The following is a 227,501-nucleotide window of genomic DNA, read 5'->3' as shown; positions in this document are numbered from 1 at the left end:
TCCTCCAGATGCGCCACGGCTGGGCCGAACCGGGCCTGCGCACCACCCGCACCCGCGCGGCCCTGGCCGCCGCCCACGCCGCCGGCCTGATCCCCACCGAGGAGGCCCAGACCCTCGACGAGGCCTGGGTCCTCGCCACCCGCGTCCGCAACGCCGTGATGCTGGTCCGCGGCCGCCCCGGCGACACCTTCCCCTCCGAACCCCGCGAACTCGCCGCCGTCGGCCGCTACCTCGGCTACACCCCGGGCCACGTCGGCGAACTGGTCGACGACTACCGCCGCATCACACGGCGTGCGCGGGCGGTGATGGAGGAGCTGTTCTACGGGGCGTAGCGCCCGGCGCTCAGCGGCTCAGCGCTCAGCGGCTCAGCGCTCAGCGCCCGGAGCGGGATCCGGAACCGGAGCCGACCTTCTCGTCCTCGTCGGCGTCCGCCGCTTCCTCCGCCTCCGTGCGCGGACCGCCCCGCGTGACCCCCTGCGGCGTCGACGCGGCCGGCTCCACCAGCTTGGGCAGCTTGTGCGGGCGGGCGCCGAACCAGACGTACGAGACGGCGAAGCCGAAGGTCAGGCAGATGATGCCGCCGACCGCGTCCATCCAGAAGTGGTTGGCGGTGGCCACGATGACGACGAGGGTGGCCATCGGGTAGAGCAGGCCCAGGATGCGGGCCCAGGGGGCCTTCGCCAGGAGGAAGATCGTCAGTCCGCACCACAGCGACCAGCCGATGTGCATCGACGGCATCGCCGCGTACTGGTTCGACATGTGCTTGAGGTTGCCCGAGGCCATCGAGCCCCAGGTGTGGTGGACCAGGACGGTGTCGACGAAGTTCTGGCCGTTCATCAGGCGCGGCGGGGCCAGCGGGTACAGGTAGTAGCCGACCAGGGCCACACCGGTGGTCGCGAACAGGACCGTGCGGAACGCCGCGTAACGGCCCGGGTGCCAGCGGTACAGCCACACCAGCACACCGATGGTGACCACGAAGTGCAGGGTGGCGTAGTAGTAGTTCATCGACACGATCAGCCATGTCACCGAGTTCACGGCGTGGTTGACGGTGTGCTCGAAGGCCAGGCCGAGGGTGTGCTCGGCCTGCCAGATCCAGTCGGCGTTCTTGAGCGCCTGGGCCTTCTGCTCCGGTACCGCGTTGCGGATGAGCGAGTACAGCCAGTAGCTGACGGCGATGAGCAGGACCTCGAACCAGATCCGCGGCCGCCGCGGCGTCCGCGCGCGCAGGCGCGCCCAGCCGCCGGCCACGATGGGTGCCGACGGGTTCGTCCGGCTTTCCAAACTCTTCACGGTCGTTTCACCCATAGGAGAGAAGTCTGCCAGATGCCGTCCCCTCGACCGATCATCCCTCCGACGGGTATCGGGCGCACCTGCTCCGCCTCAGGGACTAGGGGTTGCCGGCGGTGCCGAGGCGGTCGAGCCGCGGACCACCAGCTCCGGCATGAAGACGAACTCGCTGTGCGGGGCCGGGGTGCCGCCGACCTCCTCCAGGAGGGCCCGGACCGCGGCCTGGCCCATCGCCTGCACGGGCTGGCGGATGGTGGTCAGCGGCGGGTCGGTGAACGCTATGAGCGGGGAGTCGTCGAAGCCGACCACCGACACGTCCTTCGGCACCTGCAGGCCCCGCTCCCGGGCGGCCCGGATCGCGCCGAGCGCCATCATGTCGCTGGCGCAGACGATCGCGGTGCAGCCCCGGGCGATGAGCGCGGCGGTGGCGGCCTGGCCGCCCTCCAGGGTGTAGAGCGAGTGCTGGATCAGCTCCTCGGTCTCCTCAGGGTCGAGGCCGAAGCGCTCGCGCATGCCCTTGCGGAAGCCCTCGATCTTGCGGAGCACCGGCACGAAGCGCTTGGGGCCGACGGCCAGGCCGATCCGGGTGTGCCCGAGCGCGGCCAGGTGCGTCACGGCGAGCACCATCGCGGCCCGGTCGTCGGGGGAGACGAAGGGGGCCTGGATCTTGGGGGAGAAGCCGTTGATGAGGACGTACGGGACGCCCTTGCCGCGCAGCTGGTCGTAGCGGGTGGTGTCGGCCGTCGTGTCGGCGTGCAGGCCGGAGACGAAGATGATGCCGGCGACGCCGCGCTCCACCAGCATGTCGGTGAGCTCGTCCTCCGTGGACCCGCCGGGGGTCTGGGTGGCGAGCACCGGGGTGTATCCCTGCCGGGTGAGGGCCTGCCCGATGACCTGCGCGAGCGCGGGGAAGATCGGGTTGTCCAGTTCGGGGGTTATGAGGCCGACCAGGCCCGCGCTGCGCTGGCGCAGCCGTACGGGACGCTCGTAGCCGAGCACGTCGAGTGCGGCGAGCACGGATTCACGGGTGGCCGCGGCCACACCGGGCTTGCCGTTGAGCACGCGGCTGACTGTGGCTTCACTGACCCCCGCCTGGGCTGCGATGTCGGCGAGCCGCGCGGTCATGGGAGTGGACTGTACCGGTCGGGCGTCGGATTGCCCACCGAACGCGGCTTCCGGCCGCCTTCGCGACCCTTGCGCAAGTCCTTGCAAGCCGGTGACGGCGTGCCGATGCCGTGTCCCGTACGGGAAGGGAGGGGCGGAGGGCCTCCTTCCAGGGCTGTCAAGCGGCTCGTCGGCAACCTTAGGGACACGCGGATGTAACGATCGCCGTGCCTTGCAGAAATTTCACGCAAGCTCTTTCGGCGCGTTTTCATCCCTGTTACGTTCCTGGCAACCCGGCGCGCCGCGAGGGAGCGGTCGCATGAGGAAGGTGTTCCAGCCCCTCGTCCATCCGGGACCATCGATAGGAGTTCACATGCGGCGTGGCATAGCGGCCACCGCGCTGGTCGCGGCCCTGGGCGTGACCCTGGCGGCGTGCGGCGGGAGCGACAGCGGTTCCACCGGCGGGGACACGAAGGGCTCGGGCGAGCTCTCCGGCACCGTCACCTGGTGGGACACCTCCACGGTCGGTTCCGAGGACAAGGTCTTCAAGAAGATCGCCGAGGACTTCACCAAGAAGCACCCCAAGGTCACCGTCAAGTACGTCAACGTGCCGTTCGGCGACGCCCAGAACAAGTTCAAGAACGCCGCCCAGTCCGGCACCGGCGCTCCCGACGTGATCCGCTCCGAGGTCGCCTGGACCCCGGACTTCGCGAACCTCGGCTACCTCGCCCCGCTCGACGGCACCGCCGCGCTGAAGGACCAGGACGACTTCCTCAAGCAGGCCGCCGCGTCCACCAAGTACAACGGCAAGACCTACGCCGTGCCGCAGGTCATCGACTCCATGGGCATCTTCTACAACAAGAAGATCTTCAAGGACGCCGGCGTCGAGGTCCCCAAGAACATCGACGAGCTGAAGTCCGTCGCCACCAAGATCAAGCAGAAGACCGGCAAGACCGGCCTGTACCTGCGCGGCGACGACGCCTACTGGTTCCTCTCCTTCCTGTACGGCGAGGGCGGCGACATGGTCAACGCCGACACCAAGACCGTCACCATCGACAACCCCGCCGGCGTCAAGGCCTTCAAGACCGTCAAGGACCTGGTCGACTCCAAGGCCGCGATCACCGACGCGACCAACGGCTGGGACAACATGCAGGCCGCCTTCAAGGACGGCAAGGTCGCGATGATGATCAACGGCCCGTGGGCCGTCGCCGACACCTACGCCGGCAAGGAGTTCGCCGACAAGGCGAACCTCGGCATCGCCCCGGTCCCGGCCGGCTCCGCCGCCCAGGGCGCCCCGCAGGGCGGCCACAACCTCGCCGTGTACGCCGGCTCCAAGAACATGGCCGCCTCGTACGCCTTCGTCGAGTACATGAGCTCGACCGAGGTCCAGGCCCAGGTCGCCAAGGAGCTCAGCCTGCTCCCGACCCGTACCTCCGCCTACGGCAAGACGGAGGTGGCGACCAACGAGATGATCACCTTCTTCAAGCCGGTCGTCGAGAAGGCCGTCGAGCGCCCGTGGATCCCGGAGGGCGGCAGCCTCTTCGCCCCGCTGGTCACCGAGTACACCAAGGTCCTCACCAACCAGACCACCCCGGAGCAGGGCGCGAAGACGGCGGGCGACTCCTACCGCAAGCTCCTGAAGGACTGGAAGTAACCAACCCCGTGCCGGGGACGGCATGAGGAAGCGGGAAGGAAGGCAGACCGGCTGATGGCTGTGGACACCAGCAGCCAGTCGGTGGCGAAGGCCGCGGGCGACAGCGCCCGCGGCCGGAGCCGCGGAACTGGCAAGCGGAACGGTGGATCCCGGGGCGCCGCACGGCGATCCCTCTCCACCCACTGGTACGCCTGGGCGATGGTCGCCCCGGTGGTGCTCGTGATCGGCGTGATCATCGGATACCCGCTGGTCCGCGGCATCTGGCTGTCGCTCACCGACGCCAACGAACGCAATGTGGAACGCTCCATCGGCGTCAACCACATCCCGGCGACCTACGAGTTCGTCGGCGTCGACAACTACGTCGACGCGCTCACCGGAAACCAGTTCCTGGCCACCCTCGGCTGGACCCTGGTGTGGACGGTGGCGTGCGTGTCGGTGACCTTCGCCCTCGGCCTCGTCCTCGCGAACATGCTCCACCGCAAGATCGCCGGCCGCGGTGTCTACCGCATGCTGCTGATCCTGCCCTGGGCCGTCCCCGGCTTCGTCTCCGTCTTCGCCTGGCGCTTCCTCTACGACGAGCGCCGCGGCATCCTCAACCAGGTGCTCGCGGGCGGCGGCATCGACGCCGTCCCGTGGCTCAACGACCCCACCTGGGCCAAGTTCTCGGTCATCGCCGTCAACGTCTGGCTCGGCGTCCCCTTCATGATGGTCGCCCTGCTCGGCGGTCTGCAGTCCATCCCCGGCGAGATGTACGAGGCCGCCGAGATGGACGGCGCCAACGCCTGGCAGCGCTTCCGGCACATCACCCTGCCCGGCCTCCGGTCCGTCAGCACCACGGTGATCCTGCTGAGCACCATCTGGACCTTCAACATGTTCCCGGTGATCTTCCTGCTCACCCGGGGCGGTCCCGGCGAGGCCACCCAGATCCTGGTGACCCAGGCCTACAAGTTCTCCTTCGAGATCAGCCCGCGCGACTACGCGCAGTCCTCCACGTGGGGCGTGCTGATCCTGATCCTCCTGATGGTCTTCGCCGCGATCTACCGGCGGGTCCTCCGCAAGCAGGGAGAAGTCTGGTGACCACCACGACCCCCGCGACCACCGCACCGCGCCACGCGCAGAACCGCGCCACGGCCCCGGCCCGCAAGAACGTCCGCCGCCGTGGCAGCCGTTCGCCGCTCGCCTCCGCCGGGCTGCACCTCGGCCTGATCGTCGCCTCCGTGATCGCCGTCTTCCCGGTGCTCTGGGTGCTGCTGACCTCGCTCAAGCCGGCGAAGTACGCGACCACCACGGACTTCGTGAAGGAGCCGACGCTCGAGAACTACACGAACCTGCTGAACGACACCCCGTTCCTCACCTGGTTCGGCAACTCGCTGCTCGTCGCCGCCCTCACCACCCTGCTCGGCGTCTTCGTCTCCTCCACCACCGGCTACGCCGTCAGCCGCTTCCGCTTCCCCGGCAAGCGCGGGCTGATGTGGACCCTGCTGATCACCCAGATGTTCCCGGTCGCCGTCCTCATCGTGCCGATCTACAACATCATGGCGTCGATGGGCCTGCTCAACACCTCGACCGGCCTGGTCGTCACGTACCTGACCATCGCCGTGCCGTTCTGCGCGTGGATGATGAAGGGCTTCTTCGACACCATCCCGAAGGAGATCGACGAGTCCGGTTACGTCGACGGGCTCACCCCCTTCGGCACCTTCTGGCGGCTCATCCTGCCGCTCGCCAAGCCGGGCATCGCGGTCACCGCGTTCTACTCCTTCATCACCGCCTGGGGCGAGGTCGCCTACGCCTCCGCCTTCATGGTCGGCGACGAGAACATGACCCTCGCCGGCGGACTGCAGAAGTTCGTCAACCAGTACGGCGCCCAGTGGGGCCCGATGACCGCCGCCTCCGTGCTCATCGCCATCCCCGCCGCCCTGGTGTTCCTCTTCGCCCAGCGCCACCTGGTGACCGGCATGTCGGCCGGCGCCGTCAAGGGCTGAGCCGAAGAGCGCCCGTGGCCGCGCACCCCGTGCCCGCACCCACACCCTCCTTACGAAGCAAGGAAGACATGACCCAGCACCTCGCCGCCCCCGCCGACGCCGCAACTCCCACCGGCACGCCGTCGGGCTGGTGGAGAGACGCGGTGATCTACCAGGTCTATCCGCGCAGCTTCGCCGACGGCAACGGTGACGGCATGGGCGACCTGCCCGGCATCCGCAGCCGGCTGCCGTACCTCAAGGCGCTCGGCGTCGACGCCGTCTGGCTGTCCCCCTTCTACGCCTCCCCGCAGGCCGACGCCGGCTACGACGTCGCCGACTACCGGGCCATCGACCCCATGTTCGGCACCCTGCACGACGCCGACGCGGTGATCCGCGAGGCCCACGCGCTCGGCCTGCGGATCATCGTCGACCTGGTCCCCAACCACTCCTCCGACCAGCACGAGTGGTTCCAGCGCGCGCTGCGCGAGGGCCCCGGCTCCCCGCTGCGCGAGCGCTACCACTTCCGTACCGGCAAGGGCGCGAACGGCGAACTCCCGCCCAACGACTGGGAGTCCATCTTCGGCGGCCCCGCCTGGACCCGCACCGAGAACCCGGACGGCACCCCCGGCGACTGGTACCTGCACCTCTTCGCGCCCGAGCAGCCCGACTTCAACTGGGAACACCCCGCCGTCCGCGACGAGTTCCGCTCGATCCTGCGCTTCTGGCTCGACATGGGCGTCGACGGCTTCCGCGTCGACGTCGCCCACGGCCTGGTCAAGGCCGCGGGCCTGCCCGACATCGGCAGCCACGACCAGCTCAAGCTGCTCGGCAACGACGTCATGCCCTTCTTCGACCAGGACGGCGTCCACGAGATCTACCGCTCGTGGCGGAAGGTGCTGCAGGAGTACGACGGGGAGCGCGTCCTCGTCGCCGAGGCCTGGACCCCCACCGTCGACCGCACCGCCAACTACGTGCGCCCCGACGAGATGCACCAGGCCTTCAACTTCCAGTACCTGGGCACCCACTGGGACGCTGCCGAGCTGCGTACGGTGATCGACGCCTCGCTCGCCGCGATGCGCCCGGTCGGCGCCCCCACCACCTGGGTGCTCTCCAACCACGACGTCACCCGGCACGCCACCCGCTTCGCCAACCCGGCGGGCCTCGGCACCCAGCTGCGCACCCCCGGCGACCGCGAACTCGGCCTGCGCCGGGCCCGCGCCGCGACCCTGCTGATGCTGGCGCTGCCCGGCTCCGCCTACGTCTACCAGGGCGAGGAGCTCGGCCTGCCCGACGTCACCGACCTGCCCGACGAGGTCCGCCAGGACCCGTCCTTCTTCCGGGCCACCGGCCAGGACGGCTTCCGCGACGGCTGCCGGGTGCCGATCCCGTGGACCGCCGAGGGCTCCTCGTACGGCTTCGGCGCCGGCGGCTCCTGGCTGCCGCAGCCCGCCACCTGGGCCGCGCTCAGCGTCGAGGCGCAGACCGGCGACCCCGGCTCCACCCTGGAGCTGTACCGCAGCGCGCTCGCCGTGCGCCGCGAGCGCCCCGAACTCGGTGCGGGCGAGTCCGTCGAGTGGCTGGAGGCACCTGAGGGTGTGCTCTCCTTCCGCCGTGACGGATTCGTCTGCACCGCCAACACCACCGGCCGGGCCATCTCCGTCCCGCTGCCCGGCCGGTTGCTCCTCTCGTCCGCCGATTCGGCCGGCGAGGAGATCAGGATCGTCGACGACGAGGCCGTGCTGCCCGCCGACATCACCGCCTGGTGGGCGGTGTGACGATCCCCCTGCCGCGGGGCGCCGGAGGGGGCGCCCCGCGGCTCGCGGACATCGCGGCCCAGTCCGGGGTCAGCGAGGCCACCGTCAGCCGGGTCCTCAACGGCAAGGCGGGCGTGGCCGGCGCGACCCGGCACAAGGTGCTCGCCGCGCTCGACGTGCTCGGCTACGAGCGTCCCGTACGCCTCAAACGGCGCAGCGCCGGCCTGATCGGCCTGGTGGTGCCCGAGCTGACCAACCCGATCTTCCCGGCCTTCGCCCAGGTCGTCGAACAGGTCCTGGCCGGGCACGGCTACACCCCGGTGCTCTGCACCCAGATGCCCGGCGGCGCGACCGAGGACGAGCTGGTCGAGCAGCTGGTGGAGCGCGGGGTGGCCGGCATCGTGTTCCTGTCCGGGCTGCACGCGGACGCCTCCGCCGACCCGGCCCGCTACACCCGACTCGCCGACCGCGGTGTGCCGTTCGTCCTCATCAACGGCTTCAACGAGCACATCGACGCCAACTTCGTCTCGCCCGACGACCGGGCCGCGGCCCGGATGGCCGTACGGCATCTGGTGGAACTCGGCCACGAGCGGATCGGGCTCGCCATCGGGCCGACCCGCTACGTCCCCTCGCGCCGCAAGGCCGAGGGCTTCGCCGCCGAGCTGCACGCCCTGCTCGGCGTCGAACGGGAGGAGGCCGAACGGTTCGTGCGGCCCACCCTGTTCGGCGTGGAGGGCGGGCACGCCGCCGCCGACCTGCTGCTCGCCGAGGGCTGCACCGGCATCGTGTGCGGCTCCGACCTGATGGCCCTCGGCGTGGTCCGGGCGGCCCGCGCCCGGGGCCTCGACGTGCCCCGGGACGTCTCGGTGGTCGGCTTCGACGACTCCCCGCTGATCGCGTTCACCGACCCGCCGCTGACCACCGTGCGCCAGCCGGTGCAGGCCATGGCGACGGCGGCGGTCGGCGCGCTCCTGGAGGAGATCGAGGGAAACCCGGTGCAGCGCACGGAGTTCGTGTTCCAGCCGGAGCTGGTGGTACGCGGCTCCACGGCAGCGGCGGCTGCGGCGATCCCGTAACTCCTTGCGCAAGATGTTGCGTTCGGTTGTTCGAAGTATTGACCGCACGCCTGTACGCCCCTACGGTCGCGGCTGAAAACAGTTGCTGTCATTTTCGGCAACTTCTTGCGACAGGGACGTCGTACAGGAGGAAACATGGCCCGAAAGACCGTGGCCGCTGCACTCGCCCTCGTGGCGGGAGCCGCTGTGGCCGTCACGGGAGCCCCCACCGTTCAGGCCGCCCCACCCGGCACGAAGGACGTCACGGCCGTGCTGTTCGAGTGGAACTTCGCCTCGGTGGCGAAGGCCTGCACCGAACAGCTCGGCCCCGCCGGTTACGGATACGTGCAGGTCTCCCCGCCTCAGGAACGTATCCAGGGCTCGCAGTGGTGGACGGCCTACCAGCCGGTCAGCTACAAGATCGCCGGCCCGCTCGGCGACCGCACCGCCTTCAAGAGCATGGTCGACACCTGCCACGCCGCCGGGGTGAAGGTCGTCGCCGACTCCGTCATCAACCACATGGCCGGCCCGGCGGACCCCAACGCCACCTACACCGGCACCGGCGGGTCCGGCTACAGCAAGTACAACTACCCCGGCGTCTACTCCGGCTCCGACCTGGACGACTGCCGCGCCAGCGTCTCCAACTACCAGGACAAGGCGAACGTCCAGAACTGCGAGCTCGTCGGCCTCGCCGACCTCGACACGGGCGAGGACTACGTCCGCGGCAGGATAGCCGGGTACCTCAACGACCTGCTGACGCTCGGCGTCGACGGCTTCCGCATCGACGCCGCCAAGCACATGCCGGCCGCCGACCTCGCCGACATCAAGTCGCGCCTGACGAATCCTTCCGTCTACTGGAAGCAGGAGGCCATCCACGGCGCCGGCGAGGCCGTCTCACCGAGCGAGTACCTCGGCAACGGCGACGTCCAGGAGTTCCGCTACGCCCGCGACCTCAAGAGGGTCCTGCAGGGCGAGAAGCTCGCCTACCTCAAGAACTTCGGCGAGGCCTGGGGCTACATGCCGTCCGGCCAGTCCGCCGTCTTCGTCGACAACCACGACACCGAGCGCGGCGGCGACACCCTCAACTACAAGAACGGCGCCCAGTACACCCTGGCCTCCGTCTTCATGCTCGCCTGGCCGTACGGCTCCCCGGACGTCCACTCCGGCTACGAGTGGACCGACAAGGACGCCGGCGCGCCCAACGGGCACCAGGTGAACGCCTGCTACAGCGACGGCTGGAAGTGCCAGCACGCCTGGCGCGAGATCTCCTCCATGGTGGCCTTCCGCAACACCGCCCGCGGGCAGGCCGTCACCGACTGGTGGGACAACGGCAACAACGCGATCGCGTTCGGCCGGGGCAGCAAGGCGTACGTGGCCATCAACCACGAGTCCGCCGCCCTCACCCGCACCTTCCAGACCTCCCTGCCCGCCGGCACCTACTGCGACGTGCAGAGCGGCGGCTCGGTGACGGTCAACTCCGCCGGCCAGTTCACCGCCACGGTGCCCGCCGACACGGCCGTCGCCCTGCACACCGGTGCCATGAGCTGCACCACCCCGCCGGCCACCGCCACCGGCGCCTCGTTCAACGTCACCGCCACCACCGTGGTGGGCCAGAACATCTACGTCACCGGCAACCGCCCCGAGCTCGGCGCCTGGTCCCCGACGGCGGCCCTGAAGCTCGACCCGGCGGCGTACCCCGTCTGGAAGCTGACCGTCCCGCTCCCCGCCGGCACGTCCTTCGAGTACAAGTACCTCCGCAAGGACGCCGCCGGAAACGTCACCTGGGAGTCCGGCGCCAACCGCACCGCGACGGTCCCTTCCTCGGGCCAGCTCGTCCTGAACGACACCTTCCGTAACTAGCGCCTGCGCGGCGCGAAGCTGCCGCGTCCCGCCGGGGGTGTGGGGCCCAGCCCCCGCGCCCTCACCACCCCCCCTTCCCCCCAGCCCCCGGCAGGGTTTCGGGAAGGGGCGGGGTGGGGGAATTCCAACTCTCCGAGGAGCAACGTGTCCCGCATCGGACGGCGGCAAAGCGCCGTCACCACCCTCCTGGCCACCCTCGCCGTCGGCCTGACGCCCGTCACGCCCGCTGCCGCCGGCACCGCGCCCCCCGCCCCGCCCTCCGACCGCGCCCTCGCCGCGACCCCCGCCCGGCACGACCTCACCCGCGAGCAGTTCTACTTCGTGCTGCCCGACCGCTTCGCCAACGGCGACCCGGCCAACGACCGCGGCGGTCTCACCGGCAGCCGCACCGCCACCGGCTTCGACCCGACGGACAAGGGGTTCTACCAGGGCGGCGACCTCAAGGGGCTGACCGAGCGCCTGGACTACATCAAGGGGCTCGGCACCACCGCCATCTGGATGGCGCCGATCTTCAAGAACCGGCCCGTGCAGGGCGAGGGGAAGGACGCCAGCGCCGGCTACCACGGCTACTGGATCACCGACTTCACCCAGGTCGACCCGCACTTCGGCACCAACGACGACCTGAAGAAGCTGATCGCCGCCGCCCACGCCAAGGGCATGAAGGTCTTCTTCGACGTCATCACCAACCACACCGCCGACACCGTCGACTACGCCGAGAAGAAGTACGGCTACCGCCCCAAGGGCGCCTACCCCTACCTCGACAAGACCGGCCGCCCCTTCGACGACCGCACGGCCGTCGGCAAGGTGGACGCGGACTCGTTCCCGTACACGCCCGTCCAGAAGACCGAGACCGGCACCAAGGTCCCCGCCTGGCTCAACGACCCCACGATGTACCACAACCGCGGCGACTCCACCTGGGCCGGCGAGTCCGCCGAGTACGGCGACTTCGTCGGCCTCGACGACCTGTGGACCGAGCGCCCCGAGGTCGTCGAGGGCATGAAGAGGATCTACGAGAAGTGGGTCCGCGACTTCGATATCGACGGCTTCCGCATCGACACGGTCAAGCACGTCGACCTGGACTTCTGGACCCAGTGGGCCACCGCCCTGGACGCGTACGCGAAGCGGCAGGGCCGCGAGGACTTCTTCATGTTCGGCGAGGTCTACTCCGCCGACACCTCCGTCACCAGCCCGTACGTCACCCGTGGCCGGCTCGACGCCACCCTCGACTTCCCCTTCCAGGACGCCGCCCGCGCCTTCGCGTCCCAGGGCGCCGGCGCCGACCGGCTCGCCAAGGTCTTCGCCGACGACTACAAGTACGGCTCCGACAAGGCCAACGCCTACGAGCAGGTCACCTTCCTCGGCAACCACGACATGGGCCGCGTCGGCACCTTCCTCAAGCAGGACCACCCGGACGCGAGCGACGCCGAACTCGTCCAGCGGGCCCGGCTCGCCAACGAGCTGATGTTCCTCAGCCGCGGCAACCCCGTCGTCTACTACGGCGACGAGCAGGGCTTCACAGGCCCCGGCGGCGACAAGGACGCCCGCCAGACCCTCTTCGCCTCGCGGACCGCCGACTACCTCGACGACGACCAGCTCGGCACCGACCGCACGCACGCGACGGACGCGTACGACACCGGCCACCCGATCTACCGCTCCATCGCCGAGCTGTCGAAGCTCACGAAGGCCAACCCCGCCCTGCGCGACGGCGTCCAGCAGGAGCGCTACGCCGAGGGCTCCGTCTACGCCTTCTCCCGTACGGACGCCAAGGCGAAGACCGAGTACCTGGTGGCCACCAACAGCGCCACCGAGCCCAAGACGGTCACCGTGCCCGTCGACTCGGCCAACTTCCGCACCCTGTACGGGGGCCGGGGCGCCGTCGCCGCGAAGGACGGGGTGGTCACCGTCACCGTCCCGGCGCTCTCCTCCCTCGTCCTGAAGGCCGACGCGCCGCTGCCCGCCCCCGCCACCGCGCCCGCCGTCACCCTCAAGGCCCCGGCCGCCGGCGCCACCGGCACCGTCGAGCTGTCCGCCGACGTCACCGGCGGCGGCCTCAACCGGGTCGTCTTCGCCGCCCAGGTCGGCAACGGACGCTGGCAGACCCTCGGCGCCGCCGACCACGCCCCGTACAAGATCACCCAGTACGTCACCGCGCCCGCCGGCACCGCCCTGCGCTACAAGGCCGTCGCGGTCGACGCCGCCGGCCGCACCGCGAGCGCCCTGGCCACCAGCACCGCCGGTCAGGCCCCCGCCCCCGAGAAGCCCGTGGCCGTCGAGCGCACCTACGCCGTCGTCCACTACAAGCGCGAGGACGGGAACTACGACGGCTGGAAGCTGAAGGCCGCGGACCAGGAGGCCGCGTTCACCGGCCGCGACGCCTACGGCGCCTTCGCCTGGGTCCGCGTCCCCGAGGGCGCGTCGACCCTTGCGTACACCGTGGAGAAGGACGGGGCCGCCGACGGCCCGCAGCGAAGCATCAGCCTCGGCCGCACCGGCGAGGTCTGGATCACGCAGGGCGCCGACGGCCAGTCCGACACCAACCCGGCCCCCGCCCCGCAGGACAAGACCAAGGCCGTCATCCACTACCAGCGCGCCGACGGGAACTACGACGGCTGGGGCCTGCACCTGTGGACCGGCGCCGCCCAGCCCACCGACTGGTCCAGGCCGCTGATGCCGACCCGCGTCGACGCGTACGGCGCCGTGTACGAGGTCCCGCTGGCGGAGGGCGCGAGCTCGCTGTCGTACATCGTCCACAAGGGCGACGAGAAGGACCTGCCCACCGACCAGTCGCTCGACCTCGCCACGTACGGCAACGAGGTCTGGCTGCTCGCCGGACAGCCGAAGTACCTGCTTCCGACCACCGGCGGCGCCCCGAACCTCGACCTCGGCAAGGCCGAGGCGCAGTGGATCGACCGGGCCACGGTCGTCTGGAAGGTGAAGGCGACCGACGCCACCAGCCAGCAGCTGGTGTACGCGCCGGGCACGGCGGCCGGCGGCATCACCGTCACCGACGGCGCCCTCAGCGACGAGGGCCGCTGGCTCCGGCTCAACGCCTCAAGCCTCACCGACGCCCAGAAGGCGAAGTACCCGCACCTCAAGGACTACCCGGCCTTCACCGTCGACCCGCGGGACGCCGACCGGGTCCGGGACTCCCTGCGCGGCCAGCTCGTCGCCACCCAGCGCGCCGCCAACGGCGCCCTGCTCGCCGCCACCGGCGTGCAGACGGCGGGCGTCCTCGACGACCTGTACGCGCCGAAGGCCACGAAGGCCGCCCTCGGTCCGGTCTTCCGCAACGGCCGACCCACTCTGTCGCTCTGGGCCCCCACCGCGCAGTCCGTCGCCCTCGAACTCGACGGCAGGACCGTGCCGATGCGCCGCGACGCCGCCTCCGGCGTCTGGTCGGTCACCGGCACCAGGGACTGGGCGGGCAAGCCGTACCGCTACGTCGTGAAGGTGTGGGCGCCGAGCGTCCAGAAGCTCGTCGAGAACCGGGTCACCGACCCGTACTCCACCGCCCTCACCACCGACTCCGCCCGCAGCCTCGTCGTCGACCTCGCCGACCCCCGGCTCGCCCCCAAGGGCTGGCAGGGCCTGAAGAAGCCGGCCGCCGTGCCGCTGCGCGACGCACAGATCCAGGAACTGCACATCCGCGACTTCTCCGTCGCCGACCCCACGGCGAAGGCCGACCACCGCGGCACCTACCTCGCCTTCACCGACCTCGGCAGCGCCGGCTCGCAGCACCTCAAGGCGCTCGCCGACTCCGGCACCTCCTACGTGCACCTGCTCCCGGCCTTCGACATCGGCACCATCCCCGAGAAGAAGTCCGACCGCACCGAACCCGCCTGCGACCTCAAGGTCTACGCGCCCGACTCGGAGGAGCAGCAGGCCTGCGTCGCCGCCGCGGCGGCCAAGGACGCCTACAACTGGGGCTACGACCCGCTGCACTACACGGTGCCGGAGGGCTCGTACGCCACCGACCCCAACGGCCCCCGCCGCACCGTCGAGTTCCGGCAGATGGTCCAGGCGCTCAACGGCGAGGGCCTGCGCACCGTCATGGACGTGGTCTACAACCACACCGTGGCCGCCGGCCAGTCCGACAAGTCCGTGCTCGACCGCATCGTGCCCGGCTACTACCAGCGCCTCCAGGCCGACGGCTCCGTCGCCACCTCCACCTGCTGCGCCAACACCGCGCCCGAGAACGCCATGATGGGCAAGCTCGTCGTGGACTCGGTCGTCACCTGGGCCAAGCAGTACAAGGTCGACGGCTTCCGCTTCGACCTCATGGGCCACCACCCCAAGGCCAACATCCTCGCCGTGCGCGCCGCGCTCGACGCGCTGACCGTCGAGAAGGACGGCGTCGACGGCAAGGCGATCATCCTCTACGGCGAGGGCTGGAACTTCGGCGAGATCGCCGACGACGCCCGCTTCGTCCAGGCCACCCAGAAGAACATGGCCGGTACGGGCGTCGCCACCTTCTCCGACCGGGCCCGCGACGCCGTCCGCGGCGGCGGCCCCTTCGACGAGGACCCCGGCATCCAGGGCTTCGCCTCCGGCCTCTACACCGACCCCAACGGCTCCGCCGCCAACGGCACCCCGGCCGAGCAGAAGGCCCGCCTCCTGCACTACCAGGACCTCATCAAGGTCGGCCTGACCGGCAACCTCGCCGGGTACAGCTTCACCGACAGCTCCGGCCGTACGGTCAAGGGCTCCGAGGTCGACTACAACGGCGCCCCGGCCGGCTACGCCGCCGCACCCGGCGACGCCCTCGCCTACGCCGACGCCCACGACAACGAGAGCCTGTACGACGCGCTCGCCTTCAAGCTCCCGGCCGGGACCTCGCCGGCCGACCGGGCCCGGATGCAGGTCCTCGCCATGGCCACCGGCACCCTCTCCCAGGGCCCGGCGCTCGCCCAGGCGGGCAGCGACCTGCTCCGCTCCAAGTCCCTCGACCGCAACTCGTACGACAGCGGCGACTGGTTCAACGCGATCCACTGGGACTGTCGCGACGGCAACGGCTTCGGACGGGGCCTCCCGCCGGCCGCCGACAACAAGACCAAGTGGTCGTACGGCAAGCCGCTGCTCGTCAACCCGGCCCTGACGGTCGGCTGCGCGGAGATCGACGGCGCCTCCGCCGCCTACCGCGACCTCCAGAAGATCCGCACCACCGAGCCCGCCTTCTCCCTCGCCACGACCGCCCGCGTCCAGGACGCCCTGTCCTTCCCGCTGTCCGGCCGCGACGAGACCCCGGGCGTGATCACCATGCGCCTGGGCGACCTGGTCGTCGTCCTCAACGCGACCCCGGGCAGCACCACGCAGCAGGTCGCCGAGCTGGCCGGCAAGGGCTACCGCCTGCACCCGGTCCAGGCCGCAGGCTCCGACGCGGTGGTGAAGTCCGCCGCGTACGACAAGGCCTCGGGCACCTTCACCGTCCCGGCCCGCACGGTGGCGGTCTTCACCGCCCGCTGATCCGCACCCAGCCCCCCACGGGACACAAGGGACCGTCTGCTCGGTGGACGGTCCCTTGTGCGTGGGGCGGGGGCGGGGTCAGGCTGGGCCCGACATCCGCATCACCAGGAGTGACCCCATGCCGTTCATCACCGTCGACTACTCCGCGCCCCTCGACCGGCGCGGCTTCGCGCTCGCGCTGCACCCGCTCGTCGCGGAGACCGTCGACGCCAGCGTCGAAGCCTGCAAGACCCGCTTCCGGGAGGTCGAGGAACTCGTCGTCGGCGACGGCTCCGGCGACGGCACCGTCGTGCACGTGGAGATCGCCCTGCTCACGGGCCGCACCGACGAGGCCAAGTCCCGGCTGCGCAAGGCCGTCCTCGCGCTCGTACCGGAACACCTCAAGGAGACGGACGGCGTGCACGTCTCCGCCGAGGTGCGCGACCTCGACCCGTCCTACTGACCGGGGACCTACTGACCGGGTGCCTGCTGACCGGGGACCTGAGGCACCAGCGCCACGAGCCGGCCCACGAGGTCGCCGAACGGCCCGTCGGCCGGCTCGTCGGCGAGCATCCCCACCACGAGCTCCGCCATCTCCTCGTCGTACGCCGCGCTGACCGCGGTGAGCGCCGCGAAGTCGTGCACGAGCTGCAACTCCAGCTCCGCGCGCGGCACCCGGCGCCCGTCCAGCCACAGCAGCGCCGTCGACTCGGCGAGCGACACCCAGGAACGGACGACCAGTTCGAGCCGCGCCGAGGGCTTCTCGACCTCCAGGTGCGCCAGGATCTGCTCGTACGCCGCCTGCCGCACCTCGTCGATCATCGCGTTCGTCGTCGACGAGCCGACCGCGGGACCGCCCCGCATCAGCGCGGCGAAGCCCGGCCCGTGGTCGTCCACGAAGTCGAAGAAGCGGCCCATCACGCGCAGCAGCCGCGCCCCCAACGGGCCCTGCGGCGGCTCCAGGAAACGGGCGGCCAGCTCGTCGGCCGCGCGACGCAGGGCCGCCTCGTACAGGGACTGCTTCCCGGGGAAGTAGTGGTAGACGAGCGGCCGGGAGATGCCCGCGGCCGCGGCGATCTCGTCGATGGAGACCTCGTCGGGGGAACGGTGGCTGAACAGCTCAAGCGCCACCCCGATCAGCTGCTGTTTGCGCTCCTCGACGCCCATCCTTCGGCGTACCCCGGTCGTCATGCGAACAGCCTAACGGGAGTCCGTTACGCTCCCGCCACATGAGCGCTTCTGAGCAGGACATCCCGGAGACCGAGACAGAGACTGAGGCCGGGACCGAGGCCGGGACCGAGGCGGAGCCGAGCGGACTCACGCCCAGGCAGGCCCGCCTCGTACGTGTCGTCGCCGGATCGGTGCTGCTCGTCGTGACCGCCGCGGTCCTGGTGACCCGCCTGGCGGCCCATACGTCCGTCCTCGTCGTCGGCGTGTACGGGCTCGCCATGATCCTGTGCGGCGTCGTCATCGAGCTGTCCCGCAACGGGCGTACGCGGCTTGCCACTTGGCTCCTGGTGGGCGGCCTGGCCACCGCGTTCGCCCTGGACTGGCTGGTGCTGCCCTGATCCTGACCGGTCAGAGGTCCAGGACCAGCCGCTCGCCGGCGCACCGCGAGACGCAGATCAGCATCGAGTCGGCGCGCTCGGCGTCGGTGAGCAGCTCGTCGCGGTGGTCCACCTCGCCCGCCAGGACCCGCTGTTGGCAGGTCCCGCAGAAGCCCTGCCGGCAGGAGTAGAGGACGCCCGGGACCGCCTCGCGCACCGCCGAGAGCACCGACTGGTCGCCCGCGACGGTCAACGTGCGCCCGGTGCGCCGCAGTTCGACCTCGAAGGGGGTGCCGCCCTCCGTACGGGTCGCGGAGAAGCGCTCCAGATGCGGCACCCGGCCCTCGGGCAGGGCGGTCGTCACCGCGTCCATCAGACCCTCGGGCCCGCAGCAGTGCACCTCGGTCCCCTCCGGGAGCTCGGCGAGGAAGGCGAGATCGGGCCGCCCGTCGGTGTCCTCCGCGACGATCGTGGTCCGGTCGCCGCCCAGCTTCTCGACCTCGTCGAGGTACGGCATGGTGGCCCGGCTGCGCCCGCAGTACAGCAGCCGCCAGTCGGCCCCGGCCGCCTCCGCCGCGCGCAGCATCGGCAGGATCGGCGTGATCCCGATGCCGCCGGCGACGAAGACGTACGAGGGCGCGGACGCCAGCGGGAAGCGGTTGCGCGGGCCGCGGATCTCGATCTCGGTGCCCACGTGGAGCTGTTCGTGGACCTCGCGCGAGCCGCCGCGGCCGCCCTGTTCGGCCTCGATCAGCCGGGTCGCGACGGTGTAGACGTCACGCTCGCCCGGGTCGCCGCAGAGCGAGTACTGGCGGACGGTGCCGGACGGCAGCACCAGGTCGATGTGCGCGCCCGGCTGCCACTCGGGCAGCCCGGAGCCCTCCAGGCGCAGCTGGACGACCCCCTCGGCGGGCTCGGTGCGGGCGGCGACCAGGACGTGCCGGGTCACGGTGGACTGCCGGCCGCGGCCCGAGACCGGGACGTCGAGGGCGGGCATCGGCCACAGCGGGGAGGCGTCGATCCGGCGCCGCAGCGCCCGCTTGGCGAGCAGCGCGGCCCCGGCGACGAGGACGACGGTACGCAGACGCATCAGACCCGGCCTCCGTTGGCGCCGGGGGAGGCGGCCAGATAGGCGGCGGCCTGGGCGGTGGAGCCCTCCTGGGAGGGGTGGTAGTCCCGGCTGAGGTAGCGCGGGATCGCGCGCAGCAGGTCGGGGGTGGTCGGCAGCACGCCCTGGCGCCCCTTCCGTACGAACTGCCCGACGCTCGGCTTCGCGTCGAGGACCGTCGGGTCGTGCTCCATGAAGAAGCGCACCCCGCGCTGCCAGAGGAAGACCAGCGCGCCGAACGCGGTCGCCCAGGTGCGGGCCCGCCGCCGGTAGCCGCCGTCGAGGTGCATGAACAGCTCGAAGGCGACCGCGCGGTGCTCGACCTCCTCGGCGCCGTGCCAGCGCAGCAGGTCCAGCATCACCGGGTCGGCGCCGACCCGGTCCAGCTCCTCCGCGTTGAGCACCCAGTTGCCGAGGAAGGCGGTGTAGTGCTCGATGGCGGCGATCAGCGCGACCCGCTCCATCAGCCACCAGCGCCGCGGCCGCCCCGGCGGCAGCGTCCGGTCGCCGAGCAGCTTCTCGAAGAACCAGTCGACCTGCGCGGTGTACGGCGTGGGGTCGAGGCCCTGCTTCTTCAGGTGCGGCAGGACGTCGTCGTGCGCCTGCGAGTGCACGGCCTCCTGCCCGATGAAGCCGATGACGTCCGCACGCAGCCGCTCGTCGGTGATGTACGGCAGGACCTGCTTGTAGACGTGCACGAACCAGCGTTCGCCGGCCGGGAGCAGCAGGTGCAGCACATTGATCGTGTGGGTGGTGAACGGGTCGCCGGGAACCCAGTGGAGCGGTGTCTGTTCCCAGTCGAAGGAGACCTTGCGGGCCTTGAGCTCGATGTGCTCCGACGCGACCGGGGCGGGCTGCGTATTAGACATGGCGTCAATGTACTGAGGGGTAAGCCCGAGGAACAGGGGTCGCGCAGGTGCTTTTTCCCGGCTTCTTACCCGCGGTACGCCCAGGCCGTTCCTATGTGTTCCTTTCGAGGAGGCGGCCGGGGGGCGGGCCGGGCGCGCGCGTTCGGGGCCGGGCGGCACGCGTACGGAACCGGGCACGCGTACGGCCCGGGTACCCGCGGCTCAGCGCAGGGCGCCCACCCGCCGTCCGTCGTCGAGCGTCCCGGTGAGGTCCGCGCGGCTGCCGGCCGCGGCCTTCACCGCGAGCAGCGGTCCCTCCTCGCGCGCCTTCACCCCGCCCGACAGCGTCAGCGACGCGAAGTCCTTCGAGCCGGCCGCGAGCACGTACCACTGCCCGCTCCGCGCCTGCCACACCACGCCCGCGAGCACCCGCGGATCCTTCGGCCCGCACGCCGGGGTCCCCTCCGAGCGGGCGGCCGGCGCCGCGGGCCCGGTCGCACCCGGCGCCCCGAACAGCGCCAGGCTCCGGCTCCCCGTACCCCGCCAGGTCTCCGCCCGCGCGCACCACCACTCGGCGCGCCCGGCGCCCTCCGGGAGCCGCTGGGTCGCGTACGCCCAGGAGTTCACCGTCCGCACCCCGTGCGAGCTCAGCGCCGGCAGCCGGCACGCGATCCGCGCCCACTGCCCGAGCGCCGCCGCGCCCGTCACGTCGGCCGGCCGGTCGGGCGGCCCCGCGGTCAGCCGGGCCGGGGCCAGCTCGCCCAGGTCGGTGAGCAGCCGCGTCCCCGACCCGTCGCGCAGCTGGAGCGCCGACCAGCGGGTGCAGCTCGCGGCCGTCACCGGGCTCGGGATCGGCTCGGTCACCCCGGCCGCGTCCCGGGTCAGCACCCGCGGCGCCTTGCCCGGCAGGAGCAGGTCCCGGACCGCCGCCTCCCGCACCCACGGCGCCGTCAGATAGCGCACGTTGCCCCCGGCCCGGGACACCACGAGCGCCGCCGAACCCACCGCGTCCGCCCCGTCCGTACGCGCGAAGTCGAGCGCCACGCCGCTCGCGTCGCCGACCGGCTCCGCGTACCGCACCACCCGCAGTCCGTCGTGGAAGATCACCACTCGGTTCGCGTCCACCTCGCCCGCGAACAGCAGCTGCGGCGAGCCCATCGGCGGCCCCGGCGGCGTGCCCGGTGTCGCCGAGGCCCGCACGGCCGGCCCCGGCCGCGCCCACACCGCGAGCGCCCGGCGAAGCAGCGCCCGGTCCTCGGCCAGCCCGCCGCGGACCGGCCACACCGAGAAGTCGGTACGCGTCGAGATCCGCCAGTCGGCCGTCCCCACCCGCTTCAGGCCGCCCGGGTCGAGCGCCGCCTCCGCCGCCGGATTACGGGCGTACGACGGGGCCGCAGCACCGTTTCTGCCCCACCCGTCCCCCGGCAGTCCGAGCAGCGCGCCGCACACCGCCACCGCCACGGCCGCCACGAGCGCCGCCCGGCCGTGCTGGCGCCGCCGCATCAGATCCGTCGGCCGCGCCTGCAGCGAGCAGGGGTCGAACTCCGGCGACTCCAGGAGCACATACTGCGCCTCGACCCCGTCCGCCTCCGCGAGCGCCCCCTTCGGGTCCGCCACCCCGGCCGCGCCGAGCACCCGCAGCACCTCCGGATCGCCCTGCCGCTCAAGTCCGCGCAGCACGTACGCCGCCCTGGCCGGCCCGGACAGCGCGGAGAGCCGCTGGTCCAGGGCGAGTTCATCGGCGCCGCCGGCCCGCGGGAACACCCGCAGCCCCCACACCGTCGGCAGCAGCGGAGGGAACTGCGCCCGCCGGGGCAGCGCCCGGCGCCGCAGCGGCAGCCCGGCCACCAGCGCCTGCCGCAGCACCTCGCCCCGTACGAACGCGTACCCCGGGTCGACCGCGTCCTCGTCCGCCCGTCGCGCCCCCGGCACCGCCCCGGCCCCGGCCCCCGACGCCCGGCGGCGCGGCAGCGAACGCTGCACGAGCGCGTGCGCGGTCAGCACCCGGCGGTTGCGGCCGAGGGAGGGCGGAAGCACCAGATAGGCGATCCGGACCAGCCGCGGATAGTGCTCGACGAGCGCGGCCTCGGCCTGCTCGACATCGACCGGACCGGGCGGACCGGGGGCGGCGGGACCGGGGGAGTCGGGGGTGCGGGCGAGTTCCTCGGATTCCTGGCTGCTCACGTTCAGCAGAACGAGCGAATGGTGCGATGGTCACCCCGGCCGGCATCCCCCGAACGGGTCAACCGTCCGTGCCCTCGTGGCTCAGGCGGCGTGGACGGTCAGGCGCTCGCGCAGGAGGCCGACGACCTCGTCCGGGACGCCGAGCCCCTCCCGTACGTACTTCTCCATCGACCCGTGCCGGACCGCCACCTCGTCCAGGGCCGCCTCCAGATACGCCGGCACCACCCCGACGAGCGCGAGCGCCAGCTCCGGGTCGCCGCCCTGCGCCGTGAACCCCTCGATCAGCGGCCCGAACGCCTCCCGCACCCCCGGATTGACCGCCAGATACTCCGCCATCACCGTCCGCTCGTCCGCCCCAAGCAGCGACAGCACGATCGTCGCCGCCCACCCCGTGCGGTCCTTGCCCGCCGTGCAGTGGAACAGCAGCGGCCCGGCGGCCGGATCGCCCAGCTCGGTGAGGAAGGCGCCGTACGAGGCCCGCGCCGACTCCGTGTTCACGAAGGCCCGGTAGGTGCGCGCGAACGCGGCCTGCGCCCTGCCCCCGCCGAGATGCTCCTCGGCCAGCGCCGGATCCGACAGCAGGGTCTTCAGCCGGGCGGCCGGCGGCAGCCCGCTGGTCGCCAGGAAGTCCGCGAGCACATCGGCCACCACCGTCCGGATCCCCGGCCCGCCCGGCGGCAGCCGGTCCGGCCGGTCGGCCCGCTCGGCGGCGGTCCGGAAGTCGACCACCGTCCGGATCCCCAGCCCGCCCACCACCGCATCCGCCGGGTCGAGCCGGTCCAACTGCCCGGACCGGAACACCAGCCCCTCCCGCACACTGCGCCCAGCGCCGAGCGGAAGCGTGCCGAGATCACGGAGGTTGGCGACGGTGGCGGCGGGGATGGCGGGCATACGTCGACTCCTCCGAACCAGAAACGACACAGGAGAATTCCTGTTTTTCCTCTACGTCCTCTATTTCCTCTCTTTCCTCCATTCCTGCGAACCGTAACCGATGGGCCCCGGCCCGGCCCTGGGAGGCGCCCTCCCGCCCGCGCCCCCGGGATGACACCATGTCCCCACCATGACGCACCCCCGGTCGCCCCTGCGCGCCCTCCGCGCCGCGCTCTTCGCGGTGGTGTGTGTGACATTGGCGGCGATGGGCCATTCCTCCATGTCTGCCCACTCCGTCCCCCTCACCTCGCTCCTCGCGGCCTTCGCGGTGACGGGCGCGCTCGCCTGGGCGGCCGCGGGCCGCCGCCGGGGAGCGGTCGCTGTGGCGACCGGATCGACGGGTGTGCAGGGCGCGCTGCACGTGATCTTCGGGGCGGGGGAGCGGGGCGGGCTGGGCCAGGTCTTCGGGCCGGGGCAGTCCGGCGCGCCCGCCGGTGTCACCGAGGTGCCGACGGCGATGCTCGCCGACCCCTCCCTCGCGCACACGGCGCACACGGCCCACGCCATGGGCCAGGCCCCGGGCTCGGGCGCCGGCATGCTCGCCGCGCACCTGCTCGCCGCGCTGGCCTGCGGCCTCTGGCTCGCCCGGGGCGAGGCGGCGCTCTTCACCTTGGCCCGCACGGTCGGCTCCCGCGCCCGCACCCCACTGCGGCTACTGCTCGCCGCCGCCCGACTCCGACTCCCACCCCCACCGCCCCACCACCCCCTCCGCCCCACCCCCCGGACCCGCCGCCTCCACGGCGTCCTCCTCACCCACGCCGTCTCACGCCGCGGCCCACCGGCCCTGCCCGTACCCCGCGCCACGACCCTCGGAGCACTCGTCTGACGTGACCGACCGGGGGTCGCTTCTCCCTTGTCGACACACGACCTGTGTCGTACGCAGGGTGCTGGATGCCAAGTGACGCCGAACGCCCGATGCTGTACGGCGCCGGCGCGGCGGCGGATGCCTGCCGGTGAACGCCTGGCGGCGAGCGCCGGGTGGCGCATGCCTGACGGTGGAGCCTCAGGGCGACTGCTTTTCGGCGAAAGCCGGACGGCAGAGGCCGGACGGCAGGTGCCCGAGGGCCGACGCGCGTCGGCTCCCGCTCGGCAGCGTCGCGTGCCGGCGGCCGTGCCACGGCGCGCGCGCCGCCGGCCGTGCCCGCCAGGCGCCTGACGCCGGACGGCGGAGGCCGCAGGGCGAGCGCGAGCAGCCCGCTCGGGCTCGCCGCAACGGCCATGCACCCGCGCATCCGCACCCCGCGTACCCCAGGTCGACGACCCCTAGGAACCGTCATGACTCTCGACGACCTCGCACGACGCCGTACGGAACCGACCGAACCCACCGACCCGGCGGCCCCGGAAACGCCCCCAAGCAACACCCCCACCCGCCCCCGCGGCTGGGCCGCACTCCGCCCGCTCGTGCTGCGGATGCACTTCTTCGCGGGGGTGCTCGTGGCCCCGTTCCTGCTCCTGGCCGCCGTCAGCGGACTGCTCTACGCGCTCTCCGTACCGGCGGAGAAGGTCCTGTACGCGCACGAGCTGGAAGTCCCGGTTCCCGCCGGCGAGGCCACCGCACTCCCTCTCGAACGGCAGGTCGCGGCGGCCCGCGCCGCCCGCCCCGACGGCGCGGTGACCGCCGTCTGGCCGGGGGTCGAACCCGGCGCCACCACGCGGGTGTTGATGGCCGACCCGGAGGCGCCCGAGGGCACCTCGACGGCCGTCTTCGTGGACCCGTACACCGCCGCGATACGCGGGGAACTGCCCAGTTACGGAAGCTCCGGCGCGCTGCCGCTGCGCACCTGGATCTCGGGTCTGCACGTGGACCTGCACCTCGGTGAGCTGGGGCGCAACTACAGCGAGCTGGCCGCCAGTTGGCTGTGGGTGGTCGCACTCGGCGGCGTGCTGCTCTGGGTGGGGCGGCGGCGCAGGAACCGGCGTGCGCTGTTCCTGCCCGAGGGCGGGGCGAAGTCCCGTCGCCGTACCCTCTCCTGGCACGGAACGGTCGGCCTGTGGGCGGCGGTCGGTCTCGTGGCGCTGTCGGCGACCGGGCTGACCTGGTCGCGGTACGCGGGCGAGAACATCGGCGGCGTACAGGACCGCCTCGGCGGTGCGACCCCGAAGCTCTCCGCGACCGTCACCCCCGGCCCGGCCGCCGATACGGCCGCCGGTACGGGCGCAGGTACGACGGGTGGGGAGCACGCGGGCCACGGCGCCGGCCACCACGAGTCGCCCGCACCCGCGGCCCCCGGCACGGACATCGGCATCGACAAGGCGGTCGCGGCGGCCCGCGCCGCCGGCATCGACAGCCCGTCGATCGCGGTCGTGCTGCCCGCCGACGGCAGCGGTTACGTCGTGAAGGAGACCGACAAGCAGTTCCCGGCGGAGCTGGACTCGGTCGCCGTGAACCCCGCCGACGGCGCCGTCCTGGACGAGCTCCGCTTCGCGGACTACCCGCTGCTCGCGAAGCTCACGAGGATCGGCATCGACGCCCATATGGGCCTGTACCTCGGCCTGTTCAACCAGCTGGCGCTCGCCGCCCTCGCGCTCGCCCTGATCCTGCTGATCGTCTGGGGCTACCGCATGTGGTGGCTGCGCCGCCCGGGCCGCCCGGTGGCCAGGGGCGCCTGGCGCAAGGTCCCGCCGACGGTGCTGCTTCCGCTGCTCGCGGCGACGGCGCTCGTGGGCTGGTTCGTGCCGCTGCTCGGCCTCAGCCTGGTGGCCTTCCTGGCCGTCGACCTCGCCCTCGGAGGGATCTCGCGGGCGAGGTCGCGGCAAACCGGCTGAAATCCGCCTGATCAGGGGGTGTACTTGTAGCCGACCCGCCGCACGGTCTGGATCGTGCGGCGGTGCTCGGCGCCCAGCTTGCGGCGCAGCCGGGCCACGTGCACGTCGACGGTCCGGCCGTCGCCCACGTGCCCGTACCCCCACACCGTGGTGACCAACTGGTCGCGGGTGTGCACCCGGTGCGGGTGGGCGACGAGATGGGCGAGGAGTTCGAACTCCAGATACGTCAGGTCGAGTGCCCGCCCGTCGACGCGGGCGATCCGCTGCACGCCGTCGATGACCACCGGACCGGGCGTCGCCGGCGCCGACGCGGAATCGGAGGCCGCCGTCTGCTGGTCGGCCGGCAGCAGCACCAGATAACCGACCATCGGCGGGCGCCCGGGCAGCGTGGGCAGGGCGTTCGGGGGCGCCGGCAGCAGCGTGGCGCCCGGCGGCAGGAAGTTGGCCACCCGGGCGAGCCCGGCGACCTCGTCGGGCGCCACGGCGCGCAGCCGCGGGCGCGGCGGGGCCAGGGGAGCGGCGGTGGCAGTTGCGGTGGCGGCGGCGGTGGCGGTGGTACGGGTGTGGGCCAGGTGGGCCATGGGAGCTCAGCTCATTTCGCGCGAGTCACGGACGGACGGAAGGCGTCGTACGTCGAACGTCATGCGCGGCGGCCGAAGGCCGTGGGACCGGAGACGGCTCCGGTCGGGCTTTAGAGGGCCGACGCGTTCCTCACGCGCCGACAGCACCGGTCGAAGTCGTGGTGCTGGCGGGAAGGCCAGAACGGCTCGAGGTCGTGGCGACCTGTCGCGGTGTCGTTCTGCGTCCTCTCCATATCCCTATTAAACCAGCAGGGAAGTGCGGTGGGCAGCCCCCGGCATGCCAAACCCCTTGTCGTCCTTCCCACATGCCGACTTCCCACATGCCGAGAGGGGCGCCCCCGTACGAAACGGGGGGCGCCCCTCTCAGATGCTGCTCGGGCCAGGCCCGGCCTCAGGCCCGGCCTCAGGCCCGGTCTCAGACCTGGCCGGCCTTCTCCAGGGCCGCGCAGCAGGTGTCCACCAGGAGGCGGGTCACCGTGTACGGGTCCACGTTCGCGTTCGGACGGCGGTCCTCGATGTAGCCCTTCTGGTCCTGCTCGACCTGCCACGGGATGCGGACCGAGGCGCCGCGGTCGGAAACGCCGTAGGAGTACTGGTCCCACGGGGCGGTCTCGTGCAGGCCGGTCAGACGGTCGTCGATGCCCGCGCCGTAGTTCTTGACGTGGTCGAGCGGCTTCGAGCCCTCGCCCAGCGCCTCGCACGCGGTGATGATCGCGTCGTAGCCCTCGCGCATCGCCTTCGTGGAGAAGTTGGTGTGCGCGCCGGCGCCGTTCCAGTCGCCCTTCACCGGCTTCGGGTCCAGCGTCGCGGAGACGTTGAAGTCCTCGGCCGTGCGGTAGAGCAGCCAGCGGGCCACCCACAGCTGGTCGGCGACCTCGAGCGGCGCCAGCGGACCGACCTGGAACTCCCACTGGCCCGGCATGACCTCGGCGTTGATGCCGGAGATGCCCAGACCCGCCTTCAGACAGTTCTCCAGGTGCGCCTCGACGACGTCACGACCGAAGATCTCGTCCGCGCCGACACCGCAGTAGTAGCCGCCCTGCGGGGCCGGGAAGCCGCCGACCGGGAAGCCGAGCGGACGCTCGCCGTCGAAGAAGGTGTACTCCTGCTCGATGCCGAAGATCGGCTCCTGAGCGGCGTACTTCGCGTACACCTCGGCCAGCGCGGCCCGGGTGTTCGACTCGTGCGGCGTCATGTCCGTGTTCAGGACCTCGCACATCACCAGGATGTCGTCGCCGCCGCGGATCGGGTCCGGGCAGGAGAAGACCGGCTTGAGCACCCGGTCCGAGGCGTGACCCTTGGCCTGGTTCGTGCTCGAACCGTCGAAGCCCCAGATCGGCAGCTCCTCCAGCGGAAGGACCTCACCGGGGATGATCTTCGTCTTGGAACGGAGCTTGGCGGTCGGCTCGGTGCCGTCGATCCAGATGTACTCAGCCTTGAAGGTCACGGGGCCTCATCCTTTGGCGTGCTGCGGGTGCTGGTGCTCCGCGCTGCGGCGGCGGCTCGCGACATTGCGAGAGCTGCGGTGGCGGTGTCTGCGTCGTCCGCAGCTTCGCAACACCGGATTTCCCGTCGGTTGCCCGTTTGTGAACCCCGTGTTACTCAGCCTTCCTCCTTTTCCCGCCCCCGCCGTGCGACGACGTGCGCGTTCAGGAGTCCGCCGAATCCGGCCCGCCGGATCCGCGCCACCAGCTCGGCGTACGAGGTGCCGAGCGCCTCGGCCGTACGCTCCAGGTGCCAGTCGCAGTCCGCGAGCCGCCGCAGCAGGTAGCCCCGGCGGATCTGGGCGTCGGACAGCCGGAAGGTCTTCAGATAGAGGGTCCGCCCCCGGTGGTCGCAGATCAGCTCGCCGATGTGCTGCTCCTGGCCCGAGCGCAGGAACGGCGGCAGGAAGCGGTGGAGCCGGAAGCCGCCCATCGTACGGACCCGCTCGAAGGCGTACGAGGTCGTCAGCAGGTCCCGCGCCATCAGGCCGTCGTGCGCCTCCGCCCACACCCGCTCCTGCGCCCGCGCCGCCCGGCGCAGATCGGCGAGGGAATGGATAGCGCCGCTCTCCACGGACGCCCGGAACTCGGGTACGGCTGCCCCATAGTGCGCGTACTGGTGCACCAGCTCCCCGAAGAGGTCCTCCACCAGCGTCGGATGCAGCAGCCGGTAGTCGTCCGGGTGCGGCACCACGAAGGCGGCGGCCAGCGCGTCGGCCACGTAAAGGAGCACTCCGCACTGCCCCGGATGGATCTCGAACACCCGCAGCGCCTCCGCGAGCCCCGGCACCTGCCATCCCGCGTAGGCCGCCTCCGCGCGCGGCGACAGCCCGCGCCGCACCGCGTCCCGGGACCACTCGTCCCACACCACCGACGGCCCGCCGAAGTGGAGCGCCAGATACCCTTCCAGGGCGAGGTGCAGCGGGAGGAACCGGAGCCGCGACTCGCCGCGCCGGCCCCGGGCGAGCCGCCGCACCGGGACCGCGACCGGCCGCTCCTCGCCGAGCCCCGTCCCATAGGCGGCGGACTCGCCGCCCGTACCCGACCAGTCGGCGACGAAGCCGTGCGGGATGTACGAGGTGTACGCGGTGCCGTCGCCGACCTCCACGGTGTCGTCGTACGGATGGGCGTCGTACACCTCCCGGTGCAGCCGCAGACCGGTGACCGGCTCGTCCCGTACCAGCGGCACCAGCCGCACCCCGCCCCACACCTGCGCGGGTCGCACGTCGAGCCCCGACAGATCGATCCGTGTCATGCCCCCGCCTCCCCGGAGCGCTCCGCCAGGAACAGCTCCACCCGCCGGTCCAGATACGCCCGCAGCGCGGCCAGACCCTCCCGGCCCTCCGCGAACCGCGCGACCTCCACAAGCGCCGGCAGGTCCTCCGCGTCCCGGATGCCGGCCGTCGGCACCCCGGGCGCCAGCCGCCGCACATCGAAGACATCGGCGTCGTATACGGGGTTCAGATGCACGGCATACGTCCGATGTCCCGGATCCAGCCGCTCCCGCCACACCCGCAGCACCTCGCCCGCGAGCCCGGGCGGCGCGTTGTCCCACCCGTCCGAGACGATCACCAGCCGCTCCGGCTCCGCCTCCAGGGCGTCCAGGATCCGCGCACCGAGCGGGGTCGGTCCCCACGGGCGGACCAGCAGTGGATCACGGCCGCCCGAGGTCCAGTGGGCCGTGTACGCGCCCGGCGCGGCCAGCGCCTCCAGGAGGAAGTGGCAGCCCAGCGCGACCGCCAGCGGCCGGCGCCGCTTCACCGCCGACCCCGAGGCCGACCAGCTGTCGTCGAGGACGGCCGCCACCCGGCCCCAGCTCCCCGCGTACGGCCCCGCGACGCGGCGCGCCGCCGCCCGCAGCGCCCCGGTCAGCTCGGCCCGCCGCGCCGCACGCTCCCCGAAGGGGAGCGACAGCACGTACAGCGCGAGCCGGGTCAGCGGCATCACGCCCAGATCGGCGGCGGCCGGGCGGGTGCGCAGCCGCTCGAGGCGGGTCATCCGGGGCGCGATCCGCTCCAGGAAGACCTCGCGGGCGATTCCGTGCTTGGCCGCGAAGCCCTCGGCAACGGTGAACGGCAGCTCGTACAGCGCCCCCTGCTCGTACCGGGCCCGGCGGAAGGCCTCCAGGCCCGGGTGCGCATAGCGGGCGCGCCGCCCGGGCGCGAAGAGGAAGTCGCCGGTCTCCGGGGCGTCGGCGAAGGACCAGTGGGCGTGCCGGGCGGCGGCCTTGAGCCCCGAGCGGTACTTCACCGCGTCGTGCGCGAGGTCGGGGCGGGCCGCCAGCCAGTCGCGCACGACCGCCCGGGTGCGCCGGTTGTTGACCCCGGCGGCCCGCAGCGCCCCGAACAGGCGGTAGACCCGCTGCGGCGGCAGCCGGGTGAGCCGCGCGGCGATCAGCCGCCCTTCCTCCGGGCCCGCCTCGCGCGGACTGCGCAGCAACTGCTCCACGATCAGGGCGGCGTTGTGGTCGTTGATGTCGAGGGCGAGCGCGGCGGCGTACAACGGGCGGTAGTTGACGCGCACGTACTCGTGGACGAAGCCGAGGGAGAGCCGCTGTTCCGCGGCGGAGGAGCGGAACTCGCGCTGGCCCGTCGCCGTGACGGCCGCGTTGACGAAGAGCAGGACGTCCTCGGCGGCGATCAGATCGGACATGGTCCCCCTCCTTGTCCCCTCCCGCGCAGGTTGCCGGCCGGGGAATGGGGGCGCGAACAGCGAATACGTTGCTTCAGAGGCAGGTCCCGGAAGTCGCACCGGAGTCCCGCGGCCGGCGCGGAAAAGCTAACACCGGGGGTGGGGAGGGGGTCCAGCCGGTTTCCCGCGGCTCTGGGATGCGACCGGGCTGCGCCGCGTGTGCCGGCCGCGTGCCCTGGCCGCGCGCCCCGGGCGTGCGCTCCGGGGCGGGCCCGGGGCGGATCGGGGGGATCCCGGAGCCGCTGGGGGTGCGGGGCCCGGCAGACTGTGGGCATGACGAATCTCGCTGGCACTAAGACCCGCATCGGACTCCTCGGCACCGGCCCCTGGGCCGAGCGCACCCACGCCCCCGCGCTCGCGGCGCATCCCGACGTGGAGTTCAGCGGGGTGTGGGGCAGACGGCCGGAGGCCGCGGCCGCGCTCGCCGCCGCGTGCGGGACGAAGGCGTACGAGGACGTGGACGCGCTGTTCGAGGCGAGCGACGCGGTCGCGCTGGCGCTGCCGCCGGACGTCCAGGCCCCGCTGGCCGCGCGGGCCGCCGCGGCGGGCTGCCATGTCATCCTCGACAAGCCGGTGACGACCTCGGCGGCGACGGCGCGCGAGCTCGCGGACGCCGTCACGGGCGCTGGCGTGGCCTCCGTCGTGTTCTGCACCCTCCGCTTCGCGCCGCCCACCGCGCGCTGGATAGACGAACAGGTCGCCGCCGGCGGATGGTTCCTCGGCGAGGCGCACTGGCTGGGAGCGCTGTTCTCGCCCGACGCCGACAGCGTCTACGCCGCCTCGCCCTGGCGGCGCGACAAGGGCGGTCTGTGGGACGTCGGCCCGCACGTCCTCTCCGTCTTCCTGCCGATCCTCGGCGACGTCACCTCCATCAGCTGCACCGAGGGCCGGGCGGACACCCGCCATCTGACCCTGCGCCACGCCTCCGGCGCGAGCAGCACCGCCACCCTCACGCTCAGCGCCCCGGCGGCCTCCGCCGAGGCCGCGCTCTCCCTCTACGGCGAGCGGGGCAAGGCCGTCATGCCGCACTGGGACGGCGCCCTCGACGCGTTCGGCGCGGCCGTCGACGGCCTCCTGGAGGCCGTCCGCACCGGCCGCCCCCACCCCTGCGACGTACGGTTCGGAGCCCGGCTCACCGAGATCCTGGCCGAGGCGGAAGCCGTGGCCGAGACCGCGGCCCGGTCCGGGGACCAGGCCGAGGCCGCGACGGCCGCCGTTCGGTGACCGGGCGGGGCGGGCCCGACGAGCCGGCCCGCCCCCGCCGCTCCTGTCCCAGCGTCCCGCCCACGAGAGGAACCGTGCCATGTCCCGCGAACCGTCCGCGTTCCACCTCGCCTACGACGCCGTCCTCGCGCACTGGCCGCAGGGCACCACCACGGCGGCCGTCCCCACCCCGTACGGCGCGACCCATGTCATCAGCCACGGGCCCGCCGACGGCCCGCCCGTGCTCCTGCTGCCCGGCGGCGGGGCCACCGCCACCGGGTGGTACGGCACGGCGGCGGCGCTCGGCGCCACCCACCGGGTGCACGCCGTCGACCTGGTCGGCGAGCCCGGCCGCAGCCTCGCGGACCCGGGCCGCCCGATCCGTACCGCCGCCGACCTCACCGGCTGGCTCGACGCGCTCCTCGACGCCCTCGCGATACCCGCCGACCGGCCGGTGGGACTGGCCGGGCACTCCTACGGCGCGTGGATCGCCCTGCAGTACGCGCTCGCCGCGCCCGACCGCGTCGGCCGGCTCGTGCTGCTCGACCCCACCAACTGCTTCACCGGCTTCGCTCCGCGCTTCCTGCTGCGGGCCCTGCCGGTGCTGGTGCGGCCGGGCGCGGCCCGCACGGCCGCGTTCCTCGACTGGGAGACCGGGGACGCCGCGCTCGACCCCGACTGGCACCGGCTGCAGGTGCTCGCCGCCGACGAGCCGACCGTCCGCCCGGTCAACGGGCCCCGGCCCGCGCCCGAGCGGCTCGCCGGGCTGCGCCCGCCCACCCTGGTGCTGCTCGCCGGACGCAGCCGCACCCATGACTCGTACGCCGTGGAGCGCAAGGCCCACGCCGCCGTCCCCGGCGGGCGCCTGGAGACGGAGGTGCTGCCCGACGCCACCCACTTCGCCCTTCCGGTGGGCGCCGGGCCGGAGGCCCACGCCCGGATGGCCCGTCACCTCACGGGGGAGGGGAGCTGACTCGGGGAGCGAGGCTCGGGGAGCCGGTCAGCGGGACAGGGCGTCCCGCACCGCCTCCTCGGAGCGGCCGACCACGGCCGTGCCGTCCTCGGCGGTGATGATCGGGCGCTGGATCAGCTTCGGGTGCTCGGCCAGCGCCTCCACCCAGCGGTCCCGGCTCGCCTCGTCCCGCGGCCAGTCCTTGACGCCCAGCTCCTTGGCGGCCGCCTCCTGGGTGCGGGTGATGTCCCACGGCTCCAGGCCGAGCCGCTCCAGGACCGCGCGGATCTCGTCCGGCGAGGGCACGTCCTCCAGGTAGCGGCGCACGGTGTAGTCGGCGCCCTCGGCGTCCAGCAGGGTCAGCGCGCTGCGGCACTTGGAACAGGCGGGATTGATCCAGATCTCCATGCCCCCAACGTACCGGCAAACGTCCCGGCAGACGTCCCGTCAAACCTCTCTTCCATGCCCCCTCAAGATGCGTCTGGCCAGGGGCGATTGTCAGTGGGGGGCACTAAAATAGGGGGTGAAGGTGAGGGTCCCGGGGAGGGCCCGCACCCCACCGTTCGCCAGGAGGTCGCCCATGGCTGTCGCCATGATCCGGACACCGTCCCTCGAACCCTGGAAGCCGCTCCAGAAGAAGCCGCTCCCCGCGGGCCGCCCCCGCGAGTGGTACGTCACGCACAACCGCCGGCTGAAGGCCATGCGCCTGGCCATCGCCCTGCTCGACGCGGGCGTCTACCTGCCCTCGCGGGCGACGAACGCGAAGATACGCACCACGGCGACCCAGCTCGGCATCCACCCGCCGTCCGACACCACCTGCCGCATGGTCCGCGCCCTGATCCGTTACGGCCGCTGACGACGGAAGGGCGCTGCCCGGCCCCGGCTCAGGCCGGAGCGGGCAGCGCCCCCCGCGTGATCACGCCCGACCGCTACCAGGCCACCGGCAGCCGCTCGGGGAGGCGCTTCATGAAGTTGGTGCGCCACACCAGCTGTTCGACCGGCACCGCGAGCCGCAGCTCCGGCAGCCGGTCGAGGAGCGTCTCCAGGGCGATCTCGGCGTGCCGCTTGCCGAGCGCCGTCGCCGGGCAGTAGTGCGAGCCGCCGCCGAAGGACAGATGGTCGGAGGCGTTCTCCCGGTCCGGCCGGAAGGTCAGCGGGTCGGGGAAGTGCTCCGGATCGTGGTTCGCGGCCTCCACGAGGACGAGGACCAGCTCACCGGCCCGCACCTCGGTCCCGCCGAGCCGTACGTCCTCCAGGGCGAGCCGCGGCAGCCCGTCTCCGATCGACAGATTGACCCGCAGCAGTTCGTCCATCGCCCCGGCGACCCCGCCACCGGAACTGCTCCCACCGGAACCGCCCCCGCCGGTGAGCGCCTCCCGCACGTCTGGCCGGGTCAGCACCGACACAAGCGCCATCGTCAGGAACCCGGCGGTGGAGATCACCCCGGCCCCGAACAGCGTGACGCCCACGGTCGCCAGCATCTCGTCCGTCAGATGCGCGTAGTCGGGATCCTCGCGCAGCGCCGCGAGCTCCGCCATCAGCCCGCCGGTCGCCGGATCGTCCAGACGCTCGGTCATGTACGCGATGTCCCGGTCCCAGTTGAGCCGGGCCGCCTCGATCTCGCGCGGCGCGTTCATGAAGGCCACGTCCAGGCTGCGCAGCAGCCGCGGCCCGTCCTCCTCCGGGATGCCCAGCATCCGGCAGTGCAGCCCCGCCGAGTACGGATCGGCGTACCCGCTGCGCAGCTCCCCGGGCGCCCCCTCGGCGACCAGCGCGTCCACCAGCGCCCCGGCCCGGGCCCGCAGCCACTGCTCCAGGCCGGGCGCCTTCGGGTTGATCGCCTTCATCACGGCCCTGCGCAGCCCGGCCCCGGTGATGTTGCCCATGTTGTTCACCACGTGCGGCGGGATCGTCAGCGCGTACTGCCGGGGCGCCCCGGGCGCGGACGTGTCCTTCAGGCTGAACCTCGGGTCCTCCAGGACCTGCCGGCACAGCTCGTACGAGGAGACCAGCCAGGCCTCGGCCCCGGCGATCGTGCGGACCTTGCGCACCGGCTCGGCGCGCAGCGCGCCGATCTCGGCGGGCAGCCGGGTCCCGTCCCAGTCGAAGGGGAAGGCCGGCAGCGCGCCGGCGCTTGTGCTCGTGGTGGCGGTGGCGGTGCTCATGCGGAGACTCCTTCGGCGGGCGTGAGGATGCCATGGCCCTGGTTGCGCGAGGCCCGGAGCCCGGACCCCCGCCCGTACAGCAGATCGGCCAGCGGCAGCGCCTGGTGGTAGCAGTTGAGCGAGGACGGCACCCCGAGGATCGCCGGGGTGTCCAGGAACAGCGGCACCTCGGCGCAGATGTACGCCCGGCACACCTCCCGCTGCCGCTCGTCGATCAGCTGCCCCGGCGCCAGCTTCCCGGCCAGGAAGATTCCGGTCAGCGCGTCGCAGGTCTCCCGCACCACCGGATCCGCCGCCACCGCGTCGAGCACGGTGCGGTGCAGCTCCTGGTACGCGGGGACGTCCCCGAACTCCGACATCCCCCGGCCCCGTACCCGTACCCCCGTGGGATCGGCCTCCGCCACGGCCGCCCCGACCTTGGCCCGCACCCCCCGCAGGTTCTTGACGGCCTTCCGCCGCGCCTCGTCGGCCCCGTACCCCAGCGCCTCGTACATGTCGGCGACATGCAGATCGGTGTAGACGAGATCGACCTGATCGAAGCGGTCCAAGCCCCAGCGCGTCAGCTCGCGCAGCCGCTGGGCGGTGAAATAACTGTTCCCCGGTGAGACGCCGATGACCACGTGCGCGCCCTCGTCGGCGATGACGCGGCAGTGATCGGTGTACGGCTGGAGTCGGAGCGTCTCTGCAGGGGCGAAAGCCGCCTGAGTCACGTCGGCAGTCCTCAATCGCGCCAGCTAGTCCCAGCGGAGCCCTGTGCTCCGGGTGTGGCGGCAGCGACGACGACACGCTATCGATCAGTCGCGGAGCGTGAACCCCCTACTCGTAGGTACGCACGAGAGTTCGTCAGTTGTTCGCCTTCTCGTGATCTTGGCCGGATCCCGGCCGCCCCGACCGGCCGGAAACGGCGAGGCCCGCCGCCCCCGCGAAGGGGACGACGGGCCTCGGAAGAGCCTCGCTCGCGCGGTACGGCTTAGAGGTCGAAGTAGAGCTCGAACTCGTGCGGGTGCGGGCGGAGCTGGATCGGGGCGATCTCGTGGGTGCGCTTGTAGTCGATCCAGGTCTCGATCAGGTCGGACGTGAAGACGCCGCCGGCCTGCAGGTACTCGTTGTCCTCCTCCAGGGCGGTGAGGACGGCCTCCAGGTTGGTCGGGACCTGGGCGACGTTCGCGTGCTCCTCGGGAGCGAGCTCGTACAGGTCCTTGTCGATCGGCTCGGCCGGCTCGATCTTGTTCTTGACGCCGTCGAGGCCCGCGAGGAGGAGCGCGGAGAAGGCGAGGTACGGGTTCGAGGACGGGTCCGGGGCGCGGAACTCGACGCGCTTGGCCTTCGGGTTCGAGCCCGTGATCGGGATGCGCATCGCGGCGGAGCGGTTGCGCTGCGAGTAGACCAGGTTGATCGGGGCCTCGAAGCCCGGCACCAGGCGGTGGTACGAGTTCACCGTCGGGTTGGTGAAGGCGAGCAGCGACGGGGCGTGCTTCAGGATGCCGCCGATGTAGTAGCGGGCGGTGTCCGACAGGCCCGCGTAGCCGGCCTCGTCGTAGAACAGCGGGTCGCCGTTCGACCACAGCGACTGGTGGACGTGCATGCCCGAGCCGTTGTCGCCGAAGATCGGCTTCGGCATGAAGGTGGCGGTCTTGCCGTTGCGCCAGGCGACGTTCTTCACGATGTACTTGAAGAGCATCAGGTCGTCGGCCGCGGCGAGCAGCGTGTTGAACTTGTAGTTGATCTCCGCCTGGCCGGCGGTGCCGACCTCGTGGTGCTGGCGCTCGACCTTGAGGCCGACGTTCTCCAGCTCCAGGGAGATCTCCGCACGCAGATCGGCGAAGTGGTCGACCGGCGGGGCCGGGAAGTAGCCGCCCTTGTAGCGGACCTTGTAACCCCGGTTGTCCTCCTCCTTGCCGGTGTTCCAGGCGCCGGCCTCGGAGTCGATGTGGTAGAAGCCCTGGTTCGCGGAGGTCTCGAAGCGGACCGAGTCGAACACGTAGAACTCGGCCTCGGGGCCGAAGTACGCGGTGTCGGCGATGCCGGTGGAGGCCAGGTACGCCTCCGCCTTCTTCGCGATGTTGCGCGGGTCACGGCTGTACTGCTCGCCCGTGATCGGGTCGTGGATGAAGAAGTTGATGTTCAGCGTCTTGTCGCGGCGGAACGGGTCCAGACGGGCCGTCGACAGGTCGGCGCGCAGGGCCATGTCCGACTCGTGGATGGCCTGGAAACCGCGGATCGACGAGCCGTCGAAGGCCAGCTCCTCGGACGGGTCGAACGCCGTCGCCGGGATCGTGAAGTGCTGCATCACGCCCGGAAGGTCGCAGAAACGGACGTCGACCATCTTGACGTCGTTGTCCTGAATGAACTTCTTGGCCTCGTCGGCGTTCTGGAACATCCAACTCCTCCTACTCCCGGCCCGGGGAGGGGCGGGGTTGCAGCTCGGTCGTGCGGCCAGTGCGGTGGCACACGCAGGACCCGACCATAGGCAGACGGGATTTCTCAAGCATGACCCATTTGTTTCGTCGAAGTTAACCGGGGCGGGTGCGGTCCAGGGGCCTCCGGGGGACTCTCCGGGGCCTTGGCGACCCGGGCCGAAGTGATCAAAAACGGGCACAGTACCGTGGTCGGGTGGACAACAGGCAAGCACTCGGATCATGGCTCTCCGGCCCGCGCGCCGCGGCCGAAGAAGCGGGCGTGGACTTCGGTTACCGCGGGCAGCAGCTCGGCCTGCCCGAGGAGGGCCCCGGCTCCATCGCCCGCCCCGGCCGCCGCCTCGGCGCCCTCGCCGTCGACTGGGCCCTCTGCATGCTGATCGCATACGGCCTCATCACGCACGGCTACAACCAGGCCACCGGCAACTGGGCCCTGGTGATCCTGCTGGTCATGAGCGTGCTCACGGTCGGCACCATCGGCTTCACCCCCGGCAAGCGCCTCTTCGGCCTGCGGGTCGTCTCGGCGAACGGCGGCCGCCTCGGCATCCTCCGGGTCGTGCTCCGCAGCCTCCTGGTCTGCCTCGCCATCCCGGCCCTCATCTGGGACCGCGACGGCCGCGGCCTGCACGACCGCTTCTCCGGCGCCGTCCAGGTCCGGATCTGACGCACAATATCTGACATGCACGAAAGGGCGCCCCGGACCTGCTCGGTCCGGGGCGCCCCTTCATCCGTTTCTCGCGCTCAGCGCATCTTTCCGCCCCGCGGCATCCGCATGCCCTTCGGCATCGGACCCTTCGGCAGCGGCATGTTGCTCATCAGGTCGCCCATCGCGCGCAGCCGGTCGTTGGCCGCCGTCACCTGCGGGCCGGACAGCAGTCGCGGCAGCTTCAGCATCTTGGTGCGGACCTTCTTCAGCGGGATCTGGCCCGCCTCCTCGTCGTTGCCGACGAGGATGTCCGTCACCGGGACGTCCACCACGATCCGGGCCATCTTCTTCTTCTCGGCCGCGAGCAGCGTCTTCAGCCGGTTCGGGTTGCCCTCGCCGACCAGCACGATGCCCTGACGGCCGACCGCCCGGTGCACGACGTCCTGGTTGCGGTTCATCGCGACCGCCGGGGTCACCGTCCAGCCGCGCCCGATGTTCTGCAGCACCGCCGCGGCCGCGCCCGGCTGGCCCTCCATCTGACCGAAGGCCGCCTTCTCGGCGCGCCGGCCGAAGACGATGGCCATCGCCAGGAACGCCAGGACGAAACCGAGAATGCCCAGGTAAACGGGGTGACCGATCAGGAAGCCGATCGCGAGGAGGACACCGAGTACGACGATGCCCACGCCCGCGACGACGAGCCCGACCTTGGGGTCGGCCTTCCGGGTCATCTTGTACGTGAGGGCGATCTGCTTCAGTCGCCCGGGGTTCGCGGCGTCAGCGCCGCCCGTGTTTGCACTCCTCGCCATGTCCTGAAGTTTACGTGCCCCGGGACGCGAGGCCCTCCACGGCCTCCATCACGTGCTGGGCCTCCACCCGGTCCTTGGCCCGGCGGCGGTCCTCCAGGACCGAGGTCCAGGCGTTGCGCCGGGCGGTGCGCTGCCCGCGGGCGAGCAGCACGGACTCCACGGCGCGCAGGGCGTCGGTGACGGTCGGGATGGCGTTGGCTCGGATGTGCGCGGCCTGCATGGGCGAGGGCCTCCGTGAACGCTCGGTGGCGGTGAGTGAGAACAGCCTCACAGAACGGTGTTACCAGGGCGTGACCCGGGGGTCAAACACTGATGAAACCCTGAGGCCCGTACGCACACGCGTACGGGCCTCGGAGGAGAGCGGGGGCCGGCGGGGCCGGCGGGGCCGGTGAGGGCCCTCAGGGGCGAGGCCGGGGCCTCAGACCGCCTGGGTGGCGTTGTCGACCGCGCCACGGCGCTCGATCGCCTGCTGGAAGAGGCGCCCGGCCCGGTACGAGGAGCGGACCAGCGGGCCCGACATCACACCGGAGAAGCCGATCTCCTCGGCCTCCTCCTTCAGCTCCACGAACTCCTGCGGCTTCACCCAGCGCTCCACGGGGTGGTGCCGGACGGAGGGGCGCAGGTACTGCGTGATGGTGATCAGCTCGCAGCCGGCGTCGTGCAGGTGCTGCAGCGCCTCGCTGACCTCCTCGCGGGTCTCGCCCATGCCGAGGATCAGGTTGGACTTCGTGACCAGACCGTAGTCCCGCGCCTTGGTGATGACGTCGAGGGAGCGCTCGTAACGGAAGCCGGGGCGGATCCGCTTGAAGATCCGCGGCACCGTCTCCACGTTGTGCGCGAAGACCTCGGGGCGGGAGTCGAAGACCTGCTCCAGGAGCTCCGGCACCGCGTTGAAGTCGGGGGCGAGCAGCTCGACCTTGGTGCGGCCGGCGGCGCGCTCCGCGGTCTGCTGGTGGATCTGGCGCACGGTCTCCGCGTACAGCCAGGCGCCGCCGTCCTCCAGGTCGTCGCGCGCGACGCCGGTGATGGTGGCGTAGTTCAGGTCCATCGTGACGACGGACTCGCCGACGCGGCGCGGCTCGTCGCGGTCCAGCGCCTCCGGCTTGCCGGTGTCGATCTGACAGAAGTCACAGCGGCGGGTGCACTGGTCGCCGCCGATGAGGAAGGTCGCCTCGCGGTCCTCCCAGCACTCGAAGATGTTGGGACAGCCCGCCTCCTGGCAGACCGTGTGCAGTCCCTCGCTCTTCACCAGGCCCTGGAGCTTGTTGTACTCGGGCCCCATCTTCGCGCGGGTCTTGATCCACTCGGGCTTGCGCTCGATGGGGGTCTGGCTGTTCCGGACCTCCAGGCGCAGCATCTTGCGTCCGTCGGGTGCGACTGCGGACACATCGGCTCCTGTAGCTTCGATTCTTCGGCGCCCACCAGGGTACGCCCGTTGCTTCCATGCCTTGACGCTCTGGCCAACCCTGGGCCAGAGCTCGGCATTCCTCAGGCCGTGGCCGGCTCGGCGGCCCGCTCCGTCTCACGCTCACCCTCGGCCACGGCTGCCGCCGGTGCCGCCGTCTCCGCCTCGCGCACGATCTCGCGCGGCCTGAGCACCGCGTCCGCCATGACGTCCCGCAGATGCTTCTCGACGACCGGGAGCACCTCCTCGATCGTGAGGTCGCGGCCCAGCTCGTTGGCGAGCGAGGTGACGCCCGCGTCGCGGATGCCGCACGGGATGATCCGGTCGAACCAGGCGTTGTCCGGGTTCACGTTCAGGGCGAAGCCGTGCATGGTCACCCCCTTGGCGACCCGGATGCCGATGGCCGCGAGCTTGCGGTCCTCCCGGCGCTGGCCGGCGTTCGAGGGGGCGTACTCCGGGCCGTTCAGACGCGGGTCGAACTCCTCGTCCTGCAGCCGCGGGTCGAAGTCCAGCGAGAGCCCGCCGATCTGCGGCCGCTGCTCGACCGGGTCGCCGAGCACCCACACGCCGCTGCGGCCCTCGACCCGGGTGGTGGCCACGCCGAAGTCGGCGGCGGTACGGATCAGCGCCTCCTCCAGGCGGCGGACGTGCGCGACCACGTCGACCGGGCGCGGCAGCTTCATGATCGGGTAGCCCACCAGCTGGCCGGGGCCGTGCCAGGTGATCTTCCCGCCGCGGTCGACGTCCACGACCGGCGTCCCGTCGAGCGGGCGCTCGTTCTCCGCGGTGCGCCGGCCCGCGGTGTACACGGGCGGGTGCTCCAGGAGCAGACAGGTGTCCTCGACCTCGTCGGCGAACCGGGCGGCGTGCACCTCGCGCTGCTTGTCCCACGCCACCTGGTAGTCGACGGCGTCGTCGCCGAAGCCCAGACGGACGAATCGCAGCTCACTCACGGCCATGCCTCCTCCTGGGGTGCCGCGGGCCGGGTTCCCGGGGATCGTCCCGGGGGCGGGAGCCGGCTCGGCACCATGCGTCATTCGCGCCCATGCCACTGTACGGCGGTACGCCCGATCGCCCTCCGGCAGGTGCGCGAGCGCCCCTCCGGCGCAAGGACGAGAGCTTCTACGCCGGTCCGCGAGCCCCTCGTCAGCGGACAGTCAATCCTCACACGATCGGATGAATGTGGGGCGAAGGTGGCGGTAATGGCCGTGACTGCCGCTAAATTCACGCCGTTCCATGAGGGCCACGAGGGTCCATACGGGCTGCCACCCCGGGCCCGGAAGGCAGGAGACCGCACAGCTGATGACGGAACGACCCTCGCAGCGCATCCCGAACCGCCAGCTCGCCGCGCTCATCGCCGAGGCGGGCTTCTCCAACGCGGGTCTCGCCAGACGGGTGGACCAGCTCGGACTGGAACACGGCCTCGACCTCCGGTACGACAAGACCTCGGTGACCCGGTGGCTGCGCGGGCAGCAGCCGCGCGGCACCACGCCGGCGCTGATCGCCGAGGTGTTCACCCGCCGCCTCGGCCGCCGGCTCTCCGCGCAGGACCTAGGTCTGGACGCCTGCGCACCCGTCTACGCGGGCCTGGAGTTCGCGGCCACCCCCGAGGAGGCCGTGGACATCGTCAGCGGCCTGTGGCGCAAGGACTCCGGCAGCCACGCGGAGCTGCGGAAGATCGCCTTCACCCCGGCCGGTCTGGTCGTCCCCAGCCGCGACTGGCTGATCGGCCGCGCGGACGAGCGGGTGGCGCGCGGCGAGCCCGCCGGACCCGGCGCGGGCCACGGACCCGGCGGGCCTGGCGGCCGGGGCGGCCCGGCCGGTGCCGACCCGCGGGTGCCCCTCCAGGGCCGCTACTCCGTGCCCCGCCAGCGCGGTACGGACCGGGGCCCCGGCCAGCGGGTGTCCAGCGGCGACATCGCCGCCCTGCGCTCGGTCGGCGAGCTCTTCCGCACCCTCGACCACGCCTACGGCGGCGGCCACGCCCGCCAGGCCCTGGTGCGCTACCTGGAGCACGAGGCCGAGCCGATGCTGCGCGGCACGTACGGGGAGAGCGTCGGGCGCCGGCTGTTCGGCGCCGCCGCCGACCTGACCCGGCTGGCCGGCTGGACCTCGTACGACATCGCCGCGCACGGCCTGGCCCAGCGCTACTTCGTGCAGGCGCTGCGGCTCGCCCAGGCCGCCGGGGACCGGGCCTACGGCTCGTACGTCCTCATCACCATGAGCCACCAGGCGGTCTACCTCGGGCACGGCCGCGAGGCCGTCCAGCTCGCCCGGGTCGCCCAGCAGGGCGTCGGCGCCGCCGCCCCGCCGGTCGTCCAGGCCCTGCTCCACTCGGTCGAGGCGCGCGGGCACGGCGTCCTCGGCGACTCCCGGGCCTGCGGCGCCGCGCTGGCCCGCGCCGAACGGGCCCTGGAGGCGGCCCGGCCCGGCGACGAGGTGCCGTACTGGGCGCGCTCCTTCGACGAGGCGCAGCTCGCCGACGAGTTCGGGCACTGCCACCGCGACCTCCAGCAGTACCGCGCCGCCGCCCAGCACGCCGAACGCGCCCTCCAGCTCCGGCCCCCGGGCTTCGCCCGCAGCCGCCTCTTCTGCCGGGTCGTCCTCGCCTCCGCCCGCCTCGCCCTCGGCGAACTCGACCAGGCCTGCGCGCTCGGCGCCGAGGCCGCCCAGCAGGCCGCCGAGATGCGCTCGGCCCGCGCCGTGGAGTACGTCCGCGACTTCGAACGCCGCCTGGAGCCCTACCGCGACGCCCCCGCCGTCCGTACGTACCGGGACCGGGTCTCCGCGCTGGGCTGAGCCCGTCCCTCCCAGCCAGGTGCGGGGCCAAGGCGGCCTAGGCCGCCTTCACCCCCTGCTCGGGCGCCCGGCGCACCCCCAGGTCCGCGAGCAGCGCCGTCGCCGTCCTGCGGGCCGTCGTCAGGGCGCCGAAGGGGGTGCCGGTGCCGCGGTGGCCGCCGCAGACGTAGAGGCCGGCGAGGAGCCGGACGGGGCGCTCGGGGTCGAAGGGCGGGCGCAGGGCCGGGTGGGCGTGCGGGGTGTGGCGCAGGGCCAGCAGCTCCCAGTCGTCCGTGGAGACCCCGTACAGCGTCGCCAGGTGCTTGCGGACCCGCCGCTCGGTGTCGTCGGGAGGCGTGCCGAGGACGGTCGAGGTGATCAGGACCCGGCCGTCCGGCGCGCGGCTCGGGTCGACCGCGCTCATCACCGCCGTGTGCGCCACCGGGCCGCCGGGGTCGGACTCCAGGATCAGCACCGGGTCCGCCGTCGGGGCGGCCGGCGCCGTGTGGTGCAGGACGGTCGCCGCGTGGTACTCCGGCACCCGCAGTCCGGGCAGCAGCTCCGCCGCCGTCCGGCCGTCCGTCGCCACGACCACCGCGCGGCAGCCGAACACCCCGTGCTCCGCCGTCGTCACCCGTGAGATCGACGCGTCGGTGACCCGTACGCCGGTACGGACCGTGCCCGGCGGCAGCGCCGCCGCGAGCCGCGCCACCAGCGCGCCCGACCCGCCCTCCGGCACCCCGAGCCGGCCCCGCGCGAAGGAGCGCAGCGCGAGGTCCGCGCGCCGGCTGGAGGTCGACAGGTCCGGGTCGCCGAGCAGCGCGGCGAGCAGCGGGCGCAGCACCCCCTGCACGGTGCGGGCGGGCAGCCGGGCCGACAGGGCCTCCTGCGCGCTGCGCTCCGTACGGGCGAGGATCCGCTGCGCGGGCGTGGTGGCGAGCCGTACCAGTGAGGCCCCCAGGCGCGCCTGGTCGAGCGAGACGGCGGGGTTCCGGGGGGCGCCCGCGAGGGCGCGCGCCATGCCGCGCGCGCCCCCCAGACTCCGTACGCCGCCTCCCAGGCCCCGTACGCCCCCCGTGCCCCATGGTGTGTGCGGCGCCCCCCAGCGGGCGCAGCGCCCGTCGCTGTGCACGAGCACCCCCGGGGCGAACGGGCGCAGCGGCACGCCCGCGACCTGCGGCGCGGTGAACAGCGGCCCGACCCGGTCGAGCCGGAAGCCGTCGACGGTGTCGGTCGCCATCCGGCCACCGACCTGCGGCGCGGCCTCCAGGACCGTGACCGAGAGACCGGCCGCGGTCAGCTGATGAGCGGTCGCGAGACCCGCGATCCCGGCTCCTACGACGACGACGTCCGCGTTGTTGAGCACGTGCCCCTCCCCAGGTCGGCGCGGCTTGTGGGAGGCCTATGCCCCCAACGGGCCCCCGGAATGCCCTCGTTCGGCACGAGACTAGGGAGCGCTCCCGCGGCGGGCAGCCGCGCGCGACGGGGTGCACGCAGCACGGGGGAGCACACCCGGGAGCACACCGGGAAGGCGCACGGGTGAAGGGAGGGTGGCGGTTCGTCAGCGGGCGGCGGCCCGCACCGCCTCGTCGATCGTCGGGAAGGCGAAGTCGAAACCGGTCTCCAACAGGCGCCCCGGCAGCACCCGTTGGCTGCCGAGCACGTCCGCGGCGAACTCCCCGAGCGCCACCCGCAGCGCGGGCGCCGGTACGTGGAGGACGGCCGGGCGGCGCAGCACCCGCCCCATCGCCGCCGTCACCTCGCGGTTGGTGACCGGCTCGGGCGCCGTCAGGTTCACCGGCCCGGACGCCGCGGGGGTGTCGACGAGATGGCGCAGGGCCGCGACCTCGTCGTGCAGCGAGATGAAGCTCCAGTACTGGCGCCCGTCGCCCATCCGCCCGCCGAGCCCGGCCCGGAACAGCGGGAAGAGCCGTCCCCAGGCGCCGCCCTGACGGGCCACCACCAGACCGGTACGGGCGTACGCGACGCGGATCCCGGCCGCCTCGGCGGGCGCCGCCGCGGCCTCCCAGTCCACGCACACCTCGGGCAGGAAGCCCTCGCCGGCGGGCGCGCTCTCGTCGACCGCGCGGGTGCCGGTGTCGCCGTAGTAGCCGAGGGCCGTGCCGCAGACGAGGACCTCGGGCGGGTCGGCGAGCGAGGCCAGCGCCTCGGCGATCGCGCGGGTGCCGAGCACCCGGCTGTCCCGGATCTCCTTCTTGTACGCGTCGTTCCAGCGCCGCTCGCCGACGCCCGCGCCCGCCAGGTGCACGACCGCGTCGACCCCGACCAGGCCCGCGGTGTCCACGTACAGCCGGGCCGGGTCCCATTCGACCTCGTCGGCCAGGACGGCCGGCCGCCGGACGAGCCGCAGGACCTCGTGGCCGTCGGCGCGCAGGGAGCGCACGAGGGCGGCGCCGATGAGCCCGGACGCGCCGGTGACGGCGATGCGCTGGCGAGTCTGTCGCTTCATACCGCCATCCTGCCCCTTCCGGGTTCGGCCATGGCACAGTGGCCCGCATGATCGTGCCGGAGCCACCGCAGACGTCATCGATACGGGTCCGCGCCGCCGTGGCCGCCGACGAGCCCGCCCTCGCCGCGCTCGACCGTGCGACCTGGTCCCCGCTGCACGCCGTGCTGCCGCCGCCCGAGGCAGGGGAGCCGTTCTTCGACGAGCGGCACCTGCCCGCGCACTACCTGGTGGCGGAGTCCGAGGAGGCCGCGGTGCTCGGCTATCTCCGCCTCGTCCCGCCCACCCCCATGCCCTGTAATGCCCACGTCCGCCAGATCCAGGGCCTCGCCGTCGCCGAGTCCGCCCGCGGCCGGGGCGTGGCCCGCACCCTGCTGCGCGCCGCCATGGACCGGGCCCGGGCCGAGGGCGCCCGGCGCATCACCCTCCGGGTGCTCGGGCACAACGCTCCGGCCCGGGCGCTCTACGAGAGCGAGGGCTTCGCGGTCGAGGGCGTGCTGCCGGGCGAGTTCTTCCTGGCCGGCGGATACGTGGACGACGTCCTGATGGGGCGCTCACTCCTTCCCTGAGCCGGGCGCGAGGAGCCGCATCCCGCCCATGAGTTCGCGCAGGCAGCGCACGGCCAGGTCGGCCGGCGAGCCGGGGCCGTGCACCGGGGCGTCGGTCTCGGCCCAGGTCTCCAGGGCGATCCGGATCGCGTCGGTGGCCGCCGCGGCCGCGAGCCGCAGCTCCAGGGGGTCGGTGCCGGGGCCCGCCAGCTCGGCGAGGACCGCGCGCAGCCGGTCCTCGGACTCCTGGTTGACCCGGTACCAGACGGCCCGCAGTGCCGGGTCGTGCTCGGCCGCCCGCAGCAGCCCGCGGGTCCAGCGCAGACCCTCCTCGGCCTCGGTGTCCGCGGCGGCCAGCGAGTCGGCGATGGACCGCTCCAGGGCGGTGGGCACGGCGGTGCCCGGTCCGGCGGCGGCGAGCTCGGCGCGCCAGCGGTCGGCACCGCCCGCGAGCAGCGGGGCGACGGCGTCCTGCTTGGAGCGGAAGTAGCGGTAGAAGGTGCGCAGGGCGACCCCGGCCCGCTGGGCGATGTCCTCGGCGGTGGTGTCGTCGGGCCCGCGCTCGGTGAACAGCTCGGCCGCCGCACGGGCGATGTCGAGCTGGGTGGCGGCCTTGCGGCGCTCCGTCAGGGAGGGGGGCTTGGTGCTCACGCGACCAGCGTACGCCCGCGCCTGCCAGAAATGCACTCTGTGCAGCTATGGCAAAACGTGCCACTTAGGCGTACGGTGGCAGCATCAGGAAGTTGAGATCGAGAGGTTGTGTCGTCATGAACCAGCTGACCCGTTACGAGGGACGCCGCGCACTCGTCACCGGCGGCGGCTCCGGCATCGGCCAGGCCACCGTCCTGCGCATGCTGGCCGAGGGCGGGCGCGTCGTCGCCGCCGACATCAGCGAGGACGGCCTCAAGGACACCGTCGCCAAGGCGGGTGCCGACGCCGACCGCCTCACCACGCTCGTCGTGAACATCGGCGACGAGAGCTCCGTGCGCGCGGGCGTCGCCGCCGCCGTCGAGACCCTCGGCGGGCTCGACGTGCTGGTCAACGCGGCGGGCATCCTGCGCTCCGCGCACACCCACGAGACCACGCTCGACTCCTTCGAGCAGGTCCTGCGGATCAACCTCACCGGTACGTTCCTGATGATCCGCGAGGCCATACCGGCGCTCCTGGAGGGCAACGGCGCCGCCGTCGTCAACTTCTCCTCCACCTCGGCGATGTTCGCCCACCCCTACATGGCGGCCTATGCGGCCAGCAAGGGCGGCATCCAGTCCATGACCCACGCGCTCGCCGCCGAGTACGCCAAGCAGGGCATCCGCTTCACCGCCGTCCAGCCCGGCTCCATCTCCTCCGGCATGACCGACGGCTCCGGCGAGTCCAAGCAGTCCCAGGGCCCCGGCCTGCCCGAGGACACCGACTGGTCGCTCTTCGCCAAGCTCGCCCCCGCCCTCGGCCAGGGCTTCGCCGGCCCCGAGACCGTCGCCGGCGTCGTCGCGATGCTCGCCTCCGAGGACGGGAAGTTCATCACCGGCACCGAGATACGCATCGACGGCGGCACGCACTTCTGACGTACCCCGAGCGCTGCCGGGCGGGGGCCTCTCAGCCGGGGCCGAAGCGGGCCCACAGGCGCGGGAAGCGGGCCGCGAGCACGCCGTCGTCGTCCAGGTCGAACGGTGTGCCCAGCGGTTCCGCGCCCTGTGGCGGAATGCCCAGCTCCGGCGTCTCGCCGCCGGTCAGCCCCTCGTACGCCTCGTCGGCCGCGAAGCCCAGCTCCTCGCCGTCCCCGTCGATCTCCGGATCGAAGTCCTCAAGGAGCTCCGCCAGCGCGTCCGGATCGTGCACCGCGCCCTCGAAGACCTCCCGCCCCTGGCCGATCAGCCAGCAGCGGAACCAGTCGAAGGTGTCGTCCGCCGCACCGTCGAGCAGCACGGCGGCCGCACCCCACAGCTCCCAGGTGAACGCGCGGTTGTAGCGGGCCTCGAAATGCCGGGCGAAGTCCACCACGGAGTCCGGGTCGAGCCGGGTGAGGCGCTCCACGAGCAGGTCGGCATGCTCCTCCGGGTCGCCCTCGGCGCGCTCCCGGGTGGAGTCGATGATCTCCCAGAACTCCGTCTCGTCCATCACGGGACAAGCATCGTGCGTGCCGGCGGGCGACGCACCCGGAATCGGCTGAAATCAATCCGGACAGAAGATGTCGGATTTCCCTGCCAGGCTGCTCGCATGACCACCGAGAACACCACGGAGAACGCGGACGACAAGCCCCTCGCGGGCCGGATCGCCCTCGTCGCCGGCGCCACCCGCGGCGCCGGACGCGCCATCGCCGTCCAGCTCGGCACCGCCGGAGCCACCGTCTATGTCACCGGCCGCACCACCCGCGACCGGGTCAGCGAGGTCGGCCGAGGCACCGAGACCATCGAGGAGACCGCCGAGCTCGTCACCGCCGCCGGCGGCGAGGGCGTCGCCGTCCCCACCGACCACCTGGAGGAGGATCAGGTCCGCGCCCTGGTCGAGCGGATCGACCGCGAGCGCGGCCGGCTCGACGTCCTCGTCAACGACGTGTGGGGCGGCGAACACCTCATCGGCTCCTCCTTCGGCAAGAAGACCTGGGACATCGGCCTCGCCGACGGCCTGCGCATGCTCGAACTCGGCGTGAAGACACACCTCATCACCTCCCACACCGCCCTCCCCCTGCTCACCCGTCACCCCGGCGGCCTGGTCGTCGAGGTCACCGACGGCACCACCGCGTACAACGGCACCCGCTTCCGCGAGAACCTCTTCTACGACCTCGCCAAGAACGCCCCCATCCGGATGGCCTTCGGCCTCGCCAAGGAGCTCGCGGACTCCGCCGGCACCGCCGTCTCCGTCAGCCCCGGCTGGCTGCGCTCCGAGCAGATGCTCGCGGGCTTCGGCGTCACCGAGGAGAACTGGCGCGAGGCCACCGACAAGGTCCCCGACTTCGCCGTCTCCGAGTCCCCCGTCTACGTCGGACGGGCGGTCGCCGCCCTCGCCGCCGACCCCGACCGGGCCCGCTGGAACGGGCAGTCCCTGGACAGCGGACGCCTCGCCCGCGAGTACGGCTTCACCGACGCGGACGGCTCGCGGCCGGACGCCTGGGGCTTCCTGCTCGCCAAGGAGACCGACCCGGACACCGACCCGGCGGACTACCGCTAGACCGTCCGATAGCGCTCGGCCATCGCCCGGGCGGCCGCCGCGAACCGCTCGCGCAGGCCGTCCGGGGCCACCACCTCGACCTCCGGGCCGAGCCCGAGGAGCTGCCCGAAGGCCACCTCCTCGTTCTCCACCGGCAGCACCACCCGCAGCCGGCCGTCCGCCTCGGTCACCCCCGCCGCCACCGCCTCGCCGGCCGCCGCGCGGTCCGTCACGTACGGCAGCCGCCGCGCCCCCGCCTCCGTCAGCCGCACCACCACCTCCGCACGCAGCAGCGAGCGCGCGAACTCGGCCGAGCGCTCGTTCCAGAACGCCGCCAGATCGAAGTCCGGATCGCGCTCGAAGGGCTCCTCGCCGACCGTCACCTCGGTGAACCGGTCCACCCGGTAGGTGCGGTACGAGGACCCGGCCCGGGCGCACACGTACCAGACGCCCGCCTTCAGGACGAGACCGTACGGTGCGAGCTCCCGCGTCACCTCGCCGTCGCCCCGCCGGTAGCGGGCCCGCACCGGCAGATCGCCCCACACCGCCTCCGCCACCGGCGCGAGCAGCTCCGGCGTCTCCGGCTCCTGGAACCAGGCCGGTGCGTCCAGGTGGAAGCGCCGCCCCACCGCCTCCGGCGCGTTCCGCAGCGAGGGCAGCAGCGCCGCCGACACCTTCAGGCGGGCCGCCGAGGCCGCGTCCGCGAGCCCCAGGTCCCGCAGCGCCCCCGGCAGCCCGGACAGGAACAGCGCCTCCGCCTCCCCGCGGGCGAGGCCGGTCAGGCGCGTCCGGTAGCCGCCGACCAGCCGGTACCCGCCGGCCCGCCCCCGGTCCGCGTACACCGGCACCCCCGCCTCCGAGAGCGCCAGGGCGTCCCGGGTGATGGTCCGCTCCGACACCTCCAGCTCGGCGGCGAGTTCGGCGGCCGTCATCGACGGCCGGGACTGGAGCAGCAGGACCAGCTTGATCAGGCGGGCGGCACGCATGTGTTCATGATGCTGTCCTCAGCCGCGCAGGGTGGCGGCGGCCTTGTACGTACGGAGCACGGGCGCCGTCTCGATCCGGCTGATCGCGTCCAGGGCGAGGCGCCGGGTCAGGTAGTGGTGCAGGGCCTCGACGTCCGAGCACAGGGCGTGCGCCACCAGGTTGGTCGGGCCGGTGGTCGCGGCGACGACCGCGAGCTCGGCGTGCCCGGCCAGGGCCGTGGCGACCTCGTCGAGCCGGCTCGGGGCGACCTGCATCCACAGCAGCGCGGAGACGGTGACGCCGAGCACGGCCGGCTCGATGTCGATGTCGAAGAACAGGGCGCCGCGCGCCCGCAGTTCGGTCAGCCGACGGGCGACGGTGGCCGGCGTGGTGTCGGTCGCGGCGGCCAGCTCCGCGTACGGGGCGAGGGCGTCCTCCCGCAGCGCGGCGAGCAGCCGGCGGTCGGCAGCCGGCAGCCGGTTCGTCCCCCGCCACGGCGGCGCCCGCGTCCTGTGCGCCGGGCTCGTCGCCCTCGCGGCCGGCCTGGCCGCCGCCGCCCTCGCCTACGGCGCCGCACCCACCGGGCGCTACCCCCTCGGCCTTCCCTTCGCCCTCGCCCTCGCCGGCCTCGGCGTCGGCCTCTTCACCGCCCCCTTCTTCACCCTCGCCCTCCGCCCCGTCTCCGACCAGGAAGCCGGCTCCGCCGCCGGGCTCCTCAACGCCGTCCAACAACTCGGCGGCACCCTCGGCGTCGCCGTCACCGGCGGCGTCTACCTGACCACCACAAGCCCCCACCAGGCCCTGACCACGTCCGCCGCCCTCCTCGCCCTGACGGCCCCGGCGGCCTGGGCGATGCCGGCCCGGCCCCGTACCGGGCACTGACACGACAAGACCGACACGACAGAGGGGCCGCCCCCGCTCGTACGTGTCGGCGTACGAACGGGGGCGGCCCCTCCGGCCCCTCACACGGACCGGTCCGGTCCGGCGGCCTTACAGGCCGTAGCGCTCCCGGGCCTCCTTGACCGCGGTCGCCTGGACCTCGCCGCGGCGGGCGAGCTGGGCGAGGGCGGCGACGACGATGGACTCGGCGTCGATGCCGAAGTGGCGGCGGGCCGCCGCGCGGGTGTCCGAGAGGCCGAAGCCGTCGGCGCCGAGCGAGGTGTAGTCCTGCTGGATCCACTGCGCGATCTGGTCCGGGACCTGGCGCATGTAGTCGGAGACCGCGAGGACCGGGGAGTCCACGCCCTCCAGGACCTGGCGGACGTACGGCACGCGCTCCTCGCCGCGCAGCAGGGCCGCGTCGGCATCGAGCGCGTCGCGGCGCAGCTCGGTCCAGGAGGTCGCGGACCACACGTCGGCGGCCACGCCCCACTCGGCGGCGAGCAGCTTCTGCGCCTCCAGGGCCCAGTGGATCGCCGTGCCGGAGGCGAGCAGCTGGATGCGGGCGGCGTTCGCGGGCAGCTCCAGGCCGGCCGACTCGGCCGTGTTGAAGCGGTAGAGGCCCTTGACGATGCCCTCGTCGACGCCCGCGTGGCCCGGCTTGGCCGGCTGCGGCATCGGCTCGTTGTAGACGGTGAGGTAGTAGAAGACGTTCTGGTCCTCGCCCTCGGCCGCCTCGCCGTACATCCGGCGCAGGCCCTCCTTGACGATGGCCGCGACCTCGTAGGCGAACGCCGGGTCGTAGCTCAGCGCCGCCGGGTTGGTGGCCGCGATGACGGGGGAGTGGCCGTCGGCGTGCTGCAGGCCCTCACCGGTCAGCGTCGTACGGCCCGCGGTCGCGCCGACGAGGAAGCCGCGGCCGAGCTGGTCGCCGAGCTGCCACATCTGGTCGGCGGTCCGCTGCCAGCCGAACATCGAGTAGAAGATGTAGAACGGGATCATCGCCTCGCCGTGCGTCGCGTACGCGGTGGACGCGGCGATGAAGTCGGCCATCGAGCCGGCCTCGGTGATGCCCTCGTTCAGGATCTGGCCGTTGACGGCCTCCTTGTAGTACATCAGCTGGTCGCGGTCGACCGGCTCGTACGTCTGGCCCTTCGGCGAGTAGATGCCGAGCGACGGGAACAGCGACTCCATACCGAAGGTACGGGCCTCGTCCGGGACGATCGGGACCCAGCGCTTGCCGGTCTCCTTGTCGCGGACCAGGTCCTTGACCAGGCGCACGAAGGCCATCGTGGTGGCGACGGACTGCGAGCCGGAGCCCTTGTCGAAGGCGGCGAAGGCCTTGTCGGCCGGGGCCGGCAGCGGGGCCAGCGGGTGCACCCGGCGGGCCGGGGCCGGGCCGCCGAGGGCCGCGCGGCGCTCCTGGAGGTAGCGCACCTCGGGGGAGTCGGCGCCCGGGTGGCCGTACGGCACCACGCCGTCGACGAACTGCGCGTCCGAGATCGGCAGCTCAAGAAGGTCCCGCATGTTCTTGAACTCGTCCGTGGACAGCTTCTTCATCTGGTGGTTCGCGTTCTTCGACGCGAAGCCCTCGCCCAGGGTGAAGCCCTTCACGGTCTGCGCGAGGATCACCGTCGGCGCGCCCTTGAACTCCAGGGCGGCCTTGTACGCGGCGTACACCTTGCGCGGCTCGTGGCCACCGCGGGAGAGGTGGAAGCACTCGAGGATCTTGTCGTCGGACAGCAGCTGCGCCATCGCGACGAGCGCCGGGTCCTTGCCGAAGAAGTCCTGGCGGATGTAGGCGGCGTCGCGGGTCTGGTACGTCTGGACCTGCGCGTCCGGGACCTCGCGGAGGCGGCGGACCAGGGCGCCGGTGGTGTCGAGCGCGAACAGCTCGTCCCAGGCGTTGCCCCACAGGGTCTTCACGACGTTCCAGCCGGCGCCGCGGAACTGGGCCTCCAGCTCCTGCACGATCTTGAAGTTGGCGCGGACCGGGCCGTCGAGGCGCTGCAGGTTGCAGTTGATGACGAAGGTCAGGTTGTCCAGACCCTCGCGGGCCGCCAGTGCGAGGGCCGCCGTCGACTCGGGCTCGTCCATCTCGCCGTCGCCCAGGAAGGCCCAGACGTGCGAGGAGGAGACGTCCTTGATGCCGCGGTTGGTCAGATAGCGGTTGAAGCGCGCCTGGTAGATCGCGGAGAGCGGGCCGAGACCCATGGAGACGGTGGGGAACTCCCACAGCCAGGGGAGGCGCCGCGGGTGCGGGTAGGAGGGCAGGCCGTTGCCGCCGGACTCCTGCCGGAAGTTGTCGAGGTGCGCCTCGGTCAGCCGCCCGTCGAGGAAGGCGCGGGCGTAGATGCCGGGGGAGGCGTGGCCCTGGATGTAGAGCTGGTCGCCGGAGCCGGCGGCCTCGCCGGACTCCTTGCCCTTGAAGAAGTGGTTGAAGCCGGTCTCGTACAGCCAGGCCGCGGACGCGAAGGTCGCGATGTGGCCGCCGACGCCGTGCTTGGAGCCGCGGGTGACCATCGCGGCCGCGTTCCAGCGGTTCCACGCGGTGATCTTCCGCTCCATCTCCTCGTCGCCGTCGACGACCGGCTCGGCGGAGGTGGGGATGGTGTTGAGGTAGTCCGTCTCCAGCAGCTTCGGCAGGGCGAGGCCCGCCGTGTCGGCGTGCTGGAGGGTGCGGCGCATCAGGTAGGCGGCCCGGTGGGGGCCGGCGGCCTTGGTGACGGCGTCCAGGGAGGCCGCCCACTCGGCGGTCTCCTCGGTGTCACGGTCCGGGAGCTGGTCGAGCTCGCTCGGAATCTTGCCTACGGGATCGGTCATGATCGCCGCCTTCCGGACAGATGGGGGTGGAGATAAAGGGGCCTTGTCTGGCAGGACAGGGCGAAGGGCCGGGGTACGGCCCCGGAAGACTGTATGTCGGCGATCGATGATCGATCAAAGCTTCGGGGCGAAAAAGATGCCCGGAGCACCAAAGTCGGCACAGGGTGCCGCGGAAATGGGCACCCGGTGCCTTGTTTTCGCAGGTGGGGTGACGCGATGAGACCCCGTACGCACGAATGAGCGGGCCTTCCCGAAGGGAGACCCGCTCGTACGACGGTGTGCGGTCAGGCGCGCGGCGCGCACCCCAGCACATGCGCCTTCACGAGGGCCCCGATGTTCGGATCCGCCCGGCGGAAGGCCTCCACCAGCTCCTGGTGCTCCTCCGCGTACGACTTCTGCACCGTGCCCAGCCAGCGGATCGACAGGGCGGTGAACACCTCGATGCCCAGGCCCTCCCAGGTGTGCAGGAGCACGCTGTTCCCGGCCGCCCGCACCAGCTCCCGGTGGAAGGCCACCGTGTGCCGCACCTGCGCCGTGCCGTCCGAGGCCGCGTCCGCCTCGTACAGCGCCGTCACGTGGGGCTCCAGGGCCGAGCAGTCGGTGGCGAGCCGGCCCGCCGCCAGCTCCGCCGCGATCTGCTCCAGACCGGCCCGCACCGGGTAGCTCTCCTCCAGGTCCGCCGCGGTCAGATTGCGCACCCGGACGCCCTTGTTCGGCGCCGACTCGATCAGCCGCAGCGACTCCAGCTCGCGCAGCGCCTCCCGGACCGGGGTCTGGGAGACCTCCAGCTCCGTCGCGATCCGCCGCTCCACGATGCGCTCGCCCGGCTTCCAGCGTCCGCTGACGATGCCCTCCACGATGTGCTCGCGGATCTGCTCGCGCAGCGAATGGACGACGGGCATGGTCATGGAGGTCGCTCCTCGGGAGTCAGTAGACACTTAGACAATACGGCGGCGCCCCCGCCCGGAAACACATCCGGGCGGGGGCGCCGCAGGTGAGGCTCGTTACGTTGCGATGCACGCGCCTCTTACTCGCCAGTAGCCTCAGCGGCCCCGGCAGCCGGCCTCAGAGGCCGAGGTCGACCTCGAACTCGCCGGCCTCCAGGATCGCCTTCACGGCCACCAGGTAGCGGGCGGCGTCGGCGCCGTCCACCAGACGGTGGTCGTAGGAGAGCGTCAGGTAGGTCATGTCGCGCACGCCGATGACGGTGCCCTCGGCGGTCTCGATGACGGCCGGACGCTTCACCGTGGCGCCGATGCCCAGGATGGCGACCTGGTTCGGCGGAACGATGATGGTGTCGAAGAGCGCGCCGCGCGAACCCGTGTTGGAGATCGTGAAGGTCGCGCCCGCCAGCTCGTCCGGGGTGATCTTGTTGCCGCGGACCTTGCCGGCCAGCTCGGCCGTGGCCTTCGAGATGCCGGCGATGTTCAGGTCGCCCGCACCCTTGATGACCGGGGTCATCAGGCCCTTCTCGGAGTCCACCGCGATACCGATGTTCTCGGTGTCGAAGTAGGTGATCGTGCCCTCGTCCTCGTTGATCCGGGCGTTGATGACCGGGTGGGCCTTCAGCGCCTGGGCCGCCGCCTTGACGAAGAACGGCATCGGGGAGAGCTTGACGCCCTCGCGGGCCGCGAACGCGTCCTTGGCGAGGCCGCGCAGCTTCATCAGCTTGGTGATGTCGACCTCGACGACCGAGGACAGCTGGGCCTGGCCGTGCAGCGCCTTCATCATGTTGTCGCCGATGACCTTGCGCATGCGGGTCATCTTGACGGTCTGGCCGCGCAGCGGGGAGACCTCGAGGGCCGGGGCCTTCGCGGCGGCGGCCGGAGCGGCAGCGGCGGCGGGGGCCGGGGCGGCCTTCTTGGCCTCGGCGGCCGCGAGGACGTCCTGCTTGCGGATGCGGCCGCCGACGCCGGAGCCCTTGACGGACGCCAGGGACACGCCGTGCTCGGAGGCGAGCTTGCGGACCAGCGGGGTCACGTAGGCGCCCTCGTCCTCCGGGGCGGCCGGGGCGACGGCCGGAGCGGCAGGCGCGACCGGGGCCGGGGCGGCCACGGGGGCGGCCGGGGCGACCGGAGCCGGAGCGGCGACCGGCGCGGCCGGGGCCACCGGCGCGGGGGCCGGAGCCGGGGCGGCGGGAGCAGCCGGAGCCGGAGCGGCGGCGGGGGCCGGGGCGGCAGCCGGGGCCGGGGCGGCCGGAGCGGCACCCGCGGCACCGATGACGGCCAGCTTGGCGCCGACCTCGGCGGTCTCGTCCTCGGCGACGACGATCTCCAGGAGAACGCCGGAGGCGGGGGCGGGGATCTCGGTGTCGACCTTGTCCGTGGAGACCTCGAGCAGCGGCTCGTCGGCCTCGACGGTCTCGCCGACCGACTTCAGCCAGCGGGTCACGGTGCCCTCGGTGACGGACTCGCCGAGCGCCGGCAGCACGACGTCGGTGCCCTGGGCGCCACCGGCGGGGGCGGCGGCCGGAGCCTCGGCGGCGGGGGCCGGGGCGGCGGGGGCCTCGGCCACGGGGGCCGGAGCGGCGGCCGGAGCCGGAGCGGCCTCGGCGGCGGGGGCCGGGGCAGCCGCGGGGGCGCCGGAGCCGTCGTCGATGATGGCCAGCTCGGCGCCGACCTCGACCGTCTCGTCCTCGGCGACCTTGATGGAGGCCAGGATGCCCGAGGCGGGGGCGGGGATCTCGGTGTCGACCTTGTCGGTCGAGACCTCGAGCAGCGGCTCGTCGGCCTCGACACGCTCACCCTCGGCCTTGAGCCAGCGGGTGACGGTGCCCTCGGTGACGCTCTCGCCGAGCGCCGGCAGGGTTACGGAAACCGACATGGTTTCAGTTGCTCCTAACGAATTGCGGAAAGTGGTCGTCGCGCCCTGTGATGACGTGAGCGTCAGTCGTGGGAGTGCAGAGGCTTGCCGGCCAGGGCCAGGTGGGCCTCGCCGAGCGCCTCGTTCTGCGTCGGGTGGGCGTGGATGAGCTGCGCGACCTCGGCCGGCAGCGCCTCCCAGTTGTAGATCAGCTGCGCCTCGCCGACCTGCTCGCCCATGCGGTCACCGACCATGTGGACGCCGACCACGGCACCGTCCTTGACCTGGACGAGCTTGATCTCGCCCGCGGTCTTGAGGATCTTGCTCTTGCCGTTGCCCGCGAGGTTGTACTTCAGGGCGACGACCTTGTCCGCACCGTAGATCTCCTTGGCCTTGGCCTCGGTGATGCCGACGGAGGCGACCTCCGGGTGGCAGTACGTCACCCGCGGCACGCCGTCGTAGTCGACCGGGACCGGCTTCAGGCCCGCGAGGCGCTCCGCGACCAGGATGCCCTCGGCGAAGCCGACGTGCGCGAGCTGGAGCGTCGGGACCAGGTCACCCACGGCCGAGATCGTCGGCACGTTGGTGCGCATGTACTCGTCGACCAGGACGTAGCCGCGGTCCATCGCGACGCCCTGCTCCTCGTAACCGAGACCGGCGGAGACCGGGCCGCGGCCGATGGCGACGAGCAGCACCTCGGCCTCGAAGGTCTTGCCGTCCGCCAGGGTGACCTTCACACCGGTCTCGGTGTACTCGGCCGACTGGAAGAAGGTGCCCAGGTTGAACTTGATGCCGCGCTTGCGGAAGGCGCGCTCGAGCAGCTTGGAGCTGTTCTCGTCCTCGACCGGGACGAGGTGCTTCAGGCCCTCGATCACCGTGACGTCGGTGCCGAAGGACTTCCACGCCGAGGCGAACTCGACGCCGATGACACCGCCGCCGAGGATGATCGCGGACTCCGGGACCCGGTCCAGGGTCAGCGCGTGGTCCGAGGAGATGATCCGGTTGCCGTCGATCTCCAGACCCGGCAGGGACTTCGGGACGGAGCCGGTGGCGAGGAGGACGTGACGGCCCTCGACCCGGCGGCCGTCGACGTCGACGGAGGTCGGGGAGGACAGGTGGCCGGTGCCCTCGATGTAGGTCACCTTGCGGGAGGCGACGAGACCCTGCAGACCCTTGTAGAGGCCCGAGATCACATCGTCCTTGTACTTGTGCACGGCCTTGATGTCGATGCCCTCGAAGGAGGCCTTGACACCGAACTGCTCCGCCTCGCGCGCCTGGTCGGCGACCTCGCCGGCGTGGAGCAGGGCCTTCGTCGGGATGCAGCCGTTGTGCAGGCAGGTGCCGCCGAGCTTGTTCTTCTCGATCAGTGCGACGTCCAGGCCCAGCTGCGCTCCACGGAGCGCGGCGGCGTAACCGCCGCTACCGCCGCCGAGGATCACTAGGTCGAAAACGGTGCTGGCGTCGTTCGCCACGTCACGTCCTCCATGCATGTGCGCTCGTCGCCCGTCTTCGGTGACGGGGCGGCGGCTCCGGTGGTCCGGCCGCATATTTGTCGGCCCTGTGGTGGGGGCCCTGTCCTGCCGAGAACCCATCTTCGCACTTGTTGCCGGACGGCGGGACGCGGGGCCGCGCTCTGAGACGGCGGATGGTCCGTACGGCCGGGTGACAGCCACGTACGAAGCTACGGATTTCGTCGCGAGCGAACGGCCCCCAGGTCGGTGACCTGGGGGCCGTTCGCCGGATCACTCGGTGATCAGAGCTCGCCGTCCGCCGTGCGCTCCGCGAGGCGCACCAGGGTGCGCACCGAGGAGCCGGTGCCGCCCTTCGGGGTGTAGCCGTAGGGGGCGCCCTCGTGGAAGGCGGGGCCCGCGATGTCCAGGTGGGCCCAGGTGATGCCCTCGCCCACGAACTCCTTCAGGAACAGACCGGCCACCAGGCCGCCGCCCATCCGCTCGCCCATGTTGGAGATGTCGGCGGTCGGGGAGTCCATCGCCTTGCGCAGGTCCGCCGGCAGCGGCATCGGCCAGGACTGCTCGCCGACCTCGTCCGCGATCTCGTGCAGCGCGGAGCGGTAGTCGTCGTCGTTGGCCATGATCGCGAAGGTGCGGTTGCCGAGCGCCAGGACCATGGCACCGGTCAGCGTGGCCACGTCGACGATCGCGTCCGGGTGCTCCTCGGAGGCCTTGGTCAGCGCGTCGGCCAGGACCAGACGGCCCTCGGCGTCCGTGTTCAGGACCTCGACGGTCTTGCCGCTGTACATGCGCAGCACGTCGCCCGGGCGGGTGGCGGAGCCGGACGGCATGTTCTCGGCCAGGGCGAGCCAGCCGGTGACGTTGACGGCGAGGCCGAGGCGGGCCGCGGCTACGACGGTGGCGAAGACGGCGGCCGCGCCGCTCATGTCGCACTTCATCGTCTCGTTGTGGCCGGCCGGCTTCAGGGAGATGCCGCCCGAGTCGTAGGTGATGCCCTTGCCGACCAGGGCGAGGGTCTTCTCCGCCTTCGGGTGGGTGTAGGCGACCCGGACCAGCCGCGGCGGGTTCACCGAGCCGTTGCCGACGCCCAGGATGCCGCCGAAGCCGCCCTTGGCGAGCGCCTTCTCGTCGAGCACCTGCACCTTGAGGCCGTGCTCCTTGCCGGCGGCCTGCGCGGCGGCGGCGAACGCGGCCGGCGTCAGGTCGTTCGGCGGCTGGTTGATCAGGTCGCGGGCGCGGTTCATCTCCTCCGCGACGGCGACGGCGCGCTCCGCGGCGGCCTTGTGGGCCTTGTCGCGGGGCTTGGCGCCGAGCAGGGCGACCTCGGCCAGCGGCTTCTTGCCGCCGTTGCCGTTCTCCTGGTACGCGGTGTAGGCGTACGCGCCGAGCAGCGCGCCCTCGGCGATGGCGGCGGCGGCGTCGGCGTCGGCGACGGGCAGCGCGAAGGCGGCCTTCTTCGAGCCGGTCAGCGCGCGGGCGGCGGTGCCCGCGGCCCGGCGCAGCGCCTCGGTGCCATAGGCCTCGCCGTCCTCGGGCGCGGCACCCAGGCCGACGGCGAGCACGACGGGGGCCTTCAGGCCGGCGGGGGAGGGCAGCTTGGTCGCCTCACCCTCGGCGCCCGAGGCGCCCAGGGTCTCCAGGACGCCGGCCAGGCCACCGTCGAAGGCCTGGTCGACGGCCTCGGCGCCCGGGGCGACGACCAGCGTCTTACCGGACTTCGCGACGCCGACGACGACCGCGTCGGCGCGCAGCGTCGCCGCTCCGGCAGTGCTGAGAGTGAGAGCAGTCACGGTGGTGAATTCTCGCTTCCATTGAGTTCTGTGGCGGTCGAGGGATGGGCCGACCGTGCCCGCCGCATCGTATTTCGGCCCGATGAGCGCCGGTAATGAGCCTACGCTCGCTCGCCGTTTTCGTTCACGGCGGTGGTGATTCACTCATCCGTGGTGTCTCTGCCGGGTTTGACGCCCGGTCCGGCCGGCCACGTTTCACACTCGCCTCAATCAGGCAAGGGCGACACACCGCCCTTCGCCCATCTGACGCATCTCCACAGGTCCGCCGCCCGCGCGGGCCTGCCGAGGGGGGACACCCACCGATGGATTCCGGCCGCTCCCGCACGCCCAGAACCGGCGCCGCCGCCCGCTCCCACCGCGCCGCCCGCGCCGCCGGTACGGCGCGGGCTCCCCGTACGGCGCGGGCTCCCCGTACCGCCCGGCTCGCCGCCCTCGCCGCGGCCGGGCTGCTCGCCACCGTCGTGCCGTCCGCGCAGTCGGCCGCCGCGGCCACGCCGGTCCCGCGGATCGACCTGACCGTCCTCGTCGTCGACGACGGCGGCAGCGCGGTGGACGCGATCACCGCCGAACTCGAGGGCTCCGGCGTCCCGTACCGCACCCTCGACCTCGCCGACCCGAACCGCCCGGTGCTCACCGCCGGCTTCCTCAGCGACTCGGTCGACGGGCGGCCGCGCGCCAAGTACCAGGGCGTGGTCCTGCCGTACGAGTCCGTCTTCGGCCCCGACTCCGCCGAGCAGGCCGCCCTCGTCGCGTACGAGCGGGGCTTCGGCATCCCGCAGGTCGACGCCTACACCTGGGCCCATCCCGGCGTCGGCCTCGACTACACCTCCGACGGCGGCTGGTCCGGCGTCCTCGACGGCGCCACCGGCCATGTCACCGCGGCCGGCCAGGCCGGGCCCTTCCGCGACCTGCGCGGGCCGGTCGTCTTCGAGGACAACGACCCCGGCGTCTCCGAGAGCTACGGCTACGCGGGCCGCCCCCGGGCCGGCTTCACCAGCTACCTCGACATGCCCGCCGCCGACGGCGGCCGGATCAGCCTGATCGGCGAGTACGCCCACGACGGGCGCCGCGAACTCGTCGTCACCTTCGCCTACAACCGCCACCAGCGGCAGTTCCGGGCGCTCGCCCGCGGCATCGTCGAATGGCTCACCCAGGGCGTCCACCTCGGGCAGTCCCGCAACTACCTCTCCGTGCACGTCGACGACGTCCTCGCCCCCGACGCCCGCTGGGACCCCGCCCGCAACTGCACCCCCGGCGACCTCGACTGCCCCGGCGGCGACGGCGAGGCCGGCGACAACCCGGTCCGGATGACCGCCGCCGACGCGACCTACGCCGCCGCCTGGCAGCAGTCCGCCGGCTTCCGGCTCGACCTGGTCTACAACGGCGGCCAGGGCGAGCAGTGGAGGACCGAACACGGCGGCACCGATCCGCTCGCCACCCGGCTGATCGCCGACCGCGCCCAGTACCGCTGGATCAACCACACCTACACCCACCCCTTCCTCGGCTGCGTCCAGGACGCCACGACCGTCCCGTGGAGCTGCGCCAAGGACACCACCGGGGCGACGAAGTGGGTCACCCGGTCCGAGATCTCCGCGCAGATCCGGGACAACCTCGACTGGGCCACCGGCAAGGGCATCGCCGTCGACCGCACCGAACTCGTCACCGGCGAGCACTCCGGTCTGAAGACCCTGCCCCAGCAGCCCGCCGACAACCCCAACCTGGCCGGCGCCCTCGCCGACAACGGCGTGAAGTGGACGGCGAGCGACAACTCCCGCGAACCCGCCCAGCGCATGGTCGGCACCGGTTACGGCGCCGCGAAGACCGTGCCCCGGCACCCCATGAACGTGTACTACAACGTGGGCACCGCCGCCGAGATGGCCGACGAGTACAACTGGATCTACACCTCCCGCGCCGACGGCGGCAGCGGCCTGTGCGAGGACAACCCCTCCTCCACCTGCCTGCCCGCCCCGCTCGACACCGCCACCGGCTACGCGAGCCACATCGTGCCGCAGGAGGCCCGGACCGCCCTCACCCACGTCATGGGCAACGACCCGCGGCCGCACTACGTCCACCAGTCCAACCTTGCCGAGGACCGCCTCCTCTACCCCGTCCTCGACCGGGTCCTCGCGGACTACCGGGCGCTCTACGCCGCCAACACCCCGCTGGTGAACCCGAGCCAGAAGGACACCGGCACCGAACTCGACCGCCGGGCCGCCTGGGACCGGGCGCTCGACGCGGGCCAGGTCACCGCCTACCGGATCGGCGCCACCGTCACCGTCAAGGCCCCCTCCGGCGTGGCCGTCCCGCTCACCGCCCCCGAGGGCACCCGCAAGCAACTCCTCCTCGGCACGGCCGTGTTCGGCACCGCCTACGCCGGCACCCGGTCGGCCTGGAGCACGCCCGAACTGCTGCAGAGCGCGATCACGCTCAAGCTCCCGGCCAGCTGACCACTGATCGACCACCTGACCAGCCGTCCGAGAACCGCGCGCTCCGGGGGAACCGCACATGCCGAGCAGTGGCCGCCATGTCACCATGCTCACCGAAGGCACCTACCCACATGTCCACGGCGGCGTCAGCACCTGGTGCGACCAGCTGATCCGGGGCATGCCCGAGGTCGACTTCCACGTCCTCGCGCTCACCGGCAGCGGCCGGGAGCCCGTCACCTGGGAACTGCCGCCGAACCTCACCGCCCACACCGCCTTCCCGCTCTGGGGTCCCGCCCCGGAGCGGGCCCGGGCCGCCCCGCGCGGCCGGGCCCGGGGCCGCTTCCTCGACACCTGCGAGCGCTTCCTGCTCGCGATCCTCGACCCCGCCGCCGGCCACGACTTCGGCGAGGCGCTGTACGAACTCGCCGCCCTCGCCCGGGCCGGCGGCCTCACCGCCGCCCTGCGCACCGAGCGGGTGCTCCGCTCCCTGATGTGGATCTGGTCCATGCCGCACCTGCCGACGGCCGCGGCCCGGCCCACCGTCCACGACGCCCTCACCGCCGTCGACCTGCTCGAACACGCCCTGCGCCCGCTCGCCGCCCGGATATCCGGCGACCGGGTCGCGCACGCCGTGTCGAGCGGGCTCGCCACGCTGCCGGCGCTCGCCGCGCAGCACTTCGAAGGGGTGCCCTTCCTGCTCACCGAACACGGCATCTATCTGCGCGAGCGTTACCTCGGCTACCGCACCGAGGCCCAGCGCTTCCCCGTCAAGGCCCTGCTCCTCGGCTTCTACCGGGAGCTCAACACCCTCGGCTACCGCAAGGCCGACCTCATCACCCCCTGCAACCAGTACAACCGGCGCTGGGAGGAGCGCGGCGGCGCTCCCGCCGACCGCATCCGCACCGTCTACAACGGCGTCGACCCCGCCGCCTTCCCCTGGGCCGGACCCGAGCCCGAGACCCCCACCCTCAGCTGGGTCGGCCGGGTCGACCCCATCAAGGACCTGGAGACCCTGCTCCGGGCCTACGCGATCTGCCGCGCCGAACTCCCCGAGCTGCGGCTGCGGTTGTTCGGCCCGGTCCCGGCCGGCAACGAGGACTACCGCACCCGCCTGGAGAAGCTCGCCGCCGAACTCGGCGTCACCGACGGCGTCGTCTTCGAGGGCCGCACGTCGGACGTGGCCGGCGCCTACGCGGCGGGCAACGTCGTGATGCTCTCCTCCATCAGCGAGGGCTTCCCCTTCTCCCTCATCGAGGCGATGTCCTGCGGCCGGGCCACCGTCTCCACCGACGTCGGCGGCGTCCGCGAGGCCGTCGGCGACACCGGCCTCGTCGTCCCGCCCCGCGAGCCCGCGGTGATGGCGGCCGCGGTCTCCGAGCTCCTGAGGGACCACGAGCGTCGCGCGGACCTCGCCCGCCGGGCCCGCCAGCGCGTCGTCGACCGCTTCACCCTCCACCGCTCCGTCGACGGCTTCCGCCGCATCTACCTCGAACTCGCCGGCCGCCCCGCCACCGCCCCGAAGGACCCTCTGGACTGGACCGTCCGCCTCACCGACCCCTGGCGCGCCGAACTCCTCCGCGGAGGTGCCCTCGCATGAGCGGCTCGCTCTGGCTGAAACCGGGCGCGGCGAGAGACTCCCTGCCCCAGATACCGCGCCAGCGCGCGACGGTGCCGGTGCCGGGGACGGCCCCGGCCCCGGTGCCCCCGCCCGTCCCCCCGGGCCTGCCGGCCCGGGGCGGGCACGGCGCGAGCGCGCGCCCCGGCAGGTCTGCCGACGCCGCCGCGCAAGGGCGTGCGGCGCCCGCCCCGCCAGGGCTCGCGAAGCGCGGGCCTGCCGAGGCCGCGGCAACCGCAGCCGCGTCCGCCGTAATTGCGGAATCCGCCGCCTCGGCCCCGGCCCGGCAGGGGCTCGCGCCCACTGCGCCGGGAGGCGGCGTCCCGCAGGGCCCCACCCCCGTCCCGCCGCCCGCAGGGCACCTCGCGCCCACTGCGCCGGGAGGCGGCGTCCCGCAGGGACCCACCCCCGTCCCGCCGCCCGCAGGGCACCTCGCGCCCGATCCGCTCGACGAACTCGCCGACCGGCTCGACGCGCTCGCCGCCTCCGCCGTCCACCCGGACGAGATCGCCGCGATCCTGGAGTCGGACGGCATGACGGACGACCACATCCGGCTGGTGTACGGGCGCGCCGACTCGTTCGCGCTCGCCGAGGACCTCTACGCCCGCACCGAGCGCCGTCACCCCGCGCCGGAGCCGGCCGCCGCCGGGCCCTGGCACACCGGGCTCGCCGGGTGTCTGCTGCGCGGGGTGGTGTTCGCGCTGCCCGGGCTCGCGTACGTGCTCGGGGCGCCGTTGCTCGCGGGGCCGGGGCGGTACGGGCTGCCGCCGGGGACCGTGCCGTTGTTCGCGGGGGCCGTCACCGGGTGGGTGTGGAACCAGGCGCTGGCGCACCGCGCGTACACCTGGCTCGGGCTCGGCGACCGGGCCGCCGCCGTCCGGGCCCTGGTCACCGGTGCTCCGGCCGGCGCGCTCGCCGGGGCGGCCGTCGCGGTGGCCGCCGCAGGACCGGGGGAGCGGCCCGCCGCGGTCTTCGGCGCCGGGCAGGCGCTCTACCTGGCCGCCGCGACGGTGCTCCTCGTCCTCGGCCGCGAACGCGCCCTGCTCGTCGCCCTCGCACCCCTCGCCGGCGCGGTGCCCGCCTTCCGCTACGACCTGCCGGAGCCGCTCCGGGTGGCCCTGCTGCTGCTCTCGCTCGCCGCCACCACCGGCTTCGCCGCGCTGGTGCTGCGCCCGCACCGCCCCGGCGGGCTCGCCCGGGGCCGGGGCGGGCCGCCGCTCGCGCGCTCACTGCCGTACGGCCTGTTCGGCCTCGGCAGCGGACTGCTCGTGCTGTACGCGGGGGCCGACGCGGTCATCGCGCTCACCCTCTCCATGGGCCCGGCCGAGTGGCTGCTGCACCGCTTCCGCGCCGCCGGCCTCACCCGGCTGCGGCTGCTGACGACGGCCGACGAGTTCCGGCGCGCCGTCACCGGCGCGCTCGCCGGCTGCCTCGGCGGCTATCTCGCCGTGCTGCTGGTCCTCACTACCGCCGCCGCGCTGCTGTGGCCCGGTGCCGCCGCCGTCTCGGCGCCCCGGATCGCCTCGCTGCTCCTGGTCGGCGCGGTGCTGTGGCTGGGGCTGCTGCTCCAGGCCTTCGGCGCGGTGGCGTGCGCGGCCGTGGTGTGCCTGCTCGCGGCCGCGGCGCAGGGCCTCGCGCAGGCCTTCGCGCCGGCCGCCGGCCCGCTCGCGGCGGGTGCCGCGGCCGCCGCGCTGTGTGTGCTCACCCGTGTTCTGCTGGTACGACCGACCGCCCACCGCGTCTAGGGGCCGGACTGTGAATCCCTCCCTCGATCCCTTCCTCCTGGTGCCGTTCTACGAGCACCCCGCCGACCGCCCCGAGGACTGGGCCGCCCTTCTCGCGGCCGCGCCCTCCCTCTACGGCGTCGTCCTCAACCCGGCCAGCGGCGCGGGCCGCGCGCCCGACCCCGCCTTCGCCGACATCGCCGGGCGGCTGCGGGCCGCCGAGGTCCGGGTGCTCGGCTACGCGGACACCGACTACGGGCGCCGCCCGCACCCCGAGGTGGTCGCCGACCTGGTGCGGCACCGCGACTGGTACGGAGCCGACGGGGCCTTCCTCGACCAGGTGCCGACCGCGCCGGACGCGCTGCCGCACTACCGGCGCCTCGCCGTGTCCGCCCGGGCGGCCGGAGCGCGCACCCTGGTCCTCAACCACGGTGCCCACCCGGCCCCCGGGTACGAGGCGCTCGCCGACCTCCTCGTCACCTTCGAGGGGCCGTGGGACGCCTACCGGAACCTGGACCTGCCGGTCGCCGACCACTACTGCCACCTGGTCTACGCGGCCCCGCCCGACGCCCGCCCCGCCACCCCGGTGCACTGCGCGGTGCCCGGCACCGGCGCCCACCCGTGGGGCACCCTCCCGCACACCCTGGAGCCGGTCCGATGAGACGTCTGCTGGTGCTGTTCGTCCCGCTGCTGCTGCTCGCCGCGGCCTGCACCACACCCGCCCCCGACCGGTCGGACCGGCCGGTCCGGCCCGATTCGAAGGAGGCGGAGCTCTGGCGTCCGGCGCCCGGCCTCGCCTGGCAGTGGCAGCTCAGCGGCCGCCTCGACCCGACGGTCGACGTCCCCGTGTACGACATCGACGGCTTCGACCACCCCGCCTCGGCCGTCGCCGACCTGCACCGCTGGGGCCGCAAGGTGATCTGCTACCTCTCCACCGGCGCCTGGGAGGAGTTCCGCCCGGACGCCGCGCAGTTCCCCAAGGAGCTGCTCGGCAGGAGCAACGGCTGGCCCGGCGAGCGCTGGCTCGACATCCGCCGCACCGACCTGCTCGCCCCCCTGATGGCGGCCCGGCTCGACATGTGCCGCGCCAAGGGCTTCGACGCGGTCGAGCCCGACAACATGGACGGCTACACCAACCGCACCGGCTTCCCCCTCACCGCCGCCGACCAGCTGACGTACAACCGTCTGATCGCCCGCCTCGCCCATGAACGGGGCCTGTCCGTGGGCCTGAAGAACGACCTGGACCAGATTCCGCAGCTGCTCCCCGACTTCGACTTCGCGGTGAACGAGCAGTGCGCCGAGTACGAGGAGTGCGAGCTGCTCGTGCCTTTCGTGCAGGCCGGCAAGGCGGTCTTCCACGTCGAGTACGAGCTGCCGCTCACGGAGTTCTGCCCGCGGTCGAAGGAGCTCGGCCTCAGCTCGATGCTGAAGAAGGAGGACCTGGGGGCGTGGCGCCGGGCCTGCTAGGCGGCGCCGCGTTCCGTCGTCACATAGCAGGTCACGCGGCCCTTCGCCCCGCCCTCGGGCTCCGGCGTCCACCAGGCCCAGATCTGGGCCACCTTGGGCAGCCATGCGGGCCGGGCGACATCGTGGGCGTACGCGCAGGCGGTGTCGGACCGCTCCTGGGTGTCCGCCTGGGAGGAACCGGCGCGCAGCGGGATCTGGGTGAAGACGCGGGCGTCGTACGGCCCCGAGCACGGCACGCCGACGACGATGTGCGCGAGCCGCTGACCGGTGTCGAAGTCGACACAGCCTCCGTCCTTCACGTCGCGCAGGGGCAGGACGTCCTTGGCGGCGGTGCGGACGGTGCCTGTGGGGGAGGCCGCGGGCGAGGGCGCGCCGTGCCCGGTGAGGGTGAGATCCATCGTCAGGCCGGTGAAGCCGGAGAAGGCGCCGTCCTTGCGCAGGAGGCGGGTCAGGTCGGCCCGGGCATGGGTGATCCGGCCCAGCCGGTCCACGGTGACGGTGAGGGGAACGGCCTTCTGCGAGGCCGCGGTGCCGCCGTTGACGACGTCCAGCTCCCTTCGCAGGTCGCTGGGGAACAGGGCTCCCAGTACCCCGAAAGGCATCCCCGCCCGGTAGGTGCGGCCTGTGGAGTCGTCGCTCCGTCCGCTCGCCTCCGCGCCGCCGATGCCTTCGAGGAGCGTGCCGCCGACGGGTGCCTCGGTGCCACGGAGGTGCTCCAGCGGGTCGTTCCCCGCCTGCTGGGGGGGTGTCGGCGGCCGTGTAGCGGATCCAGTACGCGGACGACGCCGCGCGGTAGTGGATCTGCTGACGGTCGACCAGATAGGTGCCGGAGGCGGCGCCAGATCCCTGGTCGGCAGTGGAGCCGAGCAGGGCGGCCCGGGTCCGCTCGGGGAGCGTCGTGGGTGTCTTCCAGGCCGTGTCCACGTGGCCGCTGCCACCGGCGAAGTCCATCCGCCCGCTCATGGTCTGGGTGACGTCACCCTTGCCGGACGCGAAGGCCAGCTTCTGCGTGAAGCCCGTGCTGCGCGCCTTCTGTGTCTCACGCACGGCCAGGAGCAGCTGCCGGTCGAGCTTCTGGTCGAAGACCGGGTGCGTCGCAGGGACCGCCTTCGGGGCGGGGGAGTCGTCATCAGTGGAGCATGCGGTCAGCGGCAGGGACGCCGCGACGAGCAGTGCGCCGGTACGGGCAAGACGTCTGATCATGCCCACATGACCTCAGAAGCCGGCCGATGGTTGCGACGGGAACCGGCCATCGTCGGCTCACCCCAGCGTCAGGGCTACCAGCGCCACCGTCAGCGCCGTCTCCTCCACCGCCCCGAACACATCCCCCGTCACCCCGCCGAACCGCCGCACGCACCGCCGCAGCAGCAGCTCCGCCACCCCGAGCGCGGCCAGGACCGCCAGCACCTGGCGTACCGCGTCCCACGCGGAGAACAGCGCGCCGCTCGCCGCCGCGAGGGCCAGGACCGCCAGGGCCGTCAGGGCGGCGGTGCGTACCGGGACGGTGGCGGCGACGATCGCGCCCAGGCCCTCGGGGCGGGCGGCGGGGACGCCCTCGCGGGAGGCGCCGGTGAGGGCGAGGCGGGCGACGGTCGCGGCGAGGGCGGCGGCCACCGTGCCGTGCGCCCAGCCCTCGCCGTACAGCTCGTAGAGCGCGGCGACCTGGGCGAGCAGGGCCAGGACCAGGGCGATGACGCCGAACGGGCCGATGTCCGACTGCTTCATGATGCGCAGCGCGTCCTCGGCCGGCTTGGCGCTGCCGAGGCCGTCGGCGGTGTCGGCGAGGCCGTCGAGGTGGAGGCCGCGGGTCAGCAGGGCGGGGACCGCGACGGTGAGGACGGCGGCGAGCAGCGGGCCGGCGCCGAGCAGCAGGAACACCCCGCCGACCGCGGCCGCGAACAGGCCGACGACCAGGCCCGCGAGCGGGGCGCAGAGCATCCCGGCGCGGGCCGCGTCGCGGTCCCAGCGGGTGATGCGGGCGGGGAGCACGGTGAGGGTGCCGAAGGCGAAACGCAGGCCGTCCATCCGCGGAAGGGTAGTGCCCCGGACGGAGGGTTAAATGGGCGGGAACGGAAGAAAGCTGATCAATCGGCAGAGGGTGGCATGGGTCACTGGTTCTCCCGCAACATCGTGGAACCCGGGAAGCTCCCGCTGTTCCTCGCCCTGAGCTCGTTCGTCCTCACCTTCCTGGTCACCCGGACCATCACCCGCCTGATCCGGGCCGGCAAGGGCCCCTTCCGCAACGTGTCCTCGGCGGGCGGGCTGCACATCCACCACGTCGTGCCGGGCGTCGTGCTCACGATCGTCGGCGGCTTCGGCGCGGTGGCCAGCGGCCGCCAGGGCGTCGGGGCGGGCGTGTTCGCCGTGGTCTTCGGGATCGGCGCGGGCCTGGTCCTCGACGAGTTCGCGCTGATCCTGCATCTCGACGACGTCTACTGGTCGGAGGCCGGCCGGCAGAGCGTCGAGGTCGTGGTGCTCACCGCCGCTCTTGTGCTGCTCGCGCTGGCCGGCTTCTCGCCGCTCGGGGTGAACGACATGACGTCGGAGGAGCGGCAGGACCGGGTGACCTTCATCCTCACCCTCGCGATCAACTTCCTCTTCGTCCTGGTCACCCTGGTGAAGGGGAAGTTCCGGATGGCCGTGATCGGCACCCTGATCCCGTTCGTCGCCATCGTCGGCGCCGTCCGCCTCGCCCGCCCCGGCTCCTGGTGGTCCCGCCGGCTCTACCCGCGCCGCCACCGGGCCAGGGCCCGCTCCCGGATCCGCACCTACCGGCACGACAAGCGCTGGGTGAAGGTCCGCCGCCGGCTTCAGGACCTGATCGGCGGCTTCCAGGAGCGGGTGCCCGGCCGCGGCTCCACGCCCTCGCGCTGACCCCGCCCTCGCTTCCGGCGCCACTCCTGGACGCCGATCACCAGGAGCACGGCCGCGATGGCCGCCAGGTGCTCCTTGCCCGCCAGGTTGTTCTTGATCAGCACCTCGACCACCATGGCGACGACCACCAGGGTCCCGGTCCAGCGGGCCCCGTAGCGCCAGCACACGTACACCGCGAGCCCCACCACCGCGGCCGACGGACCGGTGTCCACCACCTGCGCGTCGGTGGCGGGCAGCCCCAGCGGGCTGTCCGGGCCGAGCGCGATGCCGACCCGTGCGTAGAGGGTGCCGGCGAGCGTCGCCACGTACGCCAGGAGCAGCGTCCGCACCCTCCCCAAGCAGATCTCCGCGATCCCGAAGACAAGGAGGATCTGCGCGAGCGCGCCCCACACCGGCAGGTCGAGAGCCGGCACGAACAGCGACAGCGGGGTCCGCAGCAGGGCGAGCACCAGCGGGTCCTCGGCCCGCACCGAGCCGATGTCCTGGACCGGCTGATAGCCCCAGTCCTGGTTCTGCACGATCTGGAAGACCGAGGTCAGACCGACGGCGGCCAGCGTCATCGGGATCGCCCGCCACCTACGCGTGACCAGCGCCGTCCGTACGGTGCCGGACAGCGGGCCCCACTCGCGGCGTGCGAACGCCCGGACCGGCGCAGGGATCAACGTCTGCCTTCCAGGTGCTTGCGGTGCAGCCACTTCGGAAGGCCCGGGGCCTCCAGGAAGCCCTCGGCGCGGCCGGCGGCGAGGCCGATCCGCAGCAGGTCGGCGCTCTTCTCGAAGAGCATGAATCGGGGCTCCCAGATGGGTCGGTACTTGGCGTTGGCGCGGTACAGCGACTCGATCTGCCACCAGCGGGAGAAGAAGCTGAGCAGCGAACGCCACATCCGCAGCACGGGTCCCGCCCCGAGCTTCGAGCCGCGTTCGAAGACGGACCGGAACATCGCGAAGTTCAGCGAGACCTGAGTGATCCCGATCTCCTTCGCGCGCTGCAGCAGTTCGATGACCATGAACTCCATCAGGCCGTTCTCGGAGTCCCGGTCGCGGCGCATCAGGTCGAGCGAGAGCCCCTTCGGGCCCCACGGCACGAAGGAGAGCAGCGCCCGCAGCTCGCCCTTCTCGTCGGTGCACTCCAGCATCACGCAGCGCCCGTCCCGCGGATCGCCGAGCCGACCGAGCGCCATCGAGAAGCCGCGCTCGGTCTCCCCGTCGCGCCAGTCGTCCGCCTTGGCGAGCAGGATGGCCATCTCGTCGGCCGGGATGTCCTCGTGGCGCCGGATCCGGACCTCGTACCCGGCCCGCTTGACCCGGTTGAAGGCCTGCCGCACGGTCCGCATGGCCCGCCCGTCGAGGGTGAACTCGTCGGTCTCCACGATCGCCTCGTCGCCCAGCTCCAGGGCGTCCAGGCCGTGCCGGGCGTAGATCGTGCCGGCCTCCTCGCTCGCGCCCATCACGGCCGGGATCCAGCCGTGCTCGCGGGCCTCGGCCAGCCAGGGCTCGATCGCGCCCGGCCAGGCCTCCGGGTCGCCGATCGGATCGCCGGAGGCCAGCGACACCCCGCCGACCACCCGGTAGGCGATCGCCGCCTTCTCGCTCGGCGACCAGATCACGCTCTTCTCGCGGCGCAGCGCGAAGTAGCCGAGCGAGTCCCGGTCGCCCTGCTTGTCGAGCAGCATCCGCAGCCGGTCCTCGTCCTCCTCGGTGAGCGGATCGACCGCCCGCCGGGCCCGGAACGCGGCGAACAGCACCGCGAAGAGCAGCAGCGTGGACATCACGTTGATCACCACGTCCACCCAGCCCGGGGTGGCGATGCCGGCGAACCGAGAGTCGTCGGCGGCCAGCGTGACAAGGCGCATCACGCCGTACCGCCAGCGCTCCAGGAAGGTGGAGTGCCCGGTGGACTCGTTGGTGATCGTGACGAGCCCGGCGGCGAGCAGCGAGGTGACGAGCAGGCCGCCGACCGCCACGGCGGTGGCGAGCAGCGGGTTGGAGCGGTCGCCCTTCGCGTAGAACTCCTTGCGGCCGAGCAGCAGCGCCGTGAAGAAGGCCGCCGTCAGCACCAGCGACACCCAGTTCTGGGCGTGCTGCCGGATCTCCGGGAAGATCATCACCAGCGCGAAGAGCAGCAGGAAGAGACCGCTCAGCACGAAGTTCAGGATCCACGCGGCTCGCTTGCGGCGGCGCATGGTGATCGCCAGGAACAGCGTGAACACGCCGGAGGCGAAACCGGCCGTGAGCATGTACGGGGTGAAGTAGTTGTCCTCGTTGTGCCGGCGCAGGTCATTGCCGAACGACACCCAGACGGCGCTCAGGAAATTGATGAACGTGACGACCCTCAGGTACCAGACGGCGAACGCGGCGCTGCGCCGCGAACGCGCCGAACCGTGAGGCGCTCCCTCGCTGGACAAACGGACCTCTCCCATGAAAAGCGATCATATGGGGCGCCGCTTCTCCCGGCCGGGCGCAGCGGGCGACCGGCCGCGCGTGGCGGCCCGGACGCACCCCCGAACGCGCCCGGTGCCGTGACCCGCCGGCTCAGCCGACCTCGTCCGCCGCCGGAGCGGCCGCCTCGGGAGCGGTGGCCTCCGGCAGCTCCGCCGCCAGCGCGGCGGCGGCCCGGACGAGGGGCAGCGCGAGCAGTGCCCCGGTTCCCTCGCCCACAGTGACGCCGTGGTCCAGCAGCGGGTTGAGCGCCATCCGGTCCAGCGCCTTCGCCTGCGCCGGCTCCCCGCTCACCTGACCCGCCAGCCACCAGTCCGGCGCCCGGAACGCCGCCCGCTGCGCCACCAGCGCACAGGCCGCGCCCACCACACCGTCCAGGATCACCGGCAGCCGGCGCGCCGACGCCTGCAGCAGGAAACCCGTCATCGCCGTCAGATCCGCGCCGCCCACCGTCGCGAGCAGCTCCAGCTGGTCGCCGAGGACCGGCCGCGCCCGGCGCAGCGCGTCCCGGATCGCCGCGCACTTGCGCATCCACGCCAGATCGTCGATCCCGGCCCCGCCGCGCCCGGTCACCACCGACGCGTCGGTCCCGCACAGCGCGGCGATCAGCGTCGACGCGGGGGTCGTACCGCCCACGCTCAGATCCCCGAGCACCACCAGATCGGTGCCCGAGTCGGCCTCCTCGTCCGCCACCGCGATGCCGAGGGCCAGCGCCGCCCGTGCCTCCTCGGCCGTCAGCGCGTCCTCGACGTCGATCCGGCCCGCCCCGCGCCGCACCCGGTGCCGGGTCACCTCGGCCGGCAGCAGCCCCGGGTCGCAGTCGAGACCCGCGTCCACCACCCGCACCGGCACCTCCTGGGCCCGCGCGAGCACCGCCACCGGGCTCACCCCGTCGAGCACCGCGCGCACCAGCTCGTACGCCGTGCCCGCGGCCCGCCCCGACACGTCGAGCGACGCCACCCCGTGGTCGCCCGCGAACAGCACCACCTTCGGCTGCTCCACCGGCCGCACCGGCACCGCGCCCTGCGCCGCCGACAGCCACTCGCCCAGCTCGTCGAGCCGCCCGAGCGCCCCCGGCCGGACGGCCAGACGCGCCCGGCGCTCCTCGGCCTCGTGCCGGATCCCCCCGTCGGGGCGCTCGATCAGATCGGAGAAGTCGTCGAGGTTCAAGGTCGGTTCCACCTAGGACGTCCATGCGTTCGTGGGCCTGTCACGCGGTCGATCGCACCCTACCCGCGCGCCCCGCCCGGTGACCCGTGGACTACCCGCGCAGGACGAGCGCCTGGCCTGCGGCCACCAGCAGCACCTGCTCGCACTCGTCGCCGAAAGCCGCGTTCAGCCGCCCCAGCTCGTCGCGGAACCGGCGGCCCGAGGCCGTCGCCGGGACCACGCCCGAACCCACCTCGTTGGTCACCGCCACCACCGTCCGCGAGGTCTCCCGGACCGCCGCCACCAGCTCCGCGACCCGCGCCGCCAGCGCCTCCCGGCCGCCGTCCGCCCACCGCTCGTCGTCCCAGGCGCCGACCGCGTCCATGGCGTCCGTCAGCCACAGCGACAGACAGTCGATCAGCAGCGGCGGACCCTCCTCGCGCAGCAGCGGTACGAGATCGGTGGTCTCCGCGGTACGCCAGGAGCCCGGCCGCCGCTCCCGGTGCAGGCTCACCCGGTGGGCCCACTCCGGGTCACCCTCGCGGGTCCCGCCCGTCGCCACGTACAGCACCTCCGGGAAGGTCTCCAGACGGCGCTCCGCCTCCACCGACTTGCCCGACCTGGCCCCGCCCGTCACCAGCGTGCGGCGCGGCACGTCCGGCACCGCGTGGTACTCGCCCACGTACAGCGTCGTCCCGTCCGGCACCGCCCGCGCGCCCGCCGCCGCGAGCCGCCGGTCCAGCTCGGCGCCGGCCGGGGCGTCGTGGTCCAGGTGCGCCGCGATCACGTCCGTGGCCGGCCCCACCGCGCCCGTCGCCCGCAGCCGGGCCAGCGCGTCCGGGCGTCCGGTCACATCGGCCACCACCAGGTCGTACGGCCTGCGGTGGTCGTCCACCAGCCCGGCCGGGGAGCCGCCCGGCGGCAGATACAGCAACCGCTCGCCGTCCGCCGACGTCACCTCGTACCCCGTGCCCGGCGCGTCCATCGCCACCGCCCGCACCCGGTGCCCGCTGATCAGCGTCAGCTCCCGCCCGTCCGGCACCCGGCCCGCCGTCGGCAGCCCCGCCGGCACCTCCACGGCCGGCCCGTCGTGCGGATGCGTCAGCAGCACCTGCCGCACCCCCACCAACGAGTGCCCCGAGCGGGCGGCGGCCAGCGCGGCGCCCGGCGTCAGATCGAGCAGCAGCGCCCCGTCCACGAGCAGCGAGGTCGCGGCCCGCGCCCGCTCACCGCGGGACACCGCGCACACGGCGCACGGGCAGTCGGGGCGGGGCAGTCCGAGGGGGGCGCCGGTGCCGAGCAGAGTCAGTTCCACGCCTAGATCCTCCCGCGTCACCGCGAGGGGTGCGCGCCCGGCTACGCTGCGGGCAGGAAACCGATCAACCGGAAGATCAACCGGAGGCGGACATGGCATGGACGTGGCGGTTCGAGAAGTCCGACGGCACCGAGGTCACTCCGGTGGTGACCCCCGAGGAGTTCACCACCCAGGGCGACGCCGAGTCCTGGATCGGTGAACACTGGCGCGACCTCCTCGACGGCGGCGCGGACCAGGTGACCCTGTCGGAGGACGGCGCGAAGATCTACGGCCCGATGCCCCTGGACGCGGAGGGCTAGAGCGCCCGGCGACGATGCCCACCCGTGCGGGGCGGTGCGGGTGGGCACCGCCCGGCGGCGGCGGGCCGCGGCGCGGCGGGGCCGTCAGATCTCGCCCAGCGTCACCTCGACCTCGCCCTCCTGCGCGCCCCGCGTGAACGTCACCGTCACCTTGTCGCCCGGCTTGCGGCCCGCCAGGGACTCCGCGAGCGAGGTGATCGTGGTGATCGGGTCCTCGTCGACGCGGGTGATCACGTCGCCCGCCCGCAGCCCCGCCTTCGCGGCCGCGCCGTTCGGCGGGGCCTCGACGATCGCGACGCCCGCCGGCTCGTTGTTCTCGTCGACGATGGTGCGGCCGGTGATGTTGAGCGCGGCCCGCCCGGAGTCCGTCACCTTGCCGGTCGCGATGATCTGGTCGGCCACCGTCTTCACCATCGACGCGGGGATCGCGAAGCCGATGCCCGGCGCCGAACCGCCGCCCAGCTCCGGGTTGGTCGCCGCGAGCGTGGGGATGCCGATGACCTCGCTGTCCAGGTTCACCAGGGCGCCCCCGCTGTTGCCCGGGTTGATCGCGGCGGAGGTCTGCACCAGGTTGCCGATCGTCGCGCCGGTCCCGCCGCCCTCGCGGCCCTCGCTGACCGTCCGGCCGGTCGCCGACACGATGCCCTGGGTGACGCTGCCGGACAGGCCGAGCGGCGAGCCCATGGCGAGGACGATCTGCCCCATGTCGACCTTGCTCGAATCGCCGAGCTTCGCGGGCTTCAGCCCCTGCGGCACGGTGTCCAGCTTGAGCACCGCGAGGTCCTGCTCGGGATACGCGGCCACCAGCTTCGCCGTCACCGGCTGCCCGCCGGTCGCCGCCGAGACCCGGAAGGCCCGCTCCTGGCCGACCACGTGCGCGTTGGTGACGATGTGGCCCTTGCCGTCGTAGACGACCCCGGACCCCAGGCTCTGCGAGGCGTCGATCTGCACCACCGACGGCAGCACGTCCTTGATCACGGCCTGGTAGTCGTCCTGGAGCTGGTTGGAGACCAGAGGTGCGGCCGCGGCCTGGGTGGAGGGTCCCGCCGGAGACCGCTCGGCCCGTGACGCGGAACCGGCCGAGCAGCCGCCGACCAGGCCGGTGAGCGCGACGGCACAGGCCCCGGCGGCGAGGGGAAGCAGGAGACGTCTCATGACCGCAGTCTCCGGGCCGCCGGGGCCGTACGCCTCGGTGGAGACACCCGATCAGGGGGCGGGAAGGGCGGGAATCAGGAGGTGGAGGGCGGGATCAGCCCCGCACACCGCACAGGTGCAGCAGTCCCGCGATCCGCCGGTACGGCTCGGTGCGCCCGGCCCGGTCCTCGGCGGCGAGCAGGCGCTCCAGCTCGTCGGCGGCCGGCAGGCCCGTCTCCGCGGGGATGCCGTCGGTGAAGACCCGCACGCCGTACCAGGCGTGCAGCGGCGCCGCGATCCCGGCCAGCGTGGTGACGAGGGCGTCGAGCCGGTCGGCCCGGCCCTTCACCCCGTTGCGGTCGGTGTAGACGTCCGACTCGAACCCGGTGAGCGCGCCCGCCCAGTCCCCGGCGAGGCCCGGCCGCATGGCCAGCGCCCCCGCGTTCCGTACCACCAGGGACAGCAGGCCCCCGGGGGCCAGCATCCGGGCCAGACCCGCGAGCAGCGCGTCGGGCTCGTCGGCGTACATCAGCACGCCGTGACAGAGGACGACGTCGAAGCTGCCGGGCAGGAAGTGCACCCCGGTCTCGCGGCCGTCGCCGTGGATCAGCCGGACCCGCTCCCGGATGCCGGCCGGTTCGGTCGCGAGCGACTCGCGGGCGGCCTGGAGCAGCTCGGGGTCGGCCTCCAGGCCGGTCACCGTGTGCCCGGCCCGGGCGAGCCGCAGGGCCTGGGTGCCCTGGCCCATCCCCGCGTCGAGGATGCGCAGCCGCTGCCCCACGGGGTAGCGGGCGGCTATCTGCTCGTCGAGCTGGCGCGCGATGAGCTCCTGGCGGACGGTCTCGCGCAGCCCACCGGGCTCGGCGGGCCAGGTGCTCACGACCGGCAGCACCTCACCCGCGGCACCGCTCACAGGACCACCCGCGGCCGGAAGGTCCGCGCTCAGGGCCGCTCTCCGCGCTTGACCTGCGGCTTGGGCAGCCGCAGCCGGCGCATCTGGAGCGTGCGCATCAGGCCGTACGCGATCGCGCCGCGCTTCGACTCGTTCGGGAACCGCTCGTTCAGCTGCTTCTTCAGACGCAGCCAGATGCCGATCGAGTCGATCACGATCATCACGATCACACCGGCCCACAGCAGCAGCGAGATGTTCTGCAGCTGGCGGTTGGTGTTGCCGAAGAGCGACAGGACCAGGATGACCACGGCCATCGGCAGGAAGAACTCGGCGACCGCGAAGCGCGAGTCGACGAAGTCGCGGACGAAGCGCCGCACCGGGCCCTTGTCGCGGGCGGGCAGATAGCGCTCGTCACCGCTGTTCAGCGCCTCGCGCTGGCGGGTCAGGTCCGCGCGGCGGGCCTCGCGCTGACGCTTGGCGGCCTCCTTGCGGTCCAGTGGCGCCGACTGCGCGCGGCGGCGCTGCGACTGCGCATCGCTCCGCTTCGGGGTCGGGCGGCCCTTGGGGGCCTCGGGGTCGCGGGGCTGCTTGGAGAGGTCCGCCGTCACCTTGTCGGTGGGGGCCTTCTCATCCTTCGAACGGCTACGGAACACAAGGCCAAGGGTACGTGGTGCGGGGTGTGGGACCCAGCGTGGGCGGGAACGATCCGCTAACGGCCCGCGTCTTCGCTGCCGAGACCCCGTGCCCGGGGCGGGGGAGGGACCCGGAGTGTCCCTCTACTCCCTGGGCCGGAGGCCCGGTGATCTCCACTCGTCCTTGGGGAGGAGCACATCGGGCCCCGAACAGTGCGGTAATGGAGTGAGGAACCGTACTGTGGTTCTTGTTGGAGTGCTGGAGCCGAGTCCGTCAGAAGGGGGCGCGCGAAGCCCATGAGCGGTGTGATGAAGCGTATGGGGATGATCTTCCGCGCGAAGGCAAACAAGGCCCTCGACCGGGCCGAGGATCCGCGCGAGACCCTCGATTACTCCTACCAGAAGCAGCTGGAGCTGCTGCAGAAGGTGCGCCGCGGCGTCGCCGACGTGGCGACCTCCCGCAAGCGCCTCGAACTGCAGCTGAACCAGCTGCAGGGGCAGTCCGCCAAGCTGGAGGACCAGGGCCGCAAGGCGCTCGCGCTCGGCCGTGAGGACCTGGCGCGCGAGGCGCTGTCCCGCCGCGCCGCGCTGCAGCAGCAGGTCAGCGACCTGGAGGTGCAGCACCAGACCCTGCAGGGCGAGGAGGAGAAGCTCACCCTCGCGGCGCAGCGGCTGCAGGCCAAGGTCGACGCCTTCCGCACCAAGAAGGAGACGATCAAGGCCACGTACACGGCCGCCCAGGCGCAGACCCGGATCGCGGAGTCCTTCTCCGGCATCTCGGAGGAGATGAGCGACGTCGGCCTGGCCATCCAGCGGGCCGAGGACAAGACCGCCCAGCTGCAGGCGCGGGCCGGCGCGATCGACGAGCTGCTCGCCTCGGGCGCGCTCGACGACCAGTCGGGCCTGGCCAAGGACGACATCCAGGCCGAGCTGGACCGCCTCTCGGGCGGTACGGACGTGGAGCTGGAGCTCCAGCGGATGAAGGCCGAGCTGGCCGGCGGTCCGTCGGCGCAGCAGCAGGCCATCGAGGGCGGCAACGGCTCCGCGCAGAACCAGAACCAGGGTCAGAACCAGCAGCAGTCGCAGCCCCGCTTCGAGAAGTAACCCCTTCGGGAAGCAACCCCTTCGAGAGGCAACCCCTTCGGCAGGAGGACGGCACGTCATGATCGTACGGATCATGGGGGAGGGCCAGCTCAAGCTGGCGGACAGTCACTTCGCGGAGCTCAACAAGCTCGACGACGATCTGCTGCGGGAGATGGAGTCGGGCGACGGCCCGGGCTTCCGCAGCACGCTCCACGCACTGCTCGACAAGGTCAGGGAGCTCGGCACTCCGCTCCCGGACGACGCGTTGGAGCCCTCCGAACTGATTCTGCCGGCTCCTGACGCGACCCTCGACGAGGTGCGCAAGCTGCTCTCCGACGACGGCCTGATCCCGGGGGCCTGACGGCCTCACCCCGGGGCCGAGGCGATGGTCATGGGGTTCCACCCGGGTGGAACCCCGTACCGTCTTCTGCTGTGACGACCAACGGCACCCTGACCCACGGCACCCCGCTCACGCGGACCCGGGACCGGCTGCGCGCCCATCCCCTCGCCTTCGACGCGGGGCTGGCGCTCGTCGTGCTCGCCGCCATGGTCTGCAGCTCCTTCACCGACCCGCACGGCAGCCCGTCCGGGCCCACCTTCGGCGACCGGACGCCCACCGCGACCGGCGTCGTGCTGATGCTGCTCAGCGCCGCCGTCCTGGTGTTCCGGCGCCGCCGGCCCATCCCGGTGCTCGCCGCCACCACCGCCTTCGCGCTGGTCGAGCTGATCGCCGACCAGCGCCCGGCGCCCGTCACCATGAGCGCCGTCATCTCGCTCTTCACCGTCGCCGCGCACACCGACCGGCCCACCACCTGGCGGCTCGGCCTCGCCACCATGGCCGTGCTGACCTTCGCCGCCATGGTCTTCGGACCCACCCCCTGGTACGCGCAGGAGAACCTGGGCGTCTTCGCCTGGACCGGGATGGCCGCGGCCGCCGGGGACGCGGTGCGCAGCCGGCGGGCCTTCGTGGACGCCATACGGGAGCGGGCCGAGCGCGCGGAACGCAGCCGCGAGGAGGAGGCGCGGCGGCGGGTCGCCGAGGAGCGGCTGCGGATCGCCCGCGATCTGCACGATGTCGTCGCCCACCACATCGCCCTGGTGAACGTGCAGGCCGGGGTCGCCGCACACGTCATGGACAAGCGCCCCGACCAGGCCAAGGAGGCCCTGGCGCACGTCCGTACCGCCTCCCGCTCCGCGCTCGACGAGCTGCGCGCCACCGTCGGGCTGCTCCGTCAGTCGGGCGACCCGGAGGCACCGACCGAACCGGTGTCGGGCCTCGCCGTCCTGGACGACCTGCTCGCCACCTTCCGCAACGCGGGCCTGCCGGTCGAGCTGGCCCGCACCGACCGGGCCGCCGCGCTGCCGGCCGCCGTCGACCTCGCCGCGTACCGGATCATCCAGGAGGCGCTGACCAACGTGCGCAAGCACGCCGGGTCCGAGGCGCGGGCCGAGGTGAGCGTGCTCCGGGTCGGCCGCACCGTGGAGATCACCGTCCTCGACGACGGGCCCGCGGTCGTCCCGGCGCCCGAACCGGGCGGCGGCCACGGCCTGGTCGGCATGCGCGAACGGGTCACCGCGCTCGGCGGCACCCTCACCGCGGCACCCCGCTACGGGGGCGGCTTCCGGGTGCAGGCGATACTGCCGGTGCCGGCCGACTGCGAGGGGGACGCGTGACCATCCGGGTACTGCTTGCCGACGACCAGGCGCTGCTGCGCAGCGCGTTCCGGGTCCTGGTCGACTCCGAGCCCGACATGGAGGTGGTCGCCGAGGCCGCCGACGGGGCCGAGGCGGTGGCCCGGGCCCGCGGCACCAAGCCGGACGTGGTCCTGATGGACATCCGGATGCCCGGCACCGACGGGCTCGCCGCCACCCGCATGATCACCGCCGATCCTGAGCTCTCGGACGTCCGGATCGTCATGCTGACCACCTTCGAGGTCGACGAGTACGTGGTGCAGTCGCTGCGCGCCGGGGCCTCCGGCTTCCTCGGCAAGGGCGCCGAACCGGAGGAGCTACTCGGCGCCATCCGGATCGCGCACGCCGGCGAGGCGCTGCTCTCCCCGGCCGCCACCAAGGGCCTGATCGCCTCCTTCCTCGCCCAGGGCGGCGGCGCCGACCCGGACGGCGCGGACGCCCCCGCGTACTCCGAGCGCCTGTCCGCGCTCACCGCCCGCGAGCGCGAGGTGCTCGTCCTGGTGGGCGGCGGCCACTCCAACGACGAGATCGCCGAGCGGCTCGACGTCAGCCCGCTCACCGTGAAGACCCATGTGAACCGGACCATGGCCAAGCTGGGCGCCCGGGACCGGGCGCAGCTGGTGGTCACCGCCTACGAGTCGGGGCTTGTCCGTCCAAGGGTGGAGTGACACCGCGGCGGGGCGTACTCCAGACGCGGTATGCGCGGGATAAGGAATTGGGACCGGGGGCCGAGGAATCGGCCCCTTCTCATGGCGGAGGGTGTAGTCGGGCACCCCTCGCGGGCGCCCGGTGCCTGCCGAACACGGTGCCTGCCGAGCACGGCGCAGACCTGCCGAGTACGCCACAGAAACGAGTCCCCATGTCCTGGCTGTCCAGATTCAGCCTCGCGCAACGGGCCCTGATCGGGCTGATGTCCCTCGTCGCGCTCCTCTTCGGAGCGATCGCGATCCCGCAGTTGAAGCAGCAGTTGCTGCCCTCGATCGAGTTCCCGATGGTCTCGGTCATCGCCCCGTACCAGGGCGCCTCGCCCGACGTGGTGGAGAAGCAGGTCGTCGAACCGCTGGAGAACGCCCTGAAGGCGGTCGACGGCGTCAAGGGCGTCACCTCCACCGCCTCCGAGGGCAGCGCCGTCATCATGGCGAGCTTCGACTACGGGGACGAGGGCACCAAGCAGCTCGTCGCCGACGTCCAGCAGGCCGTGAACCGGGCCCGCACCCAGCTGCCGGACTCGGTCGACCCGCAGGTCGTGGCCGGCTCCACCGACGACATCCCGACCGTCGTCCTCGCGGTCTCCTCGGACAAGGACCCGCAGGCACTCGCCGACCAGCTGGAGCGGACCCTCGTCCCCGTCCTCAAGGACATCGACGGCGTCGGCCAGGTCACCATCGACGGCGTCCAGGAGCTCCAGGTCTCCGTCACCCCGGACGAGAAGAAGCTCGCCGCGGCCGGACTGACCACCATGAAGCTCGCGGAGGCGATCAAGAACGGCGGCGGCACCATGCCCGCCGGCGCCTTCACCGAGGACGGCATGACCCGCACCGTCCAGGTCGGCGGCGGCTACTCCTCGCTCAAGGAGATCCAGGACCTGCGGATCAAGCCCGCCCAGGGCCGGGCCGTCCGCCTCGGCGACGTCGCCACCGTCGAGCAGGACGAGGCCCGCCGGGTCTCCGTGACCCGCACCGACGGCAAGCCCAGCCTCGCGGTCGTGGTCACCATGGACAAGGACGGCAGCGCCGTCACCATCTCCGACGCCGTCGAGGACAAGCTGCCGAAGCTCCGCCAGGACCTGGGCGCGGGCGCGCAGCTGACCGTGGTCTCCGACCAGGGCCCGGCCGTCGCCAAGTCCATCTCCGGCCTCACCACGGAGGGCGCGCTCGGCCTGGTCATGGCCGTCCTCGTCATCCTGGTCTTCCTGGCCTCGCTGCGCTCCACCCTGGTCACCGCGGTCTCCATCCCGCTCTCCGTGGTCCTCGCCCTGATCGTGCTGTGGACCCGCGACCTCTCGCTCAACATGCTCACCCTGGGCGCCCTCACCATCGCCATCGGCCGGGTCGTCGACGACTCGATCGTGGTCCTGGAGAACATCAAGCGGCACCTGGGCTACGGCGAGGAGCGGCAGACCGCGATCGTCACCGCGGTCAAGGAGGTGGCCGGCGCGGTCACCTCGTCGACCCTCACCACCGTCGCCGTCTTCCTGCCGATCGGCCTGGTCGGCGGCATCGTCGGCGAGCTGTTCGGCTCCTTCTCGCTGACCGTCACGGCGGCGCTGCTCGCCTCGCTGCTCGTCTCGCTGACCGTGGTCCCGGTCCTGTCGTTCTGGTTCCTGCGCGCCCCCAAGGGCACCTCCGAGGACCCGGACGAGGCCCGCCGGCAGGCCGAGGAGAAGGAGGCCCGCAGCAAGCTGCAGCGCGCGTACGTCCCGGTGCTGCGCTTCGCCACCCGGCGCCGGATCACCAGCGTCGTCATCGCCCTGGTGGTCCTCGTGGTCACCTTCGGCATGGGCGGTCTGCTGAAGACCAACTTCTTCGACCAGGGCGAGCAGAAGCTCCTCAGCATCAAGCAGGAGCTGCCGCCGGGCACCAGCCTCGCCGCCTCCGACGAGGCCGCGAAGAAGGTCGAGAAGGTCCTCGCCGACACCGAGGGCATCAAGGACTACCAGGTCACCGTCGGCTCCTCCGGCTTCATGGCGGCCTTCGGCGGCGGCACCGGCACCAACCAGGCCTCCTACCAGGTGACCCTGGAGGACTCCGCCTCGTACGAGAAGACCCGCGACGCGGTCGACAGCGCCCTCGCCAAGCTCGACGGCATCGGCGACACCACCATCGCGGCCGGCGACGCCTTCAGCAACCAGGACCTCAAGGTGGTCGTCAAGGCCGCCGACGCCGACGTCCTGAAGCAGGCCGCCGACGCGGTCAAGAAGGGCGTCGAGGGGCTGAAGGACGTCACCGACGTCCAGAGCGACCTGTCCCAGTCGATCCCGCGGGTCTCCGTCCGCGCCAACGACAAGGCCGCCGACGCCGGCTTCGACGACACCACCCTCGGTCTGATCGTCGGCCAGGCGGTGCACGGCATGCCGGCCGGCACGGCCGTACTCGACGACACCGAGCGGGACATCGTCCTCACCTCGGCGAAGCCGGCCACCACCCTGGCCGAGCTCAAGGCGCTGCCGATCGGCCCGGTCAAGCTGGGTGACATCGCCACCGTCGAGCTGGTGCCCGGCCCGGTCTCCAAGACCCGGATCGACGGCGCCCGCGCGGCCACCATCACCGCCACCCCGACCGGCGACAACACCGGCGCGGTCAGCGCGGCGCTGCAGACCGAGCTCAAGGAGATCGACCTCCCGGCGGGCGCGACCGCGACCATCGGCGGCGTCTCCGAGGACCAGTCCGACGCGTTCGTGAACCTGGGCCTGGCCATGCTCGCCGCCGTGGCGATCGTGTTCATGCTGCTCGTGGCGACCTTCCGGTCGCTGATCCAGCCGCTGATCCTGCTGGTCTCCATCCCGTTCGCGGCCACCGGCGCGATCGGCCTGCTGGTCGTCACCGGCACGCCCATGGGCGTCCCGGCCATGATCGGCATGCTGATGCTCATCGGCATCGTGGTCACCAACGCGATCGTCCTGATCGACCTGATCAACCAGTACCGGGCCCAGGGCCTGGGCGTCGTCGAAGCGGTGATCGAGGGCGGCCGGCACCGGCTGCGCCCGATCCTCATGACCGCCCTGGCGACGATCTTCGCCCTCCTCCCGATGGCGCTCGGCGTCACCGGCGAGGGCGGCTTCATCGCCCAGCCGCTCGCCGTGGTGGTGATCGGCGGCCTGATCACCTCGACGCTGCTCACCCTGCTGCTCGTCCCGACGCTGTACGCGATGGTGGAGCTCCGCAAGGAGCGCCGCGCCGCGAAGAAGGCGGCCAAGCGCGCGGCGAAGACCCCCGGCGGCGACGCCCCGGTCCCGCCGCAGCCGAAGGAGCCGGCGGGCGTCTGACCGCGGGTGTACGCCGGAGGGGCTGCCCCGAGCAATCGCTCGGGGCAGCCCCTCCGGGCGTCCGGGAGACGCCCACGGACATCCGCCGGGCCAGGGGCGGCCCCCGCGCACTGCGCGGGGGCCCACCCCTTCGTCCGTCGAGGAATCGTTACGGCAGCGCCAGCATCCGCTCAAGCGCGAGCTTCGCGAACGCCTCCGTCTCCTTGTCGACCTCGATCCGGTTGACCAGGTTGCCCTCGGCGAGGGACTCCAGGGCCCACACCAGGTGGGGCAGGTCGATGCGGTTCATGGTCGAGCAGAAGCAGACCGTGCGGTCGAGGAAGACGACCTCCTTGCCCTCCGGGGCGAAGCGGTCGGCGAGGCGCTTGACCAGGTTGAGCTCGGTGCCGATCGCCCACTTCGAGCCGGCCGGGGCCGCCTCCAGGGTCTTGATGATGTACTCCGTCGAGCCCACGTAGTCCGCCGCGGCCACGACCTCGTGCTTGCACTCGGGGTGCACGAGCACGTTGACGCCCGGGATGCGCTCGCGCACGTCGGCGACCGAGTCCAGCGAGAAGCGGCCGTGCACCGAGCAGTGGCCCCGCCACAGGATCATCTTCGCGTCGCGCAGCTGCTCGGCGGTCAGGCCGCCGTTCGGCTTGTGCGGGTTGTAGATCACGCAGTCGTCGAGGGACATGCCCATGTCGCGGACGGCGGTGTTGCGGCCCAGGTGCTGGTCCGGCAGGAACAGCACCTTCTCGCCCTGCTCGAAGGCCCACTCCAGGGCCTTCTTCGCGTTGGACGAGGTGCAGATGGTGCCGCCGTGCTTGCCGGTGAAGGCCTTGATGTCGGCGGAGGAGTTCATGTACGAGACGGGCACGACCCGCTCGGCGACGCCGGCCTCGGTCAGCACGTCCCAGCACTCGGCGACCTGCTCGGCGGTGGCCATGTCGGCCATCGAACAGCCGGCGGCGAGGTCCGGCAGGACGACCTTCTGGTCGTCGCCGGTCAGGATGTCCGCCGACTCGGCCATGAAGTGCACACCGCAGAAGACGATGTACTCGGCCTCCGGCTTGGCGGCGGCGTCACGGGCGAGCTTGAAGGAGTCGCCGGTGACGTCGGCGAACTGGATGACCTCGTCGCGCTGGTAGTGGTGCCCGAGGACGAAGACCTTGTCCCCGAGCTTCTCCTTGGCGGCGCGGGCGCGCTCCACCAGGTCCGGGTCGGAGGGCGACGGGAGGTCGCCGGGGCACTCCACGCCGCGCTCGCTCTTCGGGTCGGCCTCGCGGCCGAGCAGGAGGAGGGCGAGCGGCGTCGGCTGGACGTCCAAGGGCTGGGCGGTGGTCACGTCACGCACCCTTTCTACTTCTACGGTGAGCCTCGAAAAGCCTTTTCGTCTAAATGACGCTATCTATCATAACCGGTTCACGTCACTTTGACGATGTCCATAGTGTCGATGTGACGAATTCGCCGTCCACGTCTCTGGACACGGTGTGCGAGCATGAAAGGGAAAGAGACGCCTCGGGCCCGGAATGAATCCGCGGCCCCGCCGGTTGCAACCGTCGGCAAGCAGTCTCCGTACCAACCCGGGAGAGAAGCAGATGTCCGTATCGGACGAGAAGACCACTGTCAGCGACGGCATCCTCCTGTCCGACGCCGCCGCGGCCAAGGTCAAGGCCCTGCTCGACCAGGAAGGCCGTGACGACCTGGCGCTGCGCGTCGCCGTTCAGCCCGGTGGCTGCTCCGGCCTGCGGTACCAGCTGTTCTTCGACGAGCGCTCGCTCGACGGCGACGTCGTCAAGGACTTCGGCGGCGTCAAGGTCGTCACCGACCGCATGAGCGCGCCCTACCTGGGCGGCGCCTCGATCGACTTCGTCGACACCATCGAGAAGCAGGGCTTCACGATCGACAACCCGAACGCGACGGGTTCCTGCGCCTGCGGCGACAGCTTCAGCTAAGCCACACCGCACGCGAAGAGGGTGGCACCCGGACCCCGGGTGCCACCCTCTCGTGCGTTCCGCCGTCGTTACGGGCGGCCTACGGCCGCGGCACCGCCTCGTGGCTCGCCCCGTCCACCACCGGGCGGTCGCCCAGCGGCGCCTGGAGCGTCACCGTACGGGTGATCTCGACGGCCACCATGATGCAGGCCCGCCCCGGCTCCTTGGCCCGCTCCGCGATCCGCACCACGACCTGCCGCGGGCTCTCCTCGGCCGTCACCGTGTAGTCGCTGCACACCCCGCCCCAGAAGGTCACCGACAGCTTCCGGCCACCCGGGTCCACCGTGAACGAGGTGATCTGCCGGACCGGCGCCGTGCCCTGGTCCGGCGGCGTCGTGGGCGCGGGGGAGGGCTTGGCCGGCGGGGCCAGATAGCGGGCGTCCACCGCCGTCCGCGCCACCGTGTACGGCTTCGCGTCCGCCTTCGCCCGCGCCTCGAACAGCCAGGCCGGTACGAGCACCTGCTCGCCGTCGACGTACTGCGCGGCCAGCCCGAACCGCGCCCCGGTCACCTCCACCACGTTCGGGGGTGCCGTGTCGACCGTGGTCTGGCAGGGCGCGTCCGGCGCGATGCCGGGCTTGCCGCCCGGCTGCCCGTCCGTGCTCGCCGGCGGGTCCGTGGCGCAGCCGCCGATACCGACCGGCCCTGTGCCCTTCGAGGCCTCGTTCAGCTCGGCGAGCGCCTTCTCCGCGCCGACCACCGGATAGGTGTCGCCCTTCGCCGGCTCCTTGAGCCGCCCGCTGCCGGCCACGACCGAGCCGTCCGGACCGATGTGGAGGCCGGTCGACCAGCCGTAGGTGGGCAGCCCGCCCACCACCGGGTCGGCGTTCACCACCCGCTCCGAGCCGTTCATCACCTGGCTCGCGTCCACCTTGGCGTCGTCCTGGCCGATCGCCTTCAGGACCGGCGCCGCGGCCGCCCGGGCCGCCGCCTCGCTCACCGGGGAACCGCCGCCCGTCGGGGGCTTGGCCTCGCCCGGCGGCGGACACGCCTTGCCCTTGAGGCAGGAGTCGCCCACCGGCCCGCCGTCGTACCGGCTCAGCGTCCAGCTGCCCGGCGCCTTCGCGGACACGTCGAGACGCAGCCCCGTCGTGTCCTTCTCCGGGTCGAGCCGCCACACCTCGCCGATCAGCCGCGGCTCGCCCCGCAGGCCGAGCGCCGCGGCCAGCCGGGTCACCTCCGCCGAGGTGACCCGGCCCTCGGGCCGGTGGACCGCGGCCGAGGAGGGCCCGTGGGGGAGGGGGCCCTTGGCTTCGTAGACGGTGCCGTCCGGACCGCCGCCCGGGTCGGGCTCGCCCGGGGCGATCCCGGGACCGCCGGTGTCCGCACCGCCCAGCTTCAGCGGCGGGGGAGCGGCGGCCGCGTCCTTCGCGGCGCCCGCGCCCGCCGTACCACTGCCGTCGCCCGACGCGGTCGCGGCGTAGTACACGCCCCCGCCGCCCACGAGGAGCACTCCCGCCGCCACCGAGGCGACGAGAAGCGGACCGCGCCTCCCCGGCCGGTTCTCCGTCTCCGTACTGCTGCTCACCGCGCGCTCCTCCAGATGTGGCATCCCTGCGGAAGACACCTCTGGGACGGGGGTGGCGCCCGGACGGTTCCCCGCCTTCGCCCGTTCCGGTCGGGACCGCCCGTTCCGGCTACGCCCCGTACTCCGCGGTGGCCGCGATCAGGCGGGCGGAGTCCTCCGGGACCCGGACGCCGTGGATCAGTGCGGGAGAGACCGGCGCGGCCGACGAGGTGGCTGGCGTCACCCAGTGCGGGGCCATCCGCGCGCCGTCACCGCACAGCTCCGCGAGGCTGAACTCGGACTCCTGGCGCTCACGAGGAGCGGGGTACGTGGTCATGGCGGCACCGTACGCACGGTCCGGCTTCGGGGAAAAGCCCTACTCTGGGGTAGTTTCCCCTGTTCGGCTTCCACCCTCCGCACCGGGTAGCGTGAACCGTCATCGCCGTCCCTTTCCACAGGAGCGTTCAGCCGTGCGTATCGCAGTCACCGGCTCCATCGCCACCGACCACCTCATGACCTTCCCGGGCCGGTTCGCCGACCAGCTCGTGGCGGACCAGCTCCACACGGTCTCGTTGTCGTTCCTCGTCGACAACCTCGACGTCCGCCGGGGTGGCGTCGCGGCGAACATCTCCTTCGGCATGGGCCAGCTCGGCGGCCGGCCGGTGCTGGTCGGCGCCGCCGGCTTCGACTTCGACGAGTACCGCGCCTGGCTCGACCGGCACGGCGTCGACACCGGCTCCGTCCGCATCTCCGAGGTCCTGCACACCGCCCGCTTCGTGTGCACCACGGACTCGGACCACAACCAGATCGGCTCCTTCTACACCGGCGCCATGAGCGAGGCCCGGCTGATCGAGCTCAAGGCCGTCGCCGACCGCGTGGGCGGCCTCGACCTGGTCCTCATCGGCGCCGACGACCCCGAGGCGATGCTGCGCCACACCGAGGAGTGCCGGACCCGGGCGATCCCCTTCGCCGCCGACTTCTCGCAGCAGATCGCGCGCATGGACGGCGAGGAGATCCGCACCCTCATGGACGGGGCGACCTACCTCTTCTCCAACGAGTACGAGAAGGGCCTCATCGAGTCGAAGACCGGCTGGACCGAGGAGGAGATCCTCGGCCGCGTCGGGCACCGCATCACCACCCTCGGCTCGCGCGGCGTGCGCATCGAGCGGGTCGGCGAGGACCCGATCGAGGTCGGCTGCCCGGAGGAGGAGGCCAAGGTCGACCCGACCGGTGTCGGCGACGCCTTCCGCGCCGGCTTCCTGACCGGTCTGTCCTGGGGCGTCGGCCTGGAGCGCGCCGCCCAGGTCGGCTGCATGCTCGCCACCCTGGTGATCGAGACCCTGGGCACCCAGGAGTACACCCTGCGCCGCGCCAACTTCATGGACCGCTTCACCAAGGCCTACGGCGACGAGGCCGCCGCCGAGGTCCAGGCGCACCTGGCCTGACAGCGGGCCTGACACCCGGCCGGATCCGTACGGACACGGCACACCGCACCTCGCACACCGGAGCCCCGGGGCCGCGCGCCCCGGGGCTCCGGCGTCGTCAGGACACCCGCCGCACCACGTACGCCGTGCCGCCCTTCGGCGAGGGCTCCTCTCCCACGTACTCCTGACCCCGCATCTCGCACCAGGCCGGGATGTCCAGGCGCGCCGCCCCGTCGTCCGAGAGCACCGTGACCGTGCCGCCCACCGGGACGTCGCCGATGACCTTGGCGAGCTCGATCACCGGGATCGGGCAGCGCCGGCCGAGGGCGTCGACAAGCAGGGTGCCCGCCGTCTCCACGGGCGCGGCGAACATCGACGCCGGGGCGCCGAGCCGCTCGCGCACCCCGGCCACCACCCCGGGCAGCACCGCGAGGAAGCGGTCCACGTCCTCCTCCGTCGTCCCGGCCGGCAGCGAGACCCGGACGTTCCCCTCGCTCAGCACCCCCATCGCGCGCAGCACATGGCTGGGCGTCAGGGTCGAACTCGTGCACGACGAACCGGACGAAACGGAGAAACCCTCCCGGTCGAGCCCCGAGAGCAGGGTCTCCCCGTCGACATAGAGGCAGGAGAAGGTGACGAGATGGGGCAGTCGGCGCACCGGGTCGCCCACCACCTCCACGTCCGGCACCAGTTCCGGCACCCGCGCCCGGATCCGGTCCACGAGCGCCCGCAGCCGCGCCGACTCGGCCGCCGCCTCCGCCCGTACCGCCCGCAGCGAGGCCGCCGCCGCCACGATCCCCGGCAGGTTCTCGAAGCCCGGCGCCCGCCCCGACTCCCGCTCGTCCGACGGACCTTGCGGGGCGAACCGGACACCCTTGCGCACCGCGAGCAGCCCCACCCCCGACGGCCCGCCCCACTTGTGCGCGCTCGCCGCGAGCAGCGACCAGCCCGCCGGCACCAGCCCCCAGCCGAGCGACTGCGCCGCGTCCACGAGCAGCGGCACCCCGGCGGCCGCGCAGGCCGCCGCCACCTCGGCCACCGGCTGCTCGGTGCCCACCTCGTGATTGGCGGACTGCAGACAGGCCAGTGCGGTACGGGAGTCGAGCGCGGCCGCGAAGACCGCCGGGTCCACCGCCCCGGACCGGCTCACCGGCACCTCGGTCACCGTGCCGCCCGCCGCCGCGTGCGTCTCGCCGGCGTGCAGGACGGAGGAGTGTTCGACCGCCGACACCACGAGCCGGTCCCCGACACGCCGACGCCCGGCGAGCGCCCCGGAGATCCCGGCGTGAACCGCGCGCGTCCCCGAAGGAGTGAACACGAGCTCGTCGGGGCGACAGCCCACCGCCTCCGCCGCGGCCTCCCGCGCCGCGTCGAGCAGCAGCCGGGCCCGCCGCCCCTCCCGGTACAGCCGGGCCGGGTCGGCCCAGCCCTCGTCAAGGGAGGCGAGCAGCGCCTGACGGGCCACGGGGTGCAGCGGAGCCGCGGAAGCGGCGTCGAAGTACGGCATCCGCCCACGCTATCCCCGCCGCCCCGGCCGGCCCGCGACGCCCCGTCAGAAGCTCGGCTCGCATCGCCGGTCGGCCCTGCCCGGCACCCGCCCGGAAGCCGGGACTCCACCCCTTCGGGGACTCGGACGGCGCGTTGGGCACCCTCCCCGCGCGACCCCAAATAGCGTCCAGTAGGGTTTGGTCCGCATAAACATCCAAACCCCTGCCCGCGGCCGGGGCGGCGACCGACCAGCGAGACGGACGGCCGTGGCAGCCGACCTACGCGGGCCGAGACTCTCGGGAAGGCGCTACGTGAGTCCCAACGGCTCCGACCTCCCCCGCAGCCGAGGCGCGGGCGGTACCCCCACGTCTCGGCGCCCGATGCGGCGGAAGCTGCCGCAGGTGCTGACTGCGGGCCTGATCCTGGCGACAGCCACCGGTTGCTCGTACAACTGGGAAGACTTCCCCCGCCTTGGCATGCCCACCCCCGTCACGGAAGAGGCTCCGCGGATCCTCTCCCTGTGGCAGGGCTCCTGGGCCGCCGCCCTCCTCACCGGCATCCTGGTGTGGGGCCTCATCCTGTGGGCCACCATCTTCCACCGGCGCAGCCGTACCAAGGTCGAGGTACCTCCGCAGACCCGGTACAACATGCCGATCGAGGCGCTGTACACGGTCACTCCGCTCATCATCGTCTCGGTGCTCTTCTACTTCACCGCGCGCGACGAGTCGAAGCTCCTCGAGCTCTCCCCGAAGCCGGCTCACACCATCAACGTGGTCGGCTACCAGTGGAGCTGGGGCTTCAACTACATCGAGAACGTCCCCGGCGTGACCGGCGACGCCCAGAAGGCCCCGAACCTCGCGGCGATTCCGGACAAGTACAAGGACGCGTTCCCGGCGAACGCGGGCGGCGTCTACGACGCCGGCATCCCCGGCACCCGGAACCCGCAGACCGGCAACCCGGGTCCGACCCTGTGGCTGCCGAAGGGCGAGCGCGTCCGGTTCGTCCTGACCTCGCGTGACGTCATCCACTCCTTCTGGGTGGTCCCCTTCCTCATGAAGCAGGACGTCATCCCGGGTCACACCAACGCCTTCGAGGTCGTCCCGACGCAGGAAGGCACCTTCCTCGGCAAGTGCGCCGAGCTCTGCGGTGTCGACCACTCCCGGATGCTCTTCAACGTCAAGGTGGTCTCTCCGGAGCGCTACCAGCAGCACCTGAAGGAGCTGGCGGAGAAGGGGCAGACCGGCTACATCCCGTCCGGCATTGAGCAGACGGACCCGGCTCGGAATGCGGAGAAGAACCAACTGTGAGCATCCTCAACGAACCCCAGGGTGCGGCCGCGGCTGAGGACTCGTACGAGAACGAGCTCCCGGTACGCCGCAAGCAGCCCGGCAACGTCGTGGTGAAGTGGCTGACCACCACCGACCACAAGACCATCGGCACGATGTACCTGGTCACCTCGTTCGTGTTCTTCATCATCGGCGGTCTGATGGCGCTCTTCATGCGCGCCGAGCTGGCCCGTCCGGGTACGCAGATCATGTCGAACGAGCAGTTCAACCAGGCGTTCACGATGCACGGCACGATCATGCTGCTGATGTTCGCGACGCCGCTGTTCGCCGGCTTCGCGAACTGGATCATGCCGCTGCAGATCGGCGCGCCCGACGTGGCGTTCCCGCGGCTGAACATGTTCGCCTACTGGCTCTACCTGTTCGGCTCGATCATCGCCGTGGGTGGCTTCCTCACCCCGCAGGGTGCGGCCGACTTCGGCTGGTTCGCCTACTCCCCGCTGTCGGACGCGGTCCGCTCGCCGGGTGTCGGCGCCGACCTGTGGATCATGGGTCTGACCATGTCCGGCTTCGGTACCATCCTCGGCTCGGTCAACTTCATCACCACGATCATCTGCATGCGCGCTCCGGGCATGACGATGTTCCGCATGCCGATCTTCACCTGGAACGTCCTGCTGACCGGTGTCCTGGTCCTGCTGGCCTTCCCGGTCCTGGCGGCCGCGCTGTTCGCCCTGGAGGCGGACCGCAAGTTCGGTGCCCATGTCTTCGACGCGGCCAACGGCGGCGCCCTGCTGTGGCAACACCTCTTCTGGTTCTTCGGACACCCAGAGGTGTACATCATCGCCTTGCCCTTCTTCGGCATCATCTCCGAGGTCATCCCGGTCTTCAGCCGCAAGCCGATGTTCGGCTACATCGGTCTGGTGGCCGCGACGATCGCGATCGCCGGTCTGTCCGTGACCGTGTGGGCGCACCACATGTACGTCACCGGCGGTGTGCTCCTCCCGTTCTTCTCCTTCATGACGTTCCTCATCGCCGTACCGACCGGCGTGAAGTTCTTCAACTGGATCGGAACGATGTGGAAGGGCTCGCTGTCCTTCGAGACCCCGATGCTGTGGGCCGTCGGCTTCCTGATCACCTTCACCTTCGGTGGTCTGACCGGCGTCATCCTGGCCTCGCCCCCGATGGACTTCCACGTCTCGGACTCGTACTTCGTCGTGGCGCACTTCCACTACGTCATCTTCGGCACCGTGGTCTTCGCGATGTTCTCCGGCTTCCACTTCTGGTGGCCGAAGTTCACCGGCAAGATGCTGGACGAGCGCCTCGGCAAGATGACCTTCTGGACGCTGTTCGTGGGCTTCCACGGCACGTTCCTGGTGCAGCACTGGCTCGGTGCCGAGGGCATGCCGCGTCGTTACGCGGACTACCTCGAGGCCGACGGCTTCACCACGCTGAACACGATCTCGACGATCTCCTCCTTCCTGCTCGGCCTGTCGATGCTTCCGTTCATGTACAACGTGTGGAAGACCGCCAAGTACGGCAAGAAGATCGAGGTCGACGACCCGTGGGGCTACGGCCGTTCGCTCGAGTGGGCGACGTCCTGCCCGCCGCCGCGGCACAACTTCCTCACCCTGCCGCGGATCCGTTCCGAATCCCCGGCGTTCGACCTGCACCACCCTGAGATCGCGGCTCTCGACCAGCTCGAGAACAAGCCTCACGAGGTGGCGGCCCTCAGCGGCGGCAAGGAGGCCGGCAAGTGAAGATCCAGGGCAAGATGTTCATCTGGCTGAGCGTCTTCGTCCTCGCCATGGCGATCGTCTATGGCGTGTGGTCGAAGGAGCCGGTCGGCACGACGGCGCTGTTCCTGGCGTTCGGTCTCTGCATCATGATCGGCTACTACCTGGCCTTCACGGCCCGGCGGGTCGACGCCATGGCGCAGGACAACAAGGAGGCCGACGTCGCGGACGAGGCCGGCGAGGTGGGCTTCTTCGCCCCCCACAGCTGGCAGCCGCTCTCGCTCGCCCTCGGCGGTGCGCTCGCCTTCCTCGCCATCGCGATGGGCTGGTGGATCCTGTACTTCTCGGCGCCGCTCATCCTGGTCGGCATCTGGGGCTGGGTCTTCGAGTTCTACCGTGGTGAGAACCAGAACCAGTAGCACCCCGTAACACCCCGAGGGGCCCGGTCACTTCGTTCCGACGAAGCGGCCGGGCCCCTCTTTTGGCACGCTCGGCGCGCCGCACGCGAGGATTGTTCTTAGCGTGAGGTCATGAACGACACGCCGCGCATTCGGACTGTTCTGAGCTGCACTCTTCTGGCCGTCACCGTCACGGCGGGCGTCACGGCGTGCGCGGGCGGCGGGGACCATCCGCTGTCGGCGAGGCCCTACGACGCGGCCGACGAGATCGCCTTCAACGCGCCCGGCGACGGGAAGAAGGCCGACCCCGAGAAGCCCCTGGAGATCACCGTCAAGGACGACGACGGGCGGATCACCGATGTCACCGCCACGGACGCGTCGGGGCACCACCTGGCGGGCGAACTCACCGCCGACGGCCAGAAGTGGCGTTCCACGGCCGCCCTGGCGGCCGGCGCCCGCTACACCGTCCAGGTGGCCACCGAGGACGAGGACGGCGCCCCGGGAGCCCGTACGTTCACGTTCGAGACGGCCCCGGCCAAACGGGCCCTCACCGTCGCGTTCGGCCCCGAGGCGGGCACGTACGGCGTCGGACAGCCCATCACCGCCGAGCTGAGCCTCCCGGTGAAGGACAAGGCGGCCCGCGCGGTGGTCGAACGGGCCCTCAAGGTCCGCTCCACCCCGGCCGTGGAGGGCGCCTGGTACTGGGTGGACGACAAGAAGCTGCACTTCCGTCCGAAGGAGTACTGGCCCACCGGCGCGACCGTCTCGGTCAGTGGCAACCTGGACGGCCTCAAGGTCGGCGACAAGCTCTACGGCGGCGCCTCCAAGCCGCTCAAGCTGACCATCGGCGACCGGATCGAGGCCGTCGCGGACGCCGGCTCCCACTACATGACGGTGCGGCGCAACGGAGAAGTGATCAACACCATTCCGGTGACCACCGGAAAGCCGGGCTTCTCCACCCGAAACGGGATCAAAGTGGTGCTCGGCAAGGAGTACTACGTCCGGATGCGGGGCACCAGCATCGGCATCGCCGAGGGCAGCTCCGACTCGTACGACCTGCCGGTCTACTACGCCACCCGGGTCACCTGGAGCGGCGAGTACGTGCACGCCGCCCCCTGGTCGGTGGGCTCCCAGGGCGTCGCCAACGTCAGCCACGGCTGTGTCGGCATGTCGACCGGCAACGCGGCCTGGTTCTACGAGAACGTGCGCCCCGGCGACATCGTCCGCGTCGTCAACAGCGAGGGCGAGATGATGGACACCTTCGGCAACGGCTTCGGCGACTGGAACCTCGCCTGGGACAAGTGGCGGGCGGGCAGCGCCCTGGTGACCGACGCCGCCAACCCCACGGCCACCGAGGACGCCAAGGCCCGCCTGCGGCCGTCCCTCTAGGGAGTGGTCACGCGTCGATCGACAGGCGCGAGCGCAGCAGGCCCGCCAGGGACGCCGCGAACTCGACCGGTTCCACCGGAAGGGTGACCGCGGCGTCCGCGCGGCTCCAGGTGGCCAGCCAGGCGTCCTGGGGGCGGCCGATGAGCAGCAGCACCGGCGGACAGCGGAAGATCTCGTCCTTGATCTGCCGGCACACGCCCATGCCGCCGGCCGGGACGGCCTCGCCGTCGAGCACGCACACGTCGATGCCGCCCGCGTCCAGGGCGTCGAGCACCGCCGGCAGCGTCGCGCACTCCACGAACTCGACCGGGGGAACGTCGGCGGCGGGCCTGCGCCCGGCCGCGAGGCGGACCTGGGCGCGGGTGTTCGCGTCGTCGCTGTAGACCAGGACCGTGGCGCTCGACTGCATCGTTCCTCCGTGAAGGTGGTCGGTCGTTGGCGCGGATGCTACTCCGGTCCACACCCCGTCAACACCCGTTCAACACCTGTTCGAAGGGTGCCGGAGGGGCCTTCCGATGGGCCGTTCGGGCAGGACACGGGCCCCGGACACTCCGAACGGCACCCCCCGGAGTGAGGGCGGGATAAGCGACCGACATAATGTCGGTCGTGGCGACAGTAACGACAGTAGAAACCGGGCACGCGCACCCGTCGGTCAATCGACCGAACCTCACCAGCGTCGGAACCATCATCTGGCTGAGTTCCGAGCTGATGTTCTTCGCGGCCCTCTTCGCGATGTACTTCACCCTGCGATCCGTGATGGGCGCCGAGTACTGGACGGAAAAGGCCGACGCCTTGAACCTTCCGTTCTCGGCGACGAACACCACGATCCTGGTGCTCTCCTCGCTGACCTGCCAGCTCGGCGTCTTCGCCGCGGAGCGGGGCGACGTGAAGAAGCTCCGGACGTGGTTCATCATCACCTTCGTGATGGGCGCGATCTTCATCGGCGGCCAGGTCTTCGAGTACACCGAGCTGGTGAAGAAGGACGGCCTCTCGCTGTCCTCCGACCCGTACGGCACGGTGTTCTACCTGACCACCGGCTTCCACGGCATGCACGTGACAGGCGGTCTCATCGCCTTCCTGCTGGTCCTCGGCCGGACGTACGCCGCCAAGAGGTTCACTCACGAGCAGGCAACCGCCGCCATCGTCGTGTCCTACTACTGGCACTTCGTCGATGTCGTCTGGATCGGCCTCTTCGCCACGATCTACTTGATCAAGTAATCGGGCTCCGCCTCCCGGCGGACGCACACATCCAGCAAGCATCGACGCAGAAGATCCTGACACCGGGGTAATCCGTGAAAAAGCTCTCCGCACGACGACGCCATCCGCTGGCGGCGGTCGTCGTCCTACTCCTCGCGCTGGCGGCAACTGGGGGGCTGTACGCCGCGTTCGCACCCGCGGGCACGGCGAAGGCCGATGAAACCGCCCAGTCCCTGGCCATCGAGGAGGGCAAGAAGCTCTACTCCGTCGGCTGTGCCAGCTGCCACGGAACCGGCGGTCAGGGCACCTCTGACGGCCCGTCCCTGGTCGGCGTGGGCTCGGCGGCGGTGGACTTCCAGGTCGGCACCGGCCGTATGCCGGCTCAGCAGCCCGGCGCCCAGGTCCCGAAGAAGAAGGTCATCTACTCGCAGGCTGAGATCGATCAGCTCGCGGCGTACGTCGCCTCCCTCGGTGCCGGTCCGGTCACGCCGAAGGAAGGCCAGTACAGCCCCGAGGGCGCCGACATCGCCAAGGGTGGCGAACTGTTCCGCTCCAACTGTGCCCAGTGCCACAACTTCACCGGTGAGGGCGGCGCGCTGACCTACGGCAAGTACGCGCCGAACCTCGAGGGCGTGGACCCGAAGCACCTCTACGAGGCCATGCAGACCGGCCCGCAGAACATGCCTTCCTTCCCCGACACGACGATGCCGGAGAAGCAGAAGAAGGACATCATCGCCTACGTCCAGGCCGTGAACAGCGACAAGGCCGACAACCCGGGCGGTCTCAAGCTCGGTGGCCTCGGCCCCGTCAGCGAGGGGCTGTTCGCGTGGGTCTTCGGACTGGGCGCACTGATCGCAGTTGCCATCTGGGTCGCGGCCCACACCGCTAAGGCCAAGAAGTCATGAGTACCCAAGAGAATCCAGAAGAGAACCTGCCGACCGAGCAGGCCACCGCGCACGGCGCGGTGAAGGTCGCCGAAGACCCGTTCGCCGACCCGGGCCTCCCGCCCCACAAGCCGCGCATCCAGGACATCGACGAGCGGGCCGCCAAGCGGTCCGAGCGCGCGATCGCCTTCATGTTCACGCTGTCGATGCTGGCCACGATCGGTTTCATCGCCTCGTACGTGATCTTCCCGGTCGACGAGATCGTGTACATCTGGCCCTTCGGCCGGGTGTCCGCGCTCAACTTCGCCCTGGGTCTGACCCTCGGTGCGGCGCTGTTCTTCATCGGCGCCGGCGCGGTCCACTGGGCCCGCACCCTGATGTCCGACGTCGAGGTGGCCGACGACCGCCACCCGATGGAGGCCACGCCCGAGGTCAAGGCGAAGGTCATGGCGGACTTCGCGGCCGGTGCCGCCGAGTCCGGCTTCGGCCGCCGCAAGCTGATCCGCAACACGCTCTTCGGCGCGCTGGCCCTGGTGCCGCTCTCCGGCGTCGTGCTGCTGCGTGACATGGGCCCGCTGCCCGAGAAGAAGCTCCGCTCCACCCTGTGGGCCAAGGGCAAGCTCCTCATCAACATGAACACCAACGAGCCGCTGCGTCCCGAGGACGTCGCCGTCGGTTCGCTGACGTTCGCGAAGCCCGAGGGCCTCGAGGAGCACGACCACGACTTCCAGACCGAGATCGCCAAGGCCGCCCTGATGATCGTCCGGATCCAGCCGGAGGACATCAAGGACAAGCGCGAGCTCGAGTGGTCGCACGACGGCATCGTCGCCTTCTCGAAGATCTGCACCCACGTCGGTTGCCCGATCTCCCTGTACGAGCAGCAGACGCACCACGTGCTGTGCCCGTGCCACCAGTCCACCTTCGACCTGTCCGACGGCGCCCGCGTCATCTTCGGCCCGGCCGGCCACGCCCTCCCGCAGCTGCGGATCGGCGTGAACGACAAGGGCTTCCTCGAAGCGCACGGCGACTTCGAAGAGCCCGTCGGTCCTGCCTTCTGGGAGCGCGGATGAGCACTGTGACGAATACGAAGAAGGCGCCCGCCGGAGAGCGGATCGCCGACTGGGCCGACGGCCGCCTGGGGATCTACACGCTGGCCAAGGCCAACATGCGGAAGATCTTCCCGGACCACTGGTCCTTCATGCTGGGCGAGGTCTGCCTCTACAGCTTCCTCATCATCATCCTGACGGGCGTCTATCTGACGATGTTCTTCCACCCGTCGATGAACGAGGTGGAGTACGCCGGCAGCTACGTCCCGCTCCAGGGACAGCTGATGTCCGAGGCGTTCAACTCGACCATGCACATCTCGTTCGAGGTGCGCGGTGGTCTGCTCATCCGGCAGATCCACCACTGGGCGGCGCTGATCTTCCTCGCCGGCATGTTCGTGCACATGATGCGCGTGTTCTTCACCGGCGCGTTCCGCAAGCCGCGTGAGATCAACTGGCTGTTCGGCTTCCTGCTGTTCTTCCTGGGCATGTTCACCGGCTTCACCGGTTACTCGCTCCCGGACGACCTGCTCTCCGGCACCGGTGTGCGCTTCATGCAGGGCGCGATCCTGTCCGTGCCGATCGTCGGCACGTACCTGTCGATGTTCCTGTTCGGCGGCGAGTTCCCCGGCGGCGACTTCGTCGCCCGGTTCTACTCGGCGCACGTGCTGCTGCTCCCGGGCATCATGCTCGGCCTGGTGGTCGCGCACCTCATCCTGGTGTTCGTCCACAAGCACACGCACTTCGAGGGCCCCGGCCGGACGAACAAGAACGTCGTCGGCATGCCGCTGCTGCCTGTGTACATGGCGAAGGCCGGAGGCTTCTTCTTCCTGGTCTTCGGTGTCATCGCGGTCATCGCGGCGATCGCCTCGATCAACCCGATCTGGGCCATCGGCCCGTACCGCCCGGACCAGGTGTCCACCGGCGCCCAGCCCGACTGGTACATGGGCTTCGCCGAGGGTCTGATCCGTGTCATGCCGGGCTGGGAGATCAACCTGTGGGGCCACACGCTGGTCCTCGGCGTGATGATCCCGCTGGCGATCTTCCCGGCGGTGCTCGCCGCGATCGCGGTCTACCCGTTCATCGAGTCCTGGATCACCGGCGACAAGCGCGAGCACCACATCGCGCAGCGCCCGCGCAACGCTCCGACGCGCACCGCCTTCGGTGTCGCCTGGATCACCGCGTACATGGTCATGCTCGTCGGTGGTGGAAACGACCTCTGGGCGACCCACTTCCACCTGTCGATCAACTCGATCACCTGGTTCGTGCGGATCTTCTTCTTCGTCGGCCCGGTCATCGCGTTCATCGCCACCAAGCGGATCTGCCTCGGCCTCCAGCGCCGGGACAAGGACAAGGTGCTGCACGGCCGCGAGTCCGGCATCATCAAGCGCCTGCCGCACGGTGAGTTCGTCGAGGTCCACACCCCGCTCAGCCAGGGCGAGCGCTACAAGCTCACCGCGCACGAGCAGTACGAGGCGGCGGAGCTGCCGCCGGCCGTCGACGAGAACGGTGTGGAGCGCAAGATCGGCCGCATGCAGAAGCTCCGGGTCAAGCTCAACCGGGGTTACTACGCCGACGACAACCAGGTCCTCAAGCCGACCGTCGAGGAGTTCAAGGAGATCGAGAGCGGCCACGGCCACCACTGATCACCACTGACCTCCTGAACGCGTAGGTCGCCACGGCGAGAGCCCCGTCCATTCGATGGACGGGGCTCTTTGCCGTCCCCGTGGATGGATAGGGTGGGATCACCGATCCGGTACGAAGCCATAAACACCTCAGGAGCTGTCATGAGCGCTGTGAACCCCGCTGGAGGCAACCATGCGGCGGGTCGCTCCTGGCCCGCCCTCCTGAACGGACTGCTCGACGGCCGGGACCTGTCCGCCGACGACACCGCCTGGGCGATGGACCTGATCATGCGCGGCGAGGCCACCGACGCGCAGATCGCCGGGTTCATGGTGGCGCTGCGCGCCAAGGGCGAGACCGTCGCCGAGATCTCCGGCCTGGTCCGCACGATGTACGAGCACGCCAATGTCATCGAGGTGCCGGGACCGGCCGTCGACATCGTCGGCACCGGCGGCGACGGGGCCAAGACGGTGAACATCTCCACGATGTCCGCCATCGTCGTGGCCGGCACCGGCGTGAAGGTCGTCAAGCACGGCAACCGGGCGGCGTCCTCCGCCTCCGGCTCCTCCGACGTCCTGGAGAAGCTCGGCATCAACCTGAACCTCACCCCGCAGCGGGTCGCCGAGGTCGCCGAGGAGGCCGGCATCACCATCTGCTTCGCGGTGAAGTTCCACCCCTCGCTGCGGCACGTCGCCGCCGCCCGCGGCCAGCTCGGCATCCGCACCACCTTCAATGTGCTCGGCCCGCTGACCAACCCGGCGAAGGTACGGGCCCAGGCCGTCGGCGTCGCCGACCCGCGGATGGCCCCGATCGTGGCCGGGGTGCTCGCCGAGCGCGGCAACTCCGCCCTGGTCTTCCGCGGCGACGACGGCCTCGACGAGCTGACCACCACGGGCACCTCCCGGGTGTGGGTGGTCAAGGACGGCGCCGTGCGCGAGGAGCGCTTCGACCCGCGCGAGGTCGGCATCACCCCGGTGCCGCTCGACGCCCTGCGCGGCGGCGACCCCTCGTACAACGCCGACGTCGCCCGGCGGCTCCTGGCCGGCGAGACCGGGCCGGTACGGGACGCGGTGCTGCTCAACTCGGCGGCGGCGCTGGTCGCGCTGGAGCCGGGCGAGGGCACCCTCGCGGAGCAGCTGCGGGCCGGCATGGACCGGGCCGCCGAGTCCGTCGACTCGGGCGCCGCGCGCCGGACCCTGGAGCGCTGGGTCACCGCCAGCAACGCCTGACGGTGTCCTGAAGGCACATGAACGGCGGATTGCGACCCCGTCCCGGATGCCGGGACGGGGTTGCGGCGTCGTGATCGTCTGACATAGGTTCTGGAACAGGTCATGAGTGACAGCTGCAAGGCCCCGGCCGGCTGTCCGGCAACCCTCCGTCCGTGGCGGGGTGCCCCGGGTGAAGACCAGGCCGTACGAGCAGAAGCCTGCGGCAAGCGCGGACCCCTGCGCCACACCCTGGGGTCCTTGGTCCTCTAGGGAGCGTTGTCTCGTGAGCAAGCGAATGCGTTAGGGCCCCTCGGCCCCTCTTTCCCCTTCACCACCCGTGTGCGGCACCCCTCTGTGCGCTGCTGCCCCGCGGGCCCTTTCACGCCTTTTCGCGCCCCTTTTATGCCGGGAGATACCGCCATGTCCGCACGCCCGAACGCCGCCGTCGCCACCGCCGCCGCCGAGTCCGCCGACCCCTGCTGCGCCGCCCCGCTGCCGGTCCTCGGCCGCGACGTCACCGTCCCGCTCGTCACCGGCGGCGAGGTCACCTACGCGGCGCTCGACTACGCCGCCAGCGCCCCGGCCCTGCAGCGCGTCTGGGACGACGTGGCCGCCTACGCCCCGTACTACGGCAGCGTCCACCGCGGCGCCGGCTACCTCTCCCAGCTCTCCACCGACCTCTTCGAGAACAGCCGCGCCACCGTCGCCGAGTTCCTCGACTGCCGCCCCGGCGACCAGGTCGTCTTCACCCGCTCCACCACCGACTCGCTCAACCTGCTCGCCGCCGTCCTCCCGGCCGACTGCCAGGTCTTCGTCTTCGAGACCGAGCACCACGCCTCGCTGCTGCCCTGGCGCGACGCCCGGGTCACCTACCTCAACGCGCCGCGCACCCCGCGGCAGGCCGTCGAGACCCTGGAGCGCGCCCTCGCCGACCGCGACCCTTACGGGCCCGCCCTGGTCTGCGTGACCGGCGCCTCCAACGTCACCGGCGAGCTGTGGCCGGTGCGCGAACTCGCCGCCGCCGCGCACGCGCACGGCGCCCGGGTCGTCCTCGACGCCGCCCAGCTCGCCCCCCACCACCCGGTCTCCGTACGGGAGTTGGACGTGGACTGGGTCGCCTTCTCCGGGCACAAGCTGTACGCCCCGTTCGGCTCCGGCGTCCTCGCCGGGCGCGCCGACTGGCTGCAGGACGCCGAGCCGTACCTCGCGGGCGGCGGCGCCTCCCGCACGGTGGCCCGCCGGGCCGACGGCGGGGTGGATGTGGAGTGGCACACCACCGCCGCCCGGCACGAGGCCGGCTCGCCCAACGTCATCGGCGTCTACTCCATCGCCTCCGCCTGCAAGGCGCTCACCGAGGCCGGCTTCGACTCCCTCGTCGCCCGCGAGAAGCACCTCATCGACACCGTCCGCGCGGGCCTCGCCGAGGTCCCCGAGGTGCGGGTGCTCTCCCTCTTCGGCGACGACGCCCCCCGGGTCGGCGTCATCTCCTTCGTCGTCGAGGGCTGGAACAGCTCCCACTTCGCCGCCGCGCTCTCCGCCGAGTACGGCATCGGCGTCCGCGACGGCCTCTTCTGCGCCCACCCGCTGGTGCGCACCCTGCTCGGCTCCGACCCGCAGGACCCGGGCGAGTGCGGCGCCCCCGAAGCGGCGCCCGGCGAGAGGTCCCTCAACGCGATCCGGGTCAGCTTCGGCGCCGGCACCCCCGACGAGCACGTCGAGCGTTTCGTCGGCGCGGTCAAGGAGCTGGTGCGCGACGGCGCCCGGTGGAACTACCGCACCGAGGACGGCCGCTGCGTGCCCGACCGCGGCTGATCGCGACCGACCGTCCACTCGAACGGGTGAAGCCGGCCTCCCGCGGGGGAGAGGCCGGCTTCACCGCTGTGCGGACGTGTCTACGACTCCAGGCCGATGGCGAAGGCCGCGTCCAGCTCGTGCTGGGAGTAGGCGCGGAAGGCGACATGCGTGTCGGTGGCCTCGACGCCCGGGATCTTGGAGATCTGGCCGGGGATGATGTCGGCCAGGTCGTCGTGGCGTCCCACCCGGACCATGGCGATCAGGTCGTAGGTGCCGGTGACGGAGAAGACCTCGCTGACGGAGTCGATCGCGGCGATCGCCTCGGCGATCTCGGGGATGCGGTCCACGCTGGTCTTGATGAGCACGATCGCGGTGATCACGGCTGGCTTTCTCCCTCGATGGCCGCGGCTGGTGGCTTCACTGTATCCCCACCCCTGTACCGCGCCCACGCGTAGAGGAAGCCCAGCGCGAAGCCGATCACGTGCGCCAGGTAGGCCACCCCGGGCCCCGCCCCCGCCGAGCGGGCCGCCAGCCACTGCAGCACGAACCAGAAGATCAGCACGATCCAGGCCGGGAAGCGCAGCGGCAGGAAGAAGAGGAAGGGGAACAGGCTGGTCACCCGCGAGCGCGGGAAGAGATAGAGGAAGGCGCCGAGCACCCCCGAGATCGCCCCCGACGCCCCGACCAGGGTCTGCGCGCTGTCGGCGTGCGCCACCGCGTAGCCGGTCAGCGCGAGCGCGCCCACCCCCAGATAGAACAGGCCGTACGCGGCCGGGCCCATGCGTTCCTCGGCCATCGCGCCGAACACGTACAGGAACAGCATGTTCCCCAGCAGATGCAGCCAGCTGCCGTGCACGAAGAGCGCGGTCAGCGGGGTGAGCAGGGCGTGCGGCTCGGCCCGGGTCAGATCGGCCGGGATCACGCCCCAGCGCTGGAAGTACGCGCTCTGCGCCGCGAGCAGCGTGTCGCCCGTGCCGTAAACCGGATTGAGCCCCGACACCGGGCTCACGGCGAACAGCAGCACGCAGCAGGCGATGATGCCGTACGTCACCGTCGGCCCGTTCCGCGCGCCGCGCCAGGCGCCGAGGGCCGCGCCCCGCCAGTCGATCATGGACAGATCATGGCGTACCGGGGCCCACCTGGACAGAGTGCCTCGCCGTGACACGGGGTACCCGGGAGGCCGTAGGGTGAGGGCCTGCCCCATGGCTGACATTCCCGCTGTTCGACGGCGCACCGCGGGCCCGTGACACCTCGCACAGAGCCTCACCCTGAGCCTCGTACGGAAAGAGGACGGCAACGATGACGACGGTTCCCCTGCCGACCGCCGAGACCCGCTGGCGCTGCACGCTCTGCGGCAATCTGACCCGCTTCGACGTGACCCGCTCGTCCAAGGTCGTCGAGTACGTCCATCTGGACCTCGCCGGAGAGCCGAAGGTCGAGGAGCGCGAGGTGGTCAGTGAGACCATCGAGTCGGTCCGCTGCCGCTGGTGCAACGCGGTGGACCAGATCGAATTGGTGGACAGGCCGGGCGCCGCTTCCTGAGGAGCGGCCCGGCGAGGGCGAGACGAGGGAGTGGGTGACGGATCGTGGAGCAGCCCGCGCACGGTGACCGGCCGGCGGGCTCGGCGGACGGCGCGGCCGAGGCGCTCGACCGGCCGCTGCCCGAGGCCGTACGCCGCAAGGTCGTCGCGCTCGTCGCCGACGCCTTCGGCGGGCTGACCGTCGCCGAGCTGCCCGCCCCGCTGCGCCAGTACGCCCGCTTCACCGCCTCCCGGCGCGCCAAGTTCGCCGGGAACGCGATGGCCGCCGCCCTGGAGAGCGATCCGCTGTTCCGGCAGCGGATCGGCGAGCGCTTCAAGGAGGCGCAGCCCGAGCTGGCCGGGGCCGTCGAGTCGGGCGCCCCGCCCGGCGCCGCCGACCCGGTCGACGTGGCCGCGGTCGCCTATGTGCTGCGCCCGGCCGGCTGGGGCAAGCTGGTCGCCGCCGCCGGCGAGGAGGCCGAGCGCGTCGACGCCGAGCGCGCCGACGAGGCCGGCCGGCGCGAGCTGGAGCGGCTGCGCGAGGAGGTCGCGGTCGCCAAGGAGCGCGCCAGGGCCGAGACCGAGCAGCTGCGCCGCGACCTGGAGGCCGCCCGCAAGGACGGCGAATCGCTTCACCGGAAGCTGCGCAGCGCGCAGAGCGACGTCAAGCGCGGCGAGGCCGCGCTGCGCCGGGTGCAGGCGGAGATGGACACCGCGCGCGCCGAGGCCGCCGCCCAGGTGTCGGCCGCCGAGAGCGAGAGCCGGCGGCTCAAGGCCCGGCTCGGCGAGGTCGAGGCCGCCCTGGAGGCGAGCCGCCGGGCCGCCCGCGAGGGGCGCTCGGTGGAGGACATGCGGCTGCGGCTGCTCCTGGACACCGTGCTCGACGCCGCCGCGGGGCTGCGCCGCGAACTCGCCCTGCCGCCGGTGTCGATGCACCCGGCGGACACCGTGGACGCGGTGGAGCCCGGCCGGATGTCGCCGAAGGACATCGCGGCCCGCGCCCTGTCCGAGACCGACCCGGCGCTCCTGGACCAGCTACTCGAACTGCCCCAGGCGCACCTGGTGGTGGACGGCTACAACGTCACCAAGACCGGCTATCCGACGATGCCGCTGGAGAAGCAGCGGCTGCGGCTGCTCGGCGGACTCTCCGCGCTCGCGGCCCGCTCGGGCGCCGAGGTCACCTGTGTCTTCGACGGGGCCGAGCTGGCGGCGCCGGTGCTGCTCGCCCCGCCGCGCGGGGTGCGGGTGCTGTTCTCCAAGCCCGGTGTCACGGCGGACGAGTTGATCCGTCAGCTGGTGCGCGCGGAGCCGCCGGGCCGTCCGGTGGTCGTGGTGTCCACCGACCGCGAGGTGGCCGACGGGGTCGCCAAGTCCGGTGCGCGGCCGGTCGCGTCCGCCTTGTTGCTGAAGCGGCTTTCGCGTCTGTCGTGACCTCTCGTCACACAGATCCGGCATGTCCTATTTGTGTTCCACGCAGGGTCAAGTGACTGTTGCTGCCCGTGTGATGTCGGTAAATAACTTGTCGCGGCGGCGAGATTTTGGCCGTTGGGATTTGAACTGATCACAAGATGGTCACTAGGGTCGGGGCTCGAACCTTCGCACGGTTGATCATCCATCCGGGGTGTCAGCGATGGTCCCGCCTGCCGCCGAACGGCCGGGCGGCTCGAGGAAGAAGGAGATCGCCCCCGTGGCGTCCCACCGTCGTCCCAAGCAGCCGAGCCGCACCCGTGTGACCGTGCTCACCGCGACCGCCGCCGCGGCCGTCGCCCTCTCCGCCCAGGCCGGAGCCCAGGCGGCTCCCAAGCCGAAGATCGACGAGGTCAAGACCAAGGTCGACCAGCTCAACCACGAGGCCGAAGAGGCCACGGAGCAGGCCAACCTCGCCGACGAGCGCCGCGGGAAGCTGCAGAAGGAGATCAGCGCCCTCCAGGACAAGGTGGCGCGCGGCCAGCAGGAGCTCAACACCCTGCGCGGGCAGATCGGTTCGGTCGCCACCGCGCAGTACCGCTCCGGCGGCATCGACCCGGCGCTGCAGCTCTTCCTCTCCTCGGACCCGGACACCTACCTCGACAAGGCGTCCGCGATAGACCAGCTCGGCGCCAAGCAGGCCGACGTGCTGCAGTCGATCCAGGCCAAGCAGCGCACCCTCGCCCAGCAGCGTGCCGAGGCGACGACGAAGCTCGCCGACCTCGAGGACGTCCGCAAGACCCTCGGCGAGAAGAAGAAGAAGTCCCAGGAGAAGCTGGCCGAGGCCCGCAAGCTCCTCAACACGCTGACCGCCGCCGAGCGCGCCAAGATCCAGCAGGACGAGCAGCGCGCCAGCCGCGCCGCCGGCGACCGCGTCAACCTCGGCAACGAGGTGCCGGCCTCGCAGCGCGGTGCCGCCGCGCTCAACGCCGCCGCCACCCAGCTCGGCAAGCCGTACGTCTCCGGCGCCGAGGGCCCCAACTCGTACGACTGCTCCGGCCTTACGCAGTGGGCCTACCGCCAGGCCGGCGTCACCCTCACCCGCACCACCTACACCCAGCAGAACGACGGCGTGAAGATCGGCCGCAGCCAGCTCAAGCCGGGCGACCTGGTCTTCTTCAACAGCCTTTCGCACGTGGGTCTCTACGCGGGCAACAACACCATCCTGCACGCCCCGAAGCCGGGCGCCGTGGTCCGCTACGAGTCGATGGACTACATGGGCACCTTCCAGTTCGGCGTCCGCGTCTGACCCCTGCGGGACCCTGAGCGACGGACGCGACGCGCCCCGCCCGCCCTCCGAACGGGTGGTTTGTCGGATCCTGGACTGACGTGACGCCCCGCCGATGACCTTGCGGTCTCCGGCGGGGCGTCACTTTGCGTACCCGGCACCTTCGTTGGACGCGGATCGATCTGCGGCTACTGTCGGCCCGCCAGTCCGACCAGCCGAACGGAGCGCGATCCGTGGCGTCCCACCGACGACCCGCCAGGGTCACCGTCCTCACCGCAGCCGCGGCCACCGCGGCCACGGCACTCGGCGCCGTCCCCGCGCACGCCGACCCGGGCGGCGCCACCCCCGACACCGCCCGGGCCACCCGCGCCACCGTCGACCGGCTCTTCGAGGAGGCCGAGCGGGCCACCGAGGGCTACAACCGGGCCGACGAGCGGGCCGACCGGCTGCGCAGGACGGTCTCCCAGGCCCAGGACGGCCTGGCCCGCGCCCAGGACCGGATCAACCGGATGCGCGGCGCGCTCGGTTCGGTGGCCGGCGCGCAGTACCGCTCCGGCGGCATCGACCCCGCCCTCGCGCTGCTGCTCTCCTCCGACCCGGACAGCTACCTGGAGCGGGCCTCCGCCCTCGACCGGGTCACCGCCCGGCAGAGCGCCGCCCTCGGCGAACTCCGGCGCGAACTGCGCCGGCTCGGCCAGCAGCGCACCGAGGCGAGCCGGGCGCTCACCGAACTCGACCGCAGCCGCCGCGAGGTGGCCCGCCACAAGCGCACCGTCGAGCACAAGCTCGCCGAGGCCCGCCGGGTGCTCGCCGCGCTCTCCGCCGACGAGCGGGCGGGCTTCGAGCGGGCCTCCCGCTCCGGCCGCGACGCCTTCGACGAGGAGCTGCCGCCGCTCGCCGACCTCGGCCCCTCGCGGGCCGCCGCCGCGGTGCTCGCCGCGCGCAGCGCCATCGGCCGCCCCTACGTGTGGGGCGCGACCGGCCCGAGCGCCTTCGACTGCTCGGGCCTGATGGTCTGGTCGTACCGCAAGGCCGGCATCGCCCTGCCCCGCACCTCGCAGGCCCAGCGCAACGCCGGCCGCCGCATCCCGCTCTCCCAGGCGCAGCCCGGCGACCTCGTCACGTACCGCAGCGACGCCAGCCATGTCGCCATCTACGCCGGCAACGGCCAGGTCATCCACGCGCCGTATCCGGGCGCCCGGGTCCGCTACGACCCGGTGAACATGATGTCGAACGTGACGGTCACCCGGGTCTGAGCGGTTTCCAGCCGGTTTTCGGCGCGCCCCGTACGATCGTGGGATGGCAGGTCAGGGCGGGCGCGGGCGGCGCGGGGCGGTGGCGGGGCCGGTCGCCGCGCTGGTCGCCGGGCTGCTCGTCCTCGGCGGGTGCGCCGATCCCGGGGCGGGGGCGCCGGGGCGGGCCGAGGTGCAGGGGCTGCTCGACCGGCACGCCGCCGCGCTGCTCGGCCGGGACGAGGCCGGGTATCTCGCGGACCTGGACCCCGCCCTCGTACCCGCCGCGCGCACCGAGTTCGAACGGCTCGCGGGGATCCCGCTCGGCGGCCTCGCCTACCGGGTCACCGACGTCGACCCGGCCGGCACCGGGCGGGCCACCGCCAGGGCCGAGTTCGGCTACCGGATCAAGGGGTACGACTCCGGGCCCGCCACCACCGAACGCGTCCTCGACCTCGCCGAGAAGGACGGACGCTGGTACGTCACGGGCGACCGCCCCGCCGACGGCGCCCCGCAGCAGCTGTGGCAGCAGGGCGAGGTCACGACCGTGACCGGGCACCGCAGCCTGGTCCTCGGCGTCGGCCAGAGCCGGCAGCGGCTGCGCGAGATCGCCGACGCCGCCGACCGCGCGGTGCCCGCCGTCACGGACGCCTGGCCCTCGCCGTGGGCCGGCCGCGTCGTGGTCCTGGTCCCGGCCTCGGTGGACGCGATGGGCCGGCTGCTCGGCGCGCCCGCCGCCTCGTACCGGGGGATCGCCGCCGTCACCACCGGCCAGATCGGCGGCGGCCCGAAGGCGCCCGCGGACCGGGTGATCGTCAACCCGGAGGCGTACGGCGTGCTCGGCGACTTCGGGCGCGGCTTCGTGCTCACCCACGAGAGCACCCATGTCGCCACCCGCGCCCACACCACCGCGGCCACCCCGGTCTGGCTCTCCGAGGGCTTCGCCGACTGGGTCGCCTACCGCGGCACCGGCCGCACCCCCGCCCAGGCCGCCCCCGAACTCGCCCGCGCGGTACGCGCCGGGGACACCCCGGCCGCGCTGCCGGACGACAAGGAGTTCGCCTTCGGCGGCGACGGCGAGGCGATGGCCCGCGCCTACGAGAGCGGCTGGCTGGCCTGCGCGATGGTCGCCGACCGCTGGGGCGAGCCGAAGCTGACCGACTTCTACCGGGCCGTGGGCACCCATCCGCAGCGCGAGGGCGCGGTGGAGAAGGCCCTGAAGGACGTCCTGGACACCACGCCGGAGCAGTTCACCGCGGACTGGCGGGCGTATCTGGCGGACCGGCTGCTCGGCTAGGCAGTGTCCGAGGCGCCCGCTGCCTCGAGGTCCAGCTCGGCCAGGGTCTCGGCGAGCCAGGCCTTCTCCTCCGTGCCGGTGGCCCGGGCGATCCGGAGCATGCCCCGGCGGAACGGGTCCGGCTCCTGCTCCGCGCGGACCGGGGCGCCCTCCTCGTAGAAGAAGCTGGCCGGGGCGAGCAGGAAGGCCTGGCGGCGGCGGAGTACGGCGGCCTGGTCGGCCGGGTCGGGGAGCAGGCCCAGGAAGGCGAGCAGGGTGAACCAGCGCTGGCCGTCGGTGATCTCGACGTCCTTCGGCGAGCGCAGCCGGGAGAGCAGCTCGGCGCGGCCGGCCGGGGTCAGCGAGAGGGTGCGGCGCGGGGCGGCGGCCGAGCCCGGCTCCGTACGGCTGTCGACGAGGCCGTTCTTCACCAGGCGGGTGATGGCCGGGTAGAGCGCGCCGTCGCTGACCGGCCGGACGTGGCCGCTCAGGCCCTGGATGCGTTCCTTCAGCTCGTAGCCGTGCAGCGGCCGCTCGTACAGGAAGCCCAGGATCGTCAGCTCCAGCACCGGCGGACTCCTTCGCGCTTGTCGGGTACCCGGCGTCATGCTATCTCTTTTCGAGATACCTCGATCCGAGGTACCTCGAAAAGAGGGGGACCGTCCATGACCGCCGTGAAGGAATCCGCGAGGGAACACCGCCGCACGCTCGTCCGGCTCGCCGGGCCCGTCTATCTCGAACTCCTCGCCGGAGTCGCCGCCGGGATCATCAACATGGTCTGGGTCGCCCGGCTCGGCGGGGACGCCGTCGCCGCCGTCGCCGTGGCCACCAACGTCGAGAACCTGCTCCTCGGCGTCGTCCTCATGGCCGCCTCCGGCACCACCGTGCTCGTCGCCCGGGCCAGGGGCGCCGACGACCCGGGCGCCCTGCGCTCCGCCGTACGCGGCGGCGCCGCCCTCGGCGCCCTGCTCGTCCCGCCCGTCGCCCTCGGCGGCTTCCTGCTGCGCGACCCGATCGCCGCGCTCCTGCTCGGCGGCTCGGGCCACCCCGCGCACGGCCTCGCGACCGCCTACTTCGCGATCTCGCTCCCGGGCACCGCCGTCTTCTTCGCCACGACGGTCCTGGACGGCGTCCTCAAGGGCACCGGCGACACCCGCACCCCCATGCGGCTCGCCTTCCTGGCCAACGGGCTGATCCTGGTCCTCGACCCGTTCCTGGTCCACGCGTACGGGGTGCGGGGCGCCGCCGTCTCCACCGTCATCGGCCGCACGGTCGCCCTCGCCGCCGGACTGCTCGCGCTGCGCCGCAACGCGCATCTGAAGGCCGCCCGCGCGGCCCGTCCGGCCGTGGGCGCCTCCAGGGCCGTGCGCCGCACCGCCGCCCTCGGCCTGCCCATGTCCGTCGACTTCGTCGTCCGCATGGCCGGCGCGCTCGCCCTCGTCTCCGTCGTCGCCCGCCTCGGCGTCACCCAGATCGCCGCCTACGGCATCGCCACCAAGGCGATGTACGTCGCCACCATGGCCTTCTACGCCGTCAAGCAGGCCGCTTCCATCCACACCGCGCACCTGCTCGGCGGCGGCAGCGACGAGCGCGGGGCCGTCGGCCGGCAGGCCCTCGTCCTCGGCGGGCTGACCGGGGCCGGCGCGGCCGTCCTGCTGCTGCTCGCCGCGGGACCGGTGATGCGCGGCTTCGGCGCCGAGCCCGCCGTCGCGGCGGCCGGCGCCCTGTTCCTGCGCGGCATCGGCCCGTATCTGCTGCTCATGGCCGGGTTCATCGCCCTCGCCGGGGTCTTCGAGGGCAGCGGCGACTCACCGAAGCTGGCCAGGATCACCGTCGTCGGCGTGCTGCTCCAGCTCCCGCTGGCGTACGCGCTCTCGGCCGCCCTCGGCCTCGCCGGGATCTGCCTCGCCATGGCCCTGGCGATGGCGGCCCAGTGCGCCGCTCTCGGTCTGCTGCGCCGCCGGACCGCGCGGGCCGCCGCCCGGGCCCGGGCTCAGGAGGAGACCGAGACCCGGTCCTTCTCCCTGTCGTCCTGAGCGTCCTGAGCGCCCGTCTGCGCCGGCAGCCGGACCGGGGCCGCGGCCGCCTCCAGGCGCGGCTCCGTGACCGTCTGCCGCCACAGGATCCGGCAGGCCGAGACCGTGGCCGCGACCAGCAGGGCGTTGCGGATCAGAAGCAGCCCGACGCCCAGCGGATCGCTGTCGCCGACGTGCGAGAACCACACCGGGAACTCGAACTGCGTCACCGCCGTCGCCCACAGCACCAGATGGGCCGGCTTGCGCATCCGGGTCGACCGGTAGGCCAGACACACCGCCGCCAGACCCACCAGCCAGATCATGTACTGGGGGCTGATCACCCGGCTCGTCGTGGTGAACAGCAGCAGCGCCACGAAGGCCGCGTCCGCCGTCGTCGAGGTGGTGCGCCGGCGGGCCCTGAACCACCACACGAGCAGCCAGCCGAAGGAGGCCACCGTCAGCAGCATCGCCAGGGTGGACACCGTCTTCACGCCCGGGCCGAGGAACTCGATCGAGCCGTAGTTCATCCGCGCCTCGCCCGGCCAGCCGAGGTGCCGGGCCACATGGAAGGGCAGCGCGCCCAGCGACTCGATCTCCGTGCCCCGGTCCCGCTGGAAGCCCAGGAAGGCCAGCGCGCCCGGCGCCGCGAGCCCGCAGGCGAGCAGCACCCCCGCCCCGGTGCCCGCCGCCGAGGCGACCGAGCGGAACGCGGCCCGGCCGCGCGCGGCGCCCGCGAGCAGGAGTATCGGCCACACCTTCAGCGTCGCGCCGAACCCGGCGAGCGCGCCGAGCACCGCCGGGCTGCGCACCGCCGCGAGCAGCCCGGCCACCGCGACCGCGGTCACCATCAGGTCGTAACGCGAGTACGCGGTCGGGCCGAGCAGCGGCACCCCGGCCAGCCACAGCCACGCCCCCCGCATCGACCGGCCGGGCCGCCGCCCCGCGTACGTGAGCAGCCCGAAGACCAGCGCGTCGCAGCACAGCGCGAGCACGAAGAAGGCGGCGGAGTAGCCGAGGAAGGGCAGCAGGGCGGGGGAGAGGATCGCGAGCGCGGCGGCCGGCGGGTACTGCCAGGTGACGTCGTCCAGCGGGTACGTGCCGGTGCGCAGCACCTCGTACCAGCCCTGGTAGATCTCCTCGACGTCGCTCGTGACGTCGGGACCGGGGATCACCACGACCTTGAAGACGGTCAGCAGGATCAGCACCCGGGTGAAGGCCCACAGTCCGAGCGCCTGCGTGAGCCGTCCGGCGCGGGCGCCCGCGAGGCCGTCGCGTATCACCGTGCCCACTGCGCCCGTCATACCTGTCCTGTTCCTGTCCTGTCGGTCCGCCGCGGGCGGAGGGTGGTGGTGCCGGGCTCGGTGGGCGATCGCGGTACTGTCGGCCACGATGCACAAGACCCTGATCGTAACGAACGACTTTCCGCCCCGTCCGGGCGGAATCCAGGCCTTCCTGCACAACATGGCGCTGCGGCTGGATCCCGACCGGCTCGTGGTCTACGCCTCCACGTGGAAGCGCAGCCGCGAAGGGATCGAGGCGACCGCCGCGTTCGACGCGGAACAGCCTTTCACGGTCGTCCGCGATCGCACCACCATGCTGCTGCCGACTCCTCGGGTGACCGCGCGTGCGACGGCCCTGCTGAAGGAACACGGCTGCGAGTCCGTGTGGTTCGGCGCCGCCGCGCCGCTCGGCCTGATGGGCCCGGCGCTGCGGCGGGCGGGCGCGCGGCGGCTGGTCGCCACGACGCACGGGCACGAGGCCGGCTGGGCGCAGCTGCCCGCGGCCCGGCAGTTGCTGCGGCGGATCGGCGAGGGCACGGACACGCTCACGTACCTCGGCGAGTACACCCGCTCGCGGATCGCCTCGGCGCTCACGCCGGCCGCGGCGGCGCGGATGACGCAGCTGCCGCCGGGCGTCGACGAGAAGACCTTCCACCCCGACTCGGGCGGCGCCGAGGTCCGCGAACGGCTCGGTCTGAGCGACCGCCCGGTCGTCGTGTGCGTCTCGCGCCTCGTCCCGCGCAAGGGCCAGGACACCCTGATCCTCGCGATGCCGGAGATCCTGCGCCGGGTGCCGGACGCGGTCCTGCTGATCGTCGGCGGCGGCCCGTACGAGAAGGAGCTGCACGCCCTCGCGGCCCGTACCGGCGTCTCCGCCTCCGTGCGCTTCACCGGCGCCGTCCCGTGGTCCGAGCTCCCCGCCCACTACGGCGCGGGCGACGTCTTCGCCATGCCCTGCCGCACCCGCCGCGGCGGCCTCGACGTCGAGGGCCTCGGCATCGTCTACCTGGAGGCCTCCGCGACCGGCCTCCCGGTCGTCGCCGGCGACTCGGGCGGCGCCCCCGACGCCGTCCTCGACGGCGAGACCGGCTGGGTGGTCCGCGGCGGCGTCCCCGAGGAGACCGCCGACCGCGTCGCCACCCTGCTCCTCGACCCGGAGCTGCGCGCCCGCATGGGCGAGCGCGGCCGGCAGTGGGTCGAGGAGAAGTGGCGCTGGGACCTGCTGGCGGAGCGGCTCAAGGAGCTGCTGTAGCAGCTGCCCCGAGGCCGGGCCGGCCCTGGGGCCTGTCCGGCGGATCATGGCCGGGTCCGCGACTCCCCCAGAGCTTCGCCTGGGTGGTGCCCCCAGCACGGCACGCCCCCTGGGCCCTGCGGGCCCGGTGGGGGTACCACCGGCGAAGCCAGGGGGCGGACCCCCACGCCGCTTCCCCCAGGCCCTGGCGGGCCTGGGGAGACCCCATGCACCAGACGCCGCGGCCTGTCCGACCCTGATCCGCCGGACAGGCCCTAGGCCGGCAGGTAGTCCGTCAGGGCGCAGCCGTCGACGAGGAGCTTCTCGTTGCGGTAGCCGTCCGGGACCTTGAAGGCCTTGTCGCAGGTGAAGAGCAGGACGTCGGACTTCAGCAGGGCGCGGGCGGTCGCTTCGTCGGCCGCCGCGAGGGCGAAGTTCTGGCCGAGCAGGACCTGGACGCCCTTGCCGCTCGCCGCCGCGGTCTTGTTGGCCTCCTGGAACTTCTCCATGTCGGAGACGGACAGCAGGGTGACGGTGTCCTTGCTGTCGTTGCCGCACACCGCGCGCTCCTTGACCGCCCAGGCCGGGTCCGCCGCCTGTTCGGACAGCGGGCCGTCGGCGGTGCGGCGCAGGTCGCTGCACATGGTGTGGGCGGAGACCAGTTTCTCGATGGCCGCCAGATCGCCGGCCGCGGGCAGCCCGGCGTCCTCGCCCCAGCTGTCACCGGCACATCCGGTGACGGCGACGAGGGACGCGAGGGCCGCGCCCAGGACGGCGGCGGTGCGCTTGAGCCGCATGGCTTCCCTTTCACTTCGGTGTGTACGGAATTGGGCGTTCCGCCCCTGACGCGCGCGAACGCCCCCGGCGGACCCGTGAACCGGGCCCGTCAGGGGCGTTCCGAACGACCGTCAGGCGCGAACCGTCAGGCGCTGTAGATCGCCTCGATCTCGTCGGCGAAGTCCTTCGCCACGACATTGCGCTTCAGCTTCAGCGACGGGGTGATGTGCCCCGCCTCCTCCGTGAACTGCGCGGACAGGATACGGAACTTCCGCACCGACTCCGCCTTCGAGACCGCCGCGTTGCCGTCGTCGATCGCGCGCTGGATCTCCGCGTTCAGCTCCGGGTCCTCGCGCAGCGAGGCCGCGGTCGAGCCGGCCGGCTTGCCGTGCTCGGCCGCCCAGCGGCCCAGGAACTCCTCGTCGACCGTCACGAGCGCGCCCACGAACGGGCGTCCGTCGCCGACCACCATGCACTCCGCGACCAGCGCGTGCGCCCGGATCCGGTCCTCGATGACCGCCGGGGCGACGTTCTTGCCGCCCGCCGTCACCAGGATCTCCTTCTTCCGGCCGGTGATCGCGAGGTAGCCGTCCTCGTCGAGCGTGCCGATGTCACCGGTGTGGAACCAGCCGTCCGCCAGCGCCTCGGCGGTCGCCGCCTCGTTGTTCCAGTAGCCGGAGAAGATGTGCTCGCCGTGCAGCAGCACCTCGCCGTCGTCGGCGATCCGCACCACCGAGCCCGGCAGCGGCTGGCCGACCGTGCCGATCTTCTGCCGGTCCCACGGGTTGAACGCGGTCGCCGCGCAGGACTCCGTCAGGCCGTAGCCCTCCAGGACCGTGAAGCCGATGCCGCGGAAGAAGTGCCCGAGCCGCTCGCCCAGCGGCGCGCCGCCGGAGATCGCGTACTCGCCGCGCCCGCCGAGCACCGCCCGCAGCTTGCTGAAGACCAGCTTGTCGAAGACCTTGTGCTTGAGCTTCAGGCCGAACGACGGGCCCTGCGGGGTGCTCAGCGCCCGGCTGTAGGCGATCGCCGTGTGCGCGGCCTTGTCGAAGATCTTGCCCTTGCCGTCGGCCTGCGCCTTCGCCCGGGCCGAGTTGTAGACCTTCTCGAAGACCCGCGGGACGCCCAGGATCAGCGTCGGCCTGAAGGCAGCCAGCTCGTCGGTGAGGTTCTTGATGTCGGGCAGACAGCCCAGCTTGATCGGCGCCATGACGGAGGCGACCTCGACGAGCCGGCCGAAGACGTGCGCGGCCGGCAGGAACAGCAGCACCGAGCACTCGCCCGTGCGGAACAGCGGCTTCAGCCGCTCGACCACGTTGCCGCACTCGGCGAAGAACGCCCGGTGGGTCAGCACACAGCCCTTGGGGCGGCCGGTGGTGCCCGAGGTGTAGACGATCGTCGCCGGGTCGTCCGCGTTCGCCGACGACATCCGCTGGTCGAGCAGCTCGTCCGAGACGTCCGCGCCGTCCGCGGTCAGCCGCGCCACCGCGTCGTCCTCGATCTGCAGCACGGCCTTGAGGCCCGGCAGGCCCGCCCGCACCGACTCCACCGAGGCCTGGTGCGCCGGGCTCTCCACCAGCGCCAGGGAGGCGCCGGAGTCGCCGAGGATCCACTGGATCTGCTCGGGCGAGCTGGTCTCGTACACCGGCACGGTCACCGCGCCCGCGCTCCAGATGGCGAAGTCGAGCAGCACCCACTCGTAGCGGGTGCGGGACAGCAGGGCGACCCGGTCGCCCGGCTCGACGCCGGCCGCGATCAGGCCCTTCGCCGCCCCCCGTACCTCGGCGAGGAACTGCTTGGCGGAGACGTCCGTCCAGACGCCCGCGACCTTGCGCCCCATGACGGCGACATCTGGGTGCTGGGAGGCGTTGCGGCGGATGAGATCCGTCAGGTTGCCGTCCGTGGGGACCTCGTACAGGGCCGGAAGGCTGAACTCGCGCAAGACTGCTGCTCCTCATCGGGCTCCGGCGCCACGGCTCTGTGTGATGCACCGGTGCGGTCCATGATCGGGCAGGTGCTCGGTGGGGGACGAGCACGACTGTGGACTGCCCGGACGTTACCCATCAGTACACAGTTCCCGATAGGGGGTCCGGGGCAGATGTTCCATGCGTCACACGAGCACGGCCGTTCTGGGCGCAGAGTAGTCGACCGCTTTCCCGACTCCCAAGTAACCGCAGGTCCGACGCCCTAGGGTGAGTCCATGAGGATCAATGTGGTGAGCGACGTGCACGGCAACACGGGAGCCCTCGCCAAGGCGGGGGAGGGCGCCGACGCCCTGATATGCCTCGGGGACCTGGTCCTCTTCCTCGACTACGCCGACCACTCCCGGGGCATCTTCCCCGACCTCTTCGGCGTCGAGAACGCCGACCGGCTCGTCGAGCTGCGCACCGCCCGCCGCTTCGACGAGGCCCGTGACCTGGGCCGCCGGCTCTGGGGCGAGCTCGGCATCGACCGCGCCACCGCGATCGAGTCCGCCGTCCGCCGCCAGTACGCGGAGATGTTCGCCGCCCTGCCCGCGCCCACGTACGCCACCTACGGCAACGTCGACATCCCCGGCCTCTGGTCCGAGTACGCCGGCCCCGGCACCACCGTCCTCGACGGCGAGCGGGCCGAGCTCGGCGGCCTGGTCTTCGGCTTCGTCGGCGGCGGACTGCGCACGCCCATGCGCACGCCGTACGAGATCTCCGACGAGGAGTACGCGGCCAAGGTCGAGGCCCTCGGCGAGGTCGACGTGCTCTGCTCGCACATTCCGCCGGACCTGCCCGAGCTCACGTACGACACCGTCGCCCGCCGCTTCGAGCGCGGCAGCCGCGCCCTCCTCGACGCGATCCGCCGCACCCGCCCCCGCTACGCCCTCTTCGGCCACGTCCACCAGCCGCTGGTCCGCCGCATGCGGGTCGGCGCGACCGAGTGCGTGAACGTCGGCCACTTCGCGGCGACCGGACGCCCGTGGACCCTGGAGTGGTGACGGCCCCGTGATGACGGCGCGATAGCCTTCGGGCAGATACGGATCGCGTCCATACGAGGAGCCCCCGCGATGGCGGAACACACCAGCTCGAGCATCACCATCGAGGCGGCCCCGGCCGAGGTCATGAGCGTCATCGCCGACTTCGCCCGCTACCCCGAGTGGACGGGCGAGGTGAAGGAGGCCGAGGTCCTGTCGACGGACCCGGCCGGCCGCGCGGAGAAGGTCCGCCTGCTCCTCGACGCGGGCGCGATCAAGGACGACCACACCCTCGCGTACACCTGGACCGGCGACAACGAGGTCTCCTGGACCCTCGTCAAGTCCCAGATGCTCCGCTCCCTCGACGGCTCCTACCGCCTGGCCCCGGCCGCCGGCGGCGCCGCCACCGAGGTCACCTACCAGCTGACCGTCGACGTCAAGATCCCCATGCTCGGCATGATCAAGCGCAAGGCGGAGAAGGTCATCATCGACCGCGCCCTGGCTGGCCTGAAGAAGCGGGTCGAGTCCGGGAAGTAGCGGGCACCGCCCCGGCCCGCGACGAAGCGCGGAGCGCACCGCCGGTACCGTCGGGCCATGCGGATCATTCTTGTGACCGGGAACGGCGGCGCCGGGCGGACCTCCGTGGCCGTCGGGACCGCGCTCGCCGAGGCCCGTGGCGGGCGACGCGTGCTGCTGGTGTCGGCGGAGGCGGGGGACCTGGGCGACCTGGGGCCCGGTGGGCCGGAGGTGCTCGTGCCCGACCCCGCCACCGACTTCCGCCGCGAGTTCCTCGCCTTCCAGGCCCGCTCCAGCACCGCGCTCGACCTCCTCGGGGCCGCGCCCTTCGAGGACGCGGAGCTCACCGAGCTGCCCGGCAGCGGGCAGGTCGCGATGCTGCGGGCGATCCGGGACGCGGCCGCCGGGGACTGGGACCTGGTCCTGGTCGAGCTGCCGCCGGTCCGCGAGGCGCTCGCGCTGCTCGCCCTGCCCGCCCAGCTGCGCCGCTATCTGCGCCGGCTGCTGCCGCCCGAGCGCCAGGCCGCCCGGGCGCTGCGCCCGATGCTCGCCCAGCTCGCCGGCGTACCGCTGCCCGCGCAGTGGCTGTACGAGACCACCGCCCGCTGGGAGGCCGAGCTGGCCGCCGTCCAGGACGTCGTCGACTCCCCGGACACCGCCGTACGCCTCGTCGTCGAACCCGGACCCGCCGCCGAGGACGCCCTGCGCACCGCCCGGCTCGGCCTCGCCCTCCAGGGCCTCGCCCTCGACGGCCTCGTCGCCAACCGGGTGCTGCCCGCCGACTCGCCCGACCCCTGGTTCGCCGCCCTCGCCGCCGAGCAGCACCGGCACCTCGCCGCGCTCCGCGAGGCCCGCCCCGAGCTGCACGAGCTGCCGCACCTCGGGCGCGACCCGCGCGGCGCCGAGGACCTGGCCCTGCTCGCGGTGCCGGTCGGCGAACCGGCCGCCCCCGCCGAGTGGACCGTCGAGGACCGCCGCGAGGCGGACGGCATCCTGGTCTGGCACGTCCCGCTGCCCGGCGCCGTCAAGGGCGCGCTCTCGCTCGTCCGCCGCGGGGACGAACTCCTCCTCGCCGTCGGCCCGTTCCGCCGCGCCGTACCGCTGCCGCCGGTGCTGCGCCGCTGCACCGTCACCGGCGCCGGACTCGTCGACGGCGACCTGCGGATCCGGTTCGCCCCGGACCCCGGACTGTGGCCGAGGACCGCTCCCTGACCCGTACCGGGGCGTCTCCGGGGCGTGTACCGTCGACCGTAGAAGCCCCTAAGGAGTACGCCATGAGCGATTCGGACGCCTGGGCCCGGGCCTGCGCCGAAGACCTGGAGGCCGAGAAGGCCCGCCGCCGCGCCACCCGCGGGGAGGAGCCCGGCAGCCCGGCCGAGGAGTTCCGCAAGCTCTTCGACGCCGTCGCCGACAAGCTCTCCGGCCTCGGCGGCCCGCTCGCCGGGCCCGCCGCCGGGCAGGCGGCCGCGACCGTCAAGGAGGTCGTCAACCAGGCGAAGGCGCTCGTCGAGCCCGTCATCGAGCGCAACCCGCAGGTCTTCGACCACCTCGCCGCCGCCGGCAACGAACTGCTCGCCGCGTACCGCTCCGCCGTCCAGGGCCAGGAGGCCAGCTGGACCCGAGGCGACACCCAGCAGGCCACCGGCGCGGCACCGGCCGCCGAACCGAAGGCCGAACCGGGCAAGGACAAGCCCGGCGACGGGCCCGACGAGGCCCCCGGCGGCGGCCAGCACATCGACCTGGACTGATCGGGAGGAGCGCCCTCCTCGGGTACGGTGGGCCTTAGCGGGGCTCGACCGAAAACTGAGGGACACATGGGACTCACCATCGGCGTCGACATCGGCGGCACGAAGATCGCGGCCGGCGTGGTCGACGAGGAGGGCAACATCCTCGACACCCACACCGTGCCCACCCCGCCGACCCCCGAGGGCATCGTCGACGCCATCTGCGCCGCGGTCTCCGAGGCCGGCAAGGGGTACCAGATCGAGGCCGTCGGCATCGGAGCCGCGGGCTACGTCGACGACAAGCGCGCCACCGTCCTCTTCGCGCCGAACATCGACTGGCGGCACGAGCCGCTGAAGGACAAGGTCGAGCAGCGGGTCGGCCTCCCCGTCGTGGTCGAGAACGACGCCAACGCGGCCGCCTGGGGCGAGTACCGCTTCGGCGCCGGCCAGGGCCACGAGGACGTCATCTGCATCACGCTCGGCACCGGCCTCGGCGGCGGCATCATCATCGGCAACAAGCTGCGCCGCGGACGCTTCGGCGTGGCCGCCGAGTTCGGCCACATCCGGGTCGTCCCGGACGGACTGCTGTGCGGCTGCGGCAGCCAGGGCTGCTGGGAGCAGTACGCCTCCGGGCGCGCCCTCGTGCGCTACGCCAAGCAGCGCGCCGCCGCCACCCCCGAGAACGCCGCGGTGCTCCTCGGGCTCGGCGACGGCACCCCGGACGGCATCCAGGGCAAGCACGTCAGCGAGGCCGCCCGCGCGGGCGACAAGGTCGCGATCGACTCCTTCCGCGAGCTCGCCCGCTGGGCCGGCGCCGGCCTCGCGGACCTCGCCTCGCTGTTCGACCCCTCCGCCTTCATCGTCGGCGGCGGCGTCTCCGACGAGGGCGAGCTGGTCCTCGACCCGATCCGCAAGTCCTTCCGGCGCTGGCTGATCGGCGGCCAGTGGCGGCCGCACGCGCAGGTGCTCGCGGCGCAGCTCGGCAACAAGGCCGGTCTGGTCGGCGCGGCGGACCTGGCCCGCCAGGGCTGAGCGTCCACTCGTTCGTGCGCGTGCCCGCCGTGCCCTCTGGGGCGCGGCGGGCACGGCGTTTATGTTGACCGCATGGCGATCAGTGAGCTGCCCAACTCCCGTACCGAGCCCGATGGTTCGGCCGTCGTCCGGATCCTCTCCTACAACGTGCGCTCGCTGCGGGACGACGAGGACGCGCTCGCCCGGGTGATCCGGGCCTGCGCCCCCGACCTCGTGTGCGTCCAAGAGGCGCCGCGCTTCTTCCGCTGGCGCAAGCACGCGGCCCGGCTGGCCGCGAAGAGCGACCTGGTCGTGCTCGGCGGCGGCGCCACCGCCGCCGGACCGCTGCTGCTGTGCTCGCTGCGGGCCACCGTGGAGCACACCGAGGACGTCCTGCTCCCGCTCACCCCCGGCCTGCACCGCCGCGGCCTCGCCACCGCCGTGGTCCGGCTCGGCGGCGCCCGGCTCGGCGTGATCAGCTGCCACCTCAGCCTGTCCGAGCGGGAGCGGTACGCGCAGGCGGGTCTGGTCCTCGACCGGGTGGCCACGCTCGGCACGCCGTACGCGATCGTCGCCGGCGACCTCAACGAGCGCCCCGGCGGCCCGGCCTGGACCCGCCTGACCAAGGAGCTCCAGGACGGCCACGCGACCGCCCCCTGGGGCACCACCCCCACCTTCCCGGCCCCCGCCCCCGACCGCCGCATCGACGCGGTCCTCGCCACCCCGGGCGTCGAGTTCCTCGCCTGCGGCGTCCCGACGGGCCTGGACCGCGCCGACCTCCACACGGCGACGGACCACCTGCCGGTCTTGGCGGTGGTCCGTGTGCCGGCCTGCTGACGGGGGAGCTACACCACCGCGCCCCGGCCAGGGTCGTCGGAGCCGTCGTCGTCCTCGTCGTCGCCCTTCATCCGGGCCACCAGGGTCACGAAGCCGCCCAGGAAGCCGCCCACGCACAGTGTGGTGAGCCACCAGGTCATGTCCCACTGGAGGAGGACGGCGAGCAGCATCAGGACCGGGCCGCCGACCACCGCGAGCCAGGCGAACTTGGTGGTGGTGTCGGCCTCCGGGAGCGGCGGGGGCTCCGGCGGGATGAAGTGGCCCTCGTCGGCGCCGGACGCGCCGTCGCCGTCCGCCGGCTCGTCGGGGTCGGCCAGCGAGTAGTCGCGCGGGCCGCCGCCGAGGCGTACACCGGGGGCGAAGACGATCGACGAGCCGAGGGCCGGCGCGTCACCCGGCTCCTCCGGCTCCTCCTTCTCGTCCTCCGGCGGCTGCGGCCTGCGGAACTTGTCCGGCTTCTCCGCCGGAGCCGTGGTCGCCGCCCCGGCCGGCGCCGCGGGCTCCTCGTCCTCCGGCAGGTCCGGCAGCGCCAGGTCCTCCACCGGACGGAACGGGTGCGAACCGGGGGTCCCCCCGGCGAAGCCGGGGGGCGGGTCCGCCGGCTCCTCGCCGTACCCCGCGACGATCGCGGCCCACGCCGCCTCCTCGTCGATGGGCTGCGGCTCCCGCTCGCCGCCGTCCTGCTGCTCAGCCACCGCTCGCGACTCCCCTCTCCCCGATCTCCCCGAGCAGCTCCGGGGCGAGCCGGGTGACGAACGCCCAGCTCTCCTCGAAAATCCGCTCCGCATCGTGGTCCAACGTCGCCACGTGGTAGCTCTGTTCCAGCACGATCTCCGTCACGTCCGTGGACGAGATCCGGCTGAGGATCCGCGCCGAGTCGGCCGGCGGCACGACATGGTCCTGCGGGCTGTGCAGCAGCACCACCGGCTGCGTGACCTGCGGCAGCTCGCCGTCGACCGTCTGGAAGAAGCGCCGCAGCGAGTGCGCCGCGTGCAGCGGCACCCGGTCGTAGCCCACCTCGGCCACGCCGGCCTTGGCGATGTCGCTCGCGATGCCCTTGGTGGAGGGCACGAAGTGCCGGGCGACCGGCAGCGCGTACGCTGCCAGCCCGTGCACCTTGTTGCCCGGGTTGACGAGCACGATGCCGCTGATCGCGTCGCCGTGCCGCGCCGCGAGCCGCAGCGTCAGCGCGCCGCCCATCGACAGGCCCATGACGAAGACCCGCTCGCAGCGCGCGGTCAGCTCGCGCAGCTCGCGGTCCACCTCCGCGTACCAGTCGTGCCAGGTGGTGAGCTGCATGTCCTGCCAACGGGTGCCGTGCCCGGGCAGCAGCGGCAGCGCCACCGTCAGTCCGCGCCCGGCCAGGTACTCGGCCCAGGGGCGCAGCGACTGCGGGGACCCGGTGAATCCGTGGCAGAGGAGGACGCCGACCTCTCCGCCCTCGTGGCGGTAGGGCTCGGCTCCAGGAAGGACCGGCACGGGGTCTCCTGTTCGGGGTTCGAGGACGAAAAGGGGAAGGCTTTCACCGTACGCGACCGGACCGACACCGACCAGGTCCGCAGCACGAAGGTCCGTCCGCACGAAGGGGGCCACGAGGAGCGCGGGATCGGGGGGAGAACGGGATAAGGTCGCCTTGACGGGCACACGGAAGGCATGGCGAGTTGATCTACGGCGCAATGAAGTTCTCCCTCGGGGGGTCCCTGAAGCTCGCCTTCAGGCCCTGGGTCGAGGGCATCGAGAACATTCCCGCCGAGGGGCCGGCGATCCTCGCGAGCAACCACCTGTCGTTCTCCGACTCCTTCTTCCTGCCCGCCGTGCTCGACCGCAAGGTGACCTTCATCGCCAAGGCCGAGTACTTCACCACCCCGGGCGTCAAGGGCCGGCTGACGGCCGCCTTCTTCAAGGGCGTCGGGCAGCTCCCGGTCGACCGATCCGGCGCCCGCGGCGCCGGCGAGGCCGCGATCAAGGCCGGCATCGAGGTCATCGAGGGCGGCGGTCTGTTCGGCATCTACCCCGAGGGCACCCGCTCGCCCGACGGGCGGCTGTACCGCGGCAAGCCCGGCGGTCTCGCCCGGATCGCGCTTGCCACCGGCGCGCCGGTGATCCCGGTCGCCATGATCGACACCGAGAAGATCCAGCCGCCCGGCAAGGTGCTGCCCAAGCTGATGCGTCCGGGCATCCGGATCGGCAAGCCGCTCGACTTCAGCCGCTACCGCGGCATGGAGGGCGACCGCTTCATCCTGCGCTCGGTGACCGACGAGGTCATGTACGAGATCATGAAGCTGTCCGGCCAGGAGTACGTGGACATCTACGCGACGGCCGCGAAGCGGCAGCTCGCGGAGGCCGAGAAGGCCGCCAAGGAGGCCGTCAAGGCCGAGATCGCGGCACGGGAAGAGTCCGGCGCCTGACCCTGCGAGGGGGGCGCCCGGGGGTGGTGGGGAAGATGGCCAGGCGCGAACGGGTCGTGCGGATGTCGGTCGAGCAGCCGCTGTGGCGCGCGCTCACCGGCTACCGCGTGCTCACCATGGTGTACGCGGTGCTGCTCGGCGTCTTCGGCTGGCACCGCTTCGAGCGGCCCTGGGTCGCCGGCGCCTTCTTCGCCGTGATGTGCGTGTGGACCCTGGCCACCCTGCCGCAGGTGTCCGGCGCGATCCGCTGCACCAAGCGCTTCCTGGCCGTCGACCTCGCCGTCGCGCTCACCGGCATCCTGCTCACCCCGGTCGCCGACGTGCAGGCGCAGACCGTGGACGGGCCCACCCTGCCGTCCATCTGGGCCGCCGGCGTGGCCCTCGCGTACGCCATCAAGGGCGGCTGGCGCTGGGCGGCCTTCGCCTCCTCGCTGATAGCCGCCGCCAACCTGGTCGCGCGCGGCGAACCCAGCCTCGACACCCTGCACAACGTGCTCCTGGTGTGGGTGGCCTCGGTCGCCGTCGGCTACATCGTCGAGGTCGCCCGCGCCTCCGAGCGCACCCTCGCCCGGGCCCTGGAGATCGAGGCCGCCACCCGCGAACGCGAGCGGCTCGCCCGCGACATCCACGACAGCGTGCTCCAGGTCCTCGCCATGGTGCAGCGCCGCGGCACCGCGCTCGGCGGCGAGGCGGCCGAGCTGGGCCGGATGGCCGGCGAGCAGGAGGTCGCGCTGCGCACCCTGGTGGCCGGCGGCCTCACCCGCCGCTCGCACCTCTCCGAGGACGAGTCGGAGGGCGCCGTCGTCCGGCTCGTGGAGGAGCCGGAGGACCTGGCGGACGACGTGGACGTCGATCTGCGCACCCTGCTCGCCCCGCGGGCCGGCGCCAGGGTCACCCTCTCCGACCCCGGCACCCCCGTCCCGCTGCCCGCCCCGGCCGCCCGCGAGCTGGCCGCCGCCGTCGGCGCCGCCCTCGACAACGTACGGGTGCACGCGGGCGACGGGGCCCGGGCCTGGATCCTGGTCGAGGACTGGGGCGACGAGGTCATCGTGACCGTACGGGACGACGGCCCCGGCATCCCCGAGGGCCGGCTCGTGCAGGCCGAGGGCGAGGGCCGGATGGGCGTCGCCCTGTCCATCCGGGGCAGACTGCGGGATCTCGGCGGCACCGCCGAACTGATCTCCGTGCCCGGACAGGGCACCGAAGTGGAACTGAAGGTCCCGCGCACGCCGCGCGAGCGACGGGGGAAGGCAGGAGCGAAGTGAGCGAGCAGCAGGTGGACGGGCAGCGGCCGGTCAGGGTGATGGTCGTCGACGACCACCCGATGTGGCGGGACGCGGTCGCCCGCGACCTCGCCGAGGCCGGCCTCGACGTGGTGGCCACCGCCGGGGACGGCGAGCAGGCGGTACGCCGGGCCGCCGCGGTCGACCCGGACGTGCTGGTCCTCGACCTGAACCTGCCCCTCAAGCCGGGCGTCCAGGTCTGCAAGGAACTGGTCGGCGCCAACCCGCGGCTGCGGGTCCTCGTCCTCTCGGCGAGCGGCGAGCACGCCGACGTCCTGGAGGCCGTGAAGTCCGGCGCCACCGGCTATCTGCTGAAGTCGGCCAGCACCGAGGAACTGATCGACGCGGTGCGCCGCACCGCCGTCGGCGACCCGGTCTTCACTCCGGGCCTGGCCGGTCTGGTCCTGGGCGAGTACCGCCGGCTCGCCTCCGAGCCCGCCCCGGCGCCCGGCGCCGACGAGCCCAAGGCCCCGCAGCTCACCGAGCGGGAGACCGAGGTGCTGCGGCTGGTCGCCAAGGGCCTCAGCTACAAGCAGATCGCCGAGCGCCTGGTCATCTCGCACCGCACGGTGCAGAACCACGTGCAGAACACCCTCGGCAAGCTCCAGCTGCACAACCGGGTCGAGCTGGTCCGTTACGCCATCGAGCGCGGCCTCGACGACGCCTGACCGACAAGGGCGGGCGATTCACCCGCGTCGCCGTGCCGGTGTGACCCGGGTCACCACTAGCGTGAGCCGCACCCCCCCACGTACGGCGAAGGAGTGCGGCCCATGCGCGTCGGTGTGCTGACCGGCGGAGGCGACTGCCCCGGGCTCAACGCGGTGATCCGTGCGGTCGTCCGCAAGGGCGAGCAGGAGTACGGCTGGCGCTTCACCGGCTTCCGGGACGGCTGGCGCGGAGCCGTCGACGGCGACACCGAGCCCCTGGACGTACGGGCCGTGCGCGGCATCCTGCCGCGCGGCGGCACCGTCCTCGGCTCGTCCCGCACCGACCCCTTCGCCGCCGCAGACGGGGTGCGCCGGATCCGCGAGAACCTGGCCAAGCACCGGATCGACGCCCTGGTCGCGATCGGCGGCCGGGGCACCCTCGGGCACGCCGCGCGGCTGCACGCCGAGCACGGACTGCCCGTCGTCGGCGTCCCCAAGACCATCGACAACGACCTCTCGGCCACCGACTGGACCTTCGGCTTCGACACCGCCGTCGGCATCGCCACCGAGGCCATCGACCGCCTCCACACCACCGCCGACTCGCACCGCCGGGTCCTCGTCGTCGAGGTCATGGGCCGGCACACCGGCTGGATCGCGCTGCACGCCGGGCTCGCCGGCGGCGCCAACGTGATCCTCGTGCCCGAGCAGCGCTTCGACCTCGACCAGGTGCTCGCCTGGGTCGCGGCCCGCTTCCGCGCCACCTACGCCCCGATCCTGGTCGTCGCCGAGGGCGCCCGGCCGCGCGCCGGCGGCCCGGCGCAGGGCTCGGTGGGGGAGTGGCTGGCCGCCGAGATCGAGCGGCGCACCGGCAAGGAGGCCCGCACCACCGTGCTCGGGCATGTGCAGCGCGGCGGCAGCCCGAGCGCCTTCGACCGCTGGCTGGCCACCCGCTTCGGGCTCCACGCCGTCGACGCCGTACGGGACGGGGAGTACGGGACGATGGTCGCCCTGCGCGGTACGGAGGTGGTGCGGGTGCCGCTGGCCGCCGCGACCGCGCGCCTGAAGACGGTGGACCCGGCGCTGTACGCGGAGGCGGGGGTGTTCTTCGGCTGAGCGGCCGGGCGGGCGAGCGTATATTCGCCCTTGATTCGGACGAAACCGGCACATCCCTGGAGGGGCCCGTGGAGATCCTGGCATTCGGCGTGCAGGCGGACGAGAAGCCGCTGATCGAGAAGGCCTTCGCAGGACACCACGAGGTCCGCTGCCTGGACGTCTTCCTCACCGAGGACACCGCGCCCATCGCCGCCGGCTACGAGATCGTCTCCACCAGCGTCAACGCCGTCCTCGACCACCGGGTGCTGCAGACCCTCGCGGCCGGCGGCACCCAGCTGATCGCCCAGCGCTCCACCGGCTTCAACAACATCGACCTCGACGTGGCCGAACGGCTCGGCCTCACCGTCGCCCGCGTCTCGTACTACTCGCCCTACTCCGTCGCCGAGTTCGCCTGGACCCTCGCGATGGCGGTCAACCGGCGCATCGTCCGGGCCTCCAACCGCACCCGAGACTTCGACTTCCGGCTCGATGGGCTGATGGGCCGCGACCTGCGCGGCCGCACCGTCGGCGTCCTCGGCACCGGCAAGATCGGCGAGGCGTTCACCCGGATCGCCCACGGCTTCGGCATGAGGCTGCTCGGCTGGGACATCGCCGTGAACCCGGCCTGCGCCGAACTCGGCATGACGTACACCGACAAGGAACGTCTCTTCGCCGAGGCCGACCTGATCAGCCTGCACGTGCCGCTGCTGCCGGACACCCACCACATCGTCGACGCCGCCGCGCTGCGCTCGATGAAGGACGACGCGATCCTGGTGAACTCCAGCCGCGGCGGCCTCATCGACACCGAGGCCCTGGTCGGCGAACTGCGCGCCGGCCGCTTCTCCGGGGTGGGCCTCGACGTGTACGAGGCGGAGGCCGGGCTCTTCTTCCTCGACAAGTCCCTGGCGGGCATCGAGGACGACACCCTGGCCCGCCTGGTGACCTTCCCGAACGTGGTGGTCACCTCGCACCAGGCGTACTACACGGCCGACGCGGTGGGCCAGATCATCGACACCACGGTCCAGAACGTCCTCGACCACCTCGCCGGGAGGCGCAGCGAGAACGTCCTGGTCCCGCGGATCCCGTAGCACCGTCAGACGAGCACGCCCGCGAGCAGCGAGGCGGTCACCGCCGCCCCGTCCATCGTCAGGACCGACTCCGGGTGGAACTGCACCCCGGCGAAGCCCGGGCCGCGCAGCGCGTGCACCTCGTCCGACGCGGCGTCCCGGCTCACCTCGATCCGGTGCAGCGCCAGTTCGGTCGCCGTCCGGTCGTCGCAGCGCGCCGTGAAACTGTTGTAGAAGCCGACCGTCTGCTCCTGCCCGAACAGGTCGATCCGCACCTGCGCGCCCTGGAACGGTGTCCGCTTCCGGACGATCTCCAGGCCCAGTTCTGCCGCGATCAGCTCGTGGCCCAGGCAGACGCCGAGCAGACCGTGCCGGTGCTCCCGCAGCAGCTCCGCCGTGAGCCCGCGCAGGAAGCGCATCTTCGGGTCGGCCGCGTCCTGCGGGTCGCCGGGACCCGGGCCCAGGACGACCGGGCCCTCGTGGGCGAGGGCGAGCTCGCGCAGGCCCGGCTCGTCGTAGCGGAGCACCGAGACCTCCAGGCCCGAGGAGCGCAGCAGATGCGCGAGCATCGCGGTGAAGGTGTCCTCGGCGTCGATGACGAGCGCGTGGCCGGACAGCTCCGCCGAGCGCACCTGCATCTTCAGCCAGAACGGCGCCAGGTCGGCCCGCCGCGCGTCGAGCGCCGCCCGCACCCGCGGGTCCTCGGCGAGCCGGGCCGGCACCGCGCCCTCCGCGCGCGGCCGCCCCTCCCGTACCCCCAACGCCGCCAGCACGCCCGCCGCCTTGGCGTGCGTCTCGGCGACCTCGCCCGCCGGGTCGGAGTGCCGCACCAGCGTGGCGCCGACCGGCACCCGCAGGGTGCCCTCCGCGTCGATGTCGGCGGTACGGATGAGGATGGGGGAGTCCAGGGTCTGCGCGCCGTTCTCGTCGGTGCCGAGCAGGGCGAGCGCGCCCGCGTAGTAGCCGCGCCCGCCGACCTCGTGGCGCTCGATCACCCGGCAGGCGTTCTGCAGCGGGGAGCCGGTGACGGTGGCCGCGAACATCGTCTCGCGCAGCACCTCGCGCACATCGAGCGAGGACCGGCCGCGCAGCTCGTACTCGGTGTGGGCGAGGTGCGCCATCTCCTTCAGGCGCGGTCCGATCACCACCCCGCCCCGGTCGCCGACCGTGCACATCATCTTCAGCTCCTCGTCGACCACCATCGACAGCTCCTCGGTCTCCTTGCGGTCGGCCAGGAACGCGAGCAGGTCCTCGGGGGTCGGCGCGGTGCCCGCCGGGTAGCGGTAGGTGCCGCTGATCGGGTTCATCACGACCGTCCCGCCGGACATCCGGACGTGCACCTCCGGGCTGGCGCCGACCAGGGTGCGCTCCCCGGTATGCACGACGAAGGTCCAGTACGCGCCCCGCTCGCCCGCGAGCAGCCGCCGGAACAGGGCGAGCGCGTCGGCCCGTCCGAAGCCGGGGATCGCGCCGGTGAAGGTGCGGCGGATGACGAAGTTGGCGCCCTCGCCGGACCCGATCTCCTCGTCGATGACCCGGCGCACGATCCGCCCGTACTCCTCGTCGGAGACGTCGAAGCCGCCGCCCTCGACCTTCACGTCATGGGCCGGGAGCCGGTCGAGGGCCTCGGCGAGCGGCAGCTCGTACGCCTCGTCGGCGACGAGCACGGACAGCGGGGTCCCGTCGTCGCGCACGTCGAAGCCGCGCTCGCGGATCTGCCGGAAGGGTACGAGCGCGAGCGTCGGCCGCTCGCCCACCGGCAGCTCGGCGAGCCGCTCGGCCTCGTGCACCCGGCCGATCAGCACCTCGACGGTGTCGTGGTCGCGGCCGGGGGTGCGCCGGCGCAGCAGTGCGAAGGGCGGGCAGGAGTCGTCGAGGAGACGGGAGAGGACCGTGGGATCGGTGTCCATGAGCGGGTGGTTCCTTCCGTGGGAGTCGGAGAGGAACGGCCTCGCGGGTACGAGAAAGGCCGCCCCTCGGGCGGCCTTCGCGTGTGTCTCGGTGTACGCGCAGTCAGTGGGCCGCCGGATGAGCGGTCCACCACCAGTTCTGGTTCGAGTGCGCGAACATGCGAGCACTGTAGCCCAGCCCGGCCCCCGGAGGGGCCGGATGTCCGGGTGCCGGACGATCGGGTCGGGGTCAGACGACCGTGACCTGGTCGGCCTTCACCCACGCCAGCCGGTGGCCGTAGCGGATCGGGACGTACGTGTCGCTGCCGACGACGTTCTGCTGTGCGGAGCCGAAGAAGTCGTCGCCCCGCACCGCCGGGCCGGCCTTCGCGTACGCCTGGCCCGGGGGCAGCGAGTACCTGGTCAGGTAGTCGGGGCTGTCCGTCGGGGCCTCCAGGCCGGCGGCCCGGTAGGCGGCGGTCTCGGGGTAGGCGCGCCCGTACAGCCGCACGGTGACACCGGGCTTCGCCCTGACCACCGTGGGGGAGCCGGACACCGGCGCGGTGTACCGGCCGCCCGGGTTCTGGAACCAGGCCTTCTTCCCGCCGTACCAGATCGCCGTCCAGTCGGTGCGGGACTCGGCGACCACATAGGTGCCGCCCGCGCGGACCTTGTTCGCCCAGTTCGAGCCCTCGGACCACAGCGAGCTGAAGTACGGGTCGGTCAGCGTCGGCGCGGCCGTCGACGGCTCGGTGTAGAGGTAGCCGAAGTTGGCCGGGCGCGGGGTGACGGCGGTGCCGCCGTTGTACGTGAGCCTGGGCTGGTTGGCCGTGGTGAACGGCGGCACCACCCGGACGACCTGCCCGGCCCGGAGCGGGCCGCCGGAGCCGGGGTCGCCGGTCGGCGCGCCCATCAGGGCCATGAAGTGGTTCCAGTCCCAGTACGGGCCCGGGTCCCAGTGGGTCCTGCCCGCATAGCCGTCGAGCTGCATCGGCACCTCGTCGTGGCCGATGACGTGCTCGCGGTCGAGCGGTACGCTGTAGCTGTCGGCGAGGTACTTCACCAGGGCGGCCGTCGACTCGTACTGCGGCTCGGTGTACCAGCTGCTCTCGCTGATGGCGTAGCCCTCGTGCTCCACGCCGATCGAGTGCATGTTGAGCGTCCAGTTCCCGGCATGCCAGGCGAGGTCCTTGTTCTCGACCAGCTGGGTGACCAGACCGTCCGAGGCGCGCACCAGATAGTGGGCGCTGGCCTTGACGTCCGGGTTGGTGAGCGCGGCCAGCGAGCCGTCGTAGCCGCCCTCGGTGTCGTGGATGACGATCTGCCGGATGTCGACGCCCTGGTCGGGGCGGGCGGCGGGCGTGTAGTTGCGGGTGCCGTCGGCGGCGGTCCGCGAAGGGACGAAGGTGCAGTTCAAGGACGCCGGGCAGGCGGGCGTGGGGACGGTCGTGGTGCTCGCGAAGGCGGCCGCGAGCGGCAGCCGCGCCGGTTTCCGCGGCCGTACGGACGGGTCGGCCGGCAGCACGACCTGCTCGCCGTCCGCGGTGAGCTCCCGCTCGCCGGTGCGGATCGACTCGTAGACCCGGCGGGCGAACAGCTCGGCGCCCTCGGGGTCGGTGGCCTGGCTGTAGCGCGCGACCGCCGGGTACCAGGCGCCCGGGTCGGTCGGCAGCTCGTCGCCGCCGGCCTCGCGCTGGTATGCGGCGAGCAGCGCCGCACCGGCCCGGATGCCGGCGGCCGGGTCGTGCTTCAGCTCCTCGGCGGACGCGCCGGTCAGCGCGGCGGCCTTGTCGAGCGTGTGCAGCCGCGGGTCGGAGGTGTCGACCGGCTCCTTCGGCAGCACCTTCAGCACCCGGGAGGCCACGAAGGTCCGCTCGATCTCCGGCCGCCCGCTCTCGTTGAGATGCGCGAGCCGCTCCCGGGCGTCGGGCCGCTCGACGTCACCCGGCTCGACCTTGGTCAGCCCCATGACGTTGTAGGCGCCGGTGGTGCTCGGCTCGCCGCCGTGGGACTCCCAGCGGGTCTGCCGGTACGAGACCGCCATGAGCACGCTGCGCGGTACGCCGTACGCGCGCGCCGCGTCGTCGAACGCGGCCTGCAGCGAGCGGGCCCGCGGCGAGGGGCCGCCGCTCTTGCCGTCCGGGCCGCCGCCGAGGACGCCGGGGGCGGCGACCGCCAGGGTGCCGAGCGTGGCGCCCGCGACGACACCCGCGAGTGCGCCGTAGAGCAGTCGTCTCTTCCTGCGGTCGTTGCGGTGTCGGTGGATCACACCCAGTCCTCGGTTTCGGTTGTCCGGTTGAGGCGTCGGAAGGCCCGGAACGTCACAGCGGTGTTCAACGCGCGGACCTGCGGAAGGTGTCGGTCACGGGGCCGTGCGGCACGCCCGTGTCTCAGTCATTGGTCAGCGGGACGAGACGGGGCGAAGACCCCGTACTGTGGTCCATGTGACCGTGAACGCTGATACCCACGCCGTCGCCCAGGCGACCTGGCGAGACCTGCCCGCGGCGCAGCAGCCCGAGTACCCCGATGCCGAGGCTCTGCGCGATGTGATCGCGGACCTCGAGTCGTATCCTCCGCTCGTCTTCGCCGGCGAGTGCGACCAGCTGCGCGCCCGGATGGGAGCCGTCGCCCGTGGCGAGGCGTTCCTGCTCCAGGGCGGCGACTGCGCCGAGGCCTTCGACGCCGTGTCCGCCGATCACATCCGGGCCAAGCTCAAGACCCTGCTCCAGATGAGCGCCGTCCTCACCTACGCGGCCTCCGTGCCCGTGGTGAAGGTCGGCCGCATCGCCGGGCAGTACTCCAAGCCCCGCTCGAAGGGGACCGAGACCCGCGACGGCGTGACCCTGCCGACCTACCGCGGCGACTCCGTCAACGGCTTCGACTTCAACGAGAAGGCCCGCGTCCCGGACCCCGAGCGCCTGAAGCGGATGTACCACGCCTCCGCCTCGACGCTGAACCTGGTCCGCGCCTTCACCACCGGCGGCTACGCCGACCTGCGCCAGGTGCACGCCTGGAACCAGGACTTCGTGAAGTCGTCCCCGTCCGGCCAGCGTTACGAGCAGCTGGCGCGCGAGATCGACAACGCGCTGAACTTCATGAAGGCCTGCGGCACCGACCCGGCCGAGTTCAAGGCGGTCGAGTTCTACTCCTCGCACGAGGCGCTGCTGCTCGACTACGAGGGCGCGCTGACCCGCACCGACTCGCGCACCGGCAAGCTGTACGACACCTCCGGCCACATGGTCTGGATCGGTGAGCGCACCCGCCAGCTGGACCACGCGCACATCGAGTTCGCCTCGCGGATCGCCAACCCGATCGGCATCAAGCTGGGCCCGACGACCACCCCGGAGGAGGCGCTCACCTACATCGAGCGCCTGGACCCGGACCGCGAGCCGGGCCGGCTGACCTTCATCGTCCGGATGGGCGCCGACAAGGTCCGGGACAAGCTCCCCGAGCTGGTCGAGAAGGTCACCGCCTCGGGCGCGACGGTCGCCTGGGTGACCGACCCGATGCACGGCAACACCTTCGAGGCGGCCTCCGGCCACAAGACGCGCCGTTTCGACGACGTGCTCGACGAGGTCAAGGGCTTCTTCGAGGTCCACAAGGAGCTGGGCACCCACCCGGGCGGCATCCACGTCGAGCTCACCGGTGACGACGTCACCGAGTGCGTGGGCGGCGGCGACGAGATCTTCGTCGACGACCTGCACCAGCGCTACGAGACGGCCTGCGACCCGCGGCTCAACCGCAGCCAGTCGCTGGACCTGGCCTTCCTCGTGGCCGAGATGTACCGCGATCAGTAAGTAGCTTCCTACGACAGTGGGGCGCGGATCCTTGTGATCCGCGCCCCATCGTCGTAGGAAGCCCTTTTGCGCCACCCGCCCGCCGGGTAAGGTTAGGTTAGCCTTATCGATCACCGGCGGGAGGTGAACCGCGTGTACGTCTGCTCATGCTTCGCAATCACGGAGAAGCAGGTCAAGGAGCACGCGGAGAGCGGTGCCTGCACGCCCCGCCAGATCGCCTCGGCCTGCAAGGCGGGCACCGACTGCGGCTCGTGTGTACGACGCATTCAGGCCATTCTCGGGCGCGGCAGCTGCCCCCGCCGGGAGCTCCTGGACCAGGGCATGCCGGCCCTGGCGGCGGAGGTCACGGAGCTCGCTGAGGCCACCGGGACCGCCGGGGTGACGGAGGTCGCCGCCGGGATCACCGAGGTCGCGGCCGAGGCGCCCCGGCTGTCGGAAGCCGCCTAGCTCCTTCCGGCCGGCCCGTCCCGCTAGCTCGGCTGCTCGATCAGCGTCGAGCAGTACAGCGCCTCGCCCAGCTGCTCGATCAGCTCCAGCTGCGTGTCCAGGTAGTCGATGTGGTGTTCCTCGTCCGCCAGGATCTCCTCGAAGAGGTTGGCCGAGGTGACGTCGCCCTTGGTCCGCATCACCTCGATCCCGCGCCGCAGCCGGTCGATCGCCTCCACCTCGACCTGGCGGTCGGCCTCGAACATCTCCTTGACGGTCTGGCCCACCCGTACGTGGAACAGGCGCTGGTAGTTGGGCAGGCCGTCGAGCATCAGGATGCGCTCGGTCAGCTTGTCCGCGTGCTTCATCTCGTCGATGGACTCTTCGCGGGTGTACTTGGCGAGCTTGGTCCAGCCCTTGTTGTCCTGGATGCGGTAGTGCAGCCAGTACTGGTTGATCGCGGTCAGCTCGCCGGTCAGCTGCTCGTTGAGGAACTCGAGGACCTCGGGGTCGCCCTGCATCGCTTCAGGATCCTTCCAACGCATTCGGTGCCGCCACTGGGCAGGATGGCCGCATCCTTCCAGCGCGCCCGGGTGCAGTCCAGTAAGTGCAGGCTTACCGACAGTTGTCCGCAAGGTCCGAATGTCCCCGTGATGTCGGCGCATGGCTGGTCATGACCACCCCTCGCGGTCTGTCACCATGGATGACATGGGTCAGCCGGAGGGCGGAGCACGCCGGGAATCAGGAGTGGCGGTGCCGTCGGAGCTTCCGCCGGGGCAGCGGCTCCAGCGCGGCTGGCCGGTGACCCACTACGGACCCGTGCCGCGCTTCAAGCCGGAGCGCTGGGAGTTCCGGGTCTTCGGGGCGACCGCCGACGGCGACAAGCGCTGCTGGAACCACGAGGAGTTCTCGGCGCTGCCCTTCGCCACCGTCGTGGCCGATCTGCACTGCGTGACCAAGTTCAGCATGCTGGGCGCCGAGTGGGGCGGGGTGCTCGCCCGTACTCTCCTGGAGCTCGCCCCGCCCGCGCCCAACGTCACGCATGTGATGGTCTGGGCGGAGTACGGCTACAGCGCCAACATGCGGCTCGCCGACTTCGCCTCGGACCGCACGATCTTCGCCACCCACAAGGACGGTGAACTGCTCACCGCCGAGCACGGGTTCCCGCTGCGGCTCGTGGTGCCCCACCTCTACGCGTGGAAGGGTCCCAAGTGGGTCCGTGGCGTGGAGTACATGGCCGCCGACCGGCGTGGCTTCTGGGAGGAGCGCGGGTACCACAACATCGGTGACCCGTGGACGGAGCAGCGCTACTCGTACCAGGAGGAGCCGGGCGACGGCCCTGAGCTCTAGTTCTTCGCTTGCTTTCCCTGCCGGTCCTCAGTGGTACTGGTGGACGACGGCGTGGCCCTTGCCGCGGCCGATCATCCACTTGTTGACCGGGGTCGTGAGGACGAAGGCGACCCCGAGCGAGATCGCCAGGACGATCCAGAAGAGCGCGTCCGACAGGTGCGCGTCCATGGCGCCCGGCCAGAGCGCGATGACGCCGTTGTCGATGATCTCCATGACCGCGATGGACAGCGTGTCGGCGGCGAGCGCGACCTTGAACGCGGTCTTGAAGTCGACGCCGGCCTTCAGGATGCCGCGCAGGGTGAGCGCGTAGCCGAAGAAGAACGCCAGGACGATCGCCAGGACCATGGTCGGTACGTTGCCCCAGCCGAGGGCGGTGCCGATGATCATGCCGAGCACCTCGCCGATGGCGCAGCCGGTGAGGCAGTGGAGGGTCGCCTGGGCGGCCGTCGACCAGGTCACCGGGCCAAGACCGTGATCGTGGCCATGACCGTGGTGCTCGTGGTTCTCGTGGTGGGCGCCGTGGTGCTGGTGGGTCTCGTGACCCTGGTGGTGCTCGTGATGGGCGTGCGCTTCGTGCTGCATGAGTGCCCCCAAGCTCGGGTAGCGGTTCCTCCGTACTCAGGGAACCGTATACCCCCCTAGGGTATTCCTCAACGGAGTTTTTCAGCGCAGCTTCTTCAGCAGCTCCACATCCGCCTTGTGTCCCGGCGTCCCGCCCGGCGTCTCGATGACCAGCGGAACCCCCGCCGTGGCCGGATGCCGCAGCAGGGCGCGGAAGCCCTCCTGCCCGATGTAGCCCGCGCCGATGTTCGCGTGCCGGTCCTTGTGCGCGCCGACGACGTCCTTGGAGTCGTTGGCGTGGATCAGTTTCAGCCGTCCCTCGCCGACCGTCTCCACCAGCTGGTCGAGGGTCTGGGCGGCCCCGTGCGGGCCGGCCAGGTCGTGCCCCGCGGCGAAGACGTGGCAGGTGTCCAGGCACACGCCCAGCTTGGGGTGCCGGTCGAGCGCGTCGAAGTACGGGCCGAAGTCCCAGGTCCGCGAGCACAGCGAGAAGCCCTGCCCGGCCGTCGACTCCAGGAGCAGGTCCGGGTCGTCCGGGTGGGTCAGCTCGTCGAGCAGTGGCAGCATCCGCTCCCGCACCTGCGCGAGCGCCTCGGCGCGCGGCCGGCCCCCGGTCGCCGAGCCGGTGTGCACGACCACGCCGCGGGCGCCGATCGCCCGCGCCCGGCGCAGCGAGTGCCGCAGCGAGTCCACCGACTTCTCCACGGTGGCCTCGGTGTGCGAGCCGAAGTTGATCAGGTACGGGGCGTGCACCCAGGCCGACAGGCCCTCCTCGGCGCACCCCGCGCGGAACAGCTCGTCCTGCTCCGGGTTGCCGGCCGGAGTGGCCCAGCCGCGCGGGTTCGCCACGAAGACCTGCACGGTCTCGGCGCCGAGCTCCCGCGCGTAACCGAGCCCGACCTTCGCGAGGCCGCCGGCCACCGGCACATGGCCACCGACGGGATTGCGGCCGCGGCCGCGCGGCAGGTCGCCTTGTCCGGGTTCGGTCATGACGGTCTACAGCCCCTTGAGCGTGATGGTGACGGTGGAGCCCTCGGCCGCCGTGCCGCCGCCCTCGACCGACTGGCGCACGACGGTGTCGCCGAGGAAGGGGAAGTCCTTCTCCACCTTCACCTCGAAGCCCGCGTCCTCCAGCTCCGCCCTGGCCTCGTCCACCTTCGAGCCGACGACGTCCGGGACCTCGACCATCCGCGGGCCCTTGGAGACGGTCAGGGTGATCGTGTCGCCCTTCGCGGCCCGGCTGCCCTCGGCGAGGGACTGCGCGGCGACCGAGCCGGCGCTCTCCGGGGAGTTCACCCGCTCCGGGGCGACGACCACCTTCAGACCGGCCTCCTGGAGCTCCGCGGTGGCGTCCGCGACCGCTTCGCCGCGCACGTCCGGCACGTCGATCGGGCGGCCCTTGCTGACCTCGAGGGCGATCGCCGAGTCGGGGCTGCGCTCGGTGCCCGGCTCCGGGTCGGAGCCGATCACCGCGCCCTGCGCGACGTCGTCGCTGAAGGAGTACGTGATGACCCCCGGCGCCAGCCCCTCCTCGGCCAGCACCTTCTTGGCGTCCGCGAGCGGGGTGCCCTTCAGGTTCGGGACCTTCACGACGCGCGGGCCGCGGGAGAGGGTGAGGGTCACCGCGCCGTTGCCGCGGATCCGCTCGCCGGGGCCCGGGTCGACGGCCATGACCGTGCCGCGCTCGTACACGTCGCTGAAGTCGCGCTTCGTCGTGCCCACGTCGAGCCCCGCGTCCGCGAGACGCTTCGTGGCCTGCGCCTCGGTCTGGCCGAGGACCGCCGGGACCCGGGTGAACTGGCCCGAATTGATGTACCAGACGCCGGTCCCGATGCCGAGGGCGAGCAGGACCGCGGCGACGATCAGCAGCGGGCCGCGCGGCCGGCGCCGGCCGCGCGGCTCCGTCCCGCCGACCCGGCCGGGCGCGGCCGTCGGCGTCGGCTCGGGGGCCGGCAGCAGGCTGGTGTGCTCGACCGGCATCTGCTCCGCCGGCATGTGCTCCACCGGCAGCGGCCGGATCCGCGGGATCACGCTGGTGCGGTCCTCCGCCCCGCCGGCCTCGGCGGCCGGCCGGGCCTGCGGCGGCACCGCGTCGAGCTGCTCCTCGGTGAGCCCGCCGCGCGCCTCACGGACCTGTGCGAGCAGCGCCACCGCGTCGTACGGACGCACGTCGGGGTTGCGGGCGGTGGCGCTCGCCACCAGCTCGTCCAGCTCGACCGCGAGGCCGGGCACGGCGGCGGAGGGCGCGGGCACATCGGTGTTGAGGTGCTGGTAGAGCACCTGCGCCGGGGTGTCCCCGGAGTGCGGCTTGGCGCCGGTCAGCATCTCGTACAGGACGACCCCGCACGCGTACACGTCGGCGCGGGTGTCGGCGGTGCCGTGCTCGATCTGCTCCGGGGCCAGATAGGACACGGTGCCGAGGACGGCGCCGGTGCTGTCGGTGGCCGAGCCCACGGCGCGGACCAGGCCGAAGTCGGCGACCTTCACCCGGCCGTCGTCCCCTATCAGGACGTTCTCCGGCTTCATGTCGCGGTGCACGAACCCGGCCCGGTGCGCGGCGCCGAGCGCGGCGAGCACCGGTTCGAGCACGTCGAGCGCGGCGCGCGGCCGCAACGCCCCCCGCTCGCGCAGCACGTCGCGCAGGGTGCAGCCGGCCACGTACTCCATCGCGAGATAGACGTACGCGCCGTCCGCGCCCTGGTCGAAGACCGCGACGACATTGGGGTGCGCGAGCCGCGCCACCGACTTGGCCTCGCGCATGAAGCGCTCCACGAAGGCGGCGTCGGTGGCGAGGTCGGGGTGCATCACCTTGAGCGCGAGCTCCCGGTCGAGCCGGGTGTCGACGGCCCGGTAGACCGTGGCCATCCCGCCGACGGCGATGCGCGCGTCGACGCGGTAGCGGCCGTCGAGCAGCCGCCCGACGAGGGGGTCCTGAAGGGTCGTGTCCACGGCCACGAGTCTACGAGCCGCGACCTGGTCCCCTTTCCGTACGGCCCCGACTGCAGCGCACCTGTGACGTCGGAGGTCAGACGTCAGAAGGCCGGGCGCTCCGGATCGAGCCGGGCGCGGCCGTCCTGCGGCGAGGAGGCCTCCGCGAAGTGGCGGCGCGGGATGCGGCCCGCCCGGTGCGCCAGCCGGCCCGCCTCCACGGCGCTCTTCATGGCGGCGGCCATGAGCACCGGCTCCTGGGCCCGGGTGACCGCCGAGGCCAGCATCACCGCCGAGCAGCCCAGCTCCATCGCGAGCGCCGCGTCGGAGGCGGTGCCGGCGCCCGCGTCCAGGATCACCGGCACCCCGGCCCGCTCGGTGATCAGCTGGAAGTTGTGCGGATTGCGGATGCCGAGCCCGGAGCCGATGGGCGAGCCGAGCGGCATGATCGCGGCGCAGCCCGCGTCCTCCAGCTTGCGGGCGAGCACCGGGTCGTCGTTGGTGTACGGCAGGACCGTGAAGCCGTCGTCGACCAGCGTCTCCGCCGCGTCGAGCAGCTCCACGGCGTCCGGCAGCAGGGTCCGCTCGTCGGCGATGACCTCCAGCTTGATCCAGTCCGTGCCGAGCGCCTCGCGGGCGAGCCGCGCGGTGAGCACGGCCTCGCCGGCCGTGAAGCAGCCGGCCGTGTTGGGCAGCACCCGGATGCCCAGCTTGTCCAGGACGGAGAGCACCGAGCCCTGCACCTGCGGGTCCAGGCGGCGCATGGCCACGGTGGTCAGCTCGGTGCCGCTGGCGACCAGGGAGCGTTCGAGCACGTCGAGGCTGGGCGCCCCGCCGGTGCCCATGATCAGACGGGAGGTGAAGGCGGTCCCGCCGAGGGTGAAGACGTCGTCGGACATCGCGCTCAGCCCCCCTGGACCGCGGTCAGGACCTCGACCCGGTCGCCGTCGGCGAGCGGCGTCGCGGCCCACTGGCTGCGCGGGACCACGGTCTCGTTGACGGCGGCGGCCACCCCGGAGTGCGCGGTGGTGAGGGTGGCGACGAGGGCGTCGAGGGCCAGACCGGGGGAGAGCTCTCGCGGCTCTCCGTTCACGGACACGTTCATGCGTGCTCCAGGTGTACGAGGGAGAAGCGGCGGGCGGTGAAGGCGCGGGCCTCGTCCGGCAGCGCGCCGGTGGTCAGGGCCTGGGCCATCACGTCGCCGGTGACGGGGGTGAGCAGCACCCCGTTGCGGTAGTGGCCGGTGGCCAGCTGGAGCCCGGGCAGGGCGCTGGGGCCGAGCAGCGGCGCGTTGTCGGGGGAGCCGGGGCGAAGCCCGGCGCGGGTCTCGGTGAGCGGCAGCTCGGTGATGCCTGGGACCAGCTCGTGCGCGTCGCGCAGCAGCTCGTACACCCCGCCGGCGGTGACCGTGGTGTCCCAGCCGAGCTCCTCGCTGGTGGCGCCGACCACCAGCTCGCCGTTCGCGCGCGGCACCAGATAGACGTGGCTGCCGCGGACCATCGCGCGGACGGTGCGGGACAGGAACGGCGCGTACGCGGGCGGCACCCGCAGCCGCAGGACCTGGCCCTTCACCGGCCGTACGGGCGGCAGGGCGTCCGCCGGTACGCCGTCGAGCCGGCCGCTCAGGCTGCCGGCGGCGAGCACCACCTGGTCGGCGGCGACCTCGGTGCCGTCCGCCAGGACCGCGCCGGCGGCCCGGTCCCGTACCACCGTCAGGCGCTCCGCGCGGGTCCGGTGGAAGACCACCCCGGCCCGCTCGCAGGCCACGACCAGCGCGTCGGCGAGCCGGCGCGGGTCGACCTGGTGGTCGCCGTCCACCCGAAGCCCGCCGCGCACGCCCGGGGCGAGCATGGGCTCGAGGCGCCGGCAGTCGCGGCCGCTGAGCCACTCGGCGGCGAGCCCGCAGCGCGTCTGCAGGGCGTGCAGCTCGCGCAGATGGGCCCGGTCGTCGGCGTCCAGCGCGACCGCGAGGGTGCCGCAGGCGCGGTAGCCGACGTCGTGCCCGGTGGCCTCGGCGAGCTCGGCGACGAACGCGGGATAGCGGCGCGCGGAGGCGAGATTGAGCCCGAGCAGGGTCTCCTCGCCATAGTGGAGCTCGGTGACGGCGGCGAGCATCCCCGCCGCCACCCGGGCGGCCCCGCCGCCAGGTTCGGGGTCGGCCACGGCGACCCGCAGCCCGCGCTGCGCGGCCCGCCAGGCGGTGACCAGGCCGATGATGCCGCCCCCGATGACGAGGACGTCGGCCGTGCTGTGCGTGTTGCCTGAATTGCCAGTACTGCTCGTACGCGACATGGGCGTCCAGCCCCTCCCTTCGCCGGCATGACCCGGATCAGGTTCGTACGGTCGGAGGCCGGCCAGCCTCCCTCTCAGCCCGGTCCGTCCGGGCTCCCGCGAGTGCTTTACGGCCGCCACCCTAGCCCGTGCCCGCGTCCGGTCCACAGGGCCCCGCCCGGGCCCATCACGGGGCCGAGTTCCTGACGAACCGTCAGATGCGTATGGTGGTCGGGTGAGCGAGCAGAAGCAGCAACCGCAGCCGAACGGGCGGCGCGTCGTGGTCGTGGGCGCCGGAATGGCGGGCGTCCAGACCGCCGTCGCCCTGCGCGAACAGGGCTTCACCGGCCCCGTCACCCTCATCGGCGCCGAACCCCACCAGCCCTACGACCGGCCCCCGCTGTCCAAGGCCGTCCTGCTCGGCAAGGCCGAGGGCTCCGCCTTCGACGTCGACTTCACCGCCCTCGGCATCGACCTCCGGCTCGGCGTCGAGGTCACCGGACTGCGCCCCGCCGACCACGAGGTCGACACCGAGACCGGCCCCGTGCCGTACGACGTCCTCGTCGTCGCCACCGGCGCCTACCCGCTCACCCTGCCCGGCTCCGAGGGCGTCCCCGGCGTCCACCTGCTGCGCACCCTCGACGACGCCGTCCGCCTCGGCCCCGTCCTGGAACGCCGCCACGCCGTGGTCGTCGTCGGCGCCGGCTGGATCGGCGCCGAGTTCGCCACCGCCGCCCGCGAGGCCGGCTGCGCCGTCACCGTCGTCGAGGCCGCCGACCGCCCCCTCGCCGGGGCCCTGCCCGCCGAGGTCACCGCCCCCATGAGCGCCTGGTACACCGCCAGCGGCGCCGACCTCCGGCTGCACGCGCGCGTGCGACGGGTCGAGGAGGGCCGGGTCGTCCTCGACGGACCCGACGGCACCACCACCGAGCTGCCCGCCGACGCCGTCGTCGTCGGCATCGGCGCCCGCCCCGCCACCGACTGGCTGGCCGGCTCCGGCGCCGCCCTCGACCCCAGCGGCGCGCTCACCGCCGACGACCGGCTGCGCACCTCCCTGCCCGACGTGTACGCGGTCGGCGACTGCGCCTCCTTCCCCTCCGCCCGCTACGGCGAGCGGCTCCTCGTGCACCACTGGGACAACGCCCTCCAGGGCCCCCGCACCGTCGCCGCCGACATCCTCGGCGGCGCGCCCGAGCCCTACGACCCGGTCCCGTACTTCTGGTCCGAGCAGTTCGGCCGCTTCGTCCAGTACGCCGGGCACCACGCCGCCGCCGACACCCTGCTGTGGCGCGGCGACCCCGCCGACGAGACCTGGGCGGTGCTGTGGCTGCGCGGGGAGACGCCGGTCGCCCTGCTCGCCGTCGGCCGGCCCCGCGACCTCGCCCAGGGCCGCCGGCTGATCGAGCGGCGCACCCCGGTCGACCCGGCGCGGGCCGCCGACCCCTCCGTCCCCCTGAAGGCGGCAGTCCGGTAGGGCCCGACTACCGACTGTCAGTCCGGGATGGCACGCTTGTCCTGTGACCGAGATTGACGCAAAGACCGATGCTCTCGTCCCCGGCTGGCTCTACCTCCCCGACATCGCGGAGATGCTCGACGTCGAGGTGACGCGCGTGCGGCAGCTGGTGAAGGAGGGCCAGCTCATCGCCGTGCGCCGCGAGGTGCGCCCCGGCGAGAAGATCCTCCAGGTGCCGGCCGCCTTCATCCAGGGCGACAAGGTCGTCAAGGGCCTGGTCGGCACGCTGACGCTGCTGCGGGACGACGGCTTCACCGACGAAGAGATGCTGGAGTGGCTCTTCACCCCGGACCCGTCCCTACCCGGCACCCCGGCGCAGGCCCTCAACGAGAATCGCGGCACGGAGGTGAAGCGCCGCGCCCAGGCGCTCGCCGTCTGATCCGTTCGACACCACCAGCGGTGCCGGGCCGGCCGTCCCCCGAGCGGACGGCCGGCCCGGCACCGGCACCACCCGACGGGGGGAACCCAATGTCCACGCCTCGCGCGCAGCTCGCCGACGCCCGCCTCTACCTGTGCACGGACGCCCGGAAGCGCCAGGGCGACCTGCCCGCCTTCCTCGACGCCGTGCTCTCCTCCGGCGTCGACATCGTGCAGCTCCGCGACAAGGGCATGGAGGCCGGCGAGGAGCTGGAGCACCTCGCCGTGTTCGCCGAGGCCTGCCGCCGGCACGGCAAGCTCCTCGCCGTCAACGACCGGGCCGACGTCGCCCACGCGATCGGTTCCGATGTGCTGCATCTCGGCCAGGGCGACCTGCCCGTGCCCGCCGCCCGCGCGATCCTCGGCGAGCAGGTCCTGATCGGCCGCTCCTGCCACGCCGAGGACGAGGTCGACGCGGCCGCCGCCGAGCCGGGCGTGGACTACTTCTGCACCGGCCCCTGCTGGCCCACCCCCACCAAGCCGGGGCGGTACGCGCCGGGCCTCGGCCTGGTCCGCCACGCCGCCGGCCTCGCCCAGGACCGGCCCTGGTTCGCCATCGGCGGCATCGACGAGACCACTCTGGACGAGGTCCTGGACGCCGGCGCCCGCCGGATCGTCGTGGTCCGCGCGATCACCGAGGCCGCGGACCCGGCCGCCGCCGCGGCCGCCCTCGCCAAGCGGGTCCGCGAGCGCCTCGACCGGTGACTTCCCGGATGGGCCGGACGTCCGGAACATTCCCGGAAACCTGTCCGGAATCGTGTCCACAACGCGGACGCGGCTTCACCGCGCTTCTGGACTCCGTCTAACCTGCCCGTATGGCCCTTGGTACCGCTTCCGTCCGCTCGGACCGCGCACGCACGGTCCGCGACATCCTCGCGTCCGGCGACACGACGTACTCGTTCGAGTTCTTCGCGCCCCGGACCGAGAAGAGCGAGCAGAGCCTCTGGAACGCCATGCGCCGGATCGAGGCGGTCGCCCCCAGCTTCGTGTCCGTGACCTACGGCGCCGGCGGCACCACCCGCGGCGGCACCGTCAAGGCCACCCAGAAGATCGCCTCCGACACCACCCTCACCCCGGTCGCCCACCTCACCGCCGTCGACCACTCGATCGCCGAACTGCGCAACATCCTCGGCCAGTACGCCGACGCCGGCATCAGGAACATGCTCGCCGTGCGCGGCGACCCGCCGGGCGACCCGCTCGGCGAGTGGGTGGCCCACCCCCAGGGCGTGCGCTACGCCGCCGACCTCGTCCGGCTGATCAAGGAGTCGGGCGACTTCTGCGTGGGTGTCGCCGCCTTCCCCGAGATGCACCCGCGCTCCGAGGACTGGGACACCGACGTCCGCCACTTCGTCGACAAGTGCCGGGCCGGCGCCGACTACGCGATCACCCAGATGTTCTTCGACCCGGAGGCCTATCTGCGGCTGCGCGACAGCGTGCAGAAGGCCGGCTGCGAGACCCCGATCATCCCCGAGGTCATGCCCGTGGTCAGCGTGAAGACGCTGGAGCGGCTGCCCACCCTGAGCAACGCCGCCTTCCCGGCAGACGTGAAAGAGCGGATCCTCGCCGTCAAGGACGATCCGGCCGCTGTACGCTCCTTGGGCATCGAGTTCGCGACGGAGTTCTGCGCGCGGCTGCTGTCCGAGGGTGTCCCCGGGCTGCACTTCATCACGCTGAACAACTCCAGGGCTACGCTCGAGATCTACGAGAATCTCGGACTGCACCAGCAGTCGTGACCGGCCACAGCCGCCCCGACCCGCGGCGGAGGCCGTAGGAGAGGGGCGGGCATGGGGTGGACGGTCCTCTACATCGCGTTCGGCGTGGTCGCGCTGTGGCTGCTCGGTGAGGTGCTGCTGCAGTACAAGGCGCGACTGCGCTGGCGGCTGCTCGCCTTCGCCGGCTTCCTCGGCGTGGTCGTCGGCGTCCTGGTCCCCTCGACGGTCGTGATCGTCGTCGGCGCGGTCGTCTTCGCCGTCGGCCAGACCTATGTGACCCTCTCCTTCCGGCGCGGCTTCTCCACCGGCTGGGCCCTCGGCGGCAGCCCCGGCGCGAGCCGCCGCCGCAGGTCGGGCAAGGCCGCCGACGAGAAGACGGGCCCGACCCTGGAGGTCACCGACCTCAGCTACGACGAGGCGTACGAGGAGGGTTACGCCGAGGGCTACGACCAGCCGACCGAGCGCGCCGACGACCAGGCCACGCCTCTGTACGAGCCCCAGCCGATGCCCGAGGACACCGGCCAGTACGCCGTCTACGGCACCTCCTACGAGCAGCAGCAGCCGTACGCCGACCCGTACGCCACCGGCTACGACCAGCAGCAGCCCGCCTACGACTACGGCACCTCGTACGAGCAGCAGCAGTACGCCGCCTACTCCGACCCGTACATCGGCCAGCAGTACGGCGACGCCGGCGCCTACCAGCAGCAGCCGTACGCCGACCCGTACGCCCCCTCGTACACCTACGACACCCCGCCCGGCGGCGTCTGGGTCCCGCAGCAGCGGGACACCGAGCAGGGCCAGCAGTACCAGGACCAGCAGGGCTACTACGGCAACAACGGGGACTACCAGCAGTACCGCTGAGCCCGGCGCGGCGGGCAGCCGCTCACTGCGAGCCGCGGAAGTCCGCGCCCTCCACGATCAGCCCGGCGACCAGGGCGCCCGACATCCCGGCGTGGGCGAGCCCGCCGCCGGGGTGGGACCAGCCGCCCACGTACGAGAGGCCGGGCGTGGCCGAGGCGTTCGGGGCCGGGAGCAGCCGGCCCCGCGCCCCGGCGAGCGCCGGCCCCGGCACCTCGGCGGCGCCGGTCTCCCGCACGGTGTCCTCGGGGGTGCGGAGCTCGTGCCAGAGCAGCCGCTCCCGCAGCTCGGGCACGACCCGCTCGGCGGCCGCGAGCAGCTCTTCGACGAGCTTCGCCCGGTCGGTCTCCGCGTCGATCCAGACCGTCTGCGTCACCGTCACCGACTCGTGTTCCTCGTTCGGCCGCAGCGCCGGGTCGTTGGGCCGCAGCACCGTCACGCTGTCCCCGGGGTCGGTGTGCACGACCGTGCGGTGCACGGCGTCCGCCTCCCGGGCACCGCGCAGGGCCAGACAGAGCGTCACCCGGCCGGTGGCCACCTCCTGGGGGCGCGGCCCGTCCGGCGGGAACGGCTCTCGCGGGGGCGCGCCCGACACGACGTGGTCCGCCGCCACGGTCTCCCCGCCGGCCAGCTCGATCCCGCAGGCCCGCCCGTCCTTCTCCAGGACCTCCACGACGTGCGCGCCGAAGACGAACTCCACCCGCCGCTGCCGGCACCGCTCGTACACCGCGTCCGCGAGCGCCCGCATGCCGCCGGCCACGTACCAACTGCCGAAGGTCTGCTCCATGTACGGCAGCACGGCCGCCGCGGCGGGCGCGGTCGCCGGGTCGAAGCCGTAGCTCCACGCGTACGAGTCGAGCAGCGCCGCGAGCCGCGGGTCGCGCAGCTCACGGGCGCCGATCTGGGCGAGCGTGGTCGTGGGGCGGCGCAGCAGGCCCGCCTTGAGGGCCGGGTAGGGATCGCGGTCGAGGAGGCGGGAGTCGGTCGGCTGCGGCTCCTCCAGGAGCGGCCGGCGGGTGCGGTCCCAGGCCTCGCGGGCCCGCACCAGGAAGTCCCCCCAGCGCTCGCCCGCGCCCGCGCCGAGCGCCGCGTCCAGGGCGGCGACGGTGCCGGCCCGGGAGGCGTTCGGCAGCTCCACCCGGGTGCCGTCGGCGAAGACGTGCCGGCTCGCCGGGTCGACCTGGGTGAGCGTGACGCACTCCTCCAGGGGCTGCTTGCCGGTCTTCACGAACAGATCGCGGTACACGGCGGGCAGGTGCAGCAGACCGGGGCCGGTGTCGAAGCCGAAGCCGTCCTTCGCGAAGCGGCGGACCCCGCCGCCGTACGTCTCGCCGCTCTCGTACACCGTCACCCGGTGCCCCGCGACGGCCAGCCGGGCGGCCGCCGCCATGGCGCCCAGACCCGCGCCGATCACCACAATCCTTGCCATGTCAGGGACCCTATCGGCCCCCGCCGGCGGCTCAGCCGGAAGGTGGCCCGGCCCCGGCCGCCGCCATCCGCTTCTCCTCCCGGCGCTGCGCCCTGCGCCGCCAGAAGCGGCGGATCCGCCGCGCGAGGAAGACCAGTATCAGCAGCCCGAGCACCAGCAGCGTCGCCGCGATCACCGACGCCGCCACCGGATGGAAGATGGCGAAGGTGACGATCGCGGCGACGCCCAGGTCCTCCGCCGTGGACACCACGATGTTGGAGGCGGGCTCGGGCGAGGTGTTGATCGCCATCCGGGTGCCGGCCTTCACGAAGTGGCTCAGCAGCGCCGTCGTACCGCCGACCGCGCCCGCCGCCAGCTCCGGCAGCGAACCGGACTGGCCGGCGAGCAGCGCGGCCACCACCGCCCCGCTGATCGGCCGGATCACCGTGTGGACGGAGTCCCACACGGAGTCGACGTACGGGATCTTGTCCGCCACCGCCTCGCACAGGAAGAGCACGCCGGCGGCGATCAGGACGTCGGGCCGTTGCAGCGCCTCGGGCACCTCGTCGGTGAGCCCGGTGGCGCCGAAGACGCCGAGCAGCAGGACCACCGCGTACGCGTTGATCCCGCTCGCCCAGCCGCTCGTGAAGACCAGGGGGAGTACGGACACGCCCGCGATCGTAACCAGCTCTGAGTACCCGTACCTAGACGTCGAGATGAGTAGGGATGCGGATGGGCCGTGACCTGCGCGGAAGGGAGAGTGGAGCGCACGGAAGGGGCGCGGCTCCGGAACCGCCGGCACGGGGCGGCGGAACGGGGTCGCGCGCCTGCCGCGACAGGGGAACGGGGACTCCCGGGGAGACCCGGGAGACACGGGGGACACGGGGGAACGGAAAGACGCGCCGGTCCGGCGAGGCTCGGGGGGATCGAGCCTCGCCGGACCGGCGCCTTTCCGTGTTCCGTCTGCCTTCGGTGTTCCGTCAGCAGCCGCTGACGCGGCCGTGCAGCAGCCGCGAGAGCGCGGAGTGCACGTCGTCCAGGGACCGCTCGCTCTGGAAGGCCTGCCAGTCGAGCGCGGCCACCAGGACCATGCCGACAAGGGCCGAGGCGGTCAGCGGCACATCGATCCCGCCGTCGATCTCACCGGCCGCCACGCCCTCGCGCAGCACGTTCTCGACCACCGCGACGGCCTCCTGACGCACCACCAGGAGGGTGGAGTTCCAGGCCCGTCCGGTGCGCCACAGCTCGGCCACGTACAGCTGGGTGAAGGCCGGGTAGCGGTCGATGAAGACCAGACCCGCCCGGATCATCGCGTCCAGCGCCTCGATCCGGTTGCCGCCCCGCTCGGCGGTCTCCTCGGCCGCCGCCCGCAGCGAGCCGGCGAGGAGCGAGACGCCGTGCCGCAGCAGCTCCTCGAAGAGCTCGGTCTTGCTCTTGAAGTTGTAATAGACCGTGCCCTTGGCGACCCCGGCCCGCTCGGCGATCTCGTCGACCGTCGTCGCCGAGAAGCCCTGCTCGGCGATGAGCGTGACGGCCGCCTCGTAGAGCTTGGCGCGGGTCGCCTGCCGTCTGGTGCTGCTGCTGTCCATGGGCTCGATTCTCACAGAGACAGTTCGGGGTGGAGACGGTCCAGGGTCCACACCTGCTTCTTGCGGGCGGAGACGGCGGTCAGGGCGAGCGCGCCGGCCGTGAAGGCGGTCAGGACCGCGACGGCCTGCCAGACCGGTCCGATGCCGCCGCCGGTGATGAGCCGGCGCAGCGCCTCGACGACGTACGTCATCGGCAGGTACGGGTGGATCGCGTTGAAGAAGCCCGGGCTGGTCTGGACGGGGTAGGTGCCGCCCGCCGAGGTCAGCTGGAGCATCAGGACGGCGAGCACCAGGATCCGGCCGGCCGCGCCGAAGCGGGCGTTGAGCCACTGGATGATGGCGGCGAAGCAGCAGGTCACCAGGGCGAGGAAGCCCACGGTGCCGGCGGCCCTGGCCATCTGCAGGCCCAGGCCCCAGTGCAGTACGGACATCAGCGCGGCCACCTGGAGGACGCCGATGGCGGCGACCGGGAGCCAGCCGGCGAGGGCGATCCGCCAGGCGGAGGCGCCGGCGGCGAGCGCGCGCCGGTTGAGCGGCTGGATGATCATGTACGCGACCATCGCGCCGACCCAGAGGGAGAGCGGGATGAAGTACGGGGCGAAGCCGGTGCCGTAGTTGGGCGCCTTGTGCATCGACTGGGCGGCCAGCTTGACCGGGTCGGCCATCACCTCGGTGCGGCGGTCGCGGTCCTGCTTGTCGTAGTCGGGGATCTGCTTCACGCCGTCGCTGAGCCCGGTGGCCAGCTCGCCCGAGCCGTCGGCCAGCTTGAACAGGCCGCCGTCCAGCTCGCCGGCGCCCTTCTTGAGCCTGCCGACGCCGGTGTCCAGGCTGGTGGAGCCGGACCGGGCCTGGGTCAGACCGGTGTGCAGCCGCTTGGCGCCCGCGGCGACCTGGTGGGCGCCCTTGTTGAGTTCGTTGATCTTCCTGATGGCGTCGTCGACCTCGTTGTCGAGGTGCGGCGAGCGCCGGGCCAGTTCGTCGGCGTCCTTCTTCAGCTTGGTCAGCCGGGCGTCGAGGGTCTTGATGTCGCCGTTGCTGTCCTTGGTCAGCTCGTGCAGGTCGTCGGCGATCTTCGCGACGTCGTCGGCGGAGACCGAGGCCTTCTTCAGGAGTTCGCAGGCCTTGGGGTCGTGCAGCGGATTGGCGACGCAGCTCTTCTGGTAGTACGCGGAGAGCTCGTCGTCGGCCGTGTGGGCGGCGGCGCGGGCGGCCGGGGCCCGGCGCACCAGCACGTCCAGGTTGTGCTGGACGGCGGAGGCCGAGTCGGAGACCAGGCGGGCGGTGTCGCGGATCGACTTGCCGTTGTTCGCGAGGTACGGGCGGACCTTGGCGGCCTCGCCGTTGACCCGGTCGGCGAGCTGCTGGGTGCCGTCGGCGACCTTGCGGGAACCGGTCTCCAGGTCCTTGGCGCCCTTGTCCAGCCTGGTGATGCCGGAGGCCAGGTCGCCGCTGCCCTTCTTGGCGGTCTTCAGACCGTCGGCCAGGTTCTTGGAACCGGCCTTCGCCTTGTCGACGCCGTCCTTGAGGTCGCCGGCGCCCTTGGCCGCCTCCTCGGTGGCGTCGTGGAGGTCGGAGAAGGAGATGAAGATCTTGTCGAGGAAGGTCCGGGAGGAGTTGGTGGAGGCGGCGGTGCGCACCTCGGAGAAGACCGTGCGGGAGATCTGGCCGACGATGTAGTTGTTGGCGTCGTTGGTCCGCACCTGCAGCGCGCCGGTCTCGGGGGAGTCGCCGGAGCTGGACGCGATCCGCTCGCTGAAGTCGGACGGCATGGTGAGCGACAGGTAGTACGTCCCGTCCTCGACGCCCTTGCGGGCCTCGTCGTCGCTGACCTCGTGCCACTCGAAGACGGCGCTCTCGCGCAGCTTCTCGGTGATGTCGGCGCCCGCGGTGATCTTCTCGCCGCCGGCGGTGGCGCCCCTGTCCTCGTTGACCAGGGCGACGGGGATCTTGTCGAGCCTGCTGTACGGGTCCCAGAACGACCACAGGTACAGCGCGCCGTACAGCAGCGGCAGCAGCAGGATCGCGACCATCGCGGCCCGCGGGAGCTTCCCCCTGCCGAACCGCCTCAGTTCGAGCGCGGCGAGCTTATGCGAGCGCATCGGCGTCTCCCTTCTGGGGCTTGGACTCGGGCTTGGACTCGGACTTGGACTCGGACTCGGTGGCGGTGTCTGCGGGCTCGGGCTCGGCCTCAGGCTCGGGTTCGGGCTCGGGCTCGGGCTCGGGTTCGGTCTCGGGCTCGGGTTCGGGCGCGGCGGGCTTCGTTGCGGCCGGGGCCGTGGAGACCTTCAGGGCGTCCTCGGGGGCCTCGCTGCACACGGCGAGGACGGTGGTGCCGGCGGCGGCGACGGAGCGCAGCAGGGCCCAGGCCTCGGCGCGGTCGGCGTCGGAGAGCTTGAGGTCGGCGTCGTCCAGGGCGAGCACCCGCGGCTTGCCGATGAGGGCGAGCGCGACGGACAGGCGCAGCGCCTCCAGACGCTCCAGGTCCCGCACCGAGGTCCGCTCGCCCTTGGGCAGGGCCTCGACGTCGAGTCCGGCGGCGGCCAGGGCCTCGGCGATCCGGTCCCGGGCGGCGGCGCGGCCCTCGGCCGGCGGGCGCAGCAGGGCCTTGAGGCTGCCGTCGAAGCGGCGCTGGAGCAGCGCGCGTTCGCGCAGGTGCTCGGCGACGGTGAAGGCCGGGTCGAGCTCGCTGACGCCGGATACGGGGCCGAGCGCGCTGATCCGGCGGACGGCCGCCATCTTGCGGGGCAGCCGCAGTCCGGCCACCTCGGCGTGGCCCTCGTGGGTCTTCATCCGGCCGGTGAGCGCGAGCAGCAGGCAGGTGCGGCCGGAGCCGGAGGGTCCCTCGACGGCGACCAGGCTGCCGGGGGCGGCCTCGAAGCCGATCCCCCGGAACGCCCAGCCGCGCGGGCCCTTGAGTCCGAATCCGTCCGCGACGACGGCGGCGCCGTGGTTCGCTTCCACCATCCCCCCTCTTTTGAACTGACCAGTCAGTGCAAAAAGTTACCGCTGAGTTGGCGAACTGGCAAAAGCCCAGGTCAGTGGCGATGTCAGTGGTGGCGTGCACGATGAACACATACGGCCACAGCGCCGTCACCCGACGACAGGAGGCTCGTCATGGCCGGCCACAACGCCGCCGCCGCATCCCGGCGCCAGACCGCGCGCCGCTCCGCCCCCGCCCAGCTCGGACCCGCGTCCGACATCCACCCGGTCCTGCGCCGCACCTCGGCACCGCCCGCCGCCCTCGACCTGCTCGCCAAGGCCAGGGCCGGACTCGACGAGGCCGCCGCGCTCGACATGCCCCACGAGCGGTACGCCACCGCCCACCTCGCCGCCCTGCGCACGGCCGCCGCCGTGCTCGCCGCCCGCGGCCGCCCCGAGCGCGACCCCCGCAAGCGGGCGCGCATCCGCAGCACCTGGGACGTGCTGCCCGAGATAGCGCCCGAGCTCACCGAGTGGAGCGCGCTGTTCGCCGCCGGGGCCGAGCGCCGGGCCCGCGCCGAGGCCGGCATCACCGCGGCCGCCACCCGCCGCGACGCCGACGACCTGATCAGGGACGCCGCCGTGTTCCTGCGCCTGGTCGAGCGGCTGCTCGTGCTCCAGCCGGTGCTGCCGCGCCAGCCGGGGGCGGAGGAGGCCGCCGGATGATCCGCGTGGACCGTCCCAGGCCATAGGGTGGGGGACGTTCGTCCCTGTCACCGAGGAGTCAGCAACCGTGTCGGACCCTTCCCCCGTCTCCGGTCGAGAGGCGACTTCGCGCCCGTCGCGGGCCTCTCTGCGCACCGCCGTCGTCTGGGACGTCCTCAAAGACGCCCTGGAGCGCCGGGTCAAGGCCACCGGGAAGGACAGCCTCGATGTGCTCGACACGGGCGGCGGCTCCGGCAACTTCGCGGTGCCGGCGGCCCGGCTCGGCCACCGGGTCACCGTCGTCGACCCCAGCCCCAACGCGCTCTTCGCCCTGGAGCGGCGCGCCGCCGAGGCCGGCGTCGCCGACCGGGTGAGCGGGGTGCAGGGCGACATCCGCGGACTCTTCGACGTGGTGGGGCGCGAGGGCTTCGACATCGTGCTCTGCCACGGCGCCCTGGAGTACGTGGACGACCCCGCCGAGGGCGTCCGCAACGCCACCGCCGCGCTCCGCCCCGGCGGCAGCCTCAGCCTGCTCGCCGCCGGGCTCGGCGGCGCCGTCCTGGCCCGCGCCCTCGCCGGCCACTTCACCGAGGCCCGGCACGCGCTCGGCGACCCGGACGGGCGCTGGGGCGAGGGCGACCCGGTGCCGCGGCGGTTCACCGCCGAGCAGCTCACCGGGCTCGCCGCCGACGCCGGTCTGGAGGTCGGCGCCGTGCACGGCGTGCGGGTCTTCGCCGACCTGGTGCCCGGCGTCCTGGTCGACACCGAGCCGGGCGCGGCCGAGGCCCTGCTCCGCCTGGAGGCGGCGGCCGCGGAGCTGTCCTCCTTCCACGCCATCGCGACCCAGCTGCACGTTCTCGGCGAGAAGCGCGGCTGACCGGCCGGTCCACCCGCACGGCCGCGCCCCGGGGTCCGCGCCCCGGGGCGCCGCCGTACGTGCTGAGCAGCGGCGCAGTCGCGGATGGAGTACGCCACAGGCCGCCCTCACCGGGACTTGTCCCCGTATGATCGAGGGACACCATCCGGCATGACGGACAGGGGGCTGGGGAATCAACGCCTCAGCATCCGATCCGCATGGCGGCCCGGATTGGCGATTTGGCATTGAGGGCGGGTTTCACGGGGGCGATTCCCTGCCTATCCTGAAAGGGCCGCAAACCGGTCGCCCCCGCGACCGACGACGAGGAGGACTCCGTGCCGCTCTCGGAGCACGAGCAGCGAATGCTCGAGCAGATGGAGCGAGCGCTGTACGCCGAAGATCCCAAGTTCGCGACAGCGCTCGAGGGAAGCGGGCTGCGTACGTACACCCGGCGACGGGTCTACCAGGCGGTCGCTGGCTTCCTGGTGGGTATCGCGCTCCTCATGGCCGGAATGGTCGCTCAGCAGATCTGGATCAGCGTGGTGGGGTTCCTCGTCATGCTGGGCTGCGCGGTCCTGGCGGTCACCGGATGGCGCAAGGCGCCCAAGCCGGGCGAACACGGCCGAGCCGCCGCGGGCGGTGGCCGGCAGGCACGACAGCGCCGCTCGATGATGACCCGCATCGAAGAGCGGTGGCAGCGCCGCCGCGACGAACAGCAGGGCGGCCACCACTAGGCCGTGTCTTCCCCACCCCGAGCCTTTCGTGGGCCCGCACCGACTTGGTGCGGGCCCACGGGCGTGTCCGGACCCGGGCCCGGGGCTCCTACGAGGGCTTCCGGCGCAGGGAGCGGGTGAGGGCCGCGGCGCGGGTGGACCAGGCCGTACGGAGGGCTTCCGTGCGGGCCTGGGCGGCCCAGCGGAGGCGGGCGGCCGAGCGCGGGGCGAGGCGGGCGCGGAGCCGGGCCGGGCGGGAGGCCGAGGCGTCGAGGCCGTGGCGGATCAGCTCGGCCTGCTCCGTCAGGCCCGTGGCCGGGCGGGGACGCGGCGCGTACAGCGCCTCCTCCACCGCGCGGGCCACCCGGTGCACGGCGTCCGCCGCGTTCGTGGACAGCTCGCCCTCCCGGACAAGGCGCGCCGCCGTGCGCCGGGGCGTACGGGACTCGTCCGGGGTGATCCCGTAGTCCCAGGCGGTGTCGTTGATCTCCTGCCACACCGCGAGGACCCGGGCCACCGGGTCGGGCGCCGGACCGAGCCTGCGGGCCCGCAGCCGGCTGCGCCACAGCCACGGCAGCAGCGGCAGCCCGAGGACCACGACCACCACCAAGGCCACCAGCGCGATCTGCCGCCAGTCGAGACCGCCCCCGTCGCCGTCCGCGGCACCGGCCGCGGCCTGGTCCTGGCCGCAGCCGCCGAGCTTCTGCTCCTGCGGGGTGCAGCTCACCGAGGCGCTCGGCACCGCCGAGGGCTGCGCCGACGCACCGGTGGAGGGCTGCGCCGACGGGGTCGCACCCCCGCCCGAGGCGGTCGCCCGGGTGTAGTCCGGCACCGTGCCGCGCGAGGGCGTCGGCTCGAAGCGGACCCAGCCCGCCCCCTCGAAGTACAGCTCGGGCCACGCGTGGGCGTCCCGGATGCCCACCGACACGGAGCCGTCGGGCTGCGGGGTGCCCGGCATGAAGCCGACCGCGACCCGGGCCGGGATGCCGAGCGAGCGGGCCATCGCCGCCATCGAGAAGGAGAAGTGGATGCAGAAGCCCCGCTTGTCCTTCAGGAAGCGGGAGACCGCCCCGACACCCGTACCCGAGTTGACCGACACGTCGTAACGGAAGCCGCCGTCCTCGGCGAACCAGTCCTGCAGCCGCACCGCCTGCTCGTAGGCGTTGCGGGTGCCGCGGGTGACCTCCAGGGCCGTCGACTTCACATCGGCCGGCAGCGAGGCCGGCACCCGGGTGTACTCCCGGACCAGCTTCTCCGGGGCGTCCGGGGCCGCCGCCAGCTGCTCGCCGGTCGGCCGCACGTCCAGGCTGGTCACCGAGTAGCGGGCGCCGCGCGTGGTCTGCCCGTTGTCGCCGACCAGCATCCGGCCGGCCGGCTCGTACCGCCAGCTGCCGCTGATGGAGACCTTCGACGCCGGATACGGCATCGGCAGCCACTTCTGCTCGTACTCGCCGGCGGCCACGAAGTTGGTGCTCACCTCCGAGACGCGCACGTCCTGGGCCAGGCCGTCCGGCCACGGCAGCTGCTCGGGCACGTCCTCGATCGGGCGGACCGAGGACTTCCACGAGGTGCCGTCGAACTGGTCGAGCGCGACGAGCCGCAGGTAGAGGCTGTTCTTGTCGGTGGCGTTGGTGCGGTAGCGCAGGACCTCCCGGTCCTCCGGCTGGCGCAGGTCGTTCTGCAGCGACACCAGCGGGTTCACCGCCGAGATCGTGCCGCCCTTGCCGCCCCGGCCCTCGCCGTCGCCGCCGCCGCCGAACACACCGCCGCCCAGACCGGGCAGCGCGAACGGCACCAGGAGCGCCACGCCCAGGGTGACCGCGCCGATCCGCACCCCGGTGCGGGCCGGTGCGGACGCGGACCCGCCCTCGGCGACCGGGGAACCGCTCCGGCCGGGGCGCTGCGCCCCGCCGAACACCCGGCCCCAGGCCGACAGCCGGTCCCGGCCCTCGGCGAGCAGCAGCACCAGATAGCCGGCCGCCGCGAGCAGGAAGGCCAGCAGGCCCGCCCCGCCGCCGGAGAGCCCCGCGGCCACTGAGTACAGCGCGAGCAGCGGCAGTCCCGCCGGGGCCGCGTTGCGGAAGGTCACCGCGAGGGTGTCCACCAGAAGCCCGATCACGGCCACGCCGGTGACCAGGAGCAGCCGGATGCCGGGGGTGTTCGGCGCGGGCGGCGCATAGGTGCCCACATCGTTCACCCCGGCCTCGAAGAGGCTCCCGAAGGACGTGAGGGCCTCCGGGCCCGGCAGCACGCCGAGGAACGCCTGGTCGCGGACGAAGACCACCGTCAGGACGAGCAGGGTCAGCACCGCCTGGGCGGCGATGGTCAGCGGCCGGGCCAGCGGCACCCGCCGGGTGACCGCGCCGACCGCGCTCTGCAGGGCGAGCACGAGCGCCGCCGTGAAGATCCAGGTGGCCGGTTTGACCAGCGGCATCAGCGCGAGGGATGCCGCCAGCGTCGCGGCGTAGGCCGCGAGCGTCAGCCGCGTGCGCCCGCTCATGACCAACCTCCGTAGGTGTCGGCGGCGGGTGCCTGCGCGGCCGCGCCGCCCGCGTGCTGCCACAGATCGGCGAGGCGTGCGCCCGGCTGCACGGCGAAGGCCTGCCAGCCGGCCTCCCGCAGCCGGCGCAGCCGGTCCTCGACCGCACCGGTGACGGCGCCGCCGGTCAGCCAGGTCCCGGAGTCGAGCACGAAGGCGACCGCCGCCCCGCCGCGGTGCCGCATCCGGGCCACCAGCGCCGCCTGCTCCTCGTCGAGGTCGCCGACGAACGCGACGAGCAGTCCCTCGTGCCCGCCGCGCAGCACGTCGTAGGCCCGGGAGAGCCCGGCGCCCTCGGAGTGGTCCACGACCGCGAGGGTGTCCAGCATCAGTCCGGCGGCCTCGCCCGACTCCGGGCCCGCGCCGGCGAAGCCCTCCGCGCCCTCGCCGGGCACGGTGCTTCCGGTGTCGGTGAGCAGCCGGACCGCGTAGCCCCGCTCCAGCATGTGGGTGAGCACCGAGGCGGCGCCGGAGACGGCCCATTCGAAGGCCGAGTCGGGGCCGCCGCCCTCGTAGGCGAGGTCCCGGGTGTCGAGCAGCACCGTGCAGCGGGCCCGCTGCGGCTGCTCCTCGCGGCGCACCATCAGCTCCCCGTACCGCGCGGTGGAGCGCCAGTGGACCCGGCGCAGGTCGTCGCCGTGCCGGTAGGCGCGCGGGATGATGTCGTCGTCCCCGGCGAGCGCGAGGGCGCGCTGCTGCCCCTCCCCGTACCCGGCGGACTCGCCGGCGAGCCGGACCGGCGGGAGGGCCTCGGTGCGGGGGATGACGGTGAGCGTGTCGTAGGCGCTGAAGGAGCGGGTCAGCTCGCACATCCCGAAGGGGTCGGTGAGCCGCAGCTGCAGCGGGCCGAGCGGGAAGCGTCCGCGCAGGTCGGAGCGGACCCGGTAGGACACCTCGCGGCGGCCGCCGGCCTCGACCCGGTCGAGCACGAAGCGGGGCCGCGGGCCCAGCATGTAGGGCACGTGGTCCTGGAGCATCAGCAGGCCGGTGGGCAGCCGCGACACGTTGTCCATGCGCAGGTGGACCCGGGCCTCGGTGCCGGTCTCGACCCGCTGCGGGGCGAGCCGGCGGCTCGCCGCCACCCGGTGGCGGGTGCGGTGCAGCACGAGGACGCAGACCAGCGGCAGCACGGCGAGCAGCAGCCCGACGCGCAGCAGGTCGGCCTGGCCGAGGACATAGGCGCAGACGGCGGCGGCGACTCCGGCGGCGAGGAAGGACCGGCCGCGGGTGGTGAGCCCGGCCAGGGCGGCCCGCAGGCTGCCCCGGTCGCTGTCCTGCCACTGCCCCGGGGCCTGTCCCTGCGGAGCGGCGCTCATCACGGCCGCCGGCCGCCGGGCTGCTGATGGCCGTGCTGCTGCCCGTAGTACGGACCGGAGGGCTGCGCGGGCGGCACCTGCGGCGCGGCGGCCGGCACCGGGGTGCGCTGCAGGATGTCCTGCACGACCTGCTCCGCGGTGCGGCGGCCCAGCTGGGCCTGCGCCGTGGGCAGCAGCCGGTGGGCGAGCACCGGGGCGGCGAGCGCCTGGACGTCGTCCGGCAGCACGTACTCCCGGCCGCTGAGCGCGGCGGAGGCCTTCGCGGCCCGCAGCAGGTGCAGCGTGGCGCGCGGGGAGGCGCCGAGCCGCAGCTCCGGGTGGGTGCGGGTGGCGGCGACCAGGTCCACCGCGTACCGCTTGACGGGCTCCGCGACGTGCACCGCGCGGACCGCCTCGATCAGCTTGAGCACCTCGTGGGCGTGGGCCACCGGCTGGAGGTCGTCCAGCGGGGAGACCGAGCCGTGCACGCCGAGCATCTTCAGCTCGGCCTCCGCGTTCGGATAGCCGATGGAGACCCGGGCCATGAAGCGGTCGCGCTGGGCCTCGGGCAGCGGGTAGGTGCCCTCCATCTCCACCGGGTTCTGGGTGGCGACCACCATGAACGGGCTGGGCAGCTCGTAGGTCTGGCCGTCGACCGTGACCTGGCGCTCCTCCATGGACTCCAGGAGCGCGGACTGGGTCTTGGGGGAGGCCCGGTTGATCTCGTCGCCGATCACGATCTGCGCGAAGATCGCACCCGGCTTGAACTCGAACTCGCGCCGCTGCTGGTCGAAGATCGACACGCCCGTGATGTCCGAGGGCAGCAGGTCGGGCGTGAACTGGATCCGGCGGACCGAGCAGTCGATGGACCGCGCCAGCGTCTTCGCCAGCATGGTCTTGCCCACGCCGGGGACGTCCTCGATGAGGAGATGTCCCTCGGCGAGGAGCACGGTCAGCGCAAGACGTACGACCTCGGGCTTGCCCTCGATCACACTCTCCACCGACCCGCGGACCCGCTCCGCGGTCGTGGTCAGATCTGTGAGGCTCGCTCGGTCGTCATAGGTCGTCACCCGGCCCTCCTCGGCCCTTTCGCAGCACCGACACCTGCCCCCGGCGCGAGGGCCGGGGGGTGTCACCCGTGCATTCTTGTTGGCGTGACCGGGTCGTGTCACTTGCCTGCGGCAGGCCTGTGGATAACTCGGGGCGAATTGCCGGGGTTTGTGGGCTTGCGCCGTGCGGGACGCAGCTGAAATCCCTGGAAATCCCTGGAACGCGCGAGCGGTCAGGCGGGGTCGATCTCCCGCAGCAGACCCGTCGTCACGTCGAAGACGAAGCCCCGCACGTCGTCGGTGTGCGGCAGGAACGGGGAGGTGCGGACCCGCTGCATCGACTGGCGGACGTCCTGGTCGACGTCCCGGAAGGCCTCCACGGCCCAGGCCGGACGCTGTCCGACCTCGTCCTCCAGCTCGTGCCGGAAGTCCTCGGTGAGGCTCTCCAGGCCGCAGTTGGTGTGGTGCACCAGCATCACGCTGCGGGTGCCGAGCGCCCGCTGGCTGATCGTGAGGGAACGGATCACGTCGTCGGTGACCACGCCGCCCGCGTTGCGGATGGTGTGGCAGTCGCCGAGCTCGAGGCCGAGCGCGGCGTGCAGGTCGAGGCGGGCGTCCATGCAGGCGACCACGGCGACGCGGCGCACGGGACGCGCGTCCATTCCGGGGTCGGCGAAGTCGGCGGCGTAACGCTCGTTGGCCTCGACGAGGCGGCCGATGACCGGGCTCTCGGTGCCTATCGCGTCGGCTGAGGGGTGCGCAGAGGTCGACATGTCTCCGACGGTAATGGGCACGGCTCGCGCGAGCCTGCTGTGAGAGCGGACAAAGAGCGTCAATGAACCTTGTTGTGAGCGACTCCACAGGGCACCGCAACCGGGGCCGACCGGGTGAACCGTACGAATCGTCCGGCCGCCCCGCCGGGGGCGCGCGACGCGCCAGCCGGTTGGTTGACCGGCGGGTCCGGTGGACTAGAGTGACGCGAAGTTCACGGAGACATCGAGCGATTTCCGCCGTTTCTCCCCATGTGTGCGGCGGTACCCGCGGCTCGGCCCCATCCGCTCGCCGGCGGTGCCTGTCCCGCCGGATCTGAGAGGGTGCATTGAGCAACGACCGACACGTCCCGGTGATGCTCCAGCGGTGCCTGGACATGTTGGCCCCCGCCCTGCAGCAGCCCGATGCCGTGGTCGTCGACTGCACCCTGGGCCTCGGCGGACACAGTGAGGCCCTGCTCAAGCGCTTCCCGCAGGCCCGGCTCGTCGCCCTCGACCGCGACAAGGAGGCCCTGCGCCTCTCCGGCGAGCGGCTCGCCCCCTACGGAGACCGCGCCACCCTGGTGCACGCCGTGTACGACGAGCTGCCCGAGGTCCTCGACCGGCTCGGCATCGACAAGGTCGCCGGCGTCCTCTTCGACCTGGGCGTCTCCTCCATGCAGCTCGACGAGGCCGACCGCGGCTTCGCCTACGCGCAGGACGCCCCGCTCGACATGCGCATGGACCAGACGACCGGCATCAGCGCCGCCGAGGTCCTCAACACCTACCCGCCCGGCGAACTGGTCCGCATCCTGCGCGCCTACGGCGAGGAGAAGCAGGCCAAGCGGATCGTCTCCGCGATCGTGCGCGAGCGCGAGAAGGAGCCCTTCAGCAACAGCGCCCGGCTCGTCGAGCTGATCCGCGACTCCCTCCCGCAGGCCGCCAAGCGCACCGGCGGCAACCCCGCCAAGCGCACCTTCCAGGCCCTGCGCATCGAGGTCAACGGCGAACTGTCGGTCCTGGAGCGGGCGATCCCGGCGGCCGTGAAGGCCCTCGCCGTCGGCGGCCGGATCGCCGTCCTCTCGTACCACTCCCTGGAGGACCGGCTGGTCAAGCAGGTCTTCGCGGAGGGCGCCGCGACCACCGCGCCGCCCGGCCTGCCCGTCGTGCCCGAGCAGTACCAGCCCCGCCTGAAGCTCCTCACCCGCGGCGCCGAGCTCCCCACCGAGGAGGAGATCGCCGAGAACCGCCGCGCGGCCCCCGCGCGTCTGAGGGGTGCGGAGCGAATCAGGGAGGACGTGCAGCCGTGAGCCGGACGGGGCCGCTCAAAGGACGGGCCGCCCGGCTCGGCCGGCTCATGCCGTCCGGGCCGAGCACCGCGGCCCGCACCCCCTTCGTCCTGCTCGTCGTCCTGCTGCTCGGCGGCGGCCTGATCACCCTGCTGCTGCTCAACTCCGCCCTCAACCAGGGCTCCTTCAAGCTCAGCGAGCTGAAGAAGAAGACCACCGAGCTCACCGACGAGGAGCAGGCGCTCCAGCACGACGTGGACGACAGCGCCGCCCCCGACGCCCTGGAGCGCCGGGCCCGCGAGCTCGGCATGGTGCCCGGCGGCACCCCCGCCTTCCTCGACCCCGACGGCAAGGTCCGCGGCGTGCCCACCGTGGCGGTCTCCCCGAAGCCCTCGCCCAAGCCCACCCCGCCGGCCGCGACCACCCCGCCGCCCGCCGCCCCGCCGGCCACCGGGGCCCCCGCGAACCGGGCCCCCGCCTCGACGCAGGCGCAGCCGACCGGCACCGCGAGCCCGACGGCCGCACCGCCGGCCGCCCCGCCCGCCGCCCCGACCGCGACCGCCCCCACGACCTCCGGCAGGTGACCCGTGCCCTCCAAGGAGCCCCCGCGCCGCCGTGTCCCCGGCCCCGCCCGGCCCGCACGCCCCCGTCCCGCCGCCTCCGGCCGGCCCGCCCCGCGGTCCGCGCCGCCCCGGCGCCCGGCGCCCCGCCCGGCCCCGAAGGCCCGCACCATCCGGCTCGGCAGCCCCAAACCCCGGCTCCGCCTGATCTCGCTCGGCCTGACCCTGGTGCTGCTCGTCTTCGTGGTGCGGCTGCTGCAGGTCCAGGCCGTGGACGCCAGCGCGTACGCCGCCAAGGCCGAGAAGCACCGCTACCAGGAGTACACGCTCTCCGCCGACCGCGGTGAGATCACCGACCGCAACGGGGTCGCACTGGCCGCCAGCGTTGACGCGTACGACGTCACCGCCGACCCCAAGCTGTTCACGCCCGAGGACTCCAAGCTCAAGGACGCCCCGGAACAGGCCGCCGCGCTGCTCGCCCCGCTCCTCGGCAAGGAACCCGCCGAGCTCGCCAAGAAGCTGCGCACCCCCAAGTCCCGCTACACGATGCTCGCCCGCAAGCAGACCCCGCAGGTCTGGAACCAGATCAAGGACCTCAAGAAGGTCTACGAGCAGAAGGCCAAGCCCGCCAACGGCGGCAACGGCGTCAACCTGCTCGGCGGCATCCTCGGCGAGCCCAGCACCAAGCGCGTCTACCCGAACGGCGAACTCGCCGCCGGGATACTGGGCTACGTCAACGCCGAGGGCCGCGGCGCCGGCGGCATGGAGTCCATGCTCGACAAGGAGCTCGCCGGCAAGGACGGCAAGATCCGCTACGCCCAGTCCGGCGGCCGCCGGGTGCCCACCGCCGGCTCCCAGGGCACCCCCGCCGTCCCCGGCTCCGACATCGAGCTCACCATCGACCGGGACATCCAGTGGGCCGCCCAGCAGGCCATCACCGAGCAGGTGAAGAAGTCCAAGGCGGACCGCGGCTACGTCGTCGTCCAGGACGTGCGCACCGGCGAGGTGCTCGCCATGGCCAACGCCCCCGGCTTCGACCCCAACGACCTCTCCCAGGCCAACGCCACCGCCATGGGCAACGCCGCCCTCCAGGACGCCTACGAGCCCGGCTCGACCGCCAAGGTGATGTCCATGGCCGCCGTCCTGGAGGAGGGCGCCGCCGCCCCCGACACCCGGGTCACCGTGCCCAACCGGCTGCACCGCGGCGACCGCCTCTTCAAGGACGACATCGACCACCCGACCTGGTACCTGACGCTCAACGGCGTCCTCGCCAAGTCCAGCAACATCGGCACCATCCTGGCCACCGGCCGGCTCGGCAGGACCCAGCCCGAGGCCAACAAGGTGCTGTACGACTACCTGCGCAAGTTCGGCGTCGGCAGCCCCACCGGCCTCCACTACCCGGGCGAGACCCCCGGCATCCTCGCCAAGCCCCAGGACTGGTCGACCTCCCAGCAGTACACGATCCCCTTCGGGCAGGGCCTCTCCGTCAGCGCCGTGCAGGCCGCCTCGGTCTACTCGACCATCGCCAACGGCGGCGTCCGCGTCGAACCGAGCCTCGTCCGCGGCACCAAGGGCCCCGACGGGCGCTTCACCGCCGCGCCCGAGCCCGGGGAGAACCGGGTGGTCAGCGAGAAGACCGCCAAGACCCTCGCCCAGATGCTGGAGTCCGTCGTCGACGACGAGGAGGGCACCGGCAACAAGGCCGCCATCCCCGGCTACCGCGTCGCCGGCAAGACCGGCACCGCCAACCGGGTCGACCCCGAACTCGGCCGCTACAAGGGCTACACGGCCTCCTTCGCCGGCTTCGCCCCGGCCGACCAGCCCCGCATCACCGTCTACTGCGCCATCCAGAACCCCACCAAGGGCAGCTACTTCGGAGGCCAGATCTGCGGACCCATCTACAAGAAGGTCATGGAGTTCGCCCTCAAGACCCTGCACGTCCCGCCGACCGGCAGCGGCCCCGCCCGGCTGCCGGTGACCTTCACGCCATAAGCCGAACCGGGCCGGGCCGTACTCGCCTCTGTATACCCGTGCCCGCGCTCGTACCCGTACGACCGTGACACCGTGTGACACTCCGGGAGCTCCAGTGACAACGATCACCCCCCGTTCCGGGAACCGGAAATCGAACTCCGGCGACGCCGTGGCCCGATTTAGCCCTGCGGAGGGTGCGCCCGGTACGCTCACCGCCGTGCCACACGCTGATCAGTCCCGAACCGCCCCGCCCCGCCCCGAGCGGCTCCGCCCGACACCCCTGGGCGAGCTCGCCGACCGGCTCGGCACCGAGCTCTCCGCCGCCGGCCGCGGCGTCGAGGTCTCGGGCATCACCCACGACTCGCGGGCGGTCCGCCCCGGCGACGTGTACGCGGCGCTGCCCGGCGCCCGCGCGCACGGCGCCGACTTCGTCGCCCAGGCCGCCGGCCTCGGCGCCGCCGCCGTCCTGACCGACCCGGCCGGCGCCGACCGCGCCGCCGCGACCGGCCTGCCGGTCCTCGCGGTCGACAACCCGCGCGGCCGGATGGGCGAGCTCGCCGCCGAGATCTACGGGCGCCCCGGCGAGCGCCTGCTGCAGATCGGCATCACCGGCACCTCCGGCAAGACCACCACCGCCTACCTCGTCGAGGGAGGGCTGCGCGGCGCCGGCAGACACACCGGTCTGGTCGGCACCGTCGAGATGCGGATCGGCGACGAGCGCATCAAGTCCGAGCGCACCACCCCCGAAGCCACCGACCTCCAGGCCCTGTTCGCGGTCATGCGCGAACGCGGCGTCGAGGCGGTCGCCATGGAGGTCTCCAGCCACGCCCTGGTGCTCGGCCGGGTCGACGGCTGCGTCTTCGACGTCGCCGTCTTCAACAACCTGAGCCCGGAGCACATGGAGTTCCACTCCGACATGGAGGACTACTTCCAGGCCAAGGCCCGGCTGTTCACACCGGAGCGCAGCCGGCGCGGCGTGGTCAACCTCGACGACGCCTACGGCCGCCGGCTCGCGAAGGAGGCGACCGTCCCGGTCGTCACCTTCTCCGCCACCGGCGACCCGGACGCGGACTGGCGCGCCGAGGACGTGGTCAGCGGCGCCGCCGACTCCGCCTTCACGGTCGTCGGCCCGGACGGTACGCGGATCTCCGCCACCGCCCCGCTGCCCGGCCCGTTCAACGTGGCCAACACCCTCGCCGCGATCGTCACCCTCGCCGCCGCCGGGATCGACCCGAAGACCGCCGCCGACGGCGTCGCCGCCGTCCCCGGCGTGCCCGGGCGTCTGGAGAAGGTCGACGCGGGCCAGCCGTACCTCGCGGTCGTCGACTACGCGCACAAGACCGACGCCGTCGAATCGGTGCTGCGCTCGCTGCGCGAGGTGACCCGCGGAAAGCTGCACGTCGTCATCGGCTGCGGCGGCGACCGCGACACCACCAAGCGCGGCCCGATGGGCGCCGCCGCGGCCCGGCTCGCCGACACCGCGGTGCTCACCTCCGACAACCCGCGCTCCGAGGACCCGCTCGCGATCCTCACCGCCATGCTGGCCGGCGCCGCCGAGGTGCCGGCGGCCGAGCGCGGCACCGTCCTCGTGGACGCCGACCGCGCCGCCGCCATCGCCGCGGCCGTGGCCCGCGCCGAACCGGGCGACACCGTCCTGGTCGCGGGCAAGGGCCACGAGCAGGGCCAGGAGGCCGGCGGCGTGGTCCGCCCCTTCGACGACCGCCTGGTCCTGCGCGAGGCGATCGTCAGCCGGCAGGACCAGCAGGACGCACACCGTCACCAGAACAGTCAGGGATGAAGCAGTGATCGCCCTCTCCCTCGCCGAGGTCGCCGAAATCGTCGGCGGGCAGGCGCACGACATACCGGATCCGGCCATCCGGATCACCGGGCCCGTCGTCATCGACTCCCGTGAGGTGAAGCCAGGCAGCCTCTTCGCCGCCTTCGCCGGTGAGCACGTCGACGGCCACGACTACGCGACCCGGGCCGTGGAGGCCGGCGCCGTGGCCGTCCTGGCCGCGCGCCCGGTCGGCGTGCCCGCCATCGTCGTCGACGACGTCCAGACGGCGCTCGGGGCCCTCGCCCGCGCGGTCGTCGGACGTCTCGGCACCGATGTCGTCGCCCTCACCGGCTCGGCCGGCAAGACCTCCACCAAGGACCTGATCGCCCAGGTCCTGCAGCGGCACGCGCCGACCGTGTGGACGCCCGGCTCCCTCAACAACGAGATCGGCCTGCCGCTCACCGCGCTCACCGCGGGACCCGAGACCCGCCATCTCGTCCTGGAGATGGGAGCGCGTGGAATCGGCCACATCCGCTACCTCACCGGTCTCACCCCGCCGCGCATCGGACTCGTCATCAACGTCGGCACCGCCCACATCGGCGAGTTCGGCGGCCGCGAGCAGATCGCCGAGGCCAAGGGCGAGCTCGTCGAGTCCCTGCCGGCCGCCGAGGACGGCGGCGTCGCCGTCCTCAACGCCGACGACCCCCTCGTCCGCGCGATGGCCTCCCGCACCAAGGCCAAGGTGACGTTGTTCGGAGAGTCGGACGAAGCGGCCGTACGGGCCGAGAACGTCCGCCTCACGGAAAGCGGACAGCCTTCTTTCAGGCTTCACACACCCACCGGGTGCAGTGACGTGACCTTGCGCCTGTACGGTGAGCATCACGTGTCGAACGCGCTCGCCGCGGCCGCCGTCGCCCATGAGCTGGGCATGCCCGTCGAGGAGATCGCCACCGCGCTCTCCGAGGCAGGCACCCTGTCGCGCTGGCGCATGGAGGTCACCGAGCGTCCGGACGGCGTGACGATCGTCAACGACGCCTACAACGCGAACCCCGAGTCCATGCGAGCCGCTCTGCGCGCGCTCGCGGCCATGGGCAGGTCTGCACAGGCCAAGGGGTGTCGTACGTGGGCGGTGCTCGGCAAGATGGCCGAGCTCGGAGACGAGTCGCTCGCCGAGCACGACGCGGTCGGACGGCTCGCCGTCCGGCTCAACGTCAGCAAGCTCGTCGCGGTCGGGGACAGGGAAGCGTCCTGGCTGCAACTGGGCGCCTATAACGAGGGTTCGTGGGGTGAGGAGTCGGTGCACGTGTCCGACGCGCAGGCGGCGGTCGACCTGTTGCGCAGTGAGCTGCGCCCGGGGGACATCGTCCTGGTGAAGGCTTCCAGGTCGGTGGGTCTGGAGCGGGTCGCCCTGGCACTGCTCGAGAACAGCGCCGAGGGTGAGGTCGCCGGCCGATGAGGCAGATCCTCTTCGCGGGGGCGATCGGGCTCTTCCTGACCCTGATCGGCACCCCGCTGCTCATCAAGCTGCTCGCCCGCAAGGGATACGGCCAGTTCATCCGTGACGACGGCCCGCGCGGCCACGCCGGCAAGAAGGGCACGCCCACCATGGGCGGCATCTCCTTCATCCTGGCCACGCTCATCGCGTACGCGCTCGCCAAGGTCATCACCGGCGAGGACCCGACGTACTCGGGCGTCCTGGTGCTCTTCCTGATGGCGGGCATGGGCCTGGTCGGCTTCCTGGACGACTACATCAAGATCGTCAAGCAGCGCTCGCTCGGTCTGCGGGCCAAGGCGAAGATGGCCGGCCAGCTGATCGTCGGCATCGCCTTCGCCGTGCTCTCGCTGCAGTTCGCGGATCTGCGCGGCAACACCCCGGCCTCCGAGAAGCTCTCCTTCATCACGGACTTCGGCTGGTCCATCGGCCCGGTGCTCTTCGTGGTCTGGGCGCTCTTCATGATCCTGGCCATGTCCAACGGCGTGAACCTGACGGACGGTCTGGACGGTCTGGCCACCGGCGCGTCGGTGATGGTCTTCGGCGCGTACACCTTCATCGGGCTCTGGCAGTTCCAGGAGTCGTGCGCCAACGCCATGACCCTGACGAACCCGAACGCCTGCTTCGAGGTGCGCGACCCGCTCGACCTCGCGGTCGTCGCCTCCGCCCTCATGGGCGCCTGCTTCGGCTTCCTGTGGTGGAACACCTCGCCCGCCAAGATCTTCATGGGCGACACCGGCTCGCTCGCCCTCGGCGGTGCGCTGGCCGGTCTCGCCATCTGCTCGCGCACCGAGCTGCTGCTCGCCCTCCTCGGCGGCCTCTTCGTGATGATCACGATGTCCGTGGTCATCCAGGTCGGCTCCTTCAAGATGACGGGCAAGCGCGTCTTCCGGATGGCGCCCCTCCAGCACCACTTCGAACTCAAGGGGTGGTCCGAGGTCCTTGTCGTCGTCCGGTTCTGGATCATTCAGGGCATCTACGTCATCGTGGGCCTGGGGATCTTCTACGCGGGATGGGCAGCGGAAAAGTGAGCGATCAGCGGGACTGGCAGGGCAAGCACGTCACCGTCGCCGGGCTCGGCGTCAGCGGGATCCCCGCCGCCCGGGCCCTGCACGGCCTCGGCGCGGTCGTGACCGTCGTCAACGACGGCGACGACGAGCGCTCCCGGGCGCAGGCGGCCGAGCTGGAGGCGGAGGGCATCACCGTCCGCCTCGGCGACGGGGCCACCCTGCCGGCCGGCACCGAACTGATCGTCACCGCGCCGGGCTGGCAGCCGGACAAGCCGCTCTTCGCGGCCGCCGCCGAGGCGGGCGTCGAGGTCTGGGGCGACGTCGAGCTGGCCTGGCGCCTGCGGGGCCCGGACGCGGCCCCCTGGCTCGCGGTCACCGGCACCAACGGCAAGACCACGACCGTGCGGATGCTCGCCTCCATCCTGGAGGCGGCCGGCCTGAAGACCGCCGCCGTCGGCAACATCGGCGTCTCGCTGCTCGACGCCGTCCTCGGCGAGGAGACGTACGACGTCCTCGCCGTGGAGCTCTCCAGCTACCAGCTGCACTGGGCGCCCTCGCTGCGCGCCCACTCGGCCGCCGTGCTCAACCTGGCGCCCGACCACCTCGACTGGCACGGGTCCATGGAGGCGTACGCCGCCGACAAGGGCCGGGTCTACGAGGGCAACCGGGTCGCCTGCGTCTACAACGTGGCCGACCGGGTCACCGAGGACCTGGTCCGCGAGGCCGACGTCGAGGAGGGCTGCCGGGCCATCGGCTTCACCCTCGGCACCCCCGGCCCCTCCCAGCTCGGCGTCGTCGAGGGCATCCTCGTCGACCGGGCCTTCGTCGAGAACCGGCAGAAGAACGCCCAGGAGCTCGCCGAGGTCGCCGACGTCCAGCCGCCGGCCCCGCACAACATCGCCAACGCGCTCGCCGCCGCCGCCCTCGCCCGCGCCTTCGGCGTCGAGCCCAAGGCCGTACGGGACGGGCTGCGCGCCTTCCGGCCCGACCCGCACCGGATCGAACTGGTCGAGGAGATCCAGGGCGTCGTCTACGTCGACGACTCCAAGGCCACCAACACCCACGCCGCCGAGGCGTCGTTGGCGGCCTACGACCCGATCGTCTGGATCGCCGGCGGCCTCGCCAAGGGCGCCGCCTTCGACGAGCTCGTCGCCAAGTCGGCGAAGCGGCTGCGCGGTGTCGTGCTGATCGGCCGGGACCGCGCGCTGATCCGCGAAGCCCTGACGCGACACGCCCCCGAGGTCCCGGTGGTGGACCTCGACCGGACCGACACTGGGGCGATGTCCGCGGCGGTCCAGGAGGCGGCGGCGCTCGCCGAGCCGGGGGACACGGTCCTCCTGGCCCCGGCCTGTGCGTCGATGGACATGTTCGCCAACTACAACAAGCGGGGCGAGGCCTTCGCGGACGCCGTCCGCGCCCTCGCCGCCACCGGCGACGCCTGACCTGACCAGCAAGGGGGTCCGGCGCGGCCGGACACGACTGGAGGGGACAGGGAGCATGCCGAGCAGAACCGCAGGGCCGCGCCGGCCGCCCGCCGCACGCGGCGCCGGCCGCGCCCCCGCGGCACCGAGGAAACCCCGCGCGGGCGGTCTGCGCGGGCTCCACGAGCGGGCCCGCCGGGCCTGGGACCGGCCGCTCACCGCGTACTACGTGATCGTCGGCGCCGGACTGCTCATCACCGCGCTCGGCCTGGTGATGGTCTACTCCGCGTCGATGATCACGGCGCTCCGCTACGACCTGGTGCCCTCCTACTTCTTCCGCAAGCAGTTCTTCGCGGCGCTGCTCGGCGCGGGCCTGCTGTTCCTGGCCTCCCGGATGCCGGTGAAGCTGCACCGGGCGCTCGCCTACCCGATCCTGGTCGGCGCCATCTTCCTGATGGTGCTCGTGCAGGTGCCCGGGATAGGAGTCGCGGTCGGCGGCAACCAGAACTGGATCTCGCTGGGCGGACCCTTCATGCTCCAGCCCAGCGAGTTCGGCAAACTGGCGCTGATCCTGTGGGGCGCCGACCTGCTGGCCCGCAAACAGGACATGAAACTGCTCACGCAGTGGAAGCACATGCTGGTGCCGCTGGTCCCCGGGGCCTTCCTGCTGCTCGGGCTGATCATGCTGGGCGGTGACATGGGCACGGCGATCATCCTCACCGCGATCCTGTTCGGCCTGCTGTGGACCGCGGGCGCCCCCACCCGGCTCTTCGTCGGCGTGCTCGCCGTCGCCGCCGTCATCGGCGGGGTGCTCATCAAGACCAGCCCGCACCGCCTGGAGCGCTTCGGCTGCCTCGGCGCCAGCGACCCGGGCGGCGCGGGGGACCCGTGCTGGCAGGCCGCGCACGGCATCTATGCTCTCGCCTCGGGCGGATGGTTCGGTTCCGGACTCGGTGCGAGTGTGGAAAAATGGGGCCAACTCCCCGAAGCGCACACCGACTTCATCTTCGCCGTCACCGGGGAGGAACTGGGCCTCGCGGGGACGCTGTCGGTGCTCGCCCTGTTCGCGGCTCTAGGCTATGCGGGTATCCGCGTGGCCGGAGGCACGGAGGACCCCTTCGTCAGGTATGCCGCGGGAGGCGTGACCACCTGGATCACGGCGCAGGCCGTGATCAACATCGGTGCGGTGCTCGGTCTGCTGCCGATCGCCGGAGTCCCGCTCCCGCTGTTCTCCTACGGGGGTTCGGCCCTGCTGCCGACCATGTTCGCCGTCGGGCTCCTGATCGCCTTCGCACGACAGGAACCCGCCGCGAGAGCGGCCCTGGCCCTGCGCCGCCCCGGCTGGGGCAAGCGGGCCGGGGGGAGATGGAAGTCGATGCGACGGCGCGTCAAGAAGCGTCCGTCCGGAGAGCGGTGAATTTCGGTGCATGTCGTACTCGCCGGCGGAGGTACCGCCGGTCACATCGAGCCCGCGCTCGCCCTCGCGGACGCCCTGCGCAGGCAGGACCCCTCCGTGGGGATCACGGCGCTGGGCACGGAGAAGGGCCTGGAGACCCGGCTGGTCCCCGAGCGGGGCTACGAGCTGGCGCTCATCCCGGCCGTGCCGCTGCCCCGCAAGCCCACCCCCGAGCTGATCACCGTCCCCGGACGGCTGCGCGGCACCATCAAGGCCGCCGAGCAGGTCCTGGAGCGCACCAAGGCGGACTGCGTGGTCGGCTTCGGCGGTTACGTGGCCCTGCCCGGCTACCTCGCCGCCAAACGGCTCGGCGTGCCGATCGTGGTCCACGAGGCCAACGCCCGGCCCGGCCTGGCCAACAAGATCGGCTCGCGCTACGCGGCCGGGGTCGCCGTCGCCACCCCGGACTCCAAGCTCCGCAACGCCCGTTACATCGGCATCCCGCTGCGGCACACCATCGCGACCCTCGACCGCGCCCGCGTGCGCCCCGAGGCGCGCGCCGCGTTCGGCCTGGACCCCAACCTGCCGACGCTGCTGGTCTCCGGCGGCTCGCAGGGCGCACGCCGGCTCAACGAGGTGATCCAGCAGATCGCCCCGGTGCTCCAGCGCTCCGGCATCCAGATCCTCCACGCGGTCGGCCCGAAGAACGAACTGCCGCGGGTCGACAACATGCCCGGAATGCCGCCGTACGTGCCGGTACCGTACGTGGACCGGATGGATCTCGCGTACGCCGCCGCCGACATGATGCTCTGCCGCGCGGGCGCGATGACCGTCGCCGAGCTCTCCGCCGTCGGACTGCCGGCCGCCTACGTCCCGCTGCCCATCGGCAACGGCGAACAGCGGCTCAACGCCCAGCCGGTGGTCAAGGCCGGCGGTGGACTCCTCGTCGACGACGCGGAACTGTCGCCGCAGTGGGTGCAGGCCAACGTCCTGCCCGTACTGGCCGATCCGCACCGTCTGTACGAGATGTCCCGCGCCGCCGCCGAGTTCGGCCGCCGGGACGCCGACGAGCTGCTCGTCGGCATGGTGTACGAGGCGATCGCCGCCCGCCGTCAGGGCTGAGCGGCACCCCCAGGAGGAGCGCGGTGGCAGCGAAGAGCAGGTCCGAGGGCTCCGCGCCGCGGCCGTCCCGGCCGGGGGCCCGGAGGTTCCGGGTGCCCGGCCCGCGGGTGCTGCTGATCGCCCTCGGCACCGTCCTCCTGGTGGCCGGCGGCGTCTGGGCGCTCTACGGCTCCAGCTGGTTCCGGGTCGAGAAGGTGAGCACCTCCGGTACGGGGGTGCTCACCCCGGAGCAGGTCGAGCGGGTCGCGGCGGTCCCGGTCGGCGCGCCGCTCGTCTCCGTCGACACCGACGCCATCGCGGCCCGGCTGCGCGCCGAACTGCCCCGGATCGACTCCGTGGACGTGGTCCGGTCCTGGCCGCACGGAATCGGTCTGAAAGTGACGGAACGTCGCCCCGTACTCCTGCTCGAAAACGGCGGAAAGTTCGACGAAGTGGACGCCGGGGCGGTCCGGTTCGCCACCGTGACCACCCCGCCCCGCGGCGTACCCCGGCTCGTCATCGACGCCGCCGCCTCCCCGAGCCTGCGCCGCTTCGACACCGAGCGGCTGCTGACCGCCGCGGTAGGCGTGACGGGCGAACTCCCGGAGAAAATCGCCCAGGACGTCCGTGTCGTCCGGATCACGTCGTTCGACTCCATCACTCTGGAACTCGGCAAGGGCCGCAGCGTCTTCTGGGGCAGCGGCGAGGACGGGCCCGTGAAGGCCCGTGTTCTCACCGCCCTCATGAAAGCGACTCCCAAAGCGGGGCACTTCGATGTAAGTGCCCCCACCGCACCCGCCTCGTCGGAAAGTTGACGCCCATCACCGCTGGCCAGCACCCTGGTTGGCCAGCGCTACGGGTGATCACATAGGGTGAAAAGAAAAACGGGAGGTTCGGCGTGTTCGTTGAACGTGCGCCACTTGTCGACTTAGTGTCCTGTTCGGAAGAGTCCAGCGAACAGAGACACTGGTAACCCTAAACTTCAACGTTAGGGTTTGGGTCGGCGTCATGGACCGCCCCAATCGGCATCCGTCGTCGCGACGCGTCAACCACCGCGAAGCGGCGACACGTAACTCGAGGCGAGAGGCCTTCGACGTGGCAGCACCGCAGAACTACCTCGCAGTCATCAAGGTCATCGGTGTCGGCGGCGGTGGTGTCAATGCCATCAACCGAATGATCGAGGTCGGTCTCAAGGGCGTCGAGTTCATCGCCATCAACACCGACGCGCAGGCGCTGTTGATGAGCGACGCCGACGTCAAGCTCGACGTCGGCCGTGAACTGACCCGCGGCCTCGGGGCCGGGGCCAACCCGGCCGTCGGCCGCAAGGCGGCAGAGGACCACCGCGAGGAGATCGAGGAGGTCCTCAAGGGGGCCGACATGGTCTTCGTCACCGCCGGCGAGGGCGGCGGCACCGGCACCGGCGGCGCGCCCGTCGTCGCCAACATCGCGCGCTCGCTCGGCGCCCTCACGATCGGCGTGGTCACCCGCCCGTTCACCTTCGAGGGCCGCCGTCGCGCCAACCAGGCGGAGGACGGCATCGCCGAGCTCCGCGAAGAGGTCGACACCCTCATCGTCATCCCCAACGACCGGCTGCTCTCGATCTCGGACCGCCAGGTCTCCGTGCTCGACGCCTTCAAGTCGGCCGACCAGGTGCTCCTCAGCGGTGTCCAGGGCATCACCGACCTCATCACCACCCCGGGTCTGATCAACCTCGACTTCGCCGACGTCAAGTCGGTCATGTCCGAGGCCGGTTCCGCCCTGATGGGCATCGGCTCCGCCCGCGGCGACGACCGCGCCGTGGCCGCCGCCGAGATGGCGATCTCCTCGCCGCTCCTGGAGGCGTCCATCGACGGCGCCCGCGGCGTGCTGCTGTCCATCTCCGGCGGCAGCGACCTCGGTCTCTTCGAGATCAACGAGGCCGCCCAGCTGGTGAGCGAGGCCGCCCACCCCGAGGCGAACATCATCTTCGGCGCCGTCATCGACGACGCCCTCGGCGACGAGGTCCGGGTCACCGTCATCGCGGCCGGCTTCGACGGCGGTCAGCCGCCGGCCCGCCGCGACAACATCATCGGCTCGGCCTCCGCCAAGCGCGAGGAGCCCGCCCCGGCCCCCCGCATCACCGAGACCGCCCGCCCGCTCGGCGGCCTGGGCACGGTGACCCCGCGCGAGGAGCCGGCCGCCCCGGCCGAGCCCGCGCCGGCCGTCGGCGAGAGCTCGCTGCCGCCCGTCGCGCCGCCGGTGGTTCCCCCGGCCCGCCCGTACGCGGACACCCAGGCCGAAGAGCTGGATGTCCCGGACTTCCTGAAGTGACACGTTGATAGGGCAGCGTTTCGAGACGAGCGGCGCGCACTTCGCCTTCACCGACCGGTGGGGCGGGGTGAGCGCCGTTCCGTACGAGGAGCTCAACCTCGGCGGCGCGGTGGGCGACGAGCCCGCGGCGGTCCTGGCCAACCGGACCCTGGCGGCGAAGGAGCTCGGGCTCGACCCGGCGCGGGTCGTCTGGATGAACCAGGTGCACGGCGCCGACGTGGCCGTGGTCGACGGACCGTGGGCCGAGGGTCGTGACGGTGCGGTCCCGTCGGTCGACGCGATCGTCACCGCCACCCGGGGGCTCGCCCTCGCGGTGCTGACCGCGGACTGCGTCCCGGTCCTGCTCGCCGACCCGGTCGCCGGGGTCGCGGCCGCCGCCCACGCGGGCCGGCCCGGCATGGTGGCGGGCGTCGTGCCCGCCGCCGTCGCGGCGATGACGAAGCTCGGCGCCGACCCGGCCCGGATCACCGCCCGCACCGGACCCTCGGTCTGCGGCCGCTGTTACGAGGTGCCCGAGGCGATGCGCGCCGAGGTGGCCGCGGTCGAACCGGCCGCGTACGCCGAGACCTCCTGGGGGACTCCGGCCGTCGACGTGGCCGCCGGCGTGCACGCCCAGCTCGCGCGGCTCGGAGTCGCGGACGTCTCGGACGCCGGGGTCTGCACCCTGGAGTCCGGTGACCACTACTCGTACCGCCGCGACCGCACCACCGGGCGACTCGCGGGATATGTCTGGTTGCAGCGAGAAGAGACATGACCGACCTGACCGACCTGGCCGACCGCAAGGCCGAACTCGCCGCCAACCTCGCCCGGGTGGAGGAGCGCATCGCCGCCGCGTGCGCCGCCGCCGGACGGGCGCGGGACGAGGTGACCCTGATCGTGGTCACCAAGACCTACCCCGCGAGCGACGTGCGGCTGCTGCACGAACTCGGGGTGCGGCACGTGGCGGAGAACCGCGACCAGGACGCCGCCCCGAAGGCCGCGGCCTGCGCGGACCTGGACCTCAGCTGGCACTTCGTGGGCCAGCTGCAGACCAACAAGGTCCGTTCCGTGGTGGGTTATGCCGATGTGGTGCAGTCCGTCGACCGGTTGAAGCTCGTTTCCTCTCTCTCCGCGGCCGCGGAGAAGGCGGAACGTGAACTCGGCTGTCTGATCCAGGTCGCCCTCGACGCCGAGGCCGGCGAGCGGGGCGACCGCGGCGGGATCGCCCCGGACGGGATCGAGGAGTTGGCCGCCGCGGTGGACGCCGCTCCCGGACTGCGGCTCGACGGACTGATGACGGTCGCGCCGCTGGCCGGCCCCTTCGCGGGCCGGCAACGCGCGGCGTTCGACCGGCTGATGGATTTGTCGACTGTCCTGCGCGCGACCCGTCCAACTGCGAACATGGTGTCAGCAGGGATGAGTGCGGACCTCGAAGAGGCCGTGGCGGCCGGGGCGACACACGTACGCATCGGTACGGCGGTACTCGGAGTCCGCCCGAAGCTCGGGTAACGTCGCGAAGCAAGTCGGACCACAGCAGAAAATATGGTCATTCCGCCGAGCAGGCGGGGGGACCCGTGGATCGCGGGCACTTGGTGACACTGCGACATTCGGTTAGGCGATCCACCACTGAGCGGAGGATGCAGAGAATGGCCGGCGCGATGCGCAAGATGGCGGTCTACCTCGGCCTCGTGGAGGACGATGGCTACGACGGCCGGGGATTCGATCCCGACGACGACTTCGAACCCGAGCTGGAGCCGGAGCCGGAGCGTGACCGGCGCCACCAGCCCCCTCGGCAGATCGAGCGGGAGGAGCCGGTGCGGGTCGTGCAGCCGCCCGCGCCGCGCGAGCCCGTCGCTCAGTCTGTACCGGTACACGCGGAAAGCGGACGTCCTGCCCGAATTGCCCCCGTGGCATCCATCACACCCGAACGTCCGAGCCTGGAGAAGAACGCACCGGTGATCATGCCCAAGGTCGTGTCCGAGCGGGAGCCCTACCGCATCACCACGCTGCACCCGCGGACCTACAACGAGGCCCGTACCATCGGGGAACACTTCCGTGAAGGCACCCCGGTGATCATGAATCTCACGGAGATGGACGACACCGACGCGAAGCGACTTGTCGACTTTGCCGCCGGACTCGTGTTCGGGCTCCATGGCAGCATTGAGCGAGTGACGCAGAAGGTGTTCCTGTTGTCGCCTGCTAACGTCGATGTCACGGCGGAGGACAAGGCCCGCATCGCAGAGGGCGGATTCTTCAACCAGAGCTGAGAACACGAGACCGAGAACGGCCGGCCGCGGGAGCGGCCGGACAAGTGAGAGCACGAGAACCAGGGGAGAGGGAACCGCGGGATGGGCGTCGCACTGCAGGTGGTCTACATCGCGCTGATGTGCTTCCTCGTCCTTCTGATCTTCCGGCTGGTCATGGACTACGTCTTCCAGTTCGCCCGGTCATGGCAACCCGGCAAGGCGATGGTGGTGGTCCTCGAGGCCACCTACACTGTGACCGATCCACCGCTCAAGCTTCTGCGGCGGCTCATCCCGCCGCTGCGCCTCGGGGGCGTGGCACTCGACCTGTCCTTCTTCGTTCTGATGATCATCGTCTACATCCTGATCTCCGTCGTCAGCGGCTTCGCGAGGTGATGGTGGAGGGAACTGTGGACGATACGGTCTTGCCGACTGCCGACGACTACGTAGAGGTGAAGAAGAGATGCCGCTGACCCCCGAGGACGTGCGGAACAAGCAGTTCACGACCGTCCGCCTTCGAGAAGGCTATGACGAGGACGAGGTCGATGCCTTCCTCGACGAGGTCGAAGCCGAACTGACCCGACTGCTCCGCGAGAACGAGGACCTGCGCGCCAAGCTGGCCGCCGCGACCCGTGCCGCCGCGCAGAACCAGCAGCAGGGCATGCGCAAGCCCCCGGAGCCGCAGGATCGTCCCGTCGGTCCCGGCGCTCCCGTGCCCGCCGCCATATCCGGACCGCCGGCGCAGCAGCAGGGCCCCATGCAGGGCCCGCCGCAGCTGCCCTCCGGTGCCCCCGCGCTTCCGGCCGGCCCGATGCAGGGCGGCCCCATGCAGGGCGGGCCCATGGGCCCCGGCCCGATGCAGGGCGGCCCGATGGGTCCCGGTCCGATGCAGGGCGGCCCCATGGGTCACCCGCAGCAGCAGCAGATGGCGCCCGCGCCGCAGGGCCCCGGCGGCGACAGCGCCGCGCGCGTCCTGTCGCTCGCGCAGCAGACCGCCGACCAGGCGATCGCGGAGGCCCGTTCCGAGGCCAACAAGATCGTCGGCGAGGCGCGCTCGCGCGCCGAGGGCCTGGAGCGGGACGCCCGCGCCAAGGCCGACGCCCTGGAGCGGGACGCGCAGGAGAAGCACCGCGTCGCGATGGGCTCGCTGGAGTCCGCCCGCGCCACCCTCGAGCGCAAGGTCGAGGACCTGCGGGGCTTCGAGCGTGAGTACCGGACCCGCCTGAAGTCGTACCTCGAGTCCCAGCTGCGCCAGCTGGAGACCCAGGCCGACGACTCGCTGGCCCCGCCGCGCACCCCGGCCGCCGCGTCCCTGCCGCCGTCCCCGTCGATGGCTCCGGCCGGCGCCGGTGCCCCGTCCTACGGTGGCAACGGTCCGATGGGCGGCGCCCCGTCGTACGGCGGTCAGCAGCAGATGACCCCGGCGATGACCCAGCCGATGGCCCCGGTCCGTCCGCAGGCCCCGCAGCCGATGCAGCAGGCCCCGGCGCCGATGCGCGGCTTCCTCATCGACGAGGACGACAACTGAGGCCGGCGGATCAACGCGTGTTGAACGCGTAGCCGTCGTCGGCAGTCCTGAAGGGCCGGCTCCCGTTTCCGGGGGCCGGCCCTTCGGCGTTCGCCGATGTGTACGCCGCTTCGGGTGGCACGACGAAGGGCCCGGCCCCCCTGCGGGAGCCGGGCCCTTCAGCGTGGTGCTACGCCTTGCGGAGGCGGAAGGCGAGGGCCAGGCCCTCGTCCTCGAAGGCGGCGCCGAAGGAGTCGCCGGCCTCGCCCTGGGCGTAGTCCGTGGACAGCACCTCGTCGGCGATCAGGGCCGCGTGGGCCGTCAGGGCCTCCACCGTCTCCGCCGAGGCGGAGGTCCAGCGCAGGGCGATCCGGTCGGCGACGTCGAGGCCGCTGTTCTTGCGGGCCTCCTGGATCAGGCGGATCGCGTCACGGGCCAGGCCCGCCTTCCGCAGCTCCGGGGTGATCTCCAGGTCGAGGGCGACGGTGGCGCCGGAGTCGGAGGCGACGGACCAGCCCTCGCGGGGGGTCTCGGTGATGACGACCTCCTCGGGGGTGAGGGTGATCGTCTCGCCGTTCACCTCCAGGCTCGCCTCGCCGTCGCGCAGCGCCAGGGAGAGCGCCGCCGCGTCGGCCGCGGCGACCGCCTTGGCGACGTCCTGGACGCCCTTGCCGAAACGCTTGCCGAGGGCGCGGAAGTTCGCCTTCGCCGTCGTGTCGACCAGCGAGCCGCCCACCTCGGACAGGGACGCCAGCGAGGAGACGTTGAGCTCCTCGGTGATCTGCGCCTGCAGTTCCTCGGACAGCGCGGCGAAGCCGGTCGCCGCGACCAGCGCGCGGGACAGCGGCTGACGGGTCTTCACACCCGACTCGGCGCGCGTGGCGCGGCCCAGCTCGACCAGGCGGCGGACGAGCAGCATCTGCTCCGACAGCGTCGGGTCGACGAGCGCCGCGTCCGGCTCCGGCCAGGTCGCCAGGTGGACGGACTCCGGGGCGCCGGGGGTGACCGGGACCACCAGGTCCTGCCAGACCCGCTCGGTGATGAACGGGGTCAGCGGGGCCATCAGCCGGGTCACCGTCTCCACGACCTCGTGGAGCGTGCGCAGCGCCGCCTTGTCGCCCTGCCAGAACCGGCGCCGCGAGCGGCGCACGTACCAGTTCGACAGGTCGTCGACGAACGCCGAGAGCAGCTTGCCGGTGCGCTGGGTGTCGTACGCCTCCATCGCCTCGGTCGCCTCGGCCACCAGCGTGTTCAGCTCGCCGAGCAGCCAGCGGTCGAGGACCGGGCGGTCGGCCGGCGCCGGGTCGGCGGCGGACGGCGCCCAGCCGGACGTCCGGGCGTACAGCGCCTGGAAGGCGACCGTGTTCCAGTACGTGAGGAGGGTCTTGCGGACGACCTCCTGGATCGTGCCGTGACCGACCCGGCGGGCCGCCCAGGGGGAGCCGCCGGCCGCCATGAACCAGCGGACCGCGTCGGCGCCGTGCTGGTCCATCAGCGGGATGGGCTGCAGGATGTTGCCCAGGTGCTTGGACATCTTGCGGCCGTCCTCGGCGAGGATGTGGCCCAGGCAGACCACGTTCTCATAGCTGGACTTGTCGAAGACCAGGGTGCCGACGGCCATCAGCGTGTAGAACCAGCCGCGGGTCTGGTCGATCGCCTCGGAGATGAACTGCGCCGGGTAGCGGCTCTCGAACAGCTCCTTGTTCTGGTACGGGTAGCCGTACTGCGCGAACGGCATCGAACCCGAGTCGTACCAGGCGTCGATGACCTCGGGCACGCGCGTCGCGGTCTTGCCGCAGCCCTCCGCCGGGCAGCCGAAGGTGACGTCGTCGATGTACGGGCGGTGCGGGTCGAGGCCCGACTGGTCGGTGCCGGTCAGCTCGCTCAGCTCGGCGCGGGAGCCCACGCAGGTGAGGTGGTCGTCCTCGCAGCGCCAGATCGGCAGCGGGGTGCCCCAGTAGCGGTTGCGGGAGAGCGCCCAGTCGATGTTGTTGTTCAGCCAGTCGCCGAAGCGGCCGTGCTTGACGGAGTCCGGGAACCAGTTGGTGTTCTCGTTCTCCTCCAGGAGCCGGTCCTTGACCGCGGTGGTGCGGATGTACCAGGACGGCTGCGCGTAGTAGAGCAGGGCCGTGTGGCAGCGCCAGCAGTGCGGGTAGCTGTGCTCGTACGCGATGTGCTTGAAGAGCCGGCCGCGGGCGTCCAGGTCTGCGGTCAGGGCCTCGTCGGCCTTCTTGAAGAAGACGCCGCCGACCAGCGGCACGTCCTCCTCGAAGGTGCCGTCGGGGCGGACCGGGTTCACGACCGGCAGGCCGTAGGCGCGGCAGACCTTGAGGTCGTCCTCACCGAAGGCGGGGGACTGGTGGACCAGACCCGTGCCGTCCTCGGTCGTCACGTACTCGGCGTTGACGACGTAGTGCGCGGGCTCCGGGAACTCGATGAGCTCGAAGGGGCGCTCGTAGGTCCAGCGCTCCATGTCCTTGCCGGTGAAGGACTCGCCGGTGGTCACCCAGCCCTCGCCGAGCGCCTTGTCGAGCAGCGGCTCGGCGACGACGAGCCGCTCGTCGCCGTCCGTGGCGACCACATAGGTCACCTCGGGGTGGGCGGCGACGGCCGTGTTGGACACCAGGGTCCACGGGGTGGTCGTCCACACCAGGAGCGCCGCCTTGCCGGCCAGCGGGCCGGAGGTCAGCGGGAAGCGCACGTACACCGACGGGTCGACGACCGTCTCGTAGCCCTGGGCGAGCTCGTGGTCCGACAGGCCGGTGCCGCAGCGCGGGCACCAGGGGGCGACCCGGTGGTCCTGGACCAGCAGGCCCTTGTCGAAGATCTGCTTGAGCGACCACCAGACCGACTCGATGTACGAGGGGTCCATGGTGCGGTAGGCGTCGTCGAGGTCCACCCAGTAGCCCATGCGCGTGGTCAGCTCGGCGAAGGCGTCGGTGTGGCGGGTCACGGACTCGCGGCACTTGGCGTTGAACTCGGCGATGCCGTACGCCTCGATGTCCTTCTTGCCGGAGAAGCCGAGCTCCTTCTCGACGGCGAGCTCGACCGGCAGGCCGTGGCAGTCCCAGCCGGCCTTGCGGGCCACGTGGTAGCCGCGCATGGTGCGGAACCGGGGGAAGACGTCCTTGAAGACGCGGGCCTCGATGTGGTGGGCGCCGGGCATGCCGTTGGCGGTCGGCGGGCCCTCGTAGAACACCCACTCCGGGCGTCCCTCGGACTGCTCAAGCGTCTTGGCGAAGACCTTGTTGTCGCGCCAGAAGTCGAGCACGGCGTGCTCGAGCGCGGACAGGTCTACCTGGGCGGGTACCTGGCGGTACTGCGAAGACATCGATCTTCCTCCGGCGGATGTGCCTCGTTCCGTCCGGAGGGACGAGAGCACTGCTCCCGCGGTACCACCCTCCTTGGCCCCGGGCGCGGACGCCCTGAGCCCCCTCATTGGGGTCGCGACGCCGGGTCTAGTCGCCGCGCGGTCCTCACGGTCCCGCGGCTTTCTTCCGGCAGCTCCGGGGTGATGCTTCACATCGCGCTCGCCCCCGGGCTCGCACCGTCCCCGGGTCGCTCATGGCTGCTTACGACGCTACTCGTCCCCATCCAAGCCTTTCGCTCCGCCCAGTGTACGGGGCGCGGGCCGGGTCGGCCGACCGGTTTTCCCCCGATTCCCGGTGACGTCCCGGTGACCCGAATGGCCATACGGCCCGGCGCGGACTTCCGCTGCGGCCAAGTGGGGGAGGGGCGGCGCGGATAACCCGCCGGAGAGCTGGGCACAACCGAGGCAGGTTCGCCCCGCGGGCCGCCGGGGCGGGCGGAATGGGCGGCGTGCCCCGTTGCCGCGGACCTTGGGCCGATTTATCGTCCCAGCACGATTCGCGAGCAAGATCACAAAATGTGAAGGGGCCGCGACATGGTGGCGAAGAAGACCGCCGCGGAGAAGACGACGGCCACGAAGACCACGGCGGCGGAGGCGCCGGCCGCGAAGAGGACGACTGCGAAGAACACGACGGCGAAGAAGACGACGGCGAAGAAAGCGGCCACGAAGAAGGCGGCCACGACGAAGACCGCCGAGCGGAAGCCGGCCGCCGAGAAGACGGCCCCGAAGAAGACGGCCGCGAAGAAGACGGCCGCGAAGAAGACCGTCGAGAAGAAGGCGGCTGCCGGGACGGCGCCCGCGAAGAAGGCGCCGGCCAGGAAGACGTCCGCCAAGAAGGCGCCGGCCGGGAAGCCGGCCGCCCCGACCAACCGGAAGACAGGAGCCAGCACGGTGGCAGCGAAGAAGACCGCGGGCGGCGTCACGACGGCCGGCGCGGCCGGGGCCGCGGTGCCCCAGGCCCGGGCCGGCGAGCTCGCCGTACGCCCGGGTGAGGAGCCGTGGACGCCAGAGGAGGTCGCCGAGGCCCGCAGCGAGCTGCAGGCCGAGGTGCTGCGGCTGCGCAGCGAGCTGGTCCACTCCGAGGAGGAGCTGACCGGTCTGATGCGCGACTCCGGCGACGGCGCGGGCGACGACCAGGCCGACACCGGCACCAAGAACATCACGCGGGAGCACGAGCTCGCCCTGGCGGCGAACGCCCGCGAGATGCTGGAGCAGTCCGAGCACGCCCTGGAGCGGCTCGACGCGGGCACCTACGGCCTCTGTGAGGTCTGCGGCAAGCCCATCGGCAAGGCCAGGATGCAGGCCTTCCCGCGCGCCACCCTCTGTGTGGAGGACAAGCAGAAGCAGGAGCGGCGGGGCTGACGGCGCCGGAGGTGCGTGCCGTACTCTCGGTGCACATCAGGCACCTAGGTTGAGGGACTCACGTGGCAGAGGCGGAGAGCGTCATCGGTACGCCGGATTCACCGGATTCACCGGATGCAGCAGGGGCCGACGAGACGGCCGCTCCGGAGGAGCGGCCGCAGCCGGCGGGGAGGCGCAGGATCGTCGCGCTGTTCGTGGTGGCCGTGCTCGCCTACCTCCTCGACCTCGGCAGCAAGATGCTCGTGGTGGCGAAGCTCGAGGGGCACGAGCCGATCGAGGTGATCGGCGACCTGCTGCGCTTCGAGGCCATCCGCAACCCCGGTGCCGCCTTCGGCATGGGCGAGGCCTTCACGATCATCTTCACCGTGATCGCGGCCGTGGTCATCGCGGTGATCATCCGGCTCGCGCGCAAGCTCTACAGCCTGCCCTGGGCGATCGCGCTCGGCCTGCTGCTCGGCGGCGCGCTCGGCAATCTGACCGACCGGATCTTCCGCTCGCCGGGCGTCTTCGAGGGCGCGGTCGTCGACTTCATCGCCCCCAAGGGCTTCGCCGTCTTCAACCTCGCCGACTCGGCGATCGTGTGCGGCGGCATCCTGATCGTGCTGCTCTCGTTCCGGGGCCTGGACCCCGACGGCACCGTCCACAAGGACTGACAAGGCATACTCGACGGGTGAGCACGAGTCCCGAGATCCGCACGCTGCCCGTTCCCGACGGCCTGGAGGGCGAGCGCGTCGACGCCGCCATCGCCCGTATGTTCGGGTTCTCCCGTACGAAGGCGGCCGAGCTGGCCGCCGCAGGCAAGGTCCAGGTCGACGGCTCCGTCGTCGGCAAGTCCGAGCGGGTCAGCGGTGGCGCGTGGCTCGAGGTCGAGATGCCCGGCGCGCCCGCGCCGGTGCGGATCGTCGCCGAGCCCGTCGAGGGCATGGAGATCGTCCATGACGACGACGACATCGTCGTGATCATGAAGCCGATCGGCGTCGCCGCGCACCCCAGCCCCGGCTGGACCGGCACCACCGTGATCGGCGGCCTGGCCGCCGCCGGCTACCGGATCTCCACCTCAGGCGCCGCCGAGCGCCAGGGCATCGTGCACCGGCTCGACGTCGGCACCTCCGGCCTGATGGTCGTGGCGAAGTCGGAGTACGCGTACACCTCGCTGAAGCGCCAGTTCAAGGAGCGCGTGGTCGACAAGCGCTACCACGCCCTGGTGCAGGGCCACCCGGACCCGCTGAGCGGCACCATCGACGCGCCGATCGGCCGGCACCCGAACCACGACTACAAGTGGGCCGTGACCGCCGAGGGCAAGCCCTCCGTGACCCACTACGACCTCATCGAGGCGTACCGGGCGGCCTCGCTGCTCGACATCAAGCTGGAGACCGGCCGCACCCACCAGATCCGGGTGCACATGTCGGCCCACCGCCACCCCTGCGTCGGCGACCTCACCTACGGCGCCGACCCGACCATGGCCAAGCGCCTGGGCCTGACCCGGCAGTGGCTGCACGCCGTCCGGCTCGGCTTCGAGCACCCCGGCGACGGCAAGTGGGTCGAGTTCGCCAGCGACTACCCGGCCGACCTGCAGACCGCCCTCGACCGCATCGAGGCGGAGAGCCGGTGAGCGCCGGCGGAAGGTCCGCCTACACGGTCCGGGAGGCCGTGGCCGAAGGCGACCGGGAGGCGTGCTTCGCGGTGCGCCGCGAGGTCTTCGTCGTGGAGCAGGGCGTTCCGCAGGAGATCGAGTACGACACGTACGACGAGACCGCCGTGCACGTCCTCGCGGTCCGCGCGGACGGCGTGCCGCTGGGCACCGGGCGGCTGCTCTTCGGGGCCGACGCGACCGGCAAGACCGGCGCCGACGCCACCGTGGGCTCGCTCGGGCGGCTCGCGGTGAACAAGGCGGCGCGCGGCCTCGGGGTCGGCGCGGCGCTGGTGCGGGCCATCGAGGACGCGGCCCGCGAGCGCGGACTCGCCGCCGTCGACCTGCACGCCCAGACCCACGCCCTCGGCTTCTACGAGCGGCTCGGCTACGAGGCGTACGGCCCCGAGTTCCCGGACGCGGACATGCCGCACCGGGCCATGCGGCGCGCGCTGTAGGGCCGGAGGGGCAATCCCGGGTCTTCGGGCGGGCAATCCCGGGCGAAACGGGCGTACGTGACAGGGTAGGTCCGTGGATCAACTGGCCCTGCTCTTCCTGCTGCTCCTCGGCGCCGTCCTGACCGTGCCCCTGGGGGACCGGCTCGGGCTGCCGGCGCCGGTCCTGATGACCCTCGTCGGGATCGTGCTCGCGTTCCTGCCCTTCGTGCCGAACGTCGACGTCCCGCCCGAGTTCATCCTGCCGCTGGTGCTGCCGCCGCTGCTCTACGCCTCGGCGCAGCGCACCTCCTGGCGCCAGTTCGCGGCCAACCGGCGGCCGATCTTCCTGCTCGCGGTGGCGCTGGTCTTCGTCACCACGGCCGCCGTCGGCGCCGTGGCGGACGCCCTGGTGCCGGGCATCCCGCTGGCCGCGGCGCTTGCCCTCGGCGCGCTGGTGGCGCCGCCCGACCCGGTCGCGGCGACCGCCGTGGCGGGCTCCCTCGGGCTGCCGCGCCGGCTGGTGTCGATCCTGGAGGGCGAGGGGCTTTTCAACGACGTCACCGCGATCGTGCTCTACCACGTGGCGATCACGGCGGTGGTCACCGGCCACTTCTCCTGGCCCGAGGCGCTGGGCGAGCTGTTCCTGTCCGCGGTCGTCGCCGTCGTGATCGGCCTCGCCCTCGGCTGGGCCGCCAACAAGCTGATGGGCTTCCTCGCCGACGCCACCCTGCAGACCGGCCTCACCCTGCTCGTCCCCTTCGTCGCGTACGTGATCGCCGAGGAGCTGCACGGCTCCGGCGTGCTCGCGGTCCTGGTCACCGCGCTCTATCTGGCCGAGTACGCGCTCGACGCCGACGACGTGATGGGGCGGCTCGCCGGGCAGACCTTCTGGGAGATCGTCGAGACCCTGGTCACCGGCATCGCCTTCGGTCTGATCGGCCTGGAACTGGTCCATGTCTTCGGGGTCGCCGAGGGACGCGGCGGCCAGATGCTCGGCTGGGGGCTCGCGGTGGTCGGCGTGGTGGTCGTGGTGCGGCTGCTCTGGCTGCTGCCCGCCGCCTGGGTGGCGAAGAAGCTGCACGACCGGCGGGAGTACGCCGAGGAGATCCCGATGAACTGGCGCGAGTCCGTCATCATGTGGTGGGCCGGGATGCGCGGGGTGGCCTCGGTGGCGCTCGCGCTCGCCATCCCGCTCCGTACGAACGCCGGCGCGCCCTTCCCCGGCCGCGACGAGCTGGTCTTCATCGCCTTCTGCGTGATCCTGGCCACCCTGGTGGTGCAGGGCCTCACCCTGCCGTGGCTGGTGAAGCGGCTCGGTGTGAAGGCCGACACGGACGCCGAGCGGGCCTTCGAGCGGGATCTGGCGATCCGGGCGGCGAAGGCCGCCAAGCAGCGCCTGAAGGAGATCACGGAGCTGGAGGAGCTGCCGGAGGAGGTGGCGGAGCGGCTGCAGCGCGGCGCCTTCGACATCGGGGCCCGGATCAGCCCGGACATGGTGGACGAGGAGCGGCGGGCCGCGTTCACCCAGCGCGTGGAGCGGCTGAAGTCGGTGCACCGGATCCAGAAGGAGCTGATGTCGGCGGCCCGGCACGCGGTGCTCTCGGCGCGCAGCGAGCCCGGGGCGGATCCGGAGGTGGTGGACCGGGTGCTGCGCGACCTCGACGTGCGCAGCCTGCGCTGAGCCGCGGGGCGGCGGGCATGGGCGGGTGCCCCGGGCCCCGGCCGCCGGATGGGAGGATGGAGCCCATGGACATCATGCTCTTCCACTCGGTCCACGGGCTCACCCCGTCCGTGACGGCCGCGGCCGAGCGGCTGCGGGCCGCCGGCCATCAGGTCTGGACGCCCGACCTCTTCGACGGACGGACCGTGGAGACCACCGAGGAGGGCGTGGCGCTGCGGGACGAGATCGGCAAGGACGAGCTCCTGAAGCGGGCCGTGCTCGCCGCCGCCCCGTACTCGGAGCGCGGCCTGGTCTACATGGGCCTGGACTTCGGCGCCTCGGTGGCGCAGACCCTGGCGCTCGGCGACGAGAAGGCGCGCGGGCTGCTGCTCCTGCACGGCACCTCGGACATCGCCGAGTCGGCCGCGGTGGACGAGCTGCCGGTGCAGCTGCACGTGGCCGAGCCCGACCCGTACGAGACGGACGACTGGCTGTCGGCCTGGTACCTGCGGATGCAGCGGGCGGGCGCGGACGTGGAGGTCTACCGCTACCGGGGCGCCGGGCACCTGTACACCGACCCGGAGCTGCCGGACCACGACGCGGAGGCGGCGGAGCGGACCTGGGCCGTGGCGCTGGACTTCCTCGACAGTCTTTAGAGGCCTTGCGGGCGCGTACGGGTGTGGCCCCGGGAACTCGGTTCCCGGGGCCACACCCGTATGTTCGGACGGTCCGTCAGGCGCGGTACGCGGTCCAGGCGTCGTTCATCCGGGTCACCTGGCCCGAGGTGAACTGGTACATGCAGGAGTCGTACGTGTAGTCCATGAAGTTGTGGATCGGGTCCACACCCGTCTTGGAGGCGCAGGAGTCGCGGCCGGTCGGGCACTCGTAAGCCGGGCTCTTCTCGGCCGGGGTGTCGGAGACGTAGTCGCCGTTGCCGTTACAGCCGCCCTGGAAGGTGTGGTACAGGCCCATCCAGTGGCCGACCTCGTGGGTCGCGGTGTCGCCCTCGTCGTAGTTGGTCGCCGAGCCGCCCGGCAGGGAGGCGTCGAGGATGACGACACCGTCCATGGAGGGGCTGGAGTTGTACGAGGACGGGAAGGTCGCCCAGCCGAGCAGGCCGCCGCCGAGGTTGGCGGTGTAGATGTTCAGCGCGCCCGCGCCGCCCTTGCGGAGGGTCTGCTTCATCTGCTTCTCGGCGGTGGAGCCGGAGGTCAGGTTGTACCAGGTGGCGTTGTCCGTGTAGTCGGTGCCGGCCAGGGTGAACTGGAAGCCCGTGTTCACGTTGCCGGTGCCCTGGCCCGCGTAGGCGGCGTTGAGGACGGCCAGCTGGTTGTTGACGTCCGTGGCGCTGAGCTTGCCCGTCGTGCCGCTGTGGATCACGTGGAAGTAGACCGGGATCGAGACCGCGGTGGCGCCGAGGGTCGCGGAGGGGCTGAGACGGCTGTCGGTCCAGCCGGCGGCGACCTTCTTCTTCAGGTCCGCGTCCATGGCCTTGGCCTGTTCGGCGGTGACCTCGTTGGGCTCGGCCTTGGTGGCGCCGCCCTTCACCTTGCGGGCGGCGGAGACGCCGGCGTCGTCGGCGCACTTCTCGGCCGAGGCCAGGGTGGCGCCGGAGGCGGACGGAAGGGCCGCGGTGGCGGACAGGGGGGCCAGGGCCAGGGTTCCGGCCATCACGGCCGTGCCGAGAATGCGACGGGACATACGCGGCGATATACGAGCAAGAGCGCGCACGGGGGACTCCTCGTGGGGGTCGTGGAGAGGCACTTCCTCGCCACGCCGGGGAGATTACGCGTCCATGTCAGACGTCGTTGAGGAGTGATCAAGCCCAATCATTCGAGGGGCAAATCGGGTCAACAAGAAGAAAAACTTGCGCCGATTCCAGGGTTTGAGACGTCGACGTAACAGAAGAAACGACGAAGGCGGGCAGTGTGTCCGGATTCGAAGCCCCGAACTCACCACCCGCCGTAGCCGTGTGATCTCCCGTTAACAAACGGGATCATGGCTGAAAATCGTCGGTCAGAGCACCGGCTGGTACACCCGCTCGACACGCTGCGTTCCGTTCAGCGTGCGATACGAACGCGCCCAGGACGCCGTCGCGTTCCGGTCCGCCCGGTTCGACACCGTGTAGTAGTCCATCTGCGAGCGCGCGGCGGTCACGTCGAGGACGCCATACCCGTGGTGGTCCATGTCCACCCACTTCACGTGGCGGTTGGCCGCCTTCACCGCCGTCTGGGCCACCAGCGAGAGGGTGCCCGGCGCCACGTGCAGCAGGTCGTCCAGGTTGTCCGAGGTCACCGAGGTCACCACGAACTCGGTCGCCGCCGAGGCCGACAGCGGATACGTCGCCGCCTTCACCGGCACGTCGTTCGCCCAGGCCATGTGGATGTCGCCGGTCAGGAAGACCGTGTTCCGGATGCCCTGGTCCGTCAGGTGCTTCAGCAGCTCCTTGCGGTCGTCCGTGTAGCCGTCCCACTGGTCGACGTTGACCGCGAGGCCCTCCTGGGGCAGCCCGAGCAGCTCCGCCAGCGGGGCGAGCAGCTCGGCCGGCAGCGCGCCGAAGGCCACCGGCGAGATCATCACCGAGGTGCCCACCAGCTGCCAGGCCGCGTCCGAGGCCGAGAGCCCCGACTTCAGCCAGTCCAGCTGCGCCCGCCCGGTGATCGAACGCTCCGGGTCGTCCACCGCGCCGCTGCCCACGCCCGCCTGCTGCGAGCGGAACGAGCGCAGGTCGAGCAGATGCAGATCGGCCAGCCGGCCGAAGCGCAGCCGTCGGTAGACCGTGCCCTCCGTGGAGGCGCGCACCGGCATCCACTCGAAGTAGGCCCGCTTGGCCGCCGCGACCCGGTCCGCCCAGACGCCCTCGGTGCCCGGCGTGTGGTTCTCGGCCCCGCCCGACCAGGCGTCGTTGGCGAACTCGTGGTCGTCCCAGATCGCCACGACCGGATGCGCCGCGTGCAGCGCCTGCAGGTCGGAGTCCGTCTTGTAGGTGGCGTGCCGCAGCCGGTAGTCGGCGAGCGTCGTGATCTCGTGCGCCGGCTGGTGCTGCCGGACCCCGTACTTCGCCTCCGGGTAGGCGCCGGTGGCGTACTCGTAGATGTAGTCGCCAAGATGGAGGATCGCGTCCAGGTCGGTACGGGCGGCCAGGTGCCGGTACGCCGAGAACCAGCCCGCCTCCCAGTTGGCGCAGGAGACCACGCCGAAGCGCACCCCGGGGCCGCTCGCGTCGGCGGCGGGCGCGGTGCGGGTGCGGCCGGCGGGGGAGACGGCGCCGTCCGCGGTGAAGCGGTACCAGTACGGGGTGGCCGGCCGCAGCCCCCGTACGTCCACCTTCACCGTGTGGTCGGCGCCCGCGGAGGCGACGGTGCTGCCGCTCGCGACCGTACGGGCGAAGCCGCGGTCCTCGGCCAGCTCCCAGCCGACCGTCACATCGGGGCCCTGGCCGGAACCGGGCAGGGCGTCGGGGGTGGGGGTGACGCGCGTCCAGAGCAGGACGCCGTCGGGCAGCGGGTCGCCGGAGGCGACACCGTGCAGGAAGACGGGTGCCCCGGCGGCCGCGAGCGCGGGAGAGGCGGCGGCCGCCAGCGCCGGCGCGGCGACGGCGGTCACGGCGGCGGCCTTCACCACGGAACGGCGGGTGGGGGCGGATATGTGGTTACGACTGGTCACGGCCCGTCAGATTACCGACTGGTAGGGCGAACGGGCAGACCTCTGCACAATGTTCGCCGGCTCTTCTCCCGCCGTTCCGCCGGGCCCGCGCCCCGCCCCCGCCGCCCCCCGCGGAGGTCAGCCCTTCAGGACCTTGCTCAGGGCCGCGTTGAACTGCTCCACTGTCAGCGGCGGGTTCTCGCTGCCCTCGGCGGTCAGCGTCTTGCCGTCCATCTTCAGGGTCGGGGTGCCGCGCACCCCGCTGTCGTCGAAGGTCTTCGACATCTTCATCGCCCAGGCGTCGAAGGTGCCGCCCTCGACGTTCTTCTTGAACTCGGCGTTGCCCTTCAGGGCCGGGACCGAGTCCGCCACCTTCAGCAGGTAGGAGTCCTTGGCGAACTTGTCGTCGCGCTCCTCCGGGTGGAACTCGGTGGAGTACAGCGCCGCCTTGTACTTCAGGAAGGCCTCCGGGCTCACGTCCAGGGCCGCGCCGAGCGCCGAGAGGGCGTTCTTGGAGCCCTCGCCCTGGTCGGAGTTGTCGATGAAGGTCGCGCCCACGTACTTCAGCTTGTACTTGCCGTCGGCGACGTCCTTCTCGACCGTGGAGCCGACCCCCTGCTCGAAGGTCGCGCACACCGGGCAGCGCGAGTCCTCGTAGATCTCCAGGGTCTGCTTGGCCTCGGGCTTGCCGACGATCACCGTGGTGCCGTCCGTGCCCTCGGTGTTCTTCGGCGCCGAGACGCTCTTGGCGTCCGCCGCGGCCTCCCAGGCGGACGGCTTGCCGGCCTGGACGACGGCGAAGCCGATGCCGCCGGCGACGGCGAGGATGCCGAGCGCCGAGGCGGCCACGATCACCTGGCGGCGGGCCTTCTCCTTCTTGGCCTGCTTCTCGCGCTCGATCCGCAGCCGCTCGCGGGCCGCTGCCTTGCTGGACTGGCTGTTGCGCTTGCTCATGCTGAGGTACTCCGTGACTGGGGGAGGAAAAAGGGGGGATGCGCGTGCTGCTCAGACGAGCGCGAGCACGGGCGGTCCCCGCCGTCCCACGGAGTGCGCGAACAGCCGGGTGCGGGACCGGCGCGGCCGGTCCTCGGGGTGCCCGGCGCGCCGCGGCGGAACCACGGCGGCGCGGAAGAACGCGGCCGCCACGAGCAGCGGCCGGAAGGCGAGGGCCACGGCCGCCCGCAGCAGCCGGGCGAGCGCCCGCTCGCCGCCGCGCAGCCAGCAGGCCGCGGCGAGCCCGACCACTACGTGGGCGGCGAGCAGCAGCCAGGGCACGGCCGGGTCGGGGGAGTTCAGGAGGGCCGCGGCGGTGCCGCTGCCGGGGGCGGCCACACCGGGCAGCGGGGTGCCCACGGCGCCGCCGCACAGCGCGTCCACGTCGAAGCCGATGGCCCGCAGCGACCCGGCGACCGGGCCGCCGGCGGGGCCGTAACAGGCGACCTGGCCGCTGGTGAAGAGGGTGTCGGCGGCCAGCTCCAGCGGGACCAGGAGCGCCGCGATGGGGCCGAAGCCGCGCTCGCGGCCGGCCAGTGCGAAGGCCACGCCGAACACGGCGACGGCGACCGGGGCGACCGTGCCGAGCGGCAGCGGCACCCCGGACAGCAGGACGTGCGAGGCCACGGACAGCGCCACGACCAGAGTCGTGAAGAACGCCGCCCTCAGGGCCCGCAACTGGATTCCTGCCATGTTCATCGCCATCGAAGTGTGCCATGGAGGGACATAAGGCGTCCCTAAGCACAGGCTGTGAGGCGCCCGCTACAGACCGGGGATCCGGCCGTTGCGGAACAGGTCCACGAAGATCTGGTGGTCGGCACGCGCGCGTGCGCCGTACGCGTGCGCGAAGTCGACCAGGAGCTCCGCGAAGCCCTCCTCGTCGCCGGCGATGGCCGCGTCGATGGCCCGCTCGGTGGAGAACGGCACCAGGGAGTGCCCGCTGGAGTCGTCCGCCGCCGCGTGCATGGTCGCGGTCGCCCGGCCCAGGTCGGCGACGGTCGCCGCGATGTCCTGCGGGTCGTCGATGTCCGACCAGTCCAGGTCCACCGCGTACGGCGAGACCTCGGCGACCAGCTGGCCCGTGCCGTCCAGCTCGGTCCAGCCCAGCCACGGGTCGGCGTGCGCCTGCAGCGCCCGCTGCGAGATCACGGTGCGGTGGCCCTCGTGGTGGAAGTAGCCCCGTACCGCCGCGTCCGTCACGTGCCGGGAGACCGCCGGGGTCTGCGCCTGCTTCATGTAGATCACGACATCGTTCTCCAGGGCGTCGCTGTTGCCCTCCAGGAGGATGTTGTACGAGGGCAGGCCGGCCGAGCCGATGCCGATCCCGCGGCGGCCGACGACGTCCTTCACGCGGTACGAGTCGGGGCGGGCCAGGCTCGACTCCGGCAGCGTCTCCAGATAGCCGTCGAAGGCGGCGAGCACCTTGTAGCGGGTGGCCGCGTCCAGCTCGATCGCACCGCCGCCGGCCGCGAAGCGGCGCTCGTACTCGCGGATCTCGGTCATCGAGTCGAGCAGCCCGAAACGGGTCAGCGAGCGGGCTTCGCGCAGCGCGCCGAGCAGGGCCCCGTCGGCGGTCTCCAGGGTGAAGCCGGGCACCTCGTCGCCCTTGGCGCCGGTCGCCAGGTCGTGGATCCGCTCCCGGTAGCCCGCCGCGAAGACCCGCACCAGGTGGGTGATCTGGTCGTCGGACAGCGCCTTCGCGTAGCCGATCAGGGCCAGGGAGGCGGCGAGCCGCTTGAGGTCCCAGGTGAACGGGCCGACATAGGCCTCGTCGAAGTCGTTGACGTTGAAGATCAGCCGCCCGTTGGCGTCCATGTAGGTGCCGAAGTTCTCCGCGTGCAGATCGCCGTGGATCCACACCCGGCCGGTGCGCTCGTCCAGGTACGGCCCGCCGTGCGCCTCCCGCTCCAGGTCCTTGTAGAACAGGCAGGCGGTGCCCCGGTAGAAGGCGAAGGCGGAGCCGGCCATCTTCCGGAACTTGACCTTGAAGGCGGCGGGGTCGGCGGCGAGGAGCTCGCCGAAGGCGGTGTCGAAGACGGCGAGGATCTGCTCACCGCGCTCGGCGGCGGTGGGCTGGGGGACCGACATCGAAGGTGCCTCCTGGCTGAAAACTGTGCATGACAAATGGGACGGGTGTTCCCTGTCTCCCAACGCGCGACCGTACCCCCGAGTGCCCGGCCGCTGTCAGTCGGGCGACGTAGACTTCGTCGCTGACCCCCGGATGTTCATCGGGGGGTCTGGGGGTCGCTCCCCAGAAGATCGCAGCACAGGAGGCATCCCCCGTGACCAAGCCGCCCTTCACGCACCTCCACGTCCACACCCAGTACTCCCTGCTGGACGGTGCCGCGCGGCTGAAGGACATGTTCAACGCGTGCAACGAGATGGGCATGACCCATATCGCCATGTCCGACCACGGAAACCTCCATGGCGCGTACGACTTCTTCCACAGCGCCAAGAAGGCGGGCGTGACGCCGATCATCGGCATCGAGGCGTACGTGGCGCCCGAGTCCCGCCGCAACAAGCGGAAGATCCAGTGGGGCCAGCCGCACCAGAAGCGGGACGACGTCTCCGGTTCCGGCGGTTACACCCACAAGACCATCTGGGCGGCCAACGCGACGGGCCTGCACAACCTCTTCAAGCTGTCCTCCGACGCGTACGCCGAGGGCTGGCTCCAGAAGTGGCCCCGGATGGACAAGGAGACCATCTCCCAGTGGTCGGAGGGCCTGATCGCCTCCACCGGCTGCCCCTCCGGCGAGCTGCAGACCCGGCTGCGGCTCGGCCAGTTCGACGAGGCCCTGAAGTCCGCCTCCGAGTACCAGGACATCTTCGGCAAGGACCGCTACTTCCTGGAGCTGATGGACCACGGCATCGAGATCGAGCGCCGGGTCCGCGACGGACTCCTGGAGATCGGCAAGAAGCTCGGCATCCCGCCGCTGGTCACCAACGACTCGCACTACACCTACGCGCACGAGGCCACCGCCCACGACGCCCTGCTGTGCATCCAGACCGGCAAGAACCTCTCGGACCCGGACCGCTTCAAGTTCGACGGCACCGGCTACTACCTGAAGTCCACGGACGAGATGTACGCCGTCGACTCCTCCGACGCCTGGCAGGAGGGCTGCCGCAACACCCTCCTCGTCGCGGAGCAGGTCAACACGGACGGCATGTTCGAGGCCAAGAACCTCATGCCGAAGTTCGACATCCCCGAGGGCTACACCGAGGTCACCTGGTTCCGCGCGGAGACCATGCGGGGCATGGAGCGGCGCTTCCCCGGCGGCATCCCCGAGGACCGCATGAAGCAGGTCGAGTACGAGATGGACACCATCATCTCGATGGGCTTCCCGGGCTACTTCCTCGTCGTCGCCGACTTCATCATGTGGGCCAAGAGCCAGGGCATCGCCGTGGGCCCGGGCCGAGGCTCCGCGGCCGGCTCGATCGTCGCGTACGCCATGGGCATCACCGACCTCGACCCGATCCCGCACGGTCTGATCTTCGAGCGCTTCCTCAACCCCGAGCGCATCTCGATGCCCGATGTCGACATCGACTTCGACGAGCGCCGGCGCGTCGAGGTGATCCGGTACGTGACCGAGAAGTACGGCGCCGACAAGGTCGCCATGATCGGCACCTACGGCAAGATCAAGGCCAAGAACGCGATCAAGGACTCCGCCCGCGTCCTCGGCTACCCCTACGCGATGGGCGACCGGCTCACCAAGGCCATGCCCGCCGACGTCCTCGGCAAGGGCATCGACCTCGACGGCATCACCAACCCCAGCCACCCGCGCTACAGCGAGGCCGGCGAGATCCGGGGGATGTACGAGAACGAGCCGGACGTCAAGAAGGTCATCGACACCGCCAAGGGCGTCGAGGGCCTGGTCCGGCAGATGGGCGTGCACGCCGCCGGCGTCATCATGTCCAGCGAGCCGATCGTCGACCACGCCCCGATCTGGGTGCGGCACACCGACGGCGTCACCATCACGCAGTGGGACTACCCGCAGTGCGAGTCGCTCGGCCTGCTGAAGATGGACTTCCTCGGCCTGCGCAACCTGACCATCATGGACGACGCCGTCAAGATGGTGAAGGCCAACAAGGGCATCGACCTCGACCTCCTCGCCCTGCCGCTGGACGACCCGAAGACCTTCGAACTGCTCCAGCGCGGCGACACCCTCGGCGTCTTCCAGTTCGACGGCGGCCCCATGCGCTCCCTGCTGCGCCTGATGAAGCCCGACAACTTCGAAGACATCTCCGCCGTGTCCGCGCTCTACCGCCCGGGCCCGATGGGCATGAACTCGCACACGAACTACGCGCTGCGCAAGAACGGGCAGCAGGAGATCACCCCGATCCACAAGGAGCTGGAGGAGCCCCTCCAGGAGGTCCTGGCGGTCACCTACGGTCTGATCGTCTACCAGGAGCAGGTGCAGAAGGCCGCCCAGATCATCGCCGGCTACTCGCTCGGCGAGGCCGACATCCTCCGGCGCGTCATGGGCAAGAAGAAGCCCGACGAGCTGGCGAAGAACTTCACCATCTTCCAGGCCGGCGCCCAGAAGAACGGCTACAGCGACGAGGCCATCCAGGCCCTGTGGGACGTCCTGGTCCCCTTCGCCGGCTACGCCTTCAACAAGGCGCACTCCGCCGCGTACGGCCTGGTCTCCTACTGGACCGCCTACCTCAAGGCGAACTACCCCGCCGAGTACATGGCGGGACTGCTCACCTCGGTCAAGGACGACAAGGACAAGTCCGCCGTCTATCTGAACGAGTGCCGTCGCATGGGCATCAAGGTGCTCCCGCCGAACGTCAACGAGTCCGAGGCGAACTTCGCCGCCCAGGGCGACGACGTGATCCTCTTCGGCCTCACCGCCGTCCGCAACGTCGGCGCCAACGTCGTCGAGTCGATCATCAAGACCCGCAAGAGCAAGGGGAAGTACAGCTCCTTCCCCGACTTCCTCGACAAGGTCGAGGCCGTGGTCTGCAACAAGCGCACCATCGAGTCGCTGATCAAGGCCGGCGCCTTCGACACCATGGGCCACACCCGCAAGGGACTGGTCGCCCAGCACGAACCCATGATCGACACCGTGGTGGCGGTCAAGCGCAAGGAGGCCGAGGGCCAGTTCGACCTCTTCGGCGGCATGGGCGAGGAGGACAGCAGCGAGCCCGGCTTCGGCCTGGACGTCGAGTTCTCCGACGTCGAGTGGGAGAAGGCCTATCTGCTCGCGCAAGAGCGCGAGATGCTCGGCCTCTACGTCTCCGACCACCCGCTCTTCGGTCTGGAGCACGTGCTGTCCGACAAGACCGACGCGGGCATCTCGCAGCTCACCGGCGGCGAGCACGCGGACGGCGCGGTCGTCACCATCGGCGGCATCATCTCCGGCCTCCAGCGGAAGATGACCAAGCAGGGCAACGCCTGGGCCATCGCCACCGTCGAGGACCTGGCCGGCTCCATCGAGTGCATGTTCTTCCCGGCCACCTACCAGCTGGTCTCCACCCAGCTCGTCGAGGACGCGGTCGTCTTCGTCAAGGGCCGGCTCGACAAGCGCGAGGACGTGCCGCGTCTGGTCGCCATGGAGCTGATGGTCCCCGACCTGTCGAACGCGGGCAGCAACGCCCCGGTGATCCTCACCATCCCGACGGTCAAGGTGACCCCGCCGATGATCAGCCGGCTCGGCGAGATCCTCGGGCACCACAAGGGCAACACCGAGGTCCGGATCAAGCTCCAGGGCCCCCGCTCGACCACGGTGCTCCGGCTCGACCGGCACCGGGTCCAGCCCGACCCGGCGCTCTTCGGCGACCTGAAGGTGCTGCTCGGCCCGTCCTGCCTGGCCGGCTGACCTTCCTCGTACGCCACTCGTACGCCGCCCGCACACGCCAAGGGGCGCGCCCGTCGTCACGGGCGCGCCCCTTCGCCGTACTGCCTACGGCTCGTCAGTGGCCTCAGTTGTGGCCGAAACGCTTCTGCCGGCCCTTGCGGGCCATGTCACCCGGGGTGACCTGGCTCATCCGCTGCTCCGTCTGCGCCTCCATCGACGAGCGCTCGGCCTGCTGCTGGCCGCGCTCTGCCTGGGAGCCGCGCTGCTGCTGACTGCGATCCTGCTTGCGATTCTTGGCCATGGTGATGATGCCTCCTCAAGGGGGTCTGGGGGCCAGGGCCGCTGTCAGCCTCACACGGGGGAGGAAAGCCCGCATTTTGGATCATTACCGACAGTGAGTGACGGTCGGGAGCGGTCGGGAGTGATATCCGCCACGCCGATGATCCAGTTCCGGACGTCAAGTCCACCCTGGTCGGGCAGACTCGAAGAAACCCGGAGCGCTTCCGATCCCGAGGTTTCCGGCAGGTTCGGCGAAAGAGGGTGGAACACGTGGACCGATGCGTCGTCCTGGTCGACGCCGGCTATCTGCTGGGCGCCGCCGCCAGCCTCCTCGCCGGTGAACCGGCCCGCTCCCGGATCACCGTCGACCACGCCGCGCTCATCCAGCAGCTGCGCGACCGCGCCGAGGCCGAGACCCAGCTGCCGCTGCTGCGGATCTACTGGTTCGACGGCGCGCCCGACCGGGTGCCCCAGCCCGAGCACCGCCGACTGCGCGTGATGCCCCGGGTCACCGTCCGGCTCGGCGCCCTGACCCGCAGCGACGGCCGCTGGGCCCAGAAGGGCGTCGACGCGGCCATGCACACCGAGCTCACCGAGCTCTCCCGCAACCGCGCCTGCTCCGACATCGTGCTCGTCACCGGCGACGGCGACCTGCTGCCCGGCCTCATGTCCGCCAAGGAACACGGCGTCGCCGTCCACCTCTGGGCCGTCCAGGCCGCCGATGGCGACTACAACCAGTCCGAGGACCTGGTCGCCGAGGCCGACGAACGGCGCGTCCTCGACCGCGCCTGGATCACCCGCGCTGTCCGCGCCAAGGACCTCAGCGGACTCTGCGCCCCGCCGCCCGCGCCGCGCCCCGAGATCGCCGCGATCCTCGCCGCGCCGCTGCCCGAGTCCGGGCTCGCCGCCTCCGCCGAACGGGCCGCCGCGGCCGCGCACCACGCCGCCGCCGCACCCGTCGCCCCCGCCGACGCCCCGGACCGCGGGCCGGCGCCCGGCGAAGGCGAACCCGTCAACGGCGGCGTCCCGCAGCCCGCCGCCCGCGCCGTCCCCACCCCCAAGGACCTCGCCGCGCTCCGCGGCCCCAGCCTGCCGCCCCCGCCGCCGGCCTCCGCCACCCTGCGCTGGTCCTCCGACCGCGGCTGGATCGACCGCCCGGCCGCCCCCCTCGGCGAGCCCGCCGAGACCGCCTCCCTGCCCACCCTCGCCCAGCTCACCAGCGCCGAGCAGCGCTGGGCCGACCGCGAGGAGGACATCACCACCGTCGGCGGCGACCCCTACGAGGTCGGGCAGGTGTTCGCCCGCCGCTGGCTCGACCGGCTCCCCGAGTCCGGCCACGTCCCCAAGCTCGCCACGATGTACCCGCGCATCCCGCACCGCATCGACGGCGAACTCCTCCGCTATGCCGCCCGCTTCGGTCTGCTCGCCCACAAGGACGACCAGATCGACGAGCACGACCGCTATGCGATCCGGGCGGGATTCTGGCGCGAGATCGACGTCCACGCCGCCGCGCAACACGCCCCCGCGCCCGAGGAGAGCCGGGGGACCCCGTAGGCTCATCCCTCGTGAGTACGGTGTGCGTGGTGCGGGACCTGGTCAAGACGTACCCCGCCACACGCGGCAGACGCGGAGCGCCCGCGACCCCCGAGGTACGGGCCACCGACGGGATCAGCCTCGATGTGCGCGGCGGTGAGATCTTCGGTCTGCTCGGCCCCAACGGCGCCGGCAAGTCCACCCTGGTCCGGCAGCTCACCGGCCTCATGCGCCCCGACTCCGGCACCGTCCGGATGCTCGGCCACGACCTGGTGCGCCACCCCGAACGGGCCGCCCGGCTGCTCGCCTACCTCGGCCAGGAGTCCACCGCCCTCGACGAGCTGACCGTCGCCCTCGCCGCCGAGACCACCGGCCGGCTGCGCGGCCTCGGCGCCGCCGGGGCCCGCGCCGAGCGCGACGCCGTCCTCGCCGAACTCGGCCTCGACGAGATCGCAGGCCGCCCCCTGAAGAAGCTGTCCGGCGGACAGCGCCGGCTCGCCTGCGTCGCCGCCGCCCTCGTCGGCGAGCGCCCCGTGCTCGTCCTCGACGAGCCCACCACCGGTATGGACCCGGTCGCCCGCCGCGCCGTCTGGGCCGCCGTCGACCGGCGGCGCGCCGAGCGCGGCACCACCGTGCTGCTCGTCACCCACAACGTCATCGAGGCCGAGACCGTCCTCGACCGGGTCGCCGTGATCGACCGCGGCCGGGTCATCGCCTGCGACACCCCCGCCGGGCTCAAGGAACGCGTCGCCGGCGAGGTCCGGGTCGACCTGGTCTGGCGCGAGCGTGCGCCCCTCGACGTCCCCGAGGTCGCCGCCCTGCGCACCTCGGCGCAGGAGTCCGGGCGCCGCTGGGTGCTCCGGCTCGCCCCGGACGAGGCCCGCGCGGCTGTCGCCGCCGTCACCGGCGGCGCGGCCTTCGCGGCCCTGGACGACTTCACCCTGGCGACGCCGAGCCTGGAGGACGTGTACCTGGCGCTCGGCGGCGAGACGCGGGGGCTGGTGAAGGCGTGAGGTACGGAAGCGCGAGCCAGCGATGCGCGAGCCACCGAAGCGTGAGCCACCGGTACGCGAGTCGCCTGTCGAACGCCAGGAGCGGGACACGCAACGTCAGGAGCTGGACGAGTTGAGCACCCTGCCCGCCGAGGCCCTGACGGCCACGGCCCCGGCCCCGGCCGCCCCGGCGCGCGACGAGGAGCCCGCCGCGGCCCCGCTCGCGCCGCGCGCCCGGCTGCTGCCCGCGCTCGCCGCGGTCTACAAGGCGCAGCTCAGCCGGGCCCGGGTGGCCCGGATCCCGCTGCTGTTCGTGGCGACCTTCCAGTCGGTCGGGATCATGGTCCTGATGCGCGGCGTGGTGGACGGCGGCTCGGAGGCCCGGGCCGTGGTGGCCGGCTCCGCCGTGCTCGTCGTGGCCTTCGTGGCGCTCAACCTGCTCGCCCAGTACTTCGGACAGCTGCGGGCCGGCGGCGGGCTCGACCACTACGCCACGCTGCCCGTGCCGCCCGCCGCCGTCGTGCTCGGCGCGGCCGGCGCGTACGCCTCCTTCACCGTGCCCGGCACCGTGGTCACCGCGGTGACCGGCTCGGTGCTGTTCGGGCTTCCGCTCGGCCACCTCTGGATCCTGGCGGCGGTGGTGCCGCTCTCCGGGGCCGCGCTGTCCGGGCTCGGCGCCGCCCTCGGCCTGCTCGCGCCCCGCCAGGAGCTCGCCACCCTGCTCGGCCAGCTCGGCATGTCGGCCGCGCTGCTGCTCGGCGTGCTGCCCGCCGACCGGCTGCCCGGCCCGATCGGCTGGGCCCGCGACCTGCTCCCCTCCACGTACGGCGTGGAGGCCCTGGCCCGTACCTTCGACCCCCACCCGGACTGGACCGCGGTCGCCCTGGACCTCGCGGTGTGCGGCGCGGTCGGCGTCGTCTCCCTCGCGGTGGCGACCTGGGCCTACCGCAGGGCCGCCGTGCGCTGATTTTCGCGGCTCGGTTCACCTCCGGGGCGCTTGAGCCGGGCTCACAGCCCCGACCGTGCTCGCCTCCTTCGTTCCTCAGGAGACTCCGCGCGCTCGGGACTGTTCCCCCGGTGCGCCCCTTCGGCTCACTCGCCGGTCCGCTGAGGCGGCGCACAGGGACACCTGGCACGATGGCGGGGTGACCGCACCTCTGACTCCGCCGCACCAGCCGCCGCCGCACGATCACCACCGGCCCGAGCCGCTGCCGGCGCTGCCCGCGCCCGACGGCGCCCCCGGCACGGCCACCGAGTTGCGGCAGTCCGCCGTGGTGGTCGGCGTGTCCGTGGTGGCCGGAGCCGTGCTCGGGCTGCTGTGGCTGTGGCTCGCGCCCCGGATCACGCTGTTCTCCGACGGCAAGGCGGTCTTCCTCAAGGACAGCGAGGGGGAGGCGGCGATCGGCACGGACGGAACGTTTGTCCTGATCGCCCTGGGCTTCGGCGCGCTCGCCGCGCTGCTCGTCTTCCTGATCCACCGGCACGGCGGGGTCGCGCTCGTCCTCGGCCTCGCCTTCGGCGGCGTCCTCGGCTCGCTGCTCGGCTGGGGTGTCGGCGTCTGGCTCGGGCCCGAGCGCAATGTGGTCGCGCACGCCAAGGCGGTCGGCCCGGACGTCCCCTTCGACGCGCCGCTCGAACTCAACATGTGGGCCGCGGCGATGCTGGCCTGGCCGATCGCCGCGATGATCGTCCACCTCGCGCTGACCGCCCTGTTCGGCCCGCGCGACCCGGAGCCGGAGGACGGCCCGTGGCCGCCGGCCCCGAAGACCACCGCCTCGTAGGTACGCGTAGGTGTGCGAGAAGGGCCCGATCCGCGCGGATCGGGCCCTTTCGTGTTCCTGCGGTACGGCTCAGCCGCGGCCGATCGGGGCGAGCACCGCCGCGGTCAGCGCGGCCAGGTCCTGCGGGGACAGCTCGACCTCCAGGCCGCGCCGCCCGGCCGAGATGCAGATCGTCTCGTGCGCCGAGGCCGAGTCGTCCAGGACCGTGCGCAGCCGCTTGCGCTGGCCGAGCGGCGAGATGCCGCCCCGGACGTAGCCGGTGGTGCGCTCGGCCGCCGCCGGGTCCGCCATCGCCGCGCGCTTGCCGCCGACGGCCGCCGCGAGGGCCTTCAGGTCGAGCTGCCCGGCGACCGGGACCACCGCGACCGTCAGCTCCCCGTCCACGTCCGCGACCAGCGTCTTGAACACCCGGTCGGGGGAGACGCCGAGGGCCTCCGCGGCCTCGTCGCCGTAGCTGGCCGCGGCCGGGTCGTGGTCGTAGGCGTGCAGCGTGTACGCCGTGCCGGCCGCCGCGAGCGCCACCGTCGCCGGGGTCCCGCCGCTGTTCTTCTTCTGCTTCTTCGCCACGGAGGGCTCCTCGCGAGAATCTAATTGGGGCTGGTCGGCGCGCGGGTCAGCTCCACCGCGGGCAGCGAGGGCAGATGGCGCAGCACCGCCGTCTCCGCGCGCAGCAGCGCCAGTTCCTCGCGCAGCCGGGTCGCCGTGTCCGGAGCCTGGAGCAGCCGCTGCTTGGCCGGGATGTCGAGCACGGCCGCCGCGGCGACCAGATACGACACGACCGACGGGTCGTCGGGCAGCTCACTGGTGGTCAGCGAGCGCTCCCGGGCCCCGGCGAGCCGCTTCTGGTAGCTGCGGAAGGCGCGAAGGACGCCCTCGGCGAGCGCGTCCGCCTCCTCGCCCCGCTCCTCCGGGATCTCCTCGGTCTCGGCGGTCAGGAAGGGCCCGCTCGCGTCGACCGAGAGCAGCTTCACCCGGGTGGTGCCGGTGCACATCACCTCGAAGCCGCCGTCCGCGCGCTCCCGGATCGACGCCGCGTCGGCCACACAGCCGACCCGGTGGAAGGCCTGGATGGGGTCCGGGCCGAAACCGGCGGCGGGACCCTTCTCCGGGAGCGCCGTCTGGTCCGGCAGGCCGGGCGCGGTCGGCGCGACCTCACGGCCGTCGCGGATCGCCACGACGGCGAAGCGCCGCGGTTCGGACTCGTCCGTGGTGAGCAGCTCGCGCATCAGGGCGCGGTAGCGCTCCTCGAAGACGTTCAGCGGCAGCACGAGACCCGGGAACAGCACCGTGTTCAGCGGGAAGAGGGGCAGGCGGGCGGTGGTCACAGCGGTCAAGCGTAATGGCCGCCGGGACCGCTCCGGCCGCCCCGGTCCGCATCGCCCGGCCCGGTCCCGTACGGCTCCGGCGGAGCGGCCCGCAGCGGGGTGCGCCGGGCCACCTCGCGGACGGTGCGGGAGCGTGCCTCCAGGAAGCCGCGCAGCGGGTCATCGGCCACCAGCGACCAGGGGAAGGTGCTGGCGTGCGGCCCGATCCGGCCGAACTCGGCCAGCGCCTCGGTCCAGCGGCCGCGCGCCGCCAGGACGTGCACGAGCAGATTGCGCACCTCGCCCGGCCACAGGTCGCCCGCCGGGTACTCGGCGGACAGCGCGAGGGCCCGGTCGGCCGCCGCGTCGATCCGGTCGCCGTGCACCAGGTGCCCGGGGCCGGGCCCGGCGATCAGCTGCGCGAAGGCCGCCCGCACCGGCAGCGCCTGCACCAGCGAGCCGGGCAGCGCGTCCTCGGCGGCCTGCTCGGCGAAGTCGAAGCACTCGCGGTGCGAGCCGTACCACTGCGCCGACAGGTACTTCAGCGCGGCGACATGGCTGCCGTAGTGGTGCGGGGCGCGGCGCACCGCCTGCTCCCACAGCGTCTCGAAGACGGTGTGGGAGGCGTGGGTGCCGCGGGCGTGGTCCAGGGCGAGCCGCCACGGCACCGGGTCGTTCGGCGCGGCCTCCGCCGCCGCCTCGATCAGCGGGCCGAGCTCGCGCAGCCGTTCGGCCCTGGCCGGCGACTCCCAGGCCCGGCGGACCGCCAGCTGGGCCTTCACGAGCAGGGCGTCGGGGTCGTGCGGCGCGACCGCGAGCCAGTGCTCCAGCCAGCCGTCCCTGCGGTACGCGAAGGTGCTCAGCCGGGTCGTGTAGCGGTCCCGGTCCTCCCACTCGGCGGCGTCGCGGGTGGTGGCGAGCAGTTTGGCGGCCGGTTCCGGGTCGTCGAGGGCGGCGGCCACGAGGGCCGGCGCCAGGCGTCCGTCCGGCGGGTCGAGCAGCACGTCGTCGTCCGGCGGGAGCGCGGCTTGGAGCCGCGGGGTGTGCCGGACCAGACGGGAGGTGCCGATCAGGGCGCGGAGCAGTGACATCGTGCGAAACATTGAAAACCGCAGGTGAGAGACGCGCCAGTAGCGGACTGTGAAGCTTTGGTAGCGGCGGGAAGGTTGTATGGGCGTGGGTCAAGACAGCGTAAAGAAAGGGGTGGAAGGGTGCCTGCGCGACCCCTCCCGCAACCCCCCTTCCGCGCCGTCCGACCGGCTGCCCCGGCCCCGCGCCGCGCCGCCGCGGCCGCGCCTCAGTCCCACCTCGGTCCCGCCTCAGCCCCGGCGCAGCAGCCGGGAGGCCCCCGCCGCGACCGTCGTCGCGAGGACCCAGCCGAGCAGGATCAGCGCGGTCGACGCCCACTGCCAGAAGCCCTCCAGGCGCCAGTACCCCACCTGCCCCAGGTCGATCACCGGAAGCAGCAGATCCAGGGCGTACAGCGAGGCGTTCCAGTGCGGCGCCTCGCCCGGCTTCAGCGGTACGGGCTCGTGGTGGGAGAACACGAAGGCGCCCGCCGCCCACAGCACCGCCATCCACAGCGCCGCCCGCCCCGGCCGGTATCCGTAGGCCACGGTCAGGTCCTGCACCCAGCCCCACAGCTTCCCGGCCACCGGCAGCGTCTCCCGGCGCCGCCGCTGCTTGGCGAGCAGCACCTCGCGCGCGTCCGCGTCCTCCCCGCTGTTGCGCAGCACGGTCGCCAGGCGCTCGTACGGCTCCGGCGCGTACTCCGGGGTGGCCGCCGCGACCCACTCCAGGCGCCGGGCCAGCGGGAAGTGCCCGTACGGCACCAGGTTCTCGTAGACGAAACCGCCCATCGCGAGCCCGCCCGGGCCCGGCCAGCTGCTGGACAGATCGATCAGCGTCACCACCTTCGCCCCGTTGAGCACCACCCGGCCCTCCTCGGGCCGCTCCCCGTTGAACCGCAGCTCCGGAGTGACGATCCGGCGCAGCGACAGCTCCTCGCGGCGCGAGCCGTCGAGCACGAAACGGGCGTAGTGCAGATCGAGCGAGTCGCCGAAGCGCCCGTCGTCGAGCCGCACCCCGCCGTGGCATTCGAGCGGTTTGCGCCGGGCGCCCTGAGCCGGCGTCACCCCGTAGGGCGGGGTCGCCGTCGCGTTGCCGGACGAGTCGTAGACCCACGCCGCGTTCATATAGAGCGTGCGCTCCACCGTCAGCTGCGGCGCGTTCAGCGCGCGGCGCTGCTGCGCCCCGCGCAGCACGCTGCCCCGCAGGCTCAGCGACACGCCGACCTTCGCGCCGCGCAGACTCACCTCCCCGTGCGTCTCGATCAGCTCGGCCTGGAGGTCCTGGGCCACCACCATGCCGTCCGCCGTGATCGCCCGGCCGCGCCGGTCCGGCCACACCCGGATCTGGTTGATCAGCAGATCCGTGCCGATCTGGGCGTCCGTCAGCCGGATGCCCCGCTCCACCCGGCAGCGCGGCAGATGCAGATCGCCCGCCGTGTGCAGCCGCGCCGCCTCCAGACGGGGTATCGCGCACTCCACCATCCGCAGCGTCCCGACGTGCGCCTCCGGCAGCACCACCTCGCCGTCGAACCGGCAGCCGGTCAGCTCCACGTACGGCCCTATCGTGCCGCCGGCCAGATTGAGCACCCCGGTGATCCGCGCCCCGCGCAGCTTCAGCGCCGCGACCCGCCCGGACACCGCCGGCGGCCCGTCGAGCAGCAGCAACTGCACGACCTCCGCCCGCACACTGCGCTGCGCGCCCCACACCGTCCGCGCCGCGAACGGATCGTCCCGCCCGGCGACCCCCTCCCTCAGATCGCACATCGCGCCCACCCGGAACGCCCTCCACATGACCCGCTCGGGCCGGGTCAGGCCCTCCGGCATCCCGTCGTCCTCGCGCGGCTCGGTCACTGCCGCCCCCTCGCTTCCCACGATTCCGCTTTCCCGGATTCGTACAGCCGTTCTTCCCGCTGAGTGACGGACTGAACGCTAACGGTCAGGAGTGGCGACAAGACGCCAGTGGTGCGTATCAGACGGCAGAGGGGTTCGTATCAGCCAGTGATACGGAAGACCGGCCCTGTGGGCCGTCTGAGAGAATTGACCCGTGATCTCTCGAATCGATCTGCGCGGTGAGACCCTCCCCGAGGGTTCCGCCCTGCGCGACCTGCTGCCCCGTGCCGAGTTCGACGTGGAAGCCGCCCTGGAGAAGGTGCGGCCGATCTGCGAGGACGTCCGGCATCATGGCGCCGCAGCGGTGATCGACTACGGGGAGAAATTCGACGGCGTCCGCGTCCCGGGCCTCCGCGTGCCCGCCGAGGCCATCGCCCGCGCCCTCGACGAGCTCGACCCGGCCGTCCGCGCGGCCCTGGAGGAGTCCATCCGGCGCGCCCGCATGGTCCACCGCGAGCAGCGCCGCACCACCCACACCACCCAGGTCGTGCCCGGCGGCACGGTCACCGAGAAGTGGATCCCGGTCGAGCGCGTCGGCCTCTACGTGCCGGGCGGCCGCTCCGTCTACCCGTCCTCCGTCGTGATGAACGTCGTCCCGGCGCAGGAGGCCGGCGTCGAGGGCGTCGCCGTCTCCTCGCCGCCGCAGAAGGAGTTCGGCGGCCTGCCGCACCCCACGATCCTCGCCGCCTGCGCCCTGCTCGGCGTCGACGAGGTCTACGCGGCCGGCGGCGCCCAGGCGATCGCCATGTTCGCGTACGGCACGGAGGGCACCGCCGACGAGCCCGGCTGCGCCCCCGTCAACCTGGTCACCGGCCCCGGCAACATCTACGTGGCCGCCGCCAAGCGCCTCCTCAAGGGCCGCATCGGCATCGACGCCGAGGCCGGCCCCACCGAGATCGCGATCCTCGCGGACTCCACGGCCGACCCGGTGCACGTCGCCGCCGACCTGATCAGCCAGGCCGAGCACGACCCGATGGCCGCCTCCGTCCTCGTCACCGACTCCGCGGAGCTCGCCGAGGCCACCGAGGCCGAGCTGAAGACCCAGGTCGCCGCCTCCAAGCACGTCGACGACCGGATCGTGCCCGCCCTGGCCGGCCGGCAGTCCGCGATCGTCCTGGTCAGCGGCCTGGAGGACGGCCTCAAGGTCGTCGACGCGTACGGCGCCGAGCACCTGGAGATCCAGACCGCCGACGCCTCCGCCGTCGCCGACAGGGTCCGCAACGCGGGCGCGATCTTCGTCGGCCCCTGGGCGCCGGTCTCCCTCGGCGACTACTGCGCCGGCTCCAACCACGTGCTGCCCACCGGCGGCTGCGCCTGCCACTCCTCCGGCCTGTCCGTGCAGTCCTTCCTCCGCGGCGTCCACATCGTGGACTACAGCCGCGACGCCCTAGCCGAGGTCGCCCACCACGTGGTCACCCTCGCCGAGGCGGAGGACCTGCCCGCGCACGGCGCCGCGATCAAGGCCCGGTTCGGCTGGAAGGTGCCGGAAAGCAAGTGACCTCGTACGACAAGGTCGGGATCGACGACCTCCCCATCCGCGACGAGCTGAAGGGCAAGTCGCCCTACGGCGCGCCCCAGCTCGACGTCCCCGTCCAGCTGAACACCAACGAGAACCCCTACCCGCTGCCCGAGCCCCTGGTGGCCCGGATCGCGGAGCGGGTCGCCGAGGCCGCCCGCGGCCTCAACCGCTACCCCGACCGCGACGCCGTCGAGCTGCGCACCGAGCTGGCCCGCTACCTCACCCGTACCGGCGGGCACGAGGTCGCCCTCGCCAACGTGTGGGCCGCCAACGGCTCCAACGAGGTGCTCCAGCAGCTGCTCCAGACCTTCGGCGGCCCCGGCCGTACCGCCATCGGCTTCGAGCCCTCGTACTCGATGCACGCCCTGATCGCCCGCGGCACCGGCACCGGCTGGATCTCGGGCCCGCGCAACGAGGATTTCACGATCGACGTGGCGGCGGCCGTCAGCGCCATCGCCGAGAACGCGCCGGACGTCGTCTTCATCACCTCGCCCAACAACCCCACCGGCACGGCCGTCGAGGCCGAGACCGTCCTCGCCCTCCACGACGCCGCCCAGGCCGCCAGGCCCGGCGCCGGAGCCCTGGTGGTCGTGGACGAGGCGTACGTGGAGTTCAGCCACCGGGCCTCGCTGCTGCCCCTCATCGAGGGCCGCCCGAACCTGGTGATCTCCCGGACCATGTCCAAGGCCTTCGGCGCCGCCGGACTGCGCCTGGGCTATCTCGCCGCCCACCTCGCCGTGGTCGACGCCGTCCAGCTGGTGAGACTGCCGTACCACCTCTCGGCCGTCACCCAGGCCACCGCCCTCGCGGCCCTGGAGCACACCGACACCCTCCTCGGGTACGTCGAACAGCTCAAGACCGAGCGCGACCGCCTGGTCGCCGAGCTGCGCGCCATCGGTTACGAGGTCACCGAGTCCGACGCCAACTTCGTCCAGTTCGGGCACTTCGACGGAGCCGCCGGCTCCCACGAGGCCTGGCGGAAGATCCTCGACCGGGGCGTCCTGGTCCGGGACAACGGCGTACCGGGCTGGCTGCGGGTCACCGCCGGCACCCCCGAAGAGAACGACGCGTTCCTCGACGCGGTTCGTGAGTTGAAGAAGGAGCAGGACGCATGAGCCGCGTAGGCCGCGTTGAGCGCACCACCAAGGAGACCTCCGTCGTCGTCGAGATCGACCTCGACGGCACCGGAAAGGTCGATGTGTCGACCGGGGTCGGCTTCTACGACCACATGCTCGACCAGCTCGGCCGGCACGGTCTGTTCGACCTGACCGTGAAGACCGACGGCGACCTCCACATCGACTCGCACCACACCATCGAGGACACCGCCCTCGCCCTCGGCGCCGCCTTCAAGCAGGCCCTCGGCGACAAGGTCGGCATCTACCGCTTCGGCAACTGCACCGTCCCGCTCGACGAGTCCCTCGCCCAGGTCACCGTCGACCTCTCCGGCCGCCCCTACCTGGTGCACACCGAGCCGGAGAACATGGCGCCGATGATCGGCTCCTACGACACCACGATGACCCGGCACATCCTGGAGTCCTTCGTCGCCCAGGCCCAGATCGCGCTGCACGTGCACGTGCCGTACGGGCGCAATGCGCACCACATCGTCGAGTGCCAGTTCAAGGCCCTCGCCCGGGCCCTGCGCTACGCCTCCGAGCGCGACCCGCGCGCCGCCGGCATCCTCCCCTCCACGAAGGGCGCTCTGTAACCGTGAACGGCCTCTCCACCATCCTGATCGTCGTCGGTCTCTTCCTGCTCGGCGGCGTCTACTCCTTCGTCAAGCAGAAGCAGTCGAAGAGCCTGGTCACCGTGCTCGCCCTCGGCTCCGCGATGTGCCTCGCGGCCGGCATCCTGCGACTGGACACGTGGGCATGACGACTCCTTCGAAGACTCAGCAGAAGGCTCAGAAGAAGGTCGTCGTCTTCGACTACGGCTTCGGCAACGTGCGCTCCGCCGAGCGCGCGCTCGCCCGGGTCGGCGCCGACGTCGAGATCACCCGCGACTACGAGAAGGCGATGAACGCCGACGGACTCCTCGTCCCCGGCGTCGGCGCCTTCTCCGCCTGCATGCAGGGCCTCAAGGAGGCCCGCGGCGACTGGATCGTCGGCCGCCGGCTCGCCGGCGGACGCCCCGTCATGGGCATCTGCGTCGGCATGCAGATCCTCTTCGCCCGCGGCATCGAGCACGGCGTCGAGACCGAGGGCCTCGACGAGTGGCCCGGCACGGTCGAGCCGCTGAACGCCCCCGTCGTGCCCCACATGGGCTGGAACACCGTGGACGCGCCGGCCGGCACCGAGCTGTTCGCCGGCCTGGACACCGACGCCCGGTTCTACTTCGTGCACTCCTACGCGGTGCGCGACTGGACCCTGGAGGTCGGCAACCCCACCATGCGCGCTCCCAAGGTCACCTGGGCCACCCACGGCGAGCCGTTCGTCGCCGCCGTCGAGAACGGGGCACTGTGGGCCACCCAGTTCCACCCCGAGAAGTCCGGCGACGCCGGCGCCCAGCTCCTCACCAACTGGATCGGAACCCTGTGACCGTGTCGTCCGCAAGCGTGCTCGAACTCCTCCCCGCCGTCGACGTCCGCGACGGCCAGGCGGTCCGCCTCGTCCACGGCGAGTCCGGCACCGAGACCTCCTACGGCTCCCCGCTGGAGGCCGCCCTCGCCTGGCAGCGCTCCGGCGCCGAGTGGCTCCACCTGGTCGACCTGGACGCCGCCTTCGGTACCGGCGACAACCGGGACCTGGTCCGCCAGGTGACCGAGGCGATGGACATCAAGGTCGAGCTCTCCGGCGGCATCCGCGACGACGCCTCGCTCGCCGCGGCCCTCGCCACCGGCTGCACCCGGGTCAACCTCGGCACCGCGGCCCTGGAGACCCCCGAGTGGGTCGCCAAGGTCATCGCCGAGCACGGCGACAAGATCGCCGTCGGCCTCGACGTGCGCGGCACCACCCTCAAGGGCCGCGGCTGGACCCGCGACGGCGGCGACCTCTACGAGACGCTCGCCCGCCTCGACGCCGAGGGCTGCGCCCGCTACGTCGTCACCGACATCGCCAAGGACGGCACCCTGCAGGGCCCCAACCTGGAGCTCCTGAAGAACGTCTGCGCCGCCACCGACAAGCCCGTCGTCGCCTCCGGTGGCGTCTCCTCCCTGGACGACCTGCGGGCCCTGGCCGGCCTCGTCCCGCTGGGCGTCGAGGGCGCGATCGTCGGCAAGGCGCTCTACGCCAAGGCGTTCACCCTCGAAGAGGCGCTGCGGGCGGTGGCCGCCGTATGAGCGACGCGGTGAGGAAGGTCGTGACCGGCGCTCCCTGGGAGGAGCAGTTCGGTTACTCGCGCGCGGTCGAGCTGCCCAACGGCACCGTCCTGGTGGCCGGCTGCACCTCGGTCGTCGACGGCGCCATCGCCGACGGCGGCCCGTACGAGCAGACCGTCAACTCCTTCAACGTGGCCTTCGCGGCCCTGAAGCAGCTGGGCCTGGGCGCCGAGCACGTGGTGCGCACCCGGATGTACATCACCCACGCCCGGGACGTGGAGGAGGTCGGCCGCGCCCACAAGGAGCTGTTCGACACCGTCCGCCCCGCCGCGTCGATGATCATCGTCTCCGGCTTCGTCGACCCGCGCCTGGTCGTCGAGGTCGAGGTCGAGGCCTACAGGAGTGATGCGGCATGAGCCTCGCCGTACGTGTGATCCCCTGCCTGGACGTGGACAACGGCCGGGTGGTCAAGGGCGTCAACTTCCAGAACCTGCGGGACGCGGGCGACCCCGTCGAGATGGCCAAGCTGTACGACGCCGAGGGCGCCGACGAGCTGACCTTCCTCGACATCACCGCCTCCTCCGGCAACCGCGAGACCACCTACGACGTGGTGCGCCGCACCGCCGAGCAGGTCTTCATCCCGCTCACCGTGGGCGGCGGCGTGCGCTCGGCGGAGGACGTCGACAAGCTGCTGCGCGCCGGGGCCGACAAGGTGGGCGTCAACACCGCCGCCATCGCCCGCCCCGAGCTGATCCAGGAGATCGCCGAGCGCTTCGGCCGCCAGGTCCTCGTCCTGTCGGTCGACGCCCGCCGTACCCCCACCGGCTCCTTCGAGGTGACGACGCACGGCGGCCGCAAGGGGACCGGCATCGACGCCGTCGAGTGGGCGCACCGGGCCGCCGAGCTCGGCGCGGGGGAGATCCTGCTCAACTCGATGGACGCCGACGGCACCAAGGACGGCTACGACACCGAGATGATCGCCGCCGTGCGCAAGCACGTCACGGTGCCGGTGATCGCCTCCGGCGGTGCGGGCAAGCTGTCCCACTTCCCGCCGGCGATCGACGCGGGCGCGGACGCGGTGCTGGCCGCGTCGGTGTTCCACTTCGGGGACCTGCGGATCTCGGAGGTCAAGCAGACGCTGAGGGAAGCGGGCCACGAGGTTCGCTGACCAAGGGCGGGCCTCGGCCCGTTGTACGGCGGTGGGGGTGGGACCCGGGACGGGTCCCACCCCCACCGCCGTGAGTTCCTGGCCCGTCAGGGCCGGGAGGGCGGCCCTGACGGGCCGAGAGGTGGAGGGGAAGCGGTGGCCCGCACCGCCGCGCCCCAGCTCGCCGAGCAGGTCGACGAGGCCGTCTCGCTCGTCAGCTACCACCTGCGCAAGCTCGCCGACGGCGGCCTCGTCGAGGAGGCCGAGGCCCAGTCCTCCGACGGCCGCGAGCGCTGGTGGCAGCCCAGTTCGTACGGCTTCAGCATCCACGAGGAGGACCTGAAGGACGCCCCCGAACTCGCCGCCGCCGGCGCCGCCTTCGGCCGTACCGTCACCGAGCAGCGCGCCGAGATGTACGCCCGGTACCTCAGCGAGAAGGACACCTGGTCCGCGGAGTGGCGCTCCGCAGCCATCAGCTCCGAGTGGCTGCCCCGGCTCACCGCCGCCGAACTCGCCGCGCTGGGAAAGGAGCTGGACGCCGTCCTGCGGAAGTACGACCAGGCCGCCCGCGCCGCCGAGGCCGCCGGCGACACCGAGGGCCGCGAGAACGTCGCCGTCCACCTCCACGGCTTCCCCTACCGGGACTGAGCCCGATGACGACCGCCACCCTCATCGCCCCCTCGCGCCCGGCCCACCGCAACCCCCAGGTGCTGCGCTGGCTCGGCGCGTACACCGCCTCCACACTCGGCGACAGCGTCTACTACCTGGCCCTCTCCTGGGCCGCCGTCAGCAGCGGCACGCCCGCCCAGGCCGGGCTCGTCATGACCGTCTCCGCCGTTCCGCGCGCGCTGCTCATGCTGGTCGGGGGAGTGGTCGCCGACCGGCTCGGCCCGCGCCGGGTCGTCATCGCGTCCGACGCCGTCCGCTGCCTGTCCACCCTGCTCCTCGCGGCGATCCTCTTCGTCGCCGCGCCCGGTCTGTGGGCGCTCGCCGCGATCGCCCTCGTCTTCGGCACCGTCGACGCGCTCTTCCTGCCCGCCGTCGGCGCCCTGCCGCCCCGGATCGCCGACCGCGACCAGCTCGCCCGGGTCCAGGGCATGCGCGGCATCGGCTACCGCGCGGGCGCCGTCCTCGGCGCGCCGCTCGGCGGCCTCGCCGTCGCCCTCGGCGGCTCGGAGACCGCCTTCGCCGTCGCCGGCGTGCTCTTCGCGCTCTCCCTGCCGCTGCTCTGCACCCTGAAGCTGCGGTCCCTCCCCGAAGAGGGGAACGGCGAGGGCGGCGGCACCGCCCTGCGCGACCTCGCCGACGGGCTCCGCTACCTGCGCGGCCACCGCGTCCTCGGACCCATGATGATCGTCGTACTCCTCAGCGACCTCGGCTTCGTCGGCCCGCTCAACGTCGGCCTCGCGCTCCTCGCCGAACAGCGCGGCTGGGGCGCCTCCGGCATCGGCTGGGTGCTCTTCGGCTTCGGTACGGGCGCGGGCGCCGCCTCGCTGCTCCTGACCGTGTGCGGGCGTGTCCCGCGCGCCGGCGCCGTCAGCGGCTTCACCATGGTGCTCGGCGCGGTCGCGATCGGCGCCCTCGCCTCCGTACCCCTGCTGCCCGTAGCCGTCGGCGTCGCCCTGGCCATCGGCCTGCTCGCGGGACTCTCCGGGGCGCTGTGCAACGCCCTCGTCCAGACCGAGTGCGACCCCGCGTACCTCGGCCGGGTCTCCGCCGTGTCCGGCCTCTGCTCGCTCGGTCTCGCCCCGCTGAGCTTCCCGCTCACCGGCGCCGCGATCGGGCTCTGGGGCCCCGGCCCGGTCTTCGCCGTCAGCGCCGGGGTCTGCGCCCTGAGTGGCGGGTACGCCCTGCTGGTGCCCGCCCTGCGTCGCGCCGAGCTGCCCGAGGGCTAGCTCTCTGGAGGGCTAGGGCGTGTGTCGAAAGTCCCGTCTGCCGGGAGGCGCCCTGCACGCACGCTCGCTGCGTTGTCAGTCGTCGGCGCAGCACGCTGCGCTCTCTCCCCCTGGGCCTGGCGGCCCGGAGGTGCTTTCACCCTCCGCCTTGCGATGGCACGCACCGGACGCCTCCCGGCCCGCCCTGCGGGCGGATTGGGGGTACCTCCCGGCGAAGCCAGGGGGAGCTACTTTCGACACACGCCCTAGATCCCCAGCTGCTTCGTCTCGTGCAGCCGCTCCACCGCCGCCTGCTCGCCGTCCAGCTCCACCTTCGCCGCGTCCTGCCGCCCGAACAGGTACATGGTCAGCTCGCCCGGCTCCCCGGACACCGTCACCACCGGGGTGCCGCGGTGCGCCACCACCGTCTGCCCGTTCGGCCGGCGGAGGACCAGACCCACCGGCGCCTTCCGGCCGAGCAGCCGGGCCGACTTCTCCAGGCGCGACCACAGCGCGTCCGCGAACACCGGGTCGAGCTCGCGCGGCGACCAGTCGGGCTGCGCCCGGCGCACGTCCTCGGCGTGCACGTAGAACTCCACGACGTTCGCGCCCTCGTCCACCTGCTTGATCGTGAACGGCGACATCCGCGGCGGACCCGTACGGATGAGCTGGATCAGCTCCTCGTACGGCTTCTCGGCGAACTCCGCCTGCACCCGCTCCAGCCGGTCCTTGAGCAGCGGGACGAGCGTGCCGGCCGCGGCGTCCGGCCGGCGCTCGCGCACCACCACGTGCGCCGCCAGGTCCCGGGTCCGCCAGCCCTCGCAGAGCGTCGCGGCGTCGGGGCCGGCCGCCTCCAACAGGTCGGCGAGCAGAAGACGTTCACGCTTGGCATGGGTCGACATGGGCGCCAGCGTACGGCCGGGGCCACGGCTCCGCCCAGTGGATGCCCGCCGACCGGACCATCGACCGGACCACCGACCGGACCCGTCGTTCCGCCCAGTGGACGTATCCCGGCCATCACCCCCGGTCACGGCACAATGGCGGCATGACCAGCACGCCCCGGACCCCCAGCGACCTCGACCCCGCCATCGCCGCCCGCCTCAAGCGCAGCGCCGACGGGCTCGTCCCCGCCATCGCCCAGCAGCACGACACCGGCGAGGTGCTGATGCTCGGCTGGATGGACGACGAGGCGCTGCACCGTACCCTTACCACCGGGCGCGCCACCTACTGGTCCCGCAGCCGCCAGGAGTACTGGGTCAAGGGCGACACCTCCGGGCACGTCCAGTACGTCAAGGGCGTCGCCCTCGACTGCGACGCCGACACCCTCCTCGTGAAGGTCGACCAGGTCGGCGCCGCCTGCCACACCGGCACCCGCACCTGCTTCGACACCGACGTGCTCCTCGCGGCCGAGTAGGGTCTGGCGCCATGGATCTCGAGACCTTCCGCAAGCTGGCGGCCGACCGCCGCGTCATCCCCGTCAGCCGCCGGCTCCTCGCGGACGGGGACACTCCGGTCGGGCTCTATCGCAAGCTCGCCGCCGAACGCCCCGGCACCTTCCTCCTCGAATCCGCCGAGAACGGGCGCAGCTGGTCCCGCTACTCCTTCATCGGCGTGCGCAGCGACGCCACCCTGACCGTCAAGGACGGGCAGGCACACTGGCTCGGCACCCCGCCGGTCGGCGTCCCCGTCGACGGCGACCCGCTCGCCGCCCTGCGCGCCACCGTCGAGACCCTCCACACTCCGCGTGACCTGGCGAGCGGCATGCCGCCGTTCACCGGCGGCATGGTCGGCTACCTCGGCTACGACATCGTGCGCCGCCTGGAGCGGATCGGCGAGCACGGTCGCGACGACCTCAAGCTGCCCGAGCTCACCATGCTGCTCACCAGCGACCTCGCCGTCCTCGACCACTGGGACGGCAGCGTGCTCCTGATCGCCAACGCGATCAACCACAACGACCTGGAGACCGGCGTCGACGAGGCGTACGCGGGGGCCGTCGCCCGGCTCGACGCGATGGAGGCCGACCTGGCCCGCCCCGTCGCGTCCACCCCGGCCGCCCTGCCCGAGTCCGCCCTGCCCGAGTACACGGCCCTGTGGGGCGGCCCCGCCTACCAGGACGCCGTCGAGGACATCAAGGAGCGCATCCGGGCCGGGGAGGCCTTCCAGGTCGTCCCCTCGCAGCGCTTCGAGACCCCCTGCACCGCCTCCGCGCTCGACGTCTACCGGGTGCTGCGGGCCACCAACCCGTCCCCGTACATGTACCTCTTCCGCTTCGAGAACGGCTTCGACGTCGTCGGCTCCTCGCCCGAGGCCCTGGTCAAGGTCGAGGACGGGCGCGCGATGGTCCACCCCATCGCCGGCACCCGGCACCGCGGCGCCACCCCGCAGGAGGACCACGACCTCGCCGAGGAGCTGCTCGCCGACCCCAAGGAGCGCGCCGAGCACCTGATGCTCGTCGACCTCGGCCGCAACGACCTCGGCCGGGTCTGCCGGCCCGGCTCCGTCGAGGTCGTCGACTTCATGTCGGTCGAGCGCTACTCGCACGTCATGCACATCGTCTCCACCGTCACTGGCGAGGTCGCCGAGGGGAAGACGGCCTTCGACGTCCTCACCGCCTGCTTCCCGGCCGGCACCCTCTCCGGGGCGCCCAAGCCGCGCGCCATGCAGATCATCGAGGAGCTGGAGCCGTCCCGGCGCGGCCTGTACGGCGGCTGCGTCGGCTACCTCGACTTCGCCGGCGACTCCGACACCGCCATCGCCATCCGCACCGCGCTGCTGCGGGACGGCACGGCGTACGTGCAGGCCGGAGCCGGTGTCGTCGCCGACTCCGACCCGGCTGCCGAGGACAACGAGTGCCGCAACAAGGCGGCCGCCGTCCTGCGGGCGGTCCACACGGCCAACCGGATGACGGCGGGCTGACGGCGGGCTGACGGCGGGCTGACGGCCGGCGGGCGGCGGGCTCACGGCAGGCTGACGGTCGGCTGACGGCCGACCTTGACGCCCGGTCACCTTCCTCGGTGACCTTCCACCGGTGATCGCCAGGTGGGCAGGTTCACACGACCGGATGAACGAACGGCGGGCCGGTAGGGGATAGTGGGGTATGTGAGTGCTGTACCCGTACCCCAGCCCCGAGCCGCCCGACCGGGCGGCGCCGCCTCCTCCGGCGCCCGCCGCAGCCTGGCCGCGGCCCTGCTGCTCGGCGCCCTCGGAGCCACCGTCGTACTGCTCTCCGCCGGCCAGATCTGGGCCGAGGGCACCGCGGCCGTCGGCGGCGGAACCGTCCCCGTCGAGGCCGACGGCGGCACCGTCACCGGCGTCCCGACCGCGCTCGCGATCGTCGGCCTCGCCGCCCTCGTCGCCGTCTTCGCGGTCCGCCGCACCGGCCGCACCATGGTCGCCGCGCTGCTCGCCCTGAGCGGCGCCGGCGCGGCCCTCGCCGCCGTCCTCGGCGCCTCCGACAGCGCCGCCCTGGACGCCGAGGCCGCCCGGATCACCGGCAACACCGCCGCCGCGGTCGGCGGCCTCAGCCACACGGTCTGGCCGTACGTCACCGCCGCCGGCGCCGTCCTCATCCTGGCCGCCGGGCTCTTCGCGCTGCGCTTCGGCAAGGCGTGGCCCGCCATGGGCGGCCGCTACGAGCGCTCCGGCGCGCCCCGCGCCGCCCGCCGCCCGGCCACCCTCGACCCGGACCGCCCCGAGGACCTCTGGAAGGCCCTCGACCGCGGCGAGGACCCGACCCACGGCGCCTGATCCGGCGCCGATCCGGCACGCCGGGCGCGACGCGTGATCGTTCGGGCACCCCGATTCATCGTCGCGCGCCCATGTGCGGAAGAATGAGGCGTCACCACCGAGCAACATCGACGAGGAGCAACTCATGGCGGGCAGCGCCCACGGACACACCCCGGCCGCCTGGACCGGTGTCATCATCTCCTTCATCGGCTTCTGCATCGCCGGAGTCTTCATGGTGGCCGCCAACGTGGCCGGCTTCTGGGCCGGTATCGGTGTCATCCTCCTCGGCGGTGTCGTCGGCGGAGCGATGAAGATCGCCGGCATGGGCATGCCGAAGGACTCGGCCGACGTCGTGGCCGCCCGCGAGGCCGCCACCCGGACCGCCCTCGGCAAGGCCTGACCGGCCGCCGCACCCCGGTTCACCCCGAAGGCGCAGTCCCGCGACGCGGTGCTGCGCCTTCGCGTCGTACGGGTGAGAATCACCGGGTGGATCCGAACCCGAGCCCGGCCCCGACTCCGGCCCCGACGGCGGCCCCGACGGCGGCAGCCGTGAGCGAGCCGTACTCCGACGCCTCCGGCCATGCGCACGGGCCCTGGGGGCCGTACGGGGCGTACGGGCCACCCGTACCGTCTCCGCCGCCCCGGCCGCTCGCCCGGCGTCTCCTTGCCCCGCTGGGCGCCCTCGCCGGGGTCGCCGCGGCCTTCGCGTACGTCGGGAGCGTCGACCCCAACGAACCCGGGCACTACCCCGTCTGCCCCCTGCTCCGCTTCGCCGGCCTCTACTGCCCCGGCTGCGGCGGACTGCGCAGCGCCCACGCCTTCATCCACGGCGACCTCGGCACCGCCCTCGGCGCCAACGCGCTCGCCGTCGTCGGCTACGGGATCTTCGCCGTGGTGATGGTCCTGTGGCTGGTTCGCGCCGTCCGCGGCGTCCCCATGCGGCTCGCGATCTCCCCGGCCTGGTGGTGGGGGATCGGCGCCGTGCTCACCCTGTTCACGGTGGTCCGGAACCTGCCGTTCGGGGCCGCGCTCGCGCCCTGAGGACCTGGTCGGAACCCCTGCGAAGTCCCAGCAGATGGGACGCGTCGTCAACCGATGCGGGTCAGCGGCCCACCTGCGGATACCATCGACGTGGCTGAACGTTGTTCATCGAAGTTCATCGAGTCCCGGAAGGGGGCCTCTCGCGTGAGTGTGCTCGACGAGATCATCGACGGCGTCCGCGCCGACCTCGCAGAGCGGCAGGCGCGGGTCTCCCTCGACGAGCTCAAGGAGCGCGCCGCCAAGGCGCCGCAGGCCAAGGACGGCGTCGCCGCACTGCGCGGTGACGGCGTCAAGGTGATCTGCGAGGTCAAGCGCTCCAGCCCGTCCAAGGGCGCGCTCGCCGCCATCGCCGACCCGGCCGGCCTCGCCGCCGACTACGAGGCGGGCGGCGCCGCCGTCATCTCCGTCCTCACCGAACAGCGCCGCTTCGGCGGCTCGCTGGCCGACCTGGAGGCCGTGCGCGCCCGCGTCGACATCCCGGTCCTGCGCAAGGACTTCATCGTCACCGCGTACCAGCTCTGGGAGGCCCGGGCCTACGGCGCGGACCTCGCGCTGCTCATCGTCGCCGCCCTCGAGCAGGAGGCCCTGGTCTCCCTCATCGAGCGCGCCGAGTCCATCGGCCTCACGCCGCTGGTCGAGGTCCACGACGAGGAGGAGGTCGAGCGGGCCGTCGACGCCGGCGCCCGCATCATCGGCGTCAACGCGCGCAACCTCAAGACCCTCAAGGTCGACCGGTCCACCTTCGAGCGCGTCGCGCCCGAGATCCCGGCCGGCATCGTCAAGGTCGCCGAGTCCGGCGTCCGCGGCCCGCACGACCTCATCGCGTACGCCAACGCCGGCGCCGACGCGGTCCTGGTCGGCGAGTCCTTGGTCACCGGCCGCGACCCGAAGTCCGCCGTCGCCGACCTGGTCGCCGCCGGCGCCCACCCGGCGCTGCGCCACGGGCGGGGCTGACCCGGCATGACCGTCCGCTTCCGCCACGACACGCCGCACGTCCCGGGCCGCATCGCCCGGGGCGCCGTCGACGTGCACGCGGACGGAAGCGACCGCCGCCACGCCCCGCTCGCCCGCGGCTGCCGCCCCCGCGGCTGCCGCGCCCCCGCCCGCCGCGTCCACGGCCGCCGGGTTCGCTACGTCATCGGCGACGAGCCGGGCCAGGTCAACGGCATGCGATGGCGCCCGCGCCAAGCGCGCGTCTCCTGACGCTGCCGTAGCCCCCTTTGGTGCGGGCTGCGCCCGCGCCGCTGTCCCGCGCCCGCCGCGGGCCTTCGCTCCCCGGAGCGATGCCCCCGTGTACGGGCTGTGCCGTGCCGTTCCCATCGTGGGCCTGCGCCCGCGAGGGCGGGTTCCCACCCGCACGGGCGGCGATGGCCTCTGCCACCCACCCCCTGTGGGCCTCCGTCCCGCCGGGGCGGTGCCCACCCGCACGGGCGGGTGTGGGCCTTCGCCGTTCCCGTGTGGGTGTGGGCCTTCGCCGTTTCCCGTTGTGGGCATTCGTCCCGCTGGGGCGGGACGGGTGGGCACACGGGACGGCGCCCATGCGGGCGCGTTCCGCACCTGCGCCTGGACCCGCACCACCAGTGCGGCGCGCTCTGGCGCACCGTTCAGGCGCGGGAGCCTAGGCCCGGCAAGGGGCGCCGTCCGTTGTGCCCACCCTCCCCCTAGGGCTTCGCCCTGGGGGGACCCCCAGCCCCTGCGGAACGTATGCCCACAACGGAGGTGGCAGAAGCGCCGCCCCGGCGGGCCGGAGGGCTGCAACGGAGGTGGCACGGTGCGCGTCGCCCCGACGGGGCGAAGGGCCACAACGGAGGTGGCACGGATCGCGCCCGAGCCGCGCCCGCCGGATCCGTCTCGTACCGCGCGCAGACCCGCCCGATCTCGGCCAGCGGCATGCCGATCCGCCGCAGCCAGCCCACCAGACGGGCCCGTTCCACCTGCTCGCCGGCGTAGTACCGGTAGCCGGAGAACGGGTCGACGCGGGCCGGCCGCAGCAGGCCGAGCTCGTCGTAGCGGCGCAGGGCCTTGGGCGTGAGGCCCGTCGCGCGGGCGAAGTCGCCGATCGTGAGCAGCGCGTCCATGGTCCCCAGCCTCCCCGAAGCCCGAAGCCTCCCTGTGCCGGGCCCCGTGGCCCGGCATCCGCCACGGTGGGCCTTCCCCGTGGGGGAAGGTCAACGGGCGGGCCTCAACCACCCGACGCATGATGGCGGGCATGGACATCAAGCTGGAGCTGATCGGCGTTCCCGTCACCGACATCGACCGCGCCAAGGCCTTCTACGAACGGGTCGGCTTCCACGCCGACCACGACGTGACCGTCAGCGAGGAGATCCGCTTCGTCCAGATGACCCCGCCCGGCTCGGCCTGCTCGATCGCCTTCGGCAAGGGCATCACCGAGATGGCCCCGGGCTCCCTGGACAACCTGCAGGTCGTCGTCACCGACATCGAGGAGGCGCACGCCGACCTCACCGGCCGCGGCATCGACGTGAGCCCGATCGACGACCAGCCGTGGGGCTCCTTCGTCTACTTCGCCGACCCGGACGGCAACCGCTGGGCGGTGCAGCAGACCAAGCCCCGAGGGCAGTAGGAGCGGGCTCCGCCGTACGGCGGAGGCGGACCGGCCGTCCGGGCGACGCGGCCGGGCGGGTCCGGACGGGACGCTGGGGGCATGCCGAAGACAACCGCGCCGCTGCGCATCGCCCGTAACTCCGTGCCCGGCGCCGCCCGTTGGGCCGTGCTCGCCGCGCACGCCGTGCCGCTGCTCGTGCTGCCCGCCGGGCTGTGGCGGCTCGCGCTCGGGTTCGGGCTGCCGGTCGCCGAGAGCTCGCCGTACCTGGATGCCGAGCCGGGCATGCTCGCGTACATGGTCGGCCTGACCGTGCTCTCCGAGCTGCTCGCCTACCTGACGCTCGGCCTGGTGCGGCCCTGGGGCGAGGTGTTCCTCGGGCGACGGGTCGACGCGCGGATCGCGACCGGCGCCGCCCTGGTGGGCAGCGCCGGACTGTTCGCAGCGGTCGGTTGGTCCGCCTACGCCGAGGCGGCGGGCCTGGCGACCGGGGACGGCACGGTGCTGAACCCGGCCCAGCAGGCCCTGTTCCTCGGGTGTTATCTGCCGCTCGCCGTCTGGCCGTTGCTGCTGGCGGCGGTGGCCGTCGCCTACTACCGGCGCCGGACGCTCACCGATCGGCAGGGCGATCAGTAGGGCGCGGGGCGGCCGACCGCGTCCTCGTGGGTGTAGAAGGTGTAGAAGGTGGCGGCGGTCACCACCCCACAGGTGATCAGTCCGAGCATCGACGAGGAGAGCACACTCTTGCCGGAGAGGCTCACCAGGTAGCCGAGCGCGATGCCGGCGAGGGCGCCCCAGGCGACCGCGTGCAGCTCGCGCCGCAGCCGCCGGCCGTAGCGGTGGAGCGTGTGGATGGCGACGGCCAGCACGACGGCGCTGATCAGACCGATCCAGAACTGGCTCCAGGCCAGCGGGCCGCCGTCCCGGACGACGACCGGGGCGTACAGGCCGTAGCTGATGCCGATGAGGACGGGCAGTCCCCAGCCGTGAGTGCTGAACTGCCCGCGGGCCGGGGCGGCTGCGTGTGCTGCCATGGCGGAACTCCTTTCCCGCACGGTGCGCACCTGAGGGTGCACCCTCCAGGGCACACCCCCGCCCCGCCCGCCGCAAGTGGATCAGATCAGCGCCGTGTCAGCCCGTTACGGACGGACGGCGACCGCGTCGATCTCGAAGAGCATCCCGGGCAGCGCCAGGGCCGCCACCCCGCTGAGGGTCTGCGCCGGGAGCCGGTCGCCGAAGGCGACGTGCAGGGCCTTGCCGAGGACCTCCAGCTTGGCCAGGTCGTGCTCGACGATGTACGAGCCGAGCCGGACCACGTGCTCGAAGCCGAGGCCCGCGCCCGCCAGGGCGTGCCGGAGGTTGGTCAGGGACAGCTCGACCTGGGCGGCGAAGTCGCCGGGGACGGGCGCGCCGGTGGCGTCGGAGGCGTACTGGCCCCCGATGAAGACGAGTTCGCCGGGCGCGGAGACGGCGTGGCTGTAGCCGAAGGGCGTCGGGTCATGCAGGGTCGCGGGGTTGGTGATGGTGCGCTGGTCGGTGTGCGGAACGCTCATGACGTACGTACTTCCTTCCCGTAACAGTGAGTCGTGCGTAATCGAGATATTGGATGTCCAGAATCTGGGGCTGACGAAACCCCGGCCCACCGCCACCGACTCACGTCGCCGCGAACCAGCGGCGGATCCGGTCCGGCGCCGACGGCGCCCGCCGTTCCGCCTGTGCGCGCACGTCGGCCAGGGTCCGGGCGGCAAGTTCGCGCCGCCAGGCCAGCTCCGCGCGGCCCATCGCCTCGGCGATGGCGCACTCGGCGCTCGGGCGGCCCGTCGTCACCGCGCCGGGCCCCTGGCCGATGATCTCGGTGCAGCGGAAGGCCTCGTCGGGGCCCTCGATCGCCACGACCACGTCCATCAGCGTGATCCGGTCGAGCGCCCGGGCCAGCCGGAAGCCGCCCCGGGGTCCGGAGACGGAGGTCAGGATCCCGGCCCGGACCAGGGCCTGGAGCTGCTTGTTGAGGTAGGGCGCGGGCAGTTCGTGGTACGCCGCGAGCCGGGCGGCCGTGACCGCCCGCTCCTCGCCGATCCAGGCGAGGTTGAGGCAGCTGTGCAGCGCCCACTCCACACCCTCGTTCATCCTCATGATTCTGGATGCTACCTGTCCAGGATAGGTCTGTCACTCGTACGGCCCAGCAGAAGGTTCGGAACCGAACAGACGCTCCCACGATGAGCCCATGAGCCAGAACACCGCATCCCCGCAGCAGCCGCGGCAACCGCAGCAGTCGACCTCCGGCGCCTGGGCGTCCGGCGGCACCATGTTCGCCGGTGTCCTCATGCTGGTCACCGGCGTCATGGACATCCTCCAGGGCATCGCCGGCATCGCCGAGGACGACATCTACACGCGCGTCGGCGACTACGTCTTCAAGTTCGACCTGACGTCCTGGGGCTGGATCCACCTCTGCCTCGGCGTGATCGTCGCCATCGCCGGCGCCGGCATCCTCAAGGGCGCCGAGTGGGGCCGCATCGCGGGTATCTCCCTCGCCTCGCTGAACATCGTGGCGCAGTTCCTGTTCCTGCCGTACCAGCCGTGGTGGGCGCTGTTCTCCATGGCGGTGTCCGTCTTCGTCATCTGGGCGCTGGCGGCGGACAAGGACTACGGGAGTGAGACCTGGTGAGCCGGCGTCGTACGGCCCTCACGGCATCCGCCGCCCTCACCCTCACCCTCACCGTCGCCCTGACCGGCTGCGACGAGGCCGCGGACAAGGCGGGCCAGATCGTCTCGTCCGCCACCGCCGCCGTGGCCTCGGCCGCGCAGCAGAAGATGGACGAGGTCAAGGACGGGATCAACGCGACCGGCGACGTGAAGGCCGGGGCGACGTCCACGGACGGGGACCGCACGGTCGCCGAGATCACCGCGACCAACCCCACGGACAAGGCCGCCGACTACACGGTGATGGTCAACTTCCGTGACGCGGACGGGAACTTCCTCGACGCCGTCGTCCTCAACATCGACGGCGTGGCGCCGGGGCAGTCCAAGACCGGCACCGCCCGCAGCAACCGGACCCTCTCCGGGGCCACCCAGGCCCAGATCGCCCAGGCGCTGCGGCACTGAGCGCGCCGGCCCGTCCCGCGTCCCGCGTACCCGATCGGCGTCCGCCCGCCTCGCGGAGCGGGCGGCGATCGGCCACGCTGGAAGACATGGAGAACGACGAGATCCTCGAGAACATCGGCTCTCTCGTCGAGGAGGAACGCTCCCTGCGCCAGCGCGTCGGCGGCCTCCGCGACGAGGAGCGGTCCCGGCTCGCCGAGCTGGAGGTCCAGCTCGACCAGTGCTGGGACCTGCTGCGGCAGCGCCGCGCCAAGGTCGAGTTCGGCGAGGACCCGGACACCGCCGCCGTCCGCCCGGCGGCCGAGGTCGAGGGCTACCGCAGCTGACCGGGCACCCGGCAGAGAACCCGACCGCGCACCTGACCGGGCCCCCGGGCCACCCGGCGCGTCCCCGCCGTAACGTTTGACCATGGCGAAATCGGCGCAATCGGAACGGTCGGAGCGATCGGAGCGGTCGAAACAGTCCCCACGGCTCTCCCCGCCCGCCTGGCTGACCGCCGGTCTGCGCCCGCAGCCGACGCCCGTGCCCTGGCCGGCCGTCGGCCGCGCCTCGATCGCGCTCGCCGCGCCGCTCGCCGCCGGACTCGCCGCGGGGCAGCCCGCGTACGGGGCGCTGGTGTCGATGGGCGCCCTGTCCGGGGTCATCGGCGACACCGCAGACGCGTACCGGATGCGGTTCTTCAACATCGCCGTACCGCAGCTCTTCGGCGCCCTCGGCGTCACCCTCGGCACCCTGGTCTTCGGCCACGGCTGGCTCGCCGTCGCCGCGCTCACCCTCGTCGCGCTGGTCTCCGGGATGATCTCGTCGATCGGCGCCGTCGCCTCCGTCTCCGGCCTGCTGCTCCTGCTCAACGCGGTGGTCGGCGCGGGTCTGCCGATGCCCGACCCGTGGTGGAAGGCGCCGCTGCTGCTCGGGCTCGGCGGGGTCGTGGTCCTGGCCCTCACCCTGCTCGGCTGGCCGCTGCGCGGTGGCGCGCCGGAGCGGACGGCGGTCGCCGGGACCTACCGGGCGGTCGCCGAGCTCTTCGAGGCCGCGGGCACCGACGCGTACGACGAGAAGCGGCAGGCCGTCACCGGCTCGCTCAACCAGTCCTACGACCTGGTGCTTGCCCGCCGTGCCCGGCAGCACGGCCGGGCGCCCACCCTGGTGCGGCTGCTCGCCGAGCTCAACGTGCTCATCCCGCTCCTGGAGGCCGCGCCCGCCGCCCATCTCGCGGCCCGCCGCTTCCACCGGCCGCTGCCGCCGGAGATCCCGGCCGCCGTGCACGAACTCGCCGACAGGGTCGGACGGGAGGGGCAGCGGGACCGCGCCGGCCGCCGCCCGTACGAGCTGAAGCTGCCCGAGGCCCGCCGCCCCTCCGAGAAGGCCGTCGACACGGCGCTGCGGCACGCGGCGAGCGTCGTGCACCGGACCGAGCCCGACCCGCACAACGTGGACGACCGGCTCGGCCGCCCCGCCGCCCTGCGCGTACGGATCCGGCGCACCGCCCGCAACGTGCTGCTCTCCGGCGCCTCCTGGCGCTACGGCCTGCGGCTCGCGCTGTGCATCGGCCTCGCGCAGGCGCTGGTGTCGCTGATCGCCGTGCCCCGCTCGTACTGGGTGGCGCTCACCGTCACGTTCGTCCTGAAGCCGGACTTCGGCTCGGTGTTCTCGCGCGCGGTGCTGCGCGCCCTCGGCACCGCCGGCGGGCTCGTCATCGCCGCGCCGCTGCTCGCCTCGGTGCCGCGCGGATGGTGGGACGTGCCGGTGATGGTGGTGCTCGCCGCGCTGATCCCGGCCTTCTCCGCGAAGGGGTACGCCTTCCAGACCGCCGCCATCACCCCGGTCATCCTGCTCCTCTCCGACCTGCTCAACCACCAGGGCTTCGACCTCGTCCTGCCACGGCTCTACGACTCGCTGATCGGCTGCGGCATCGCGCTGGTCGCGGGCTATCTGCTGTGGCCGGAGTCCTGGCACACCCGGGTCGCGGACCGGCTCGCCGACGCGGTCGCGGACACCGCCGCGTACGTGACCCTGGCCTTCGCCCCCGCGGCCCTCGCCACACCCCTGTCCGGTCAGAACGACGACCCGACCGCCCGGCACCGCGCCCGCCGCAAGCTGTACCGCGACATGTCCTCCGTACGCTCGGAGTTCCAGCGCGCGCTGACCGAACCGCCGCCCGCCGGGGACCTCGCCGCCGCGTGGTGGCCGCTCGCCATCGCCGTCGAACGGATCGTGGACGCCACCACCGCCGCCCGGATCCGCGTCGACCACGGCGCTCCACCGCCCGAACCGGCCGAGGTGGCCGCCGTGGAGAAGCAGTTGCGGGAGCTGGCGGACGGGCTGCGCTCCAGCGACGTGCTCGTGGAGGTACGGGCGGACCTCGGCGGCGACGAGGAGGGCGTGCTCGGCCCGCTCCGGCAGGAGGTGCGCGCGGCGCGCGCCATCTCTTCCGCGCCGCCCGCGCCGTAAACCCGGCCAAAGGGGCGTACGGAAGCGGTTACCGGCGGTTGCGGAACCGAACCCTCCCACCGCCGTTACCGGAACTCACGGGTACGACTACGATGCGCTCGAATTCACCGTGATCCGCGCCCCTTTCCGGCCACGAGCGAGCTCTGGTGGCACGATCACGCCGTCCCCGCCTGCCCGTCCCCACGCCGCACCCGTCCCCACGCCGCACGCCTCCCCACGCCGTACCCCTCCCCCCGCTCCCCGCGTCCCCGAGGACACCGCCATGCGCACAGCTTCCGGCAGTTCCGGCAGTTCCGGCAGATCCCCCGGCCGGGGTCTGCAGCCCAACGCCCTCGGCACGTTCGACACCCTCGTGATGGCCGTGGCGGGCAGCGCCCCCGCGTACTCGCTGGCCGCGACCACCGCCGTGCTGTTCGGCGCGGTCGGCCTCGCCGGACCGGCGTCGCTGCTCTACTGCGCGATACCGATGTTCGGCATCGTCCTCGCCTACGCCCGGCTCGGCCGGATCGACGTCAACGCGGGCGCCGGATACTCCTGGGTGGGCCGCACCCTCCACCCCTTCCTCGGCTTCCTCTCCGGCTGGGCGCTCGTCCTCGCCACGACCGTGTTCATGGTGGCGGGTTCGCTGCCCGCCGGGTCCCTCACGCTGTCGCTGTTCGACGCCGGACTCGCCGACGACACCGTGCTCGCGTCGCTCGTCGGCGCCGGCTGGTTCCTGATGATGCTGCTTGTCGTCCT

The 227,501-nt window shown here is 72.5% G+C and carries 210 protein-coding genes, 3 pseudogenes and 2 riboswitches (2 of these 215 running past the window's edge); of the genes and pseudogenes, 126 read left to right on the top strand and 87 right to left on the bottom strand.

All coding sequences use genetic code 11. The features are described from left to right. Positions 1-332, top strand: partial view of a bifunctional [glutamine synthetase] adenylyltransferase/[glutamine synthetase]-adenylyl-L-tyrosine phosphorylase gene (locus KV205_RS02900; protein WP_265861837.1) — the 3' end only. It extends 2,656 nt beyond the left edge of the window; only the last 332 of its 2,988 coding nucleotides appear in the window; its start codon lies beyond the left edge, outside the window; the stop codon is at positions 330-332. Between the two features lie 40 nt (positions 333-372). On the opposite strand, the gene KV205_RS02895 is transcribed toward KV205_RS02900, so the two are convergent. Together KV205_RS02895 and KV205_RS02890 are read right to left on the bottom strand one after the other, a co-directional pair. Next, a complete protein-coding gene (locus KV205_RS02895) occupies positions 373-1,305 on the bottom strand; it encodes a phosphatase PAP2 family protein (protein WP_265861836.1) in 933 nt (310 codons plus the stop codon). Positions 1,306-1,380: 75 nt separating this feature from the next. Continuing rightward, positions 1,381-2,412 (bottom strand): LacI family DNA-binding transcriptional regulator, encoded by a 1,032-nt coding sequence (locus KV205_RS02890; RefSeq protein ID WP_265861835.1) that lies wholly within the window; start codon positions 2,410-2,412, stop codon positions 1,381-1,383. Positions 2,413-2,764: 352 nt separating this feature from the next. Between KV205_RS02890 and KV205_RS02885 the strand changes: the two genes are divergently transcribed. The 8 genes from KV205_RS02885 to KV205_RS02850 all read left to right on the top strand — a co-directional run bounded on the left by KV205_RS02885 (position 2,765) and on the right by KV205_RS02850 (position 16,580). Beyond that, on the top strand, positions 2,765-4,045 hold the full coding sequence (locus KV205_RS02885; protein WP_265861834.1) for an extracellular solute-binding protein: 1,281 nt from the start codon (positions 2,765-2,767) through the stop codon (positions 4,043-4,045). Between the two features lie 54 nt (positions 4,046-4,099). Beyond that, complete coding sequence (locus KV205_RS02880) at positions 4,100-5,122, top strand: carbohydrate ABC transporter permease (protein WP_265861833.1); 1,023 nt, start codon at positions 4,100-4,102, stop codon at positions 5,120-5,122. Next, positions 5,116-6,027 carry a sugar ABC transporter permease gene (locus tag KV205_RS02875; protein WP_370416700.1) on the top strand — a complete coding sequence of 304 codons (912 nt, stop codon included), beginning with the start codon at positions 5,116-5,118 and terminating at the stop codon, positions 6,025-6,027. The genes KV205_RS02880 and KV205_RS02875 overlap by 7 nt, the downstream gene beginning before the upstream one ends. 68 nt (positions 6,028-6,095) lie before the next feature. Beyond that, the gene (locus KV205_RS02870; protein ID WP_265861832.1) at positions 6,096-7,781 is read left to right on the top strand and encodes a glycoside hydrolase family 13 protein; all 1,686 of its coding nucleotides are present in this window, start codon (positions 6,096-6,098) and stop codon (positions 7,779-7,781) included. Next, the gene (locus KV205_RS02865; protein WP_374214604.1) at positions 7,769-8,836 is read left to right on the top strand and encodes a LacI family DNA-binding transcriptional regulator; all 1,068 of its coding nucleotides are present in this window, start codon (positions 7,769-7,771) and stop codon (positions 8,834-8,836) included. The genes KV205_RS02870 and KV205_RS02865 overlap by 13 nt, the downstream gene beginning before the upstream one ends. Before the next feature lie 135 nt (positions 8,837-8,971). Beyond that, positions 8,972-10,675, top strand: coding sequence for a carbohydrate-binding module family 20 domain-containing protein (locus KV205_RS02860; protein ID WP_265861831.1), 1,704 nt, complete (start codon positions 8,972-8,974; stop codon positions 10,673-10,675). 153 nt (positions 10,676-10,828) lie between these two features. Then, positions 10,829-16,138: a pullulanase-type alpha-1,6-glucosidase gene (gene pulA / locus KV205_RS02855; RefSeq protein ID WP_374214608.1), complete on the top strand. Its 5,310-nt coding sequence runs from the start codon at positions 10,829-10,831 to the stop codon at positions 16,136-16,138. Between the two features lie 118 nt (positions 16,139-16,256). Beyond that, on the top strand, positions 16,257-16,580 hold the full coding sequence (locus KV205_RS02850; RefSeq protein ID WP_265861830.1) for a 5-carboxymethyl-2-hydroxymuconate Delta-isomerase: 324 nt from the start codon (positions 16,257-16,259) through the stop codon (positions 16,578-16,580). Between the two features lie 8 nt (positions 16,581-16,588). Here the strand turns inward: KV205_RS02850 and KV205_RS02845 are convergent, their stop codons facing one another. Then, complete coding sequence (locus KV205_RS02845; RefSeq protein ID WP_265861829.1) at positions 16,589-17,308, bottom strand: TetR/AcrR family transcriptional regulator; 720 nt, start codon at positions 17,306-17,308, stop codon at positions 16,589-16,591. A 38-nt stretch (positions 17,309-17,346) separates the two neighbouring features. Between KV205_RS02845 and KV205_RS02840 the strand changes: the two genes are divergently transcribed. Next, on the top strand, positions 17,347-17,685 hold the full coding sequence (locus KV205_RS02840; RefSeq protein WP_265861828.1) for a hypothetical protein: 339 nt from the start codon (positions 17,347-17,349) through the stop codon (positions 17,683-17,685). Between the two features lie 10 nt (positions 17,686-17,695). Here the strand turns inward: KV205_RS02840 and KV205_RS02835 are convergent, their stop codons facing one another. From KV205_RS02835 to KV205_RS02820, 4 genes are all read right to left on the bottom strand, one after another. Further along, positions 17,696-18,754 carry a PDR/VanB family oxidoreductase gene (locus KV205_RS02835; RefSeq protein ID WP_265861826.1) on the bottom strand — a complete coding sequence of 353 codons (1,059 nt, stop codon included), beginning with the start codon at positions 18,752-18,754 and terminating at the stop codon, positions 17,696-17,698. Next, positions 18,754-19,641: a metal-dependent hydrolase gene (locus tag KV205_RS02830; protein WP_265861824.1), complete on the bottom strand. Its 888-nt coding sequence runs from the start codon at positions 19,639-19,641 to the stop codon at positions 18,754-18,756. The genes KV205_RS02835 and KV205_RS02830 overlap by 1 nt, the downstream gene beginning before the upstream one ends. Before the next feature lie 201 nt (positions 19,642-19,842). Next, positions 19,843-21,804, bottom strand: a complete 1,962-nt coding sequence (locus tag KV205_RS02825; protein ID WP_265861822.1) for a hypothetical protein — start codon at positions 21,802-21,804, stop codon at positions 19,843-19,845. An 81-nt stretch (positions 21,805-21,885) separates the two neighbouring features. Next, the gene (locus KV205_RS02820) at positions 21,886-22,695 is read right to left on the bottom strand and encodes a tyrosine-protein phosphatase (protein ID WP_265861820.1); all 810 of its coding nucleotides are present in this window, start codon (positions 22,693-22,695) and stop codon (positions 21,886-21,888) included. 169 nt (positions 22,696-22,864) lie between these two features. Between KV205_RS02820 and KV205_RS02815 the strand changes: the two genes are divergently transcribed. Together KV205_RS02815 and KV205_RS02810 are read left to right on the top strand one after the other, a co-directional pair. After that, entirely contained in the window at positions 22,865-23,560 is a 696-nt protein-coding gene (locus tag KV205_RS02815) for a hypothetical protein (RefSeq protein WP_265861818.1), read from the top strand. 449 nt (positions 23,561-24,009) lie between these two features. Then, positions 24,010-25,500 carry a PepSY-associated TM helix domain-containing protein gene (locus KV205_RS02810; protein ID WP_374214603.1) on the top strand — a complete coding sequence of 497 codons (1,491 nt, stop codon included), beginning with the start codon at positions 24,010-24,012 and terminating at the stop codon, positions 25,498-25,500. Positions 25,501-25,511: 11 nt separating this feature from the next. Here KV205_RS02810 and KV205_RS02805 read toward each other — a convergent pair whose 3' ends face one another. The 4 genes from KV205_RS02805 to KV205_RS02790 all read right to left on the bottom strand — a co-directional run bounded on the left by KV205_RS02805 (position 25,512) and on the right by KV205_RS02790 (position 30,217). Then, positions 25,512-26,072, bottom strand: coding sequence for a winged helix-turn-helix domain-containing protein (locus tag KV205_RS02805; protein WP_265861917.1), 561 nt, complete (start codon positions 26,070-26,072; stop codon positions 25,512-25,514). A gap of 424 nt (positions 26,073-26,496) precedes the next feature. Further along, entirely contained in the window at positions 26,497-27,528 is a 1,032-nt protein-coding gene (gene glnII / locus KV205_RS02800) for a glutamine synthetase (RefSeq protein WP_265861816.1), read from the bottom strand. 155 nt (positions 27,529-27,683) lie between these two features. Beyond that, positions 27,684-28,820 carry a hypothetical protein gene (locus KV205_RS02795; RefSeq protein ID WP_265861814.1) on the bottom strand — a complete coding sequence of 379 codons (1,137 nt, stop codon included), beginning with the start codon at positions 28,818-28,820 and terminating at the stop codon, positions 27,684-27,686. After that, positions 28,817-30,217 (bottom strand): hypothetical protein, encoded by a 1,401-nt coding sequence (locus KV205_RS02790; RefSeq protein ID WP_265861812.1) that lies wholly within the window; start codon positions 30,215-30,217, stop codon positions 28,817-28,819. The genes KV205_RS02795 and KV205_RS02790 overlap by 4 nt, the downstream gene beginning before the upstream one ends. A gap of 312 nt (positions 30,218-30,529) precedes the next feature. Here KV205_RS02790 and KV205_RS02785 point away from each other — a divergent pair, with 312 nt between their 5' ends. After that, positions 30,530-31,480 carry a Gfo/Idh/MocA family protein gene (locus KV205_RS02785; RefSeq protein WP_265861810.1) on the top strand — a complete coding sequence of 317 codons (951 nt, stop codon included), beginning with the start codon at positions 30,530-30,532 and terminating at the stop codon, positions 31,478-31,480. 79 nt (positions 31,481-31,559) lie between these two features. Then, a complete protein-coding gene (locus KV205_RS02780; RefSeq protein ID WP_265861808.1) occupies positions 31,560-32,432 on the top strand; it encodes an alpha/beta fold hydrolase in 873 nt (290 codons plus the stop codon). Positions 32,433-32,459: 27 nt separating this feature from the next. On the opposite strand, the gene KV205_RS02775 is transcribed toward KV205_RS02780, so the two are convergent. Beyond that, a complete protein-coding gene (locus KV205_RS02775) occupies positions 32,460-32,819 on the bottom strand; it encodes an arsenate reductase family protein (protein WP_265861806.1) in 360 nt (119 codons plus the stop codon). Between the two features lie 172 nt (positions 32,820-32,991). On the opposite strand from KV205_RS02775, the gene KV205_RS02770 reads away from it, so the two are divergent. Beyond that, positions 32,992-33,267 carry a hypothetical protein gene (locus tag KV205_RS02770; protein ID WP_265861804.1) on the top strand — a complete coding sequence of 92 codons (276 nt, stop codon included), beginning with the start codon at positions 32,992-32,994 and terminating at the stop codon, positions 33,265-33,267. A 73-nt stretch (positions 33,268-33,340) separates the two neighbouring features. On the opposite strand, the gene KV205_RS02765 is transcribed toward KV205_RS02770, so the two are convergent. The 3 genes from KV205_RS02765 to glnA form a co-directional block, all read right to left on the bottom strand. Beyond that, the gene (locus KV205_RS02765) at positions 33,341-34,576 is read right to left on the bottom strand and encodes a cytochrome P450 (protein ID WP_265861802.1); all 1,236 of its coding nucleotides are present in this window, start codon (positions 34,574-34,576) and stop codon (positions 33,341-33,343) included. Beyond that, positions 34,573-35,286, bottom strand: coding sequence for a tRNA-dependent cyclodipeptide synthase (locus KV205_RS02760; RefSeq protein WP_265861801.1), 714 nt, complete (start codon positions 35,284-35,286; stop codon positions 34,573-34,575). Before KV205_RS02760 ends, KV205_RS02765 begins: the two co-directional genes overlap by 4 nt. 260 nt (positions 35,287-35,546) lie before the next feature. Further along, the gene (gene glnA / locus KV205_RS02755; protein ID WP_265861800.1) at positions 35,547-36,956 is read right to left on the bottom strand and encodes a type I glutamate--ammonia ligase; all 1,410 of its coding nucleotides are present in this window, start codon (positions 36,954-36,956) and stop codon (positions 35,547-35,549) included. 233 nt (positions 36,957-37,189) lie between these two features. Here glnA and KV205_RS02750 point away from each other — a divergent pair, with 233 nt between their 5' ends. Then, the gene (locus KV205_RS02750; RefSeq protein ID WP_265861798.1) at positions 37,190-37,657 is read left to right on the top strand and encodes an RDD family protein; all 468 of its coding nucleotides are present in this window, start codon (positions 37,190-37,192) and stop codon (positions 37,655-37,657) included. Between the two features lie 77 nt (positions 37,658-37,734). Here the strand turns inward: KV205_RS02750 and KV205_RS02745 are convergent, their stop codons facing one another. The 4 genes from KV205_RS02745 to lipB form a co-directional block, all read right to left on the bottom strand. Further along, the gene (locus tag KV205_RS02745; protein ID WP_265861797.1) at positions 37,735-38,445 is read right to left on the bottom strand and encodes a DUF4191 domain-containing protein; all 711 of its coding nucleotides are present in this window, start codon (positions 38,443-38,445) and stop codon (positions 37,735-37,737) included. A gap of 10 nt (positions 38,446-38,455) precedes the next feature. Beyond that, positions 38,456-38,665 carry a hypothetical protein gene (locus tag KV205_RS02740; protein WP_265861796.1) on the bottom strand — a complete coding sequence of 70 codons (210 nt, stop codon included), beginning with the start codon at positions 38,663-38,665 and terminating at the stop codon, positions 38,456-38,458. 198 nt (positions 38,666-38,863) lie between these two features. Next, positions 38,864-39,832 carry a lipoyl synthase gene (lipA, locus tag KV205_RS02735; RefSeq protein WP_265861794.1) on the bottom strand — a complete coding sequence of 323 codons (969 nt, stop codon included), beginning with the start codon at positions 39,830-39,832 and terminating at the stop codon, positions 38,864-38,866. Between the two features lie 101 nt (positions 39,833-39,933). Continuing rightward, positions 39,934-40,803, bottom strand: coding sequence for a lipoyl(octanoyl) transferase LipB (gene lipB, locus KV205_RS02730; RefSeq protein WP_265861793.1), 870 nt, complete (start codon positions 40,801-40,803; stop codon positions 39,934-39,936). 349 nt (positions 40,804-41,152) lie between these two features. Between lipB and KV205_RS02725 the strand changes: the two genes are divergently transcribed. Next, the gene (locus tag KV205_RS02725; RefSeq protein ID WP_265861792.1) at positions 41,153-42,649 is read left to right on the top strand and encodes a regulator; all 1,497 of its coding nucleotides are present in this window, start codon (positions 41,153-41,155) and stop codon (positions 42,647-42,649) included. A 37-nt stretch (positions 42,650-42,686) separates the two neighbouring features. Here KV205_RS02725 and KV205_RS02720 read toward each other — a convergent pair whose 3' ends face one another. Further along, entirely contained in the window at positions 42,687-43,994 is a 1,308-nt protein-coding gene (locus KV205_RS02720) for an NAD(P)/FAD-dependent oxidoreductase (protein WP_265861791.1), read from the bottom strand. A 195-nt stretch (positions 43,995-44,189) separates the two neighbouring features. Further along, complete coding sequence (locus KV205_RS02715; protein WP_265861790.1) at positions 44,190-45,098, bottom strand: TIGR01777 family oxidoreductase; 909 nt, start codon at positions 45,096-45,098, stop codon at positions 44,190-44,192. Between the two features lie 47 nt (positions 45,099-45,145). Between KV205_RS02715 and KV205_RS02710 the strand changes: the two genes are divergently transcribed. Further along, positions 45,146-45,664 (top strand): GNAT family N-acetyltransferase, encoded by a 519-nt coding sequence (locus tag KV205_RS02710; protein ID WP_265861789.1) that lies wholly within the window; start codon positions 45,146-45,148, stop codon positions 45,662-45,664. Here KV205_RS02710 and KV205_RS02705 read toward each other — a convergent pair. Continuing rightward, complete coding sequence (locus KV205_RS02705; RefSeq protein WP_265861788.1) at positions 45,650-46,294, bottom strand: TetR/AcrR family transcriptional regulator; 645 nt, start codon at positions 46,292-46,294, stop codon at positions 45,650-45,652. The two genes, KV205_RS02710 and KV205_RS02705, sit on opposite strands and share 15 nt — an antisense overlap. Before the next feature lie 116 nt (positions 46,295-46,410). Here KV205_RS02705 and KV205_RS02700 point away from each other — a divergent pair, with 116 nt between their 5' ends. After that, positions 46,411-47,205 (top strand): SDR family NAD(P)-dependent oxidoreductase, encoded by a 795-nt coding sequence (locus tag KV205_RS02700; protein ID WP_265861787.1) that lies wholly within the window; start codon positions 46,411-46,413, stop codon positions 47,203-47,205. 31 nt (positions 47,206-47,236) lie between these two features. Here KV205_RS02700 and KV205_RS02695 read toward each other — a convergent pair whose 3' ends face one another. Further along, positions 47,237-47,758, bottom strand: coding sequence for a DUF4240 domain-containing protein (locus tag KV205_RS02695; protein ID WP_265861916.1), 522 nt, complete (start codon positions 47,756-47,758; stop codon positions 47,237-47,239). 99 nt (positions 47,759-47,857) lie between these two features. Here KV205_RS02695 and KV205_RS02690 point away from each other — a divergent pair, with 99 nt between their 5' ends. Next, a complete protein-coding gene (locus tag KV205_RS02690) occupies positions 47,858-48,808 on the top strand; it encodes an SDR family oxidoreductase (protein ID WP_265861786.1) in 951 nt (316 codons plus the stop codon). Here KV205_RS02690 and KV205_RS02685 read toward each other — a convergent pair. Then, the gene (locus KV205_RS02685; protein WP_265861785.1) at positions 48,805-49,773 is read right to left on the bottom strand and encodes a YafY family protein; all 969 of its coding nucleotides are present in this window, start codon (positions 49,771-49,773) and stop codon (positions 48,805-48,807) included. The two genes, KV205_RS02690 and KV205_RS02685, sit on opposite strands and share 4 nt — an antisense overlap. An 18-nt stretch (positions 49,774-49,791) precedes the next feature. Then, positions 49,792-50,163, bottom strand: a complete 372-nt coding sequence (locus tag KV205_RS02680; RefSeq protein WP_265861915.1) for an Lrp/AsnC family transcriptional regulator — start codon at positions 50,161-50,163, stop codon at positions 49,792-49,794. On the opposite strand from KV205_RS02680, the gene KV205_RS02675 reads away from it, so the two are divergent. Then, the gene (locus KV205_RS02675; protein WP_265861784.1) at positions 50,048-50,635 is read left to right on the top strand and encodes a hypothetical protein; all 588 of its coding nucleotides are present in this window, start codon (positions 50,048-50,050) and stop codon (positions 50,633-50,635) included. The genes KV205_RS02680 and KV205_RS02675 overlap by 116 nt on opposite strands. A 108-nt stretch (positions 50,636-50,743) precedes the next feature. On the opposite strand, the gene aceE is transcribed toward KV205_RS02675, so the two are convergent. The 5 genes from aceE to KV205_RS02650 form a co-directional block, all read right to left on the bottom strand. Next, positions 50,744-53,455 (bottom strand): pyruvate dehydrogenase (acetyl-transferring), homodimeric type, encoded by a 2,712-nt coding sequence (gene aceE / locus KV205_RS02670; RefSeq protein ID WP_265861783.1) that lies wholly within the window; start codon positions 53,453-53,455, stop codon positions 50,744-50,746. Positions 53,456-53,739: 284 nt separating this feature from the next. Next, entirely contained in the window at positions 53,740-54,363 is a 624-nt protein-coding gene (locus tag KV205_RS02665) for a GntR family transcriptional regulator (protein WP_265861782.1), read from the bottom strand. 157 nt (positions 54,364-54,520) lie between these two features. Then, positions 54,521-56,278 carry a 2-oxoglutarate dehydrogenase, E2 component, dihydrolipoamide succinyltransferase gene (sucB, locus tag KV205_RS02660; protein WP_265861780.1) on the bottom strand — a complete coding sequence of 586 codons (1,758 nt, stop codon included), beginning with the start codon at positions 56,276-56,278 and terminating at the stop codon, positions 54,521-54,523. A gap of 62 nt (positions 56,279-56,340) precedes the next feature. Further along, positions 56,341-57,729, bottom strand: coding sequence for a dihydrolipoyl dehydrogenase (lpdA, locus tag KV205_RS02655; RefSeq protein ID WP_265861778.1), 1,389 nt, complete (start codon positions 57,727-57,729; stop codon positions 56,341-56,343). 281 nt (positions 57,730-58,010) lie between these two features. Continuing rightward, the gene (locus KV205_RS02650; RefSeq protein WP_265861776.1) at positions 58,011-59,519 is read right to left on the bottom strand and encodes a leucyl aminopeptidase; all 1,509 of its coding nucleotides are present in this window, start codon (positions 59,517-59,519) and stop codon (positions 58,011-58,013) included. A gap of 302 nt (positions 59,520-59,821) precedes the next feature. Here KV205_RS02650 and KV205_RS02645 point away from each other — a divergent pair, with 302 nt between their 5' ends. From KV205_RS02645 to KV205_RS02625, 5 genes are read left to right on the top strand one after another with little or no spacing between them, the layout of a single operon-like run. Next, positions 59,822-61,966: a hypothetical protein gene (locus KV205_RS02645; RefSeq protein ID WP_265861774.1), complete on the top strand. Its 2,145-nt coding sequence runs from the start codon at positions 59,822-59,824 to the stop codon at positions 61,964-61,966. A 58-nt stretch (positions 61,967-62,024) separates the two neighbouring features. Continuing rightward, a complete protein-coding gene (gene pelF, locus KV205_RS02640; RefSeq protein ID WP_265861773.1) occupies positions 62,025-63,542 on the top strand; it encodes a GT4 family glycosyltransferase PelF in 1,518 nt (505 codons plus the stop codon). Next, on the top strand, positions 63,539-65,305 hold the full coding sequence (locus KV205_RS02635; protein WP_265861772.1) for a hypothetical protein: 1,767 nt from the start codon (positions 63,539-63,541) through the stop codon (positions 65,303-65,305). The genes pelF and KV205_RS02635 overlap by 4 nt, the downstream gene beginning before the upstream one ends. A 10-nt stretch (positions 65,306-65,315) precedes the next feature. Beyond that, a complete protein-coding gene (locus KV205_RS02630) occupies positions 65,316-65,945 on the top strand; it encodes a spherulation-specific family 4 protein (protein WP_265861771.1) in 630 nt (209 codons plus the stop codon). Beyond that, entirely contained in the window at positions 65,942-66,751 is an 810-nt protein-coding gene (locus KV205_RS02625) for an endo alpha-1,4 polygalactosaminidase (protein WP_265861769.1), read from the top strand. The genes KV205_RS02630 and KV205_RS02625 overlap by 4 nt, the downstream gene beginning before the upstream one ends. Here the strand turns inward: KV205_RS02625 and KV205_RS02620 are convergent. After that, positions 66,748-67,353, bottom strand: a complete 606-nt coding sequence (locus KV205_RS02620; protein WP_265861768.1) for a hypothetical protein — start codon at positions 67,351-67,353, stop codon at positions 66,748-66,750. The two genes, KV205_RS02625 and KV205_RS02620, sit on opposite strands and share 4 nt — an antisense overlap. Positions 67,354-68,011: 658 nt before the next feature. Beyond that, positions 68,012-68,776 (bottom strand): adenosylcobinamide-GDP ribazoletransferase, encoded by a 765-nt coding sequence (locus KV205_RS02615; protein WP_265861767.1) that lies wholly within the window; start codon positions 68,774-68,776, stop codon positions 68,012-68,014. A gap of 78 nt (positions 68,777-68,854) precedes the next feature. On the opposite strand from KV205_RS02615, the gene KV205_RS02610 reads away from it, so the two are divergent. After that, complete coding sequence (locus KV205_RS02610) at positions 68,855-69,625, top strand: hypothetical protein (protein ID WP_265861765.1); 771 nt, start codon at positions 68,855-68,857, stop codon at positions 69,623-69,625. Here KV205_RS02610 and KV205_RS02605 read toward each other — a convergent pair. The 4 genes from KV205_RS02605 to KV205_RS02590 all read right to left on the bottom strand — a co-directional run bounded on the left by KV205_RS02605 (position 69,562) and on the right by KV205_RS02590 (position 74,527). Next, positions 69,562-70,320: a hypothetical protein gene (locus KV205_RS02605; RefSeq protein WP_374214602.1), complete on the bottom strand. Its 759-nt coding sequence runs from the start codon at positions 70,318-70,320 to the stop codon at positions 69,562-69,564. The genes KV205_RS02610 and KV205_RS02605 overlap by 64 nt on opposite strands. Further along, entirely contained in the window at positions 70,284-72,044 is a 1,761-nt protein-coding gene (locus KV205_RS02600) for a phosphatidylglycerol lysyltransferase domain-containing protein (protein WP_265861761.1), read from the bottom strand. The genes KV205_RS02605 and KV205_RS02600 overlap by 37 nt, the downstream gene beginning before the upstream one ends. A 112-nt stretch (positions 72,045-72,156) precedes the next feature. Then, positions 72,157-73,233, bottom strand: coding sequence for a nicotinate-nucleotide--dimethylbenzimidazole phosphoribosyltransferase (locus KV205_RS02595; RefSeq protein ID WP_265861913.1), 1,077 nt, complete (start codon positions 73,231-73,233; stop codon positions 72,157-72,159). 91 nt (positions 73,234-73,324) lie between these two features. Further along, the gene (locus tag KV205_RS02590; protein ID WP_265861759.1) at positions 73,325-74,527 is read right to left on the bottom strand and encodes a bifunctional adenosylcobinamide kinase/adenosylcobinamide-phosphate guanylyltransferase; all 1,203 of its coding nucleotides are present in this window, start codon (positions 74,525-74,527) and stop codon (positions 73,325-73,327) included. Positions 74,528-74,619: 92 nt separating this feature from the next. On the opposite strand from KV205_RS02590, the gene KV205_RS02585 reads away from it, so the two are divergent. Continuing rightward, positions 74,620-74,826: a hypothetical protein gene (locus KV205_RS02585; protein ID WP_265861758.1), complete on the top strand. Its 207-nt coding sequence runs from the start codon at positions 74,620-74,622 to the stop codon at positions 74,824-74,826. An 84-nt stretch (positions 74,827-74,910) separates the two neighbouring features. On the opposite strand, the gene KV205_RS02580 is transcribed toward KV205_RS02585, so the two are convergent. The 3 genes from KV205_RS02580 to KV205_RS02570 all read right to left on the bottom strand — a co-directional run bounded on the left by KV205_RS02580 (position 74,911) and on the right by KV205_RS02570 (position 77,505). Continuing rightward, positions 74,911-75,981: a S1C family serine protease gene (locus KV205_RS02580; RefSeq protein WP_265861756.1), complete on the bottom strand. Its 1,071-nt coding sequence runs from the start codon at positions 75,979-75,981 to the stop codon at positions 74,911-74,913. A gap of 94 nt (positions 75,982-76,075) precedes the next feature. Beyond that, positions 76,076-76,852, bottom strand: coding sequence for a bifunctional 2-polyprenyl-6-hydroxyphenol methylase/3-demethylubiquinol 3-O-methyltransferase UbiG (locus KV205_RS02575; RefSeq protein WP_265861911.1), 777 nt, complete (start codon positions 76,850-76,852; stop codon positions 76,076-76,078). A gap of 50 nt (positions 76,853-76,902) precedes the next feature. After that, complete coding sequence (locus tag KV205_RS02570; protein WP_265861755.1) at positions 76,903-77,505, bottom strand: DUF3043 domain-containing protein; 603 nt, start codon at positions 77,503-77,505, stop codon at positions 76,903-76,905. Positions 77,506-77,781: 276 nt separating this feature from the next. Between KV205_RS02570 and KV205_RS02565 the strand changes: the two genes are divergently transcribed. From KV205_RS02565 to KV205_RS02545, 5 genes are all read left to right on the top strand, one after another. Next, positions 77,782-78,588 (top strand): PspA/IM30 family protein, encoded by an 807-nt coding sequence (locus KV205_RS02565; RefSeq protein ID WP_265861754.1) that lies wholly within the window; start codon positions 77,782-77,784, stop codon positions 78,586-78,588. Between the two features lie 58 nt (positions 78,589-78,646). Beyond that, complete coding sequence (locus KV205_RS02560; RefSeq protein ID WP_265861753.1) at positions 78,647-78,928, top strand: hypothetical protein; 282 nt, start codon at positions 78,647-78,649, stop codon at positions 78,926-78,928. A 71-nt stretch (positions 78,929-78,999) separates the two neighbouring features. Continuing rightward, positions 79,000-80,241 carry a sensor histidine kinase gene (locus KV205_RS02555; protein WP_265861752.1) on the top strand — a complete coding sequence of 414 codons (1,242 nt, stop codon included), beginning with the start codon at positions 79,000-79,002 and terminating at the stop codon, positions 80,239-80,241. Continuing rightward, entirely contained in the window at positions 80,238-80,927 is a 690-nt protein-coding gene (locus KV205_RS02550; RefSeq protein ID WP_265861751.1) for a response regulator transcription factor, read from the top strand. The genes KV205_RS02555 and KV205_RS02550 overlap by 4 nt, the downstream gene beginning before the upstream one ends. A 191-nt stretch (positions 80,928-81,118) precedes the next feature. Further along, positions 81,119-84,244 (top strand): efflux RND transporter permease subunit, encoded by a 3,126-nt coding sequence (locus KV205_RS02545; protein ID WP_265861748.1) that lies wholly within the window; start codon positions 81,119-81,121, stop codon positions 84,242-84,244. A 148-nt stretch (positions 84,245-84,392) separates the two neighbouring features. Here the strand turns inward: KV205_RS02545 and nadA are convergent, their stop codons facing one another. Then, positions 84,393-85,571 (bottom strand): quinolinate synthase NadA, encoded by a 1,179-nt coding sequence (gene nadA, locus KV205_RS02540; RefSeq protein ID WP_265861746.1) that lies wholly within the window; start codon positions 85,569-85,571, stop codon positions 84,393-84,395. Positions 85,572-85,824: 253 nt separating this feature from the next. Between nadA and KV205_RS02535 the strand changes: the two genes are divergently transcribed. After that, positions 85,825-86,181 (top strand): iron-sulfur cluster assembly accessory protein, encoded by a 357-nt coding sequence (locus KV205_RS02535; protein WP_019885637.1) that lies wholly within the window; start codon positions 85,825-85,827, stop codon positions 86,179-86,181. 79 nt (positions 86,182-86,260) lie between these two features. On the opposite strand, the gene KV205_RS02530 is transcribed toward KV205_RS02535, so the two are convergent. Continuing rightward, positions 86,261-87,772: a hypothetical protein gene (locus tag KV205_RS02530; protein WP_374214601.1), complete on the bottom strand. Its 1,512-nt coding sequence runs from the start codon at positions 87,770-87,772 to the stop codon at positions 86,261-86,263. 85 nt (positions 87,773-87,857) lie between these two features. Next, positions 87,858-88,064, bottom strand: coding sequence for a hypothetical protein (locus KV205_RS02525; RefSeq protein WP_265861744.1), 207 nt, complete (start codon positions 88,062-88,064; stop codon positions 87,858-87,860). A 133-nt stretch (positions 88,065-88,197) separates the two neighbouring features. Here KV205_RS02525 and KV205_RS02520 point away from each other — a divergent pair, with 133 nt between their 5' ends. After that, positions 88,198-89,172 carry a carbohydrate kinase family protein gene (locus KV205_RS02520; RefSeq protein ID WP_265861743.1) on the top strand — a complete coding sequence of 325 codons (975 nt, stop codon included), beginning with the start codon at positions 88,198-88,200 and terminating at the stop codon, positions 89,170-89,172. A 97-nt stretch (positions 89,173-89,269) separates the two neighbouring features. Here the strand turns inward: KV205_RS02520 and KV205_RS02515 are convergent, their stop codons facing one another. Further along, positions 89,270-90,658 carry a cysteine desulfurase/sulfurtransferase TusA family protein gene (locus tag KV205_RS02515; protein ID WP_265861742.1) on the bottom strand — a complete coding sequence of 463 codons (1,389 nt, stop codon included), beginning with the start codon at positions 90,656-90,658 and terminating at the stop codon, positions 89,270-89,272. 292 nt (positions 90,659-90,950) lie between these two features. Here KV205_RS02515 and coxB point away from each other — a divergent pair, with 292 nt between their 5' ends. The 4 genes from coxB (at position 90,951) to KV205_RS02495 (ending at position 95,442) form a co-directional block, all read left to right on the top strand. After that, positions 90,951-91,946, top strand: coding sequence for a cytochrome c oxidase subunit II (gene coxB, locus KV205_RS02510; protein ID WP_374214600.1), 996 nt, complete (start codon positions 90,951-90,953; stop codon positions 91,944-91,946). After that, complete coding sequence (ctaD, locus tag KV205_RS02505) at positions 91,943-93,679, top strand: cytochrome c oxidase subunit I (RefSeq protein ID WP_265861739.1); 1,737 nt, start codon at positions 91,943-91,945, stop codon at positions 93,677-93,679. Before coxB ends, ctaD begins: the two co-directional genes overlap by 4 nt. Beyond that, positions 93,676-94,074 carry a cytochrome c oxidase subunit 4 gene (locus KV205_RS02500; RefSeq protein ID WP_265861738.1) on the top strand — a complete coding sequence of 133 codons (399 nt, stop codon included), beginning with the start codon at positions 93,676-93,678 and terminating at the stop codon, positions 94,072-94,074. The genes ctaD and KV205_RS02500 overlap by 4 nt, the downstream gene beginning before the upstream one ends. Before the next feature lie 111 nt (positions 94,075-94,185). Continuing rightward, on the top strand, positions 94,186-95,442 hold the full coding sequence (locus tag KV205_RS02495) for an Ig-like domain-containing protein (protein WP_265861737.1): 1,257 nt from the start codon (positions 94,186-94,188) through the stop codon (positions 95,440-95,442). 7 nt (positions 95,443-95,449) lie between these two features. Here KV205_RS02495 and KV205_RS02490 read toward each other — a convergent pair whose 3' ends face one another. Continuing rightward, positions 95,450-95,851 (bottom strand): hypothetical protein, encoded by a 402-nt coding sequence (locus KV205_RS02490; RefSeq protein WP_265861736.1) that lies wholly within the window; start codon positions 95,849-95,851, stop codon positions 95,450-95,452. 188 nt (positions 95,852-96,039) lie between these two features. On the opposite strand from KV205_RS02490, the gene KV205_RS02485 reads away from it, so the two are divergent. From KV205_RS02485 to KV205_RS02460, 6 genes are all read left to right on the top strand, one after another. Continuing rightward, positions 96,040-96,660 (top strand): heme-copper oxidase subunit III, encoded by a 621-nt coding sequence (locus KV205_RS02485; RefSeq protein ID WP_265861735.1) that lies wholly within the window; start codon positions 96,040-96,042, stop codon positions 96,658-96,660. A gap of 74 nt (positions 96,661-96,734) precedes the next feature. Beyond that, positions 96,735-97,544 (top strand): c-type cytochrome, encoded by an 810-nt coding sequence (locus KV205_RS02480; RefSeq protein ID WP_265861734.1) that lies wholly within the window; start codon positions 96,735-96,737, stop codon positions 97,542-97,544. Beyond that, entirely contained in the window at positions 97,541-98,593 is a 1,053-nt protein-coding gene (locus KV205_RS02475) for a Rieske 2Fe-2S domain-containing protein (RefSeq protein WP_265861733.1), read from the top strand. Before KV205_RS02480 ends, KV205_RS02475 begins: the two co-directional genes overlap by 4 nt. Then, entirely contained in the window at positions 98,590-100,212 is a 1,623-nt protein-coding gene (locus tag KV205_RS02470; protein ID WP_265861731.1) for a cytochrome bc complex cytochrome b subunit, read from the top strand. Before KV205_RS02475 ends, KV205_RS02470 begins: the two co-directional genes overlap by 4 nt. Positions 100,213-100,353: 141 nt before the next feature. After that, the gene (trpD, locus tag KV205_RS02465) at positions 100,354-101,418 is read left to right on the top strand and encodes an anthranilate phosphoribosyltransferase (RefSeq protein WP_265861730.1); all 1,065 of its coding nucleotides are present in this window, start codon (positions 100,354-100,356) and stop codon (positions 101,416-101,418) included. 98 nt (positions 101,419-101,516) lie between these two features. Next, positions 101,517-101,633, top strand: a riboswitch (SAM riboswitch). Positions 101,634-101,817: 184 nt separating this feature from the next. Further along, on the top strand, positions 101,818-103,209 hold the full coding sequence (locus tag KV205_RS02460) for an aminotransferase class V-fold PLP-dependent enzyme (RefSeq protein WP_265861729.1): 1,392 nt from the start codon (positions 101,818-101,820) through the stop codon (positions 103,207-103,209). A gap of 80 nt (positions 103,210-103,289) precedes the next feature. On the opposite strand, the gene KV205_RS02455 is transcribed toward KV205_RS02460, so the two are convergent. Further along, positions 103,290-103,571, bottom strand: a complete 282-nt coding sequence (locus KV205_RS02455) for an Lrp/AsnC family transcriptional regulator (RefSeq protein ID WP_128976777.1) — start codon at positions 103,569-103,571, stop codon at positions 103,290-103,292. Beyond that, positions 103,568-104,302, bottom strand: coding sequence for a rhomboid family intramembrane serine protease (locus KV205_RS02450; RefSeq protein WP_265861728.1), 735 nt, complete (start codon positions 104,300-104,302; stop codon positions 103,568-103,570). The genes KV205_RS02455 and KV205_RS02450 overlap by 4 nt, the downstream gene beginning before the upstream one ends. 188 nt (positions 104,303-104,490) lie before the next feature. On the opposite strand from KV205_RS02450, the gene KV205_RS02445 reads away from it, so the two are divergent. The 5 genes from KV205_RS02445 (at position 104,491) to KV205_RS02425 (ending at position 109,935) form a co-directional block, all read left to right on the top strand. Continuing rightward, on the top strand, positions 104,491-104,733 hold the full coding sequence (locus KV205_RS02445; protein ID WP_128976779.1) for a hypothetical protein: 243 nt from the start codon (positions 104,491-104,493) through the stop codon (positions 104,731-104,733). Between the two features lie 44 nt (positions 104,734-104,777). Further along, the gene (locus tag KV205_RS02440; RefSeq protein ID WP_265861725.1) at positions 104,778-106,142 is read left to right on the top strand and encodes an NYN domain-containing protein; all 1,365 of its coding nucleotides are present in this window, start codon (positions 104,778-104,780) and stop codon (positions 106,140-106,142) included. 256 nt (positions 106,143-106,398) lie between these two features. Next, on the top strand, positions 106,399-107,427 hold the full coding sequence (locus KV205_RS02435) for an NlpC/P60 family protein (RefSeq protein ID WP_265861724.1): 1,029 nt from the start codon (positions 106,399-106,401) through the stop codon (positions 107,425-107,427). A 212-nt stretch (positions 107,428-107,639) separates the two neighbouring features. Beyond that, positions 107,640-108,662, top strand: a complete 1,023-nt coding sequence (locus tag KV205_RS02430; RefSeq protein WP_265861723.1) for an NlpC/P60 family protein — start codon at positions 107,640-107,642, stop codon at positions 108,660-108,662. Positions 108,663-108,705: 43 nt separating this feature from the next. After that, on the top strand, positions 108,706-109,935 hold the full coding sequence (locus KV205_RS02425) for a hypothetical protein (RefSeq protein WP_265861721.1): 1,230 nt from the start codon (positions 108,706-108,708) through the stop codon (positions 109,933-109,935). Here KV205_RS02425 and KV205_RS02420 read toward each other — a convergent pair. After that, positions 109,932-110,483, bottom strand: a complete 552-nt coding sequence (locus KV205_RS02420) for a PadR family transcriptional regulator (RefSeq protein WP_265861720.1) — start codon at positions 110,481-110,483, stop codon at positions 109,932-109,934. The genes KV205_RS02425 and KV205_RS02420 overlap by 4 nt on opposite strands. 96 nt (positions 110,484-110,579) lie before the next feature. Here KV205_RS02420 and KV205_RS02415 point away from each other — a divergent pair, with 96 nt between their 5' ends. Then, positions 110,580-111,950: an MATE family efflux transporter gene (locus tag KV205_RS02415; RefSeq protein ID WP_265861718.1), complete on the top strand. Its 1,371-nt coding sequence runs from the start codon at positions 110,580-110,582 to the stop codon at positions 111,948-111,950. Here KV205_RS02415 and KV205_RS02410 read toward each other — a convergent pair. Beyond that, on the bottom strand, positions 111,908-113,230 hold the full coding sequence (locus KV205_RS02410) for a glycosyltransferase family 87 protein (RefSeq protein ID WP_265861717.1): 1,323 nt from the start codon (positions 113,228-113,230) through the stop codon (positions 111,908-111,910). The genes KV205_RS02415 and KV205_RS02410 overlap by 43 nt on opposite strands. A gap of 88 nt (positions 113,231-113,318) precedes the next feature. Here KV205_RS02410 and KV205_RS02405 point away from each other — a divergent pair, with 88 nt between their 5' ends. Next, complete coding sequence (locus KV205_RS02405; protein ID WP_265861716.1) at positions 113,319-114,461, top strand: glycosyltransferase family 4 protein; 1,143 nt, start codon at positions 113,319-113,321, stop codon at positions 114,459-114,461. A gap of 254 nt (positions 114,462-114,715) precedes the next feature. Here KV205_RS02405 and KV205_RS02400 read toward each other — a convergent pair whose 3' ends face one another. Then, positions 114,716-115,237 (bottom strand): hypothetical protein, encoded by a 522-nt coding sequence (locus tag KV205_RS02400; RefSeq protein WP_265861715.1) that lies wholly within the window; start codon positions 115,235-115,237, stop codon positions 114,716-114,718. A gap of 125 nt (positions 115,238-115,362) precedes the next feature. Continuing rightward, positions 115,363-117,159, bottom strand: coding sequence for a long-chain fatty acid--CoA ligase (locus tag KV205_RS02395; protein ID WP_265861714.1), 1,797 nt, complete (start codon positions 117,157-117,159; stop codon positions 115,363-115,365). Positions 117,160-117,417: 258 nt separating this feature from the next. On the opposite strand from KV205_RS02395, the gene KV205_RS02390 reads away from it, so the two are divergent. The 6 genes from KV205_RS02390 (at position 117,418) to KV205_RS02365 (ending at position 122,249) form a co-directional block, all read left to right on the top strand. After that, a complete protein-coding gene (locus KV205_RS02390; protein ID WP_265861713.1) occupies positions 117,418-118,185 on the top strand; it encodes a metallophosphoesterase in 768 nt (255 codons plus the stop codon). A gap of 69 nt (positions 118,186-118,254) precedes the next feature. Beyond that, on the top strand, positions 118,255-118,698 hold the full coding sequence (locus tag KV205_RS02385; RefSeq protein WP_265861711.1) for an SRPBCC family protein: 444 nt from the start codon (positions 118,255-118,257) through the stop codon (positions 118,696-118,698). Positions 118,699-118,755: 57 nt separating this feature from the next. Beyond that, positions 118,756-119,889, top strand: coding sequence for an ArsA family ATPase (locus KV205_RS02380; protein ID WP_265861710.1), 1,134 nt, complete (start codon positions 118,756-118,758; stop codon positions 119,887-119,889). Positions 119,890-119,951: 62 nt separating this feature from the next. Further along, positions 119,952-120,425 carry a DUF5304 domain-containing protein gene (locus tag KV205_RS02375; protein WP_265861709.1) on the top strand — a complete coding sequence of 158 codons (474 nt, stop codon included), beginning with the start codon at positions 119,952-119,954 and terminating at the stop codon, positions 120,423-120,425. A 66-nt stretch (positions 120,426-120,491) separates the two neighbouring features. Continuing rightward, on the top strand, positions 120,492-121,433 hold the full coding sequence (locus KV205_RS02370; RefSeq protein WP_265861706.1) for an ROK family glucokinase: 942 nt from the start codon (positions 120,492-120,494) through the stop codon (positions 121,431-121,433). A gap of 72 nt (positions 121,434-121,505) precedes the next feature. After that, positions 121,506-122,249 (top strand): endonuclease/exonuclease/phosphatase family protein, encoded by a 744-nt coding sequence (locus KV205_RS02365; protein ID WP_265861705.1) that lies wholly within the window; start codon positions 121,506-121,508, stop codon positions 122,247-122,249. Positions 122,250-122,257: 8 nt separating this feature from the next. On the opposite strand, the gene KV205_RS02360 is transcribed toward KV205_RS02365, so the two are convergent. Both KV205_RS02360 and KV205_RS02355 read right to left on the bottom strand, forming a co-directional pair. Continuing rightward, positions 122,258-122,944, bottom strand: a complete 687-nt coding sequence (locus tag KV205_RS02360) for a hypothetical protein (RefSeq protein WP_265861703.1) — start codon at positions 122,942-122,944, stop codon at positions 122,258-122,260. After that, positions 122,937-123,728: a carboxylesterase gene (locus tag KV205_RS02355; RefSeq protein WP_265861701.1), complete on the bottom strand. Its 792-nt coding sequence runs from the start codon at positions 123,726-123,728 to the stop codon at positions 122,937-122,939. Before KV205_RS02355 ends, KV205_RS02360 begins: the two co-directional genes overlap by 8 nt. Before the next feature lie 197 nt (positions 123,729-123,925). Here KV205_RS02355 and KV205_RS02350 point away from each other — a divergent pair, with 197 nt between their 5' ends. From KV205_RS02350 to KV205_RS02330, 5 genes are all read left to right on the top strand, one after another. Further along, complete coding sequence (locus tag KV205_RS02350; RefSeq protein ID WP_374214599.1) at positions 123,926-124,657, top strand: lysophospholipid acyltransferase family protein; 732 nt, start codon at positions 123,926-123,928, stop codon at positions 124,655-124,657. A gap of 35 nt (positions 124,658-124,692) precedes the next feature. Then, positions 124,693-125,922 carry a MacS family sensor histidine kinase gene (macS, locus tag KV205_RS02345; protein WP_265861699.1) on the top strand — a complete coding sequence of 410 codons (1,230 nt, stop codon included), beginning with the start codon at positions 124,693-124,695 and terminating at the stop codon, positions 125,920-125,922. Positions 125,923-125,960: 38 nt separating this feature from the next. Beyond that, positions 125,961-126,608, top strand: a complete 648-nt coding sequence (locus KV205_RS02340; protein ID WP_265861909.1) for a response regulator transcription factor — start codon at positions 125,961-125,963, stop codon at positions 126,606-126,608. 102 nt (positions 126,609-126,710) lie between these two features. Beyond that, the gene (locus KV205_RS02335; RefSeq protein ID WP_265861697.1) at positions 126,711-127,700 is read left to right on the top strand and encodes an ATP-dependent 6-phosphofructokinase; all 990 of its coding nucleotides are present in this window, start codon (positions 126,711-126,713) and stop codon (positions 127,698-127,700) included. A gap of 68 nt (positions 127,701-127,768) precedes the next feature. Beyond that, positions 127,769-128,767 (top strand): 2-hydroxyacid dehydrogenase, encoded by a 999-nt coding sequence (locus KV205_RS02330; protein WP_265861696.1) that lies wholly within the window; start codon positions 127,769-127,771, stop codon positions 128,765-128,767. A gap of 5 nt (positions 128,768-128,772) precedes the next feature. Here the strand turns inward: KV205_RS02330 and KV205_RS02325 are convergent, their stop codons facing one another. The 3 genes from KV205_RS02325 to KV205_RS02320 form a co-directional block, all read right to left on the bottom strand. Continuing rightward, complete coding sequence (locus KV205_RS02325) at positions 128,773-130,656, bottom strand: anthranilate synthase family protein (RefSeq protein WP_265861694.1); 1,884 nt, start codon at positions 130,654-130,656, stop codon at positions 128,773-128,775. A 103-nt stretch (positions 130,657-130,759) separates the two neighbouring features. Further along, the gene (locus KV205_RS36485; protein WP_101392327.1) at positions 130,760-130,816 is read right to left on the bottom strand and encodes a trp operon leader peptide; all 57 of its coding nucleotides are present in this window, start codon (positions 130,814-130,816) and stop codon (positions 130,760-130,762) included. 69 nt (positions 130,817-130,885) lie between these two features. After that, positions 130,886-132,904, bottom strand: a complete 2,019-nt coding sequence (locus KV205_RS02320) for an N-acetylmuramoyl-L-alanine amidase (RefSeq protein WP_265861692.1) — start codon at positions 132,902-132,904, stop codon at positions 130,886-130,888. A gap of 181 nt (positions 132,905-133,085) precedes the next feature. Here KV205_RS02320 and KV205_RS02315 point away from each other — a divergent pair, with 181 nt between their 5' ends. Together KV205_RS02315 and KV205_RS36385 are read left to right on the top strand one after the other, a co-directional pair. Beyond that, complete coding sequence (locus tag KV205_RS02315; RefSeq protein WP_265861691.1) at positions 133,086-134,432, top strand: class II 3-deoxy-7-phosphoheptulonate synthase; 1,347 nt, start codon at positions 133,086-133,088, stop codon at positions 134,430-134,432. Between the two features lie 123 nt (positions 134,433-134,555). After that, a pseudogene (locus tag KV205_RS36385) lies at positions 134,556-134,789 on the top strand (bacterioferritin-associated ferredoxin); the annotation flags it as partial. A gap of 113 nt (positions 134,790-134,902) precedes the next feature. Here KV205_RS36385 and bfr read toward each other — a convergent pair. Further along, the gene (gene bfr / locus KV205_RS02305) at positions 134,903-135,379 is read right to left on the bottom strand and encodes a bacterioferritin (RefSeq protein WP_265861689.1); all 477 of its coding nucleotides are present in this window, start codon (positions 135,377-135,379) and stop codon (positions 134,903-134,905) included. Positions 135,380-135,566: 187 nt separating this feature from the next. On the opposite strand from bfr, the gene KV205_RS02300 reads away from it, so the two are divergent. Beyond that, a complete protein-coding gene (locus tag KV205_RS02300; RefSeq protein ID WP_265861688.1) occupies positions 135,567-136,208 on the top strand; it encodes a sulfite oxidase-like oxidoreductase in 642 nt (213 codons plus the stop codon). Between the two features lie 27 nt (positions 136,209-136,235). On the opposite strand, the gene KV205_RS02295 is transcribed toward KV205_RS02300, so the two are convergent. The 6 genes from KV205_RS02295 to thiO all read right to left on the bottom strand — a co-directional run bounded on the left by KV205_RS02295 (position 136,236) and on the right by thiO (position 141,989). Beyond that, positions 136,236-136,790, bottom strand: a complete 555-nt coding sequence (locus KV205_RS02295; protein ID WP_265861687.1) for a DUF4396 domain-containing protein — start codon at positions 136,788-136,790, stop codon at positions 136,236-136,238. An 81-nt stretch (positions 136,791-136,871) separates the two neighbouring features. Next, positions 136,872-137,759: a deoxyribonuclease IV gene (locus tag KV205_RS02290; RefSeq protein WP_265861685.1), complete on the bottom strand. Its 888-nt coding sequence runs from the start codon at positions 137,757-137,759 to the stop codon at positions 136,872-136,874. Between the two features lie 6 nt (positions 137,760-137,765). Next, positions 137,766-139,718: a Stk1 family PASTA domain-containing Ser/Thr kinase gene (pknB, locus tag KV205_RS02285; RefSeq protein WP_265861684.1), complete on the bottom strand. Its 1,953-nt coding sequence runs from the start codon at positions 139,716-139,718 to the stop codon at positions 137,766-137,768. Positions 139,719-139,801: 83 nt separating this feature from the next. Next, entirely contained in the window at positions 139,802-140,596 is a 795-nt protein-coding gene (locus KV205_RS02280; protein WP_265861682.1) for a thiazole synthase, read from the bottom strand. Positions 140,597-140,601: 5 nt separating this feature from the next. Continuing rightward, entirely contained in the window at positions 140,602-140,802 is a 201-nt protein-coding gene (thiS, locus tag KV205_RS02275; protein ID WP_265861681.1) for a sulfur carrier protein ThiS, read from the bottom strand. Further along, positions 140,799-141,989 carry a glycine oxidase ThiO gene (thiO, locus tag KV205_RS02270; RefSeq protein WP_265861680.1) on the bottom strand — a complete coding sequence of 397 codons (1,191 nt, stop codon included), beginning with the start codon at positions 141,987-141,989 and terminating at the stop codon, positions 140,799-140,801. The genes thiS and thiO overlap by 4 nt, the downstream gene beginning before the upstream one ends. Next, positions 141,987-142,099: riboswitch (TPP riboswitch) on the bottom strand. It overlaps the preceding gene by 3 nt. A 104-nt stretch (positions 142,100-142,203) precedes the next feature. On the opposite strand from thiO, the gene KV205_RS02265 reads away from it, so the two are divergent. The 5 genes from KV205_RS02265 to KV205_RS02245 all read left to right on the top strand — a co-directional run bounded on the left by KV205_RS02265 (position 142,204) and on the right by KV205_RS02245 (position 146,471). Beyond that, the gene (locus KV205_RS02265; protein WP_265861679.1) at positions 142,204-143,442 is read left to right on the top strand and encodes an NAD(P)/FAD-dependent oxidoreductase; all 1,239 of its coding nucleotides are present in this window, start codon (positions 142,204-142,206) and stop codon (positions 143,440-143,442) included. A gap of 43 nt (positions 143,443-143,485) precedes the next feature. Next, positions 143,486-143,860 carry an Rv2175c family DNA-binding protein gene (locus KV205_RS02260; protein WP_265861678.1) on the top strand — a complete coding sequence of 125 codons (375 nt, stop codon included), beginning with the start codon at positions 143,486-143,488 and terminating at the stop codon, positions 143,858-143,860. A gap of 89 nt (positions 143,861-143,949) precedes the next feature. Further along, positions 143,950-144,603 carry a thiamine phosphate synthase gene (gene thiE / locus KV205_RS02255; protein WP_265861676.1) on the top strand — a complete coding sequence of 218 codons (654 nt, stop codon included), beginning with the start codon at positions 143,950-143,952 and terminating at the stop codon, positions 144,601-144,603. 110 nt (positions 144,604-144,713) lie between these two features. Next, positions 144,714-145,631 carry a methylenetetrahydrofolate reductase [NAD(P)H] gene (gene metF, locus KV205_RS02250; protein WP_265861675.1) on the top strand — a complete coding sequence of 306 codons (918 nt, stop codon included), beginning with the start codon at positions 144,714-144,716 and terminating at the stop codon, positions 145,629-145,631. Between the two features lie 51 nt (positions 145,632-145,682). Beyond that, entirely contained in the window at positions 145,683-146,471 is a 789-nt protein-coding gene (locus KV205_RS02245; protein ID WP_265861674.1) for a hypothetical protein, read from the top strand. Between the two features lie 22 nt (positions 146,472-146,493). Here KV205_RS02245 and KV205_RS02240 read toward each other — a convergent pair whose 3' ends face one another. From KV205_RS02240 to KV205_RS02220, 5 genes are all read right to left on the bottom strand, one after another. After that, entirely contained in the window at positions 146,494-147,897 is a 1,404-nt protein-coding gene (locus KV205_RS02240) for an NAD(P)/FAD-dependent oxidoreductase (protein ID WP_265861673.1), read from the bottom strand. Positions 147,898-147,928: 31 nt separating this feature from the next. Next, on the bottom strand, positions 147,929-148,546 hold the full coding sequence (locus tag KV205_RS02235) for a DUF4126 domain-containing protein (RefSeq protein ID WP_265861671.1): 618 nt from the start codon (positions 148,544-148,546) through the stop codon (positions 147,929-147,931). 310 nt (positions 148,547-148,856) lie between these two features. Next, positions 148,857-149,465 (bottom strand): TetR/AcrR family transcriptional regulator, encoded by a 609-nt coding sequence (locus KV205_RS02230; protein ID WP_265861670.1) that lies wholly within the window; start codon positions 149,463-149,465, stop codon positions 148,857-148,859. Positions 149,466-149,476: 11 nt separating this feature from the next. Next, a complete protein-coding gene (locus KV205_RS02225) occupies positions 149,477-151,564 on the bottom strand; it encodes a YhgE/Pip domain-containing protein (RefSeq protein WP_265861669.1) in 2,088 nt (695 codons plus the stop codon). After that, positions 151,551-152,429, bottom strand: a complete 879-nt coding sequence (locus tag KV205_RS02220) for an ATP-binding cassette domain-containing protein (RefSeq protein WP_274709943.1) — start codon at positions 152,427-152,429, stop codon at positions 151,551-151,553. Before KV205_RS02220 ends, KV205_RS02225 begins: the two co-directional genes overlap by 14 nt. Positions 152,430-152,579: 150 nt before the next feature. On the opposite strand from KV205_RS02220, the gene KV205_RS02215 reads away from it, so the two are divergent. From KV205_RS02215 to KV205_RS02205, 3 genes are all read left to right on the top strand, one after another. Further along, on the top strand, positions 152,580-153,110 hold the full coding sequence (locus KV205_RS02215; RefSeq protein WP_265861668.1) for an SAV_6107 family HEPN domain-containing protein: 531 nt from the start codon (positions 152,580-152,582) through the stop codon (positions 153,108-153,110). A gap of 67 nt (positions 153,111-153,177) precedes the next feature. After that, positions 153,178-153,966, top strand: coding sequence for a methyltransferase (locus KV205_RS02210; protein WP_265861667.1), 789 nt, complete (start codon positions 153,178-153,180; stop codon positions 153,964-153,966). A gap of 314 nt (positions 153,967-154,280) precedes the next feature. After that, positions 154,281-154,679, top strand: coding sequence for a DUF3040 domain-containing protein (locus tag KV205_RS02205; RefSeq protein ID WP_265861666.1), 399 nt, complete (start codon positions 154,281-154,283; stop codon positions 154,677-154,679). A gap of 88 nt (positions 154,680-154,767) precedes the next feature. Here the strand turns inward: KV205_RS02205 and KV205_RS02200 are convergent, their stop codons facing one another. The 4 genes from KV205_RS02200 to KV205_RS02185 all read right to left on the bottom strand — a co-directional run bounded on the left by KV205_RS02200 (position 154,768) and on the right by KV205_RS02185 (position 160,314). Further along, entirely contained in the window at positions 154,768-157,158 is a 2,391-nt protein-coding gene (locus tag KV205_RS02200) for a DUF3488 and transglutaminase-like domain-containing protein (protein WP_265861665.1), read from the bottom strand. Then, on the bottom strand, positions 157,155-158,513 hold the full coding sequence (locus KV205_RS02195; protein WP_265861664.1) for a DUF58 domain-containing protein: 1,359 nt from the start codon (positions 158,511-158,513) through the stop codon (positions 157,155-157,157). The genes KV205_RS02200 and KV205_RS02195 overlap by 4 nt, the downstream gene beginning before the upstream one ends. Next, the gene (locus KV205_RS02190; RefSeq protein WP_265861663.1) at positions 158,513-159,562 is read right to left on the bottom strand and encodes a MoxR family ATPase; all 1,050 of its coding nucleotides are present in this window, start codon (positions 159,560-159,562) and stop codon (positions 158,513-158,515) included. The genes KV205_RS02195 and KV205_RS02190 overlap by 1 nt, the downstream gene beginning before the upstream one ends. A gap of 212 nt (positions 159,563-159,774) precedes the next feature. Further along, positions 159,775-160,314 (bottom strand): carbonic anhydrase, encoded by a 540-nt coding sequence (locus KV205_RS02185; protein ID WP_265861660.1) that lies wholly within the window; start codon positions 160,312-160,314, stop codon positions 159,775-159,777. 326 nt (positions 160,315-160,640) lie between these two features. Between KV205_RS02185 and rsmH the strand changes: the two genes are divergently transcribed. From rsmH to KV205_RS02105, 16 genes are all read left to right on the top strand, one after another. After that, on the top strand, positions 160,641-161,600 hold the full coding sequence (rsmH, locus tag KV205_RS02180; protein ID WP_265861658.1) for a 16S rRNA (cytosine(1402)-N(4))-methyltransferase RsmH: 960 nt from the start codon (positions 160,641-160,643) through the stop codon (positions 161,598-161,600). 47 nt (positions 161,601-161,647) lie between these two features. Beyond that, positions 161,648-162,163, top strand: a complete 516-nt coding sequence (locus KV205_RS02175) for a cell division protein FtsL (protein ID WP_274710016.1) — start codon at positions 161,648-161,650, stop codon at positions 162,161-162,163. A gap of 3 nt (positions 162,164-162,166) precedes the next feature. Beyond that, the gene (locus KV205_RS02170) at positions 162,167-164,131 is read left to right on the top strand and encodes a penicillin-binding protein 2 (RefSeq protein ID WP_265861654.1); all 1,965 of its coding nucleotides are present in this window, start codon (positions 162,167-162,169) and stop codon (positions 164,129-164,131) included. 94 nt (positions 164,132-164,225) lie between these two features. After that, positions 164,226-165,908, top strand: coding sequence for a UDP-N-acetylmuramoyl-L-alanyl-D-glutamate--2,6-diaminopimelate ligase (locus KV205_RS02165; protein ID WP_374214598.1), 1,683 nt, complete (start codon positions 164,226-164,228; stop codon positions 165,906-165,908). Between the two features lie 4 nt (positions 165,909-165,912). Next, positions 165,913-167,343: a UDP-N-acetylmuramoyl-tripeptide--D-alanyl-D-alanine ligase gene (gene murF, locus KV205_RS02160; RefSeq protein WP_265861652.1), complete on the top strand. Its 1,431-nt coding sequence runs from the start codon at positions 165,913-165,915 to the stop codon at positions 167,341-167,343. Continuing rightward, a complete protein-coding gene (gene mraY / locus KV205_RS02155) occupies positions 167,340-168,410 on the top strand; it encodes a phospho-N-acetylmuramoyl-pentapeptide-transferase (protein ID WP_265861651.1) in 1,071 nt (356 codons plus the stop codon). The genes murF and mraY overlap by 4 nt, the downstream gene beginning before the upstream one ends. Continuing rightward, the gene (murD, locus tag KV205_RS02150; protein ID WP_265861650.1) at positions 168,392-169,831 is read left to right on the top strand and encodes a UDP-N-acetylmuramoyl-L-alanine--D-glutamate ligase; all 1,440 of its coding nucleotides are present in this window, start codon (positions 168,392-168,394) and stop codon (positions 169,829-169,831) included. Before mraY ends, murD begins: the two co-directional genes overlap by 19 nt. Before the next feature lie 55 nt (positions 169,832-169,886). Continuing rightward, entirely contained in the window at positions 169,887-171,227 is a 1,341-nt protein-coding gene (gene ftsW / locus KV205_RS02145; protein ID WP_265861648.1) for a putative lipid II flippase FtsW, read from the top strand. Positions 171,228-171,233: 6 nt separating this feature from the next. Then, the gene (gene murG / locus KV205_RS02140) at positions 171,234-172,328 is read left to right on the top strand and encodes an undecaprenyldiphospho-muramoylpentapeptide beta-N-acetylglucosaminyltransferase (protein WP_265861647.1); all 1,095 of its coding nucleotides are present in this window, start codon (positions 171,234-171,236) and stop codon (positions 172,326-172,328) included. 23 nt (positions 172,329-172,351) lie between these two features. After that, positions 172,352-173,122, top strand: a complete 771-nt coding sequence (locus KV205_RS02135) for an FtsQ-type POTRA domain-containing protein (protein ID WP_265861646.1) — start codon at positions 172,352-172,354, stop codon at positions 173,120-173,122. A 280-nt stretch (positions 173,123-173,402) separates the two neighbouring features. Next, the gene (gene ftsZ / locus KV205_RS02130; protein WP_265861645.1) at positions 173,403-174,617 is read left to right on the top strand and encodes a cell division protein FtsZ; all 1,215 of its coding nucleotides are present in this window, start codon (positions 173,403-173,405) and stop codon (positions 174,615-174,617) included. Positions 174,618-174,621: 4 nt separating this feature from the next. Further along, the gene (gene pgeF, locus KV205_RS02125; protein ID WP_265861643.1) at positions 174,622-175,371 is read left to right on the top strand and encodes a peptidoglycan editing factor PgeF; all 750 of its coding nucleotides are present in this window, start codon (positions 174,622-174,624) and stop codon (positions 175,369-175,371) included. Between the two features lie 14 nt (positions 175,372-175,385). After that, the gene (locus KV205_RS02120) at positions 175,386-176,105 is read left to right on the top strand and encodes a YggS family pyridoxal phosphate-dependent enzyme (protein WP_265861905.1); all 720 of its coding nucleotides are present in this window, start codon (positions 175,386-175,388) and stop codon (positions 176,103-176,105) included. A 137-nt stretch (positions 176,106-176,242) separates the two neighbouring features. Beyond that, complete coding sequence (locus KV205_RS02115; protein ID WP_265861641.1) at positions 176,243-176,863, top strand: cell division protein SepF; 621 nt, start codon at positions 176,243-176,245, stop codon at positions 176,861-176,863. 81 nt (positions 176,864-176,944) lie between these two features. Further along, complete coding sequence (locus tag KV205_RS02110; protein WP_132915584.1) at positions 176,945-177,235, top strand: YggT family protein; 291 nt, start codon at positions 176,945-176,947, stop codon at positions 177,233-177,235. Between the two features lie 67 nt (positions 177,236-177,302). Further along, positions 177,303-178,367, top strand: coding sequence for a DivIVA domain-containing protein (locus tag KV205_RS02105; protein WP_265861639.1), 1,065 nt, complete (start codon positions 177,303-177,305; stop codon positions 178,365-178,367). A 169-nt stretch (positions 178,368-178,536) separates the two neighbouring features. On the opposite strand, the gene ileS is transcribed toward KV205_RS02105, so the two are convergent. Then, the gene (ileS, locus tag KV205_RS02100) at positions 178,537-181,677 is read right to left on the bottom strand and encodes an isoleucine--tRNA ligase (protein WP_265861637.1); all 3,141 of its coding nucleotides are present in this window, start codon (positions 181,675-181,677) and stop codon (positions 178,537-178,539) included. 573 nt (positions 181,678-182,250) lie between these two features. Here ileS and KV205_RS36380 point away from each other — a divergent pair. From KV205_RS36380 to KV205_RS02070, 7 genes and pseudogenes are all read left to right on the top strand, one after another. Next, positions 182,251-182,601 (top strand): annotated as a pseudogene (locus tag KV205_RS36380) (histone H1-like repetitive region-containing protein); the annotation flags it as partial. Positions 182,602-182,607: 6 nt separating this feature from the next. Continuing rightward, the gene (locus tag KV205_RS36375; RefSeq protein ID WP_308404046.1) at positions 182,608-183,078 is read left to right on the top strand and encodes a TraR/DksA C4-type zinc finger protein; all 471 of its coding nucleotides are present in this window, start codon (positions 182,608-182,610) and stop codon (positions 183,076-183,078) included. Positions 183,079-183,140: 62 nt separating this feature from the next. After that, positions 183,141-183,731 carry a signal peptidase II gene (gene lspA / locus KV205_RS02090; RefSeq protein WP_265861634.1) on the top strand — a complete coding sequence of 197 codons (591 nt, stop codon included), beginning with the start codon at positions 183,141-183,143 and terminating at the stop codon, positions 183,729-183,731. Between the two features lie 17 nt (positions 183,732-183,748). Beyond that, on the top strand, positions 183,749-184,690 hold the full coding sequence (locus KV205_RS02085) for an RluA family pseudouridine synthase (RefSeq protein WP_265861632.1): 942 nt from the start codon (positions 183,749-183,751) through the stop codon (positions 184,688-184,690). Further along, positions 184,687-185,166, top strand: coding sequence for a GNAT family N-acetyltransferase (locus tag KV205_RS02080; RefSeq protein WP_265861631.1), 480 nt, complete (start codon positions 184,687-184,689; stop codon positions 185,164-185,166). The genes KV205_RS02085 and KV205_RS02080 overlap by 4 nt, the downstream gene beginning before the upstream one ends. Before the next feature lie 73 nt (positions 185,167-185,239). After that, positions 185,240-186,826 carry a Na+/H+ antiporter gene (locus KV205_RS02075; protein WP_265861630.1) on the top strand — a complete coding sequence of 529 codons (1,587 nt, stop codon included), beginning with the start codon at positions 185,240-185,242 and terminating at the stop codon, positions 186,824-186,826. A gap of 65 nt (positions 186,827-186,891) precedes the next feature. Beyond that, entirely contained in the window at positions 186,892-187,461 is a 570-nt protein-coding gene (locus KV205_RS02070) for a dienelactone hydrolase family protein (protein WP_265861629.1), read from the top strand. A 76-nt stretch (positions 187,462-187,537) separates the two neighbouring features. On the opposite strand, the gene KV205_RS02065 is transcribed toward KV205_RS02070, so the two are convergent. From KV205_RS02065 to KV205_RS02045, 5 genes are all read right to left on the bottom strand, one after another. Then, positions 187,538-188,506, bottom strand: a complete 969-nt coding sequence (locus KV205_RS02065; RefSeq protein ID WP_265861627.1) for a zinc metalloprotease — start codon at positions 188,504-188,506, stop codon at positions 187,538-187,540. A gap of 315 nt (positions 188,507-188,821) precedes the next feature. Then, on the bottom strand, positions 188,822-190,471 hold the full coding sequence (locus KV205_RS02060; protein WP_265861625.1) for an alkaline phosphatase: 1,650 nt from the start codon (positions 190,469-190,471) through the stop codon (positions 188,822-188,824). A gap of 117 nt (positions 190,472-190,588) precedes the next feature. Beyond that, positions 190,589-191,404 carry a thioredoxin domain-containing protein gene (locus KV205_RS02055; protein WP_265861624.1) on the bottom strand — a complete coding sequence of 272 codons (816 nt, stop codon included), beginning with the start codon at positions 191,402-191,404 and terminating at the stop codon, positions 190,589-190,591. Between the two features lie 51 nt (positions 191,405-191,455). After that, positions 191,456-192,142: a hypothetical protein gene (locus KV205_RS02050; RefSeq protein WP_265861623.1), complete on the bottom strand. Its 687-nt coding sequence runs from the start codon at positions 192,140-192,142 to the stop codon at positions 191,456-191,458. Between the two features lie 63 nt (positions 192,143-192,205). Next, positions 192,206-193,531 carry a DUF2252 domain-containing protein gene (locus tag KV205_RS02045; RefSeq protein WP_265861621.1) on the bottom strand — a complete coding sequence of 442 codons (1,326 nt, stop codon included), beginning with the start codon at positions 193,529-193,531 and terminating at the stop codon, positions 192,206-192,208. Between the two features lie 194 nt (positions 193,532-193,725). Here KV205_RS02045 and dnaE point away from each other — a divergent pair, with 194 nt between their 5' ends. After that, positions 193,726-197,265 carry a DNA polymerase III subunit alpha gene (gene dnaE / locus KV205_RS02040; protein WP_265861620.1) on the top strand — a complete coding sequence of 1,180 codons (3,540 nt, stop codon included), beginning with the start codon at positions 193,726-193,728 and terminating at the stop codon, positions 197,263-197,265. Positions 197,266-197,368: 103 nt separating this feature from the next. On the opposite strand, the gene KV205_RS02035 is transcribed toward dnaE, so the two are convergent. Continuing rightward, entirely contained in the window at positions 197,369-197,545 is a 177-nt protein-coding gene (locus KV205_RS02035; protein WP_265861619.1) for a hypothetical protein, read from the bottom strand. Positions 197,546-197,784: 239 nt separating this feature from the next. Here KV205_RS02035 and KV205_RS02030 point away from each other — a divergent pair, with 239 nt between their 5' ends. The 4 genes from KV205_RS02030 to KV205_RS02015 all read left to right on the top strand — a co-directional run bounded on the left by KV205_RS02030 (position 197,785) and on the right by KV205_RS02015 (position 201,829). Further along, complete coding sequence (locus tag KV205_RS02030) at positions 197,785-199,077, top strand: NYN domain-containing protein (RefSeq protein WP_265861617.1); 1,293 nt, start codon at positions 197,785-197,787, stop codon at positions 199,075-199,077. A gap of 20 nt (positions 199,078-199,097) precedes the next feature. Next, positions 199,098-200,069, top strand: coding sequence for an ABC transporter ATP-binding protein (locus tag KV205_RS02025; protein WP_265861904.1), 972 nt, complete (start codon positions 199,098-199,100; stop codon positions 200,067-200,069). A gap of 112 nt (positions 200,070-200,181) precedes the next feature. Next, positions 200,182-201,015, top strand: coding sequence for an ABC transporter permease (locus KV205_RS02020; protein ID WP_374214597.1), 834 nt, complete (start codon positions 200,182-200,184; stop codon positions 201,013-201,015). A gap of 178 nt (positions 201,016-201,193) precedes the next feature. Next, positions 201,194-201,829, top strand: a complete 636-nt coding sequence (locus tag KV205_RS02015; RefSeq protein WP_265861615.1) for a DUF2567 domain-containing protein — start codon at positions 201,194-201,196, stop codon at positions 201,827-201,829. Positions 201,830-201,898: 69 nt separating this feature from the next. Here the strand turns inward: KV205_RS02015 and ybaK are convergent, their stop codons facing one another. The 4 genes from ybaK to KV205_RS01995 form a co-directional block, all read right to left on the bottom strand. Continuing rightward, complete coding sequence (gene ybaK, locus KV205_RS02010; RefSeq protein ID WP_265861614.1) at positions 201,899-202,396, bottom strand: Cys-tRNA(Pro) deacylase; 498 nt, start codon at positions 202,394-202,396, stop codon at positions 201,899-201,901. Between the two features lie 20 nt (positions 202,397-202,416). Then, positions 202,417-203,154, bottom strand: coding sequence for an LON peptidase substrate-binding domain-containing protein (locus KV205_RS02005; protein WP_265861613.1), 738 nt, complete (start codon positions 203,152-203,154; stop codon positions 202,417-202,419). 5 nt (positions 203,155-203,159) lie between these two features. Beyond that, a complete protein-coding gene (locus KV205_RS02000; protein ID WP_265861612.1) occupies positions 203,160-204,236 on the bottom strand; it encodes a hypothetical protein in 1,077 nt (358 codons plus the stop codon). A gap of 216 nt (positions 204,237-204,452) precedes the next feature. Further along, on the bottom strand, positions 204,453-206,054 hold the full coding sequence (locus KV205_RS01995) for an oxidoreductase (RefSeq protein WP_265861610.1): 1,602 nt from the start codon (positions 206,052-206,054) through the stop codon (positions 204,453-204,455). A gap of 193 nt (positions 206,055-206,247) precedes the next feature. On the opposite strand from KV205_RS01995, the gene hisD reads away from it, so the two are divergent. From hisD to KV205_RS01945, 10 genes are all read left to right on the top strand, one after another. Further along, positions 206,248-207,591 carry a histidinol dehydrogenase gene (gene hisD, locus KV205_RS01990; RefSeq protein ID WP_265861609.1) on the top strand — a complete coding sequence of 448 codons (1,344 nt, stop codon included), beginning with the start codon at positions 206,248-206,250 and terminating at the stop codon, positions 207,589-207,591. Beyond that, positions 207,588-208,727, top strand: a complete 1,140-nt coding sequence (locus tag KV205_RS01985) for a histidinol-phosphate transaminase (protein ID WP_265861608.1) — start codon at positions 207,588-207,590, stop codon at positions 208,725-208,727. The genes hisD and KV205_RS01985 overlap by 4 nt, the downstream gene beginning before the upstream one ends. Continuing rightward, positions 208,724-209,317, top strand: a complete 594-nt coding sequence (gene hisB, locus KV205_RS01980; RefSeq protein ID WP_030492957.1) for an imidazoleglycerol-phosphate dehydratase HisB — start codon at positions 208,724-208,726, stop codon at positions 209,315-209,317. The genes KV205_RS01985 and hisB overlap by 4 nt, the downstream gene beginning before the upstream one ends. A gap of 2 nt (positions 209,318-209,319) precedes the next feature. Further along, positions 209,320-209,484: a hypothetical protein gene (locus tag KV205_RS01975; RefSeq protein ID WP_265861607.1), complete on the top strand. Its 165-nt coding sequence runs from the start codon at positions 209,320-209,322 to the stop codon at positions 209,482-209,484. Then, complete coding sequence (gene hisH, locus KV205_RS01970; protein WP_265861605.1) at positions 209,481-210,146, top strand: imidazole glycerol phosphate synthase subunit HisH; 666 nt, start codon at positions 209,481-209,483, stop codon at positions 210,144-210,146. Before KV205_RS01975 ends, hisH begins: the two co-directional genes overlap by 4 nt. A gap of 2 nt (positions 210,147-210,148) precedes the next feature. Beyond that, the gene (gene priA, locus KV205_RS01965) at positions 210,149-210,886 is read left to right on the top strand and encodes a bifunctional 1-(5-phosphoribosyl)-5-((5-phosphoribosylamino)methylideneamino)imidazole-4-carboxamide isomerase/phosphoribosylanthranilate isomerase PriA (protein WP_265861604.1); all 738 of its coding nucleotides are present in this window, start codon (positions 210,149-210,151) and stop codon (positions 210,884-210,886) included. Beyond that, positions 210,883-211,281, top strand: a complete 399-nt coding sequence (locus KV205_RS01960) for a RidA family protein (protein WP_265861603.1) — start codon at positions 210,883-210,885, stop codon at positions 211,279-211,281. The genes priA and KV205_RS01960 overlap by 4 nt, the downstream gene beginning before the upstream one ends. Beyond that, positions 211,278-212,033 carry an imidazole glycerol phosphate synthase subunit HisF gene (gene hisF, locus KV205_RS01955; protein WP_265861602.1) on the top strand — a complete coding sequence of 252 codons (756 nt, stop codon included), beginning with the start codon at positions 211,278-211,280 and terminating at the stop codon, positions 212,031-212,033. Before KV205_RS01960 ends, hisF begins: the two co-directional genes overlap by 4 nt. A 135-nt stretch (positions 212,034-212,168) precedes the next feature. Next, positions 212,169-212,660 (top strand): winged helix-turn-helix domain-containing protein, encoded by a 492-nt coding sequence (locus KV205_RS01950; protein ID WP_265861601.1) that lies wholly within the window; start codon positions 212,169-212,171, stop codon positions 212,658-212,660. A gap of 5 nt (positions 212,661-212,665) precedes the next feature. After that, positions 212,666-213,907: an MFS transporter gene (locus tag KV205_RS01945; protein WP_265861600.1), complete on the top strand. Its 1,242-nt coding sequence runs from the start codon at positions 212,666-212,668 to the stop codon at positions 213,905-213,907. Positions 213,908-214,152: 245 nt separating this feature from the next. Here KV205_RS01945 and KV205_RS01940 read toward each other — a convergent pair whose 3' ends face one another. Further along, complete coding sequence (locus KV205_RS01940; RefSeq protein ID WP_265861599.1) at positions 214,153-214,788, bottom strand: TIGR03085 family metal-binding protein; 636 nt, start codon at positions 214,786-214,788, stop codon at positions 214,153-214,155. A 143-nt stretch (positions 214,789-214,931) separates the two neighbouring features. Here KV205_RS01940 and hisI point away from each other — a divergent pair, with 143 nt between their 5' ends. From hisI to trpM, 7 genes are all read left to right on the top strand, one after another. After that, positions 214,932-215,300, top strand: coding sequence for a phosphoribosyl-AMP cyclohydrolase (gene hisI, locus KV205_RS01935; RefSeq protein WP_265861598.1), 369 nt, complete (start codon positions 214,932-214,934; stop codon positions 215,298-215,300). A gap of 11 nt (positions 215,301-215,311) precedes the next feature. Continuing rightward, entirely contained in the window at positions 215,312-216,802 is a 1,491-nt protein-coding gene (locus KV205_RS01930; protein WP_265861596.1) for an anthranilate synthase component I, read from the top strand. A 174-nt stretch (positions 216,803-216,976) separates the two neighbouring features. Next, entirely contained in the window at positions 216,977-217,633 is a 657-nt protein-coding gene (locus tag KV205_RS01925; protein ID WP_265861594.1) for a TIGR02234 family membrane protein, read from the top strand. 124 nt (positions 217,634-217,757) lie between these two features. Continuing rightward, entirely contained in the window at positions 217,758-218,012 is a 255-nt protein-coding gene (locus KV205_RS01920; RefSeq protein WP_265861592.1) for an HGxxPAAW family protein, read from the top strand. Between the two features lie 149 nt (positions 218,013-218,161). Beyond that, positions 218,162-218,653 (top strand): DUF2752 domain-containing protein, encoded by a 492-nt coding sequence (locus KV205_RS01915; protein ID WP_265861590.1) that lies wholly within the window; start codon positions 218,162-218,164, stop codon positions 218,651-218,653. Positions 218,654-218,797: 144 nt separating this feature from the next. Then, complete coding sequence (gene trpC, locus KV205_RS01910; RefSeq protein WP_265861589.1) at positions 218,798-219,607, top strand: indole-3-glycerol phosphate synthase TrpC; 810 nt, start codon at positions 218,798-218,800, stop codon at positions 219,605-219,607. 6 nt (positions 219,608-219,613) lie between these two features. Further along, a complete protein-coding gene (trpM, locus tag KV205_RS01905) occupies positions 219,614-219,856 on the top strand; it encodes a tryptophan biosynthesis modulator TrpM (protein WP_265861587.1) in 243 nt (80 codons plus the stop codon). Positions 219,857-220,479: 623 nt separating this feature from the next. Here the strand turns inward: trpM and KV205_RS01900 are convergent. Continuing rightward, positions 220,480-220,731 (bottom strand): annotated as a pseudogene (locus KV205_RS01900) (MerR family transcriptional regulator); the annotation flags it as partial. Between the two features lie 131 nt (positions 220,732-220,862). Between KV205_RS01900 and KV205_RS01895 the strand changes: the two are divergent. Together KV205_RS01895 and KV205_RS01890 are read left to right on the top strand one after the other, a co-directional pair. Next, positions 220,863-221,234, top strand: coding sequence for a VOC family protein (locus tag KV205_RS01895; RefSeq protein WP_265861586.1), 372 nt, complete (start codon positions 220,863-220,865; stop codon positions 221,232-221,234). 81 nt (positions 221,235-221,315) lie between these two features. Then, positions 221,316-221,849: a hypothetical protein gene (locus KV205_RS01890; protein ID WP_265861585.1), complete on the top strand. Its 534-nt coding sequence runs from the start codon at positions 221,316-221,318 to the stop codon at positions 221,847-221,849. Here the strand turns inward: KV205_RS01890 and KV205_RS01885 are convergent. From KV205_RS01885 to KV205_RS01875, 3 genes are all read right to left on the bottom strand, one after another. Then, entirely contained in the window at positions 221,843-222,247 is a 405-nt protein-coding gene (locus tag KV205_RS01885) for a hypothetical protein (protein ID WP_265861584.1), read from the bottom strand. The two genes, KV205_RS01890 and KV205_RS01885, sit on opposite strands and share 7 nt — an antisense overlap. Before the next feature lie 105 nt (positions 222,248-222,352). Then, positions 222,353-222,766, bottom strand: coding sequence for a RidA family protein (locus tag KV205_RS01880; RefSeq protein ID WP_265861582.1), 414 nt, complete (start codon positions 222,764-222,766; stop codon positions 222,353-222,355). A gap of 100 nt (positions 222,767-222,866) precedes the next feature. Beyond that, positions 222,867-223,340: an Rrf2 family transcriptional regulator gene (locus KV205_RS01875; RefSeq protein ID WP_265861901.1), complete on the bottom strand. Its 474-nt coding sequence runs from the start codon at positions 223,338-223,340 to the stop codon at positions 222,867-222,869. 97 nt (positions 223,341-223,437) lie between these two features. On the opposite strand from KV205_RS01875, the gene KV205_RS01870 reads away from it, so the two are divergent. The 5 genes from KV205_RS01870 to KV205_RS01850 all read left to right on the top strand — a co-directional run. Continuing rightward, positions 223,438-223,878: a hypothetical protein gene (locus KV205_RS01870; protein WP_265861581.1), complete on the top strand. Its 441-nt coding sequence runs from the start codon at positions 223,438-223,440 to the stop codon at positions 223,876-223,878. Next, positions 223,875-224,315, top strand: a complete 441-nt coding sequence (locus tag KV205_RS01865) for a hypothetical protein (protein ID WP_265861580.1) — start codon at positions 223,875-223,877, stop codon at positions 224,313-224,315. Before KV205_RS01870 ends, KV205_RS01865 begins: the two co-directional genes overlap by 4 nt. An 86-nt stretch (positions 224,316-224,401) precedes the next feature. After that, entirely contained in the window at positions 224,402-224,638 is a 237-nt protein-coding gene (locus KV205_RS01860) for a DUF2630 family protein (RefSeq protein ID WP_265861578.1), read from the top strand. Positions 224,639-224,834: 196 nt separating this feature from the next. Beyond that, positions 224,835-226,763 carry an FUSC family protein gene (locus KV205_RS01855; protein ID WP_374214596.1) on the top strand — a complete coding sequence of 643 codons (1,929 nt, stop codon included), beginning with the start codon at positions 224,835-224,837 and terminating at the stop codon, positions 226,761-226,763. Positions 226,764-227,025: 262 nt separating this feature from the next. Further along, a protein-coding gene (locus KV205_RS01850; protein WP_265861573.1) for an APC family permease crosses the window boundary here: on the top strand, positions 227,026-227,501 show its 5' end (the start). The gene runs 1,030 nt beyond the window's last position; the window shows 476 of its 1,506 coding nt (coding positions 1-476); it begins with the start codon at positions 227,026-227,028; the stop codon falls past the right edge of the window.

Origin of the sequence: Streptomyces sp. SKN60, from assembly GCF_026236535.1 — a bacterium.
Classification (GTDB): Bacteria; Actinomycetota; Actinomycetes; order Streptomycetales; family Streptomycetaceae; genus Streptomyces.
This window is presented reverse-complemented; position numbering and strand designations above follow the sequence as displayed.

Excerpts from the sequence above, each read along its gene's own strand:
- KV205_RS02220 (WP_274709943.1), bottom strand. The coding sequence starts at position 152,429 with ATGGTGGAAGCGAACCACGGCGCCGCCGTCGTCGCGGACGGATTCGGA.
- thiO (WP_265861680.1), bottom strand. The coding sequence starts at position 141,989 with ATGTCGCGTACGAGCAGTACTGGCAATTCAGGCAACACGCACAGCACG.
- KV205_RS02585 (WP_265861758.1), top strand. The coding sequence starts at position 74,620 with ATGGCATGGACGTGGCGGTTCGAGAAGTCCGACGGCACCGAGGTCACT.
- KV205_RS02485 (WP_265861735.1), top strand. The coding sequence starts at position 96,040 with ATGTCGGTCGTGGCGACAGTAACGACAGTAGAAACCGGGCACGCGCAC.
- KV205_RS02600 (WP_265861761.1), bottom strand. The coding sequence starts at position 72,044 with ATGGGAGAGGTCCGTTTGTCCAGCGAGGGAGCGCCTCACGGTTCGGCG.
- KV205_RS02535 (WP_019885637.1), top strand. The coding sequence starts at position 85,825 with ATGTCCGTATCGGACGAGAAGACCACTGTCAGCGACGGCATCCTCCTG.
- KV205_RS02300 (WP_265861688.1), top strand. The coding sequence starts at position 135,567 with ATGGGTCAGCCGGAGGGCGGAGCACGCCGGGAATCAGGAGTGGCGGTG.
- KV205_RS01880 (WP_265861582.1), bottom strand. The coding sequence starts at position 222,766 with ATGAGCGTTCCGCACACCGACCAGCGCACCATCACCAACCCCGCGACC.
- KV205_RS01930 (WP_265861596.1), top strand. The coding sequence starts at position 215,312 with ATGGATCTCGAGACCTTCCGCAAGCTGGCGGCCGACCGCCGCGTCATC.
- KV205_RS02665 (WP_265861782.1), bottom strand. The coding sequence starts at position 54,363 with ATGACCATGCCCGTCGTCCATTCGCTGCGCGAGCAGATCCGCGAGCAC.
- KV205_RS02415 (WP_265861718.1), top strand. The coding sequence starts at position 110,580 with ATGACCGCCGTGAAGGAATCCGCGAGGGAACACCGCCGCACGCTCGTC.
- KV205_RS02690 (WP_265861786.1), top strand. The coding sequence starts at position 47,858 with ATGACCACCGAGAACACCACGGAGAACGCGGACGACAAGCCCCTCGCG.
- hisI (WP_265861598.1), top strand. The coding sequence starts at position 214,932 with ATGACCAGCACGCCCCGGACCCCCAGCGACCTCGACCCCGCCATCGCC.
- KV205_RS02515 (WP_265861742.1), bottom strand. The coding sequence starts at position 90,658 with ATGCCGTACTTCGACGCCGCTTCCGCGGCTCCGCTGCACCCCGTGGCC.
- KV205_RS02835 (WP_265861826.1), bottom strand. The coding sequence starts at position 18,754 with ATGCGTCTGCGTACCGTCGTCCTCGTCGCCGGGGCCGCGCTGCTCGCC.
- KV205_RS02400 (WP_265861715.1), bottom strand. The coding sequence starts at position 115,237 with ATGCGGCTCAAGCGCACCGCCGCCGTCCTGGGCGCGGCCCTCGCGTCC.
- KV205_RS02885 (WP_265861834.1), top strand. The coding sequence starts at position 2,765 with ATGCGGCGTGGCATAGCGGCCACCGCGCTGGTCGCGGCCCTGGGCGTG.
- KV205_RS02830 (WP_265861824.1), bottom strand. The coding sequence starts at position 19,641 with ATGTCTAATACGCAGCCCGCCCCGGTCGCGTCGGAGCACATCGAGCTC.
- KV205_RS02055 (WP_265861624.1), bottom strand. The coding sequence starts at position 191,404 with ATGAGCAAGCGCAACAGCCAGTCCAGCAAGGCAGCGGCCCGCGAGCGG.
- KV205_RS02240 (WP_265861673.1), bottom strand. The coding sequence starts at position 147,897 with ATGGCAAGGATTGTGGTGATCGGCGCGGGTCTGGGCGCCATGGCGGCG.
- KV205_RS02470 (WP_265861731.1), top strand. The coding sequence starts at position 98,590 with ATGAGCACTGTGACGAATACGAAGAAGGCGCCCGCCGGAGAGCGGATC.
- KV205_RS02295 (WP_265861687.1), bottom strand. The coding sequence starts at position 136,790 with ATGCAGCACGAAGCGCACGCCCATCACGAGCACCACCAGGGTCACGAG.
- KV205_RS02710 (WP_265861789.1), top strand. The coding sequence starts at position 45,146 with ATGATCGTGCCGGAGCCACCGCAGACGTCATCGATACGGGTCCGCGCC.
- KV205_RS02635 (WP_265861772.1), top strand. The coding sequence starts at position 63,539 with ATGAGCGGCTCGCTCTGGCTGAAACCGGGCGCGGCGAGAGACTCCCTG.
- KV205_RS02795 (WP_265861814.1), bottom strand. The coding sequence starts at position 28,820 with ATGACACGGATCGATCTGTCGGGGCTCGACGTGCGACCCGCGCAGGTG.
- KV205_RS02580 (WP_265861756.1), bottom strand. The coding sequence starts at position 75,981 with ATGAGACGTCTCCTGCTTCCCCTCGCCGCCGGGGCCTGTGCCGTCGCG.
- KV205_RS02495 (WP_265861737.1), top strand. The coding sequence starts at position 94,186 with ATGAACGACACGCCGCGCATTCGGACTGTTCTGAGCTGCACTCTTCTG.
- KV205_RS02405 (WP_265861716.1), top strand. The coding sequence starts at position 113,319 with ATGCACAAGACCCTGATCGTAACGAACGACTTTCCGCCCCGTCCGGGC.
- KV205_RS02280 (WP_265861682.1), bottom strand. The coding sequence starts at position 140,596 with ATGTCCGACGACGTCTTCACCCTCGGCGGGACCGCCTTCACCTCCCGT.
- KV205_RS02530 (WP_374214601.1), bottom strand. The coding sequence starts at position 87,772 with ATGCCACATCTGGAGGAGCGCGCGGTGAGCAGCAGTACGGAGACGGAG.
- KV205_RS02525 (WP_265861744.1), bottom strand. The coding sequence starts at position 88,064 with ATGACCACGTACCCCGCTCCTCGTGAGCGCCAGGAGTCCGAGTTCAGC.
- ileS (WP_265861637.1), bottom strand. The coding sequence starts at position 181,677 with ATGTCTTCGCAGTACCGCCAGGTACCCGCCCAGGTAGACCTGTCCGCG.
- KV205_RS02370 (WP_265861706.1), top strand. The coding sequence starts at position 120,492 with ATGGGACTCACCATCGGCGTCGACATCGGCGGCACGAAGATCGCGGCC.
- ftsW (WP_265861648.1), top strand. The coding sequence starts at position 169,887 with ATGCCGAGCAGAACCGCAGGGCCGCGCCGGCCGCCCGCCGCACGCGGC.
- KV205_RS02290 (WP_265861685.1), bottom strand. The coding sequence starts at position 137,759 with ATGACCGAACCCGGACAAGGCGACCTGCCGCGCGGCCGCGGCCGCAAT.
- KV205_RS02045 (WP_265861621.1), bottom strand. The coding sequence starts at position 193,531 with ATGTCGGTCCCCCAGCCCACCGCCGCCGAGCGCGGTGAGCAGATCCTC.
- KV205_RS01885 (WP_265861584.1), bottom strand. The coding sequence starts at position 222,247 with ATGGCAGCACACGCAGCCGCCCCGGCCCGCGGGCAGTTCAGCACTCAC.
- KV205_RS02685 (WP_265861785.1), bottom strand. The coding sequence starts at position 49,773 with ATGCGTGCCGCCCGCCTGATCAAGCTGGTCCTGCTGCTCCAGTCCCGG.
- KV205_RS02035 (WP_265861619.1), bottom strand. The coding sequence starts at position 197,545 with ATGGCCAAGAATCGCAAGCAGGATCGCAGTCAGCAGCAGCGCGGCTCC.
- KV205_RS02050 (WP_265861623.1), bottom strand. The coding sequence starts at position 192,142 with ATGAACATGGCAGGAATCCAGTTGCGGGCCCTGAGGGCGGCGTTCTTC.
- KV205_RS02335 (WP_265861697.1), top strand. The coding sequence starts at position 126,711 with ATGCGCGTCGGTGTGCTGACCGGCGGAGGCGACTGCCCCGGGCTCAAC.
- KV205_RS02385 (WP_265861711.1), top strand. The coding sequence starts at position 118,255 with ATGGCGGAACACACCAGCTCGAGCATCACCATCGAGGCGGCCCCGGCC.
- KV205_RS02740 (WP_265861796.1), bottom strand. The coding sequence starts at position 38,665 with ATGCAGGCCGCGCACATCCGAGCCAACGCCATCCCGACCGTCACCGAC.
- KV205_RS02770 (WP_265861804.1), top strand. The coding sequence starts at position 32,992 with ATGGCTGTCGCCATGATCCGGACACCGTCCCTCGAACCCTGGAAGCCG.
- KV205_RS02645 (WP_265861774.1), top strand. The coding sequence starts at position 59,822 with ATGGATTCCGGCCGCTCCCGCACGCCCAGAACCGGCGCCGCCGCCCGC.
- KV205_RS01960 (WP_265861603.1), top strand. The coding sequence starts at position 210,883 with ATGAGCGACGCGGTGAGGAAGGTCGTGACCGGCGCTCCCTGGGAGGAG.
- sucB (WP_265861780.1), bottom strand. The coding sequence starts at position 56,278 with ATGTCGGTTTCCGTAACCCTGCCGGCGCTCGGCGAGAGCGTCACCGAG.
- KV205_RS01890 (WP_265861585.1), top strand. The coding sequence starts at position 221,316 with ATGCCGAAGACAACCGCGCCGCTGCGCATCGCCCGTAACTCCGTGCCC.
- KV205_RS02700 (WP_265861787.1), top strand. The coding sequence starts at position 46,411 with ATGAACCAGCTGACCCGTTACGAGGGACGCCGCGCACTCGTCACCGGC.
- KV205_RS02450 (WP_265861728.1), bottom strand. The coding sequence starts at position 104,302 with ATGATCGACTGGCGGGGCGCGGCCCTCGGCGCCTGGCGCGGCGCGCGG.
- KV205_RS02870 (WP_265861832.1), top strand. The coding sequence starts at position 6,096 with ATGACCCAGCACCTCGCCGCCCCCGCCGACGCCGCAACTCCCACCGGC.
- KV205_RS01870 (WP_265861581.1), top strand. The coding sequence starts at position 223,438 with ATGAGCCAGAACACCGCATCCCCGCAGCAGCCGCGGCAACCGCAGCAG.
- KV205_RS02725 (WP_265861792.1), top strand. The coding sequence starts at position 41,153 with ATGACGGAACGACCCTCGCAGCGCATCCCGAACCGCCAGCTCGCCGCG.
- KV205_RS02000 (WP_265861612.1), bottom strand. The coding sequence starts at position 204,236 with ATGTTTCGCACGATGTCACTGCTCCGCGCCCTGATCGGCACCTCCCGT.
- KV205_RS02815 (WP_265861818.1), top strand. The coding sequence starts at position 22,865 with ATGACGCACCCCCGGTCGCCCCTGCGCGCCCTCCGCGCCGCGCTCTTC.
- KV205_RS02850 (WP_265861830.1), top strand. The coding sequence starts at position 16,257 with ATGCCGTTCATCACCGTCGACTACTCCGCGCCCCTCGACCGGCGCGGC.
- KV205_RS02380 (WP_265861710.1), top strand. The coding sequence starts at position 118,756 with ATGCGGATCATTCTTGTGACCGGGAACGGCGGCGCCGGGCGGACCTCC.
- KV205_RS02195 (WP_265861664.1), bottom strand. The coding sequence starts at position 158,513 with ATGAGCGCCGCTCCGCAGGGACAGGCCCCGGGGCAGTGGCAGGACAGC.
- hisH (WP_265861605.1), top strand. The coding sequence starts at position 209,481 with ATGACGACTCCTTCGAAGACTCAGCAGAAGGCTCAGAAGAAGGTCGTC.
- KV205_RS02070 (WP_265861629.1), top strand. The coding sequence starts at position 186,892 with ATGGACATCATGCTCTTCCACTCGGTCCACGGGCTCACCCCGTCCGTG.
- KV205_RS02715 (WP_265861790.1), bottom strand. The coding sequence starts at position 45,098 with ATGAAGCGACAGACTCGCCAGCGCATCGCCGTCACCGGCGCGTCCGGG.
- glnA (WP_265861800.1), bottom strand. The coding sequence starts at position 36,956 with ATGTTCCAGAACGCCGACGAGGCCAAGAAGTTCATTCAGGACAACGAC.
- KV205_RS02820 (WP_265861820.1), bottom strand. The coding sequence starts at position 22,695 with ATGCCCGCCATCCCCGCCGCCACCGTCGCCAACCTCCGTGATCTCGGC.
- KV205_RS02845 (WP_265861829.1), bottom strand. The coding sequence starts at position 17,308 with ATGACGACCGGGGTACGCCGAAGGATGGGCGTCGAGGAGCGCAAACAG.
- KV205_RS02375 (WP_265861709.1), top strand. The coding sequence starts at position 119,952 with ATGAGCGATTCGGACGCCTGGGCCCGGGCCTGCGCCGAAGACCTGGAG.
- KV205_RS01875 (WP_265861901.1), bottom strand. The coding sequence starts at position 223,340 with ATGAACGAGGGTGTGGAGTGGGCGCTGCACAGCTGCCTCAACCTCGCC.
- KV205_RS02230 (WP_265861670.1), bottom strand. The coding sequence starts at position 149,465 with ATGGACAGCAGCAGCACCAGACGGCAGGCGACCCGCGCCAAGCTCTAC.
- KV205_RS02115 (WP_265861641.1), top strand. The coding sequence starts at position 176,243 with ATGGCCGGCGCGATGCGCAAGATGGCGGTCTACCTCGGCCTCGTGGAG.
- KV205_RS02780 (WP_265861808.1), top strand. The coding sequence starts at position 31,560 with ATGTCCCGCGAACCGTCCGCGTTCCACCTCGCCTACGACGCCGTCCTC.
- KV205_RS02365 (WP_265861705.1), top strand. The coding sequence starts at position 121,506 with ATGGCGATCAGTGAGCTGCCCAACTCCCGTACCGAGCCCGATGGTTCG.
- pelF (WP_265861773.1), top strand. The coding sequence starts at position 62,025 with ATGCCGAGCAGTGGCCGCCATGTCACCATGCTCACCGAAGGCACCTAC.
- KV205_RS02390 (WP_265861713.1), top strand. The coding sequence starts at position 117,418 with ATGAGGATCAATGTGGTGAGCGACGTGCACGGCAACACGGGAGCCCTC.
- KV205_RS02695 (WP_265861916.1), bottom strand. The coding sequence starts at position 47,758 with ATGGACGAGACGGAGTTCTGGGAGATCATCGACTCCACCCGGGAGCGC.
- KV205_RS02790 (WP_265861812.1), bottom strand. The coding sequence starts at position 30,217 with ATGTCCGATCTGATCGCCGCCGAGGACGTCCTGCTCTTCGTCAACGCG.
- KV205_RS02860 (WP_265861831.1), top strand. The coding sequence starts at position 8,972 with ATGGCCCGAAAGACCGTGGCCGCTGCACTCGCCCTCGTGGCGGGAGCC.
- KV205_RS02810 (WP_374214603.1), top strand. The coding sequence starts at position 24,010 with ATGACTCTCGACGACCTCGCACGACGCCGTACGGAACCGACCGAACCC.
- KV205_RS01945 (WP_265861600.1), top strand. The coding sequence starts at position 212,666 with ATGACGACCGCCACCCTCATCGCCCCCTCGCGCCCGGCCCACCGCAAC.
- KV205_RS01920 (WP_265861592.1), top strand. The coding sequence starts at position 217,758 with ATGGCGGGCAGCGCCCACGGACACACCCCGGCCGCCTGGACCGGTGTC.
- KV205_RS02615 (WP_265861767.1), bottom strand. The coding sequence starts at position 68,776 with ATGGACGGCCTGCGTTTCGCCTTCGGCACCCTCACCGTGCTCCCCGCC.
- thiE (WP_265861676.1), top strand. The coding sequence starts at position 143,950 with ATGTCCACGCCTCGCGCGCAGCTCGCCGACGCCCGCCTCTACCTGTGC.
- bfr (WP_265861689.1), bottom strand. The coding sequence starts at position 135,379 with ATGCAGGGCGACCCCGAGGTCCTCGAGTTCCTCAACGAGCAGCTGACC.
- KV205_RS02425 (WP_265861721.1), top strand. The coding sequence starts at position 108,706 with ATGGCAGGTCAGGGCGGGCGCGGGCGGCGCGGGGCGGTGGCGGGGCCG.
- KV205_RS02880 (WP_265861833.1), top strand. The coding sequence starts at position 4,100 with ATGGCTGTGGACACCAGCAGCCAGTCGGTGGCGAAGGCCGCGGGCGAC.
- macS (WP_265861699.1), top strand. The coding sequence starts at position 124,693 with ATGGCCAGGCGCGAACGGGTCGTGCGGATGTCGGTCGAGCAGCCGCTG.
- KV205_RS02625 (WP_265861769.1), top strand. The coding sequence starts at position 65,942 with ATGAGACGTCTGCTGGTGCTGTTCGTCCCGCTGCTGCTGCTCGCCGCG.
- mraY (WP_265861651.1), top strand. The coding sequence starts at position 167,340 with ATGAGGCAGATCCTCTTCGCGGGGGCGATCGGGCTCTTCCTGACCCTG.
- hisB (WP_030492957.1), top strand. The coding sequence starts at position 208,724 with ATGAGCCGCGTAGGCCGCGTTGAGCGCACCACCAAGGAGACCTCCGTC.
- KV205_RS02620 (WP_265861768.1), bottom strand. The coding sequence starts at position 67,353 with ATGCCTTTCGGGGTACTGGGAGCCCTGTTCCCCAGCGACCTGCGAAGG.
- KV205_RS02890 (WP_265861835.1), bottom strand. The coding sequence starts at position 2,412 with ATGACCGCGCGGCTCGCCGACATCGCAGCCCAGGCGGGGGTCAGTGAA.
- KV205_RS02895 (WP_265861836.1), bottom strand. The coding sequence starts at position 1,305 with ATGGGTGAAACGACCGTGAAGAGTTTGGAAAGCCGGACGAACCCGTCG.
- KV205_RS02745 (WP_265861797.1), bottom strand. The coding sequence starts at position 38,445 with ATGGCGAGGAGTGCAAACACGGGCGGCGCTGACGCCGCGAACCCCGGG.
- KV205_RS02110 (WP_132915584.1), top strand. The coding sequence starts at position 176,945 with ATGGGCGTCGCACTGCAGGTGGTCTACATCGCGCTGATGTGCTTCCTC.
- trpM (WP_265861587.1), top strand. The coding sequence starts at position 219,614 with ATGACCGTCCGCTTCCGCCACGACACGCCGCACGTCCCGGGCCGCATC.
- KV205_RS02545 (WP_265861748.1), top strand. The coding sequence starts at position 81,119 with ATGTCCTGGCTGTCCAGATTCAGCCTCGCGCAACGGGCCCTGATCGGG.
- KV205_RS02460 (WP_265861729.1), top strand. The coding sequence starts at position 101,818 with ATGTCCGCACGCCCGAACGCCGCCGTCGCCACCGCCGCCGCCGAGTCC.
- KV205_RS02225 (WP_265861669.1), bottom strand. The coding sequence starts at position 151,564 with ATGCGCTCGCATAAGCTCGCCGCGCTCGAACTGAGGCGGTTCGGCAGG.
- KV205_RS02765 (WP_265861802.1), bottom strand. The coding sequence starts at position 34,576 with ATGAGCACCGCCACCGCCACCACGAGCACAAGCGCCGGCGCGCTGCCG.
- KV205_RS02185 (WP_265861660.1), bottom strand. The coding sequence starts at position 160,314 with ATGTCGACCTCTGCGCACCCCTCAGCCGACGCGATAGGCACCGAGAGC.
- KV205_RS02475 (WP_265861733.1), top strand. The coding sequence starts at position 97,541 with ATGAGTACCCAAGAGAATCCAGAAGAGAACCTGCCGACCGAGCAGGCC.
- KV205_RS02610 (WP_265861765.1), top strand. The coding sequence starts at position 68,855 with ATGGGTCACTGGTTCTCCCGCAACATCGTGGAACCCGGGAAGCTCCCG.
- murD (WP_265861650.1), top strand. The coding sequence starts at position 168,392 with ATGGGCAGCGGAAAAGTGAGCGATCAGCGGGACTGGCAGGGCAAGCAC.
- metF (WP_265861675.1), top strand. The coding sequence starts at position 144,714 with ATGGCCCTTGGTACCGCTTCCGTCCGCTCGGACCGCGCACGCACGGTC.
- KV205_RS02350 (WP_374214599.1), top strand. The coding sequence starts at position 123,926 with ATGAAGTTCTCCCTCGGGGGGTCCCTGAAGCTCGCCTTCAGGCCCTGG.
- KV205_RS01895 (WP_265861586.1), top strand. The coding sequence starts at position 220,863 with ATGGACATCAAGCTGGAGCTGATCGGCGTTCCCGTCACCGACATCGAC.
- KV205_RS02105 (WP_265861639.1), top strand. The coding sequence starts at position 177,303 with ATGCCGCTGACCCCCGAGGACGTGCGGAACAAGCAGTTCACGACCGTC.
- KV205_RS02065 (WP_265861627.1), bottom strand. The coding sequence starts at position 188,506 with ATGTCCCGTCGCATTCTCGGCACGGCCGTGATGGCCGGAACCCTGGCC.
- thiS (WP_265861681.1), bottom strand. The coding sequence starts at position 140,802 with ATGAACGTGTCCGTGAACGGAGAGCCGCGAGAGCTCTCCCCCGGTCTG.
- KV205_RS02410 (WP_265861717.1), bottom strand. The coding sequence starts at position 113,230 with ATGACGGGCGCAGTGGGCACGGTGATACGCGACGGCCTCGCGGGCGCC.
- KV205_RS02340 (WP_265861909.1), top strand. The coding sequence starts at position 125,961 with ATGGTCGTCGACGACCACCCGATGTGGCGGGACGCGGTCGCCCGCGAC.
- KV205_RS02565 (WP_265861754.1), top strand. The coding sequence starts at position 77,782 with ATGAGCGGTGTGATGAAGCGTATGGGGATGATCTTCCGCGCGAAGGCA.
- KV205_RS02785 (WP_265861810.1), top strand. The coding sequence starts at position 30,530 with ATGACGAATCTCGCTGGCACTAAGACCCGCATCGGACTCCTCGGCACC.
- aceE (WP_265861783.1), bottom strand. The coding sequence starts at position 53,455 with ATGACCGATCCCGTAGGCAAGATTCCGAGCGAGCTCGACCAGCTCCCG.
- KV205_RS02325 (WP_265861694.1), bottom strand. The coding sequence starts at position 130,656 with ATGGACACCGATCCCACGGTCCTCTCCCGTCTCCTCGACGACTCCTGC.
- KV205_RS02775 (WP_265861806.1), bottom strand. The coding sequence starts at position 32,819 with ATGGAGATCTGGATCAATCCCGCCTGTTCCAAGTGCCGCAGCGCGCTG.
- KV205_RS02245 (WP_265861674.1), top strand. The coding sequence starts at position 145,683 with ATGGGGTGGACGGTCCTCTACATCGCGTTCGGCGTGGTCGCGCTGTGG.
- trpD (WP_265861730.1), top strand. The coding sequence starts at position 100,354 with ATGAGCGCTGTGAACCCCGCTGGAGGCAACCATGCGGCGGGTCGCTCC.
- KV205_RS01860 (WP_265861578.1), top strand. The coding sequence starts at position 224,402 with ATGGAGAACGACGAGATCCTCGAGAACATCGGCTCTCTCGTCGAGGAG.
- KV205_RS02175 (WP_274710016.1), top strand. The coding sequence starts at position 161,648 with ATGCCGTCCGGGCCGAGCACCGCGGCCCGCACCCCCTTCGTCCTGCTC.
- KV205_RS02215 (WP_265861668.1), top strand. The coding sequence starts at position 152,580 with ATGGCCGGCCACAACGCCGCCGCCGCATCCCGGCGCCAGACCGCGCGC.
- KV205_RS02445 (WP_128976779.1), top strand. The coding sequence starts at position 104,491 with ATGACGACGGTTCCCCTGCCGACCGCCGAGACCCGCTGGCGCTGCACG.
- hisF (WP_265861602.1), top strand. The coding sequence starts at position 211,278 with ATGAGCCTCGCCGTACGTGTGATCCCCTGCCTGGACGTGGACAACGGC.
- KV205_RS01940 (WP_265861599.1), bottom strand. The coding sequence starts at position 214,788 with ATGTCGACCCATGCCAAGCGTGAACGTCTTCTGCTCGCCGACCTGTTG.
- KV205_RS02840 (WP_265861828.1), top strand. The coding sequence starts at position 17,347 with ATGAGCGCTTCTGAGCAGGACATCCCGGAGACCGAGACAGAGACTGAG.
- KV205_RS02560 (WP_265861753.1), top strand. The coding sequence starts at position 78,647 with ATGATCGTACGGATCATGGGGGAGGGCCAGCTCAAGCTGGCGGACAGT.
- KV205_RS02490 (WP_265861736.1), bottom strand. The coding sequence starts at position 95,851 with ATGCAGTCGAGCGCCACGGTCCTGGTCTACAGCGACGACGCGAACACC.
- KV205_RS02200 (WP_265861665.1), bottom strand. The coding sequence starts at position 157,158 with ATGAGCGGGCGCACGCGGCTGACGCTCGCGGCCTACGCCGCGACGCTG.